The organism is Terriglobales bacterium (assembly GCA_035651995.1).
Lineage (GTDB): Bacteria > Acidobacteriota > Terriglobia > Terriglobales > Acidobacteriaceae > DASRER01.
In genome coordinates this window covers 115,344-287,531 of sequence record DASRER010000022.1, presented here as the reverse complement: position 1 = coordinate 287,531, position 172,188 = coordinate 115,344, and the positions used below count along the sequence as shown (strand labels likewise).

General features: G+C 63.5%; 137 protein-coding genes (1 of these 137 cut by a window edge). 45 read left to right on the top strand and 92 right to left on the bottom strand.

The genetic code is table 11. The annotated features are described in order from the left end of the window. Nucleotides 1–220: 220 nt before the first annotated feature. Complete coding sequence (glgA, locus tag VFA60_09215; protein ID HZQ91958.1) at nucleotides 221–1,681, bottom strand: glycogen synthase GlgA; 1,461 nt, start codon at nucleotides 1,679–1,681, stop codon at nucleotides 221–223. Nucleotides 1,682–1,758: 77 nt separating this feature from the next. Here glgA and rsmA point away from each other — a divergent pair, with 77 nt between their 5' ends. Both rsmA and amrB read left to right on the top strand, forming a co-directional pair. Then, nucleotides 1,759–2,652 carry a 16S rRNA (adenine(1518)-N(6)/adenine(1519)-N(6))-dimethyltransferase RsmA gene (gene rsmA, locus VFA60_09210; protein HZQ91957.1) on the top strand — a complete coding sequence of 298 codons (894 nt, stop codon included), beginning with the start codon at nucleotides 1,759–1,761 and terminating at the stop codon, nucleotides 2,650–2,652. A gap of 19 nt (nucleotides 2,653–2,671) precedes the next feature. After that, entirely contained in the window at nucleotides 2,672–3,484 is an 813-nt protein-coding gene (amrB, locus tag VFA60_09205; protein ID HZQ91956.1) for an AmmeMemoRadiSam system protein B, read from the top strand. A 106-nt stretch (nucleotides 3,485–3,590) separates the two neighbouring features. Here the strand turns inward: amrB and VFA60_09200 are convergent, their stop codons facing one another. The 3 genes from VFA60_09200 to ruvC all read right to left on the bottom strand — a co-directional run bounded on the left by VFA60_09200 (nucleotide 3,591) and on the right by ruvC (nucleotide 6,590). After that, nucleotides 3,591–5,177: a FecR family protein gene (locus VFA60_09200; GenBank protein HZQ91955.1), complete on the bottom strand. Its 1,587-nt coding sequence runs from the start codon at nucleotides 5,175–5,177 to the stop codon at nucleotides 3,591–3,593. An 83-nt stretch (nucleotides 5,178–5,260) separates the two neighbouring features. Further along, on the bottom strand, nucleotides 5,261–6,010 hold the full coding sequence (locus VFA60_09195; GenBank protein HZQ91954.1) for a hypothetical protein: 750 nt from the start codon (nucleotides 6,008–6,010) through the stop codon (nucleotides 5,261–5,263). A 73-nt stretch (nucleotides 6,011–6,083) separates the two neighbouring features. After that, on the bottom strand, nucleotides 6,084–6,590 hold the full coding sequence (gene ruvC / locus VFA60_09190; GenBank protein HZQ91953.1) for a crossover junction endodeoxyribonuclease RuvC: 507 nt from the start codon (nucleotides 6,588–6,590) through the stop codon (nucleotides 6,084–6,086). Between the two features lie 70 nt (nucleotides 6,591–6,660). Here ruvC and VFA60_09185 point away from each other — a divergent pair, with 70 nt between their 5' ends. Beyond that, a complete protein-coding gene (locus tag VFA60_09185; protein HZQ91952.1) occupies nucleotides 6,661–7,764 on the top strand; it encodes an aromatic ring-hydroxylating dioxygenase subunit alpha in 1,104 nt (367 codons plus the stop codon). Nucleotides 7,765–7,821: 57 nt separating this feature from the next. Beyond that, nucleotides 7,822–8,898: a 6-phosphofructokinase gene (locus VFA60_09180; GenBank protein HZQ91951.1), complete on the top strand. Its 1,077-nt coding sequence runs from the start codon at nucleotides 7,822–7,824 to the stop codon at nucleotides 8,896–8,898. Here VFA60_09180 and VFA60_09175 read toward each other — a convergent pair whose 3' ends face one another. From VFA60_09175 to VFA60_09140, 8 genes are all read right to left on the bottom strand, one after another. After that, nucleotides 8,899–10,695 carry a tetratricopeptide repeat protein gene (locus tag VFA60_09175; GenBank protein ID HZQ91950.1) on the bottom strand — a complete coding sequence of 599 codons (1,797 nt, stop codon included), beginning with the start codon at nucleotides 10,693–10,695 and terminating at the stop codon, nucleotides 8,899–8,901. Beyond that, on the bottom strand, nucleotides 10,692–12,488 hold the full coding sequence (locus tag VFA60_09170; GenBank protein ID HZQ91949.1) for a tetratricopeptide repeat protein: 1,797 nt from the start codon (nucleotides 12,486–12,488) through the stop codon (nucleotides 10,692–10,694). The genes VFA60_09175 and VFA60_09170 overlap by 4 nt, the downstream gene beginning before the upstream one ends. Before the next feature lie 106 nt (nucleotides 12,489–12,594). Beyond that, nucleotides 12,595–14,286: a SpoIIE family protein phosphatase gene (locus tag VFA60_09165; GenBank protein ID HZQ91948.1), complete on the bottom strand. Its 1,692-nt coding sequence runs from the start codon at nucleotides 14,284–14,286 to the stop codon at nucleotides 12,595–12,597. A 44-nt stretch (nucleotides 14,287–14,330) separates the two neighbouring features. Then, entirely contained in the window at nucleotides 14,331–15,305 is a 975-nt protein-coding gene (locus VFA60_09160) for an SDR family oxidoreductase (GenBank protein HZQ91947.1), read from the bottom strand. A 13-nt stretch (nucleotides 15,306–15,318) separates the two neighbouring features. Then, complete coding sequence (locus VFA60_09155) at nucleotides 15,319–16,671, bottom strand: nucleotide sugar dehydrogenase (protein ID HZQ91946.1); 1,353 nt, start codon at nucleotides 16,669–16,671, stop codon at nucleotides 15,319–15,321. A 165-nt stretch (nucleotides 16,672–16,836) separates the two neighbouring features. Continuing rightward, the gene (rfbD, locus tag VFA60_09150; protein HZQ91945.1) at nucleotides 16,837–17,748 is read right to left on the bottom strand and encodes a dTDP-4-dehydrorhamnose reductase; all 912 of its coding nucleotides are present in this window, start codon (nucleotides 17,746–17,748) and stop codon (nucleotides 16,837–16,839) included. Further along, the gene (gene rfbC, locus VFA60_09145; protein ID HZQ91944.1) at nucleotides 17,745–18,308 is read right to left on the bottom strand and encodes a dTDP-4-dehydrorhamnose 3,5-epimerase; all 564 of its coding nucleotides are present in this window, start codon (nucleotides 18,306–18,308) and stop codon (nucleotides 17,745–17,747) included. The genes rfbD and rfbC (VFA60_09145) overlap by 4 nt, the downstream gene beginning before the upstream one ends. A gap of 57 nt (nucleotides 18,309–18,365) precedes the next feature. Continuing rightward, nucleotides 18,366–19,784 carry a UDP-glucose/GDP-mannose dehydrogenase family protein gene (locus VFA60_09140; GenBank protein HZQ91943.1) on the bottom strand — a complete coding sequence of 473 codons (1,419 nt, stop codon included), beginning with the start codon at nucleotides 19,782–19,784 and terminating at the stop codon, nucleotides 18,366–18,368. A gap of 338 nt (nucleotides 19,785–20,122) precedes the next feature. Here VFA60_09140 and rfbB point away from each other — a divergent pair, with 338 nt between their 5' ends. Genes rfbB through VFA60_09125 form a run of 3 tightly spaced genes read left to right on the top strand, consistent with a single transcriptional unit; the run spans nucleotide 20,123 to nucleotide 23,244 of the window. Then, the gene (rfbB, locus tag VFA60_09135) at nucleotides 20,123–21,184 is read left to right on the top strand and encodes a dTDP-glucose 4,6-dehydratase (GenBank protein HZQ91942.1); all 1,062 of its coding nucleotides are present in this window, start codon (nucleotides 20,123–20,125) and stop codon (nucleotides 21,182–21,184) included. A 6-nt stretch (nucleotides 21,185–21,190) separates the two neighbouring features. Beyond that, complete coding sequence (rfbA, locus tag VFA60_09130) at nucleotides 21,191–22,066, top strand: glucose-1-phosphate thymidylyltransferase RfbA (GenBank protein HZQ91941.1); 876 nt, start codon at nucleotides 21,191–21,193, stop codon at nucleotides 22,064–22,066. An 8-nt stretch (nucleotides 22,067–22,074) separates the two neighbouring features. Continuing rightward, nucleotides 22,075–23,244 (top strand): VanZ family protein, encoded by a 1,170-nt coding sequence (locus VFA60_09125; protein HZQ91940.1) that lies wholly within the window; start codon nucleotides 22,075–22,077, stop codon nucleotides 23,242–23,244. Nucleotides 23,245–23,315: 71 nt separating this feature from the next. Here VFA60_09125 and VFA60_09120 read toward each other — a convergent pair whose 3' ends face one another. Beyond that, a complete protein-coding gene (locus VFA60_09120) occupies nucleotides 23,316–24,083 on the bottom strand; it encodes a VPLPA-CTERM sorting domain-containing protein (GenBank protein ID HZQ91939.1) in 768 nt (255 codons plus the stop codon). A gap of 298 nt (nucleotides 24,084–24,381) precedes the next feature. Between VFA60_09120 and opgC the strand changes: the two genes are divergently transcribed. The 4 genes from opgC (at nucleotide 24,382) to lhgO (ending at nucleotide 28,940) form a co-directional block, all read left to right on the top strand. Beyond that, on the top strand, nucleotides 24,382–25,524 hold the full coding sequence (opgC, locus tag VFA60_09115; protein HZQ91938.1) for an OpgC domain-containing protein: 1,143 nt from the start codon (nucleotides 24,382–24,384) through the stop codon (nucleotides 25,522–25,524). Nucleotides 25,525–25,544: 20 nt separating this feature from the next. Then, a complete protein-coding gene (locus VFA60_09110) occupies nucleotides 25,545–26,651 on the top strand; it encodes a hypothetical protein (protein ID HZQ91937.1) in 1,107 nt (368 codons plus the stop codon). 130 nt (nucleotides 26,652–26,781) lie between these two features. After that, on the top strand, nucleotides 26,782–27,675 hold the full coding sequence (locus VFA60_09105; protein ID HZQ91936.1) for an exosortase/archaeosortase family protein: 894 nt from the start codon (nucleotides 26,782–26,784) through the stop codon (nucleotides 27,673–27,675). A gap of 29 nt (nucleotides 27,676–27,704) precedes the next feature. Further along, entirely contained in the window at nucleotides 27,705–28,940 is a 1,236-nt protein-coding gene (gene lhgO, locus VFA60_09100) for an L-2-hydroxyglutarate oxidase (protein HZQ91935.1), read from the top strand. A 66-nt stretch (nucleotides 28,941–29,006) separates the two neighbouring features. Here the strand turns inward: lhgO and VFA60_09095 are convergent, their stop codons facing one another. The 30 genes from VFA60_09095 to VFA60_08950 all read right to left on the bottom strand — a co-directional run bounded on the left by VFA60_09095 (nucleotide 29,007) and on the right by VFA60_08950 (nucleotide 79,649). Beyond that, nucleotides 29,007–36,836, bottom strand: a complete 7,830-nt coding sequence (locus tag VFA60_09095) for a LamG-like jellyroll fold domain-containing protein (protein ID HZQ91934.1) — start codon at nucleotides 36,834–36,836, stop codon at nucleotides 29,007–29,009. A gap of 280 nt (nucleotides 36,837–37,116) precedes the next feature. Then, nucleotides 37,117–40,398, bottom strand: a complete 3,282-nt coding sequence (locus tag VFA60_09090) for a CusA/CzcA family heavy metal efflux RND transporter (protein HZQ91933.1) — start codon at nucleotides 40,396–40,398, stop codon at nucleotides 37,117–37,119. Further along, on the bottom strand, nucleotides 40,395–41,624 hold the full coding sequence (locus VFA60_09085) for an efflux RND transporter periplasmic adaptor subunit (GenBank protein HZQ91932.1): 1,230 nt from the start codon (nucleotides 41,622–41,624) through the stop codon (nucleotides 40,395–40,397). The genes VFA60_09090 and VFA60_09085 overlap by 4 nt, the downstream gene beginning before the upstream one ends. After that, a complete protein-coding gene (locus tag VFA60_09080) occupies nucleotides 41,621–42,577 on the bottom strand; it encodes a glycosyltransferase family A protein (protein ID HZQ91931.1) in 957 nt (318 codons plus the stop codon). The genes VFA60_09085 and VFA60_09080 overlap by 4 nt, the downstream gene beginning before the upstream one ends. Then, complete coding sequence (locus VFA60_09075; GenBank protein HZQ91930.1) at nucleotides 42,577–44,241, bottom strand: DUF4038 domain-containing protein; 1,665 nt, start codon at nucleotides 44,239–44,241, stop codon at nucleotides 42,577–42,579. The genes VFA60_09080 and VFA60_09075 overlap by 1 nt, the downstream gene beginning before the upstream one ends. Before the next feature lie 5 nt (nucleotides 44,242–44,246). Beyond that, nucleotides 44,247–45,722, bottom strand: a complete 1,476-nt coding sequence (locus VFA60_09070; GenBank protein HZQ91929.1) for a lipopolysaccharide biosynthesis protein — start codon at nucleotides 45,720–45,722, stop codon at nucleotides 44,247–44,249. A 36-nt stretch (nucleotides 45,723–45,758) separates the two neighbouring features. Then, nucleotides 45,759–46,418: a PIG-L deacetylase family protein gene (locus VFA60_09065; GenBank protein HZQ91928.1), complete on the bottom strand. Its 660-nt coding sequence runs from the start codon at nucleotides 46,416–46,418 to the stop codon at nucleotides 45,759–45,761. Beyond that, a complete protein-coding gene (locus VFA60_09060) occupies nucleotides 46,419–47,234 on the bottom strand; it encodes a glucose-1-phosphate cytidylyltransferase (protein HZQ91927.1) in 816 nt (271 codons plus the stop codon). It abuts the gene before it with no gap. Between the two features lie 30 nt (nucleotides 47,235–47,264). Next, the gene (locus tag VFA60_09055; protein ID HZQ91926.1) at nucleotides 47,265–48,596 is read right to left on the bottom strand and encodes a Gfo/Idh/MocA family oxidoreductase; all 1,332 of its coding nucleotides are present in this window, start codon (nucleotides 48,594–48,596) and stop codon (nucleotides 47,265–47,267) included. 31 nt (nucleotides 48,597–48,627) lie between these two features. Beyond that, nucleotides 48,628–49,206, bottom strand: a complete 579-nt coding sequence (gene rfbC, locus VFA60_09050; protein ID HZQ91925.1) for a dTDP-4-dehydrorhamnose 3,5-epimerase — start codon at nucleotides 49,204–49,206, stop codon at nucleotides 48,628–48,630. A 15-nt stretch (nucleotides 49,207–49,221) separates the two neighbouring features. Beyond that, on the bottom strand, nucleotides 49,222–50,274 hold the full coding sequence (locus VFA60_09045) for an SDR family oxidoreductase (GenBank protein ID HZQ91924.1): 1,053 nt from the start codon (nucleotides 50,272–50,274) through the stop codon (nucleotides 49,222–49,224). A 206-nt stretch (nucleotides 50,275–50,480) separates the two neighbouring features. Next, entirely contained in the window at nucleotides 50,481–52,646 is a 2,166-nt protein-coding gene (locus tag VFA60_09040) for a glycosyltransferase (protein ID HZQ91923.1), read from the bottom strand. A gap of 25 nt (nucleotides 52,647–52,671) precedes the next feature. Beyond that, nucleotides 52,672–53,784: a hypothetical protein gene (locus VFA60_09035; protein HZQ91922.1), complete on the bottom strand. Its 1,113-nt coding sequence runs from the start codon at nucleotides 53,782–53,784 to the stop codon at nucleotides 52,672–52,674. A gap of 7 nt (nucleotides 53,785–53,791) precedes the next feature. Beyond that, nucleotides 53,792–54,844, bottom strand: a complete 1,053-nt coding sequence (locus VFA60_09030) for a glycosyltransferase family A protein (GenBank protein HZQ91921.1) — start codon at nucleotides 54,842–54,844, stop codon at nucleotides 53,792–53,794. A gap of 7 nt (nucleotides 54,845–54,851) precedes the next feature. Next, nucleotides 54,852–56,843, bottom strand: a complete 1,992-nt coding sequence (locus VFA60_09025) for a hypothetical protein (GenBank protein ID HZQ91920.1) — start codon at nucleotides 56,841–56,843, stop codon at nucleotides 54,852–54,854. Between the two features lie 103 nt (nucleotides 56,844–56,946). Beyond that, nucleotides 56,947–57,987: a GNAT family N-acetyltransferase gene (locus tag VFA60_09020; protein HZQ91919.1), complete on the bottom strand. Its 1,041-nt coding sequence runs from the start codon at nucleotides 57,985–57,987 to the stop codon at nucleotides 56,947–56,949. A gap of 41 nt (nucleotides 57,988–58,028) precedes the next feature. Beyond that, complete coding sequence (locus VFA60_09015; GenBank protein ID HZQ91918.1) at nucleotides 58,029–59,444, bottom strand: hypothetical protein; 1,416 nt, start codon at nucleotides 59,442–59,444, stop codon at nucleotides 58,029–58,031. 59 nt (nucleotides 59,445–59,503) lie between these two features. Then, nucleotides 59,504–60,841, bottom strand: a complete 1,338-nt coding sequence (locus VFA60_09010) for a choice-of-anchor Q domain-containing protein (GenBank protein HZQ91917.1) — start codon at nucleotides 60,839–60,841, stop codon at nucleotides 59,504–59,506. Between the two features lie 177 nt (nucleotides 60,842–61,018). Continuing rightward, nucleotides 61,019–62,956 (bottom strand): asparagine synthase (glutamine-hydrolyzing), encoded by a 1,938-nt coding sequence (asnB, locus tag VFA60_09005; GenBank protein HZQ91916.1) that lies wholly within the window; start codon nucleotides 62,954–62,956, stop codon nucleotides 61,019–61,021. After that, nucleotides 62,956–63,939: a glycosyltransferase family 2 protein gene (locus VFA60_09000; protein HZQ91915.1), complete on the bottom strand. Its 984-nt coding sequence runs from the start codon at nucleotides 63,937–63,939 to the stop codon at nucleotides 62,956–62,958. Before VFA60_09000 ends, asnB begins: the two co-directional genes overlap by 1 nt. 12 nt (nucleotides 63,940–63,951) lie before the next feature. Next, nucleotides 63,952–64,800 carry a glycosyltransferase gene (locus tag VFA60_08995; protein ID HZQ91914.1) on the bottom strand — a complete coding sequence of 283 codons (849 nt, stop codon included), beginning with the start codon at nucleotides 64,798–64,800 and terminating at the stop codon, nucleotides 63,952–63,954. 118 nt (nucleotides 64,801–64,918) lie between these two features. Beyond that, complete coding sequence (locus tag VFA60_08990) at nucleotides 64,919–65,920, bottom strand: Gfo/Idh/MocA family oxidoreductase (protein HZQ91913.1); 1,002 nt, start codon at nucleotides 65,918–65,920, stop codon at nucleotides 64,919–64,921. Between the two features lie 123 nt (nucleotides 65,921–66,043). After that, on the bottom strand, nucleotides 66,044–67,108 hold the full coding sequence (locus tag VFA60_08985) for a sugar transferase (GenBank protein HZQ91912.1): 1,065 nt from the start codon (nucleotides 67,106–67,108) through the stop codon (nucleotides 66,044–66,046). Nucleotides 67,109–67,507: 399 nt separating this feature from the next. Further along, complete coding sequence (locus tag VFA60_08980) at nucleotides 67,508–69,784, bottom strand: tetratricopeptide repeat protein (GenBank protein HZQ91911.1); 2,277 nt, start codon at nucleotides 69,782–69,784, stop codon at nucleotides 67,508–67,510. A gap of 46 nt (nucleotides 69,785–69,830) precedes the next feature. Continuing rightward, on the bottom strand, nucleotides 69,831–71,408 hold the full coding sequence (locus tag VFA60_08975; protein HZQ91910.1) for an XrtA system polysaccharide chain length determinant: 1,578 nt from the start codon (nucleotides 71,406–71,408) through the stop codon (nucleotides 69,831–69,833). 1 nt (nucleotide 71,409) lies between these two features. Then, entirely contained in the window at nucleotides 71,410–72,714 is a 1,305-nt protein-coding gene (locus tag VFA60_08970) for a hypothetical protein (protein HZQ91909.1), read from the bottom strand. 13 nt (nucleotides 72,715–72,727) lie between these two features. Further along, nucleotides 72,728–73,483: a polysaccharide biosynthesis/export family protein gene (locus tag VFA60_08965; GenBank protein ID HZQ91908.1), complete on the bottom strand. Its 756-nt coding sequence runs from the start codon at nucleotides 73,481–73,483 to the stop codon at nucleotides 72,728–72,730. Further along, entirely contained in the window at nucleotides 73,480–74,025 is a 546-nt protein-coding gene (locus VFA60_08960) for a UpxY family transcription antiterminator (GenBank protein HZQ91907.1), read from the bottom strand. Before VFA60_08960 ends, VFA60_08965 begins: the two co-directional genes overlap by 4 nt. A gap of 110 nt (nucleotides 74,026–74,135) precedes the next feature. Next, a complete protein-coding gene (locus VFA60_08955) occupies nucleotides 74,136–75,185 on the bottom strand; it encodes a sigma-54 dependent transcriptional regulator (protein ID HZQ91906.1) in 1,050 nt (349 codons plus the stop codon). A gap of 309 nt (nucleotides 75,186–75,494) precedes the next feature. Beyond that, nucleotides 75,495–79,649, bottom strand: a complete 4,155-nt coding sequence (locus VFA60_08950) for a hypothetical protein (protein HZQ91905.1) — start codon at nucleotides 79,647–79,649, stop codon at nucleotides 75,495–75,497. A gap of 118 nt (nucleotides 79,650–79,767) precedes the next feature. On the opposite strand from VFA60_08950, the gene VFA60_08945 reads away from it, so the two are divergent. Continuing rightward, on the top strand, nucleotides 79,768–80,160 hold the full coding sequence (locus VFA60_08945) for a hypothetical protein (GenBank protein HZQ91904.1): 393 nt from the start codon (nucleotides 79,768–79,770) through the stop codon (nucleotides 80,158–80,160). A 458-nt stretch (nucleotides 80,161–80,618) separates the two neighbouring features. On the opposite strand, the gene VFA60_08940 is transcribed toward VFA60_08945, so the two are convergent. From VFA60_08940 to argS, 4 genes are all read right to left on the bottom strand, one after another. Next, complete coding sequence (locus VFA60_08940; protein HZQ91903.1) at nucleotides 80,619–81,512, bottom strand: CpsD/CapB family tyrosine-protein kinase; 894 nt, start codon at nucleotides 81,510–81,512, stop codon at nucleotides 80,619–80,621. Nucleotides 81,513–81,559: 47 nt separating this feature from the next. After that, nucleotides 81,560–82,531 carry an ATPase, T2SS/T4P/T4SS family gene (locus VFA60_08935; protein ID HZQ91902.1) on the bottom strand — a complete coding sequence of 324 codons (972 nt, stop codon included), beginning with the start codon at nucleotides 82,529–82,531 and terminating at the stop codon, nucleotides 81,560–81,562. Between the two features lie 181 nt (nucleotides 82,532–82,712). Next, nucleotides 82,713–83,570 (bottom strand): glycosyltransferase family 2 protein, encoded by an 858-nt coding sequence (locus tag VFA60_08930; protein HZQ91901.1) that lies wholly within the window; start codon nucleotides 83,568–83,570, stop codon nucleotides 82,713–82,715. A 36-nt stretch (nucleotides 83,571–83,606) separates the two neighbouring features. Continuing rightward, a complete protein-coding gene (gene argS / locus VFA60_08925; GenBank protein HZQ91900.1) occupies nucleotides 83,607–85,595 on the bottom strand; it encodes an arginine--tRNA ligase in 1,989 nt (662 codons plus the stop codon). Between the two features lie 211 nt (nucleotides 85,596–85,806). On the opposite strand from argS, the gene larC reads away from it, so the two are divergent. From larC to VFA60_08900, 5 genes are all read left to right on the top strand, one after another. Then, complete coding sequence (larC, locus tag VFA60_08920; protein ID HZQ91899.1) at nucleotides 85,807–87,261, top strand: nickel pincer cofactor biosynthesis protein LarC; 1,455 nt, start codon at nucleotides 85,807–85,809, stop codon at nucleotides 87,259–87,261. Further along, nucleotides 87,254–89,449 (top strand): methionine--tRNA ligase, encoded by a 2,196-nt coding sequence (gene metG / locus VFA60_08915; protein ID HZQ91898.1) that lies wholly within the window; start codon nucleotides 87,254–87,256, stop codon nucleotides 89,447–89,449. The genes larC and metG overlap by 8 nt, the downstream gene beginning before the upstream one ends. A gap of 93 nt (nucleotides 89,450–89,542) precedes the next feature. Continuing rightward, nucleotides 89,543–90,427, top strand: coding sequence for a TatD family hydrolase (locus VFA60_08910; GenBank protein HZQ91897.1), 885 nt, complete (start codon nucleotides 89,543–89,545; stop codon nucleotides 90,425–90,427). A gap of 107 nt (nucleotides 90,428–90,534) precedes the next feature. Beyond that, nucleotides 90,535–91,032, top strand: a complete 498-nt coding sequence (locus VFA60_08905; protein HZQ91896.1) for a YajQ family cyclic di-GMP-binding protein — start codon at nucleotides 90,535–90,537, stop codon at nucleotides 91,030–91,032. A gap of 99 nt (nucleotides 91,033–91,131) precedes the next feature. Further along, nucleotides 91,132–92,118 carry a polyprenyl synthetase family protein gene (locus tag VFA60_08900; protein ID HZQ91895.1) on the top strand — a complete coding sequence of 329 codons (987 nt, stop codon included), beginning with the start codon at nucleotides 91,132–91,134 and terminating at the stop codon, nucleotides 92,116–92,118. Between the two features lie 76 nt (nucleotides 92,119–92,194). Here VFA60_08900 and VFA60_08895 read toward each other — a convergent pair whose 3' ends face one another. The 9 genes from VFA60_08895 to VFA60_08855 form a co-directional block, all read right to left on the bottom strand. Next, nucleotides 92,195–92,659, bottom strand: a complete 465-nt coding sequence (locus tag VFA60_08895; protein ID HZQ91894.1) for a RidA family protein — start codon at nucleotides 92,657–92,659, stop codon at nucleotides 92,195–92,197. 111 nt (nucleotides 92,660–92,770) lie between these two features. Continuing rightward, entirely contained in the window at nucleotides 92,771–93,232 is a 462-nt protein-coding gene (locus tag VFA60_08890; GenBank protein HZQ91893.1) for a peptidoglycan-binding domain-containing protein, read from the bottom strand. Between the two features lie 316 nt (nucleotides 93,233–93,548). Then, complete coding sequence (locus tag VFA60_08885; protein ID HZQ91892.1) at nucleotides 93,549–95,105, bottom strand: Do family serine endopeptidase; 1,557 nt, start codon at nucleotides 95,103–95,105, stop codon at nucleotides 93,549–93,551. A gap of 349 nt (nucleotides 95,106–95,454) precedes the next feature. Beyond that, nucleotides 95,455–96,342, bottom strand: a complete 888-nt coding sequence (locus tag VFA60_08880) for a DMT family transporter (GenBank protein HZQ91891.1) — start codon at nucleotides 96,340–96,342, stop codon at nucleotides 95,455–95,457. Nucleotides 96,343–96,413: 71 nt separating this feature from the next. Beyond that, complete coding sequence (locus tag VFA60_08875) at nucleotides 96,414–96,908, bottom strand: hypothetical protein (GenBank protein ID HZQ91890.1); 495 nt, start codon at nucleotides 96,906–96,908, stop codon at nucleotides 96,414–96,416. A 266-nt stretch (nucleotides 96,909–97,174) separates the two neighbouring features. Beyond that, nucleotides 97,175–98,941, bottom strand: coding sequence for an amidohydrolase family protein (locus tag VFA60_08870; GenBank protein HZQ91889.1), 1,767 nt, complete (start codon nucleotides 98,939–98,941; stop codon nucleotides 97,175–97,177). A 63-nt stretch (nucleotides 98,942–99,004) separates the two neighbouring features. Beyond that, on the bottom strand, nucleotides 99,005–100,291 hold the full coding sequence (locus VFA60_08865; protein HZQ91888.1) for a M20/M25/M40 family metallo-hydrolase: 1,287 nt from the start codon (nucleotides 100,289–100,291) through the stop codon (nucleotides 99,005–99,007). An 83-nt stretch (nucleotides 100,292–100,374) separates the two neighbouring features. Beyond that, a complete protein-coding gene (locus VFA60_08860) occupies nucleotides 100,375–101,607 on the bottom strand; it encodes a LeuA family protein (protein HZQ91887.1) in 1,233 nt (410 codons plus the stop codon). A gap of 81 nt (nucleotides 101,608–101,688) precedes the next feature. Further along, a complete protein-coding gene (locus VFA60_08855; protein ID HZQ91886.1) occupies nucleotides 101,689–102,009 on the bottom strand; it encodes a hypothetical protein in 321 nt (106 codons plus the stop codon). Between the two features lie 105 nt (nucleotides 102,010–102,114). On the opposite strand from VFA60_08855, the gene VFA60_08850 reads away from it, so the two are divergent. Next, the gene (locus tag VFA60_08850; GenBank protein HZQ91885.1) at nucleotides 102,115–102,810 is read left to right on the top strand and encodes a hemerythrin domain-containing protein; all 696 of its coding nucleotides are present in this window, start codon (nucleotides 102,115–102,117) and stop codon (nucleotides 102,808–102,810) included. Nucleotides 102,811–102,911: 101 nt separating this feature from the next. Here the strand turns inward: VFA60_08850 and truA are convergent, their stop codons facing one another. Further along, entirely contained in the window at nucleotides 102,912–103,715 is an 804-nt protein-coding gene (truA, locus tag VFA60_08845) for a tRNA pseudouridine(38-40) synthase TruA (GenBank protein ID HZQ91884.1), read from the bottom strand. 527 nt (nucleotides 103,716–104,242) lie between these two features. Between truA and VFA60_08840 the strand changes: the two genes are divergently transcribed. The 6 genes from VFA60_08840 to VFA60_08815 all read left to right on the top strand — a co-directional run bounded on the left by VFA60_08840 (nucleotide 104,243) and on the right by VFA60_08815 (nucleotide 111,428). Continuing rightward, complete coding sequence (locus VFA60_08840) at nucleotides 104,243–104,920, top strand: helix-turn-helix domain-containing protein (protein ID HZQ91883.1); 678 nt, start codon at nucleotides 104,243–104,245, stop codon at nucleotides 104,918–104,920. Nucleotides 104,921–104,988: 68 nt separating this feature from the next. Continuing rightward, nucleotides 104,989–106,074 carry an efflux RND transporter periplasmic adaptor subunit gene (locus VFA60_08835; protein ID HZQ91882.1) on the top strand — a complete coding sequence of 362 codons (1,086 nt, stop codon included), beginning with the start codon at nucleotides 104,989–104,991 and terminating at the stop codon, nucleotides 106,072–106,074. Further along, nucleotides 106,071–107,057: an ABC transporter ATP-binding protein gene (locus tag VFA60_08830; protein HZQ91881.1), complete on the top strand. Its 987-nt coding sequence runs from the start codon at nucleotides 106,071–106,073 to the stop codon at nucleotides 107,055–107,057. The genes VFA60_08835 and VFA60_08830 overlap by 4 nt, the downstream gene beginning before the upstream one ends. Further along, nucleotides 107,054–108,199 carry an ABC transporter permease gene (locus VFA60_08825; protein HZQ91880.1) on the top strand — a complete coding sequence of 382 codons (1,146 nt, stop codon included), beginning with the start codon at nucleotides 107,054–107,056 and terminating at the stop codon, nucleotides 108,197–108,199. Before VFA60_08830 ends, VFA60_08825 begins: the two co-directional genes overlap by 4 nt. A gap of 390 nt (nucleotides 108,200–108,589) precedes the next feature. Beyond that, entirely contained in the window at nucleotides 108,590–110,548 is a 1,959-nt protein-coding gene (locus VFA60_08820) for a TolC family protein (protein HZQ91879.1), read from the top strand. A gap of 109 nt (nucleotides 110,549–110,657) precedes the next feature. Continuing rightward, on the top strand, nucleotides 110,658–111,428 hold the full coding sequence (locus VFA60_08815) for a glycosyltransferase family 2 protein (protein HZQ91878.1): 771 nt from the start codon (nucleotides 110,658–110,660) through the stop codon (nucleotides 111,426–111,428). A 69-nt stretch (nucleotides 111,429–111,497) separates the two neighbouring features. Here VFA60_08815 and VFA60_08810 read toward each other — a convergent pair whose 3' ends face one another. Then, nucleotides 111,498–111,851, bottom strand: coding sequence for a hypothetical protein (locus VFA60_08810; protein ID HZQ91877.1), 354 nt, complete (start codon nucleotides 111,849–111,851; stop codon nucleotides 111,498–111,500). A gap of 265 nt (nucleotides 111,852–112,116) precedes the next feature. Here VFA60_08810 and VFA60_08805 point away from each other — a divergent pair, with 265 nt between their 5' ends. After that, entirely contained in the window at nucleotides 112,117–113,415 is a 1,299-nt protein-coding gene (locus VFA60_08805; GenBank protein ID HZQ91876.1) for a di-heme oxidoredictase family protein, read from the top strand. Between the two features lie 309 nt (nucleotides 113,416–113,724). Here VFA60_08805 and VFA60_08800 read toward each other — a convergent pair whose 3' ends face one another. Together VFA60_08800 and VFA60_08795 are read right to left on the bottom strand one after the other, a co-directional pair. Continuing rightward, a complete protein-coding gene (locus tag VFA60_08800) occupies nucleotides 113,725–115,083 on the bottom strand; it encodes an amidohydrolase family protein (protein ID HZQ91875.1) in 1,359 nt (452 codons plus the stop codon). A gap of 914 nt (nucleotides 115,084–115,997) precedes the next feature. Beyond that, on the bottom strand, nucleotides 115,998–116,984 hold the full coding sequence (locus VFA60_08795; GenBank protein ID HZQ91874.1) for an alpha/beta hydrolase: 987 nt from the start codon (nucleotides 116,982–116,984) through the stop codon (nucleotides 115,998–116,000). A 137-nt stretch (nucleotides 116,985–117,121) separates the two neighbouring features. Here VFA60_08795 and VFA60_08790 point away from each other — a divergent pair, with 137 nt between their 5' ends. Next, nucleotides 117,122–118,930 (top strand): methylmalonyl-CoA mutase family protein, encoded by a 1,809-nt coding sequence (locus tag VFA60_08790; protein ID HZQ91873.1) that lies wholly within the window; start codon nucleotides 117,122–117,124, stop codon nucleotides 118,928–118,930. Nucleotides 118,931–119,053: 123 nt separating this feature from the next. Here the strand turns inward: VFA60_08790 and VFA60_08785 are convergent, their stop codons facing one another. Both VFA60_08785 and VFA60_08780 read right to left on the bottom strand, forming a co-directional pair. Next, nucleotides 119,054–119,941, bottom strand: a complete 888-nt coding sequence (locus VFA60_08785) for a hypothetical protein (GenBank protein HZQ91872.1) — start codon at nucleotides 119,939–119,941, stop codon at nucleotides 119,054–119,056. An 84-nt stretch (nucleotides 119,942–120,025) separates the two neighbouring features. Beyond that, nucleotides 120,026–120,544: a VOC family protein gene (locus VFA60_08780; protein ID HZQ91871.1), complete on the bottom strand. Its 519-nt coding sequence runs from the start codon at nucleotides 120,542–120,544 to the stop codon at nucleotides 120,026–120,028. Between the two features lie 181 nt (nucleotides 120,545–120,725). On the opposite strand from VFA60_08780, the gene map reads away from it, so the two are divergent. The 5 genes from map to VFA60_08755 all read left to right on the top strand — a co-directional run bounded on the left by map (nucleotide 120,726) and on the right by VFA60_08755 (nucleotide 124,513). Continuing rightward, on the top strand, nucleotides 120,726–121,466 hold the full coding sequence (gene map, locus VFA60_08775) for a type I methionyl aminopeptidase (protein HZQ91870.1): 741 nt from the start codon (nucleotides 120,726–120,728) through the stop codon (nucleotides 121,464–121,466). Nucleotides 121,467–121,493: 27 nt separating this feature from the next. Further along, on the top strand, nucleotides 121,494–122,090 hold the full coding sequence (locus VFA60_08770; GenBank protein HZQ91869.1) for a DNA-3-methyladenine glycosylase: 597 nt from the start codon (nucleotides 121,494–121,496) through the stop codon (nucleotides 122,088–122,090). 59 nt (nucleotides 122,091–122,149) lie between these two features. Continuing rightward, nucleotides 122,150–122,569: a cobalamin B12-binding domain-containing protein gene (locus tag VFA60_08765; GenBank protein HZQ91868.1), complete on the top strand. Its 420-nt coding sequence runs from the start codon at nucleotides 122,150–122,152 to the stop codon at nucleotides 122,567–122,569. 61 nt (nucleotides 122,570–122,630) lie between these two features. Then, a complete protein-coding gene (locus tag VFA60_08760) occupies nucleotides 122,631–123,869 on the top strand; it encodes a hypothetical protein (GenBank protein ID HZQ91867.1) in 1,239 nt (412 codons plus the stop codon). Continuing rightward, complete coding sequence (locus VFA60_08755) at nucleotides 123,866–124,513, top strand: enoyl-CoA hydratase/isomerase family protein (protein ID HZQ91866.1); 648 nt, start codon at nucleotides 123,866–123,868, stop codon at nucleotides 124,511–124,513. Before VFA60_08760 ends, VFA60_08755 begins: the two co-directional genes overlap by 4 nt. Before the next feature lie 180 nt (nucleotides 124,514–124,693). Here the strand turns inward: VFA60_08755 and VFA60_08750 are convergent, their stop codons facing one another. Together VFA60_08750 and VFA60_08745 are read right to left on the bottom strand one after the other, a co-directional pair. Then, entirely contained in the window at nucleotides 124,694–125,077 is a 384-nt protein-coding gene (locus VFA60_08750) for a DinB family protein (GenBank protein HZQ91865.1), read from the bottom strand. A 210-nt stretch (nucleotides 125,078–125,287) separates the two neighbouring features. Continuing rightward, nucleotides 125,288–125,506, bottom strand: coding sequence for a hypothetical protein (locus VFA60_08745; protein HZQ91864.1), 219 nt, complete (start codon nucleotides 125,504–125,506; stop codon nucleotides 125,288–125,290). Between the two features lie 113 nt (nucleotides 125,507–125,619). Here VFA60_08745 and VFA60_08740 point away from each other — a divergent pair, with 113 nt between their 5' ends. From VFA60_08740 to hutH, 6 genes are all read left to right on the top strand, one after another. After that, the gene (locus tag VFA60_08740) at nucleotides 125,620–127,332 is read left to right on the top strand and encodes an acyl-CoA carboxylase subunit beta (protein ID HZQ91863.1); all 1,713 of its coding nucleotides are present in this window, start codon (nucleotides 125,620–125,622) and stop codon (nucleotides 127,330–127,332) included. Between the two features lie 125 nt (nucleotides 127,333–127,457). Next, a complete protein-coding gene (locus VFA60_08735) occupies nucleotides 127,458–127,682 on the top strand; it encodes a hypothetical protein (protein HZQ91862.1) in 225 nt (74 codons plus the stop codon). Continuing rightward, nucleotides 127,673–128,542 carry a hydroxymethylglutaryl-CoA lyase gene (locus tag VFA60_08730; protein ID HZQ91861.1) on the top strand — a complete coding sequence of 290 codons (870 nt, stop codon included), beginning with the start codon at nucleotides 127,673–127,675 and terminating at the stop codon, nucleotides 128,540–128,542. Before VFA60_08735 ends, VFA60_08730 begins: the two co-directional genes overlap by 10 nt. A gap of 101 nt (nucleotides 128,543–128,643) precedes the next feature. Further along, nucleotides 128,644–129,435 carry an enoyl-CoA hydratase-related protein gene (locus tag VFA60_08725; GenBank protein ID HZQ91860.1) on the top strand — a complete coding sequence of 264 codons (792 nt, stop codon included), beginning with the start codon at nucleotides 128,644–128,646 and terminating at the stop codon, nucleotides 129,433–129,435. A gap of 183 nt (nucleotides 129,436–129,618) precedes the next feature. Continuing rightward, complete coding sequence (locus tag VFA60_08720) at nucleotides 129,619–130,029, top strand: thioesterase family protein (protein ID HZQ91859.1); 411 nt, start codon at nucleotides 129,619–129,621, stop codon at nucleotides 130,027–130,029. 69 nt (nucleotides 130,030–130,098) lie between these two features. Next, nucleotides 130,099–131,709, top strand: a complete 1,611-nt coding sequence (gene hutH / locus VFA60_08715) for a histidine ammonia-lyase (protein HZQ91858.1) — start codon at nucleotides 130,099–130,101, stop codon at nucleotides 131,707–131,709. Between the two features lie 13 nt (nucleotides 131,710–131,722). Here hutH and VFA60_08710 read toward each other — a convergent pair whose 3' ends face one another. Further along, entirely contained in the window at nucleotides 131,723–132,307 is a 585-nt protein-coding gene (locus VFA60_08710; protein HZQ91857.1) for an HDIG domain-containing protein, read from the bottom strand. Nucleotides 132,308–132,758: 451 nt separating this feature from the next. On the opposite strand from VFA60_08710, the gene VFA60_08705 reads away from it, so the two are divergent. Then, on the top strand, nucleotides 132,759–133,256 hold the full coding sequence (locus VFA60_08705) for a helix-turn-helix transcriptional regulator (protein ID HZQ91856.1): 498 nt from the start codon (nucleotides 132,759–132,761) through the stop codon (nucleotides 133,254–133,256). Nucleotides 133,257–133,491: 235 nt separating this feature from the next. On the opposite strand, the gene VFA60_08700 is transcribed toward VFA60_08705, so the two are convergent. The 10 genes from VFA60_08700 to VFA60_08655 form a co-directional block, all read right to left on the bottom strand. Beyond that, the gene (locus VFA60_08700) at nucleotides 133,492–134,829 is read right to left on the bottom strand and encodes a site-2 protease family protein (protein ID HZQ91855.1); all 1,338 of its coding nucleotides are present in this window, start codon (nucleotides 134,827–134,829) and stop codon (nucleotides 133,492–133,494) included. A gap of 17 nt (nucleotides 134,830–134,846) precedes the next feature. Further along, nucleotides 134,847–136,055, bottom strand: coding sequence for a 1-deoxy-D-xylulose-5-phosphate reductoisomerase (locus VFA60_08695; GenBank protein HZQ91854.1), 1,209 nt, complete (start codon nucleotides 136,053–136,055; stop codon nucleotides 134,847–134,849). Nucleotides 136,056–136,209: 154 nt separating this feature from the next. Then, on the bottom strand, nucleotides 136,210–137,118 hold the full coding sequence (locus VFA60_08690; GenBank protein HZQ91853.1) for a phosphatidate cytidylyltransferase: 909 nt from the start codon (nucleotides 137,116–137,118) through the stop codon (nucleotides 136,210–136,212). 212 nt (nucleotides 137,119–137,330) lie between these two features. Next, a complete protein-coding gene (locus VFA60_08685; GenBank protein ID HZQ91852.1) occupies nucleotides 137,331–138,137 on the bottom strand; it encodes an isoprenyl transferase in 807 nt (268 codons plus the stop codon). A 138-nt stretch (nucleotides 138,138–138,275) separates the two neighbouring features. Further along, complete coding sequence (locus VFA60_08680) at nucleotides 138,276–138,947, bottom strand: Spy/CpxP family protein refolding chaperone (GenBank protein ID HZQ91851.1); 672 nt, start codon at nucleotides 138,945–138,947, stop codon at nucleotides 138,276–138,278. Between the two features lie 89 nt (nucleotides 138,948–139,036). Next, on the bottom strand, nucleotides 139,037–139,561 hold the full coding sequence (locus VFA60_08675) for a hypothetical protein (GenBank protein ID HZQ91850.1): 525 nt from the start codon (nucleotides 139,559–139,561) through the stop codon (nucleotides 139,037–139,039). A gap of 67 nt (nucleotides 139,562–139,628) precedes the next feature. Beyond that, nucleotides 139,629–140,249 (bottom strand): sigma-70 family RNA polymerase sigma factor, encoded by a 621-nt coding sequence (locus tag VFA60_08670; protein ID HZQ91849.1) that lies wholly within the window; start codon nucleotides 140,247–140,249, stop codon nucleotides 139,629–139,631. A 405-nt stretch (nucleotides 140,250–140,654) separates the two neighbouring features. After that, nucleotides 140,655–141,287, bottom strand: a complete 633-nt coding sequence (locus VFA60_08665; protein HZQ91848.1) for a hypothetical protein — start codon at nucleotides 141,285–141,287, stop codon at nucleotides 140,655–140,657. A gap of 136 nt (nucleotides 141,288–141,423) precedes the next feature. Continuing rightward, nucleotides 141,424–142,053, bottom strand: a complete 630-nt coding sequence (locus VFA60_08660) for a hypothetical protein (protein ID HZQ91847.1) — start codon at nucleotides 142,051–142,053, stop codon at nucleotides 141,424–141,426. A gap of 74 nt (nucleotides 142,054–142,127) precedes the next feature. Next, entirely contained in the window at nucleotides 142,128–142,784 is a 657-nt protein-coding gene (locus tag VFA60_08655) for a hypothetical protein (protein ID HZQ91846.1), read from the bottom strand. 252 nt (nucleotides 142,785–143,036) lie between these two features. Here VFA60_08655 and ispG point away from each other — a divergent pair, with 252 nt between their 5' ends. Continuing rightward, entirely contained in the window at nucleotides 143,037–144,290 is a 1,254-nt protein-coding gene (gene ispG, locus VFA60_08650) for a flavodoxin-dependent (E)-4-hydroxy-3-methylbut-2-enyl-diphosphate synthase (GenBank protein ID HZQ91845.1), read from the top strand. A gap of 385 nt (nucleotides 144,291–144,675) precedes the next feature. Here the strand turns inward: ispG and VFA60_08645 are convergent, their stop codons facing one another. From VFA60_08645 to VFA60_08600, 10 genes are all read right to left on the bottom strand, one after another. Beyond that, nucleotides 144,676–144,960 (bottom strand): DUF962 domain-containing protein, encoded by a 285-nt coding sequence (locus tag VFA60_08645; GenBank protein ID HZQ91844.1) that lies wholly within the window; start codon nucleotides 144,958–144,960, stop codon nucleotides 144,676–144,678. 68 nt (nucleotides 144,961–145,028) lie between these two features. Beyond that, complete coding sequence (locus VFA60_08640; GenBank protein ID HZQ91843.1) at nucleotides 145,029–145,190, bottom strand: hypothetical protein; 162 nt, start codon at nucleotides 145,188–145,190, stop codon at nucleotides 145,029–145,031. Between the two features lie 195 nt (nucleotides 145,191–145,385). Next, entirely contained in the window at nucleotides 145,386–146,402 is a 1,017-nt protein-coding gene (locus VFA60_08635; GenBank protein HZQ91842.1) for a class I SAM-dependent methyltransferase, read from the bottom strand. Nucleotides 146,403–146,591: 189 nt separating this feature from the next. After that, nucleotides 146,592–147,476 carry an NAD(P)-dependent oxidoreductase gene (locus tag VFA60_08630; protein HZQ91841.1) on the bottom strand — a complete coding sequence of 295 codons (885 nt, stop codon included), beginning with the start codon at nucleotides 147,474–147,476 and terminating at the stop codon, nucleotides 146,592–146,594. Nucleotides 147,477–147,747: 271 nt separating this feature from the next. After that, the gene (locus tag VFA60_08625) at nucleotides 147,748–148,074 is read right to left on the bottom strand and encodes a PilZ domain-containing protein (protein ID HZQ91840.1); all 327 of its coding nucleotides are present in this window, start codon (nucleotides 148,072–148,074) and stop codon (nucleotides 147,748–147,750) included. 181 nt (nucleotides 148,075–148,255) lie between these two features. Continuing rightward, nucleotides 148,256–149,548, bottom strand: a complete 1,293-nt coding sequence (locus tag VFA60_08620) for a heterodisulfide reductase-related iron-sulfur binding cluster (GenBank protein ID HZQ91839.1) — start codon at nucleotides 149,546–149,548, stop codon at nucleotides 148,256–148,258. 77 nt (nucleotides 149,549–149,625) lie between these two features. After that, a complete protein-coding gene (locus tag VFA60_08615; GenBank protein ID HZQ91838.1) occupies nucleotides 149,626–150,999 on the bottom strand; it encodes an FAD-binding oxidoreductase in 1,374 nt (457 codons plus the stop codon). After that, nucleotides 150,996–152,444, bottom strand: coding sequence for an FAD-linked oxidase C-terminal domain-containing protein (locus tag VFA60_08610; protein ID HZQ91837.1), 1,449 nt, complete (start codon nucleotides 152,442–152,444; stop codon nucleotides 150,996–150,998). The genes VFA60_08615 and VFA60_08610 overlap by 4 nt, the downstream gene beginning before the upstream one ends. 157 nt (nucleotides 152,445–152,601) lie before the next feature. Next, a complete protein-coding gene (locus VFA60_08605; protein ID HZQ91836.1) occupies nucleotides 152,602–153,039 on the bottom strand; it encodes a CBS domain-containing protein in 438 nt (145 codons plus the stop codon). A gap of 168 nt (nucleotides 153,040–153,207) precedes the next feature. Continuing rightward, nucleotides 153,208–153,549 (bottom strand): YbjQ family protein, encoded by a 342-nt coding sequence (locus VFA60_08600; protein ID HZQ91835.1) that lies wholly within the window; start codon nucleotides 153,547–153,549, stop codon nucleotides 153,208–153,210. A gap of 140 nt (nucleotides 153,550–153,689) precedes the next feature. On the opposite strand from VFA60_08600, the gene VFA60_08595 reads away from it, so the two are divergent. Then, nucleotides 153,690–154,979 (top strand): Xaa-Pro peptidase family protein, encoded by a 1,290-nt coding sequence (locus tag VFA60_08595; protein HZQ91834.1) that lies wholly within the window; start codon nucleotides 153,690–153,692, stop codon nucleotides 154,977–154,979. Here the strand turns inward: VFA60_08595 and VFA60_08590 are convergent. Beyond that, nucleotides 154,933–155,496, bottom strand: coding sequence for a hypothetical protein (locus VFA60_08590; GenBank protein HZQ91833.1), 564 nt, complete (start codon nucleotides 155,494–155,496; stop codon nucleotides 154,933–154,935). The two genes, VFA60_08595 and VFA60_08590, sit on opposite strands and share 47 nt — an antisense overlap. Before the next feature lie 236 nt (nucleotides 155,497–155,732). On the opposite strand from VFA60_08590, the gene VFA60_08585 reads away from it, so the two are divergent. After that, nucleotides 155,733–156,482 (top strand): lipid-binding SYLF domain-containing protein, encoded by a 750-nt coding sequence (locus VFA60_08585; GenBank protein ID HZQ91832.1) that lies wholly within the window; start codon nucleotides 155,733–155,735, stop codon nucleotides 156,480–156,482. A 195-nt stretch (nucleotides 156,483–156,677) separates the two neighbouring features. Here the strand turns inward: VFA60_08585 and VFA60_08580 are convergent, their stop codons facing one another. From VFA60_08580 to VFA60_08570, 3 genes are all read right to left on the bottom strand, one after another. Beyond that, nucleotides 156,678–157,445, bottom strand: coding sequence for an alpha/beta hydrolase-fold protein (locus tag VFA60_08580; protein HZQ91831.1), 768 nt, complete (start codon nucleotides 157,443–157,445; stop codon nucleotides 156,678–156,680). A 232-nt stretch (nucleotides 157,446–157,677) separates the two neighbouring features. Continuing rightward, nucleotides 157,678–159,102 (bottom strand): FtsX-like permease family protein, encoded by a 1,425-nt coding sequence (locus tag VFA60_08575; protein ID HZQ91830.1) that lies wholly within the window; start codon nucleotides 159,100–159,102, stop codon nucleotides 157,678–157,680. Further along, nucleotides 159,099–159,821, bottom strand: a complete 723-nt coding sequence (locus VFA60_08570) for an ABC transporter ATP-binding protein (protein HZQ91829.1) — start codon at nucleotides 159,819–159,821, stop codon at nucleotides 159,099–159,101. The genes VFA60_08575 and VFA60_08570 overlap by 4 nt, the downstream gene beginning before the upstream one ends. Nucleotides 159,822–160,010: 189 nt before the next feature. Here VFA60_08570 and VFA60_08565 point away from each other — a divergent pair, with 189 nt between their 5' ends. Beyond that, entirely contained in the window at nucleotides 160,011–160,784 is a 774-nt protein-coding gene (locus tag VFA60_08565) for a BON domain-containing protein (protein ID HZQ91828.1), read from the top strand. Between the two features lie 150 nt (nucleotides 160,785–160,934). Here the strand turns inward: VFA60_08565 and VFA60_08560 are convergent, their stop codons facing one another. Beyond that, nucleotides 160,935–164,057, bottom strand: a complete 3,123-nt coding sequence (locus VFA60_08560; GenBank protein HZQ91827.1) for a hypothetical protein — start codon at nucleotides 164,055–164,057, stop codon at nucleotides 160,935–160,937. A 121-nt stretch (nucleotides 164,058–164,178) separates the two neighbouring features. Beyond that, a complete protein-coding gene (locus tag VFA60_08555) occupies nucleotides 164,179–165,711 on the bottom strand; it encodes a M20/M25/M40 family metallo-hydrolase (protein HZQ91826.1) in 1,533 nt (510 codons plus the stop codon). A 207-nt stretch (nucleotides 165,712–165,918) separates the two neighbouring features. Here VFA60_08555 and VFA60_08550 point away from each other — a divergent pair, with 207 nt between their 5' ends. The 3 genes from VFA60_08550 (at nucleotide 165,919) to VFA60_08540 (ending at nucleotide 168,812) form a co-directional block, all read left to right on the top strand. After that, a complete protein-coding gene (locus VFA60_08550) occupies nucleotides 165,919–167,238 on the top strand; it encodes an MFS transporter (GenBank protein HZQ91825.1) in 1,320 nt (439 codons plus the stop codon). Between the two features lie 16 nt (nucleotides 167,239–167,254). Next, a complete protein-coding gene (locus VFA60_08545) occupies nucleotides 167,255–167,527 on the top strand; it encodes a hypothetical protein (GenBank protein ID HZQ91824.1) in 273 nt (90 codons plus the stop codon). A 196-nt stretch (nucleotides 167,528–167,723) separates the two neighbouring features. After that, nucleotides 167,724–168,812, top strand: coding sequence for a hypothetical protein (locus tag VFA60_08540; GenBank protein ID HZQ91823.1), 1,089 nt, complete (start codon nucleotides 167,724–167,726; stop codon nucleotides 168,810–168,812). A gap of 2,330 nt (nucleotides 168,813–171,142) precedes the next feature. On the opposite strand, the gene VFA60_08535 is transcribed toward VFA60_08540, so the two are convergent. Next, a protein-coding gene (locus VFA60_08535; GenBank protein ID HZQ91822.1) for an MraY family glycosyltransferase crosses the window boundary here: on the bottom strand, nucleotides 171,143–172,188 show its 3' portion. Its footprint extends 463 nt past the window's final position; the window shows 1,046 of its 1,509 coding nt (coding positions 464–1,509); its start codon lies beyond the right edge, outside the window; its stop codon occupies nucleotides 171,143–171,145.

The following is a 172,188-nucleotide window of genomic DNA, read 5'->3' as shown; positions in this document are numbered from 1 at the left end:
CGGCTCGTCGCTTCTCGCGCAGCAGTGGCCGGATCGCTTCCCACTGCGCATCGCTCAGGTGCATGCATCGGGTTTGCTCTAAATCGTTGCTGGATCAAAGTGTTAAGTCAGTTTCTCTATTTATGAGATAGGTTCTAGCCGCAGAGGACGCGGAGGACGCTGAGGTTCTTGGTCTTGAATCTCTGCGTCCTCGGCGGCCTCGGCGGTTTGACGGTTGCGGTTACGCGGCGCTGGCAGCGCGGGATTGCTTCACCCGCTCGAAGACGCGGGCGTATTCGCGGGCGGAGGCTGTCCAGGAAAAATCTTTGTCCATGCCGTTGGCCATCAGGCGACTCCAGCCTTCTTTATCTTTGAAGGCGGCGAGCGCGCTCCGCACGGTGGCCAACAGCGCTTCGCCGGAGTACTCGGTGAACTTGAAACCGGTTCCCTTCTGCGTGCGCGGGTCCCAGGGCTCAATGGTGTCGTCGAGGCCGCCGGTGGCGCGCACGATGGGGACGGTGCCGTACTTCAGGCTGTAGATCTGGTTCAGGCCGCAGGGTTCGTAGCGTGACGGCATTAGGAACATGTCGGAGCCGGCTTCGATCTTGTGCGCGATCGCGTTGTCGTAGGCGATCTTCGCCGCGATGCGCTTCGGGAACTGCTGGCTGAGCCGGCGGAAGAGTTCTTCATACTCTTTGTCGCCGGCGCCGAGGGCGATGATGATCATCTCCTCGCGCGCGAGCCGGTCGGCCACCTGGGCGATCAGGTCGAATCCTTTCTGCGCGGCGAAGCGCGAGACGATACCGATGACGGGCAGGTTCAGGTCGGCGTCGGGCAGGCCGTATTGCGCCAGCAGGTCGCGCTTGCACTCGAGCTTGCCGTGGAAGTCGGCGGGCGAGTAGCGCGCGGCGATGAGTTTGTCCACTTCCGGACTCCACTCGTTGTAATCCACGCCGTTGAGAATGCCGGTCACGCTGGCGGAGCGGGCGCGGAGCACGCCTTCGAGACCGAAGCCGTATTCGCTGGTCTGAATCTCCTGGCTGTACTTTCTGCTGACGGTGGTGATGAAGTCGCTGTCGCTGAGCGCGCCCTTGAGGAAATTCACTTTGCCGTAGAACTCCATCTTGCGGATGGTGAACAGGTCCCACGGCAGGTGGAGCAGCGGAAGAATGTCGGGCGGGAACAGGCCCTGATAACCGATGTTGTGGATGGTGAAGACGACGGGCACGTTGCGGAACGCGGGATCCTCGGCGTAGACGTTGCGCAGGAGCACGGGAACGAGCGCGGACTGCCAGTCGTGGCAGTGGAAAACGTCAGGTACACCGAGTATCTTGGAGGCCTCGAGCACGGCGCGGCTGTAGAGGGCGAAGCGCTCGGCGTTGTCGGGATAATCGCCGTCCTTGGTGCCGTAGAGGGCGTCACGGTCAAAGTACGGTGGATAATCGATGAAGTAGTACTGCACGCCGGAGATCGAGCCACCGTCGAGCACGGAGCAGAAGCGATAGCGGTCGTCGAACGGAACGGTGATGCTGCGGATTGTTACGCAGCTCTTGGCCAGTTTCGTCTGGCGGTAGCGCGGCAGGTAAACGGTGACGCGGTGGCCGATGTCGGCCAGCGCCTTGGGAAGCGCGCCCACAACGTCCGCCAGGCCGCCGGTCTTGGAAAACGGGACACACTCGGGCGCCGCGAACGCGATGTGCATGCGGGAAAAGACCTCCGGGGAGAGTTACGGTGCCATCCGCCGCGAGAAGCAGATGCGGGGCGGAAGTCAAAGTCTAAATGCCAACCAGAAAACGGGTCAACGTTCGCAGTGACGGCGGCGCGGCGCCACCTAAGGCAGCACCGCCCCGCAGCAAGCCGAAGCTGGGCCAGAATTTTCTGCGGGACCGCGCAGCCGCCGAAAGAATTGTGGCGGCGCTGGGCGACGTGCAGATGCGCACCGTCGTGGAGATCGGGCCCGGCCATGGAATCCTGACGGAGCTGCTGGCGGCGCGCGCCATGCGGCTGATGGCCATCGAACTGGACCGGGTCCTGGCGGCGCAACTGCGCATGAAGTACGCGCGGCGTCCGAACGTGGAGATCATCGAGGCCGACGTCCTGGCGGTAAATTTCGTGGAGCTGCTGAACCGGCGGCCCGGTCCGTTGCTGGCCCTGCCGAAGGAGCAACTGTTTACCGGCAAAGCCGACGTGGTTGGCAACCTGCCGTACTACATTACGTCTGACATTCTGCTGCATCTGTTCGAAGCGCAGGCGATGCTCGATCGCGTGGTGGTCATGGTGCAGCGCGAGGTGGCAGACCGAATGAGCGCGCGCGCCGGAGGCAGTGACTACGGATTGCTTTCGGCGACCACGCAGCTGCATGCGCGCGTGGAGCAATTATTTACGCTGCCTCCTGATGCGTTCTCTCCGCCGCCGCAGGTGTTCTCGACGGTCGTGCGCCTTACCATTTCGCCTCAATGGGAGCGGCTGAGAGTGCCGCGCGACGCGTTCCTCGACTTCCTGAAGCTGAGCTTCGGCCAAAAGCGCAAGACGCTGGTCAACAATCTGAAGGAGCAATATCGCGACGCGGCGAAGGCGCTGAAACAAACCGGCGTGCGCGAAGACGCGCGCGCGGAAACGCTGACGCTCGACCAGGCGGCGGCGGTGTTTCGCTCGGTGAGCGGCGCAAAATAGTCCGGGAAAGGAGCGCGGCATGGAGGCGGCGGTGCGTCGTCCGGCGGTGGCCGGGCGCTTCTATGCCGGGGACGCGGAGGCGCTCCTCGGCGACGTGCAGAAGCTGGTCGGCAAGCCGAAAGCTGACGTGGAGGCGCTCGGCTGCGTGGTCCCGCACGCGGGCTACATGTACTCCGGACATGTGGCGGGCGCCGTGTACGGACGACTGAAGCTGCCTCGGAAATTCATCATTCTGTGCCCCAACCACACCGGCGTCGGACGAGCGCTGGCCATCATGACGCGCGGCGCGTGGATGACGCCGCTCGGCGAAGCCGCAATCGATGAGCCGCTCGCCGCCGAGCTGATGCACGAATTCCACGTCCTGGAAGAAGACGGCTTCGCGCACCTGGCGGAGCATTCGCTTGAAGTGCAGCTTCCCTTCCTACAAGTGCTGGCGCCGGGATTCACTTTTGTTCCGATCTGCATCGGGGTTGGCGGTTACGACGTCCTGGCGGCCTTGGGGCAGGCAGTGGCGAGAGTCGCCGCGAGGGCGCCGGAGAAGGTGATGGTGATCGCATCCAGCGATATGAATCACTACGAGACCGACGCGGTGACGCGCAGGAAAGACCAGAGAGCCATCGGAAAAGTGCTGGCGCTTGATCCGCGCGCGCTGGTGGAGACGGTGCAGCGGGAGAAGATCAGCATGTGCGGTTACGGGCCCACGACGGCGATGCTGGTGGCCGCACTGCGCCTGGGCGCGCAGAAGGCCGTCCTGGTGAAGTACGCCACGTCGGCCGACGTGACCGGCGACAAGCAGAACGTCGTGGGATACGCAGGATTAGTGGTGCAGTAGGTCGTTACCTCACGCTAGCCGCAAAAAACGCGGCGCGGAACATGGGGCACGTCGGCAAAAGAAAAAGGCGGCCAGTGAGACCGCCTTTTTCTGATTGGAAGGCCACTTAGCGCCCGCGGCCGCGCGATCCGCCGCCGCCGTGCGAGACGCTGGCGCCGCCCCCGCCGGAGAAGCCGGCGCCTCCACCTGAAAAACCGCCGCCGCTGCTGCGCATGGAGGGAGAGCTATGTAAGGCCGGCGGGCCGGAAGATGACGGGGTATGCATTGGCGCTGCCGGGCGGCTGACCGGCTGCGATGAGGTCGGGGTTCCGAATGACGACATGGAGCGCGTGCTCTCCATCTGGCGCCAGCCGCGGTCACGATCGCGAGGACGATCCTGGTCCTGACCGCCACCGTTGCGGCGAATGTCGGGGCCCTGCATGCCGCCGCGCGTGATCGCCGGAGCGCCGTCTGGCGTGGTTGGCTGGACGCTGACAACGCTCGGGCCAGAGCGGCCGGCCGCAGTGCCCGCGCCGCCACGGTTTGTCGCCGGTGAGCCATCGCCGACGACGTAGGTTCGGCCGCCGACGGTCACGGCGCCGTCGGAGGGATCACGATCGCTGTGATGGTCGCGGCCACCGACAAACGGCTGGCCGCCCCGCATGGGCGTATCGGTGCCAACGCTCGTGCGGATATTCGCCGGCGGATGCGAAGGCGGCTGCGGCAACACGAATCCCGCAGGAACATTCTTGACCGCGGGAAGCGGCTGCCAGTTGGCGATGTGGGGATCGTGCCGCGGCGGACGCTGCCAGCACCATCCGCGGCCCTGAATAAAGACCCACGAGCCGGTCCGGAATGGCGCCCATCCCCACGGATATCCCGAGACCCAGGTGTAACCGTAGCCGGGGTACCAGGCCCATCCTCCGTACGAGAACGGATCCCAGCCGTATCCGAAGCCGTTGGGACGCCACATCCATCCGTAAATTGGGTCGTAGAAATTGCTGCCGTAGTAATTCAGGTCGCTGTAATACGGCGAGTAATAAGAGCTGCCGCCGGCGCTTGCGGTCGAATACTGGGTGCGGAAACGCTCGCGATCGTCGTTCCAGGAGTCGAACGGCATCGGCTGGATGACGTTGGCGAGCTGGTAGCGATTGGGATCGCCAGGGTCGAAGCTGATGCTCTCGTTCTTCTTGACCGTGATCCAGCGGTTGTCGCCGGAGACGCGCAGCTCGCCTTTGAAGACCGCGAGCCGCAAGTCGCTGTTAGAGACCTCGGCGCGGAAGCGGACCGAGCGCTCGAGCGCGATGCTGCGATGCGGGAACTGGACTTCGAACTCATCGTCGCCGGGCTTGAGGACGTCGAAGTAGAACGTGCCATCCTGTAAATCAACCACGGTTGCGGTTGCGCCGGAGGAGCGCAGACCGAGCTGCGGAAACTGCATCATGCTGTCGGGCGCAAGGCGGATGGTGGTGCCGTCCTCGAATTCGACTTCAGCTTGAGCGCCCTCGCGCGTCCAGAGGCGCGTGCCCTGAACGATGGGCATGTTGAGGAGGGCGCGTTCGTAGCCGCCGCCGCTGCCGCGATCGATCTGGACGTCGCCGTTGACGTAGCTGAGACGAACGATGCGCGCCTGCGAATCGGCCCATACAGCGGTCGCAAGAAGCAGCAGCGCGGAGAAAACCCACAGAATGCGAGACCAGCCTCGGATGGCCATAGCTGTCTCCCTGGTAGCCACTCTATTAGACACGAATTCCGGGGCGGCAGTTGCGGTTTCTTTGCGCTGGAAGGCCAGTGGGATCAGTGGGTTGTGGGGGAGGTCGCGCCTTGGGCGGGGCCGGCGCGAGCCAGAAGACGCTGGGCACGTATGCGGGCAATGTGCAGCACCGAGCGGTCATTGACGATCTTTTCGAGCGTGGGCGCCACCGCCTCAATGGCCAGCAGCTCGCCGGCGTTGGCGGCGTCTTCCATGCGCTTGAGTTCGTCGTCGAGCGCCAGCTTGGTGTAGCGATACTGGTGCTCAAGGCGGCGTCCGAACTCGAGGGAGGCGCCGACGGACTGGAAAATCCTGGTCAGCTCCTGAATGTCTTCGTTCTGCGACCAGTTGTAGCTGGTTTCGAAGTAGCGGGATTCGTCGGCGTAGACGAGCTTCTTGGCGCCGGTGTTGGCGATGCGGCCCTTGGTGTAATCGAACGAACCCTGGAAGTACTTCAACTTTTGCGCCAGCGCGAAGATGCGCTCGCGAGTCGCCTGCGGCATGGTGAACTTCACGTCGTACCGCTCGAGGGGCACGGCGCCACCGGACGACGAGGGAGTGGCGTAGGCAGGGTTCTGGTCCACGTCGGAGGCGTAGGCGGCATCGCCGGCGGCCTCAACTGACATCGCGTAATGCGACGGATCGGAGCCGGGGAAGTCGAGCGAGAACGTCACCGTCGCAACGCGAGGCTTGTGCTCGGGAACGTAGGGATCGAGCTTGGGGACCTGAGCCAGTGCCGAAGCGGCGATCAGCAAAGCGGTTGCGAACAGCAGTTGGTTGCGAAGTGTGCGCATTCGGTCCAGCAGGCAGTCGGGCGAAGCGGCCTGAACGTTCATTTTCGCCTGCGAAGGCCGCGGTGGCAATCGCTCAGCGTCCGGCTGCGCCCTGTTGGCGAAGCAGTGTAGCCGACGTGTGCAGATGGCAGATGGCGATGGCAAGGGCGTCGGCGGCGTCGAACGGCTCGGGAGCTGCCTCGAGATTGAGCAGGCGCGCCACCATCTGCTGCACCTGGCGCTTCTCGGCGCGGCCGTACCCGACCACCGCCGACTTGATGCTCAGCGGCGCATACTCGGCGACGTCGAGTCCGTGCTGCGCGGCGACGAGCATAGCCACACCGCGGACCTGGCCGAGCTTCAGCGCCGACTTGGCATTGACCGCATAGAAGACGTCTTCGATGGCGACCAGATCGGGCTGGTGCTGCTGGATGACGGCGCCAAGTTCACAAAAGATCTGGTTCAGGCGTTCGGGCAACGGCCGGCGCGGGGAGAGACGCACGGCGCCGCAGGCGACGTAGACGAGCGAGCCGGCGGAGTCCTGCTCAACCACGCCGAAGCCGGTGGCTTCGCCGCCGCAATCGATGCCGAGCACGCGCATGCTCGTGCATGATGACACGCCTTCCAGCGACTGGCTACTGGTTGGTTCGCGTAGTAACCTCAAGCTGGGCATGTCTGACGAAAACGTCTCAATCGCGGAGGAGCCGCGCGCCGAGAAGCGCGAGAGCGAGATGCTGTTCGGCTTCTGGTATCCGGCGCTACGCAGCACGGGAGTGCGCGGCAGCCGGCTGGCCAAAGCGATGCTGCTCGGCATTCCTTTGGTGGTTGGACGCGACGCGGAGGGGCGTCCGTTCGCGCTGCGCGACGTGTGCCCGCATCGCGGAATGCCGCTGTCGTACGGACGCAACGACGGCGCGACGGTGGAGTGCTCGTATCACGGTTGGCGCTTTGATGCGCACAGCGGGCAGTGCCGCGAAATTCCGAGCCTGACGCCGGATTCCAAGCTGAAAGTGGAGCGCATCTTCGTGGGCTGCTTCCCTGCCGAGGAGCGCGACGGCTACATTTGGGTGTACATACCGGAGGCGGGCGATCGCGATCCCCATCCTGGCCGCGCACCGGAGCTTCCGGTGTTCAGCCGCAACTACCGCATCACTCACCTGAGCGCGGAGCTGCCGTGCGGCGTTGATCTGGGCATCATGGGACTGATGGACCCGGCGCACGGGCCGTTCGTGCATCAGTCGTGGTGGTGGCGCAGCCGGCGAAGCATCCACGAAAAAGAGAAGCGCTTTGAGCCGATTCCTTTCGGCTTCCGTATGGCAGCGCACACGCCATCGAAGAACAGCGCACCCTACCGGCTGCTGCGCATGTACGGCGACAGCATTACCACGACGATTGACTTCGTGCTGCCGAACCTGCGGCTGGAGCAGATCCGCTGCGGCACGGCGTGGTTCTCGAGCCGCGCGACGGTGACGCCGATCACGGCCGACCGTTGCCGCATTGATTTCTGCGCGGCTTGGAACGTGTTTCCCTGGATGCCGTTTATCGTCCCCATCTTCCGGCTGTTCGCGAAGCAGTTCCTGCGGCAGGACCAGCAGGTGATGATCCAGCAGTCAGAAACCGCGCCCTACAGACCGAATCTGATGCTGGTGGACGACGCCGACCGGCAGGCGCGCTGGTATCTGCAACTGAAGGCCGCGCTGCAGAAGTCGCGTGCCACCGGCGAGCCGATGCAACATCCCATGAGCGGGCCGGTCACGCTGCGGTGGCGCAGCTGACGCGCCTCCAGTCCGGCCAGTGCCACCGCGAGCTAGAATAGGGTTTTCGAGGCAAGCATGAAGATTGGTGTGCTCACCGGCGGCGGTGATTGTCCCGGGTTGAATGCCGTCATCCGCGCGGCGGTCCGCAAAGGGATCTACCACTACGAGGACCGGTTCGTCGGATTTCTCGAGGGCTGGCGCGGCGTGCTGGAAGACTCCGCGGTTGATCTGGACCTTGACCGGATTGCCGGCATTCTGCCGCGCGGCGGCACAATTCTGCGCACGTCACGCACCAATCCTGCCAAGCATGAAGGCGGACTGGATCGCTGTGCGCAGACGCTGGAGCGGCGCGGCATTGAGGCGCTGATCGCCATCGGCGGCGACGACACGATGAGCGTGGCGCAGAAGCTGCACCAGCGCGGCGTACGCGTCGTCGGCATCCCTAAGACCATCGACAACGACCTGAGCGGGACGGATTTTTGTTTTGGCTTCGACACCGCCGTCAATATCGCCACGGAAGCGATTGACCGGGTCCACACCACCGCCGAGGCGCACAACCGCGTGATGGTGGTCGAAGTCATGGGACGCGACTCGGGATGGATCGCGATTTACAGCGGCATCGCGGGTGGCGCGGACGTGATCCTGATCCCGGAGCGGCCGTTCGACGTGGACGAAGTGGCTGAAACGTTGAAGCGGCGGCACGCCGCGGGCCGGTACTTCAGCGTGGTAGTGGTCGCCGAGGGCGCGAAGTTCGCCAGCGATGTGGACCCGCAGCATGGCGCGCCGGTTGTGACGGAGCTGGGCAAGGACGAATTCGGACACGTGCGGCTGGGCGGCATCGGCGACGTGCTGGCTCGCGAGATCGAGCGGCGCACGCACTTCGAGACGCGCGCCGTGGTGCTCGGCCACATTCAGCGCGGCGGATCGCCCACCGCCTTCGACCGCATGCTGGCCACGCGCTACGGAATCGGCGCCATCGACATGGTGCACAACGGTGAGTTTGGCTGCATGGTGGCGCTGCGCGGCACCAGCATCGTCTCGATCCCGATGGCGGAAGCGGTGGAGAACACGCGCACGGTGGATGCCGAGCTGATCGAAATGGCGCTGGGGCTGCACGATCGCGACACAGCGCGCGTGGCGCGGCCGGCGTAGTTACTTGCGTTGGGCCAGCTGGGTGTCAACGCGGGAGAGCGCGGCCTGGACTTCATCGCCGGGAGCGATGCGCATCTCCTGCGCAAGCGCGTCGTGCGCGGCTTCCAGGTTTCCCTTGCGCTCCAGGATCACCCCCAAAGCGAAGTGAAAGCCGGGCGTCTGCGGCCAACGCCCGGCCGAGAAGCGGGCGAGGGCCTCTGCTTCGTCGAGCCGGCCTTCGCGCAGGAGCGTCGCTGCGAGGAAGTAGTGTTGCTCGGGATTGCTGGGCGCAATGGCGATCGCCTGGCGTAAATATTTTTCGGCCAGGTCGAGCTTGCCCAAGCGCAGATAGACGCTGCCGAGGTAGTAGTTCGGCTCCCAGGCGTCGGGCGCCAGTTGTTGCGCTTCGTGGTAAAGGCGGATGGCGCTGGGGCCGTCGCCGCGCTCGAGCATTTCACCCGCGAGGTCATCGCGCGCCTTGGGATTGCGCGGTGCAACCTGCACAGCGCGGTTGTAGAGCAGAAGATTGCTGGCCCAGTAGACGCTCTGCGCGAAGGTGGTGGCGGTCCCCAATATCGCAAGAACCGCAACGGCGAGTGATGGCAGCACGGCCCGGCCCGCCACACGCACACCGCGCGGCAGAACGCGCAGCGCCATCGCGAGCAGAATGCAGAACCCGATCGACGGCAAGTACAGGTAGCGGTCATGCACAAGTTCGCCGGGGACAAAGTAAATCGTCGCGGCCAACGGCGGGCCGAGCGGCAGGACAATCCACCACAGGGCAAAAGCCGCGGCGCGCGAGTGGCGAGACCAGGCGACCAGCCCAGCGGCAATTGCGATTAAGAGCAGCAGCGGCACCCAGAAATTGGTGACGGTCGGGTGCAGGACGAATTCCACGTCGTAATAGAGTCCCAGGTTTATCGGCAGCAGCAGCTGCCTGGCGTAGAACGCCACTACCGACGGCAAGGTGAGCAGCAGCGTGGCGGCGCTGGTGTGCGTATCGCGATGAGCGAAGCCGGAGAGCGCGGCGGAGCGCGCCGCGATGTACGCGAGCGTCACAGCGAGATAGGGCACGACGGCACGGAGGGCGGCGCGAGCGCGGTCCCGAGTCCCCACGTTGGCGCGGCCAAGGGCGCCGCGCGGGGCGCCATCTTCAGCAAGCAACCACTCGGTGGTGAAGATGAGCGCTGGAACGGCGAGTCCAGTCTCCTTGTCGAGCAATGCCAGAGCGCAGGCGGCGAGCGACACGGCAAGCCATCGCCCTCTATGCTCGGGCTGCTCGCGGGCGTTGAGGTACGCGAGCACGGCACCGATGGCAAGCACCGCGAGGATGGGATCGCCAACGCCGGAAACCCAGGCGACGGCCTCCAGATGCACGGGGTGCACGCCAAAGAGCAGCGCGGCGACGGCGCCGGTGGCCGGGTCAGTCGTGATCCGCGCTGCGAGCCGATAGACCATGCAGGTGGCGAGCAGGTGCATGGCCAGCGACGTGACGTGCCACCCGACCACGTTGAGGCCGAACAGGCTGTAGTTCACCAGCAACCACAGCAGAAACAGCGGGCGATAGTAGTTCCCCGCCCAGTTGGGCGAGGCGAACGCCCAGACGTGCTTGCGGAAAAACGTCCCGACGGAACTCCAGTCGTGGACGAGCGGATTGCGCACGATCTGAAGAACGTCGTCGTACACAAACTGAAATCGGATGCTCCCGATGTAGGCGACGACGGTGAGCACGAGCGCGCTCGCCAGGATGAGCACGTGCGGCTCGATCCGTGGCGCCGGAGCGGCCGGACCTGCGACGGGTTGCGCGTCGGTGCTCATTGCGTTCGCGATGAAGGCGTGCCGCCGGCAAGCAGGGCTTCGACCTCGGCGAGCTGCTGGCGGGCGCCGGAGTTGGGGTCAATCTTCAGCTCGGCTGCGTACTGGTCGCGCGCGCCCGCCAAGTCGCCCTTGCGCTGGAGGATGAGGCCGAGCCCGTAGTGGAATCCGGGACCCTTGTCCCAGAGCTGGATGGCGCGGCGCGCGGTCGAGGCAGCTTCGTCGAGGCGGCCGAGGTTCATCAGCGTCAGGCCGAGATAGAAGTACTGGTTGGCATTGGTGGGCGTGATCTCAATGCCGCGGCGGAAGTACGGTTCGGCTTCGCGAAAACGGCCGATGGAGAAGTTCGTGTATCCGAGGATGAAGTTGCTCGACCAGGCGTTCGGGTCCAGGTCGTGCGCCTCCTGGTAGAGACGCAGCGCGGTGGTGATGTCGTTGCGGGCGAGCATCTCTGTAGCGAGATGGCTGCGAGCCAGCGCGTTGCGCGGCGCCATCTGAACGCCGCGGTGATAGAGCAGGAGATTGTTGGCCCAGTAGACGCTCTGCACCATGGTGGCCACAGTCAGAGCGAGACCGATGACGCCAACCGCCGCGAACTGCGCAACTGGTACGGCAGGAGCGGCACCGCCTTTGTTCGCCAGGCGCCGTAGTGCGATCGCCACAAGAATGCAGAAGCCGATGGACGGCAAGTACAGGTAGCGGTCGTGGGCGATGTCGCCCGCGGCGAAAACGGCGATGCCGCCTAGCGGCGGCAACAGCGGCAGCACCAGCCAGAGGATGGCCGCGGCGGCGGCGCGCGAGCGGCGCGCCGCAACCCAGAGCGCGGCGCCGGACAACAACGCGAACAGCAGAGGAAGCACGAAGTTCGCCGCGGTCGGCTGGAGTACGTATCCGACGTCGTAGAACAGGCCCAGCGGCCATGGCGCCACCAGGTGCCGTGCATAGAACCAGACCAGCGACGGAAGGGTGAGGAGCACGGTGGCCGGCGTCACCTCGGCATCGGGATGTACCGCGCCCTTCAGCGCGAAGGCACGCAACGCCAGGTAGCCGACCGAGATTGCGGCGTACGGGACGATGGCGACTGCCGCGGCCCGCAGCTTTTCGCTGGTGCGACGCCGGCCTTCTCGCTCATCGGTCCGCAACCACTCGTTGCCGAAGATCAGCGCCGGCAAGACAATGGCTGTTTCCTTCGACAGCAGCGCCAAGGCGTAGAGAAGCAGCGACACCATCAACCGCAGCGCGCGATGCTCCTGCCCGTCGCGCGCCTTGGCGTAGAACATGAACGCGCCGATGAACAACAGTCCGAGCAGCGGCTCGCTGACGCCAGAGATCCAGGCGACGGTTTCCAGATGGATTGGGTGTACGCCGAACAGGAGCGCGGCGATTGCCGCTGCGGCAGCGTCACCGGTGATGCGGCGCGCGAGCCAGTACACCATGGCAACCATGCCGAGGTGCGCGGCGACCGTGGTGAGATGCCAGCCGAGCGGCTGGAGGCCGAAGGCCGTCCAGTTCAGCAGCAGCCAAAGGAGAAAAACCGGACGGTAGTAGTTGCCCGGCCAGGTCGGGTAGACGTGGCTCCAGACGTGGTGCGTGAAGTATCCGGCTGCAAAGTGCCAGGACTGAACCGCGGGATTGTGCACGATCTGCGGCAGGTCGTCGTAGACGAACTGGAACTGGAGCGTGCCGACGTAAGCGACGACGGTGAGCAGCAGCGCGGCGGCAAGCAGAATGGCGTGGCCGGGAAGGCGCGCCGTGCGCTGGTCAGTTGCCGTTCCCGCCTGCAAGCCTGCTCCCATGTGCTCTTTCGGGCATCGTAAGCCGACGGCGCACGCGCCGGGAAGGAAAAAACCGACCAGCTAACCACGAAGAACACGAAGGAGCGGCATGGAGCACGAAGGAAAGTCAGCCTTTATAGGTGAGCTCGAGGACGGTGCAGTCGTCATTGAAGGGGACAGGACCGCAGAATTCCTTCACGTCTTCGAAGATCTGGTCGAAAGGGCTGGCTGCGGTCGAGGATTTCTCGAGCCGCTCGTTGCCGAAGAATTCGCCGGAAGGATTTTCGGCCTCGGTGACTCCATCGGTGACCACGATCAGGCGATCGCCGGGATCCACCTTCATTGTGCCGCTCTCGTAGGTGGCCATGGGCAGCAATCCGACCGGAAGATTCGATTCTTTTGGCCGGGTGACGGTGTTGCCGCTGATCAGCAGCGGGGTGACGTGTCCGCAATTGACGAACTCGAGGGTGCCGTCGCGCCTGATGTGCGCGATGACGAGCGTGGCGTACTTTTCGCCGAGACTCTTCAGGCAGAGAAATTTGTTGGCGGCGGCGGCGATATCGACCAGCGACGTGTGCGCGGTGAGCTGCGAGTAGACCATTCCTTGAATGATCGAGCCCAGGATGGCGGCGGAAACTCCCTTGCCGCAAACGTCGCAGACGATAACGGCCAAGCCCTGGTCGGTGAGGACGACGTCGTAGAAGTCGCCACCGATTTCGCGGCAGGAAAGATTCTTGGCGCGGACGGCGGCGAACGGCACGTCGGGGATGGTGACCGTCATGAGCCGCTGCTGAATCGAGGCGGCGATGGCCAGCTCCTGCTGGTACTGGCGCGCGGCGGCTTCAGCCTGCACCAGGTTGGCGTTCTCCACCAGAGCGGCTGCTTCGGTCGCGATGGCGCGCAGAATGTCGTGGCTGACGGCAGTGATCTCGCGCGAGGCGAAGCGGCTGTCGAGGTAGAGAACACCAAGGACTTCGGGCGCCTTGGCTTCGACCGAAGTGACCGCCTTCTCCTGCTGGAGCTGCGTCTTGCGCAGCGGGATGGCAATGACGGTGCGCAGGTCGTAAGCGACGATGCTGTTGCGCGAGGCCAGCTCCATGCTCTTGCTGGTGTCGGTGACCAGAAACTCGCCGCCGCCCTTGAGCGCGTCTTCGAGGATGGAGTGCGAGATGGTCTTGTCGTCGAGCAGGAGTTCGCCGCGCGAGTTGCGGCCGGCAGCGAGGCGCAACGTGCCCTCTTTGTCCTGCGCGCGCAGGAATACGAATCCGCGCTCGGCGTGGGTGATGCGGAGGGTGGTGTCGATGAGCGTGACGAGAACCTCGTCGACCACTCCTGAGGTGTTCAGCTTGCGCGCGGCCTCGAGGAACAGCTTGAGTTTTTCCAGATCGCCAGCGCCCGAGGGCACGCCGCCCGGGCTGGGCATATTCATGACCGAAATCTGGCTGAGGAACTCGCGAGCGGCGGCGGCTTCCGGCTGGTCGGGCTGGAAGACAACGTACACGCGATCGCGCGCACCGAATTCCAGGCGGTCGTTTCGCTTGAGCAGGTGGCGCTCGACGCGGTTCCCGTTGACGAAGGTGCCGTGCTTGCTGCCCAGGTCGACGAGCCACAGGTCACTGCCTTCCAAAACGATCTGCGCGTGATCGCGGGAGACACGCGGGTCGGCGATCACCAGATCTTTATCGGTTTTTCGTCCGATGCCGAAGGGTGTGCGCTCGAGCGGAACGCGTGTCTGCTCGGTCCCCTGGACGAGCAGGAGGAACGGAATCGCGCCGGAAGACGCCCCCACACCGGTGGCAACAGGGCTGGAAGTGGCCATGGCGCACCTATGATGCTCTAACGGGGGCGGCGGCGTAAAGCGTGTTATCGAGCGCTGGCGGGGACGGCGGGATCGGCGGCGGCTTGCGACCGGTACCACTCCACGGTGCGCCGCAGGCCTTCATCGAAATTCACCTGGACGCTGTAGCCGAAGGCTTCGCGGGCGCGGGTCACGTCGGCGAGCGAGTGCTTGATGTCGCCGGCGCGCGCAGGGGCATAGATCGGCTCGCCCGTGTAGCCGGTCAGCTTTTTGAGGGCGGCAAACGCCTGGTTGAGGGAGGTGCGTGACCCGGTGGCAACGTTGAACACGCGCCCGGCGACCTTCTCGCCCGGCGCCTCGGCGGCGAGCAGGTTGGCATGGACCGCATTCTCCACGTAGGTGAAGTCGCGGCTGGTCTCGCCGTCACCGAAGATAGTAGGCGCCTTGCCCGCCAGCATGGAGCTGATGAAGCGGGCGAGCACCGCCGAGTATGGCGAATTCGGGTCCTGGCGCGGGCCGAAGATGTTGAAGTAGCGCAGCGCGACCGTTTCCAGGCCGTAGACGCGGTAAAACGACTTCAGGTACATCTCGCCGGCGAGCTTGGCGACCGCGTAAGGCGAGATGGGATCGGGCGCCATGTCTTCGCGCTTGGGCAGAGTCGGCGTTTCGCCGTAGGCGGAAGACGATGCCGCGTAGACCACGCGCCGGACTTTAGCTTCGCGCGCTGCGACCAGGAGGTTGAGCGTGCCGTCAACGTTGGCGGCATTGTTTTCCAGCGGATTGGCGACCGAGCGCGGAACGCTGGGAATGGCGGCCTGGTGGAAGACGCAGTCCACCCCCTTGCAGGCGTCGGCGAGAGCGGCGCGGTCGAGCAGGTCCACTTGGCGGAAATCGAACTTGCCGGCGATGGCGGCGATATTTTGCCGGCGGCCGGTGGAGAGATTATCGATGCCACGGAACGACGCTCCGCGCTCCAGCAGAGCGTGCGCGATGGCGGAGCCGATGAAACCGGCCACGCCCGTGATGAGGTACTTGGCCATCAGCGAAGAATCGCTAACAGGGCACGATCTTGGAAGACTTGATGCCGCGCGTGGCATTCCGTGAATCGACGACCATTTGCGCCTCGTCCACGATGCGTTTGTAGTCGTAGTCGGAGTGGTCGGTCACGATCAGCACGCAGTCGTACTGCCCGAGGTCCTCCAGCGGAGCGCACTTCATTTGCAACTCGTAGTGGCGTCCGCGGCCAACGAACGGGAAATATGGGTCGTGATAGCTGACCTGGCTGCCTTCGCGCTGGAGCAACTCGATGATGGTAAGCGCCGGCGACTCACGAAGATCGTCGATGTCTTTCTTGTAGGCGACGCCGAGGACGAGAATGCGTGATCCGTTGAGCGCCTTCTTGTGCTTGTTGAGTGCGTTGGCGACCGACGCCACCACGTGATACGGCATGCCGATGTTCACTTCACCCGCGAGTTCGATGAACTTGGTGTGAAAGTCGAACTGCCTCGCCTTCCACGACAGATAGAACGGATCAATGGGAATGCAGTGCCCGCCAAGACCCGGGCCGGGATAGAAGGGGTGGTAGCCGAAGGGCTTGGTGGCGGCCGCGCCGATCACCTCCCAGATGTCGATGCCCATGCGCAGGCAGAGCAGCTTGAGTTCGTTGACCAGCGCGATGTTCACGCAGCGGTAGATGTTTTCCAGCAGCTTGGTCATCTCCGCCGCTGCCGGAGAAGAGACGGGAACGACGCGGTTGAAAATGGAGTTGTAGAGCGCGCCCGCGGCTTCGGCAGCGCGTGCGTCGAGCCCGCCGATGACTTTGGGGATGTCACGGCGAGCGACCGTGTCGTTGCCTGGGTCTTCGCGCTCGGGCGAGAAGGCGACGAAGAATTCGCGGTTGCCGCTGGAGCCGTTGCGCGCGGCCTTCAGGCCGGTCTTTTCCAGAATGGGAACCAGCACTTCCTCGGTGGTGCCCGGATACGTGGTGCTCTCCAGCACGATGAGCTGGCCTTCGCGCAAGTGCGGCGCTATGGCCTCGGCCGTACCGGTGATGTAGCTCAGGTCGGGCTCATGGTGCTCGTCGAGCGGCGTGGGGACGCAGATGATGACCGCATCCATCTTCGCGATCTGCGCGTAGTCGGCGGTGGCGCTGAAACCACGCCCGCGGGCGGCCTGCACATCGGTCGCCGGGATTCGGAAAATGTAGGAGCCGCCGGAGCTGAGGGTGTCGACCTTCTTCTGGTCGATGTCGAAGCCGGTGACCGGGAACTTCTGCTCGCTGAACAGGAGCGCCAGCGGCAAGCCGACGTAGCCGAGTCCGATAATGCCGACGTGCGCCTCGCGCGCCTGAACCTTGGAAACCAGCGGCAGCGGCGCAACCACAGACTGTTTGGATTGAGTGGCCATAGGAGAGTTGGTAACCCGGCCATCTTAGCATCAAGTTGCGGCGCGCCGGTGCGGCTTCGACCCAACAGAGTTACGTCGGTTCATGCGGAGCGGTCACAGCTTGCCAAGCCCCAAGGATTCCCACAAGTAGTTGATTATAAGCAGTTTACCGGTAAGCTGGCGCGCCTAGTCTGTGGTCTCGCCGCGTTGCCAGTCTTCGACTGCGAGGTGAAGTTGCTCGCGCCAACCCGGAAAACGGATGCCGAACACCTGTACGAGTTTCTGATTGTCGAGCACGGAGTTGGCGGGGCGGCGCGCGGGCGTGGAGAATTCGGCCGAGGTGATCGCCTGCAGGCGCTCCAGAGCTTGCCGGCAGGCCGCCGCGTCGGGCGCGTGCGAGTTGGCGACCTCGCTCAAAATGGCGCGCGCGAATTCGTGCCAGTTGGTTTCGCCGCCGGCGGTCAAGTGATAGACGCCCGCGCGCTGCGCAAGTTCGCCGGCCGGCTTGCGGAGCACGGCTGCCGTGGTTTCGGCGATCAAGCGCGCCCAAGTCGGCGTTCCCTTCTGGTCAGCGACGACGCGCAGCGGCTTGCCTTCGCGCGCGAAACGCAAAATCGTCAGGAAGAAGTTCTTGCCGCGCGTGGCGTACACCCAAGCCGTCCGAAAAATTAAGTAATGGCCACCCACGGCCTGGATTGCCTGCTCGCCCAGCAGTTTGCTCGCGCCGTAGGCGTTGATGGGACCAACGGGGTCGTCTTCGCGATAGGGGCGCTTGAAATCGCCGCTGAAAACATAGTCAGTGGAGTAGTGCACCAGCAAGGCGCCGATGCGCGCCGCCTCCTCCGCGAAGATGCCGGGCGCGCGGCCATTCACTTCGTCGGCGATCGCGCGCTCGGCCTCAGCGCGGTTCACATCCGTATAGCCGGCGGCGTTTATCACAATGTTCGGAAGCAGATCGCGTACGGTACGGCGGATCGCGTCAACGTTGCGGAGATCCAGCTCCTGCCGGCCGAGCGCGACGACGTCACCCACCGCCGCCAGGGCTCGCTGGAGCTCCCAGCCGACCTGGCCGTCTTTGCCGGTGACGAGGACCTTCATGGCGCGTTGTAAGCGGGCAGATGCTGGGCGGCGATCTGCGAGAGCCGCGGGTTTCTGCGGTCTTTGTCGGAAAGTAGCGGGTCGCTCAGGCCCCAGTTCAGGTTCAGGTCGGGATCGTTCCACAGGACGCCGCGCTCGTCGGCAGCGTCGTAGAAGTCACTGCACTTGTAGAGGAACTCGGCTTCGTCCGACAAAACGACGAACCCGTGCGCGAAGCCAGCGGGAACGTAAACTTGAAGCATGTTCTCGGCCGAGAGTTCCACGGCCGCGGAGTGGCCGAACGTTGGCGAGCCACGGCGGATGTCGACGGCGACATCAAGCACGGCGCCGCGGATTACACGGCAAAGCTTGGCCTGAGGCCGACGAAGCTGATAGTGAAGGCCGCGAAGGACGTTCTTCACCGAGCGAGAGTGATTGTCCTGCACGAAACGGTCGTGAATACCGAGTTCGGCGAACTGCGCAGCGTGGTAGGTTTCCAGGAAAAAGCCGCGCGCGTCACGCCAAACCCGCGGCGCAAGAACACACAGGCCGGGTATACCGGTTTCCTTGCGCTCAAACATGTGTGAGAGGCGGCGAGTATAGCACGCTCGCCCGACTCGACCTGACGCTGCCGCCGGCTAGTCGCGCGCGGTCGCAGGCGATGAAGCCATGGCAGCGCGACGGTTGAGCGGCGTGATGGTGGCGCGGCCGACGCTGACGTAGGTAAGGCCATGCGCGGCCATGTCCTCCGGCCGATACATGTTGCGCCCGTCGAGGACGATGGGATACTTCAGTTCGCCTGCCAGGCGCTCCAGGTCCAGGCGCGCGAACTCCTCCCAGTCGGTGAGGATGAGCAGCGCGTCGGCGCCACGGGCCGCTTCATAGGGCCCTTTGGCGAAGCGCACGATGTCGCCACCGAGCTCTTCACGAGCGCGGTCCGCGGCGGCGGGATCGTAGGCCACCACGTCACAGCCTTCGCGGAGCAATGCCTGCACCAGCGCCAGCGCGGGCGACTCGCGGATGTCGTCGGTCCCGCCTTTGAAGGCGAGCCCAAGCACGGCCAGGCGCTTCCCTTTCAGCGTCCAGAGCGTGTTGCGCACTTTGCGGAGGAATCGCTGCCGCTGGTCGTCATTGATGCGGGTGACCTCCTCCAGCAGGCGGAAGTCGTAGCCGCAGTCGCGCGCCACGGCACGGAAGGCGAGCACATCTTTCGGGAAACACGACCCGCCGTAGCCGATGCCGGGCCTCAGGAAGCGCGGGCCGATGCGAGAATCCAGACCCACGCCGGTGCACACCTGCTCCACGTCGGCGCCCACGGCTTCGCACACGTTGGCGACGGCGTTGATGAAGGAAATCTTGAGCGCGAGAAATGCGTTGGAGGCGTGCTTGATGAGTTCCGCGCTTTTGGTGCTGGTCACGATGAGCGGCGGCGGAAAGTCAGCACCGCCCGACGGCTGCTTGATCGCGCCCGGCTGGGTGTAATACGCGCCGCTGGTCAGGGGCTCGTAAAGCGTGCGGAGCACGCTGGCGGAGCGGTCATTGTCGGCGCCCACCACGATCCGATCGGGATACAGAAAGTCGGTGACGGCGGTGCCTTCGCGCAGGAACTCAGGGTTGGAGGCGACGTCGAAATCCACCGGAGAGGGCGCGTTCAGCGAGATGACGCGGCGCACCCATTCGCAGGTGTACACCGGCACCGTGCTCTTCTCGACGATGACGGTGTAATCGCCGAGCTGCTGTCCAACTTCGCGCGAGACAGATTCGACGTACGAGAGGTCGGCGTCGCCGTTCTCGGTGGGCGGTGTGCCGACGGCGATGAACACGACGTGGGCGCCGCGCCCGGCTTCGGCCAGGTTTCCGGAGAAACGCAGCCGGCTTCCGCGATGCCGAGTGAGCAACTCGGGCAGGAACTGTTCGTGAATGGGAGTCTCGCCGCGCACCAAAGCGGCGACCTTCTGCTGATCGTTATCGATGCAGACTACGTCGTGACCGATCTCAGCCAGGCAGGCTGAAGCCACCAGGCCAACATAGCCCGATCCCACTACTGCGATTCGCATCTTGAAATTCCGCCCTCCCAGCAGGAAGCGTGCAAGCCGGTACCGATCCTCAACACAAACCTTTATACCTCAACCTGGTACCGCCCCACGGGGCCATTCTGCGCCTCCCGGTACTTTGGTAATGCCGCACTGCGGCAGCGGCGGCGCAGCGGGGCCGCGCTGGCTGTGGCGACATCTTACCTCCAATTCGAAGCCAGACGCGGGGCTGCTGATGGCCTGAACCTGCTGCGGTATAATCCTGCTAATCAACCAGTTAAGCACTCTCCCGACGACCCAAACTGGACGTAAACTGGCCGGTACGTGATGAGCAGTCACCCGAGGGGGAACCACGAGCGGTGTTGGAAACCATCCTTGTAACCGGCGGCGCCGGCTTCATCGGTTCGAACTTCGTGCTGAACTGGCTGGCGAATGAGCGCTCGGCGCTGGTCAATCTGGACGCGCTGACCTACGCCGGCAACCTGCAGAACCTGGCCTCGATCGACGGCGACTCGCGCTACTCGTTCGTGCACGGAGATATTGGAGACGCGTCGCTGGTTCAGGATCTGTTTCGCAAGCACCAGCCGCGGGCCATTGTTCACTTTGCGGCGGAGTCGCACGTGGACCGCTCGATCCACGGGCCTGCGGACTTCATCCGCACAAACGTCCTGGGGACGTTCCAGCTGTTGGAGACGGCGCGGGAATACTGGAAGAACCTAAGCGGGGAGCGGCGGGAGCGGTTTCGTTTCCTGCACGTCTCGACGGATGAGGTTTACGGCTCGCTGGGGCCGAAGGACCCGGCCTTCTGTGAGACGACGGCGTACGCGCCGAACAGCCCGTATTCGGCGTCCAAGGCGGGTTCCGACCACCTGGTGCGGGCCTATCACCATACGTACGGGTTGCCGACGCTGATCACGAACTGCTCGAACAACTATGGCCCGCGGCAATTCCCTGAAAAACTGATTCCGCTGATGATCATCAACGCGCTCAACGGCAAAGCGCTCCCGGTGTACGGCGACGGCATGAACGTGCGCGACTGGCTCTACGTGGAAGACCACTGCGAGGCGATCCGCACCGTGCTGGAGCGCGGACGGCCGGGTGAGACCTACAACATCGGCGGGCGCAGCGAGATGGCGAACATCGACGTGGTGAAAACAATCTGCTCGGTGCTGGCGACGGAGCGCCCCGGGAGGGATTATGCTTCACTCATCACCTACGTCAAAGACCGGCCGGGCCACGACCGCCGCTACGCCATCGATAGCAGGAAAATCGAGTCAGAGCTGGGCTGGAGACCGCGGCAGACGTTCCAGACAGGCATTCGCAGCACCGTCCGGTGGTATCTGGGAAATGATGACTGGATCCAGAACGTGACCAGCGGCGCGTACCAGAAGTGGATCTCGGTGAACTACGCGACGCGGGGATAAACAGCGATGAGAAAAGGAATTATCCTGGCGGGCGGCGCCGGCACGCGGTTGTATCCCGTAACTCACGTCATCTCCAAGCAGCTCCTGCCGGTCTATGACAAGCCGATGATCTACTATCCGCTGAGCACGCTCATGCTGGCGGGCATTCGGGAAATCCTGGTCATTTCCACGCCGCAGGACACGCCGCGTTTTGCCGAACTGCTCGGCGACGGCTCGCAGTGGGGACTGCGCCTGGAGTACGCGGTGCAGCCGAAACCGGAAGGGCTGGCGCAGGCGTTTCTCATCGGCAAGGATTTTCTCGGCAAAGACGAGGCTGCACTCGTGCTCGGCGACAACGTCTTTTACGGACACGAACTGGCGGCGCTGGTGCAGCGCGCCAGCGCCAAGCAGCGCGGGGCGACCGTATTCGCCTACGCAGTCGCCGATCCGGAGCGCTATGGCGTGGTGGAGTTCGACACCGACGGACACGCCGTCAGCCTGGAAGAAAAGCCCAAGCAGCCGAAGTCCCGCTATGCCGTGGTCGGCCTGTACTTTTATGACAATCGCGTCGTCGAAATTGCCGGGTCGCTGCGCCCTTCTGCGCGCGGCGAACTCGAGATCACTGACCTGAATAGGCGGTATCTGGAGATGAAGGCCCTCGACGTCGAGGTCATGGGGCGTGGATTCGCATGGCTCGACACCGGTACGCACGAGTCATTGCTCGAGGCGTCGCAGTTCATCGAGACGGTGGAGAAGCGGCAAGGCCTGAAGGTCGCATGCCCCGAGGAAATCGCCTACCGCCTGGGATTTATCAACCAGGAGCAACTCGGTCGCCTGGCCGCTGCCATGAACAACGGCTACGGCGAGTACTTGCGCCAGATCGTTTCTGAGCGGGTTTTCTGATCCCGTCCGTGAACGCACCCGTCGCGGACGCCAACACCATCGCAACTGCGCGGCAGCGGAAGCTGCTCGGCGTCGCATTGCTGGCGATGCTGGGCATCATCCTGTATGCCGGGGTGAGGCCGCTGCAGTTTCATCCGCCGAACGGCGCCCGCTGGATTGCCGGCGCAGACGGCATCCGCTTTGAAGAGCGCGGGATCGTGTACTCCGACCAGGCGTTTCGCGATCTTGTGCAACCCGCGGCAGATCGGCAAGAGGCGCCGTTCACGATCGAACTGGAGTTCGAGTCGTCGAAAAGCGCCGCCAGCGACATGGCTCACATTCTTTCCGACGACGAAGACGACATCTCGCCGCGATTTCTGATATCGCAATGGGGCTCGTACCTGATCCTGAAGGCCCTGTATCGGTCGCCCGACGGCAAGCGCTTTTCTTTCGAGTCGGCCGTGCCCAGGCTTTTGCGCGCCGGCAGGCCGGTGCATCTGGTGATCACGACCGCGCCCGGAGAAACGATCCTCTACGTTGACGGCAGGCCGGCGGCCGGAGTGAAGGCAATGCTGGACCTTCCCCGCTATACCGGCCGCCTGCTGCTGGGAAGCGCCGGCACCGCCAGCCGTTCGTGGTTGGGGATTGTGCGCGCGCTGGCCATTTATGAGCGATCGTTCAGCGCGGCGGACGTGGCAGCCGCGCAGACCGCATGCCAGCTAGGCGCCGCCGCCGAAGAGGCGGCGTGCTACCAATTCCGCGAACGCATCGGAACGGAAGCACATGAGGCGGCTGGGCGGCGGCCTGCGCTGCACGTGCCGGCGACGGTGGTGATGTTGCGAAGAAACTATTTGGCGTGGGACTTGCGATTCACGCGCAATGGCGTGCTCGACGTTGCCGTAAATGTCACCGGCTTTGTGCCGTTTGGAGCGCTGGTGACCGCCTACCTGGTGCTGGTTGGCGGTTGGAGCCGCGGCAAGGCGCTGGCGGCAAGCATTGCCATCGCCGCCCTGTTGAGCTGCGGCATAGAACTGACGCAGGCGTTCATTCCAGGACGCGATTCGTCGTCCACCGACGTAGCGATGAACGTGCTCGGCGCGGGCGTAGGCGCGGCAGTGTGGTTCAACAGCCGCAGAATCCGATGGCTGGTTGGGGGCGCGGGAGAAGAAGCGGGCATAGAACAGCGAAAGCCGTCTTGAGCGCAGCGCCTTGCGAAATGGGGCTGAGCCAAGCGGCCCAGGCCCCTCTCGCCAGGTGAAAAGCGACCAACCTAGCGCCCTCTGAACCAGCGTCGGCGCATCCCGCCCATGCCCAGCAGTCCGGTACCCAACAAGAACAACGAAGCCGGCTCGGGAACCGCTGCGAGCGATCCTGACGCGCCGGACCCCAGACCCTGACCGGTGTAGCTGGTGATCTGGCTGATGCTGGAGAAATCCGGATTGCTGAACTGGAATGTAAGCAACGAGGAACCACCGCCCGGCTCGTTCCAAATCTGGTTGAGGATGTTGCTCGTCGCGCCGGAAGAGAGTGACACGGGCGTGATGAGCAAACTCACACCAAAAATGCCAGGAGCAGTGCTGAACAAGGTGATGGAGGTGATGTTCCCCGTCAACGTTCCGCCGGCGCCGCTGATGGTGAAAACCTGCGGATTGGGCGGAAGCAAAGTTCCGTTCACGCTGTTGCCGCCGCTGGTGGCGAAGAACGCGAGCGGCTGGCTGCTGCCGAACGAAACGGTGGAGCCCACAGCCGAATCCCCGTTGGGATTCGACAGCAGGACCGTGAAGTTACTGAGCGAGAAATTCACTCCACCGGAAGCACTGGTAAAACTGACGATGCCGCCGGAAAACTGGAGCTCATCGGCCCTGGCTGCTCCCGCCGAAAACAAAACAACGAAGAGCAGTGCCAGAACCAAGGCACGTTTACGCATCTGATCTCCCCCTAAGTCCCGTCCCCGGCATTGCAGAACGTGACCTTCACTCGCGCGGTGTCCGCAGCGAACCCCCGAAGCACGGCGCAACTTGACCTGTGCAACCGGCATTCCAAAGTAACTGGATGTCAAGAAACCGCACCTAACTGATTATGGGAGAGTGGCTTAGGGGCGCTGGCACCATTGTGGTGCTATTCCACTTTGGCACCACCTCGCAAGAGGTTTGCGCCAATGTGAAAGGCAGGTTCACTTCTGCAAGTTGGCTGGCAGAACCACGGGGTCGTGTGGCTACGGGAAGACTACAGCGCAAGCCGGTGCACCAAGTTATGCACGGTTGGTGACTATCGTAACTTGCACGATAGTCCAGGAACTCCCGTACAATTCCTAGCACGAAGGTGCTCCCAAGAGTATGGCAACTGATCGGGTCACCCCTCTGCTGCGTGACGAGAGGATAGATGCGATCCGCGGGCTCTGCCTCGTCATCATGACGTGGGACCACCTCCCCAACCCTTTTCGCGAATTCACCTATCAGACCTTCGGTTTTGTCTCGGCTGCTGAGACCTTTGTCTTTCTTTCTGGAATTGTGAGCGCGTGGGTGTACGGCCGCGCGTTGATTGCGCATGGCATGGACGCCACCATCGGTCGCGCTCTGCGCCGTGTGCGGCTCATTTACCTGACGCATATGGCGCTGTTCACGTTCTTTGGACTGGGTCTGCTGGCGACATCCGTGCACTCGGGGACGGTTTTCGGGCTCACTCCGCTGCGAGCATGGGTGGAAGGAGCGCTGTTCCTGTTGCGACCACCGTGGCTGGAGAATTTCCTGCCGAACTACTGCCTGTTTATCGCGGCAGCGCCGATCGTGCTGAAGCAGCTGCAGCGCGGACGCCGCGGGGCAGTCCTGGCGGTCAGCGTCGCACTCTGGGCCCTGGGGCAGACACACGGGCGCTTTTATGGCGGATTCGATCCGCTCGGGTGGCAGCTGCTGTTTGTTGGCGGCATGGTAGTCGGGTTCCCCAAGGTATCGGGACGGCCGTCTGCTGTACCTCGTTCGCGCGGATGGTCGTGCGTGGCGCTGGCGGCTTCGGTGGCGTTCTTCATCCTGAGACACCGGACGGTGTTCCATCTCCCGGTGGGCCCTGGTCTGGCCACCTATCTCTCGTTCCTCTACTCGCTGGACGCGAAGTCGGTGGAGCATTACGTGCGGCTGATCAACTTTGCAGTGCTGGCATACCTGGTGTGGTCGGTTCCGCGGACTTTCGAGGCGTTTGCGCGTGAGACATCGCTTTACCGCGCGTTGGCGTTCCTGGGCCGCCATTCGCTGCAGGTGTTTGCCGGCGCGACCTGCATCTCTATCTGCGCCTATATCTACTGGCAGCGTTTTGGACATTACTCGGATCGCACGCAAATCGCTGTGCTGGTGCTGGCAACGGCCACCCTGTTCATCCCGGCGTGGATCCATCAGGCGATGAGCAAGCCTCGTACGCCATCGGTGAAAAAGCCGGAGCGGCCGCTTGCCGTGACGTCGCTGGCCGTTCCGGGACAAAACAGCTGATTTCGGAAGCTCAAGGGACCATGCAGATCGTCATCCCGCCCAAGCAGTGGATCAGAAACCCGGCTTACGATCTGTTCTTCTTCTGCGCGTTATGGTGGGTGCCGGTGAGTTTATTGGTGTTCCGCAGCACGCTAGTGGGCTCTACCGTTGCTTTTTTCATTATCTATCACATTTTCATCAGGACACCGCACTTCGCCGCCACGCTGAACTTTACTTATCTTTATGAGCCGAACCACCAGTATTACCGGACGCACTGGATGCGCTACTTCGCGCTGCCCGTCCTGATCCTAGTGGCTTACGGTCTGCGGCCCTGGTTCGACGCTCAGTCGTTCTACAGTCGAGTCCTGATCACGGTGGCAACGATCTGGGGCATGCAGCACATTGCCATGCAGAATTACGGCGTGCTGAGCCTCTATCGCACGCGCTCGGCGGCGCGGGCGGATACCCTGCTCCCCACGCTCGAGAAGACCATCTTTCACGAGCTGATGACGCTGGCAATCTTCGAGGGTGTGCTGCGCCTTTGGCTTCCGGCGCAGACCCTCGATCCATGGCTGATGCGGCTCGCGTGGGGACTGCGCGGCCTGTTCGTGCTCACTTGCGTGGCCTACGGCGCGCGCCTATGGATGCGGCGGCGGATTTCTCCACCTTCGATCCCCGGCATTCTCTATTTTCTGACGGCCATCTCGGTGATGATCTACTGGCCGGTCTACAACCGTCTTGGACCTGGGACGACCGGCAGCAATGCGTACTTTTACGTCTTCAACGGGCAGCACTGCCTGGCGTACCTGGGCCTGCTGTTTCACATGACGAGCAATCGGGAGCTTTCCAACCGGCCATTTGCGACCCTGACCCATGCGGGTTATGGGTTAGCGAAGTTCTATGCCCCGCTCGCGATCGGGGCCGCGCTGATGATCGGTTTCGCGCTTTGGCGCTACAACTGGACGCAAGGGGCGATGCCGCTGAACGTGACCTCCGGCTTCCAGGCGATTGCCGTGCTGGACGGAGTGTTTGTGGCACACTACTACCTGGAGTCGAACACCTGGAAGTTCTCGCAGCCTCACAACCGCGAAGTCCTCCTTCCGCTTCTGAAGACGCCGACTCCCGCGTCGATCGAAGCTTCGGCGTGATCTGCGGGGCCCCAACCGTCTCCGAGCGGGTGACTTGCGTGTGCACTTGTGTGCGCATCGGCCCGCGTATTAGGCTGCCGATGGGGCCTGGCAATCAGGATCAACAGGGCCGCAACGCCTAGGAGAAGCCTTGGAAACGAGCGTCAACCGAGCCGGGGTGCGACACGCGTGGTTCGGGGTGATGTTTGTCGCCGCCGTAGCGGTCTATTTCGCACCGCTGACTACGCTGGGCAGGCTTTCGTTTTCTCCTCACGAACATTACTCGCATACTCTGCTTGTACCGTTCATTAGCGCTTACCTGGTTTTCATCAATCGGGAAATGATTTTTTCCAGCACGGATTGGTCGGTTCCGGCAGGGATTGCCGGCTTTGCGGTTGCGGGCATCGGGTGGTTTGCAGGCCGGAAGTTCACACTTGAGTCGCAAGACGATGCGCTGGCCTTGACGATGGCAACGTTCGTTCTCGTTTGCGTGAGCGCTTTCGTGTTGTGCTACGGCAGGCGTGCAGCGGCGAGGGCGCTTTTCCCGCTCTGTTTGCTCGTGCTGATGGTGCCGCTGCCCACTCACGTGGTCGACAATATCGTTTATCTGCTGCAGAGCGGCTCCACAGAAGTTGCTCACGCCGGGTTCAGGCTTTTTGACGTGCCGGTCTATCGCGACGGTTTCAGCTTCTCCCTGCCGGGTGTGACCGTTGTGGTGGCGGAGGAGTGCAGCGGCATCCGGTCCAGCATGGCGCTGCTGATTACCGCGCTGGTGGGCGGCTACCTGTTCGTGCAATCCGATGTAAACCGTTGGATCCTTTGCCTTTCCGTGATCCCGCTGGCGATGCTCAAGAACGGGTTACGGATCGTAACCCTGACGATCCTGGCGGCGTACGTGAATCCTTCATTCCTGACCGGACGGCTCCATCGGCAGGGAGGGTTCGTGTTCTTCCTGATCGCGCTTGCGCTGCTGTTTCTTGAAATGCGATGGCTGGAGCGCTATCGCGCGCGGCGCAGCGGCGCGGCCGTCGCCGCCGCCAATTAGTTCGCTCGGGAACGAGGACACCTCACAGCATGGCCGAGTCTTTCGATGTGGTGATCGTGGGCGGCGGAATCGTGGGGCTTTCGACCGCGATGGCGATGCTCGATCGCGCTCCCGGACTGAAGCTCGCCGTCCTCGAGAAAGAGCGAGCCGTCGCCGCGCATCAAACCGGTCACAACAGCGGCGTGATCCATTCCGGGGTGTACTACAAGCCGGGTTCCCTGAAGGCGCATCTGTGCGTCCGCGGCGCTGCTGCTATGAAGGCCTTCTGCCGTGAGCAGGGGCTGCCGCATGAGATTTGCGGGAAGGTGATCGTGGCCACCAGCGACGCCGAGCGCGGGCCGCTGGCCGAGCTGCATCGGCGGGCGCAGGCGAACGGCGTGCCGGGGGTGGAGATGATCGGCCCCGAGCGCCTGCGAGAAATCGAGCCGCATGCCGCCGGCGTGGCGGCGATGCTCGTGCCGGGCACGGGAATCGTGGATTTCGGCGCTGTCGCGCGGCGGTACGCGGAAATCATCGCTTCGCGCGGAGGCGAGGTCCGCCTGGGCGCGCGAGTGACGGGAATTCACAACAGCGCCGCCGAGCTGCGCGTGCTGACCGAAGCCGGCGAGCTGAGCGCGTGCTACCTGGTGAACTGCGCGGGCCTGCACAGTGACCGCGTTGCCCGCATGACCGGTTCCACACTGGACTTGAAGATCGTTCCCTTCCGCGGTGAGTACTACGAACTCGCGCCGGAGCGGCGGCACCTGGTCAAAACGCTCATCTACCCGGTGCCGGATCCGCGCTTCCCATTTCTCGGCGTGCACTTCACCAAGCGCGTGACCGGCGGCGTGGAGGCCGGTCCCAACGCGGTGCTCGCGCTGAAGCGCGAGGGCTACCGCAAGAGTGACATCAGCCTGCACGACGCCGCGGAGGCCCTCGCGTTCAGCGGCTTTCGGCGCATGGCGCGGCGCTACTGGCGCAACGCCGCCGAGGAGTACTACCGTTCGTTCAGCAAGGCGGCATTCGTGCGCGGCCTACAGAAGCTGGTGCCCGAGATCCGGGCCGAAGACTTGCATCCAGGCGGATCGGGGGTCCGCGCGCAAGCCATCGAAAGCAGCGGCGCCCTGGTGGACGATTTCCGCTTCGTGACCGCCGACCGCATCATTCACGTGCTGAACGTGCCGTCACCCGCGGCAACCGCTTCCCTGCCGATTGGGGAGGCCATTGCCGACATGGGCAAGGAGTGGTTCCAATCGCTCGGCCATAGGGCGAGCGTCCACAACTAGCGTTCCCGCCCCAAAAAAAACGCGCCGGAAATTCCGGCGCGTTTTCCCTTTCGGGGTAGAACCGCGTTAAGGCTTGAATGTGACCATCTGCATCACCCAACCGCCGCCGGACAGCGTCGCCGTTGCCGAATAGCTCCCCGTGGCCGTCACCACGCGGTCTTCCAGCAGGTCGCTGTTCGGACTGGTGATAATGCGAGCGGTGAAGCCGCTCCCGGCACTCTTCGTGCTATTGGCGACCGTTGCCGCGCCGACGATGAGTTCGTTGGCGGCGGTGGTGGTTGCGGCGCCGCTGTTTGCCGAACTGCCGTTACCGCTGGCGCCTGCCTTGGCGTCCAGAGTGGTCACACCGCGATATTCCGCGATGCGTACGTCGACCGCCGTGGCTGCCTTGTTGAAGGTCACGGTGACGGTATTGGCTCCGGCTGCAATGCCGCTCGCATAGTAGATGGACTGGCTCAGAGTAGTGGTCCTCGTCGTCGGGCCAATCGCAAGCTGGTAGACGTTGCCGCGGGAATCGGTGACCGAGTTAACAACCGAAGTGGTGTCATTCCAGCCCACCACCACGACGTTCAGGTCGCCGGCGACTTGCGCCGCCGGGAAGGCAACCGAGACCGTTGACTGCGCGCTCGACGGCGTGGCGGCGTTCACCTGCGAGAAGGCGATCGGGGTAGAGCCGATGGTGTAGGTGGCGCTTCCGACCGCACTGTTCGCAAAGCCGGCGGCCGCCGCGATGGCCTGCACCGTCGTCGTTGTGCTCACCGTGATCGGGCCGGTGTATACGGTGGACGACGTGGTCGGCGTGGTGCCGTTGGTGGTGTAGTAGATCGTGGCGCCCGGCGTAGCATCGCTGATCGTGACGGACTGCGCGGTCGTGTAAGTGCCGGCTGCCGGACTGAACACCGGCGTCGCCGTCACCAGCGTGTAGGTGGCCGACCCGACCGCGCTGTTCAGTAAGCCAGGCGCGGCCGCAATGGCTTTCAGCGTCTTGCTCGTGTTCACCGTGATCGGACCCGAGTAGACGGTGGAGGACGTGGTCGGCGTGCTGCCGTCGGTTGTGTAGTAGATGGTCGCGCCGGCGGTCGAGTCGGAAATTGTGACCGACTGCACCGTCGAGTACGTTCCCCCCGCCGGGCTGAAGGTCGGCGTTGCCGCTGTCGGCTGCTGGATGGTGTACGTGGCCGACGCGACCGCGCTGTTCTGGAAGTTCGGCGCGGCTGCGATGGCCTGAATCGTGGTGGTGGTGGCCACCGAAATCGGGCTGGAGTAGACCGCCGACGAAGTGGTGGGCGTGCTGCCGTCGGTGGTGTAGTAGATCGTCGCTCCCGGCGTCGTATCCGAGATAGTGACCGACTGTGCCGATGTGTACGTTCCGCCGCCCGGGCTGAAGGCAGGCGTGGCCGCGATCGGGGTTCCGCCCAGCGGCGTGTTCATGTCCTGCTGAATCTGCGCGGCCGTCAGCGCCCGGTTGTAGATGCGGACTTCATCAATGGTGCCGTTGAAGTAGAAGCCGCCAGTGCGCCGGCCGATGTTGACGTTCACCGCCTGATTGAACTGCGAGCCGGGAACCGTGCCCAGGATCACGCCGCTGTCGAGCACGCCGTTCACGTATATGTTCAGTGTTCCAGCGGCGGCGTCGTAAACACCGGCAACGTGATACCAGGTGTTTAGGACACGAGCTGTGTTGGAGTAGCGCTGGGTGATGGTCGTGCTGGTCGGTGACACGCCGATGCCAAAGGTGTGCGGACCGGTGTCAGGACTGGTCTTGAACTGCCACCCAGCGGTGCCGTTCGACTTGGCGACGATCTGGCCATCGTCCGCCGGATTGGCGGCGGCGTTGACCCACGCCTCAACCGTCATGCTGCCGGTGAGCTGCAGCGCCGTCGGATTGCCGAGATCAACGTAGGCAGAGGCGCCGTTGAAGGTCAGCGCCTTGCCGTACTTTCCAGTGTTCGTCCAGGTCGCGCCGACGATCGTGCCGGTGATGTTGTTGCCGGAAAGATCAGTGACGGTTGTGCCCGTTCCCTCGTTGAACGCATACGCCGCGACCAAGCCGCTGACATTGGAAACCGTCACATTCACGTTCGTGGCCGTGGCCTGATTGTTCGCGCCATCGAAAGCGGTCGCCGAGATGGTGTGCGGGCCGTTGGAAGTGCCGGAGCTGTCCCACGAGAAGGTGTACGTGGGACCGGCACCGGTGACCGGTGAGCCGAGCGGGTTGCCGTCGAGCAGGAACTGCACCCGGTTCATGGCGACGTTATCGGTGGCGTTGGCGACGAGGTTGATCGTGCCCGTAACCGTCGCGCCATTCGCCGGCGACGTGATCGAAACCTGCGGCGGCGTCGTGTCGAGCGCGATCGTGACCGAAGCCTGGTTCGACGGAGCGCTTTCGTTAGCGGCCGCATCCACCGCAGTCACCTTGTAGAAGTACGTGCCCGCCGCGGTGAAGGACGTGTCCGTGTAGGACGTGGTCGCGGACTGTCCGATCCTGTTGCCCGGGCCCGGCGTGAAACCGGAAGTCGTCGAGCGATAGACGTTGTAACCGGTAACGCCCACATTGTCGCTGGAAGCCGTCCACGTCAGGCTGGCCGAGCCGGGCGCGGCCGTGATAGCGAGGTTCGTCGGCGCGGTCGGGGCCTGGGTGTCGCCCGAGGGGACCGGCAGCTTGGTCATGGCGGCGACCGATGGGACACCGTTGGTGTTCACCAGGAACAGCATGTACGGTCCGGGAGTTGCCAGGTTGGCATTCGCCGGCGCCGTGACCGTCAGCGAGCTGCTTCCGGCGGTGAAGTTGAGCGGCACGTACACCTGGCTTTCGTTGAAGTCGTGCGTAATTGCCCCGAGGCGGATCAGGGAGACCTTGGCGATGGTGGCAGCGTCCGGCGTCTGCACGGTAAACGCCTGGCCATAGTTGAGCTGGGCCGGCGCCGAGGTGATGGTCGGCCGCGTACCCTTGAAGAGGTACGGCGGCGAGTAGATTTCCGAACTCGGCTGATCCGTAGGATCTGAATTCCCGTTAAAACGCCCGCCACCGCTGACCAGGACGCGAGCGTCAGGCAGCAACAAAGCGATGGAGTGATAGAGACGGGGCGTATGCATTGAGGCCAGCGTCGTCCACGCCTCGGTGTTCGGGTCCCACAACTCGGCAGCCAGGACGGCCGTTGACAGATCGATCGCGTTCGTTGTCGTGCCGCCGCCGGTCACCAGGACAGTGCCATCCGGGAGCACGGTCGAGGTGTGATAAGTGCGGGCAAAGGCCATATTGGCGATCTGCCGCCAGGCCGGCGTCGGCTGGTTCATGTCGATAACGTACGCGGTTGCCGCCGACGGGCGCGTCGAGAGGTCGGGGTTCGCCGAAGTGCCCATCTTGATGATCTTGCCGGGCAGGTACATGGCGGCGCTGCCGCCGTCGTAGTTGTGCGACGAATCCACCAGGCTCCACTTCTGCTGCCCGATGTCGAGCACCCAGGCCGCGATGGGGGCCTCGGTCGTCGAGCTCACGAACAAGCGCCCATCGGGCAGCACGAAATCGTGCGGATAGTAGGGCGGGGCCCAATTGTTGGCGCCGTTGAGCGGTGTCCAGTTGTTGGCGACTGGATCATAGATCTCGGGTGTCTTCACGAAGCAGCCGTCGCAGTTGCTTTCGCCGGAAATGACGATCACGCGGCCATCGGGCAAAGGAGTAGCCGTCGGATACCAACGTGGGTTGGCCATACTGGGTCCGACAGTCCAAGTGTTGTTCGCGGAGTTAAAGATCTGGCTGACGTCGAGACCGATGTGCGCGTTGACGTGACCACCAACCACAAGCATGCGGCCATCCGCCAGGATCGTGTTGCCGCCGCAGAAGATATTGTTTGGTGACGAGAAGAAGTTGAACCCGCCGCTTCCCGGATCCCAAACGTAGGTATTGAAGCCGAGGCCCTGACCGTCCCACATCAGCACCTGGCCGTTCGGCAAGAGATTGGCGTGCACCGAAACCAGCGGCCAGTTTGTGACATTGGACCACTGTCCCATGGTCGCTGCGGTGCCGGAGCCCACCGTGACGCTAACCGGGGCGCTGGTCGCTGAATTGTTGGAAGTGTCGGTAGCCACCGCCGTCAGCGTGTGCGGACCGGCAGTCGTGGTGGTCGTATCCCAGGAAATGGTGTAAGGCGCGGTCGTGACCGGGTTGCCGAGATTGTTGTTATCAAGCTTGAACTGCACGCTGGCAACGGCAACATTGTCCGAGGCCGAGGCCGTAACCGAGGTGGCGCCGGAAACCGTTGCCCCATTCGCAGGCGCGGTGATGGAGACGGTCGGCGGCGTGGTGTCGTTGGGCGGCGCCCCCGTCCCCAGCGGGGTATTCATGTCGTTCTGGATTTCGGCCGGGGACAGCGCGCGGTTGTAAATGCGTATTTCGTCGATCAGCCCGTTGAAGTAGAAGCCACCGGTGCGGCGGCCAATATTTACGTTCACCGACTGGTTGAACTGCGATGCGGGAATCGTCCCTACCAGCGAGCCGTTTGAAAGCGTCCCGTTGACATAGATGTTGAGGGTGCCGGCGGTTGCGTCATAGACGCCAGCCACGTGGTACCAGGTGTTCAATGAGCGTGGGCCCGCCGAGTAGCGCTGGGTTCGGCTGGTCGCACTGGCCGACACTCCAATTCCGAACGTCTGCGGACCGGTGTCGGGCGTTGTCTTGAACTGCCAGCCGGCGGCGTCGTTCGACTTGGCGATGATTTGGCCATCGTCGGCCGGATTAGCGGCGGCGTTGATCCAGGCCTCCAGCGTCATGCTGCCGGTCAACTGAAGCGCCGTCGGGTTACCGAGATCCACGTAACTGCTGCTGCCGTTGAATGAAAGGGCCTTGCCATATTTGCCCGTGGTGACCCACGTGGCGCCGACGATCGTGCCGGTAATGTTGTTGCCGGAGCGGTCGCTCACCGTGGTGCCGGTGCCTTCGTCGAAGCTGTAGGCGGCCACTAGACCGTTGCCACCGGCGTTGACCACCGTGACGCTAACTGGACTTGACGTGACCGTATTGCCAGCTCCATCGCGGGCTCGCGCGGTGAGCGTGTGCGCCCCATTGACGGTTCCCGTCGTGTTCCACGAAACGCTGTAATTCGGCCCCGCTCCGGTCTGCTCCGCGCCGAGGTTCGCGCCGTCGAGCAGGAACTGCACTCCGGCGATCGCAACGTTATCGGTGGCGTTGGCGGTCACCGTGACAGTTCCGCTTACGGAGGCGCCCCCGGCGGGCGCGGTGATCGAAACCGCCGGCGGGGTCGTGTCAACGACCACGGAAGCGGACGACTGATTCGACGGCGGCCCGACATTACCGGCCGCATCCTGCGCCGTGACGAGGTAGAAGTACGTTCCGCTCGAACTGAACGACGTGTCGCTGTAGCTGGTCGAGGCTACCTGCGCGATCTTGTTGGCAGCGCTTGGCGCGAATCCCGACGTAGTCGAGCGATGAATGTTGTAACCGGTCACGCCCACATTGTCGGTCGCAGCCGACCAGGTAAGATTCACGGTGCTGCCCGCGGCAGTGGCACTCAGAGAACCCGGCGCGGTAGGGGGCTGCGCGTCGCCGCCGGCCAGGGGCAAGCGCGTCATGGCCGCGACCGAGGGCACTCCGGTGTTGTCCACCAGGAACAACATGTAAGGCCCCGGAGGCGCAATGCGGCCGTCCGCTGGAGCGGTGACATCGAGTCCGGTACCGTCGCTCTTCACCTGGAAGGTCAGCGGTACGAAACGCTGGTTCTGGTTGAAGGCGTGCGTGACCGCGCCGAGCGCGATCAGGGATACCGAACCGATCCGCGAGGCATCGGGCGTCAACACCGAGAAACTTGTGGCGTATTGCAGCAGAGCCGGGGCCGAAGTAATCGTTGGCCGTGGCCCCTTGAACAAGTACGGCGGGGAGTAGATCTCGGCATTGGCCTGATCGGCCGGATCGGGCTGCTGGCGGGCCGTTTGACGTCCGCCGCCTGCCACGAGGACACGCGCGTCCGGCAACAGCAGCGCGATCGAGTGATAGAGGCGCGGCGTCTGCATGCGCGCCATCGTGGTCCACGTCTTGGAGGATGGGGACCAGAGTTCCGCCTCGTAAACAGCGGTGCTGAAGTTCGCGGGATCGGTGGTTGTTCCACCACCGGTTGCAAGCACCTGGCCATCGGGCAGGATCGTAAGGTTCAAGAATGAGCGCGGAAACGCCATCGGGGCCGTCGACTGCCACGAGGGGGAAGCCTGCGTCATGTCGAGGACGTAGGTTGTGGCGGCGGATGGATGTCCTGGATCATCCGCAGTCGCCGTACCCGCTTTGATGACCTTGCCGGGCAGATACATGGCGGCGCTGTGACCGTCGAGGATGCGGTTGTCGATGGTCGTCCAAGTTTGGGTGTTTAGATCGAGGGCCTGCGTTATGTTGGCCCGGTCATCCTGACCGGTTACCAGTACGCGGCCGTCCGGCAAGACGAAGGAGTGTGGATAGTACTTGAAGCTCGGTTGGCTCGTAGTCGCGGCCATCAGGCTCGAAGTTCCGGTGACCGGGTTGTAGATTTCGGGCACGTCAGCAATACATGACGTACAGGTTGTGGTGCCTCCCTGAATCAGGACGCGACCGTCCGGCAGCGTTGTGTTGGTGGGGTAGTATCTGCCGGTGACCGCAAACCCGCCTGCCGTCCACGTATTCGAATTGGAATCGAAGGTTTCCGTGTCGCGCGGACCAACATCATCTACAAGCCCAACAATTCCGCCGGCGACAAACAACCGGCCATCCGCCAGGAACGAATGTCCGGAGCAGAACAGGTTGGTCGTGCTGTAACTGGCATCGGTAAACGTATTCGTCCCGGGATGCCAGAGCTGGGCTCCGCCGCTGGCGGTGAAGTCGGACCAGGCGAGCACATCGCCTGATGGCAGCAGCGAGGCGTGTACCGCCACGATGGGCCAATTCATGACCGACGACCACTGGCCGATTTGAGGAGGTCCGGGAGGAGCAACCGTGATGGAAACGCTGGTGCTGAACGCCGTATTACCGGCGAGGTCGCGAGCTTTCGCGGATAGCGTGTGTGGGCCGAGGCTGGCCGTAGCACTGTTCCATTGCAGGTTGTAAGGGGGTGATGTGACTTCGGCGCCGAGGTTGGCGCCGTCGAGAAGGAACTGAACCCCGGCGACCCCGACGTTGTCGCTCGCAGTGGCGCTGAGGGTGGTCGTGCCGGCGACCGTCGCCCCATCGGCCGGCGCAGTGATCGAAACCGTGGGCGGCGTGGTGTCAGGACCCGCTGGAGCGGGTACCGGGGTGTTCATGTCGGTCTGGACTTCGCTTTGGGAAAGTGCGCGGTTGTAAATGCGCACTTCATCAATCAGACCGTTGAAGTAGTAACCCCCAGTGCGGCGGCCGATGTTGACGTTTACCGCCTGGTCGAATTGAGAGGCGGGGACGGTTCCGCTGAGTGTGCCGTTATTCAGAACACCGTTCACATAGAGACTGAGCGTGCCTGCGGTTGCGTCATAAACGGCAGCAACGTGGTACCAGGTGTTCAACGCGCGGACGGTGGTTGAATAACGTTGCGTACGGCTGTTGGACGTACCTGAAACACCAACGCCGAAGGTATGCGGCCCCGTGTCCGGCGAGGTCTTCACCTGCCAGCCGGCGGCGTCGTTCGACTTGGCTACGATCTGGCCGTCATCGGCGGGATTCGCCGCAGCATTGATCCACGCTTCCACCGTCATGCTGCCGGTCAGGCGCAGTTGAGCTGGGTTTCCCAGATCGACGTAGCTGGTGCTGCCATTGAACGACAGCGCCTTCCCGTACTTGCCGGTCGAAACCCAGGTCGCCCCGACGATGGTCCCGTTCAGATTGTTTCCTGAACTGTCGGTGAGCGTCGTGCCGGAGCCCTCGTTAAACCCATAGGCAGCAACCAACCCGGGCGTTTGGGCGAATGATGGCGTGGTAATGGCGATAAATAGGGCAACGAGTCCAGCCGTGACAACGAGCCGATTGTGAGCCGAAAACACCTTGCGTGTCGGTAGCACCTGGGCAGTCCTTTTTCTACCTACTCCGCCGGATGGCGGGATGAATGCACTTGGCACTTAGGGGCCGAATCTTAGTTCAACTCTGGCCAGCAGTAAACCGCGCCAGATGGGGGAAGCATTACGTTCGGGGAGGGATTGGTTACTACGCAAACATCTGAATTATAACATCTTATGAGAGATTCAGCTCAACCTCGGCGGACGCCATTTCATGGTTCCGAACCGCGCGCACCTTCCACGCGTGATACACCGCCGGATACACCCAAAGTTCCAGCACAAACGAGGTAAGAATCCCCCCAATCATGGGGGCGGCGATGCGCTTCATCAGGTCGGAACCGGTGCCGGCTGAGAGCATGATGGGCAGCAGGCCGAAGAACATGGTCGCCACGGTCATCACCTTGGGACGCAGGCGCCGCGCGGCGCCTTCGAGCACGGCGCGTTGCAGGGCGTCGGCAGTATTGCCGAATTCGAGGCGGGCGCGCTCGTAGGCGTCGTCGAGATACAGCAGCATGAAGACACCGGTTTCAGCGTCCACGCCGAGCAGCGCGATGAGGCCAATCCAGACAGCGATGCTCAGGTGATAATCCAGCAGATACAGCGCCCAGATCGCTCCCACCGCGGAAAACGGCACAGCGAGCAGGACGATGGCGCTCTTGAGCACAGACCGAGTGTTGACATAGAGCAACAGGAAAATGATCAGGAGCGTCATGGGAACGACGCTCCACAGGCGCCGGCGCGTGCGCTCGATTGCCTCGTACTGCCCCGTCCAGGATGCTGAGTATCCCGGCGGCAGCGCCAGCTTTTCGCGCAGCAGGCGATCGCCTTCGCGCACGTAGCCGGAAAGGTCTTCGGTCGAGACGTCGACGTAGACGTACTCGCTGAGCAAACCGTCATCGTTGCGCAGCATGACCGGGGCGGTGCTTACCACGACACGCCCGATCTCGCTGACGGGCACTTGCCGGCTGCCGTTTGCAGCCGGCACCAGGGCGTGTTCGATGCTCTGCGCGCTATCGCGAAACTCGCTGGCGTAACGCGCGTTGATGGGATACCGCTCGCGTCCGTCGAGCATGACGCTCACGTTCTCACCGCCAATCGCGTAACGCACCGTGGACTGTGCGTCTTCCATGGTCACGCCGGCCCGAGCCATGGCGGCGAGGTCCCACTGAACGTCGAGGAAATTTCCCTGTGCGGCGCGCTCGGCGAACACCGCGCGTGTGTTTGGAACCGACCGCAGCAGGTTGGCGGCTTCGACGCCGAGGCGCTCGACTTCCGCGACGTTGGAGCCGGAAATCCTGAGGCCGACCGGCGTTCGGACGCCGGTTGCCAGCATGTCAATGCGTCCGCGGACGGGCATGGTCCATGCATTCGCGAGCCCGGGCAGCTTCAGCGCCTGGTCCATCCGGCGAACGAGTTCTTCGCGCGAAGCGTGTTCCGGCGCGAAGCGGCTGAGTACGGGCTTGAGCCATCCCGGCGCCCACGAGGAATACCAGCGGGGCACGCGCGGCCATTGGCTGGCGGGCTTCAGCACCACCAGCGTCTCCAGCATGGAGAGCGGCGCCGGATCGGTGGCCGTATCGGCGCGTCCTGCTTTCCCGAGCACGCGCTCCACCTCGGGAAATTCCCGCAGCGTACGGTCGGTGGCGGTGAGCAGCTGTTCCGCCTGGCCGACCGAAATCCCGGGCATCGTGGTCGGCATGTAGAGCAGAACCCCTTCATCGAGCGGCGGCATGAATTCGGCGCCCAGCCGCATCCAGACCGGGATCGTCAGGGCCACCATCAACAGCGCTGTTCCGAAGACCACCGGCTTGTGGCAGAGCGACCAGCTGACGATCGGCTCATAGACGCGCACCATCCAGCGCGTGAGCGGATGCCGCTCCTCACGATGGATCCTGCCCACCCAGAGGCGGTTGATGATGCCCTCCAGCCAGCGCAGTCGCAGGCTTACCGGTTCGGCGCGCATGAAGGTGAGCTGCAAGACGGGAACCAGAGTCACGGCCAGCACCGCCGCGATCAGCATGGCGAGACTCTTGGTGTAAGCCAGCGGCCTGAAAAGACGGCCTTCCTCGGCCTGAAGCGAAAGCACCGGAGTGAACGAGACGGCAATCACGATCAAAGCGAAGAAGCTCGGGCGAGCCACCTGCTTCACGGCGCGCAGCACGATCGAGCTGGCCTCGGTTGGGCGCCCGAGCCGGTCCCACTCCTCCAGCTTCTTGTGCGTCTGCTCGACCATCACGATGGAAGCGTCGACCATGGCCCCAATCGCAATCGCGATCCCTCCGAGCGACATGATGTTCGCGCTCAGGCCGAGCATCTGGAACGGCACGAACGCGATCAGCACGGCGAAAGGAATGGTCAGCAGTGGCACGCTGGCGCTGGGCGGGTGCCAGAGGAAAACGAGGATCACGATCGCGACCGTCAACATCACTTCGACGATGGTGGTGTTCAAATTGTCGATGGAGCGCCGGACGAAGTCTGAGCGGTCGTAAACCGCTACCACTTCCACTCCCTTCGGCAGCGACGGCTCGAGCTGGCGCAACCGTTGCTTGACGCGGTCGATCACCTCCAGCGCATTCTGGCCCTGCCGCATGATGACGATGCCGGAGACGGTTCCGCCCTCTCCATCCAGATCGGCAACGCCACGCCGGAAATCTGAGCCGATGGCGACGTGCCCCAGGTCCTTGATGCGATAGGGCGTGCCGTCGGGCGCGGTGGCAACGAGAATGTTTTCAAGATCGGCAGTGTTATGCGCGTAGCCGAGCCCGCGGACGATGAATTCCGCGCCACCCGAATCCACGACCTTGCCGGTTGCCTCGTTGTTGCTTCCCCGCAACGCGGCGACGACCTGCTTGGTTGAAATGCCGTAGGCGCGCAGCCGATTGGGATCAAGGTTGATTTGATACTGGCGAACGAAGCCGCCCACAGTCGCGACGTCAGCGACGCCGGGAATCGCTTTCAGGTAGTACTTCAGATACCAGTCCTGGTAGGAGCGAAGCTCATCCGGCTGGTGAGTGCCGGAGCGGTCCACCAGTGCGTACTGGAAGACCCAACCGAGCGCGGTGGCATCCGGCCCGAGTTCGACGCGAACATCTTCCGGCAGCCGCGGCTGGATGGTGGCCAGGTATTCGATGATGCGCGAACGCGCCCAGTAAAGGTCCGTGCCCTCTTCGAACGTAACGTAGACGAACGACGAACCCAGGTCCGAGATTCCGCGCACTGACTTGACGCGCGGCGCGCCAAGCAGGCTGGAAACGATCGGGTACGTGACCTGGGCATCGATCACCTCCGGGCTGCGGTCCCAGGCGGAGTGGATGATCACCTGGGTGTCGGCGAGCTCCGGCAGCGCGTCGAGCGGGAAGCGCTTGAGCGCACGCCAGCCCAGGAGCGCGGCGAATACCGCGCCCGCGACGATCAGGAGGCGATGTCGCGCCGAAAAATCGATGATCCGGTTGATCATTGCTGGCGGGAGGCGCCCTGACCGATGCGTCTTTCCGAATCGAGGAGGAAGTTGCCGGAGGCGACGACCGTTTCACCTTCGCGCAGGCCGTGTGTGACCTCGACCTCGGCCGCAGTCTGCCAGCCGGTGACCACCGGCCGCGCTTCGAAGGAACCATCGCCGCGTTGCACGAAAACTGTTTTGCCCGCACCTGAACTGACGATAGCGCCGGCGGGCACGACCAGCCCGGGCCGAAGGCTGGTGGATATCTCAACATCGACCACCATGTCGGGTCGGAGCACCAGCTTCGGATTGTCGGCTTCGAGGCGCAACTTGAGCGTTCGCGAGGCCTCGTCGTAGGGCGCCAGGCTCTCACTGACGGTGGCGCGCATGCCGCTCATCGGCCGCCCGGGAATGGAGATCCGCGCGGTTGCGCCGCTGTGCACCTGCGCCGCATCATCGCCGAACAGGTCAGCCACGATCCATACGTGCTTCAGGTCGGCGATGCGGAACAGCTCGGCGCCGCGATCGAACTTCTGTTTAGGAAAGACGTTGCGCTTGATGATGATGCCGTCAGCCGGAGATTGAAGCGTGACGTTCAGAATCACTTGGTGGCTCCTGGCCAGTTGCTCAATCTGTTCCTCGCCAAAGCCCATGTTCTCGAGCGTCAGGCGTGCTTCCTTGATGTTGGCGGCGGGCGTGTCCTGGGGGTCAGCTTGTGACACAGCCGACTGGCTAGCCGCGGTGCGCAGCGCGTAAATGTATGCGCGCTCCGCCGCCGTGTAATCGCGCCCGTAGACGGCGGCGAGCGGCTGTCCTCTGCGGACCGTGCTATCGGTTGTGGACGCGAAGATCTGCGTCACCCAGCCCTCGGCGCCCGCGATCAGCGGGAACACGCGGGTCTCGTCAACCGCGACCCTGCCGATCGTACGAATGGTGCGCCTTCCCGTGGAATTTTCGACGCGCGCCAGGCGAATGCCCATGAGCTTCTGCTGCTGCGCAGTCAGCTGAATCGTGCCCGGCCGGCTGCTCGCGCCAGCATCGTCCGCGTAGACCGGCACCAGGTCCATGCCGCAGTCGGGCGCCTTACCCGGCTTGTCGGACGTGTACGACGGATGCATGGGATCGCGGTAATAGAGAGGCTTCCGCGCGTTAGCGTCGGCGACCGCGGTCTGGGCGTGCGCCGCAGCAAGCGGCAGGACCGCCATGAACAGCAACGCAGGGCCTGCAATTGTGTGGCGTCTCATATTGCCGGTCGGAGCGTGGCGACCGCCATGCGGGGATACCACGGCGAGCGCCGGTACAGGAATTTGCCGAGCTTCACGCCGAGACTGAGGAGCTTGCTGGTGAGGCCGCTGATCCAGGTGGGATTGGCCGCCATCCGGGCGGCGGTCAACTCCAAGCGCATCTGGCTCAGCTCCCACCGCATGTACTTGCGGCAAGCGCGAAATTGCGGCTTGCCTTCGATGAAAGTGAGAGCGCGTTCGCGCATACTCACGATGCATTGCTTGAGAACGACCTCGTCTTTGGCGGCGCGCTGCGAGAAGCTGTTGGCCGAACCTTCACGGTAGATCACCAGCGGATCGCGGACGAAGCCCCAGGGCCCTTCCAGCGACAACCGGAGTTCGAGATCACAGTCCTCGCCGTATTTGAACGTGGTATCGAAGCCGCCGATGCGCTCCAGCACCTGGCGCCGGATGGCCACCATCTGGTTGAACATCACGTAGCGGCTGGCGAGCACGTCAGCCGGGTTGAGCCAAATGCCTTCACGCTCCGCGGGAAACATGCGCGCCAGTTGAAATGCCGTGCCACGCGACTCGTTGGCGATGCGCAGGTCGGCATTGGACAGCGAGCACGGCATGGACGCGCCGCCGCGGTTCAGTACGGATACTTGCCGTTCGATGTACGTCGGCAGCCACAGATCGTCGGAGTCGAGAAACGTGATGATGTCGCCTCGCGCCTCCTGGACACCCCGGTTACGTGCCGCGGCAGGGCCCGCGTTCTTCTGCGAGATGAGCCGGATGCGGTCGCCATATCGCTCGCTCAACACGGCCGGCGTGCCGTCTTTCGACCCGTCGTCCACAACGATCACTTCCACGCGCGGATAGGTCTGGGCCAGAATGCTGTCAATCGCCTCGCCGACAATGTAGGCGCGGTTATAGGTGGCGATCACAGCACTGACCAGCGGAGCTTCTGCCATCAATGGACGCTCTTTCTGCGCAACAGCAGGGCCCAGTCGTTCTGATCCGGCGCAACCGGCGAAATCCAGATCGGACCGCGCGCCGGCGGCAGATCAGTTCGATTTCCGGTGGCCGGATCGAACCACTCGGCGGCGTACGCGCCGCTTCCGAGGCGTACGGTGACCCGGCCACCATGCGGCAGGTAAACAGCATAGGTCGATCCCGGCTCGGCAAGGCAGTAGTTTCCCGGATTCACCAGCTCATCGTGCGGATCGGCCTTCCACCAGTCGAAGCTGGTAAAGAAATCGACCATGTAGGAGTAGCCGCGCAGCATGGTCATCGTGTCATCGCCGCGGCCGTTCATCCACCCGCCGCCGGTATCGGGAAGAATGTTGGTGCCCCGGCGGGCGGTTTCTCCCGTGGTCTGATAGCCGCCTGCCATCGCTATGTCCCAGGCAGTTCGCCGCAAAGCGTCGGCGCTGTCGGAGCCGAGGCCAGCCGACCAAGTCGGGTAGTGGTCCTCGTATCCGTATTCTTCATTGGTCTGAGGAATGATTCTTCCCAACTCCTGCTGGCGTTTTCGTTCAGCGAGCATAAAGACGTGCTGCCGCCGTGACCACTCCTGGAATGAAGTAAAGCCGAACCACTCCGCCATGCGGTCCTGATGCACGGGATTCACGGGATGACTGGTCGCGAGGTGATGATATGGATCGAGCTTGTATACGAACTCGCCGGTGCGGTGCGTCCAGGACTCGCTCCGATAGGTGTCGAGGTCATCGCCAAGGTCCCAGGTAACGTTCGAAAACGCGGAAAGCCGGGCGACGGCGTAGCGAATGAAGCGGCGCTCGTCTTCGCTATCGGCGGCGGGATGGGTCCGGCTGTCGTTCATGTCGAGGACGAGCGAGATGACCATGTCGCGCTCACGGGCGAAGCGCAGCGCCCGCTCCAGCTTCTGCCAATGCGGCACGTAAAAGCGGCTGAAGTCGAAACTGGGGTGAAACGTATCTTCCGGCTCCTTCGCGGGCCAGGGAGTGAGGAACACCGTCCAGTTCTTCCCTACCATGACCGGTTCGCCGAAAAACCTGTCAGTGCGGCCGGCGACTGTCACGCGGACGCGGTTGACCTTGAGAGTGTGAAGCCGCTCCAGGCTCGATTCGATAACGTGGTCGTCGGTCCACCCAATCAACCAGTACGCCGTCGTGCCGTTGAAGAAGTAGTGCTCGCCGGTCCCCTCCCAGACGAAGTGCCAGGGATAACGCGAGTCGACGCGAACCGGCCCGCGCCGATGGCCGTCCACCGCCCGAAAAGTGCCGCTGAAATCGGCCGCTGCGCCGCCCTGGCGATACTGCACCGAGTACCGATACTCACCCGGGACCGGCGGCATGAAGCGAACGCGAAAGATGCTGCCGTCGTCGGAGTCACAGAAACCGTCAACGTGCACTCGGCCGGTGCCGTCGGCGCGCTCAAACCATCCGCTGAACTCCGCATCGGTGAACGGGTTCCCCGAGCGGGGCCACCCGACGCTGGCGGCGACTTCGACGAAATCGTAAGCCTCGACGCTCGGGGCCGATTGGACGAACGAAATCCTGACGGGCGGCCGGCTGCGGCAAGCAGCCATCGTAAGCATCAGCCACAGCCCCGCCGCAACGCCGGCGACGCCTGCTGTAGCTCGAAGCAGCTTCAAGCCGGTTATGCCGAAGCTGCCGCACCACTCGTGACAGGAGCGGTTTTCCGCAAAGTTGAAATCAAGTCGAGATAGACAGCCTTCTGGCCCATCACGAGCAGCAGGACCAAAAGGTAGACACCGGCAAGCACGAGCCCGCCGATCACCAACCGTGGCAGCGGCGCCATGGAGTGGAGCAGCAACTGGACTGCAAGCGCGGCGCCGGCTGCGATCATGCTTGAGGCCGCCGGACGAACGATGGTGCGGGCCAGATCACCAAACGATACCGGCGTGCCGTGCAGGCACCAGAGCATGTGCGGGATCGTCCACAAGGCCATCGCGATCGAATAACCGGCGGCGACGCCCGTGGGCCCATAGCGCAGGCCCGAGAGGTAACCGGCCATCACGACCGGCGCAAGAACAAGCGCGACCTTCAGACTGCGGCCCACCTTCCCGAGAGAAATGAGCAGCCAGCCCAGAGGATTGATAAGCGCGAATACGAGCACGGTTGGCGCCAGCAGGCGAAAAATCGGCGCGCTCTCATGCCACTTCTGCCCGAGCAGCACCACGATGATTTCATTGGCGAACAGGGCAAAAGCAGTCGTCGTGGGAATAGTCAGCGCAAGCAGCAGCGAGTACGCCTTCAGGAAGTAGGCGCGGAAGCGCGGTGGATCGTCCTTCACGCGCGACAGCGCCGAGAAGGTCACGCCGCCCACCGCCGAGTTCAGGTTCTCGTTCGGGATGCTGATCAGCTGATACGACCTGCCATAGATTCCCAAGGTCTCAGCGCCCAGGAACCGGCCGAGAAGGACCTTTTCCATGTTGTATGCGCAATAGACCACGATGCCATTCAGGGTCACGGTTCCGCCAAAGCGCATCATGGAACGGATGCCAGACCTGCGGTGCGGGCGCGTTGGTATCCAGCGGGTGTACGTCCAGAGTGAAAGCGTGGAGAGAAGCGGAGTAAGCACCCCTGTAACAACCAGTGACCAGTACCCATACCCGACCTTGGCCATCGCGATACCGACGATTACGCTCACCAGCAGCGACAGCCCCTCGATCATGGAGATCGGAACGAAACGCATCTCGCGTTGCAGGCGCGCCGAGTGCTGCACTCCGGCGGCATTGAACAGGAACGCCGAAGCCATGACCAATGTGACCGGCACCAACCTGGGCTCGCGGTAAAACGTCGCCAGCACCGGCGCCGCCGCCGCCGCAATCATCGCCAGGGCTCCGCCTACCGCCACGTTGATCCAGAACAACGTCGCGGCCTGCTCTTCGGTGACGTTGGTGCGCTGCACCGAAGCAGTGGAGAGCCCAAAGTCTTTGAACAGGTTCAGGACACCAATGACAGCGGTGACCATGCCGACCAGGCCGAAGTCCCGCGGCTCGAGCAGGCGGGCCATCACCATGAGCGAGCCGACGCGCAGGAAGAAAGTGGCGCCCTGGGAGCAGATTTTGGCCAGAGCTCCCTTGATCGTCTTCTGCTTCAGGTTTTCCATCGACAGGTTGACGGGGTCCCGGTTGAGGCCGGAAAATTAAAGCCCCAGCGTCACTTTCCTTCCGTAGAACGCCTCCGCGTAGCCACTCTCGGCGTTGCACTCCATGCCGCGCAGGCGCATGAGGCCCATGAAGGTTTCGGGCTGGAACCAGCGTTTGCTGCGCTGCGAGGCGAAGGCTTCCATCAGGTAGTTCACTTTGTTCTGGTACGACGCGGCGCGCAGCGGCATGAAAACGTTGGGCTGCCCGAGGTCGCCGTCGTATTTGGGAATCTCGTACTCGAGCACAAGGTGGTTGCGGAATGTGTTCCAGGTCAACTCGGCGACCACGCGATGGTCCTGGTGCGCGTCCTTGCGGCTGTGCGTCAGGACCAGGTCGGGCGTTACGCGCTTGAGCTCTTCGAACGTTTCTTTGATTTTCGGGAAGTCGGACGGGAAAAAGCTGTCGCGAAATCCGTGGACGAGCACTTCTTTTTGCCTTACACCCTGGAGAAACAGGTCGGCGCTGGCGCGAGCTTCAGTTTCGCGGGCGCCGCCGCCGGAGCTGAACACGACCCAGGTGAATTGCAAGTTCTTTCGGCCGGCGATCAGTTCCAGGACGGCGCCGCCGCAGCCGATCTCGATGTCATCAGAATGCGAGCCAAGGCAGAGCACCTTGAGCGGACGGTCGGCGACGAGCGGCAGGCTTAGCGGAAGCATTCAGTCTGAGGCCTTGGCCGTCTTGGTACCGCGACCGTTGCTTTTCCAGACTTCCCACGGCGCGGTCCCGCTACTGCACAAACCTTCGAGCTGCTGCTTGTCCTTGAACGTATCCATGCTTGCCCAAAAGCCGTCGTAGGCGTAGCCGATGAGGCGCTTCTCCGCCGCCAGGCGCTGGAACGGCTCGATGACCAGCTCTTCCCCGTCGCGGATGTAGTTGAAGATCTCCTTTTTGAAAATGAAGAAGCCGCCATTGATGCGCATGGAACCGTTGTTGATGGGGTGAATGCCGGAGACCAGGCTGTCTTTGCCGCCCTGCAGCGAAACAATGTGGTAGCTCAGGTTCGGGCGCACACACAGGAAACTGGCCACTTTGCCGTGCTGATGGAAGTGATCGAGCTGCTGCGGCAGCGGCAAATCGGTCAGGCCATCACTGTAGTTGGCGAGGAATTCTTCTTCGCCCTCGAGATATTTCTGGACCGCCTTCAGGCGCTGGCCGATGTTGGAGCTGATGCCGGTGTCGGCGAAGGTGATGCGCCAGTCGTGAATGTCGCTGTTGATCAGCTTCAGGTCTTTCCCGCCGCCTGACAGGACAAAATCGTTCGAGGCGCACTCGTTGTAATTCAGGAAGTAATTCTTCACGGCGTCGGCGCGATACCCGAGGCAGAGGATGAAGTCTTTGTGCCCAAAGTGGGCGTAGTACTTCATCACGTGCCACAGGATCGGCCGATAGCCGATGTGCACCATGGGCTTGGGAATGTCCTCCGCATCGCGGATGCGCATTCCCAGACCGCCGCAAAATAGAACGACCTTCATAACGTTCTCCGGTTCGGCCCCTGTTGCTGGTTAAGCGTGCGCGCCCGCGGTGACCCGCTCTTCCAGCCACGTCTCGCCGCGGAACACGCGATACTGCTCGGCGCGCAACTGATCCGCCAGCCGATTGGGTGGCAGGATCACGTCGTCGTAGGTCAGGACGCCGTCTTTCGGAATGTCGCGCTTGAGCTCGCAGCCTTCCACCAGGCCCTCGGGCAGATAGCGTTCGCGGCACATCTCGTCGGCATTCACCGCTTCGCCGTACGTCATGTACATGCCGTAGTCGTCGAGCACTTCGCCGGCCTTGAGGTCGCGCTTGGCGCAGGCGCAAACCTCGACCACCGGCCCGCCCAGGGGCCTTGCCAGGTGATCGCGGAACAGTGCCACGCGCGCGATCGCGCTCGGCACCTCGAAGTGGACGAGGTGATAAGGAGTGAAAAACGAGTAGAGCGGGCCATCGCCCATCTTGTACAGGCTCAGGTAGTGCTGCTGTTTCGGATCGGGATGCTCGGCCAGCACGTACACCTTGGTGAGGGGCGTGCCGACGACATAATCAATGACGCCGCCAAGCCGGCGAACTTCATCGATGTCGTAGAGCTTGCCGATCTTCATCACGTCGTCTTTGTAGTCCATGCCGCGCGACATGCCGCGCGAACGGACTACGAAGCCGGTGGCGTTGGCCACGATCGACTGCTCGAAGCTGATCTTGGAGCCGTCGGCGAAGCTGGTGACCATGGCCGGGTTCTGGCCCCACTTCTCGGCGAAGCCCTTCTGCGTGGTCGGGTTGCGATAGGGATCCTGCAGGCCCTTGATGTTGCCGATTACGCGCGGCGTCAGGCCCAGGCCCTTCACCCAGCGGTAGAGGTTGATCTGCACGCCGGGCTCGTCGCCATCGCACGCGGAGAAGATGACGCCGTGCTTGTCGGCATACCTCTGCATGATCGGGCCGATGGTGGCGTCGATCTCGGCGTTCATCAGGACCACGTCTTTGCGGTGTTTGAACGCTTCGAACGCCACGCGCGCGCCGAACTCCACCGATCCGGTCACGTCGACCAGAACGTCCACTTCAGCCGAGCGGGCAAGCAGGAACGCGTCGCCGGTGGCGACGGTCTTGCCTTCGCGGATGGCGAGATCGAGTTCGCGCTGGTCGCGCGGCTGGACAACGTCGCGAACACCGGCGTACTGGCAGCACTCCACCGCGCGCTCCGGCTTGCGGTTGAAAATTCCCACCAGGCGCATGCCCGGCGTGGTGTTGACGATGTGATTGGCCAGCCCATGCGACATAAAGCCGGCCCCGATCAGGGCGACGCGGATGGGACGGCCTTCTTTTTCGCGGGCTTGGAGTGCGCTGTCGACCAGAATCATAACGACCTCTCACTACCCTGGCGGCCGGCGCCTATACGCGCGCCGGCTCCAGGCTCATGCGTTGCTTCATTTCCTGTTCCTGTTCAGCCAGAGGCTTCCACATCTTGTCTTTGTCGGAGATCACGGAAATCGGCAGCGGCCACTTCAGTCCGAGGCGCGGATCGTTGTACAGCAACCCGCCCTCGCTGCCCGGCGTATAGAACTCGCCTACCTGATAACTGGTTTCGGTGTTGTCGCGCAGCGCCTGGTAGCCGTGCGCGAAGCGCTCCGGAACATAGAGCGCGCGATAGTTGTCTTCGCTGAGTTCGACCTCGATGTGCTGCAGGTAAGTTGGACTCTCGGGCCGCAGGTCTACGATGATGTCGAGGATCGCGCCGCGCGTGCAGCGCACCAGTTTGGTCTCGGCGCTGGGCGGGAACTGGAAGTGCATGCCGCGCAGCGTGCCCTTCTTGGCGTTGAACGCCACGTTGCCCTGCGCGATGACCGGCTTCAGGCCGTGCTGGGCAAATTCGTTCTGGCAGAATGCGCGGGCAAAGAAACCGCGATTGTCTTCGCGCTTCTCAATGTCAATGGTGAACGCACCCTTCAGCCTGGTTTCCGTGAAGATCATCTCGGGCCTCGCCTCTCAGCTCACCGCCGGCGCGGCCGCAGCCGCCGTCCAGCGCAGTGACGCATCGAGCTGTTCGGATTTCATCAGTTTCTGGATCTGTACCAGCCGCGTGTAGCGGCCGGCGGCAACTTCTTCGCGCGTGAGGCCGGCGGCGCGATAGGCGTCGTAGAGCTCCTGCGCGCCCTTGCGCGCCGTCCACTGTGCAACGAAGCCCGGCACCATGCGGTTGATCTTCGCGAATGTCACCCGGTAGCAGCGCTTGTCGGGGCCGCCGCCGGCGGCATATTCCACGGTCGAGCCGGGCACGGTTTGAAGAACGATATCGGCCAGCTCCCGGATGCGGTAGTTCTCATCGCTGCGGCCGACGTTGAACGTCTGATTGTGCACGACCTCGCGCGGCGCAGCCAGCACGGCAATCGCGGCGCCGATGATGTCCTGGATATGGACGATGGGCCGCCACGGCGAGCCGTCGCTCTTGATGAAGATCTTTCCGGTGGTGTAGGCAGCGGCAACGAAGTCATTCAGCACCAGGTCGAGCCGCAGCCGCGGCGACGCGCCGTACGCGGTGGCGTTGCGCATGTAGGTGGGGCTGAAGTTGTCGTCGGCCAGCTTGGCCACGTCGCGCTCCACGTACACCTTCGACTCGGCGTAGGCCGTGACCGGCGCGAGCGGCGCGGTTTCGTCGAGCATTTCGTCGCCCGACGCGCCGTACGTGCTGCACGAAGACGAGAAAACGAAGCGCTTCACGCCCGCCGCCTTCGCCAGCTCGGCAAGTCGCACCGAAGCACGCCAATTGATGTCGTAGGTCAGCTCGCGCGCCAGGTTGCCCAGCGGATCATTCGACAACGCCGCGAGATGAAACACAGCGTCGAAGCCGGCCAGGTCCGATCGCGACAGGTCGCGCAGGTCCTTGCGGATGCCGGGAATCAGGTCGGGCAGCGTGCGGCCCAGGTCGCATCCGGCAAACAGGTCGGTGTCGAGCCCGACCACCTCGTGGCCGGCGGCGAGTAACATGGGCGCTGCCACGGCGCCGATATAGCCTTTGTGCCCGGTCAACAGTACTTTCATAGCGCTCCCGTAGGAAAACCGCAGGCCCCGATCAAATGATAACTAGCTGTAGATTGTTTTGCTTAGACTGCCTGAGCGGGCCGATCCGGCGATCACGTTACTCATCCCAAAATAGCCCAAGCTCACAATCAGAGGCAAGTTTCAACGGTAACCAACAGCTGGTTACTGTCCGGCGCAGGCCACTATGAATTGCTAAGCCGCCGGGACTAGTCGTCACCGCTGGCGCCGGCGGCGGCTTCGGCCGTTTCCCGCAGGCCGACAAAGTCTTCCGTCGTGAGGCGGTCAACCAGATTCAAATAGTCGGCCTTCCGCTCTTCCCAGCTGTTGTGGCGCACGTACTCTTCACCGTTAGCGATCAAACTCTGGCGCACAGCGGGATTCACGATCACTTCGAGCATCGCATCGGCCATTGCCTTGTCGTCGCCTGAAGGAAAAAAGCGGACGACCGAGTCGTCGAAGTAGAACTGATCGATCTTGGTGCGCGAAGCCACGACCGGAATTCCCTGCGACATGAATTCCATGATCTTGGTGCTGTATGCCTCATTGCCGAATGAGTCGGCGCGCTTGGGCACTACGCCGAGATCGGCGTTGGCGATGACGTCGGCAATCTCCTCCAGCGGGCGGCTGCCAAAAAACTTCACATACTCGCCGACGCCCAACTCCCTTGCCAGCGCCTGAAGTTCCGCCTGGCGATCGCCACCACCTCCGCCGCCGTACAAATGGAATTCCGCGTTGGGCACTTTTTCGCGGACGCGAGCGAAGGCGCGGACCGCGATATCGAGTCCCTGGTGCCACTGAAACGTGCCGGGAAAGATCACGATGAACTTTCCGTCGTTGCGCTTGCGCGTATGGCGGTAAAACTTGGTGCGATCCACGTGGTTCAGGAAGACCGAGCACTTCGCTCGCGGCACTGAGCGCGCCACCACCTTCTCGAACCACAGATCGTTGGCGATGATCACGTGGTCCACGAACGCGCACGACGCGTGCTCGATCGCCTTCAGCATGCGAATGTAAAAGTTCGTTTGCGGCACGTTGAACTTGTTGGAGAACAGCTCGGGAACGACGTCGTGAATGTCGAGAATCAGCCTGGCGCCGGTCAGGCGCGGATACCATGCGGCAAAGACCAGGAAATCCGGAATGTTATGCACGTGGATCAGGTCGAAACCCACGTGATAATGCAGCTCGCGCAGCTTGCGCGCCGCCGCCCAGAAGAAACGCAGCAGCTGCGTGGCGTACGCCCATTTGCTGCGCTCGTTCCGTTTACGAAATTGAATGTGATGCACGTTCACGCCGCACAGCTGGGTTGTGTCCAGCATCGAATCGCTGCCCGCTAGAGCAATGATGTCGACGCGGTCACCTCGGCCGGCCAGCGCTTCCGCGTAGCGCCGAATGCGATTGTCGCTCTCGTACACGCTGTGCGACACCATGCAGATCTTCTTGCGTGAGTTGCGCTGGTGCGTGGGAAGCGTCGAACAGTAGTAGCGCGCCACGTCGCCCGGCACGGCGCACCAAAACCGGCCCTCGTACCGTGTGCGCACGTGATCCAGAAACTCTTCGTAGAGCGCAACCGGATACTCGTCACGCGAAGGCTGCTTCCCTTCCATCTGCATGTAGTCAGGATGCGTGTTGAGCAGCGCCATCCCGCCATGCTCGGCCACCCAGGCCAGCTTGTGCTTCCAGATGTCGATGGTGGACTCGCCCAGCACCTTGAAGAGCGTGAAGTCCTGGGCCAGGGTGTAGGGCAGCTCAACAAAGCCGTCGCCGTTCCGGCCGGGCACCCAGAACGGAAAGATCGTGCCGACCGCGTCCGGTTCCGGCTCGAACGGGTCGGTGTCGAAAGTAGACGCGTCGTACTCCAGGCCCAACTCATGCAGCCAGGAGAGCTTGTGCTGCATGAACGGTGAGCGAAAACCGGTGGCGTTCCATCGGCGCGCGTACTCGCGAATGCGCGCCGCGCGCTCGGCAAAATTTCGCTTGGAGCTGTAAAGCTTGTCGTCGTGCTGGAGGCCGTGCACCCCAACTTCGAATCCGGCCCGCTGGAGCGCCGCGCATACCTGGTCGCTCACGCGGTAGTCGCCCTCGGAAACGAAGTTGAACGACGATCGCATCCCGTAGCGCGCCTCGATCTCGGCGAGGCGCTCCACGCGCTCGTAACCCTTGCGGCGCTCCACGTCGTGCGTCAGGATGAGCGCGAACTGCTTCCCCTCCGGCCATCCGGGCCAACCCGGCGGAACAACGCCGGCGCGAGGGTCGATGGGCCAAACGCCCGTGAAGAGCGACCGCCGGTGGCGCGCCCGCAAGCGCCGCAAGTACATGCGCACATGCCACGGCAGCAGCGGCTTCAGCAGGTAATAGAGTTTGGTGCTGATCATGAAAATGGACGGTGACGGAGGCCGGTTAGCGGCAGGCTTCGGCGCCCTTGGCGCACTCCAGCTCCCGGCCCTCCGGAATTGCCTCGGAGGAGACGCGGCGCAACCAGTTCTCGCGCCAGTAGGCGTAAATCGCCCGCGGGCACAGACGGTGGAACTCTCCCTGGCAGACCACGCCTTCGAGCACGATGCACGGATTCTTGATGATCAGGAGTTTTCCCGTCTTGTCGTCGATGATGCGCGTCACCCGGCGCAAGACGCGGAAGATGCGGCCGCAGTAGGGGAGCATCTCGGAATCAAACCACAGCCCACGGTTGCGCTGGTCGTGGTCGAGCGTCGCGATGATTTCTTGCTTGCTCTTCACCTGCACCAGTTCACCGGGTTGGAGGTTCAGGCGCTCCAGCGGCGTCTTCTCCGCGCTGCCCTGGATGAGCGGATAACGCATGTAAGCGGAGTGGTGTCGGCGCTGCTGAATCTCATTGAAGAAGCTGATCAGGACCGCGCGGAACACGTGTAAGCAGCTCAGCGCCAACTCGAGCAGACGGTCCCCGCGAGCGTTGCCGCCGAGGCCGGTATGCCAATTTCCGGAGCGCGCGTCGCGAACGTACTGGCGCACGTCCCAGATCTTCATGTACGAAGTGAACTTGGTGACGTCGGTCGCCTGGCATGAGTAAAGCTCGGTCCCATCCTCCGCGCGCACGCGGCTCGCAGCGATGATGCTCTCCACCGTGCAGAGCCCGTTTTGTGGCGCCGGGCTGGGCTTCGGCGCCGCTGCGGCAAGCGCCTGCCCGGGCGCCACCTCGTTCTGAACGCGCGTCAACCAGGCCTCTTTCCACCAGATGAGGCATGCGGCCTCGCAGCCATCGTGTGCGGAACCATCGCAGCGGTTGCCCTCGAGGTAGACCGAGTTTGTCATCCGGCGGATGCTCCAGTCCTTGAGGTAGTCACAGGTCTTGTCGGCACGGCGGTACACGCGAAATTGCTTGCCGCAGTACTGCAGCATCTCGGGCATAAAGGGCAGGCCCTCGTAGCGGCCCGTGGCGTCGAGCGTTGCAAGAATTTCCTCCACCGGACGCACCTGTACCCATTCGCCGACCTTCAGGTTGAGCTTCGCCTGTGTCTTGCGCTGGTTCGCGCGCATTGTGCTTCTATCCCCCCTCCTTGATTGTGGTTGCTGCAACCTTGCCCGGAGCAGCGCTGGTTGCCGGTTGTCTCTTCGCTTGCCGGTTCGCATCTCGACGGAACCGCAGCCGCGCCAGTGCGTGCTGCGGATTGAGCAGAGCTTCCCCCAGGGCCGATAGCAATCCGGCGACGACCCGGCGACGCTTCAGCGGAAATCCGGCCTCTGCCATTTTCAGCCGGTGATACATCCAGAATGCGTCGTTCCGGCCCAAGATCACGTTCTTGCCGAGATATTGGTAGTACATGGAGAGATGTGCCTGCGTGCATCGCTCCAGCTCGTCGGGTGCGAGGAAGTCGGGCCCGTACTTCACAAGCAGTTGCAGAGTTGACGAAAAGTGCGTGTTCATGTCGGACGAGAATGAACTCAGCGACTCCTCGCGGTCACGGCTGTAGCTCAGCACCTGGTGCACGAAGCCGAAATCGCAATCGCGCAGCAGTGCGACGTGCGTTTCCGTATCGGCGTGCAGGTTCCCTTCGTTGAAGAAAGGATCGCGGCCACGCACCAGTTCGGCGCGGTAGAGCATTGCCGTCGCTGAGCCCAGAACATAGCAGTGCTCAAGAAACATCTTGCGGCACAGCTCGCGCCCCGAGACGATGCTGCTGGGATACGGCAGTCCCGTCCAGAGTACCTTCGAGCCCTGCAGCGCGTAAGCGGACACGATTCCGACCGACGGATGGGCTTCGGCCAGCGCAACCATTCGCTCGACGCACTCCGGAAAGAGCCAGTCGTCGGCGAACACGACCTTGCAATACTTGGCCTCGGGCTGGAGTTGCCGCAGGGCGACGTTGTGATTAGGGATCGCGCGTAGAAATTCGGCATTTCTGTGCACGGTGATTCGGGCGTCCTTGGCGGCGTAGCGTTGCGCGATCTCGCCGGAACCGTCGGTGCTGCAGTTGTCGACGACGGTGTACTGCCAATTCTGGTACGTCTGCGCCAGCACGCTCTCGATGCACTCCGCAATGTGTCCCGCCTCGTTGTAGACGGGCGTGACGATGCTGACCAGCGGTCGCGTTTTCACTTGCGGTTCAGTCATTGCTGGGCGCGACCACCGACGAGGGTGCAGCGTGAAGATGCTCAGTGCGGGCCTGTTTGGCTGTTCTCACCGCGCGCTTTTTTCGCAGGCGGCGCCGGACATACCAGACCAGGGCCGCCAGCCCCGTAAACATCGCCAGGTAGGAGGGCCACTGCCGTTCGAGGCGGAGCTCGAAGGAATCCAGCCCATTGCTATAGTACGCATCCGCCAGCATGCGACCGACTCTGGAACGAAGCAGGTACAAGTCGCGAAAGTCCGAGGCCAACCGGAGGGCCCGTGAGTACAGGCTCGACTTGCTGATGTCCTCGTGCGCCAGGTCCAGGTCGTTCTGGTAGGTGATTCGGACAGTCCTCGATTGCCCCGCCGGAATCGACAAACGCATCCTTTGGGGCGAGCCGGTATTGTCGATCGGCGCCGGCTCACCGTCTACGGTCACGACCGAGGCAATCGCGTTTCGGTTCGGCCGCTCGACATGGAACACTGCATCCCGGGGACCCGGATTGCTGAGCACCATTTCAGGCGAGAACATGCGGACGTCGTAGCCGCCGTCGTCGCGCAGACGGATCAGGTACAGGTGCCGGGCAATTGTTCCCAGACTTGCCCACCGCGTTGCAGGCTGCAAACGGTTGATGAAGTCCGCGGTGCCATTGAACGCTGTGGGGCCGTCTTCAAACAGTCCCTCGTGTCCGTACAGCAAGACCGGATTGCCAAGAAAAATCTGGATCGCGACATCGAGACGGCGGATTTGCCCCTCCCCGAAGTACCGGAAGAGGCTGGGGAAGTTCGCATAGCGCAGCGTGAATGGCCGAAGCAGGAACTCCGGGTCGGTCGGAAACGGCTTGTCAGACGGAACATTCAAGGAGTTCGCTGTCCCCAAGAATCCATAGCGTTTGAGGTCAATGAATGACTCTTCGCGTCCGACGGAGTGCGGAAAGACCATGAAGCGATCGTAGGGCAGCCCCGTGAGTGAAGAGAATTTTTCCATTCTCGCCACGGCCTGCTTGATCTTTGCCACGTGCTCGCGTGGCGTGCTGCTAAGACCGAACTCCTGGTGCGTGTGGTCGTCGCCGTGAACGGCGATAGAGTAGTGCTCTGGGTGCTCGCGAAACAGCGTGACGACGTCCGGCTCGCTGCGATCAAAGTTCCACGGGATGAAGGCAATCGTGGTATGGAAGCGGTGCTTCTGCATCTCCGTGAGCAAAGCTCCATACGCAAGGTGGCCGTAGGGTTCGGTCAGCCACGGGTCATCGATGGTCAGATTGGCGTACTGCGCGTCGTAATGCCACGCATAGTCACCGGCCGCATGCCGGAAAAAGAGGAAATAAGTCGCCGCCGAAGAAAAAACCTCCGGGAGGGCCAGCGGGGCCACCTTGATCGGCTCCCCGGAGCGCACCATGCGAGCTGCGTAGTACACCTCGCCTGGCCTCGATTGCGTGCGCACCAGGATGCTGCTTCGCCAGGCGCCTGCCTGCGCGACGATCAGATTCTGGGCGCGTCCTTCGGCGGGTTGCAGATCACACGCTGGCGCGGAAACTGCCGGCAAGCGCCAGCCAGCCAGATTGCGCGCTATCGCCGCGTCCTTGTCGATCACCAACACAGCTCCGGCCGGCGCCGGCGATGAGGTCCCACATCCGCGCACCGCGCCGTCAGACCACGAGTTCAGGGGTTCCGAATTGCCGTGGATATCAAAAATCATGAGCGGAATGGCCTTGTTTGGCCGGCGCAGCGCGTTGACGACGGCGTCCCTTCGCAATGCTGGCAGCGCGTCCTGCGCCACCAGCACCGCGACGGTATGTCTGTCCGCGAGGCGAGTTAACGCCTGCGCTACAGACTGTACGGAGGAGGCATCCACGGCATGGATGCCCAGGCCATAGAATTCGGCAATGCCCTTGATCTGCTCCGCCTCGTCAGCGGCATCGGGCGTGCGGATCACGAGGATCTCCGCGGCATAAGAGAGGCAACCGCACAGCAGCAATACTGCCATGCCTAGAAGAGGTCCTGCGCTGCTCAATCTGCTTGGTCGAAAGGAAGGCATCAAGACGCTGTTAGCTTTCTTGCGACGCGCCTTTGGCAAGTACCGCGCGCCGTCAACCGAGGTGTTTATACAGAAGATGGCCCACTCCAATGCGCAGCCAATCCGGTGTATGAACCGCGACCCGCTTCGAAAAGGCGAGGAATCCACCGGGCGCCGCTTCGGCTCTGGGGTTCGCCGGCAGCCTCCAGTACGTGAGGGGCGACTCGCTGGCGCCGAGTCTGCGCTTGAAGGTAATCAGCCCCATGTTGTCGGCTTCGGAGCGTCCGAGGTCGAGCTCGCGGCTGCCCTCTGCCTTGGCTGCCAGAATCCTCATCCAGAACAAGAACGGCATCCCACCCAGGTTGTTGTAGCGCGCATCCGAGCAGCCGTATTTGTAGACCGTGGAATCCTTGAACGACAGGGTCAGCATGCCCGCGACCGGCTGCCGCTCGCGGCACGCGATCCAGATCTGTACCGCCGAGCCCAGATTACGAATCAGGCTGGAGAACCATGCAATGGGCGCTGGTGGGAGGCCGTGGCGCTTACGGGTAATTACCATCAGGCGATAAAAGCCCTCCAGGAGCTCCGCGCTGACTCCCTTTTCGAAGGTCAGCTTCTCGCGCTCGGCTCGCGCTATCTTTCTGCGGATGGAATCCTTGTGGAAGCTTTCCAGGATTTCCTGCTCGCTGCGGTCAAGGTTGACCGTGTGAAGGACAAAATCCCCTGACCTGGTGAGATGAGCGGCCTCACCGCCAAACTCGGTCCGCGGCCGGAACTCGACATACTTGAGGCCCTGGCGCTTGACTTCAGCGCTGAGGAATTCGACGAACTCGCCACCATCGCCAGGTTCCTGCAGCAGCAGATCGCAGTGATCGGAGAACGGCACCGAGACCAGTCGGCGCCCCGTGATCCAACTCTTGACCTCGCAGAACAGAACTCCGTTACGTAACGGCTCGCCAGGCGCGGAGCCAGTCAGCACCACTGGCCGGTAACCGTACGTCACGGCCAACGCGCGCAGCCATCCGACGCTGTGGAACACCGACGCCTTGGGATGGCGTTCGAGGAATTCAGGCCATCGGGGGTCGGTCAACGGATCCAGGCTGTGGATTACCATGATTTCCGCCGCGATTGTCGCGCAGCGTTGCCGCGAGCCGCTCAGGGCTGCGGATGCTGCATTTCGGGAAGAGCCGGGACCAGATCGAGATTTTCGTCGCCGACGTCGGTTGCGCCAACCTCGACCTTCTTTGCGGCCGAAGCACGGCAGTAGACCGCGAACGCGGCCGTGCTCATCGTCAGTGCCAGATACCAGTTCACGACGTTCTGATCAAAGTAGCTTACGTTCCAGAAGTTCACCAGGTGCGCCAGCAGCGAGCATCCGACGGCCCACACGAGCATCTGGACCTTCCGCAGCTCATTCCGGGCGCCGCGCACCGCCCGGCCGATCTGCGAGAATGCGAGAACCACAACCCAAACGAACAAGAGCAGCGTGAAGAAGCCGGAGCGCGCTCCCTGCTCGATGAAATGATTGGTTACGTCGCCGGCGTACACGCCCCACTCGGCAACGCTCTTGGTGCCGACCAGCCACCAGTCGGAGAAATTGGCGATCGTGCGGTCGATCAGCCAGCTGCGGTGCCAGCCGGTCGATCCAGAGAAGAACCGGAAGCGGGCGAAAATGAACCAAACCGGATCCTTCATCACCACATCGAGCGCGATGATCGACAGGACGAATCCCCAGCGGACCAGCCGCATGTAATTGCGGAAGCGCCACATCATGAGGCCAACCACGGCTGCCAGCAGGCTTCCCACGGGTCCGCTCGAGCCGGAGAGCAAGGTGATGATGCCTGACGATGCGATTCCCAGCAACGCCATCGCACGGTTGCCGCGGCCCTGCCACCACAGTCCCACGAAGAGCGGAAACCAGGCGGCGCCAAACGAGCCGGCGAGAATCGGATGACGAAACGGTCCCTGGCAGCGCAGCACACCTTCGCGAAGCTCGGTGAACTCAGGCACGCCGCCGAGAACGTAGAACGGATTCCGGCCGGTTGCCTTCTCGACGCAAATGCACAGCGCCAGCGGAACCAGCATGACGGCAAAAACGCGGCAAACGTGCTTGATGTCTTCGACTTCCCGGATCAGAGCGCGGCTGAGAAAGTAGAGCCCCAGCGCGTCGTAAGCATACCCAAGCGCGTTGATCAGCGACGCCGATGTCTGCCACAGCAGTGTGTACGCAATCACGCTCCACGTCGACCAGGCCAGGACCGCGGTGTCCATCCTCATCCAGCCGAAGCTCCGCGCATCTTGTCGGACCAGCAGCCTGAGGAACCCGAACAAGACCAGGACGCGCAGCATGTAGAAGTTCATGCCGGCGATATAGATGTTCTGGCCAAACGTCGTATAGCAGGTGATGAAGGCCAGCGGGATGATCGCGTGCTTCCGCGGCAGCGCCAGCAGCAAAACACCCATCAGGATAGTGAGCGCCAACCCGAAGGGGCTCGCCGATGCGATCTGCTGGGTTTCCATGATGTTGGAGCGGACGGCTGGATCAGCCGCCTGAGCGTTTAGACGCTGCAAAACGGCGGAGCCAATTTTGATGCTCCGCCGTGGTCGCAGCCTTCAGATGCAAAGCGAGTTCAGCGAACCGTCACTTGCACGTTCGTCAGACTCTGCGGCGTATTCGCTGATCCGAACTCGAACGCGCCAATGTCGGGCAGCGAGTCGCGCGGGTTGCCGTCGTGGTCGATCGTGATGCCAAGCCCGGTGGCGCCGCGGTTGATCGCGGTGCTCGCCGAGCTCGACAGGTGGAAGTCCGACGTGGCGGCGCTCACGAACGACGACAGGTTGGAACCGAGGTTCAGGTTGTTGCTCTGCGACACGGAAGCGCAGGCGCCGTTGCACTCAACCACAAGCTGCGCGCCGTTCGCCAATAGATTGTTCTTGAAGTTGGCGACCGTGCCGTTGTCGAAGCCCTGCGTCATCTGAATGTAGGTGTTGTGCAGCACGTTGTTGGTGCCGCCCACGTTCTCCAGCTCGCCATCACCCTGAATGTTGCCGCCGATGCGCGAGAACGCGCACAGGTTATTGGTAATCGTGAAGTTCTGGTGGCTGCTGGTCGAGCCCAGGTTACGCACGAGCACGCATTCATCGATATTCATGCAGGTGTTGCGCGTAATCGTGATGTTCCGGGCTACTTCACCGAGCTGCCCGATGTTCCAGGACTGGAAGCAATCGGTGTGCGCGTTTACGGCATCGGCGAAGACGCTCCCATGGAAGTAATTTCCCTGGAACGTCAGGTTATTGCCGAAGAATTGCACGTGATCGCCGTCACCGGCGTTGATTGGCCGTTCGCTCTCGTTGTCCTGGATAGTGCAGTTGTTGCACCGCAAGTAGAAGCTGAGAGACGGCTCGAACGCGTAGTTGCGGGCCGCGAAGATGTTCGAAGCAAAGCAGGTTTCATCACTGCTGTCGCAGCCTTCCGCGCCGAAGATCTTGCCGTGGCCGGGGTTCGTAGACGCGTCCATATAACTGTCCAGCAGGTCAATGTCCGATCGTGTTCCGTTGGTGAAGGCGATGGGGTTGGCAATCGCCTTGACGCACTCAATACGAATGAAGCTGGCCGAAATCGAAAAACCGCCGGTCACAACGGCTGTTGGGGCGGGACGCACGCCGCGCGAGTTCTTGTCGGCAAGGGGCGTTGTCGGGCAGCCGGTGCCGTCGTGTCCGCGGTAGGTGATCTTCCCTCCCGCGGCTGAGCCCGACCGCGTAATCGAAAAAGTGCCCGAATAGGTTCCCGGCGCAAGCTGAACGATGTCTCCGGGATTCGTTTTGCCCGCCGCGGTGGTCAGCGAGCAAGGCGCCGCCGCAGTGCAGGTGGTGCCGCTCCCGGCCGGCGTGACAAAGTAGGTGGTGGCTGAGGCGCCGAGAGGCAACAAAAGCCCGATAAAGACAAGACTACGCAGCAACAGCTTCACGCTGAAATCTCCGTCTAAACTTTGGCTGGACGGCTGAGGGTAGCCGTCATTATTCGGGGGATATTACCACACAACGTAATAGCGCAGACCCTCTCGAAAGTAGTAGAACCGGGCTTGCGGCTGCCCGAAACTCCCGTAATAAACCACCTAGTTACAATGGGTTAGGTGCTGGCCCGGTCAGGCATGTGCGGTCACAGAAGGGGTTAGCCCGCCGGCCGGCCGTGCCGACGCCCGATCGGCGAACCCCCGGTGCCACAGCTCGAGGATCAGTAGCGAGAATATCTCCTTTGAATAGTTGCGTTCAGGGGAGTTTTCCCTCAGGAGCTGCTCGACCAGGTCGCGCTTGAAGTAGCCTCTGGCTGTGGTTCGGGGGTCGGTGAGCACGCCGGCAACGAACGGCTTCAGGTCAGAGCGCAGCCAGCGCTCATAGGGGACCGGGAACCCTGTCTTGCGCCGCTCCAGGATCGGTTTGGGAACTCGCGGCGCGATGGCCTGCTTCAGGACGTGCTTGGTCCGCATGCCGTGCAGCTTGTGGGACGACGGCAGCGATGCGGCAAACTCCAGAACATGATGGTCCAGCAGCGGCACGCGCAACTCGACCGAGTTTGCCATGGTGACCTTGTCGGCCTTCACCAGCAGGTCGTCGGGCAGCCAGGTCTTGGTGTCGACGTAGAGCATCTTCGATAGCGCGTCGGCTGATCCCAAGGCCGTCATCAGCATCTCAGAGAGCTTGGCATGGCCGTTGGTGTGGACTTGGGCGAGGAAGTCGGACGAATACAGCGAGGCACGATTCCGGTTGAAGAACGCCAGCGGGTCAGAAGAGCGGCTGTAGTAATACTTCTCCAGTGGCGTGGCCAACAGCGGCGCGTAGTGCTGCAGCTGCTTGTTTCCTGCCAGCGCTCCCAGAAGCCTGCCCACTCCCGACGCCGGTTTGCTGAAGGGGCCCAGCAGCCGCTTCATTCTTTCCAGCCAGACGATGTTGCGATACGTGCTGTAGCCGGCGAATGCCTCGTCGCCGCCTTCGCCCGAGAGCAATACCGTGACGTGCTTCCGCGCAAGCTTGGAGACGAAGTAAAGGGCCACCGCGGGCGGCTCGCACACCGGCTCTTCCATGTGCCAGACGAACGACGGCAGCCAGTCGGCGAAATCGCGCGAGGTGATGGTGGTTTCGTAGTGCTGGGTGCCAAATTGCCTGGCCACCAGGCGAGCCGGCAACCGTTCGTCGGCGCCATCGTGCTCGCCAAAGCCAATGGTGAACGTGCTCAGCGGCTGGCTGGAGGCTTCCACCGCGTAGCTCAGCACGGCCGTCGAGTCGACGCCGCCGCTGAGCAGTATGCCAACCGGCACATCGCTGATCATGTGATCGCGCACCGACTGGCCGAGCAGCTCGCGAAGCGCCTCCACGTTCTCTTCGAACGACTGCGTGCGCTTCGCATTGGGTATCTGCAGGTCCCAGTACTGCGTGACCTTCACCGCGCCCCTTGAGACCGTGAGGTAGTGCCCAGGCTGCAGCTTTTCGATGCCGCGGAACAGCGTTTCCTCGCCGGGAACGTAGCCGAAGGTGAGGAAGGTATCGAGCGCTGCAGGGTTCAGCTCGATTTGCACGGACCCTTCGGCCAGGATCGCCTTCACTTCCGAGCCAAAGAGCAGCGAGTCAGCGGTGACGCAGTAGTACAGCGGCTTGATGCCCACGCGATCACGCGCGAGCAGGAGCACGCCCTTCTTCGTGTCCCACAGGGCGAAGGTGAACATGCCCTGCAACTTGGCCACGCAGCCCTCGCCGAATTCCTCGTACAAATGGACGATAACTTCGGTGTCCGAGGCGGTGCGCAGCCGGTGCCCCTTGTTCAGCAGGAACTTCTGCAGCTCCCTGTAGTTGTAAATCTCGCCGTTGAAGATGATCCAGATGCTCTGATCTTCATTGGCCATGGGCTGCTGCCCGCTGCTGAGGTCAATGATGCACAGCCGCTTGTGGCCCAGCCCGGCATTGCGCGAGAGATGAACGCCGTCTTCGTCGGGCCCGCGATGGGCCATGGCGTCCATCATAAAGCGCAGCGCGCTGGAGTCGACCGGCGCGTTGGCGTCGAAATTAATCTTGCCGCAAATGCCGCACATCAGCTCTTCACCGCCGTCGTCCGCGCACGCGCTACCGTATGTGTCCAGGACTGCAGAGCAAGGCTCCAGGTCGCAATCTTTCTCCACTTGTTGAACGCACGGGCAACGTCGTCGCCACCCCGCAGCATGCCCCGGACGACGACTAGCGGCCCCAGCACGATCAGGCGCGCTATCGCGCTGAAAAACATCGCTCCGCGATAACACGCTGCGTAAGTCTTGCCGCGAAACTTACGCAGGAACTTGAAAACCGAGTCTCGCATCATCACGTCGGCAAAGCCGTCGCCCTTCTTCTTGGTGCTCTGCCCGCCGAAGTGCACCACTTCCGCGTCGCCCAGGTAGGAGAGGACCCAGCCGGCGCGGCGAATCCGGTAGCACAGGTCAATTTCTTCGGCGTACATGAAGTACTCGGTGCTGAACACGCCCACTTTCTCCAGCACGGCACGCTTCACCATGAGGCAGGCGCCGGAGATGACCTCCACCTCATTGGCGGCCGGCGAATCTGGCGCGTACAGGGCGCGCATCCCCCAAAGAGGGAACATCGGCCAGCGCCGCTTGAAGTAATCGAGCGTAAGCAGTTGGTTCACGATGGTCGGGTACGGTTGCACCGCGCTCATCTGCAGCGTCATGTCGCCGTTCAAAAGGCGGCAGCCGACGGCGCCAACCTCGGGAGCGTCAAGCCGCGCCGCCATCTGTTCAATTGCGTTGCCGGTCACCAGCGTGTCTGGGTTCAGGTACAGGATCTTGTCGCCGCTGGTGTGCTCGGTTCCCAGGTTGTTGGCGCCGGCAAACCCGAGGTTGCGTCCGGCCTGCACGACCTTGACCTGGGGGTAGCGCTGCGAGAAAGCGGTGAAATCATCGGCCGAAGAGTTGTCGACGACCACGATTTCGTAGCTCAGGCGATGCGTGGTCGCGTAGATGGACTCGACGCACTTCGTCAGGAACTCAATGGAGTTCCAGTTGACGATAACGATGGAGACGTCCATGAGCGGCGGCGACTATCTCCAGACGCTGGTTGACGAGATCATGCGGCGAAGCTGCTGCTTGCGCACGTATTCGATGAGCTGCTTGTCGGGAACCTGCGGAACGCGGCGCAGGTACCCGGTGACATAGCCGTAGAAGAGGCCGACCGATCCCACGATGGACGGCTTGCGAAACAGCTGGTTGAAGCAGCGCAGCAGGATGAACATTGGGTGGTAGCCAGTGATGTAGCTGCCGCGTCCGTTCTTCACCGCGTTCTGCCATGCGCCGGTGGCGGCGCCGGTGAAGCGATGATGCGTGAGCGGAAGCTCGGGAAACGTGCGCGTGCTCCAACCGAGCATGTTCGCCTTCAGCTCGTCGATGGTGTCCCATCCGGAGACAGCGATCAGCCCGCCGATCGCGTCCCAGCAGGCGCGCTTGTAGATCTTGGTCGCGCCGCGAACGTGAAACTTCGGGTTCGGCTCGGGCACGAGCTTGCCATCGACCACGTGGCAAATAATGCCTCCGCCGATGCCCAGCTTGGGATCGCTCTCAAATTCGGCGAAACATCTTGCGAAGTAGGCAGGCTCGAATTCCAGGTCGCCATCGAGCTTCACCAAAAAGTCCCAATCAGCCGACGCGATGCTCTGGTAACCGGCGTTGAATGCCTCCACCACACCACCGCCCGGAGCGCGGCGGCCGCGATCGGGCCGGTGAACCGGCGTGATCCAGGGGTGCTCGGCGGCCCAGCGATCGACGATGGCGCCGGTATTGTCCGACGAGCCGTCATTCACCACGATCCACTGCTGCGGGCGGTGCTTCTGCCCGACCATGCTTTGGATCGTCTTCTCGATGTGCTGTGCCTCGTCACGAACGGGACTGATCACAACGTAGCGAGGCTGCTGGGTTGGCGCCATGACCAAAAGGTTGTGAGCCGGGTTATGTCTGCGTTCGCGACTTTCGGTGTGAGCTGGATGGATCGAAGGCGTCGCTCGCCGGCGCCGATTACAACCGCACCAGTTCGCCGCGCTTTGCGACCGACTGGTTGGCCGATTCGAGCATCTTGACCACGCGTAGGCCGGCTGCGGCGTCGTTCATCGGCCTCTGGTTCTTCTGCACGCAATCGATGAAATGCTGCAACTCGAGCTTCAGCGCCTCAACCTGCTCCACCTGCGGCGACCACATGTCGCCCGAGCGGTAGCTGACCAGCAGGTCGTAAACGCCTTCGCGGCCCTTGATCTCGACGCCCTTGTCGTAGACCTTGATCTTCTCGTCGGCCACCAGGTCGTTCCACACCAGCATCTTCTTTTCGCCACCGATCAGCGTGGTGCGCACCTTGACCGGCGAAAGCCAGTTGACGTTGATGTGCGCAATCACCTTGTCAGGGAAATAAATCGTGAGGAACGCGATATCTTCGTGGCCGTTCAGGTGGATCTGCCCGGTCGCCGAAATGGCCTCCGCTTTCTTGTTGATCAGGTAATCCATGATCGAGAGATCGTGCGGCGCCAGGTCCCAGATAACGTTCACGTCGTGCTGGAACAGGCCCAGGTTCACTCGAGTGGAATCGTAGTAGTACAGGTCGCCCAGCGTTCCCTCGTCGATCAGCTGGCGAATCTTGCGCACCGCGCCGGTGAACAGGAACGTGTGGTCCACCATGATCTGCAGGTTCTTCTTCGCGGCCAGCTCGCCCAACTCTTCCGCCTGCGCCGAAGTCGAGGTGAAGGGCTTCTCCACGAACACGTGCTTGCCGTGCTCCAGGGCCGCCTTGGCGAGCTCGTAGTGCGTCCACACCGGCGTCACCACTGCGACCACGTCGACGTCCTTGGAGGCAATCACCTCGCAGGGATCGCTGGTGGTCGGAATGTCGGGATGCGCGTTTCCCGCCCGGCGTAGCATCTGCGGACTTTTGTCGCAGAGCACAGTGACGCGGGAATTCTCGAGCTGGTGGAAGTTCCGAACAATGTTCGGACCCCAGTAGCCGTACCCGATGACGCCAACCTTGATCATGGTGTTTTCACCCACACCGAATCGCGTTTATCGCGGTGTAAGGCCAGTGAACCACATCTTGTTTGTGGGAAAGAAGATAACGGGGGTAACCAGCGCCGGTAACCAGGGTGCCGGCGACGCCGCCTAGTAGGCGCCGTCTCCTGAAAACACCGCTCTGGGTGTCTGCCAGAGGATCTTCAGATCGAGCCAGATAGACCATGCGCGCGCGTACTTCAGGTCCAGGCGAACCATCTCGTCAAAGCTGGTGCGGCTGCGCCCCATCACCTGCCACAGGCCGGTAATGCCGGGCTTCACTTCCATCACGCGCCGGCGATGCCACAAGTCGTAGCATTCGAACTCGTACGGAATCGGCGGGCGCGGGCCAACCAGCGACATTTCGCCCTTGAGCACGTTGAAGAACTGGGGCAGCTCATCCAGGCTGGTGCGGCGCAGGAAGCGTCCCAGCGGCGTGATACGCGGGTCATTCATCAGCTTGTAGGTCACGCCTTCTTTGGACGAACCCTGGTTCAGATCGCCCTTGCCTGAGATCAGCTTGGACACATACTCCTGGTGGATCTTGGAGTCTGCGTTGGTGTACATCGAGCGAAACTTCAGGAACGTGAACGACTGGCCGTACTGCCCGATGCGGCGCTGGCGGAACAGTACGGGCCCCTTCGACGTCAACTTGACCAGCGCTGCGATGATCAGGAAAACCGGCGACAGCACCGCAATCGCGCACAAGCTGCCGATCAGGTCGACGGAGCGCTTCATGATGCCGCCAAAGCGTTGGGAGCGGTGCGGCTGGGCAAACTCGGTGTAGAACTTGTCTTCCTCGTTGTGCCGATGCGGCTCACTGTGCGACGCCTTCTTGTGTGTCCCATCGGGGAAAACATGGATCGTGACCGCGATCTCTTTGAACAACGCCGAGCCCAGTCCATCACGCAGCGCGCCGGTGACCTTGTCCACGATCGTGTCGGCGGCCGTGGCAGCCTCCACGTTGCCCATCTCGGTGAACAGCACGCCGATCACCGCGCCATTCTGATACCAGCCGTACGTGTCGGTTTCGCGCACGGTGGCTTCCAGCGTGGAAACCATCCGCTGCAGCGTCGAGTGCCGAATCTCGCTCTGAAAAATCTCGGTGCCGTCCAGAAGCATCAGGACGAACGGCTTGCCGGAGCGGTCGGTCCGCTTCCGTTCCGAGCGCAGCATGCGAACAAAATGCTGCTCGTCCAGAATGTCGACTTCGTAAGCCCGAACCTGTTTGCGTGGCCGAAGGCTGCTGGCCCTGGTCCGTGGCGCATGAACGCTCTTGAATGTAGGCAAAGTGGCCATGGTTTCGGAACCGTTTTCCCGGGCTAAGGCAAGTGGCCGAGCTGCCCTCGGGAAGACGCTCTAGTTCCGTAAGTGGCAATTGGGCTGCCAGAGCAGCTTTGGGAATGACTACCAGGCTCTCGTGGGATGTATTGATAAGCATCTTATAATCAGCAGCTTGGCAACAAACTTGGCTATGCAACAGATTGCACATTAATTGTGCATGGCACTTTGGTGCGCGTAGTGCAAAACCTTTGCGCACTGCTCCAAGCGTTTTCATATCGGCAGGATGACTCACTAGGATGCGCCACCGCTCAATGCCTTGCGGGCCTCTTCGGCATTGGGTGACGCCAGCTGCATATCCAGCGCCTGCCTGAGCGATGCGCGGCCTTCCGCCACGCGGCCCGACTTGATCAGCGCCATTCCAAGGTGGTAGCGGTACACGGCAACCTTCGGATTGCTCCGCACCAGGCTCTCGAAAGACCTTGTCGCGCTGTCGTACAGACCTTTGCGGTATTCAATCCATGCCAGCGTGTCGGTGATGGAAGGATTGTCGGGCACGCGGCTCTTGGCGCGCTGCGCCAGGCCGAGCGCCATGTCGATGTTGCCGCCCTTCTCGGCGTAGAGCCAGGCAAGATTGTTCAACGCCGGCGCGAAGTCCGGGTCGCGCTGCAACGCGTCCTGGTACGCCTTCTCCGCCTGTGCGGTATTGCCTAATTTTTCGTAGATATTGCCCAGCAGCGCGTACGCCGCGAGCGTGTCGGGATGCCTCTCCAGCAGCTTCTTCAGGCCGGCAAGCGCCTCCTCCTGCCTGCCGCGCTGGCTGTACAGACCGGCGAGCTGCAGGCTGGCGTAAAGCGCATCGGGATTCCGCCGCAGCGCGTCGTTATACGCCTGCTCAGCGCTGGCCAGATCACCGGCGTTGACGAACGCGTTCCCCATCAGCTCGTAAAACTCGGAGGTCTGCGGGCTGCGTGCGATCTGTTGCCGCAACCGCGGAACAATCTCGCTCTCGCGGTGCTGGCCCGCGTACAACGCCACCAGGTCCTGCATGGCAGCAACCATTCCCGGCTGCATCTCGAGCGCACGCTCGATGATCTTCTCCGCTTCGGCCGGCTTCCCCTGCCTGAACATCGCGTATCCAAGCCTCTCCTGCACGCTCGCATCGTTCGGCATCGCCTGCGCCAGCAGCCTCAGATCGGCCACCGCGATGTCGTACTTGCCCATCAGCATATTGGCGTTGACGCGCAGCATCGCCGCCGGAATAAACCGGCCATTGCGCTTCAGCGCCTGATCAGCATTTTCCAGCGCGAGCTTGCCGTCGCCCTGGCTGAGGTAAAGATTGCCGATCACCATGTAGGCAAACAACAGGTTGGGATTGCGGGAAAGGCTTTCCTTGAGGCTGCTCACGGCGCGCGCCGTATCGCCCTGCTCGGCGTAGGCCAACCCCAATGTGAAGTGAGCGGCCGCCAGGTCCGGGGCGTCATGCACCAGCTTCTGCAGCGTCGTGACCGCTTCCGCCCGGCGCCCCTGCATCAGCAGCAGGCGCGCGTTGAACAGGGTACCCTCGGCGTCGCCCGGTTGGTTCTGCTTTAGTTCGCGGTTCAGGCGCTCGGCCTCGGCAAGCTCATGCAGCTGCATGTGCGCCTCGATCAGACGCTTGCGTACGGTTACGTTCTTGGAATCGTGCTCCAGGGCCCGCTGCAAGACGGCCTTGGCTTCGGGAAACTTTCCCATTTCCAGGTAGAACTCACCGGTGGCCAGCAGCGCCTCGTCGGAGTTGCCGGTCGCGGACTGCATGCGCGAAAGCAGTTCCGGCACCAGGTCAGCTTTGCTCTGTCGCAGATAGGACCGCGCTTCCATCACGTACGCCTGGATCGCCTTGGGGTTGTTCTTCACGGCCAAGTCCAGCGCGGCCAGCTCACCGGCCGAGTCGCCTTGCACGCGCGCCAGCTGCGAGAGGTTGAAATACGGGGGTAGGTACGACGGATCACTGTCGATGGCGCGGCGATACAGCGACTCCGCTTCTGGGAAGCGCCGCAGCAGCAACGTCAAATCTCCGTGCCGGCTCAGAATAGCGGCCTTGTTCGGTGACAACTGCTCGGCCTTCAACACCTCCTGCAGGGCCGACTCGAAGTTTCCGCGCTGAACATGCACCTCGCCCATGAGCATGTGCAGGTCGGCATTTCCCGGTTCGTTCCGGATGGCGCTCTCCAGCAGCGCGGACGCATCGTCGGCGCGGTTGGCAGCCAGCTCCAGGCTGGCTAGCTGCTGGGTCGCCGCCGTGTTCTTCGCATCAATGCGCACGGCCTGCGACAGCTCGCGGTATGCTTGCGGCCAGTTTTGCAGCCTCAGGTAGGCGCCCCCGAGCTTGTAATGCGCTTCCGACGATTGCGGATAGGCCTGCACTGCGTTGCGATACTGAATGCTGGCCGACACGAAGTCGTTTTTGGCCGCATAGCGGTCGCCGCTTGCGACATAACGTTCGCTCAGTTTTTTGGGGTCTCGTGTGCACCCAACGGCAACCAGCAGCGCAACGACCGCCAAGCCAAGGATCGCGGTGCGTCTTTTCATGGTCTTGCTCATTTCATCCATTAGGAACAATGCTTCGGTGGAGCGGTCACCCTCGCAAGTACGTGAGTATGGTGACCCCGGGAATAATGGTCAGGATCACAGCCGCGCCGATGGTTTCGGAAATCAAGCGTAACCGGCTGCGCCGACGCTCGATGTCGGTCATCAGCACCGGCAACTCGGCCAGAACCGGAGCGTTGGTAAGGCCGCGCAGCTCGTCAACCAGGTACACGGTCGGCTCCATCCTCTCTACCAGCACCACCAGCCCAACGCCAATCGCCAGTCCCAAAGCGCAGCCCGCCAGGCTCAGCATCAGCCGGTTGGGAAAATAAGGACGCGAGGGCAGGCTGGGCGGGTCAATCATGCGGAACTGTTCTCCCTGCTGCCTGCGTTCCAGGTTGGTGGCCATTTCCGATTGCAGCTTCTTGGCCAGAAGCGATTCGTAATACTGCTTCGACTGTTCGTGATCGCGCGTGATCGCCGCCAGTTGCTGCTCGCGCACCGGCGCCACGTTCAGCCGCGCCTGGTACTGCTCCATCTGTGCCTCGAGATCGCGAACCTCTTTCTTGCGGTTTGCAATCTCGAGCTGGTTGGCCTTCAACTGGCTCTCAAACTGTGCCGTGGCCGGGTTGAGCGACGAGCTCTTGGCTTCGCTCGCGTCGTCGTTTTTGCTGGCAGGCTTCGCCTTGTCCGCTTCCTCTTTTAACTTTTCGGTCGCGGCAATCTTCTCTTTCAGCATCACGATGTCAGGATGCTGGGGCGTGTACTTGGCGCTAAGCTCGGCCAGTTGCGCCTTCTGCTGTTCCAGGCGCGACTCCAGATCGTTGGCCGGGATCACAGGATTGCCCGAAGCGTCGGGGCGCAGCGGTGTGTTGCGATACTGTGCAAGCAGCGATTCCAGGTAGAGGTGCTGCTGCTCGGCGGAGTTCAGGGCGTCGCGCGAGGCCTGCAAGCGCGCCTGAAGTCCGGAAAGTATCTGGATGTTGCCTTGCACCTGCTCGGGAAGCTGGCCCAGGTATTCCGACTTGAACTTCCGCAGCTTCTCTTCCTGTTCGGTGAGGGCGGTCCGCGCCTGCGCCAACTGGCTTTCCAGGAATTCGGTCGTGCTCTCAGACATTCTTGCGCGCGTCCGCAGGTTCTCCTCGATGAACGCCGACGTTAGCTCGCCGGTCACCTGCTGCGCCAGCACCGCGTTTGAAGCCGAGTACGATACCTTGAACGCGGAAAGATCATTTCTCCCCGAGGCGCGCACCAGCTCAATCGCGATGTCTTTCCTCATCCGCTGGACCAGCGAATCGGGGTCCATGTTGGCGCGCTCCTTGCCATAGAGATGGAACTTGTCGATGACCATCAGCAGGCGCGTGCGGCTCAGAATCTGCTCGCTCATGCTTTGCAAGCGCTGTTGCAGGTCGGCGGCGACATTGGCCTGCACGTAGTGCTCCGGCACCTGCTGCTGTTCGACCAGGATCACGGTCTCAGAGCGGTAGCGCGGCGGAATGAAAATGCCGGCGGCCATGATCACCACCCAGCCGATGGCAAGAGAGGAGAGCACCCACCAGCGCCGGGCGCGAAGCCGCGCCCAGTATGCCATCAGATTTAGTTCATTGCTTTCTGGTTCGCTTGGCACGTTACCTTCCGATCGGTCGTTCGAATGAATACGACAAGGCGATGGCGACCCGGTTGTGATCGCCTTGCACTACTGAGGGCAGTGTGGCTGCCTTCGTCTGTTCCACGTGGGAATAGGAAAGTGAGAATCCGATGTGGCGGCCCAGCGTGTGCTGATACTCGGCGCTTCCGATGACGTAATCCCCGGTTGCCCCTGGACTCACGAGCAGGTCGAAGGCGCGATTGCGGGCGTAACTCACTCCCATGTGAATCGTCGAGCGGGCCGTGAGCCGGCGATTGAAGCCGGCGTTCAGGTTCGTCAGCCGGACTACGCCGCCCAGCGTGCCCGCGTCATTCACCTGACGGACCACGCCGGCATTGATGGCATTGCGCACGCCCCGCCAATCGAAGTTGCCTCCCGCCGACCACGACCACGTAAGCGGGTTCGCGACCGACGTAGGTCCGACAACGCGCAGCGTCTCGGTTCCCTCCGGACCGCCAAACACTGACACCGTGACGTGATGTGGAAGATTGACGCTGTGGAACAACAGGATCGTGTGCGCCGTCGTGCGGACCACTCCGCCTTGGGCGTCGATTCTCTGCCAGCGGTACTGCACGCCCGACGTCTGCGTCGAAGTAATCTTGCGTGAATAAAAGGCGTTGGCGGAAGGTGTCAGCGAGTCCTGCAGCAGAATGCTGGCGCCCGGCGCCTTCGACTGCACAATGGCGTAACCACCCCCGACTCCTGCAAAACTGCGCGCGTCCAGCTGGTAGGTGACATCGACTCCAGCCTGCTCGCTGGTCCGGATCAGGTTCTGTCCGACGCCGGTCGGGTTCGTGCCTTCGACCGCGCCGAACAGCGGGGGTTCGCCTCCCGTGGTGATGGACTGTTGTGGGTTGCTGATCCGGCTGAACTGGTTGCGCAACGAGAGCGAGAGCCGCGGACTCATCCGGTACTGCAGCGAAAACATCTGCGCTTGCGAGAACTCGTTGTAGCGCGTGATCTCGGTATTGTAGGAATAGCCCGGGGTGTAACCCAGCAGCAGGTTCCAGCGCGGGCGCAGCAGGTTCAGCTTGAAATCGCCGGAGAAGGACGACATGACGTTGCTGAGACGGTTCACATTGTCGGCATTGTCGTCATACGTGGTCGAGGCGCTCAGGCCCACCATGATCAAGTTGTTCTTCTGCGCTTCGCCGGAAAAGATGCCCGGCTGCGTCCCCTGGTTCAGCGGCGTGGGCGGCGGCGAGAACTGTGCGTAGGCCGCGCTGGCGAAAGAAACCATCAGCACTGCCAGAATAGTTCCGATTGGCTGGTTCGTCGTACGCATACAAACCTCTCAGTTACGGCACCACAATCGTGTCGCGGCTCTTGATCTCGATGTTCTGGGTAAGCTTTTCGCCCTTGGTCACTTCCTTGTAGTTGAACGGGATCTTCGTGCTCGTGCCATCGGCTCCCACTCGAAGGACGTAAATCTTGGTTTTCTTGGCGAAGTCCTTCAGGCCGCCTGCCAGCGCGATGGCGTCGAGCACAGTCATCGGCGGTGACAGCGTGTAGGTCCCCGGCTTGGCGATGCCGTCCCCCACAATGTTGAACTTCACGCTGCGCACACCGTCCACGATGACCGTCACGTCAGGTGTAGAAACGTACGCCTTTAGTTTCTCTTTCAGCTCATCCTGTAGTTGTTTCGGCGCCTTGCCAGCGGCCTGCACGTCACCGATCACCGGCAGGGTGATCATTCCGTCGGGCCGCACGGTGACCTTACGGGTCAGGTCCGGTTCCTTCCAAACGTTGACGTCCAGGACGTCGTCGGCTCCGATCACGTAATCGGCGGGCAGCACCGGCGCGACGCGGGCGGGAGCAGTGTCAGAAGCCGGCGCCGCAGAGCCTTCGGCGGGGGCAGGTGCGGCGTCAGATTTCTTGGCGACGTTTTGGGAGGGCGCAGCGCTTTGCGTGCCGCCTTTCGCCGATTGTGCCAGGCTGCTGTCGGCCAGAATCAGCGTCAGAATCACGACGCCAGTGGACAGAATCGCTTTACTCTTCATGACAACCCCTTTGCCTTCCTCTATTCGGCCGGTTCGCGTTATGACTCCGGTCACGCCAGTTCGACCTGGTATCCCTCGATGCTCACCGACAGTGACCGATTGATCGTGCTCACGGAGAGCACCAGGCGGCGATCGCCGCTGCGCTCCGTCAGAATGCCTTCCACTCCATCGAGCGCGCCGCCCCGGACACGCACGCGCTTGCCGACTTGCAAAAACGGGTGTTGCGCAAATGGAATGTTGCTGCCCAGCAGCGTTTTCAGGTCCTCGATCTCGCTGTCGGGGATCGGCGTGCCCTGGCGTTGATTTCCCACGAACGCCAGCACACCGAAAATTTTCAGCACGGTCAGGCGCAGGGCGGCTTCGTCGGCAATCGAGACGAAGGCGTAGCAGGGAAACAGCGGGATCTCCACCAGCTTGCGGCGGTCACTCCAGCGGTGCGTCTCCGAAAGCAGCGGCAGGTAGGTCGTAATGCCTTTCTCCTGCAGTTGCGAAACGACCTTCTTCTCATGCCGAGGGCGAACGTGAATGGCGTACCAGCGCGCCGAATCAGCCGTAGCCGCGATCGGCAGCGAGTTCGCTTTCTCCAGACTATTCATAGCTTCGCCCTCTGAGTCCCAATCTCTTGGTCCTCCCAAAATTCCCGTGCTGTTTCACCCGTACGGCGATCAACGTTCAACCGGCAAGGCTCGCGCCCTGCCCACAAAACCTAGTCTTCGTGTCCCTGCGGCCCCGTTTCATCGTTGGCCGCTGGCGTGTTCTTCAGCGCATTCGCCTGCTTGAGCTTGTAGAGCAACGCGCGATAGCTGATGTTCAATGTCCGCGCCGTGCGCCGCCGGTTCCAGCGGTTCGCTTCCAGCGCGTCGATGATGATCTTGGTTTCCAGCTCCCGCACCGCGTTGCGCGTGAGCGCCTTCAAAGAAATGTTGCCGTTGACAGCGGCAGGAGCCGCTGTACTCTCTGAACTCGAAGCGGTGAATTCGGCGGTCAGCGCGTCTTCCGAACCCAGGATGACGTAGCGCTTGATCAGGTTCTCCAGCTCGCGAATGTTGCCAGGCCACGAGTAGTTGCGCAGTCGCGCCAGCAGATCGCGCGAAAGCGGCGCCGCCGGGCGGTCGTACTTCTTGCTGTACACGTCGAGGAAATAGTTCGCCAGCACCGGGATGTCGTCTTTACGCTGGCGCAGCGCCGGAACCTGTATGCAGACGACGTTGATGCGGTAATACAGGTCCTGCCGGAAGGCGCCCTTCTCGACCTCGCGGTCCAGCGGCCGGTTGCTTGCGCATACCAGGCGGATCTCGGCGCGATCGTCATCGGCCCCGGAGAACTGGCCGTCCTGGAGCAGGTGGAGCAGCTTGGATTGCAACGACGCCGCCAGTTCGGCGATTTCGTCCAGATAAAGCGTTCCCCCGTTCGCCAAATCGTCACGTCCGGGTTCGTGGCCGTTGATGCCGGCGGCCCGCTCGCATCCAAACAGCTCGCTTCCCAGCCGTGAGCCGGGGATCGCCGGGCAATTGACCTTCAGGAATGGGCTCTGCTCGCCGGTGGCGGAGAGCGCATGGATCACGCGGGCGATAATGTCTTTGCCGGTGCCGCTTTCGCCCTGGATCAACACCGGCACATTCGCCGACGCCAGCCGCTTGACGCGCTCGCGGATGGCCAGCATTTCAGCCGTATTGCCAAACACCACTGCCATCGGGGGCAGCGCATGACCGTTCATGCGCACGGCGTCCGGCATCTCGGGAATTATGGCGGCCATTCGGCGGTCCTGAAGAGGAAACCAGCTCTCGCAGATGCAGTGATTGTGCATGCAAATGACCAAACAAGTACAACCTTTTGTTGCCCTTCCGACACATCGGATCAGCAGCTAGGCCCTTTTTTATCATCAACTTAGGTTGAAAGCTGCAGCTCGAAGGTAACAAGTTGGTGACCACCCTTGGTTCTAAGTGCGCAATGACTTGCACACCTGGAGGGAAAGCCGCCTTCCCGGCGACCACACTTCGGCGACTCGCAAGAAGGCGCAAAACTGGCCTTGGGAAGAAGAGGAGCGGCTGGTTTCTTGGCTCGGTTAGGGCACCGGAATCTTGGCCACCACGGACGATGACCGAGGACCCTCGCCGCCGGCATTCACCGCCGATACGGCGTAGCAGTAGCCATTGCCCGAAACCACCGTGCTGTCGGTGTAAACCAGGGTGGGAGCATTCACGGTCGTCAGCAGGTTCAGGGTCGCGCACGACGTCACGTTGCCGTTAGCGTCGAGCACACCTGTGGCGCGGTAGACCCTGTAGCTGGTGACTCCCACCGATGCGCCGTTCGGGTCCGTCCAGCTCAAGTCGGCGAAGTGCTGCAGTGGCGCGGAGACTGTGATCGAGCTCGTCGCCTGCTTGCTCGTGTCAGCCACGCTCGTGGCTGTCAGGGTAAAGGTCCCCGCATTGGCCGGCGCTGTATAGGTGATCGTGTTGCCCGACCCGGTCACCGAACCGCCGGTTGCGTTCCATGTGACACCGGTGTTGGACGTACCCGTCACCGTCGCCGTGAAGCTCTGCGTGCCGTTGGTAAGCAATGACGCCGTAGGTGGGCTGACCGACACCGCCACCACGGTGACGGTGATCGAGGTCGACGCCGACTTGGTGTTATCGGCGACGCTGGTCGCCGTCACCGTGCAGGTGCCCGCCGTGTTCGGTGCCGTGTAAGTGACCGTATTGCCGGTGCCGGTGATCGTGCCGCAGCTGGCCGTCCACGTAACCGCTGTATTGCTGGCTCCGGTGACCGTCGCCGTGATGCTCTGCGTCTTGCCGGTAATCACCGAGGCCGTTGTCGGATTGACGGACACTCCGACCGCCGTGACGGCAATCGAAGCGGTATCCGACTTGGTCGGATCGGCGATGCTGGTTGCCGTAATCGTGAACGTGCCCGCGCTCGTCGGGGCCTTGTAGCTGACCGTGTTGCCGGTACCGGTAATGGTGCCGCCGGTCGCAGTCCAGGTCACGCCCGTATTGGTAGCTCCGGCTACCGTAGCCGTGAAATTCGTGCTCGCGTTCGTGGTGAGCGAAGCGGTAGACGGGCTCACGGAGACGGAGACGGTCGGAATCTGCGTCGCCGTTACCGTGGCGGTCGCCGACTTGAGCGGATCGGCAACACTGGTCGCGGTCACCGAATAACTGCCCGGCGTGGTCGGAGCTGTGTACGTGATCGTGTTGGTGTTGCCCTGGATCGTGCCACCCGTAGTGGTCCAAGTAACTGCCGTGTTGCTCGCGTTCGTCACGGTTGCTGAGAACGTTTGCTGCGTGCCTGCCGTAACCGAGGCCACTTGCGGGTTGATCGAAACCGAGACCGGCGCATTCACCGTCACCGTGGCTGAGGCCGACTTCGACGGATCGGCGACGCTGGTGGCAGTGATCGTAAAGTTGCCCGGCGTATTGGGCGCGTTGTAAGTGACCGTATTCCCGGATCCGGCAATCGTGCCGCCGGTGGTGCTCCACGTAACGCCGGTATTCGACGTACCGTTGACGGTCGCGGTAAACGACGGCGTCGCACCCACACTCACCGTCGCCGACGTCGGTGAGATGGAGACCGACACCAGCGTCACAGTGACCGTGGCGCTGGCCGATTTCGTCGGGTCAGCCACGCTCGTGGCCTTGACCGTGAAAGTTCCCGCAGTATTGGGCGCGGTGTAGGTGCGCGTATTGCCCGAGCCGGAAATCGTGCCGCCGGTCGCGGTGAATGTCACGGCCGTGTTCGGCGTGCCGGTCACAGTTGCTGTAAACAGCTGCGTGCCTCCGGCATTCAACGATGCCGTACTCGGACCGATGCTCACGGCCACCGGCGGAAGCGCGGTTACCGTCGTCGAAGCCGACTTGGTCGGATCGGCCACGCTGGTGGCGGTGACGGTGTAGGTGCCGCCCGTCGTTGGCGCGGTGTAGTTCAGGGTGTTTGTGCCGACCACCGCGCCGCTGCCGCCGGTCGTCGTCCAGGTGACATCCGGAATGGAACCGCCCGTCACGGTCGCTGTGAAGACGATGCTGCCGCCCACCGGCACCGACGGGTTGGTTGGGCTGAGCGATATGGATACAGCCGTGGTGGTGATCGCCGCTGAAGCGCTCTTGGTCGGATCAGCGATGCTGGTGGCCGTCACGGTTGACGAACCGGCCGCGTTCGGCGCGGTGTACGTGATCGTATTGCCGGTGCCCGTAATGGTGCCGCTGCTCGCATTCCAGGTCACGCCGGTGTTGCTCGTGCCCGTGACGGTCGCGGTCAGGTTCTGCGTAGTGCCCGTCTGCAGCGACGCGCTCGTCGGATTCACCGAAATCCCGACCACCGTGACCGTGATGGTCGCCGAAGCGCTCTTGCTCGGATCGGCCACACTCGTAGCCGTCAGCGTGAAAGTTCCCGGCGTGGCGGGGGCGGTGTAGTTGATCGACGTGCCGGCGCCACCAACTGTGCCGCCGGTCGCCGACCACGTGACTGCAGTATTGCCCGAACCGGTGACCGTGGCGGTGAAGATCTGGCTCTGTCCTGCCAGCAGGGCTGCCGTCTGCGGGGACAGGTCCACGGTGACCACTGGAGCCGGTGTGACCGTGATCACCGCTGTACCAGTCACGGATGGATCGGCAACGCTGGTCGCCGTCACCGTACAAGTGGTCGGCGCGCCAGGCGCGTTGAATGTGATCGTGTTGGCGGTGCCGACGATGGTGCCACAGGTAGTTGACCAGGTAACGCCTGTCGTCGTTGTGCCGCTCACCGTGGCGGTCACCGCCTGCGAAGCATTTGTGATGACGGATGCTGTCGCCGGCGTCACACTCAACGTCACAATTGGCGTGACGGTAATCGACGCGACCGCTTTCTTGGTCTTGTCGGCGTTAGGTTTTGCCGTGACTGTGGTCGTTCCCGCCGTGGTAGGCGCCGTATAGGTGACCGTGCTAGTGCCCGTCGGTTGCGCCCCGATCTTGGCGGAACTGGTGCTGATGACCACCAGCGTGCCGTTGTCCGTGCTCCACTCCACGCCGTGGTCGTTGCCGCCCGTCACCGTGGCGGTAAAGTTCACCGTGGTTCCGGCCTTGATCGTGGCCGTCGGAGGGCTCACCGCTACGTCGACGGCCGTAACGTCAATCGCCGCGGTTGCCGATTTGGTCGGATCGGCGACGCTGGTCGCTGTCGCTGTGTACGAACCCGGCACTGCCGGTGCCGTGTACGTAACCACGTTGCCCGTACCGGTGATCGTGCCGCCGCTGACGCTCCACGTCACTTCGTTCAGCAGGGTGCCGGAAACGATCGCGGTCAAACTTTGCGTCTGATTCACCGCCAAACTGGCCGAAGGCGGGCTGACGAACACCTGCACGTCGGAAACTGTTACCACCGCCGTCGCCGACTGTGCCGGATCGGCAACACTGGTTGCCGTGACCGTATAGGTGCCCGGTGTCGTGGGCGCGCCGTAGATGATGGTGTTGCCCGTGCCGGTAATAGTTCCACTCGAAGCTGTCCAGGTCACCGCGGTGTTGGAGGCGCCCGTCACGATGGCGGTGAAGCTCTGGCTGCCGCCGGTCACGGCGGTCGCTACCGACGGATTGATACTCACAATCACCGGCGCAACCACTGTCACGGCGACCGACGCAGACACCGAAGGGTTCAGCGCTGACGTGGCAAGCACTGTGTAGTTGCCGGGAACGCTTGGCGCGGTAAACCTGACGACCGTCCCGGTGCCGGTGATCGTTCCACCCGTCGTGCTCCAGTTCACCAGCGGATCAAGTCCCACCACCGTCGCGACCAGGGTTTGCTCGGCGCCGGCCACCAACGTCAAAGTCTTAAAGTTGACGGTAAGGCTCGCCACCGGTGAGACAGTAATGGTGGCTGTGGCGCTCTTGCTCGGGTCGGCCACGCTCGTGGCCGTCAGCGCTACGGTTCCAGGTGTGCTCGGCGCCGTGAAAATAATGGTCGGGTCGTTGGCGGAGACGCTGCCGGCAGTGGCGCTCCATGTCACCGCTGTATTCGTCGTTCCGATCACGCTCGCCGAGAAGGTCCGCTGCTCATTCACTGCCATCGAGAGAGTCTGCGGCGCGATCGATACCGTCACGGGCGGCAGGACGGTGATCACCGATGAAGCCGACTTGCTCGTGTCGGCAACGCTGGTAGCGGTCAGCGTGAAACTGCCGGGCGTAACCGGCGCCGTATAGGTAATGGTGTTGCCGTTGCCCGAGACTGTGCCGCCGGTCGCTGTCCAGCTCACGGCCGTATTCGTGGCACCACTTACCGTAGCGGTAAAGGTTGCCGTAGCGCCGGCCACGAGATCGGCGGTGGGAGGCGAAACTGCAACTGTTACGCCGCCCTGCGAACTCACATTCACCGTGGCCGATGCGCTCTTGCTGGTATCGGCGACGCTGGTGGCAGTCACTGTCACCGTGGTCGGTGAGGTATTCGGAGCTGTGAAGGTGATGGTGTTGCCGGTGCCGGTGATGGTGCCCGCGCTCGCCGTCCAGGTGACCGCTGGATTAACGCCGGCGCTGACGGAAGCTGTAAAGCTTGTCGTGCCACCGGGGGCCATGGTCATCGATGTCGGCGAAATCGTGACCGTCACCGGCGACTGCGCACTGAAAGTTACGCCTGAGACTACGCCGCTACCGCCCCCGCCGCCGCAGCCAGCCCACAGCGACACCAGTGCCGTTACCAGCACTAGCAACCCGGTTCGCGTGAGAGATCCCCGTTTGGCTGGACCTAGCTTTGTTCTCGAGGGCATCTAGGTTACGACTGTCTTCGCGCGTTAACAGCAACGCACCGGCTGGGGATCCCGGCACGAATGCGGCAGCTGTGCCCTGTTTTAGGCCCAAGCTGGCGGTGCCTGGCTCGGCAGATGACGAACTGCCCAGTCCTGCTCCGTTGCAAACGGAAGAATCAGTGCTGCTCATATTCCATGTCTCTGGATTGAAATGCAACAATATTCTTCGTTAAGGGTTGACCAATAGGACAGTCCTGTCGTGCGCAAGTACTTGCAATCTATTGGTTACCGGTAACTCGCTGCAAGCTTCCACAGCGACTTTGACTATCCCGTTTCCAGGGCCAGGCATCGTCACCTTGTCTCAAGTTGAGACACAAGCGTGGTGGCTGGGCTTAGTTATTAAATGGATAACCCTGTAAGGGCAGCTCGATTATCTAGTAGGTGATAACCGATCCGATGCGGATGTTCGGTCCGGCGTCGAGGCTACTTCCCTCGATTGGTATACGCATAGTTATAGCCGTATCCGTACTTGTGCGCTTGCCCGCCGTTGAACACTACGCCCACAATTTTCTTCTGCTCCAGCTGCCCTAGAGCTTGTTTCAGCAGGGCCGGCTGGGTTTGCCGGGAACGCGCCACAAAAAGGATGCCGTCGCACGCTGCGGTGATCAGTTCGCTGTCGGCCAGTCCGACGACGGGTGGGCAATCGACGAGCACCATTTTGAATCGGCCCTTGCACCAGGCGAGAAAGTTCCGCAGCGCGGCGCCCTGGTACAGTTCGGCCGGATGGGATCCAGCCATTCCCGACGGCAGCACATAGAGATTGTTGATGTTCGTTGCCAGAACCGCGGCTTCATACGGAATACTGCCCTTGAGGACCTTCGCCAAGCCGCCGTTCGATTCACTCAGTCCCATCGAACTGGAGAGTCCGCACGACCGCAGGTCGCCATCCACGGCCAGGATTGTCATGCCCTGAACCTGCGCGCACGACATGGCCAGGTTCAGCGTAGTTACCGTCTTGCCCTCGCCTTTCACCGAGCTGGTGATGGCCAGCGTGCGAATGCCCGTCACCGCGTGACGGCGAAGCAGCCGGGTGCGCAGCACGCCGTAGGCCTCGCGGGCCGCCTCGTCGTTGCCATCACTGGTCGGCAGCACCGCGCGCTCGATCCGCGACGGCAAATGCACCGTGGCAAAGCGGTCGAAACCAACCGCAGCCAAATCGGCGTGAATTTCAGGTGGCGGCGGGGGCGGCGCCGCTTCCGTGCGGGATGTCTCGGCGGGAGCCGCATCGGTGGGAGGAAACGCGAGCGACACGCCGCTCACCTGCTCATCCACCGACTTTTGTATCTGCTCCAGCCAGTGCTCGACCTTGCCGTCCACTGACACCGGTTCGGCATTCGGCTTCGTGCTCCGATCGAAGAACTTGCTCATTGACGTCTGACTCCCGCGGGATGTCGCTGCGGCGGTACACCGGATGCCATCGCATCATGGGGGCGCTCATCGCTGGCTGCTTCTCCGCGTTCCATCGGAAGATCAGCGGTGCCAAGCGCGCTCTCCAGCGCGGCCAGGCGCGACGATGCCTCATGGACGATCGCCGGGTTAATGGATGTTTCCTTCAGCTCGTATCCCACCTGCAGGCAAGTGTCGCACAACAGATTGATGAGCCGAGGCACGCCTTTGGTGCTGTGGTAGACGGACGTCAGCGACGCGGTCGTGAACGGTACCGGGCCCGCCAGCCCGGCGGTATTCAGCCGCTGCACAATGTAGTTGGCCGCCTGCTGCGCCGAAAGCGGACGCAGCTGCGCCATCACCGCGATGCGCTGCCTCAGCGCGCGCAGCGCCGGCCGCAGCAGCACTTCGGCCAGCTCCGGCTGTCCGCAGAGGACCACCTGCATCAGCTTTCCTTGCGGCGTTTCCATGTTGCCCAGCAGGCGTATCTCCTCGAGCACGTCAATGGTGAGCAGGTGGGCTTCGTCCACAATCAGCACGCAGGTTCCCTGCTCCTTCTTTACCTGCAGCAAGTACTCGTGCAGTGCCGCCAGACGCTTGGGTTTGCTCGACTCGGCGCACCGGACATCGAACTCGTCCAACACCGTTTCCAGGAATTCGTCGCGCGTCAGCAACGGATTCACGATGAACGCCGTGGAGATGCGCGGCCGCACATGGGAGAACCACGACAGCATGGCGTTCAGCAGCGTCGTTTTGCCAGTACCCACCGCCCCGGTCAGCACCATGAAGCCCTTGCGCTGGGCCACCACCTGCGAGATCGCCTTCAGCGCGTCGCGGTGCGGGTCCAGCAGCTGAACGAAGTGGAAATCCGGCGTGAGCTGGAAGGGCGCCTGCCGTAATTTATAGAATTCCAAGTACATCGTCGTGCCGAGCGGACACACGCGCTCCACCACCCATCTTAACGCGAAAGGCCGGGCTGCCCACGGCCAAATGCTTCCTCACTGGTTACCTCCGCGTATCAGGGGTAACGCGTGTTTCGGATTGGAACGGCGGCACACTTGCGGCGCGCGTCATCGTGCCCCGCGCGTGTCATAAGGTGAGATGTGCGCCGGGTCACCGGCAGGCCCCTGCTTAAGGCTCGCGGACAAGGCTCTCGGTGACGGCGGCGCTCTCGACGGCTTGCGGCTCTGTTCGCCCGGGGGAGGTTTGCGCACCCGGCTTGCGAATGTTCCCGCTCAGCCCAAATCTCACGATGGCGAACAGCGCCAGCACTCCGTCTCGCCAATTGATCTTCTTGCCTTCCGCGTACGTTCTTCCCGAGTAGCGGATGGGCACTTCATACATGCGCGCCCCGCGCTTGGCCAGTTTGATGGTCAGCTCCGGCTCGATTCGGAAGTCGCGGCTGCTGATCGGGATGGTGCGCAGCAGGTCGGTGCGGATCATCTTGTAGCAGGTCTCCATGTCCGTCAGGTTCAGGTCGCACGCCAGGTCGCACAGGAACGTGAGGAAGTGATTGCCGATCGAATGCCGGAAGAAGAGGGCGCGCTTGAACTCGCCGGGAAGGAAGCGCGAACCGTATACCGCGTCGGCGCCTTCCTCAAGGAACAGCGGAACGAACTTCAGCAGGTCGCGCGGGTGATATTCCAGGTCGGCGTCGTGAACCACGCTCAGCTCGCAGCTCGCCAACTCGAGGGCGGTGCGCACCGCGCCACCCTTGCCCTGGTTGCGTTCGTGCCGCCGGAACGCCCACTCGATTTTGCCGCGCTGCGCCGGGAGCGAACGCTGGAACCCCTCCAGCGCTGCCGCCGTTCCATCAGTGGAGCAATCGTCCACCACGATGACCTGGACGCGCTCCAGCAGCGGCGACTCAGCCAGCACCGTGAGCCGCGCCAGGCTGCGCCCCACCAGGTCCTGCTCGTTGTACACCGGCACGAGCACGGAGAGCGACGTGGTCTGCGCCGTCGGCGGTGAGGGGGACTCGGACTGCATCGGCGAAGGCATCCCTGGCGCCGATGTTAGCACTCATTACATGACTTCCGGGACGGCGATGCCCATGACTTTCAGGATTCCGATCAGCTCGCGCCGCACCACCGCCGCCGTCGCCATCAGGAATTGTTTCCGCTTCTCGTCGGCTTCGGTGAGGATGTGGTGCCGGTGGTAGAAGTTGTTGAAAAGCTGCGCCAACTGGAACGCGTGTTTGGCCGCGTACGCCGGCTCGGTCGTCGCGATGCACTGGTCAACCACGGTGCTTGTCTTCGACGCCGCCAGCCACAGCTCCCAGAACTCGTCGCCCGCTTCGCCCGAGAATAACTCAGCAAAGTCGTTGCCCGAATTCAGCACATCGTCGGGATTCACGCCCGCCTTGCGGAAGATGTTGGTCGCGCGAACAATCGCGTACTGCGCGTATGGCCCGGTTTCGCCTTCGAAGCTGAGCGCTTCTTTGAAGTCGAACGCGATCACCGAGTTCTTGGTGAACTTGAGCATGAAGTAGCGCAGCGCGCCGATCGCGATCTGCTCGGCGATCGTGCGCTGCTCGGCCGGACTGAGTTCCCGGTGCCGCGACGCCACTTCCGCCAGCGCCGACTCGATGAGCCGGTCAGCCAGGTCGTCCGCCTTCACCCCGAAGCCCTTGCGGCCTGAAACCTCTATATAGGACCGTCCGCGCTCCTCTTCCGTGAGCTGATAGCCGAGTTCAGCCGCACAGCGCGGCGTCAGCGCCACCATCTCATACGAAAAATGATGATAACGCTCGGCTTGCTCCGTGTATCCCAAGCCGCGCAGCGCCTCGATCACCGTGTTCTGCGGGTCTGCCTGCCGCGCGTCAATCACGTTGTAGATCTCACTCACGCCGCCAAAGTGAGGATGCTCCCTCTCGCCCTGCTCGGCCGAAATCCAGACCTCGTGATTGTTGCGATAGCGGAAGAAGCGCCGGTATCCGAAGTCCCGCCCGAGCAGCCCGAATTTCCACAGGTGATACGCAATGTCTTTCCCCACGTACCCCACCGTGCCGTTCGAGCGCACGATGACCTTCGCGTCCTCGTCCGGCCCGTCCCCGGTTTTCTCGGCGCCGGGGCGCCGCATCACCCAGCATCCGTTGTTCTTCCCCTCAGCCTCGAGGTAAAGGACACCCTTGTCCTTGAGCTGCTGGAACGCCAGCTCCCAGAAGTGCAGGTGTAGGATTTCGCTCTCGCGCGGCAGGAAGTCGTATTCCACATCCAGCCGCTCCATCGTCCGCAAGTGAAAGCGCACGATCGCCGTCGAGAGCGCGTCGGCGATCTCCGCCGCGTCGTTGCCCCCAGCCTCGATTGCGTGCAGCACTTCGCCGCGCCGCGCCAGGTTCGCTTTGTCCTGCTCATACCACTGCGAGACGCGCGCATAGAGGTCCCAGCAGGTGTAGTCGAGCTTAGGATCGGTTTCGATCAGCTTCAGGATCTCGGCTTTCGACTTGCGCTCGAGATGCAGCAGCCCGACCACCACATCGGCAACCTGCACCCCCGTGTTGTCGATGTAGTTCTGGATGTCGACCGTATGCCCGGCCGCGCGCAGCAGGCGCACAAACGTGTCGCCCAGGATGGCATTGCGCAAGTGCCCGACGTGCGCCGCCTTGTTGGGATTGATGCTCGTATGCTCGACGAGAATTTTCGAGGCCCCTCCACGCTCCGCACCCGTGGACGCCCCGCCTTCGCCGGGCGCTTTTTGCTCGGCTAACGAGGGGTTTGCAATCTCCGCGGCCACCGCTCCCCGCTCCAGCCGCGCATTGATGTACCCCGCGCCGGCAACTTCGAAGCCGGCGAATCCCGGCATCTCGCCCAGCGCCGCGACAATCTCTTCCGCGATCTTTCGCGGCGGCTTGCGGAGCTTGCGCGCCAGGTCGAACGCCAGCGGCAGCGCGTACTCGCCCATCGCCACCTGTGGCGGCTGCTCGACCACCACCTGCTCGACTTCGATCTGGTAAAGACGCCGCAGGACCTCGCGGACGCGCTCGGCCAGTCGCTGCTGATATCGGCGGTACAGATTTCCTCCCTAATGCAGAAAACCCGCTATTCACGCGGGTTCCAGGCATCTTCGCGGAATGCGGCGGAAGCTGGTGATTATAGCAGAGCAGTGCGGCCAACCATGTTTGACGGCGCACTGCCGGTTCCCTATGATGAAAGTTTCTTCAGCGCGGAGCACTGCTCGCAGCGCGCCGCCACTTTCGGATATCTTCCGAACACCGGCGACAACCATGCGCATTGCCTACCTCGACTGCTTCTCCGGCATCAGCGGCGACATGTTCCTCGGCGCGCTGCTGGACGCAGGTGTCCCCGTCGAGCTGCTGGAACGCACCGTCGCAGCCCTCAACATCGGCGCGCGGCTCGAAGTGCATCGCGTGCTGCGCGGCGGCATCTCCGCGACCAAAGTTGATGTGTGCGTGCACGGCCAGAAGGACTTGCCCCGCGATGAGTTCCTGCGCGCGCACGAGCACTCTCACGATTCGCACTCCGCGCGCCCCGACTGGCGCGAGCGCGAAAACCAGCGCCGCCACGAGCACCTGCACGAGCATCATCACGACCACTTCCCTCTCCATCACCACCACAACGCCGCCCAGCAGGGCGCCGCGCCCGTCGAGCACGCGCGCCAGCATCACGACCATGCGCACGGCCGCAACCTGGGCGAGATCAAACAGATCATCGCCGCCGCCCCGATCAGCCAGAGCGCCAGAAAAACCTCGATCGCCATCTTCGAGGCACTCGGCGCCGCCGAAGCCAGGATCCACAATGCCGCCATCGACACTCTCCACTTCCACGAGGTCGGCGCAGCCGACGCGCTGGTAGACATTGTGTGCGCCGCCGTCGGCAGCGAAGCGCTCAATGTGGACGAGTGGGTCTGCTCGCCGCTGAACGTTGGCGGTGGCACGGTGAAGTGCGCGCATGGCGTGTTCCCCGTTCCTGCGCCCGCAACCGTCGAGCTGCTGCGCGACGCGCCCGTTTACAGCAGCGGCGTGAACCTGGAGTTGGTCACGCCCACTGGCGCCGCCATCGTAAAAGTGCTGGCATCGCGCTTCGGCGCGTTCCCGGCGATGCAAAACCCGCGCGCCGCTTACGGCGCCGGCACGCGCGACATTGCCGGACAGGCGAACGTCGTTCGCCTCACCATCGGCGAAAGCGCCGAGGCATCTCACGTCGTTCAGCAGAAAGCCGAGGGCGCCGAACAAGACGTGGTCACCGTCCTCGAAGCCACGCTCGACGACCTCTCGCCGCAGGTCTTCGCCTACGTGATGGAGCGCGCGCTCGCCGAGGGCGCGCTCGACGCCTTCGCCACGCCCGTGCAGATGAAGAAGAACCGCCCCGGCACGCTGCTCACGGTTCTCTGCCGGCCCACCGACGCCGCGCGCATCACGAAATTGCTCTTCGCCGAGAGCACCACGCTCGGCGTGCGCATGCGCGACGAGCGCCGCCAGGTTTTGGCCCGCCGCTCTGTCTCGGTCACCACTCCCTGGGGCGATGTGCGCATGAAGGTCGCGAACCTGAACGGCGCCATCGCCAATGCCGCCCCCGAGTACGAAGATTGCCGCCGCGTCGCCGCCGAACATCGCGTGCCCTTGAAGCAGGTCATGCAGGAAGCCATGCGCGCCTACCTGAACGCCAATCCGGACGCGCGCGCCACCGAATCCGACAGCACCGCACATCCGCATGGTTAAAGACGACGCCAACGCCAAGGCCGGAACCGACTCGAAGCCCGGCAAGTTCTACATCACAACGCCCATCTACTACGTGAACGGGCGCCCGCACCTGGGCCACGCCTACACCACCATTGCCGCCGACGCCATCACCCGCTGGCAGCGCATGCACGGCGTGGAAACGCTGCTGCTCACCGGCACCGACGAGCACGGACAAAAGATGGAGCGCTCCGCCGCGCTCGCCAGCATGTCGCCTGGCGACCTCGCCGACCAGAACTCCGCCGCCTTCCGCGCGCTCTGGGACCGCATGGGCATCCGCTACGACGAGTTCGTGCGCACCACCGAAGAACGCCACACCCGGGCCGTGCTCGAACTGTTCGAGCGCATGAAGAAGGCGGGATACATCTACAAGGGCTCGTACACCGGCCAGTATTGCGTCTTCGATGAGCTGTACGTTGATGCCGCCGGCCCGGGCGCGCCATGCCCCGAGTGTGGACGCCCCACCGAAACCATCAGCGAGCACAATTTCTTCTTCAAGCTCTCCGCCTTCGAAGAGAAACTGCTCCAGTTCTACGACGAGCATCCCGGCTTCATCCGTCCGGAAGCGCGCCGCAACGAGGCGCTCGCTTTCGTTCGCGGCGGCCTGCGCGATCTCTCCATCAGCCGCGCCACCATCAAGTGGGGCATTCCGCTGCCCGACGATCCCAACGAAGTCATCTACGTCTGGCTTGACGCGCTGACGACGTACATCAGCGGTCTCGGCTTCGGCTCGCCCGGCGCGAATAATTTCCATCGCTACTGGCCCGCCGACGTCCACCTCATCGGCAAGGAGATCGTGCGCTTCCACTGCGTGTACTGGCCGGCGTTCCTGATGGCTGCCGGCTTGGAGCCGCCGCGCTCGGTCGTGGCGCACGGCTGGCTCCTGTTTGAGGAAAACAAAATGTCGAAGTCGCGCGGCAATATCGTGCGGCCTGACGGCATCCTCGACACGCTCGGCGCCGACGCGCTGCGCTACTTCCTGCTGCGCGAGGTCGTCTTCGGGCAGGACGGCAGCTTCAGCTTCGACGCGCTCGTCGGCCGCTACAACTCCGACCTCGCCAACGATCTCGGCAATCTCGCCAGCCGCACCCTGACCATGATCGGAAAATATTTCCGCGCCGAGATTCCGTATCCCTCGGTCCAGGAGCGCCGCAACGCCGCCGACAACGCGATTGCCGAGCTCGCCACCCAAACCATTGCCGGCTATGCGGACCACTTCCGCGAGTACGAATTCTCGCGGGCGCTGGAATCCGCGTGGGGACTGGTCGGCGCGGTGAACAAGTACATCGTCGAGCACGAGCCGTGGGCCCTGGCGGAGAAGCCCGGCAACGAAAATCGCTCACGCCTTGCCGACGTGCTCTTCACCTCCGCCGAGGCGCTGCGCATCGTCACCGCCCTCGTGCATCCGGTGATCCCCGAAGCCACCGCGCGCATCTGGTCGCAGCTCGGACTGGGCAACATCGAGCAAGTCAGGCTCGATCAGCTCAAGTGGGGTGATTTGCCGGTTGCCGCCAAGCTCGGCAAAGTCGAGCCCGTGTTCCCGCGCGCGGAGAAAAGTGTGATCGAGCGACTGCACAAGCTCGAAGACCAGACGCTCGCCGGGCCGGCCACCGCCGTGGCAGCCGACGCAGGCAAAGCCAAGCCGGTCGCGGCCTCGAAGCCCGCCGAGCAGCCGCGCGCCAAGGCCGCCGGTGACGGCGACGCCGGCCGCGCCACGCAGGCCGTCCCTGCTTCTTCCGCCCCTCGCGCCGCTTGGCCCGCGCCTTCATCGGAACCTGCCGGCGCGAACGCTGCCGCCGGTCAGCCCGCCGCGCAGTCGGCCGCCCCGCCGCCCGCCGGAGAAAAAATCTCGATCGATGACTTCGCCAAAGTCGAACTCCGCGTCGGCCAGGTCAAGGTCGCGGAGAAAGTAAAGGGCGCCGACAAGCTCCTGCGCCTCGAAGTCGACATCGGCACCGAGGTCCGCCAGGTCGTTGCCGGCATCGCCGAGGCCTACGACCCGGCGACGCTGGTCGGACGCAAGGTGGTCATCGTCGCCAACCTCGCCCCGCGCAAGCTCCGCGGCCTGGAGTCGAACGGCATGATCGTTGCTGCCTCGGTCGGCGAAAAAGGCACGCCCGTGCTTGCCGGTTTCCTGGAAGACGTGCCCGTCGGCGCCAGGCTCAAGTAATTCCCGCCGCGGCTTCACGCGGACGAGCGCGCATCATGCTTTCGTATTTTTGATCCGCGTTGGTCCGCGTACATCCGCGGTAAGTTTTTTCCTATGCTCATCGACAGCCATGCCCACCTCGAAATGCCGCAGTTCGCCGGCGACCGCGCCGCCGTGCTCGCGCGCGCTCGCGAAGCCGGAGTCGAGACCATCCTGGCCATCGGCAGCGGCGCCGGTCCTGGCTCGCTGGCCTGCGCCATCGAACTGGCCGAAGAATTCGATCCACTCGCCAACGGTGTTACGGAACGCGGACAGCGGAAGGCGGAGAGCGGTCTTGCCGGCAGCCAGCAGCCAGCGGCCAGCAGCGCTTTTCTCTACGCCACCATCGGCATCCACCCGCACGAAGCCAGGCTCGCTGAGGAGAAAGATTTTGTCGAACTAGAACAGCTCGCCAACCACCCGCGCGTCATTGCCTGGGGCGAAGTCGGACTCGACTACTGGTACGACCACTCGCCGCGCCCGGTGCAACAACAAGTCTTCATTCGCCAGATGGAGCAGGCCCGCGCGGCGAAGCTGCCCATCATTATTCATTGCCGCCCCTCGCAGAACGGCGCCGACGCCTGGGACGACTGCCTCGCGCTGCTCACCCAGCACTGGAAGCCCTCGGGCCTTGGCGGCGTGCTGCACTGCTTCACCGGCGAGCTGCGCCACGCCCACGCTGCACTCGACCTCGGCTTCGTGATCTCGTTCGCCGGCAACGTTAGCTTCCCCAAAGCGCAGAACATCCGCGATGCCGCGCGCGCGCTCCCGCTCGACCGCATGTTCATCGAGACCGACTCGCCTTTCCTCGCGCCGGTGCCGCACCGCGGCAAGCGCAACGAGCCGGCGTTTGTCGCCGAGACCGCGCGCCACATCGCCCAACTCCGCGGCTCGACTGCCGAAGAAGTCGGCGACGCCACCGCCGCCAACTTCCGCCGCTTCTTCGCAGAAAAGCTTTAACCACAGAGGTCAGCGAGGACGCGGAGAAAATTCACAATCTCTGTGTTTCTCTGGGTCCTCTGTGGTTAAGAAGGGGTCCCACAAGGTAAGCTAGTGGGTTCATCGCCATGCCCGAGAACTCATTCGATATCGTCAGCCGCATCGACCTTCAGGAGGTCTCCAACGCCATGCAGCAGGCGCTCAAGGAGATCCACCAGCGCTTCGACCTGAAGGACTCGCGCAGCGACATCAAGATGGAAGGCAAAGACGCCATCGTCCTCGCCTCGCAGGACGAGTACAAACTCAAGGCGGTCAACGACGTCTTCCAGCAGAAGCTCGTGCGCCGCGGCGTGCCGCTGCGCGGCCTCACCTACGGCGCGGTCGAGCCCGCCGCCGGCTCCAGCGTGCGCCAGCGCATCACGTTGCAACAGGGCATCCCGGTCGAAAAAGCGCGCGACATCGTGAAGCTCATCAAGAATTCGAAGAAAAAAGTTCAGGCCTCGATCCAGGGCGACCTGGTGCGCGTGAGCGGCAAGGACCGCGACACGCTCCAGGAGATCATCGCGCTGATCAAGCAGTCCGATTTCGGCATTGACATGCAGTTCACGAATTACCGGACGAACTAGAGCTCACCGCGGAGACGCGGAGGCACGGAGAAAAGCAGAACGGTTTCAGAATCTGTTTTCTCCGCGTCTCGGCCTCCGCGGTCAAGAATCGGCTTTGACGTGAGCACCGCCACCACGACCGCTAAGGAAGTGTTCGAGCTGCTGCGCGATGACCTCGCCGCCATCGAGCGCGAGTTCGGCCGCGACACGGTTTCGTCCGTCCCGGCGATCACCGATATCGGCGAGTACCTGCGCGCCGGCGGCGGCAAGCGCATCCGCCCGGCGCTCCTCCTGCTGGCGGCCAAACAGTTCAACTACGAAGGACGCGGCGCCGTGCGAATGGGCGCGGTCGTCGAGATCATCCACACCGCCACGCTCGTCCACGACGACATCATTGACGAAGCGCAGCTCCGCCGCGGCCGTCCCGCCGCCAATACGCAGTGGGGCAATTCCAAGTGCGTGCTCGCCGGCGACTGGCTCTACATGCAGGCGTTCAAGATCGCGCTCCAGGAGCGCAACTTCCGCATCCTCGACCTGCTCATCGAGCTCACGCAGCAGATGGTGGAAGGCGAGCTGCTGCAAATGGAAAAGCTCGGCCGCTGCATCTCGCTGGATGAACACTTCGACCTCATCTTCCGCAAGACCGCCTGCCTGTTTTCGATTTCCATGCGCCTCGGTGGCATCCTGGGCGGCGCCACCGGCGACGAAGAAGACCGGCTCGGCGAGTACGGCCGCAATCTCGGCATGGCCTTCCAGATCGTCGACGACGTGCTCGACCTCACCGCCTCCGAAGAGGTCCTCGGCAAGCCCGTCGCCAGCGACCTCCGCGAGGGCAAAGTGACCATGGCGGTCATCCACGCGCTCGATCGCTGCACGCCCGCCGAACGTACGCTGATCGAAAAGGTCATGGAAGAGCGCGCCTTCGTGAGCGTCACCCACGAGCAGGTGCTAAGCATCCTCGAGCGCTATGGCTCGATCGAAGCCGCCTACGCCGCCGCCGCTGAGAACGCCGCCGCCGCCCGCAAGGCCATCTGCACCTTCCCCGACTCGGACATCAAGCGCTGCCTGCTCTCCATCCCCGAGTATGTAGTCGCCCGCGAAAAATAGCGCTTTGTCTGTGTCTCCTTCGTGTCCGTTGTGTTGCTTTGTGTTTCGCTTTTGACTTTGACTTCGCCTTTGCCTTTTACTTCTTTCCTTTTGCCTTCGTTTTCACCGCAATGCCCATCATCTCGAAGTGCGCCCCGAACAGCAGGGGCCCCGAGCCGAGAAACGCGCGCGCCGGCAGATCGCCTTTGAAGTACGTTTTGTAAACGGCATTCCAGCGGTCGAACAGCGACACATCGGGACAGCACACCTGCACCGACACCAAGTCGTCCATCGTCATGCCCGCCTCGGCGAGCACGGCCTTGAAGCCGTCGAGCAGCAAGCGCGCTTCCTGCTCGATGCCGGCCGGCGGCAGGTTTGTCTTCGGATCGATCCCGATCCGGCCGGAAAGATACAGTGTGTCGCCCACCATCACCGCGTCGCTGAACGGCAGGTTCGGACGCCGGTTCGCCAGGTTGATGACCTGGCGCCTGGGCGCGTCAGCGGCAAACGCCTGCACGGCGAACAACAGCAGTAGCAAAATCGTCAGCAGTTCCGTCTTCATCCGTTCCCTCCCTCGAACAACACACGCCAAACCGGCGAGTTTTCGACAACCGCACACACTACCGGATGGAGGGTTTATCTGAGAACCGAGAACTGAAAGCTTCGAAGGGGCTTACTGCTGCTGTCCGCCGCCCTTGTTGGCCGGCTCGGGCATGGCGATGAAGGCGGTGTCAGGATTGATGAGCTGGTTGCGGTCCGGCCCCAGCCCCAGCTTGATGAGCGCCCGCGAGTCGGGCACCTTCTTGGTCTGCCAGCCGTTGTCTTCCTGGTAGCGCGCCATGGCGGACTTGGTGGCGGCGTCCCACTTGCCGGTCGGCTCGCCATTCAGGTAGTGCGCGCGGATCAGCGCCGCCTGAATCTCGGTCGCCCGCGCCGGGTCCACCACCTGCTGCCGGTGGCGCCAGGCCTGTCGGCTCGCCTTCCTTGAGCTTTTCTTCGATTTCGACTTCGCCGCGTGGACCGAAGCCTTGCGGCTGGACTTCCTGGTGGAATGGGCGGCCGCGCCGGCGGATGTCGCCGCCAGCAGCCCGAGCACTGCGATCGCAACCACCTGGCGAATCCCAGCTCGCCCCAAGAATGCCACCTCGTCAGGGTTTTCGTTACCCGGCCAGAGCCGCCGGGAATTGACCCTGCTCGTTCCGACTTAGGGAACGAACCGGCCGACATGATCGCCTATTTCGGTGCTGGCTGGCCAGCAGAAAGTGGCCGGTCAGGATAACCAAGGCCCATGTCCCGCGGTACCGGAACATGGGCCTTGAATTTCAGCAGCTTACGAAGCGGTCGGAATGCACATCGTCCCCATTTTCCGCCCTAATTCAGCGACGGACGGGTCTCCGCTTCCATCGACGCCCCGAGGTTTTCCGCCCACGAACCGACGACTAACGACCGCCTTATGGCAACGTCCCCGCCAGGAAGATGCTTCCACCCTGCCGGCCGCCCTGGTGAACGAGCAGCGCCACGTCCTGCCCGCTCTTCAGCTGCCCCTCGATGCGGGTAAAGTCGGCCTCGCTGTTCACCGGTTGCTTGTTGATCTGCAGGATCACGTCGCCGCGGTTCACGCCGATGTCGTCGGCAAACGAGCCCGGCTTGACGCGAGTCACCACCACGCCCTTGCCCGCCGGAACGCCTAGCCGCATTGCCTGCTCGGGCGTCAGCGGTGCGATGGTCACGCCCAGCTTGCTTTCGGTCGGCTGCGCCGGTCCGCCCAGTTCTTCTGCCGTCTCGCCTTCGGTCGGGAACAGCTTGGCGCGGTCGGCCACGGTCAGCGCCGCGGTCTGGCGCTTCCCGTCGCGCATGTAGTCGAGCTTCACCTGGCTGCCCGGCCTGCGGCTGCTGATGTCAGACACCAGCTCGTCGCCGCTCTTCACCGGCTTGCCGTCGACCGCGACGATCGTGTCGCCTTCCTTCAGCCCCGCAGCCGCAGCCGGGCCGTTGGGCGGCACCTGGCTGATGGTCACTCCGTTGCCATAGATGCGCGCCACCGCCGGATTCTCCTGCGCGTTGAACACCACGCCGATCGATCCGCGCGTAACCCGGTGCTCAGGCCCGATCAGGTCGTTATAGACCTTGGCCACCGTCGCCGAAGGCAGCGCAAAGCCCACGCCCTGGTATCCGGTCGAGAACCCCTGCGTGTAGATGGCGGTGTTGATGCCGATCACTTCGCCGTCCATGTTCACCAGCGGCCCGCCCGAGTTGCCGGGGTTGATGGCCGCGTCGGTCTGCAGGAACGATTGGAATTGGCGGCGCGGAACGATGTTGCTGCGCCCTTTCGCCGAAACGATTCCCGCCGTCACCGTGGCCTCGAGTCCGAACGGGCTGCCCACCGCCAGCACCCAGTCGCCCACCTGCGCCGAGTCGGAGTTCCCTATCTTGGCGGCCTGGATAGGCCGCTTGGGCTCAATTTTGATCACCGCCAAGTCGGTTTCCTTGTCCACGCCGATGACCTTCGCCGGATAGTCGGTCCCCGGCGGATCGTCCATCAGTTTCACCTTGATGCGGTCCGCGCCGTCCACCACGTGCGCGTTGGTCACGATGTAACCCTTGGTATCCATGATCACGCCCGAACCCAGGGCACGCTCGCGGCTGCCCTCGGGCGGCGGCCCGCCCTGTCCGCCGAAGAAGCGGTCGAAGAAATCGTCAAACGGGCTCTGGTTGTCGTCATCGGGCGGCTGCCCGCGGCGGCGCCGCTGCGCAGGCTCCGGCTTGCTGATGGATTCGGTGTTGATGTTCACGACCGACGGTTCCACCTGCTTGGCGATGGTCGCGAACGCGTTCGACAACTGCTTCGGCGCCGGCAGCTGCAGAGGAGTCGCATCGGAGCTGTCGAAGGCCGCCAGCGCTCTGCCCTTGACGCCGTTGCTGATGATGGTCCCGATCAGGATTCCCACCGCCAGCGTTGCCAGCACCAGGACGGTTGACGCCCAGCGGCTATTCAGGAAACGTTCCATGGTTGCGCGTGCGCGCGCACTCATATTCGTTCTGCCTCCACTTACCTAACAAACGATTATAGCTCTCTCGGAATGAGGACACGTTCGTCTGCTGAAGCCGGTTAGAAACGGCCTCTGTAATGTTAGACGCAGGAAAATGCCTTTCCGTCACACGCCGATTTGAGCTGAATGGGAGCGCCGTTTGCAGCGTTTTCGACGCGGTGTCTGCGTTCCGCGCGCGGCACACTACTCCCTGCAGCTATGAACTACCGGTCCAACGAAACTTGCAGGCATGGGTGATTCTTTTTTTTTGGCACGGTGGGCCAGAAACCGCTGCCGCAGCGGCGCCGGCGGGGCTAACCCCAGCGGACTAGCTCGCTGCCTCGTCGGCGGGCGAGCCCTTCAACTCCGCTGTCAGAATGCCGCCGAGGATCAGCGCCGCGCCTGCGCCCGCGCGGTATCCCAGCCGCTCGCCCAGCACAAGGTACGACGTGAGCCAGGCAAACACCGGCTCCAGCGAAAAAATCAGCGCCGCATAAGTGGGCGACGTGAACTGCTGCGCCCACGCCTGGACGCTAAAGGCGCCCGCCGTCCCCAGCAGGCCGGTCACTACGATGGCGGTCAGCACCCTCCCCGACCACACCGCATGCGGTTGCTCCACCAGCGGCACGGTGAACGCCATCAGCACCGCCGCCGCGGCAATTTGCAGGAACGCGATCGGTTCGAATCCATGCCGGCTCGACGCCCGCCCCACAAGAATGATTTGGAAGCCGAAGGCCACAGCGCACGCCAGCGTGAGCAGGTCGCCAGTATTGATTGCCTGCCATTGCGCCATCCCGCCGGGCACGCTCATCAGGTAGAGCCCGGCGAAGGCCAGCAGCACGCCCGCCCACGTCCAGCCGGTGAACCGCTTCCGCCAGAAAACTCCCAGGAACACCGGCACCAGCACGACCGAAACGCCGGTGAGGAAGGCCGACTTCGAGGGCGTAGTGCGCGCCAGGCCCGTACTCTGGAACTCATATCCCAGCCACAGCATCGCCCCGACCAGCACACCGTCGGCCAGGACCGCCTTGCGGATGCGACCCATGTCCCGCCGGAAAATCAGCGCCAGCGTCACCGCCGCCAGGCACATGCGCACGGTGTTGAACAGCAGCGGTGAGATGTCGCGCAGAACGTCCTTGATCTGCACGAACGTCGCTCCCCACACCAGCGTCACCAGGACCAGCAAAACGTGGGCTTTGACGGTGCGCAAGGTCACGAGGCGAGTTTACAGTCCAGCTCTGGGTTTGGCGGATAGCGGAGAGCGGAAGGCGGAACGTGGAGAGCGCTTTACGCCCGAATCAGCGACGGCACCGCGTCCCAGTCGCCCACCTGCGAGACCTGCGAGCGCGACTTCACTTCTGCCTGGAAGCGTGCTGAATCGGCGTGGAAGCCGGTGTGGCGAATGTCGCGGCCGTCCTGGGCGAAGACGAAGGTGCTGTTGTCGCCGCTGCGATGGCAGATGCTGGAGACTTCGTTCCACGCGATCACCACCTTGCGGCCCCACCAGTGGCGTTGCGCGATCCCGGCGGCGTCCAGCACGATGTCGGCCGGCCAGGAGTAAAGAAAGAGGCCCAGGAACAGGCCGGGAACGGCTACCAGCCAGGCCGGCTGATGGTTATCCAGCAGGGTCAGGAGAATGGCCAGGGCGACCACCGCGCCTATTCCATAAACCGCCTTCACGCCCGACGCGCCGAATACCAGCCGGTCGCGCTCCTTTCGCGGAGCAGCAGCCGCAGCCCGCTGGCGCAGCCATCGCAATACCACCACAACCAAGAAAGTCATGCGTCGATCAGGTGTCCTGCTAAAAGCCCCGGTCTTCCCAGCTGTCGCGTTCCGCTGGTTTGGTATGCAAGGACCCGGTACCCGGGTTCAGCCGATGGGCCCCGGCTGGAAGGCTTGACGCGGAGCAGAGTGTACGCAATTCCAGAGGCTGCTTGCAACGATTTCCGTAGCCTCGGCAGGCGAACAAATAGCGAATCTTCGCGGCCTTGACGAGGGTCAACGATGCCTCCCAATGGCCCTGGCAGACGCAGCCAGGGCCGGCGGGGTTATCTCGCCTCGTACACCGTCTTCCCGCCGACTACCGTTCGCAACACTTGCGTGCCGAGAATCTCGGCCGGCGCGGCCTTCACCAGGTCGCGATCGAGCACCACGAAGTCCGCCAGCTTGCCCTTTTCCAGCGTGCCCTTCTCCCGCTCGGCGAACTGAGCGTAGGCCGCTCCGGTCGTATATCCCGCTATCGCCTCTTCGATGGTCAGCCTCTGCTCGGGAAAATATTCCTTCGTGCCCGCCTCGTTCTTGCGGGTCAGCGCCGCGTAGATCCCCCGGAACGGCGTGATCGGCTCCACGGGATAGTCGGTCCCGAACGCCAGCCAGACCCCATGGTCGAGTAGACTCCGCCAGGCGTACGACGTTCTGGCCCGCTCCGGCCCCAGGCGCGCCACCGCCCAGTTCATGTCGGTGAGCAGGTGGCAGGGCTGCATGGACGCGATCACGTTCAGCTCGTGGAATTGGCGGAACTGCGCCGGCGTAGTGACCTGTGCGTGCTCGATGCGGTTGCGGAAGTCGCGTGCCTGGGCCGCCCGCTGCGCCACGCCGAAGGCATCAAGCGCCATCTGCGCTCCGCGGTCGCCGATGGCGTGGAAGCCCAGCTGGAACCCCGCCAGTGAGCGCTCCTCCGCCATCGTGTTCAAGCGCGTGGCCTCGTAGCGCGGCAGGCCGGCATTCTTCGGCTCGTCTGCGTAGGGCGCCAGCATGGCTGCGCTGTGCGACCCGAGCGACCCATCCATGAAGCCCTTCAGCATGCCGGTATGCAACAGCGCATCGGTCGCGGCATGGTGTGCGCGGTGCGCCTGCAAGGTGGCGAGCGGCGCATCGAACGGCAGCCACTCGCTGATGCGCAGCGTCAGCTTGCCTTCGCGCTCCAGGTCCTCATAGACGAGGAAGTCCTCCCAGGCGGAGTTGTCCTGCGCCGAGGTGACGCCCCAGCGCGCCGCGTCCGCCAGCGCCAGCTCGGCGGCTTTTCGCCGCTGTGAAGGCGCGCCGGGCGACGACACGCCCTGTCGCGTGGCCCCGCTGGCCAGCGTCCCCTGCGCGCGCGTGACCAGGTTTTCGGCGGTGTCGCGCATCACACCGGTGGCTTCGCCCTGCGCGTCGCGCACGATCTTTCCGCCCATCGGGTCGGGCGTTTCGCGGGTTACCCCCGCCAGCTTCAGCGCCGCCGTGTTGGCCACGATCGAGTGCCCATCCACCCGCCCGAAGAATGCGGGATGATCGCCGGTCACCTTGTCCAGGTCCTGGCGCGTCGGCAGTTGCGGCGCCGTCCACTTGGTTTCGTCCCAACCGCGGCCAACAACCCACTCGCCCGGGTTGGTCTGGGCGGCGCGCGCCGCGATGCGCTGCAACATCTCGTCGAGCGACTTGGTTCCCACCAGGTTCACGTTCAGTTGCTCGAAGCCGCCGTTGGCCAGGTGCAGGTGCGCGTCGTTGAATCCCGGCATGACAAACCGTCCGCCGAGGTCGACGACTTCGGTGTCCTTGCCCTTTAGTTTGCTGATTTCGGCCGTCGTGCCTACCGCGACGATGCGCCCGTCGCGCACCGCCATCGCCTGTGCCCGCGGCCCCACGCTCTCTCCGCGCAATCCGCCCCTGCCGTTCGCCACGAAGCGCGCGCCTGGATAAATATCGCCGTTGACGAAGATCACGTCCGGCGCGGGGGTTTTTTCCTTGCCGTCGGCAAGAGCGGGTTTTCTCTTGGCGTCGTCGCTCATCATTACCGCCGCGCCGGCCACGAACAGAATGCTGCAGATTAACAATGTCGTCTTCATCATTTGAGTGGAGTTTGCTGGAAATTTGAAAACGGGAAACTCGAAACTGCCCTACTTCGCTCCTGCCACCGCCAGCGCCGCGAGCAGGATCCGCTTCAGTCCCAAATCGCGCCCCCGCGGATCGAACCATTCGTGCACCGTATGCGCGCCGCCGCCCGAACCGCCTCCGCCCACGGCCAGGGCTTCGCGTCCCTGCGAGATGGGGAGGTTCGCATCGGTTGAGGCGCGCGTGACGCGCGACGGATTTCCCAGGTGCACATCCACGGCGCGCATGATGGCGAGCAGGCGCGAGGTCTCCGCCAGGTCGCCCGCAGGACGCTCGCCGATCTGCCGCACCTCGTAGCTCACGCCGGCCACGCCGTTGCCGGAAGCCAGCGCGCGCGTCACCGCCTGCCGCATGGCCGCCTCCACGCGCTCCAGTTGCTCGGTCGACGAGGAGCGCATGTCCACGCGGATCGAGGCGCTCTCGGGAATCGAGTTCACGCTCGTGCCACCGCTGATGACGCCGATGTTCAGCGTCGTCTTCGGAGAGGCGGGCAGCGGAATCAGGCTCATTTGCGCGATCGCGCGCGACAGCAGCACGATGGGATTGGGCGCGCCGAAGTCGCTCCAGGAGTGTCCGCCTGGGCCGCGCACCGTGACCTCGAAGCGGCGGCTGCCCAGCGCCTGCGCCACGATGGTGTCGCTCGACGCGCCATCAATCACCAGCGTGGCCGCAATCGCGTCCTTCCACTTCGGATCGCTGAACACGTGGCGCATGCCGCGCAGGTCGCCTTCGCCTTCTTCCCCGACGTTGCCGATGAAGACGATCGGCGCCACGTTGCGGACTTCCGCCGCGTGCATCGCCTGCGCCACCGCCAGCAGTGCCATCACGCCCGCGCCGTTGTCGCTGATGCCGGGCCCGAGCAGCTTCTCGCCGTCGCGGCGGACCTCCAGCTGCGTCCCGGCGGGAAACACGGTGTCGATGTGCGCCGTGATCGCGACGTACTTCGCCCTCTCGTCGGAGCCGCGCCTTACACCGAACACATTGCCCAACGGGTCGGAGTGGACCTCACGTAATCCGGCATCGCGGAAGCGCTCGCGCAGCCAGCGCGATCGCGCCGCCTCGCCAAACGGCGGCGAAGGGATCCTCACCATCTCCAGCTGGCGCTCGCTGATCTCGCGCTCATGCGACTGGAACCACTGGAAGGCCGCGTGGACTGCAGGCAGCGCCGCCACGCGCGCCACTTCCTGCTGGGGCGGCAGCGTGTCCGGTTTGGTGTCTGCCTGCGAGGAAAGCATCACGGCGAAGAACAGCCATACTACCGCCGCGACGCCGAACTTGCGAGCCGTGCACATTGCCGAATTGCGGAAGCGCCGGACTGCGGAATTGGCAGCACATCTCCAATTCGGCCATTCCGCGGTTCGGCAATTCGGCAATTTCATCGCTTGCAGCAGGCGAGGATCTCGGCTTCCGTTAACGTGCGGTCGCTCTGCTTGGCGCGCTGGTAGATGCGCTCCACCACGTCTTCACTCACCTTCATTCCGCGCCGCTCCAGCCAGAACAGCACGTTCGACTTGCCCGACATGGGGCCGATCTCGATCACCTGCTCGAGGCCGAAGAAGTGTGACGGAACGCCGGAATAAACGGTGTTGGCCAGCTCGACGTCGTTTTTGCGCAGCGCCTTGATCACCGCCGCGGCGTGAACGCCGGTGGCGGTGCGGAAGGCGTCGTCGCCGAGCACGGGATAGTTCCTGGGGATCGGAACGCCCGTCGCGCGCGAGACGGCCGCGCAATAATCCTTCAGCCGCGTCAGGTCCTGCTGCGTCCAAGGCTCGACGCCCATCAGCTTCAGGTTCACCAGCATCTGGTCCATCTGCGTGTTGCCCACGCGTTCGCCCACGCCGATGGCGGTCGCGTGCACGCATTCGCATCCAGCCGCCAGTGCGGCGAGCGAATTGGCGATGGCAAGTCCGCGATCGCAATGCCCGTGCCAGTCCACGCGGATGGTTTCGCCGGACGGCTTCACCACTTCCTCGATCACGAAGCGGACCAGGTTGGTCACGCCAGTCGGCGTCACGTGTCCCACCGTGTCGCAGATGACGATGGAGCGCGCGCCGCAGTTGATGGCGGTCGCATACAGCCGCTTCACCGTCTCGGGATCGCAGCGTGTGGTGTCTTCGGTGACAAACATCGCCGGAAGCCCGAGCGAGACGACGTACTTCACCGCTTCTTCGGTGGTCTTGAGCAGGAAGTCGCCGGTCCAGTTCTCGGCGTAGCGGCGAATCGGGCTGGAGCCGATGAAGGTCGCGGCCTCGATCTGGATGCCGGCCTTTTGCGAGATCTCGGCGATGGGCGTGATGTCGTTCTTGTGCGTGCGCGCGGCGCAGTTGGGCCGGATGGCAAGCTTCGCCGTGGCGATCTCGCGCGCCAGGCGCTCGCATTGCTCGTAGGCGCGCTTGCCCGCGCCAGGAAGCCCGATGTCGAGCATGTTGATGCCCAGAGCTTCCATCAGGTGGAGGATCTCGACCTTCTCATCGAGCGTGGGATCTTTGACCGAGGGAGATTGCAGGCCGTCGCGCAGGCTCTCGTCGTTGAGCAACACGCGACCCGCGGGCCTGAACGCGCCGCCGTTCACCGTGTTCCAGTCGTAGATGAGTTCGGCAGGTTTCAAGGGCGCTCCCGGCTTTCGGTTCTGGGCTTCTGGCTCGCCAGAGGGTTGATGGGCGAAGTGCTCAATGCCAAATGCTAACTGCTAGGTTTTCGGCGGCAGCGTCAACCCGAACGTGGAGATCGAGCCTTTGCCGGCGACGTTGAGGCCGCTTGGGTCCTCGGTGTTCGGCAGATACAGCGTCTTGCAGTGCTCGCAGCGGTAAATCTCGGCCTTCGGGCCGAACGCCTTCTCAATGTCGCCGCAAGCCTGCTCTTTCACGTCGTCGGCGTAGAACCAGCGCTTCAAGTGACCGGCGCAGATTTTTCCCTTAGCATCCTTTTCGTTGCAGGAGCGCTGTCCGGGCTTCTTGACCTTCAGCTTGTGGTTGGCCAGCTGCGGCAAAACGGTTGCAGAACTCGACAAGTTTTTTCCTCGCTGGTGATCTGCGCATTCCGAGCGGCGCGTGCGCAACTTTTATTGTAATCAACAGCTCTATAGGCTACTAGGGCGCGCCATACGGAGGCTGGCATGAACCACACCCGCCGAAGCTTTCTTTACAAAACCGCCGCACTGACAGGCGCCGCGTCCGCGTGGCCCGTCATCGCCCAGCAGGTCTCCGGACCCGCCCCGGCGGAAGAAGACGTCTCGCCCACCGAAGACCTGATGCGCGAGCACGGGCTGCTCAACCGCGTGCTGCTGGTCTACGAAGAGTGCCTGCGAAGGATCGACGCCTCCGTCGCCCAGGCGCTCAGGTTCGACCCCAAGCTTCTCGCCGATTCGGCCAGCATCATCCGCCGCTTCATCGAGGACTATCACGAGAAGCTGGAAGAAGATTACATCTTCCCGCGCTTCGAGAAGGCGCACCAGCTAACGGACCTGGTCAAGGTCCTGCGGCGCCAGCACGAGGCGGGACGCAACGACACCGAAAAGATCCAGAAGCTCTCCACTGCCGCCGCGCTGAAGCAACCCGCCAGCCGCGGCGAGGTTGCCGGCGCGATTTCGCACTTCGTCCGGATGTATCGGCCGCACGAGGCGCGCGAAGACACCGTGCTCTTTCCCGCACTGCACAGCCTGGTCTCGCAACACGAGTACGACGCTCTCGGCGAAGACTTCGAAAAGCGCGAACACGAGCTGTTCGGCGCCGAAGGCTTCGAGGGCGAAGTCGAAAAGGTCGCCGAAATCGAGAAATCGCTGGGGATCTATGACCTGGCGAAGTTCACGTAAGACGGCGCCTGGCGCCCAGCCGTCAGCACTTGGCCGCCGAGGTCCGTGGTGGTCCGATGAAGACCCTGCGCGGCTCAAGTGCCCGGCTAATTGCCAAGGGCTCAAGACCAAATGCCGCCTTCATACTCCACGCTCACCAGGCATAGGCCGCTCGCCGGCGCGGTTGGGCCGGCGGCGGAGCGGTCGCGCAACTCCAGGATGCGCCGCAGGTCGCGCTGCGTCAGCGATCCTTTGCCGACCAGCAGGAATGTGCCGACCAGGTTCCGCACCATGTGGTGCAGGAAGCCCGAGCCGCAAACGGTGTAGATCAGCTCGTCGCGGTCGCTCTCCCAGCGCGACTCGAATATGGTGCGCACGTTGGAGAGCGGCTCGTCGTCGCCACCATCGCTCCGCTCACCGGCGTTTCGCGCGCTGCGGTCAGGATCAACCGCGGCGAACGAGGTGAAGTCGTGCTCGCCTTCGACGAGCGGCGCCGCGTCCACCATCGCGTCTTCATTCAGCGGAAACGGATGGTGGTAGACGTAGCGCGCCAGGAAGGGCGGGCAGATATCGCCGCGATAGATGCGGTAGCGATACGTCTTTTTCTTCGCCGAGCGCCGCGCGTGAAAATCGGAGGCCACTTCCTCGACGGCGAGCACGCGCACCGAAGACGGCAGCAGATCGTTCACCGCCTTTACCAGGTTCGCCGGCGGAATGGGAGATTCCGTCGCCCAACTCACTACCTGCCCCAGGGCGTGCACGCCGGCGTCGGTGCGTCCCGAGCTCTGCGGCAGGCCCGGCGTTCCGGTGACGCGCGCCAGCGCCTCCTGCAGCGTGCCCTGCACGGTGCGCATTCCCGGCTGCACCTGCCAGCCGTGAAATTCGGAGCCATCGTAGCTGAGCGTGATTTTCAGCGTGCGCGACATCGCTGGGCTATTTGAGCACAGCGGCCATCCCGCTGAAGCGAGTTCCCCAAGTCAGCGCCGAAAAAACGGGGCGCGGAAAAATGGGGCAGCCCCCGCAGCCGACGATCCGCGATGACGTGCCGACGGGCGAGGGCACCCGCCGCTACACCGTATCGACCTCAAACAGATCAGACATATACCCCCTCCCCCCTCGGTCTGATTGGAATCATGAACTTAGCAACCGAGGTCTGTTGCTGGTCTGTTGATCTGAAGGAGTTTACACGCAAAATATGTTGCCTAATGGAGTTAGCGCCGGACTTGTCAAAGAGCAGAAAACCCGCGCCTGTGCGCGAGCCTGCTTCCAGCGTAGCAGTTCCCCTGGGGAAAATGGGAAGACTTCGGTGGGAAAATATCGCGAATGGGATCAATGCTTTAGGTCGGAATTGGTCTCCGCGTGGCGCTTGACAACTTTTGCCGGAAAATATCCTTATGACTTTCGGTCATTTTTATTTGACTAGAAGTCATTTTTGACTTACAGTCACTTCAGCATGACAACCCTCGATCTCAACCCGGAACCTGCCGGCCGCCGCGAACGGCGCCGGACGGAAGTTCACGCGCGCATCTTCGAAGCGGCGATGCGCCTGTTTGCCAAGCACGGATTCTTCAACACGACGGTGGAGCAGATCACCGAGCAGGCCGACGTGGCCAAGGGGACGTTCTTCAACTACTTCCCCGGCAAGGAATCGATCCTGCTCGCGATGGCGGAGCGACAGCGCGCGATCGTGACCTCGGTGACGGCGAAAGCGGCGGACGCTCCCGCGGTCGAACCCATTCTGCGTGAACTGGGGCACAGGATCGCAGCGATGCCGGCGCAGAGCCAGATCATGCTGCGCAGCCTGCTGGGAGTGCTTTTCTCGTACGCCGAGCTGACGGTTCGTATGAGTGAGCTGCTGCAAAGCGGACAGGAACTGATCGGGCAAGTGATGAAGCGCGGCCAGGACCTGGGTGAAATTCGCGCTGACATGGCGCCGCGGGAGTTGGCGCGCCTCTTTCAGCAGACGATTTTCGGCAACAACGCGCTCTGGGGAATCCTGCCGCCGGCCGACGTTCACGAGTGGATGGACCGCGCGATTGATGTGTTCTGGCGCGGAATCGCGACGCATCCGGCGCCGGTTCGGTCGCAACTCTCAGATTCATCCGGCGCGAACGAGGAACGTGAGACGTAGCAGGCAACGTCTCTACGGCCCTCGGTTTGGTATCCGCCCGGAGAAAGAGAAACGAAAGTGAGAGTTTCATGAAACGCAAGGCAATCATCATCTCGGGCATCGCGGCGATCACGCTGGCCGCGCTGGCGGCCACCTCGTGGTACCGCCGGGGCGACAGCAAGTTCGCGGCTTCGGGCACGCTGGAGGCGCGGAACATCAGCATCGGGTCAAAGATTGGCGGCCGTGTGGCCAAGGTTCTGGTCAACGAGGGGGACCGCGTGGAAGCCGGCCAGGTGCTGCTGGTGTTCGACAGTCCGGAAGTGGAAGCGCGGCTGGTGCGGGCACGGGGCGACCTGGAGCAGGCGCGGGCCAACTACGAGAAGATGCTGCACGGATCGCGTCCCGAGGAAATCGCGCAGGCGCGGGCGGCGGCGGGCGACGGCAAAGAGCCCGGCTACCGGGTGCACGAAATCGAGCAGGCGCGCGCCGACCTGGAGCGGGCGCGGTCGGACGCGGCGAATGCCGGCCGCAAGTGGCAGCGTTATCGCGAGCTGTTCGAAGAGGGCGTGGTCTCGCGGGAGCAGCGCGACGACGCCGAGACGCAATACCGCATGGCCACGGCATCCGCCGAAACCGCGGCGCACGCCGTGGCGGCCGCGGAAGGCCGGCTGCGCGAGGCCGCCGCCATCGAACAGAAAACTGTCACCGGCAACCGGGCGGAAGACATTGCCATGGCGCGCGCGCAAGTGGAGAGCGCCGAGGGCGCTCTGCGCGAGGCCGAGGCCAACTGGGCCGAGCGCGAGGTGCGCTCGCCGGCGCGCGCCGTCGTCGAGGTGATGGACATTCGCCCGGGCGACCTGCTGCCGGCCAACGCGCCCATCGCACGTCTGCTCGAGGCCGACCAGCTCTACGTGATGGTTTACGTCCCGCAGAGCCAAATTGGCCGCATCCGCGTGGGGCAGCAGGCGGACTTGACGGTGGACGCGTTTCCTAACCAGCCCTTCCGCGCTCGGGTGGAGCAGATCCGGCAGCAGGCCGAGTTCCTGCCGCGCAACGTGGAAACCAAGGCGGAGCGGGAACACCAGGTGGTGGGCGTGAAGCTCCGGGTGGAGAACTCCGAGAACAAATTGCGCGCCGGCATTCACGCCGATGTGCGCTTTACGGAGGCGAAATGAGCGCCGCACAGTCCTCAGCACCGCCGAACGGCCACGCCATCATCGCGCAGGGGCTCACGCGCAAGTTTGGCGACGTGGTGGCCGTCAACCATGTGAGCTTTGAGGTGGGACGCGGCGAGGTGTTCGGCTTCCTCGGTCCGAACGGCAGCGGCAAGACCACCGTCATCAAGATGCTCACCGGGCTGCTTCCTCCGACGGCGGGCACGGCCTGGGTGGACGGCGTGAACGTGGTCGGCGATCCGGAAACCGTGCGCACGCGCATCGGCTATATGAGCCAGAAGTTCGGCTTGTATGAAGACCTGACGGTGCGCGAGAACCTGCGTTTCTACGGTCAGGTGTACGGCCTGCAGGGCGGCGAACTCACGCGGAAAATGGAGGAGACAATCGAGCGAAACCTGCTCGGCCCGTATGTGGACCGGCTCGCCGGGCGCCTGAGCGGCGGATGGAAGCAGCGGTTGGCGCTGGGCTGCGCGCTGCTGCACGATCCCAAGATCCTCTACCTGGACGAGCCGACCGCCGGCATCGATCCGGTGGCGCGGCGCAAGCTGTGGGACCTGCTCTTTGACCTCTCCGGCCATGGGATCACCTTCTTTGTGACTACGCACTACATGGACGAAGCCGAGCGGTGCAGCCACCTGGCCTACATCTACTTCGGGTCGATCATCGCGGACGGCACGCCGGAAACGCTGCGCCGGTTGCCCGAGGTTTCGCCGGCGGGGACGCGGCGTTATGAAGTGGCGACAGCGAACGTGACCTCGGCGCTGCGCAAGGCGCGGACCCTGCCGTTCCTGCGCAGCGCGACCATCTTCGGCCGTTCGATTCACGCGCTGGTGGACGAAAAGGTTCCGGCCGAGGAGTTCGGCGCCGAACTGCGCCGCATCGGTGTCGAAGTGGAGGAGGTTCGGCCGCTGCTGCCCGACCTGGAAGACGTGTTCGTGGAGCTGACGTACCGGCGCGCGGAAGCGGAAGGAGTGCCGGCATGAGCAATCCCTTTCGCGGCTTTTACGCCGTCTTCGCCAAGGAGTTTCTGCACATGCGGCGCGACTCCACGGCCATGGTCTTCGCGCTCATCATGCCGCTGGTGCAGATGACGATCCTGGGAGCGGCGATTGATACCAACGTTCGCCAAGTGAAGACGGTGGTCTACGACGCGAGCGGCGTGATGGAGCGCGCCGGAAGCACGGAAGGCAGCGAGCAAAGCCGCGCCTTTGTGGACCGCTTCCGCAACTCCGACACGTTTCGCGTGTACAAGTACGTCCACTCAGACCAGGACCTGAACGCGGAGATGGTTTCCGGACGCGCGCGCGTCGGACTGAAGATTCCGTTCGACTTCGAACGCCGGCTGCTGCGCGGCGAGACGGCGCAGGTGCTGGTGTTGGTGGATGGGTCCGATTCCTCGGTGGCTGGCCAGGCGGTGAATGTTTCCGGCGCAATCGGTCTGGATGAGTCCCTGCAACGCATGTTGCCGCCCAATACCCAGGTTCCGGTGGAGATCCGGCCGAAGGTGATGTTCAACCCGGATTCGCGCTCGCCCAATTTCTTTCTGCCGGGGCTCATGGCGGTACTGCTGCTGTTTGTGACCACCATGCTGACGGCGTTCGCGATCGTGCGCGAGAAGGAGCGCGGGACGCTGGAGCAGCTGCTGATCACCCCGGTGAAGCCGCTGGGGTTGATGATGGGGAAGCTCCTTCCCTACTTCTCGACCGGCCTGACGGAGATGACAGTGATTCTGCTGTTCATGCGCTTCATCTTCCAGGTGCCGATCCACGGCGACGTGGTGCTGCTGGTGCTGCTGGCAATGACCTACATCTTCGTGAACCTGGCGCTGGGGCTGCTGATCTCATCGCGCGCCAACTCGCAGGTGGAAGCCATGCAGCTGGCCATGGGCATCATGCTGCCCAGCATCTTTCTTTCAGGCTACATCTTCCCCCGGGACACGATGCCGCTCATCTTCCGCGGCGTGAGCTACCTGGTGCCGGCGACTTACATGCTGGAAATCTCTCGTGGCGTGATTCTGCGCGGCGCGGGGCTGCTGGAACTATGGAGGAATGCCACCGTGCTGCTGGGGATGGGCGCGGCCATCCTGATGCTGGCGGCGTACCGGTTCAAGAGAATTGTCGTGTGAGAAGGGCGGGCGTTGGTCGTTTGGCCGATGGCCGAAAGGCTCCACGCAAGCCAGAAGAGGCCTTGAGCGGGCCACCGCGCGGCGCGAAGGCGGGGCGCCGCCGCCGAATTGCGGAATTGCCGAATCCAAGAAGCTTGCAATGGACTCCAATTCGGCAATCCGGCAATCCGGCGGTGCAGCAATTCCGCGGCGGGCTCCTGACGAGGAATCGCCGGTAACGCTGGGTTATACTTCATGTCCTCCGTCAGCTTCCATACTGCTCAGGGGATGGCCGGGCCGGCGAATTCCGGAAACTTCTGGCCGCGGCTTTCCGTACTGGATCATGTTGACTTTGTTGCGCTAAGTACGTCGTTGTACACATTGCTGTTTTTGCTTCCTGGAGATATGCGAATGCGCGTTTCTGGTCCCTCCTCTTACCTTGCCCGGGTGCTGGTGGCAGTGCTGGTGCTGGGCTTGTTTCCTGATGCGGGCGTGGCGCAAACGGCCACGACCGACTATTCCAAGCCGGCGAACCTGTTCGCCTCCTACAGCGGCCGCGATGTGCCGGAGCCGAACTTTGCCAACTCCACGCGCCTGGAGCAGCTGGTAAAAGACGGCAAGCTCAGACTGTCGCTGAACGACGCCATCGCGATCGCGCTCGAGAACAACCTCGACCTGGTGATCGCGCGTTACAACCTGAACATCGCGGATACGGACGTGCTGCGCGTCAAGTCGGGGCAGTCAGTGCGCGGCGTCAACACCGGCGTTGTGGCGAACACGCCGGGCGGCGGTACGCTCTCGGTGGGCGGCGGCGGCGCGGGCGGCACCTCGACGGGTGGCGGCGGAGCGGGCGCGGGCTCGGGCGGCATCGTGCTCTCGACGGTGGGCGTGGGGCCGCCGATCGATTCGTTCGATCCGCAGCTCACCTCGACGCTGAGCATCCAGCACACCTCGGCGCCGCAGGCCAACACGGTGGTCGCCGGCGTCCCCGCACTGCTGCAGAACACCTCGACCGTCAATTTCGGCTACCAGCAGGGTTGGGCGACGGGCACGCTGTTCAACCTGAACTTCAACAACTCGCGCATCACCAGCAACAGTACGCGCACCTTCCTGGTGCCGCAGCTGAACTCGAACTTCATCATCCAGCTGCGCCAGCACCTGCTGCAGGGACTGAGCTGGACGTCGAACCGGCGGTTCATCCTCCTGGCGCGCAATAACCGGGAAATCACCGACGTCGCGTTCCGCCAGCAGATCATCTTCACCGTGACCCAGATCGAAAACATGTACTGGAACCTGGTGAACGCCTACGAAGACGTGAAGGCGAAGCAGCGCGCGGTGCAGCTCTCGCAGGAGCTGGAGAACAACAACCGCAAACAGGTGGAGATTGGAACGCTGGCGCCCATCGAGGTGATCAACGCCGAGTCGCAGGTGGCCTCGGCGCAGCAGAACCTGATCGTTTCGCAGACGAACCTGGAGCTGCAGCAGGTGCTGATGAGGAACGCGCTGAGCAAGAACCAGAACGATCCGCAGCTGGCCAGCGTGCCGATTGTCCCGACCGACCGCATGGACCTGCCGCAGCAGGAGCCGGTGACGCCCCTCCAGGACATGATCAACGAGGCGCTGCAGCACCGTCCCGAGCTGGCCATCGCGCGCATTGACCTGACCACGCGCGACATCACCAAGAAGGCGGCACGCAATGCCCTGCTGCCCACCATCGACCTGATCGGCAACTACGGCGGCAACGGGCTGGGGGGCGTGTTCAATCCGCTTTCGGGCACGAACCCGGGCATCAGCAACACGGGATGGAGCGATGCGGTGAGCAACATCGGGAGCAATCCGTCGTACCTCGTCGGGCTGAGCGTGACGATCCCCATCCGGAACCGCGCGGCGCAGGCCGACCAGGTGCGCTCCGAGCTGGAGTATCGCCAGGCGCAGGTGCGCTTGCAGCAACTGCAGAACAACATCGCCATTGACGTGCGCAATGCGCAGTACGCGCTCATCCAGAACCGCGCTCGCGTGGACGCCGCCCAGAAGGCGCGCGACTTCGCGCAGCAGAGCCTGGTGGCCGAACAGAAGAAGTTCCAGCTCGGCGCCAGCACCACGTTCAACGTGCTCACCGCGCTCAACAACCTGACCGCGGCGGAGTCGAACCTGGTGACGGCGATGGCGGCATATCAGCAGTCGCGCGTCTCGCTCGACCAGGTGACCGGGCGCACGCTGGAGCGGCTCGGCATTGATCTGGGCGACGCCGAACAAGGCCGCGTGCAGCGCATGCCCGCCGTGCCCGGCGTGGTGCCGCGCACCGAGCCGATTGACGCGCCGACTCCGGCAGCACCGACCGCGCAGCCGCCCAAACCGCCGAGCCACTAGCTCGGCGCGCAGCACCCGGCGCAGTTCGCTTGTCTCCCCGGGACCCGGAAATCGGGTCCCGTTTTTGTTTTCGCTTGAAACTGGAAACTCGAAACTCGAAACTGCCTTCGTGACGCTCTCGGTCGTCATCATCACTTACAACGAAGAGGCGAACCTGCCACGGACGCTGGCCAGCGTGGCGCCCCTGGTGCGCGAGCTGGGCGGCGAGATCATCGTGGTGGATTCGCATTCGACCGACCGGACGCGCGCGATCGCTGAGAGTTTTGGCGCGAAGGTGTTTGAAGAAGACTGGAAGGGATTCGCGGCGCAGAAGAATTCGGCGCTGGCGAAAGCGAGCGGAGATTACGTTCTTTCGCTCGACGCCGACGAAGAAGTAAGCCCCGAACTGACGGCGGAAATCCGCGGCGCCCTCAACCAGAAGCCCCAGGTCGCGTATCGCATCCGGCGCAGGAATCTTTTTATGGGCCGCTGGATTCGGCGCGGCGGATTTTATCCCGATCCCAAGCTTCGCCTGTTCGCGCGCGGCAGCGGAGAGTTTCCCGACCGCCTGGTCCACGAAGATTTCAAGCTTCGCCCGCCTTACAGACCCAGTGGGTGGGAATTGGGCGACCTGATCCACCACGCCTACCCCACGCTCAAGGTTTACCTGGAGCACATGCGGCGCTACGCCGACCTGGGCGCGACGATGATCAGCCACAAACCGCGCTGGTGGCTGTGGCTGAACCGCTGGCTGAATCCGCCGCTCACGTTTTTCTACAATTACGTTGTGCGGCTCGGATTTCTGGATGGGCGCGAAGGATTTCTGCTGCATCGCCATCACGCGCGTTATGTCGGTTGGAAGTACGCCAAGGCGCTGGAGCTGGCGCGCAAGTCCCGATAATCTCGGTCGCCGCCTCGCGCGCTTTTCCTTTGTGTTCCTTCGTGGCCTCTGTGGCGAAGCTTTTTTGATCTACCCCGCCCGCGATCCGTTCGGCACCGGCGCTTCCGGCACGGCGAGCGCGGGTTTGACCCCGTCGGCGAAGCCGATGTCGAACAGCATTCCTTCGGAAACGACGCCTTTGATCTTGCGCGGCGCAAGATTCACCACGAACAGCGCCTGGCGGCCCTCGATCTCGCGCGGGTTGGCGCGCTCCTGCTTCATGCCGGAGACGATGGTGCGCTGGTGGTCGCCGAAGTCCACGCGCAGCTGCACGAGCTTCCCGGCGCCGGGCACGTCGGCGACGGCGACGATCGTTCCCACGCGGATGTCAACCTGGTTCAGCGTTTCGATGGGGATTGTGGGCTTGATGGGGGCGGGGGTCATGGGCTGCATTCTAAGGTGGCGCTGTCCTTCCGGCCATGGCGGTACTAAGCGCGGGTTATGCCGACTTTGCATGTTCCCTAGGTGCTTTGCCCGATGCTTTCGCACATGCGAATTGCGGTTACATGCAAGGACCCTGCGCGCCACCGTTCGTCTCACAAGCAGAGTTGCTGGTCCCATGGCGGCATCCTCTCATCCCTGTCCGCTGACAGGCTGCGCCTTCAGCCGACTCTTCTCGTGACTTCAAGGTTCGGGAAAGGAGTTGGACATGCCACACCGCAAGGCCCTCGCCGTCGCGTTTTCCGTTCTCTCGCTTGGCGCGATTTCCCTGCTGGTCAGCCAGAACGTGACGCAGGTGCAGGCGCCCACCGGATTCACCACTCCCACCGGATGTCCCACGGGCAATCTTCCCGCCGGCGTCGGACCGTGCGAGAGCAGCGGCCTGGCTGAAAGTCCGAACATGACCTTCGCGCAGGCGCAGGAGGTTTTTGAAGAAACCGAGGGCATCCCCGACGGCCTGGGGCCGTTGTTCAACGACACGTCGTGCGCCAGCTGCCATCAGTCGCCGGTGACCGGCGGCGCCAGCCAGGTGAGCGAATTTCGCGCCGGACATCGCGACCTGGCCGGCAACTTCGTGGGCGCCACCGTGCTGCTCGACAACGGCGCCGCCACGCTCGCCAACCGGTCGCTGATCAACGACCGTGCCATCTGTCCGCAGGCGCAAGGCAGGATCACGCTGCGGGAAACGCTCACCACGTTCCGCATGTCGCTGCCGGTCCTGGGCGACGGCTTTGTGGAGGCGATTGACGACTCGACGCTGGCCGCCATCGCCGCCCAGCAGCGCGCCGCGACCGGAGGGCGCATTGCCGGGCAGCTCATCCGCGTGCCGGTGCTTGAAGCCGGCAACGCGCTGCGCGCGGGACGCTTCGGCTGGAAGAACCAGCATGCCTCATTGCTATCCTTCGCCGCGGATGCTTATCTGAATGAAATGGGCGTGACCACGCGCCTGGCTCCTGTGGACACCACCACTGTCTGCAAGACGACCTCCGATCCTGAGTCGGTGGAGGACGCGACCGGCGTGGGCGACCTGGATCGCTTCGCCTTCTTCATGCGCGCGACGAAGGCCCCGCCGCGCGACGCCGTGGCCGCGGCCACGCCCGACGCCCAGGCCGGCGAGCGACTGTTCGCCAACATCGGCTGCGCCATGTGCCACGTGGCCAGCATCACAACCGCGCCCGCCGGCACGGTCGTGAACGGTGGAAAGTTCACCATTCCCGCCGCGCTCGGCGGCAAGACGATCCATCCCTACAGCGACTTCCTGCTGCACAACGTCGGCACCGGCGACGGCATTGTGCAGAACGGCCCGCCGGAAACGGCGAACAAGTTCCGCACGCCGCCGCTGTGGGGCCTGCGTACGCGCATCCGCCTGATGCACGACGGAGAATCGCTCACCCGCCACGACGCCATCGTGCGCCACGCCGGCGAAGCCACCGGCGTGATCAACAATTACCGCGGGTTGAGCGTCGCGCAGAAAAACGCGCTGATCGCGTTTTTGAACTCGCTGTAGTCGGAAAAACGCTTACCGCGGACATCGCGGATGAACACGGACCAACACTGAAGAACAACCGGGCCCGGCCGCCCTCGGCCGGGCCCTTTTCCGCGTGACACGCAGCCGTCGTCTCGGCCGCGAGCATCTGGTCCGGCCGGGCGCGGGAGGCGGCGCCGGGCGGAAATCGCAGGTGCTTCGGCCGCAAACTGCGCGGCCTCAGCATGACCCAGCAATGAGTGCGCGACCCAAACTCTGGGCCAGCCGGGCTGAGGCCCTATGAGCGGCGCGCTTTGTTCACCGCGCTAAAGTCCGGTGCTCCCACCGTGGCTACTTCGCCGCTTCGTTCTTGTAGACCACGCCGCCCTTCATCACGAACACCACGCGGCGGACCGCCGTGATGTCCTTCACCGGATCGCCGGCGACGGCGATGATATCGGCCTCCATGCCGGGCGCGATGGTGCCGATCTCGTTGCCGAGCCCCATGGCTTCGGCGGCGAGCGAGTTGGCCGAGACCAGCGCCTGCACCGGCGGCACGCCGCAGTCGTGCACACGGTCCACCAGCTCTTCGGCGTTGCGGCCGTGCGCGCCGGCGACGGCGTCGGTGCCAAACACGACTTTGAGTCCGGGCGTGGCCAGCGCGCGATGAAACAGGTCGTGCAGCTGCGGCGGCAGCTTCTCCATCGCCGTGAAGCCCTCTTCGGTGTAGCCCTGCGTGCCCAGGTAGCGCTGCTTGTTGGCGAGATAGTTTTCCAGCACCAGGCCGCACTGCGGATCAAGCACCGTGCCGCGCTCGGCCATGAGCTTCAGGTCGTCGTCGGTGGCCATGATGCCGTGCTCGATCTGGGTGCATCCGGCGAGCGTGGCCGCGCGCACCGCGCCTTTGTAGGCGTGCACCAGCGTGCGCAGGCCGAGCTTCTTGGCTTCGTCGCAGGCGGCGGCAAGCTGCTCCTGCGAGAGCGTCATGCCGCCGCCCTGGCGGATGCTCTGCGAGGCGAAGATCTTGATCACGTCGGCGCCCGCGTCTTTTTGTTTGCGAATGAACGCCCGGATTTCATCGGGCGTGCCCGTCTGCTCGCCGCGTCCCACCAGCGGCTCGGCCGCGGTCAGGATGCGCGGGCCGGGCAGCGTGCCGCGCGCGATGGCGTCGCGCAGCGGGATGTCGGTGGGCGAGCCGATGCTCTGCACCGTGGTGAAGCCAGCCATCAGCGTGCGCCAGGCGTTTTCCGCCGAGCGATACGCCGCCTCGGGCGTGGTCTGGCCCGCGCCGGCATTCTTGCCGTCGGCGCCGAAGCTCCACGTGATGTGCACGTGCGCGTCAATCCAGCCGGGGAGGACCGTCACGGTGGGCCACTTGAACTGCGCCTTGGCTTGAGTGGGGGAAGCGTTCGCGTTGCCGCGGTCTTTCGTGTTGCCGTCGCCATTCCCTCGCGACTGAGTGCGCAGGTCGCCGAACACGGCGGAGCGGAGGTCGTAGTCAATGGGCGCAGCCTTGGGATCGAGCGCGACGATCTTCGAGCCCTCGACGACGATGCGCGTGTCGCGCAGCACGCGTCCTTTGCCGTCGAGGACGTTGGAGGCGGCGATGACGATGCGCTTGGGCGGCGCTTGCTGGGCAAGCGCGGCGGCCGCGAAGGCGAAGAGGCAAAGGACGCTGACGCGCAAGAAAAAGAGGCGTAGTGCACGCATGATGGCTGTCTCCTTCGTTAGCGAGGACAGGGCATTATGCCTGAGGTACGGGGTTGAGCGCGCGGACGCGCTAGAGACGCTCGAGTGATTCCATCCCAGCGGCCGCTATAGAAATTAGGTCCGCCTAACAGAGGCCTAACAACTGGCCGAGCGATCACTTTTTGATGATAAGGTTCCAAGATCTTTAATGCTTTGCCTTCGGTCATTTGTAAGGACAGCATATCTTTACTCTGAATCCGCGACTGACATTACGCATCTCTACGCTTGCTCTTCCACAGCTTTCCGCAGTAGCGTCGAGGCACAACACGGATTGAACACTATAGCTACAAGACATAGTCCTTTGTTCTGAATACTTTGCCTCTAACTCCTGCAAACTCAAAGATCTGCGGACCAATTTCCGCTAAGTTGTTGTGCCCCAAAGACCGGCGTGGGAGGGGTGGGGAGGGGTGGCGCGCGCGCCGTGCCAAGGTTTGAGTCCGCGAGCCGATGACAAGGCGCTTTGAAGGGGCGCGGCTTCCAGCCGCGCCGATCGGAAACGGACGGAATGGCGGCTTCAGCCGCTGAGGTTGTGCGGCAGCACCTCAGGGGCTGAAGCCCCATCGGAGTTGGAGTGGTGAATGGCGCGGCTGCAAGCCGCGCCCCTTCAAAAGCGATGGCTTGGCTCGCTCTTGGGGCGCGACTGGAAGTCGCGCCCTTACGAAAGAAGTCGCCGAGCTGTGCTCGGCCTGCCCGGACGGAACGTCCGGGCCTACGCGAGACAGAACCCGGCCGGGGGTTGGCCGGGCTCCATCGTTCCGTGGTGATGTGCCGGCGGGCGGGGCGCCCGCCGCTACATCGTGAAGTTCATCGTTTCTGAGAATCCGCGTTCATCCGCGTTCATCCGCGGCAGGCCTTGAAGTCGTTGCCGGCGCGACCTACGGCCTCCCCGCCTCCAGCAGCTTCTGCGCGGCGAGGAAGTCGAAGATGGCGGTGTAGGCCGTGATGTCCTGGTCGACGGTGAAGCCGCCGTGTCCGCCGCCGGGGATGGTGACCAGCTTGTTGGGAACGCCGGCCTTGGTGAGCGCCTGGTGCAGGCGGACGGACTGGGCGTAGGGCACGAGGGTGTCGTTGTCGCCGTGGATGGTGATGATGGGCGCGGTGCCGGCGCGGACGTACGACATGGGCGAGACGCGCTTGGCGGTGATGGCGCGCGCGACCGGGTCGCCGCCGGCGCTGCCCAGCCATTCGACGGCGTAGCCGCGCGTTTCGTCGCCGGCGAGCATGGCGGGAACGTCGGCGATGCCGAACCAGTTCACGATGGCGGCGACCTTCGGCTCGGGCTCGGGCTGGGGGCCGGCCCAGGTGTCAAACTTGTTGCCGGCACACTCGTAATCGAGGCCGTCGGCGGCGCGCAGCATGCCGGTGGTGAGCGCCAGGTGTCCGCCGGCCGAGCCGCCGGTGACGACGATGCGGGAGGGATCGAAGCCGTAGTTTTTGGCGTTGCGCGCCACCCAGCGCAGGGCGCAGCGCGAGTCTTCGACGGCGGCGGGCGCGGGAGCGACGCGGCCCAGGCGGTACTCGACGTTGACGGCGGCCCATCCACGCTCGAGCCACGGCATGAGCGTCATGATGGAGCCTTCTTTCGTGCCGGCGATCCATCCGCCGCCGTGGATCTCGACGACCACCGGATACGGACCGCCGGGCCCGGCTTGTCCCGGAGCGAGGCGCGGGCGATAGACGTCGAGCTTGAGGTCGACGTTGCTCTGCGTGCTGTAGGTGACGTTGGCGTTGACGCGCACTCCGCTGAGCCAGACGGCGGCGCGCTGGGATTCGGTGAGCGATTGAGCGCCAGCGAATGAGGAATGAGGCCCGTAGGCGAGCGAGGCGAGGACGACGCCGGCGACCAGTTTGAGCTTTGGCATGGCGCGCGAGAGTAATGGGGAGGCGGAGGAGAGTCAAGGCGCGAAGTGGCATTGAAAGGGCGCGGCTTCCGGCCGCGCCGATTGGAGTTCTGCTTCGTTGCTCCGCCGCCGGGCATCTCTTATCATGAGACAGCCCCATGTCAGACCAGAAGAAGCCGCGCAACGAAGCCGCGCAAGTCAGCGAGTCGCCGATCCAGGACGTGTTTGAAGGGCGGCATCCCGCCGAGTCGGAGAAGAGGTGGGCTGAGCAGACGCTCGGGCCGGCGCTGGAAAAGGCTCCGGAGCGTCCCATCGGCGCGGCGACGGGGGTGAACCGCGACGAGCACGGGCACGCGCGCTTCACCACCATTTCCGGCGAACCGGTGCGGCGGCTGTACACGCAGGCCGACCTGCCCGCGGACTGGTCGTACGAGAAGTATCTCGGCTATCCGGGGCAGCCGCCGTACACGCGCGGCATTCACGCCTCGGGGTATCGCGGCAGGCTGTGGACGATGCGGCAGTTCGCCGGGTTCGCGTCGCCGGAGGAAACCAACCTGCGCTATCTCGACCTGCTGGCGCACGGCGCCGGCGGGCTCTCGGTGGCGTTCGACCTGCCCACGCTGATGGGCTACGACTCGGACCACGCGGCCAGCGAGGGCGAGGTCGGCAAGTGCGGCGTGGCGATTGATTCGCTGGAGGACATGGAGATTCTTTTCCGCGGCATCGAGCTGGAGAAGATCACCACCTCGATGACCATCAATTCGCCGGCGTCGGTGCTGTGGGCGATGTACCTGGCGGTGGCGGAAGAACAGGGCGCGGACTGGAAGAAGATTTCCGGCACCGTCCAGAACGATATTCTTAAAGAATACATCGCGCAGAAGGAGTATATCTATCCGCCGGCGCCCTCGATGCGGCTGGTGGTGGACACGTTCGAGTTCGGGTCGTTGTACACGCCGCGCTTCAACACGATATCCATCAGCGGCTACCACATCCGCGAGGCGGGCTCGACGGCGCTGCAGGAGCTGGCGTTCACGCTCTACGACGGCGTGGAATACGTCGAATGGGCGCGGCGGCGCGGGCTCGACGTGGATGAGTTCGGTCCGCGGCTGAGCTTCTTTTTCAACGCGCACAACGACTTCTTCGAAGAGATCGCCAAGTACCGCGCGGCGCGCAAGATCTGGTACGAGACGATGCGCGACCGCTTCGGCGCGAAAAACGCGCGCACGCGCCTGCTGCGCTTCCACACGCAGACGGCGGGCGTCTCGCTGACGGCGCAGCAGCCGATGAACAACATTGCCCGCGTGGCCATCCAGGCGCTGGCGGCGGTGCTGGGCGGAACGCAGTCGCTGCACACCGATTCTTACGACGAAGCGCTGGCGCTGCCGACGGCGGAAGCCGCGCGCATCGCCCTGCGCACGCAGCAGATCATTGCGTACGAATCCGGCGTGGCGAACACGGTGGACCCGCTCGGCGGGTCGTATTTCCTGGAGAACCTCACGTTGAAGATGGAGCAGGGCGCGTTCGATTATTTCAGCAAGCTGGACGCGATGGGCGGCATGGTGCGGGCGATCGAGCTGGGATATCCGCAGAAGGAGATCGCCGAGGCGAGCTATCAGTTCCAGCGCGCGGTGGAGGCGAAAGAGAAGATCATTGTCGGCGCGAACGAGTTCGAGGTCGAGGAAGAGGCGCCCGAGACGCTCTACATTGACGAGTCGGTGGCCGAGGCGCAATCCAAGAAGTTAAAAGCCCTGCGCGCGCGGCGGTCGAATGACGAAGTCCGGCGGCGGCTGGACGCGCTGAAGAAAGCGGCGTCGCAGGAGCCGGTGATCACGCGGCCGGGCCAGATTTCCAGCGCGAACACGATGCCCTACATCGTGGATGCGGTCCGCGCCTACGCCACGGTGGGCGAAGTGTGCGAGGCGCTGCGCGACGTCTTCGGGACCTACGAGGAGAGCAGCATTACGTAGGAGCGTTTCCCGTTGTTCGTTTCCCGCAAAAGCAAGAACCTCACCCCAGAGAACACAGAGGCGGCGGAAAACCAAAGCTCTGGTTTTCCCTGTGTTCCTCTGTGTCCTTTCCGGTGAAAGCTCTTATTGCGACGGCGTTGTCGAGGCCGCGGCGCGGATCATAAACGGCACGACGCGATCGATCTCCATACCGTCTTTGGAGACGCGGCTGGAGAGCTGGCCGGACCTGGGATCGCGCGTCCAGCCCTGCATGGCGGAAGCCTTCATCACCGGCGGAAACTCGTACTTGTTGGCGGTGACGTTCCACGAGGCCGGACCCAGGATCTCGATCTCCTCGTCGTTGTTCTTGATTGCGTCCTTGATGCGGGTGGAGACGATGCGTAGCTCGTTCCTGCCGGGCTTGATCAGGTCGGTGACGACCATGTTGCGCTCTTGCAGCGTGATGCTGTTGAGCGCGGCGCCGTTCAGCCAGACGGTGGCGATAACGGGCGAATTCCACGAGTTGTAGTTTGGTTTGCCGACGAGAATGTAGTCGCCAGCCTTGATCTTGGGCATTTCACGGTCAAGCCCGGCATAGTAGAGCTTGTAGGCGAGGGTGACTTGCTTTACGTCGGGCCCGAGCGGGTGCGACCACTCGCCGTCCTTGAAGTTCCAGTCGGTGCCGTTGCGGAATTCCCAAAGCACGGGCTGCATGACCTTTTCGGTGCGGCTTCCCTTCTGCACGTCCTGCATCGGACCGATGCGGAAGATGAGCTCGTTGTGCTTGTTGGAGGGCTGCGGCGTGGTCTTCATAACGATGGTGTTCCAGCCCGGCTTGAGGTTGATGGGCACGGCCTTAGTGGCGGTGAAGATGTCTACCAGTTCGCCGTTGAGGGTGAACTCGGTGTGCAGGCCGTTTTCCCAGGAGTCGTAATTCTGATCGGCCCAGACGTGCATTTGTCCCTGGGCCACAGCGATGACCGGAAGTACGAGGAGGCCGGCGAGCAGGCCGAAACGACGCGTGCGCGGCATAACAGTTCCTCCTGACGGGCAGGAAGTATGGGCAGGAAGGAGGCGCCAGTCAAGGGACACCAGGAAACGTGGCGAGCTACGTCTCTACCGGGGTTTGCCGGCTGCTTCTTTGCCGGCGCGCATCACGGTCTTCTTCATGCGGTTGGCGCCCGCCCAGTAGAGCGAGATCTCGTGATTGTCGGGATCGTCGAGGTAGGCGTGCTTCCAGCCCCAGGGCATCATTTTAGGGAGCTGGGTGAAGTAAACGCCTTTGGCCTTGAGTTTGGCGCAGACATCGTCGAGCGCTTCGACTTCGAAGTAGAGGCGGACGCCTTCGCTGGCGTTGGGCGCGCCGGGCGACAGCTGGTGGATGGCGATGGTGCCGTTGCCGGCCTTGGCGCGCAAGCGGGCGTAGACGGGCTGTCCCTCGTAGCGGAATTCGTCGATCAGCTTGAAGCCGAGCAGGCCCGAGTAGAAGGCGGTGGAGCGGGCCACGTCTTTGGCGTAGATCATGGCGTGGTTGAAGTCGAGTGCGGCGGACTTCGCTTTTGCGGCGGGCGCTTTGGCCTTGGCGGCCGGCCTGGCGGATTTCGGGGGTTTTTTCGGTCTCTTAGTTTTGGGCATGGCGTCCGGTTCGCGCCTCGAATCGCCCTTCGCGTCGCTCAGGGCCCTCTCGGCAACATCTCCAATGGGGCATCTCTACGGCACAACTGAAGCGGCGCCGCTGCACAATCGAGTCAATCGGAGAAAACTCCACCCTGGCCGCGTTCACTTGAATTGGCGGGAATTGTAAACTAAAGGTGAGATGTCGATTGAATCGCAACACGATTTGGATGGGCTGAAGGCGATTGGCGCGATCGTGGCTGAGGTTTTGGCGGCGCTGCCGGCGGCGGTGAGGCCGGGGATCAGCACGGGCGAGCTGGACGCGCTGGCGGGGCACGAGTTCGACCGGCTTGGGGCTCAGTCGTCGCCGCGCACGGTGTACGGGTTTCCGGGCGAAGTGTGCATCAGCGTGAACGACGAGGTGGTGCACGGCGTGCCTGGGCAGCGTCGGCTGGACGAAGGCGACCTGGTGAAGCTGGACGTGACCGCGCAGAAAAACGGCTACGTGGCGGATGCGGCGATCACCGTTGCGGTCGGCGATGCGAGTGCGCGGTCGCGGGCGCTGGCGGCGTGCGCGGAGCGCGCGTTCCGCAAGGGGATGGAAGCGGCGCGCGTGGGCAAGCGCGTGTGCGACATCGGCGCGGCGGTGGAGGAGGAAGTCAACCGCTCGGGGTTTACCGTGCTGCGCGAGCTGACCGGTCACGGCGTGGGAAGGACGATCCATGAGCCGCCGAGCGGGCCCAACTACTTTGATCCGAACGCGAGGCAGCCGCTGACCGAGGGCCTAGTGATCACGGTGGAGCCGATCATCCGCTGGGGACGAAACACGATCCAGACCGGGAGCGACGGCTGGACCGTCCGCACGGTGGACGGCGCGCGGGCGGCGCACTATGAGCACACGCTGGTGATCACGAAAAGTGAACCCATCCTGCTGACGGCCTAATCGCTACCCCTGAACTCTCATCCACAAATGCGACACGCTGTGCGACATCTGAAGAAGGCGGACCCGGTGCTGGCGCGGATCATCGAACGCGTTGGCCCGTTCCGCATGACGTACCGCGAGCCGACGTTCACGTCGATGCTGCGCTCGATCGCCTTCCAGCAACTGAACGGCAAGGCGGCGAGCACGATTTTCCAGCGACTGGTGGACAAGGCCGGTCCGGAGCTGACGCCGGAGTCGGTGCTGAAGCTGACGGACGCGGAGATGCGCGCGATCGGATTTTCGCGGCAGAAGACGAGCTATCTGCGCGACCTGGCGGAAAAGACGAAGTCGGGCGAGATTGATTTTTCCAGGCTGCCGGAGATGAGCGACGCGGAGGTGATCGAGCACCTGACGCGGGTGAAGGGGATCGGCGAGTGGTCAGCGCAGATGTTCCTGATGTTCGCGCTGCGCAGGCCCAACGTGATGCCGACGGTGGACTTCGGCGTGAACGCGGCGATCCGCAAGCATTGGGGCAAGCGCAGGATGCCGCAGCCGAAACAGGTGCTGAAGATCTCCGCGAGCTGGCATCCGTATTGCTCGGTGGCGTGCTGGTATTTATGGAGGAGCCAGGACACGAAAACCTAGTTTCGCGTTGCCGGTTGCCAGTCAGGATGGCCTGCCGGTTCGTGGTTAAATAGAGGTACATGGCTGAAGGACGCAAGATACGTGTGCTCGTGGCCAAGCCCGGGCTGGACGGGCATGACCGCGGGGCGAAGGTGATCGCGCGCGCGCTGCGCGATGCCGGCATGGAGGTCATCTATACCGGTCTGCGGCAGACGCCGGAGATGATTGCCGGGGCGGCGCTGCAGGAAGACGTGGACGTGATCGGCCTTTCGATCCTTTCCGGCGCGCACAACGCCATCGTGCCGCGCGTGGCCGAGCTGCTGAAGCAGAACAAGATGGATGACGTGCTGCTGGTGGTGGGCGGCATCATTCCCGACGTGGATTTTGCGCGGCTGAAGCAGGCGGGGGTGGCGGCGATCTTCGTGCCGGGTACGCCGATGGACGACATCATCAGGTTCATACGCGAAAACGTGAAGCCGAGAGGGGTGCCGGTGGGGTGAGGCCGTCAACCGGCGCGAGGGAGACGTAGCAGGCTACGTCTCTACAAGAAACAGTTTCCAAATGTCCAATCTGGCGTACAAGACGCGCATGTTGCTGGCGCTGGCGGCGATGTGCGTCTGGATCGCTCCGGCTGCGTACGCGGAGGTGACGCGGGCGCCGCGCGAGTTCGCGTTTGCGGCGGAGGAGTGGCTGCGCGAACCGGACCGCACCGAGATTCCCTGGCACATCCAGATCATGCCGCCGCGGCTCACCTTCATGGAGCGGCAGCTGGTGGAAGTGCGCGCCGAAATGCGCGCCAGCGATCTGCAAAAGAAGTCAGTGAAGCGCAACCTGCAGGTGCTGGCCAAGGTGGCCGATGAAGACGGAGGGTGGTTCGAAGACGAGAGCTACGGCGAGATGGCCCTCGACAAGCCGGTAAGCAAGAAGGATTCGCTGGAGTTCGTGGTGGGAGTTTTCCTGCGCCCGGGAAAATACCAGGTCGCGCTCGTGCTCTACGACAGCGAGCTGAAGCAGCGCAACGTTGGGCGGAAGTGGATCGAGGTGGCGCCGCTGAAGAACGATCCGCTGCCGCAACTGGAGTCGGGTCTGCCGGCGGTGGAATTCGTGGACCAGGTGGGGCAGAGCTGGCAGTTTCCGGCGGCGCGGCTGACGCTGCCGGTGAAGGCGCGGCATCCGGTGCAGGTGGACGTGCTGGTGAACTTCAGCCCGTCGGCCATCTACAGCGGGCGGACGCGGACGCTGCGTCGCAACGTCTCGGCGTTTCTTCAGATCACGCACGTGCTTTCGCAGCTGGACGTGGATCCGGGCTGCGTGCGACTGAACGGCATCGACGTGCTCGGGTTGAAGGTGCTGTTCGAGGACGTGGACCCGGAGAGGGCTGACTGGGACAAGATCGTGCAGGCGGCGCTGCAGGTGAGCGCGCCGGTGGTGGACGTGAGCACGCTGCAGGGGCGCAAACAGACGGCGGCGTTCTTCAGCAATTTCATGCAGCGCACCGTGCGGGAGGCGCGTCCGGCGTGCCGCGGGCCGCGCGGCGAGCGGCCGGAGCGCGCCTACATCGTGGCGGGCAGCGGCATGCTGTTTCCAACGGGCACGCATGTGGAGCCGATGCCGCAGATGGCGTGCGAGTGCCGCGTCTATTACCTGCGCGGGCACCTGGAGTACGGCGCGATATGGGACGAGATGGAGCGCGTGCTCAAGCCGCTGCGCCCGCGGCGATTGGATGTGGAGGGCGCCGAGCAGTTCCGCTCCGCGCTGGCGTCGATTGTGGCCGACCTGGAAGGCCCGCCGCCGCGATGAGCAGGGACCGCTTACCGCGGATAAACGCGGATGACACGGATTCAAAGCCTCCCGCCGTCATCGAGGACCGAGCCGGGGCGTGGCTGCTGCGGTTGACGTCTGCTGATGGGATGAATCGGCTGACGCGGGCTTCGCTTTCCATCCTGGCGCGGTGGGTTGAAGAACTGGCCGCGGAACGCAGTCCCCGGCCGCTCATCGTGACCGGCAATCAGAAATTCTTCTCGGCCGGGGCCGATCTGAACGAAATCTCAAGGTTGAGTGGCGCCGGTGCGTTCGACTTCGCGCGCAACGGACAGCGACTGATGCAGCTGGTGGCGGACTTCCCTGCCCCAGTGATCGCGGCAGTCCAGGGGCATTGTTTCGGCGGCGGGCTGGACCTGGCGCTGGCGTGTCATAGGCGGCTGGCGGCGCCGAATGCTGTGTTTGGGCATCGTGGCGCGTCGCTGGGACTGATTACCGGTTGGGGCGGGACGCAGCGACTGCCGCGGCGGATCGGCAAGGGCCGGGCGTTGCAGATGTTCTGCGCGGCGGAGAAGCTGACGGCCAAGGAAGCGCTCGAGTGCGGACTGGTGGAGCGAGTGGTGGATGATCCGGTGGAGGCGGCAGTGACCAGTACACAGCACTCCGTACCAGGTACCGAGTGAAGGAGGCGGCTTCGGCGCGGCTTCACTCTGAGAGCGAGCCGTTCGCGGGGAGGTCGCCCACGTCCACACGGGCCAGTGGCAGGTGACCTCGACCAGCGGAAATGCTGCCAGCGGTGCTGGGGACCTTCGGCCGCAAACAGCTCGTGATTTCAGGGCGACCCGGGGAAGGGTTTTTGTAAATTACGAGGCGCGGATGCTGAGGCCGCCGGGCCTTTCTTTGGCGGCAGACTTGGTGAACATCATGTTGTAGATGTGATGGGCTTCGTGGACGAGGAAGAACTCAACCCACTTGCGCAGCGTCATCTCGCCGAGCGCCGGGTGGGCGCCGGTGCGGGCCCAGTCCGACGATGAACAGCCGTCGAGCTCCCTGATCAGCTTGGTGCGAAGATTGCGAAAACGCTCGAGTGCATCGTCGGGGCTCAATCGCATCCAGGCGGGCCACTGCGGATCGTCTTCGGCGCGGTAACGCTCCATCTTCGGCGGCGAAGGCCCGTGGAGAATCTGGTCGAGGCGCTCGAGAAAAACTTCGTGGTAGCGGCCGAGGTGGCAGATCTGCTGGTGCAGCGATCACTTGCCGGAGAGCGGTTGCGCCGTCTTGTCCGCATCGGTCATACCGGCGATCAAGGCAAGAATAGCGTCGGATTGTCCCAGGAGGCGTGCGCGCAGGACGCTTTCAATCGGCATGTTGGATCCGCTGGGCCACGCGGGCGTGGGGCAGTGCATTCAGTGTAGCACCTAAGTGTTGGGCCGGGCAGCTACACTGCGCCCACCCGCTCAGGCCGCGCGTGCTCCTTTGATATAGCGCTCGCGGCAGCGTTCCGAACAGAGATGAATTGCGCCCAGATCGAGGATGCGGCGATCGTCCCAGCGATCAAGGAAGCGAATGGCGCGCTGGACCGAGGTGGGCGTTTCCGCCTGAAGGTCGTAACCGAGGACCCATTCTTCTCCGCTGGTGCGCTTGGCTCTGCAGACATCGCAGGTCACAGTGACCATGGCATGCCACCTCCCGAATAAGCTCAGATGCGCCCGCGAACAGGCGCGTCTACCTGTTTGCCACTCCGGTTTTGCTGTAGTAGGTTGAATGGTTTACGTCAACAAACGGCTGCATGACTGAACGCACCACCAGCGAGAAACGAGCGTCTCCGGCGGCGGGCGAGGCCTTCGCTACCAAGATTGACGCCACCTCGGCGCGCTTTGAGAAGAACATGCGCGCCATGGCGGAGCTGGTGTCGCGGTTGCATAACGAGGAAGAAGTGCTGCGGCAGGGCGGCGGGGCAAGGGCCATCGAAAACCAGCACAGCAAAGGACGGCTGACGGCGCGCGAGCGCATTGCGCTGCTGCTCGATCCCGGGACGGACCTGTTCGAGCTGGGCCTGTATGCGGCCTTCGAGATGTACGAGGAGTGGGGCGGGGCGCCGGCGGCCGGAGTGGTCACGGGCCTGGGGCAGATTCATGGGCGGCTGTTCATGGTCATCGCGAACGACGCCACGGTGAAGGCGGGCGCGTTCTTTCCCATGACAGCCAAGAAGGTCATCCGGGCGCAAAACATCGCGATCGAGAACCATATCCCGACGATCTACCTGGTGGATTCGGCAGGCGTGTTCCTGCCGTTGCAGGAAGACGTGTTCCCCGACACGGATGATTTTGGGCGCGTGTTCCGGAACAACGCGGTGATGTCGGCGACGGGCATTCCGCAGATCGCGGCGATCATGGGGATGTGCGTGGCGGGGGGCGCGTATCTGCCCCTGATGTGCGACCACCTGGTGATGACCGACGGCAGCGGACTTTTTCTCGCCGGGCCGGCGCTGGTGCAGGCGGCGATCGGGCAGAAGGTGTCAGCTGAAGAGCTGGGCGGCGCGGCGATGCATGCGCAGATCAGCGGCACGATTGACTATCGCGAGCCGAACGACGAGGCGGCGCTGGCGCGGCTGCGCTCGCTGGCGGAGAAGATTGGGCACCGCAAGACGGCGCCGTTCGATCATCGCAAGGCGGCGCCGCCGGCGTATCCGGCGGAGGAGATGTATGGGATCTTCGAGTCGGACGCGGCGAAGCCGTATGACATGAAAGAAATCCTGGCGCGGATCGTGGACGGCAGCCGCTTCGACGAGTACAAGCCGGAATACGGCAAGACGGTGATCTGCGGCTACGCGCGCATTGGCGGATACGCGGTGGGGATCGTGGCCAACCAAAAGCAGCACCAGCAGCAGATCGATCACGAAGGCCACAAGCGGGTGGAGTTCGGCGGCGTGATCTACACGGAGAGCGCGGAGAAGGCGGCAAGGTTCATCCTGGACTGCAACCAGAACCTGGTGCCGCTGATTTTTTTCCACGACGTGAACGGCTTTATGGTGGGACGCGACGCGGAGTGGAGCGGGATCATTCGCGCGGGCGCGAAGATGGTGAACGCGGTGTCGAATTCGGTGGTGCCGAAGATCACCGTGATCGTGGGCGGATCGTTCGGGGCCGGTCACTATGCGATGTGCGGCAAGGCGTACGATCCGCGCTTCGTCTTCGCGTGGCCGACGGCGCGGTACAGCGTGATGTCGGGCGAGTCGGCTGCGGCGACGCTGGTGGAGATCAAGATCAAACAACTGGAGCGCGGCGGAAAAAAGCTGAGCGAGGACGAGCGCAAGAAACTATATGACGAGGTGAAGCGGACCTACGACCGGCAGATGGACCCGCGGTACGGCGCGGCGCGGCTGTGGATTGACCGGATCATCGATCCGCTGGACACGCGGGCGGCGCTCATCGAGGCGCTGGAGGCGGCGGCGCTGAATCCGGAGGTCAAGGAGTTCAAGACGGGAGTGCTGCAGACGTAGTTGTCAGTTGCCGGTTGCCAGTTGTCAGTTCTCGGTTCTCAGTTCGGCGAAGTGAACGACATGCACGTGAAGGTCACCAAGTCGAGGGCACGTTCGTCTGGCACCAGCATGAGCGTGCAGACGAGATGTTCCTGGTGGTGAAAGGCGTGCTGCGCATCAAGGTGCGCGAGGCGGGCGGCGAGCGCGAGCTGACAATCCGGCCGGGCGAGTTCGTGATCATTCCGCGCGCGACTGAGCACATGCCGATGTCGGATGAGGAAGTACACGTTGTGCTGTTCGAACCCAAGAGCACGCTGAACACCGGCAACGTGCGCAACGAAAATACACGGGAACAACTGCAGTGGATTTGAAGCTGATCGAGTGTCCGCGGGACGCGTGGCAGGGACTGAAGACGCAGATTCCGGCGCAGCTGAAGGCGGACTACCTGCGCGCGCTGATCAGCGCGGGATTCAAGCACATTGACGCCGTGAGTTTCGTTGCGCCGCGCGCGGTGCCGCAGATGGCGGATTCGGAGGAAGTGCTGGAGCGGTTCGATCCGCCGGATGACGTGGAGATCATTGGGATCGTGGTGAACGAGCAGGGAGCGGACCGCGCGATTGCAACCGAGGCGGTGCGCACGCTGGGATTCCCGTACTCGGTGTCGCCGACTTTTCTGCAGCAGAACCAGAAGCAGACGCTGGAGCAGGCGCTCGACGTGCTGGAAGCGATCAAGAAGAAGGCCGATGAGGCCGGGCTCGATGTGGTGGTGTATATCAGCATGGCGTTCGGGAATCCGTACGGCGACTTGTGGAACGCGGAAGAAGTCGCGGAGGCGGTGGGACTGATCGCAGACATGGACATCGCGGCGGTATCGCTGGCGGACACGGTGGGCGTGGCGACAGCGGAGCAGATTGGCGCGCTGGTGAAACCGGTGATCGGGCGGTATGAGGAGATGGAAATCGGCGTCCACCTGCACAGCCGGCGCGAGGATGCGGCGGCGAAGGTGCTGGCGGCATACGATGCGGGCGCGCGAAGGTTCGATTCGGCGATCGGCGGGCTGGGCGGGTGTCCGTTTGCGCAGGACGAGCTGGTGGGAAATATTCCCACGGAAATCGTGCTCGAGGCGCTCAAGCAGCGCGACGCCAAGCTGCCGCCCTTGAAACCGCTGGACGCGGTGCTGCTGGCGTCGCATGAGATTGGAAAGCGGTATGCGGGGCTGACGGTGCAGTAAAACGCTGCTGGCTTGCCGGCTTGTGGCTGCTGGCCCAAACCGAGAGCGAAATCGAGAGCCTAAACACGAAGGACACCAGGGAACACAAAGGGCACGAAGGAATGGAGTTCTCTACGTTCAAAACTGTGCTGCTGGCGGAGGATGCGGGCGTGGCGACGCTCACGCTGAATCGTCCGGACAAGCGCAATGCGGTGAGCTTTGAGCTGGTCGACGAATTGATGCGTGCGCTTGACGAAGTTGCCGGCAGCACGGCGCAGGTGCTGATCGTGACAGGGGCGGGCAAGGCGTTTTGCGCGGGGCTCGACCTGGAGAACCTGAAGGCGCTGGTGGGCAAGACGCATGATGAGAACGTGAAAGACTCGGCGGCGATGGCGCGGCTGTTCCGGCGGATTTACGAATTTCCACTGCCCACAATCGCGGCGGTGAATGGCGCGGCCATCGCCGGCGGCACGGGGATCGCGACCATGTGCGACTTCACGCTGGCGGTGCCGGAAGCGAAGTTCGGGTACACCGAGGTGCGGATCGGGTTCGTTCCGGCGATCGTGTCGTCGTTCCTGGTGATGCAGGTGGGACACAAAATCGCGCGCGACCTGCTGATGGCCGGGCGGCTGTTCGACGCGGCCGAGGCGCATCGGTATGGGCTGGTGAACGAAGTCGTAGCGCCGGAGGAACTGATGCCGCGGGCGAAGGCGCTGGCGGCGCAGATCATGGAGAACTCGCCCTCGTCGGTGCGGGCGACGAAGAGGCTGATCAACGGCTTCATCCGCGAGCAACTCGACCGGCAGATCGCCGACGCGGTGGAAGAGAACGCGCGCATCCGCACGACCGCAGACTTCCGCGAAGGGATCGCGTCGTTTCTGGAGAAGCGCAAGCCGAAGTGGACGGGCAAATAAACCCCGCAATTGGCACTTAGCAGTTGGCATTTGGGCCGTCGAGGTCCGTGCTCGTCGCGGGCAGGATTCGGTCCAGACGAAGGACACCGAGGTTGCGCAAAGGCCATAGGGGAGTGACGCAGTCGTGCGATCGTCGGTTATGTTTCAAGAGCAGGACTCAATCTTGGTCTGCGGTGAGCTGAATTGATCAACGAAACTCGGTTCAGAGTGCGCTATGCCGAGACCGACCAGATGGGCGTGGCGTATCACTCCAATTACTTTGTATGGTTTGAAGTCGGGCGGGTGGAGCTGTTTCGCCAGCTTGGGTTCGCGTATCGCGACATGGAGCGCGAGGACAACTGCTACATCGCGGTGGCCGACGCGCGCTGCCGGTACAAAGCGCCGGCACGATATGACGACGAACTGGTGGTGCGGACCGAAATCCGGAATCTGCGCGGAGCGCTGGTCCACTTTGGGTACGTGCTGGTGCGCGTGAGCGACGGCACCCTGCTGGCCGAGGGCGAGACGACGCACATCGTGACCGATGCTGAGTTCCGGCGGCGCGAGCTGCCGGAGAAGTACGCGACCGCGTTCCGGCGAGCGATGGACAAATGAAGATAGGGAGGACGCGGAGGCAAGGTCATTCCTCTGTGTCCCCGGCGTCCTCCCTGGCGTAATTGACTTATGCAGGCACTGCACATCAACGGCAACACGCTCACGGTGGACGAGCTGCGCGAGGTGGTGTACGAGCGGCGTCCTGTGCTGCTGGAGCCGGAGGCGCGCGAGGCGGTTGAGCGGGCGCGCGAAGTCGTGGAAGAACGCGTGGATGATGAGCGGCCGGCGTACGGGGTCAATACCGGAGTGGGCAGGCTGGCGGACGTGCGCATTCCGCCGGAGCAGATTCGCGAGCTTCAGGTCAACCTGCTGCGCTCGCACGCCACCGGCGTGGGCGAGCCGCTGACCATCGCAGAGACGCGCGCCATGATGCTGCTGCGCGCCAATTCGCTGGCCAAGGGATTCAGCGGCGTGCGGCCGGAGGTGATCAACACGCTGTGCGAGATGCTGAACCGCGGCGTGCATCCGGTGATTCCGTCGCAGGGGAGCGTGGGGGCAAGCGGCGACCTGGCGCCGCTGGCGCACCTGGCGCTGGTGCTGATCGGCGAGGGTGAAGCGGTTTACCTGACCACTTCGAAGGCGAAGCGGGCGCGGCGGGCGGGCGAATCGGGCGAAGGCGCGCGCATGCCGGGCGGCGAGGCGATGCGCCGGGCGCAGGTGAAAACTCTGGCGCTGGAAGCCAAGGAAGCGATCAGCCTCATCAACGGCACGCAGGCGATGCTCGCCGTCGGACTGCTGGCGCTGCTGGCGGCCGAGACATTAGCGGACAGTGCGGACGTGATTGCGTCGCTGTCGCTGGACGCACTGCGCGGGACTGACGTGGCGTTCGATCCGCGCATCCATGCGGCGCGGCCGCACCCCGGGCAGCAGCAGGTAGCGGAGAACCTGCGCCGCATGGTGGAGGGCAGCCGGATTCGCGAGTCGCATCGCGACTGCGCCCGCGTGCAGGACGCGTACTCGCTGCGCTGCATCCCCCAGGTGCACGGCGCGGTGCGTGACACGCTGGCGTTCGCGCGGCAGGTGTTCGAGATCGAGATGAACGCGGCGGTGGACAATCCGCTGGTGTTTCCGCCGAAGAAAAAAGTGGGCGCGCCGAAGGTGGACTTTGAAGCCGGTGGCCAGACGGCGGGCGAAATCCTGAGCGGGGGAAATTTTCACGGCGAGCCGCTGGCGTTCGCGCTCGACTACATGGCCATCGCGCTGACGTCGCTGGGCGGGATCTCGGAGCGGCGCATCGAGCGGCTGGTGAACCCGGCCCTGAACGAAGGGCTGCCGCCGTTTTTGGCGGCCGATGCCGGGCTGAACTCCGGGCTGATGATGGCGCAGGTGACGGCGGCGGCGCTGGCCAGTGAGAACAAAGTGCTGGCACACGCCGCGTCGGTGGATTCGATCACGACCAGCGGCAACAAAGAAGATTACGTCTCGATGGGAATGGCAGCCGCGCTAAAGCTGAAGCGTGTTCTGGCGAACACGCGCGCTGTGCTCGCGATCGAGGCGATTGCGGCGGCGCAGGGGCTGGAATTCCTGAAGCCGCTGCTGCCATCGAAGCGCGGGCAGGCGGCGGTGGCGGCGATCCGCAGCGTCTCGCCCGTTCTCGATAATGACCGCGTGCTGGCGGGCGAGTTTGCGGCGGTCGGCGAGCTGGTGAAGAGCGGCAGGCTGGCTGCGTTACTGGAGTAGGTGCTGCGGCGACCTAGCCCGCCGCAGCGGCGCCGGCGAGGCCGAGGTCGGCGGCGATGGTTTTCATCGCGTCGATGCAGAAGGCGATATGCTGCTCGAGATCGACGCCGAGTTCCTGCGCGCCCCTGATGATGTCGTCGCGGCTAACGCTGCGGGCGAAGGCTTTATCTTTCATCTTCTTTCGCACCGAGGGCGCCTCAACTTCAGCGAGCGACTTGCCAGGCTTGACCAGGGCGGTGGCGGTGATGAAGCCGGCGAGCTCGTCGCAGGCGAAGAGGGCGTGCTCCATGGGCGTCTGGCGCGGGACGCCAGAGTACTCGGCGTGGGAGAGGATGGCGCGGCGGATTTCTTCGGAGTAGCCGCGCTCTTCGAGGATCTTGTTTCCCACGAAGGGATGCTCGGCCGGAGTGGGATACTTCTCGTAGTCGAAGTCGTGCAGGAGGCCGGTGATGGCCCAGGTTTCCTCGTTGGCGGGATCGAGCTTGCGGGCATAGGCGCGCATGCACGCTTCGACGGCGAGGGCGTGCTTGCGCAGGCTCTCGGAGGCGGTGAATTCGGTGAGGAGGCGCCAAGCGTCAGTACGGGAGCGCGAGTTCACAGTTCACAGTTTACAGTTTACGGGCGGGCATGTGGCCATTGGCTTCCATGGCGGCGCACGCGAGATCAAAAGCGTTTCGCACAGGACACCAAGGACGCGCGAAGGGCACGAAGAGAAACGTCCGGTGCTGACCGCTAAATGCCAAGTCCCGGTACTCAAGAAAGTAAACAGGAGGAGCGGTCCGAATCCGATTCCGGTTTTCTCCGTTGTTTCGCCGGTTTTCTTGGGACCATTCGTGGAGCGTTATCGGGTTTTCCTCCTAAAAATACCTTGACACAGGGGGCGAATTGCAGCAGATTGTCCCTGCTTGCCGGCCAAGCCATGTCCGGCGGCGGCAATCTTTTGTCACAGTGGCGGTAGCAGTTTCTGGGCCGTGAAGTGGATGCTCGCTCTGGCATCTCGCACAACCTAGATGGCCACGACACTCGCACCCGTAGATTCACGGGAAGTGGTGAGATGCGATCGTTGTCAGCTCGTCCAGTTCCGTACCAACAACAATCTTTGCCGCAAGTGCCGCACTTCGCTCGATCCTGAGGAGCCGCAGCCGGTGGCGGCGGCGCCGGAGCCACAACCGGCGAGCCATGCGAACCTGCCGGGACATTTGCAGATCGCGGTGGCGATCCGCACGCTGCGGCAGCGCAACGGCATGAGCCAGCGGCAACTGGCGATGCGCATGAACGTGCCGCGCACCTACGTCTCGAAGATCGAGAACGACAAGGCGACGCCAACGTTGTCGTCGCTGGAGCGGCTGGCGAAGGCGCTGGAGGTGGGCGTGCCCGACCTGCTGAAGGGCGGCGCGCGCACGCGCGAAGAAGAGATCCGCGACCTGATGACCGACGAGTTTATTGCCGAGCTGGTCCCGTTCGTGAGCAAGCTGAACGGCATGCAATGGTCGAGCATCCTGGGACAGGTGCGCGACCTGACGATACATCCGCGCAGAACCTCGTAAGCACTGCGGCAACACTTGCATTTGGGGAAAAGCCGGGGCGAAAGCCCCGGCATTTTTGTTGTTTGTGATTTGTACTTGGTGATTTGCGATTTGGCCGATCGATGCGGTGGCGCAGGATGATGGCTCGAACGGCAGTTAGCAATTGACGGTTGGCGTTTGGCCGTAAACAGGCCCTGGTTGGGGAATCGAATGTTCAGGGGCCAGGTGCTAAGTGCTAAATGCCCAACGCCGCTTCTCAGCCGCCGAGGGCTGGGATCGCTTTCGTCAGGTCGTTGTAGATGACCAGCACGGCGAAGAGCACAAGGAAGACGAACGCGGCTTTGTAGATGCGCTCCTTGACCGTCAGGCTGATGTCGCGGCGCATGAGGCCTTCCAGGATCAGCAGCAGAATGACACCGCCGTCGAGGATCGGGATCGGGAAGAGATTAAACAGGCCGAGCTGAAGGCTGATCATGGCCATCAGGGTGAGGATCGGCGTCCAGCCTTTCTGGCGGACGGCTTCGCCGGAGGCCTGCGCGATGCCGATGGGCCCGGACATCTGGCGCATCGAAACCTTGCGCTGGATCATTTTCTGGACGAGCTCGAAGACCAGCAGCGAGTTGCGCTTGTTTTCCTGGAGCGAGCGCAAGAGCGCCTGGCGGAATGGCAGCTTGTCCACGTGGATGCGCGAGCCGGGCAGGACGCCGATGCGATAGGCGCCGTCGCCGCGCTCCTTGTCGAGCACCGGCGTGACGGTGAAGGCGCGTTCCTGGCCTTCGCGCAGCACGCGGACTTCGATGGGCTTGGCGCCGTTGTCCTGCAAGCGACGAATCAGGCCCTGCGCGGAGTGAATGGGTGTGTCGCCGACGGAGACCAGCTCGTCGCCGGGCTCGATGCCGGCCTTGGCCGCGGGCATGCCGGCTTCGACGGCGCTGATGTTGATGACCTGCTCGGGCTCGAGGCCGGCGTCACCGACCTCGTCTTTGCCGACTTTCTCAGGAACCACGCGTTTGGTCAGCACCTGGCTGCCGCGCTCGACGGCGATGTCGAGCGGCTGATTCGGACTGAGAAGAATCTTGTAGAGCGCGTCCTCCCAGGTGGGGTTTAGCAGGTTGTCAATGCGAACGATGCGGTCGCCTGCCTGGATGCCGGCCTTCTGGGCGGGCGAGTTGTCCTGCACCCAGCCGACGACGGCGGGCTGGTCCATGTAGGCGGCGTGCTCGTAGCGCACCATGTAGATGCCGGTGAGCAGGCCGATGGCGAGCAGGATGTTCATGGCCGGGCCGGCGATCGCGATGATGAAGCGGTGCCAGCGCGGGTGCGAGAGGAATTCGCGCGGGTCGCCGGTGGGCGTGTCGAGCGGATTCTCACCGCTCATCTTCACGTACCCGCCCAGCGGCAGCAGGTTCACGCGGTAGTCGGTTTCACCCTTGCGGAAGCCGAAAAGACGCTTGCCGAAGCCGAGAGCAAACTGCTCGACGCGAACGCCAAAAAATTTTGCGGCAGCATAGTGTCCGAACTCGTGGACGAGGATCATCACGCCGAGCACGACGGCTACCGCTCCGAGGCTGGTGAGAAAGGAACCCAACGACATAACTATATTTATACGTCCTAAGTCTGATGCCGGATGGCCGCGGCCGGCTGCGCGTCGGAATGGCGGAGCTCGCGAACGTGAGCAGCAGCGGCGCGACGCGCCTGCGCGTCGGCTGCCAACACCTTATCAATAGATTCAGGGTGGCGGGCTTCCGTTTCACGTAAAACGCCGCCGACCACGCGGGCAATGTCGTCAAAACGAATGCTGCCGTCGAGGAAACCGGCCACGGCGACCTCGTCGGCAGCGTTCAGTGCGATGGTTTTTGCGCCGCCGGCCTCGGCGGCCTCGTAAGCCAGCGCGAGGCAGGGGAACTTTTCCATATCGGGCGGGCAGAAGTCCAGGCGGCGGAGGCTCGAGACATCGAAGCGCAGGTCCGACTCGATGCGCTCGGGATAGGTGAGCGCGTAGAGGATGGGCAGGCGCATGTCGGTGACCGAGAGCTGGGCCAGCAGGCTGCCGTCACGGAACTCGACCAGCGAATGAATGGTGGACTGCGGGTGCACGATGACGCTGACGCGGCTGGGCGGCAGGTTGAAGAGCCGGCAGGCTTCAATGACCTCGAAACCTTTGTTCATCAGAGTGGCTGAGTCGATGGTGATGCGGCGGCCCATCTTCCAGGTGGGGTGGTTGAGCGCCTGCTCGACCGTGATGCCGGCGAATTCGGAGCGCGGCGTGTTGAGGAAGGGCCCGCCGGAGGCGGTGAGCCAAACGCGCTCGACTTCGTTGAGGCGTCCGCCGCGCATGCACTGATGGACGGCATTGTGCTCGCTGTCGATGGGCAGCAGTGGCTTGCCCTGGCGGCGCGCTTCTTCGGTGAGCAGCTCGCCGGCGGCGACGAGGCACTCTTTGTTCGCCAGGCCAACGGTCTTCCCTGCTTTTACCGCTTCGTACGTAGCTTCGAGTCCGGCGACGCCGACGATGGCGCTGACGACAAAGTCGGCGTCGGCGTGAGTTGCAACGCGGATGGCGCCTTCGTTGCCGGAGGCGACCTCGATCTTCGCGTTTTCGGCGGCAAGGCGGCGGCGCAGGTCGGCGGCGGCCTCGTCGGTGGCCATGGAGACAAGTTTGGGCTGCCAGCAGAGTGCCTGCTCGAAGGCGGCGTCCACGTTGTTGCCGGCGGCAAGGGCGGCCACGCGGAAGAGGTCGGGATAGGACTCGACGATGCGCAGCGTGCTGCGTCCGATGGAGCCGGTGGAACCGAGGATTGAAATGTTCTGCAAGGTCAGGGCCACGGTCGGGGACCGTGAACGACTGCGCGAAGGGTCGCGTCCTGCGCGCAAACTTCATTTAACGCTGAAGGAACATGATAACAGAGGCTTGGATTGGGTAGTCCGTCGTTGGCCGTTGGTCGTTGGCGCTCGGTCGTTTGCCGGGCTCACGTCAGAGAGCGGCGAGAAAGACGCAGTACCACATCACCGGCGCGGCGAAGAGCAGCGCGTCGATGCGGTCGAGGATGCCGCCGTGACCCGGGAGGAGCGTGCCGGAATCCTTTACGCCCGAGCCGCGCTTGATCATGGATTCGACGAGGTCGCCGACCTGGGCGATCGCGTTGAGCACGGCGGAAAGCACGATTCCGTGCCAGAGCACCGGCGCGCCGAGGGTGCCGCGCGTGGCCGGGCCGAGGGCGTGGATGCGAGCGAGCGCGCCGGTGATCTGCGGCGCGCAGAGCCAGAACGCGGCGCCGAGGGCGGTGGCGGAGATGAATCCGGCGACGGCGCCCTCCCACGTCTTCTTGGGGCTGACGCGCGGCGCCATGAGGTGGCGTCCGAAGGCGCGTCCAGCGTAGTAGGCGAAGATGTCGCCCGACCAGACCACAACGAACAAATAAAGGATGTAGTAGGCGCCGAAGCGGAGGTCGCGCAGGAGCACCAGCGCGCCCAGAGTAAGCGCGATGTACGGGATGGCGAAGACGCTGACGGCGGCGCCGGGAAGCGAGCCGGCAAAGTCTTCGCGGCGCATGCCGAGCGCGAGCGTGAAGAAGGCTGCGGCAATGATGGCGGCGAGTCCGAGGAGAGGCGAGAGCGGGACGGCGAGCACCATGTCGCCGGCCACGGGAAGCGAGCTGTGCGAGTTCGCCGTCAGCGGAAAGGCGACGAAGAGCAGCGCGATGAACAGAAACGTGGCGCCGCGGACGGTTTCGATGCCGCCCGTTTCTGCGATGTTCAGGAATTCGTGGGCGGCGAGGAGCGCGATGGCGCCGACGACGATGGAAAAAATCCAGAGGGGCAGCCAGAAGACCGCGGCGAGGACCAGCGGGGCAAGAACTAGGGCTGTGAGGACTCTCTTCATCAAGTCGCTTCACCGCGGAGGCGCGGAGAGTTCGCGGCTGCGCAGCTGTGCGGTGGAAATGGCGGATCATTCTAGCTGACCGGGGGCCAAAACCAGGTGTCTGACGTTAGGTCTAATTCGTTCGCACAAAAAACACGAAAGGCGCACAAGGCGAGTTTCTGAATTTCCTTTGTGCAACCTTCGTGTCCTTCGTGTGAAAGGGCCTTGATCCGCTAGACGCGGCGGGAACCGGCGTGGTCGCGGGCGGGAGCGAGGCCGCCGTAGCGGCGCTCGCGCTTCTGGTATTCGGCGATGGCTTCGAGCAGGTGAATGCCGCGGAAATCGGGCCACAGGGTTTCGGTCACGTAGATTTCGGCGTAGGCGACCTGCCAGAGGAGGAAGTTGCTGAGCCGCATCTCGCCGCTGGTGCGGACGACGAGGTCGGGATCGGGCATGTGGCTGGTGTAGAGGTGGCGGCGGACGGCTTCTTCGTCGATGGTGAGGTGCTCGATGCCACCGTTGTTGGCGGCCTTCTGCACGATCCGGTTGAAGGCGTCAACCAGCTCGCTGCGCGCGCCGTAGTTGAGCGCGAGCGTGAGGCGCATGCCAGTGCACTGGGCAGTTTCCAGCTGCGCCCAGGCCATGCGCTCGCGGACCTTGGGCGGGAGTTCGTGGTGGCGCCCGATGTATTCCAGGCGGATGTTGTTGCGCTTGAGGGTGGGCATCTCCTGGCGCAGGTAGCGGCGGAGCAGGGCCATCAGGAAGTCGACTTCGAGCTCGGGGCGGCGCTGCCAGTTTTCGACGGAGAAGGCGTAGAGCGTGACGGATTCGACGCCGATGCGGGCGGCTGTCTCGACGGTGCTGCGGACGGCGGCGACGCCGGCGCGGTGTCCGGCGACGCGCGGCAGGTGGCGGCGGCGCGCCCAGCGGCCATTGCCATCCATGATGATCGCGATGTGCTTCGGAAGCCGCTCGGGGTCGAGCTTGCTCCAGACTGCCGCCTCTTTGCGGTCGAGTCCGGCGGGTACGATGTGCCGCAAATGCCTGCCCTCAGGGGAATGCGTTGCGGTCAAGGATAGCACCTGGAAGACAGCGTCCACCACAGAGGCACAGAGAATGACACGCCACAAAACAAGGGCCACCGAGAGGCTCGGTGGCCGAAGTCCTGGCCCAATCCGTTACTGATCATCGCCGGGCTGGCGCTGTGGTGGCGGCGGAGCGGGGGCGGTTTGTGGCTGGCCAGGGCCGGGGACGCGACGACGCATGTGCCGCCCGCCCTCAGGTCCGCCCTTAAGAAATCCTTCACCGGGACCGACGCGGCGGAAGAACATGCGCGGTGAATGCTCGCGGGCCTGCAGCTTCTTCCACTGGTCGGGCGTGAGGACGCGACGGATGCCGAGCATCATCTGCGCGTTCGATTTCTCGAGCGCGGCGCGCGCCTGGGCAACCTTGTCGATCTGCGAGATGACCTGCGCCTCGTCGGGGCGGTCGGCCTCGATCATGGGCTCGAGCAGCGCTTCCTGCTTCTCCAGGTTGGCGTGCAGGTCAATGAGCTGGAGGCGGTGGTCCTGGAAGCTCTTTTCGATCTGCTGCACCTGCGTGTCGTTGATGCCGAGCTGCTGAACCAGCTCGGAGTTCTTCCACCACTTGCCCATGGGACCGTGGTGCAAGCCCATCTCGCCGCGCATGGGACCCTCAACGCGACGCGTGAAGAACACACGGTCGCCTTGCGGCCCACCGGGATCGGGGCCGGGGGCTTCGATGGTGATGCCGCCGCCTGGGGCCAGCGGTGGAGGTTCAACCTGCGCCGAGGCCGCGCCGGCCAGGGCAAGGACACAGCTGAGGGACACAGGCAAGGCTTTGTGGAACATCTTCATAGTTGTGGCTCTCCTGCGGTGGACGACTCCGGCACGCTGTGCGCAGCGGCCGGCACGGAAAACTAATCCTCGTGATTGGCCCTGTTACTGCGAACCGGATTCCCGCCCAGACCACCTGCACTGGCTTGCAGCCGCGCACTGCGCTCGTTGGCGATGACCTGCGCGGGCTGCAGCGCGGCCGGCACGGGACGCGCCAGGTCGCTCTGGATCTGGAGCAGCAGCGCGTCGTCAGCGGCGTCGGCGGCGCTGGTGTGCACCGGTGCAAGAGCTGCCGGCTCGGGCGCCTGCGTGATCATCACGGTCGCGAGCAGGGCGGCGCACAGGCTGCCGGCCAGGGCCCAGCGCAGCGAAGTGAACGACGGGCTGGGACGCAGAGCCTGGGCAATGGCGGCGCGCTGCCGCATCCAGGCAAATTCGTCGCGGGTGGCGGCGGCGTGCACCGAGTCGCGGAAGAGCGCCAGCTGGCGCTCGAGTGAATCGGCCTCATGGCGGCAGGCCGAACAGAGCTCGATGTGTCCGGCAACGGCCGCGTCGGCCGAGCCGAGCAGCCATTCGGCGAGTTGTTGTTCGTTCAGGTGCACGCTCATGTCAGTTCTCAGGTCTCAAATCTCGGTTCACAGGCAGAATGCTACAGACCCTAAGTCAAAGAGCGAATTATCGGCTTCCGCTGACAAGCGCAGCCGTGGCTTCTGTTCCGCGAACCTTGCGGCGCACGGCGCTGACGGCGCGCGCCAGGTGACTCTTGATGGTGCCTACACTCAGCGACGTGGCCTGCGCGATCTCTTCCAAAGTCAGCTCCTCGACGAAGCGCAACACGAACACCGCGCGCTGCTGGCCGGAAAGCGTCTCGACCGCGCTCCAGACCGCCTGCAACTCCTCGCGCGCCAGCATCTGCTGCTCGGCCGACGCCTGCCGGCCGGGCAGGTTTTGCTCGGCGAGGGCGACCTCTTCCGGGTCGCTGGCAAAGAGACGTCGCCAGAAAGCAGTACGGCGGCTGCGTCCGTAGTCGCGCGCCAAGTTGACCGCGATGCGGATGAGCCAGGTGCCGATGCTGGCTTCGCCGCGAAAGCTCGATCGCGCCTGGTAAGCGCGCAGGAAGCACTCCTGGGTGAGCGTCTCGGCTGCGTCGGGATCGCGCAGCAAGCCCAACAGTACGCGGTACACGCGCCGCTGGTGAGCGACGACGACCGAATCGAAGTCGTCGAGCGCTGTTTGATCCAGGAGCGATGTTTCGCGCACCTGCTGGCCGAGGGCTGCCTTCAGGGTGTGCTCCATCCCTTACTCCTATCTGACGACAGAGGGGTTCCAGAGTTTACAAACCCCGCTGCGATTTTGGAGATGCGTTGGGAGAACGATTTTGGCGGGTGGCCTTGCGAAAGGCGCTACTGGCTTCTGGCTGCCAGCTAAAAAGGTTTGCCGCAACCGGTGGATCGCGGCCACCGGTTACGGCTTGCCAAGGGAGGAAGATGAGCAGCGCGGACGACCCAACCCTCGTCCATCCGTGTTTGTTCTCAAATTGAGCTATCCGCGCTGTGTGTATGGACGAGGGGCACGAAAGTGGGATTACAGGTCGGGAAAAGTTTTTTGTGCGAGGCGGAACTCGGACCGAATGGGCAGACATGAGCACCGGGATTTTCATCCCTTCGCAACGAGCGTACCGAGCTGTCCAAGATTCCTGCCCTAGGGCCTTACGAAATCACCGAAGCCCGAATCCACCTCCGCAGCGCTAGACCAGAGTCGGTTAAGTTCGATATTCGCGTGGCGCGCAGGTCGGGCGATGGTCAGGCGCGCAGTCGGCTGGCCTTTCTGGAGAAACACATCATACGCCCATCGGCCGGCGTCGGAATGGCTGTTGCCGTTCACCTTGGCGCGATATCGGAATATGTTGCCGAATTCGTCGCGTCGGCTTGCCTGCCGATAATCCAATGAGATGGACGCTATGCCGAGCTGCGGCAGGGTATAGAGCTCGCTGGCTTCGGAGATGCCGTTGTGGTTCGCATCGCGCCAAAGGCGTAGGTTGTAGTAGACCACGTCGCGGCTGTCAATCACGCCATCGCCGTTCCCACCATTGACGGGTTTGTCGAACTCGGCGAGCGCAGCAAAACCATTGGGCGTGGCCGAAGGCGGCTGCGGAGTGAAGTTGCCGAACAATTCAGAGCCGTTGTCAATGCGACCGTTGCCATTACGATCCAAGACAAGGAACGCGTTGGAATAGGCTGGATCAGTCCATGCCACTTGCAACGGCCGACCACGCGCTTCGATGTCAAACTCGACGCCGTCCGGTGCACTCGTCAGGTGGAAACCCTCACCCACGGCATCAACAATGACGGGGGATTCGGGCCCTTGGTAGTGACACTCATGCTCGAGTTCATTCCAGGATCCACCGGAGTCCTGACAGGCCCAAGCTTGCGAGCAATACGGATCCGGACTGTTTACGCAAGGACCGCTGCTAGGATCCGTGGGGGACGGTATCCACACTAGAGTTGATCGCCTGGTGACAATTAGCTACTTGATTGTTTAGAAACTGATTCGATTTGGCAACATCACCGGCTGCTACAGTGTTGTCCGTCCGATGACCAGTGGTTGTGGAAGTATTCATGATGGTGGAACAGCTGCCATCGCCGTTTCCGAGGCCGATAGCGTGACCGAGTTCATGAGCAATGCGACCACAGAGTTCCGCAGCGCTGTATTGTGGGCTTGTATTATAGTTAGGATCCAGTGTCATGGTCCACGGGGAGGATTGGTTTGTGTTGAGGAGTGCAGCTCCGCCGTCAACCGTTCCGGAGGATATGGTTATGTCAGAGGGATTGCTAATAACGTGGCTTTGATCGGTTACGAAAAAGAAACCAGTTTTGTTGCCGAATTGATCGGTGGCGTTGTTCCACTGATCCCGAGCACAGGCCATTGCCGTCTGGATGTCAGCGCTACTCAGGCCGGTCACGTCACCGAGCGACACCGTAATCTTCCGCCGGTTGTCAGTGGATGACGCTGCACCGTGCCCTGCCAATATCTCTTCGTTGTAGCGGCAATCGACGCACTGGGCAGTCAAATGAGTACACGTCAGGAGAATGGGTACCATCAGGACGAGTCGTATCCTCATCGTTCGCGCCCTCTTCGCACTGCGACTCTGCAACCTTCTGGGCCCGTTTTCCATTACTTCGAGGCTGGCTTTGTGGCTCCCCTCACTGCTGCGACTGACGGATAGTGTTCTTGCAGCTCTTTTGCCCAGCGCACGTTGTGCTTCGATATGGGTCGGATAGTGCCGTCGTCATTTACAAAAAAGGCGCCCGAGACGCCAGCGTCCAAACGTGCCTGGCCGATCGAGTTCATGTTTAACAGCAGCAAGTACGTCTTTCCGGGTTCAAAGAGAACAGTATGCTTTCCGGAAGAGCGCACCTTGATGCCTTCTACATCCACAGTGCCCCCTGGGATCGGAAGCACAAATTGGTTCGAGCCGAACGGCAGTAAAGTCTCCGGCGGCTCCTGGCGGAAGGAGCAGGCCTCGCAATTTGGCCGGAGTGCGAGGAACTCGATGGCGTTGAACTTTGTCCAAGTAACAATGCTGTCCCCACGCCTTACCGAAATACTGGTAATTGGCTGCGCGAGTACAACCGTGAAGTTTGACAGCGCCTCTGTGAGGGAGCTTGCGTCTAACGTTTCGATATCTCCGATACCGATCTGGACCTCTGACCTGCCCTCAGCCCTGGCTCGACGGGCCAACTCATCCAGCCGCCCAGACGGCTTGCCTGTTTGTGACCATGCTGTCGCAAGCGCCCCTACAACGATCAAGATGATCAGCATCCTTTTCATCTAAGCTCGCTCCTATGGAAACTAAGGCAATGATCGAGCGTGGACATTCTAATCAGCAGAGCACCAGGAATAGTTAGATGTCGCCGCACTGTCAAGCGTCATGATATGACATTTTGGAGGTGGCTCCAGAAAGGCCCCGCTTGGGTGCGAGCACTGGGACCCGTTCCCAGCAAAGACGGGCGATTTCTTCGGACTGGCCAGGTTCGCCTCGTCGACGCGCTTTGGATTCCAAGTGGTAAAATTGTATCTCCGATGGCCAGCATTCAACGCAGGAAATCCGTGCAGTGCGTAGTGGCGGGTGTGCGTATTGGCGGCGACGCGCCGGTCGTGGTGCAGTCGATGACGAACACCGACACGGCCGACGTCACGTCGACTGCCAAGCAGGTGGCGGACCTGGCGCGGGCTGGGTCGGAGCTGGTGCGCGTCACGGTGAACAACGAAGACGCGGCGCGGGCGGTGCCGCATGTGGTGGACACACTGGTGCTGCAGGGCATTCGGGTGCCCATCATCGGTGACTTCCACTACAACGGACACATCCTGCTGAAGAAGTATCCGGCGTGCGCGCGGGCGCTGGCGAAGTACCGCATCAATCCGGGGAACGTGAGCATCGGGCGCAAGGACGACGACAACTTCCGCGCCATGGTTGAGGTCGCGGTCGAGAACCAAAAACCTGTTCGCATCGGCGTGAACTGGGGGTCGCTGGACCAGGCGCTGCTCACGCGGATGATGGACGAGAACGCCAAGCTCGAGCAGCCGAAGGACGCGCGCGAAGTCACGATGGACGCAATGGTTGAGAGCGCGCTGCGCTCGGCCGAGCTGGCGGAAAAGTACGGCCTGCGGCACGACCAGATCATCCTGAGCGCGAAGGTGAGCGGCGTGCAGGACTTGATCGACGTTTACCGCGCGCTGGCGCGGCGCTGCGACTATCCGCTGCACCTGGGGCTGACCGAAGCCGGCATGGGCAACAAGGGCGTGGTGGCTTCCACGGCGGCGCTGGGCGTGCTGCTGCAGGAAGGCATCGGCGACACGATCCGCGTGTCGCTCACGCCGGCGCCGAACGGAGATCGCGCGGAGGAAGTGCAGGTCGCGCAGCAGATTTTGCAATCGCTCGGCATCCGCAACTTCACGCCGCAGGTGACGGCGTGTCCGGGATGCGGGCGCACCACGAGCACGTTCTTCCAGGAGATGGCGGCCGACATCCAGAAGTATCTGCGCGAGCAGATGCCGGTGTGGAAGCAGCGCTACGCCGGGGTTGAAGCGATGAGCGTGGCGGTGATGGGCTGCGTGGTCAACGGCCCGGGCGAGAGCAAGCACGCAAATCTTGGTATCTCGCTGCCGGGAACTTTCGAAGAGCCGGTGGCCCCGGTCTTCGTGGATGGGCGGAAGGTGACGACCCTGCGTGGGGACAACATCGTGGCCGAGTTCATCAAGATGCTCGACGACTACGTGGATTCCCACTACAGCGCGCGAACCGCGCAGCGGGACGAAGTCACCAGCCGCGCCTGACGCGGCCGCCCCATCCGCGCGGCGACGCAGCAAGCTGCGCCTCTACAACTCGGCGCCCTAGGCGGCAGCCAGCAGAGCAACGACCGCTGCTCCCCAAATCACCAGGCCCACCGCGATCAGCGCGATGCGCAGCGGTGTGCTGTCAATGTACTTATTCCACTCGGCTCCCATGACGTCCCCCAATTGCCTTCACTGCTATAGACGAATGTGTTGTCGTGAATAAGACGGTTCACGTTGATTTTTGTCACCGCTGAACTGATTACTGTTACGGCGAGCACAGCACAAAAGTTTCATTCAAAGGAGGTCCCAAGAGCTGCTCTCGGGCAAGAACATGCCGCGCACCGGGACGGCGCGGTATGGGCACGGGACAGGTGATGAATCGAACTCAGGCGGGTTTGCCGGCGCCGGAGCTGCGTCCGGTGAGGCGGCGGAAGAGCCAGAGCGGAGCGACAAACACGTGAACCGGATTGGTGAGGAAGGCGGGCTTGTTTCCTTCGATGAGGTGGCCGATCCAGGCGAGCGCGAAGGCCGCCGGAATCAGCATGGCGGCGATGAGGGGGTGAAACCAGACAACGAAGACGGATGAAAAGCCCACCGGAATGGCGAGCATATGGAGGGCGCGGTTTACGGGATGCGTGTGGGCGTGGTCGTAGTGCGAGTAGAGTCCCATTGCGCCTCGGCCGGCGCACGACGAAGCAGCGCAGGCCGGGAGATTATGCACCAGCTCCGAAGCGAACGCTAGCGGAGGACAGCCTGGCGCGGCTCGGCGACACTGGCTTGCCAGATGAGCTGGAGCAGATGGCGCTGCGCCGCCATGAGCTGCTCGAACTGTTCGGTCTTCGGATCGGCGGTCGCAATTGCGGCGCGAACCAGGCCGAGCAGATATTGCAGATCGTTCATGACGCACCCCTCATGACGGCGCTTTCGTTCCTCTTGCCCTCGACCGCGGACTTCTCTGTCGCGCGGTCCTAGCCGCCGTGTCCAGTGCAGTTGCTGCGCCAAACTCACAAACACGCAAAACAAAAGAGTTGCGACGGCGGGTGGCCGCCGTCGCGGGCTGATTCGGGAATATCGCACCGAAACGGGAAGGCCCCGTTACTTCTGCGAAAGCAGCACCGCCTGAAAACCAGTGGGCAGCATGTGCATCTCGGTGGAGCGAAAGCCGGCGTTGCGCAGCATGCTCTCGAGTTCCTTCCGGGTGAAAGCATCACCGTGCGGCGTGGAGGCCAGCATGATGATGGCGAAGGCGGCCGCGTCGGGAGGCGTGACGCGATCGTCGTTGGGAACGAATTCGAGAGTTGCGACGCGTCCGCCCGGATTGAGCGCGGCGTGGATCTTGCGCAGCAGCTTCTCGTTGGTAGGCACGTCGAAGTGGTGGAGGAAGTTGGTGAGCAACACCAGGTCGTAGCCGGAACCGAAGTCAACGTCGAAGGCGCTGCCGTACAGGGCGCGGTAACGATTGGCGACACCGGCTTTGTTCGCGTTCTCCTGCGCGACGGAGAGGACCGGCTTCCAGTCCACGGCGACGATTTCAGCCTTGGGATTCGCCTTGGCAACGGCGATGCCGAACAGGCCATGCCCCGCGGCGATGTCGAGGACTTTCATGGGGCGAGCCGCCGCCGATTTGGTCAAATCGGCGATGAACTGCGAGGCAGGCACCATGAGCGGCGCCATGCTGCGAGCGAACTCAACCCACATGTCGTCGTCGGGCGTTACGCTGTGCGCGTCTTCAGGGGCGCCGCCGCGACGGACGGCGTCGGTAAGACCCTCGAAGTTCTTGTACGCGTGCGGTGCAGCCAGAAATTTTGCAACGGTGCCCATGTAAGCGGGCGAGCGACGATCGAGAAACGTGGCGCTGTCCTCGGTGAGGCCGTAGCTGCCGTTTTTCTTGGTGAGAAAACCGAGAACAACCAGGTGGTCGGCGAGGATGCGCGCGCCGCGCTCGGCGACCTTCACGCGCCTGGCGAGCGACGCGGCCGTGTTGCTGCCTTCACCGACAGCGGTGAACAGGTCAAGCTCGATGGCAGTCTTGAGAGCGGCGGAATTTTCAAAAGCGCGAAGAGTGCGGAAGATCAGGATCGGGGAAGGCTGGGCTTGCGTGCTGGATGCCATGAGTGTCCTCCGGGGAAAGATTGTACGAGGGTTGGAAGGCCCGTGGTTGATACTGCCCTTGGCAATTAGCAGTTTAGCATTTCGCCGTCGCGGTCCCGTGCTGACGCAACGAAGGTCAAAAGCGTTTCACACAAGCGACACGAAGGGCGCACGAAGGGCCACAAAGAAAGGTCGCAGAACGTCGGCTTGCTATGAAGCGGCGGCGCCGCGGACTTCGACGCCGGCCCACTTTTCCAGCAGCGTAAGGGTGGCGGCGTAATCCAGGTCCTGCTGGCCTTCTTCCATCGCCAACTCATAGATCTCGCTGACGGTCTCGAGAGCAGGCAATTTGACGCGCGTCTCCTTCGCCGCCTCGAGCATGAGGCGAATGTCTTTGAACATGAGGCGCATGGGAAAGTGCGCTGAGAAATCGCGGCGCAGGACCAGGGGCGCCTTATAGTCAACCACGCCGCTGCGCACCATGCTGGACTGAATGAGCGCGAGCAGCGACTCAGGCTGCACGCCGAGCTTGGTGGCCAGCGTGAGGGCCTCGGCGAAGGCTTCGAAGATCACCGAAGTCATGAGGTTTTGAGCGAGCTTGGCGGACTGGCCCATGCCTACGTCGCCCATGCGCAGCACGGTTTTTCCCATCGCCGAGAACAGCGGCTGAATGCGCTCGATGGTGGCTTCGGCGCCACCGACGATGAAGACGAGCTGTCCGCTTTCGGCGGCGACCTTGGAGCCGGTAACGGGCGCGTCAACGAAATCGGCCCCGCCGGCGCGCACGCGCTCGGCGAATTCACGGGTGGCGCTGGGCGAGATGGTGCTGGAGTTCACCACGATGCTGCCCTCGCGCAGCTGTGGCTCGACGCCGTCTTCGCCGAACAGGACGCTTTCGACAGCGTTCGTATCGGAGACGCAGAGCCAGACGACGTCCGCGCCTTCGGCCGCTTCGGCCGGCGTGGAGGCGATTCGCGCATTTTCTACCTGCTTACCAGGAGTGCGATTCCAGGCGGACACTGCGTGTCCCGCCTTCACAAGATTTGAGGCCATACCGCGGCCCATGATGCCGAGTCCGAGAAATGCAACGCGCATGAGTTCTCCTTGCGATGACGAAGGAAGAATAAAGGAGAAAAGGAGGTGGCGAAAGCGGTGGTAGTTCAGTGGCGAGTGGCGAGCGGCGAGTACCGAGTACCGAGTGCAGGAGGCGCTTCGCGCTTCCTCGTTCTTGAAAATCGAGCGTGGCAGGTGACCTTGAGTTGTCGAGTACTGCCGGCAATGCTGGGGCCTTGGACTTCGCCCGCGCTTGTCGCGCGGACCTCGCTCAGGATAACTCGGACAAGGGAATGATACTCGGTACTCGACGCTAGACTTCAGGCAGTACGGCGTAGCGCTCCATGACGGCGGCGACGCCGAACATGCCGTCGGCGCCGGGGTCTTCGACGCGGACCACACGGGCCTGGCAGCATACCCAGGCGCTGCTGCCGTTGGTGAGTTCGGGCGGGAGCATGACGACCAGTTCCATCTCGGCGCCGGGGACAAGTTCGCTATCCGAATAGAGGAAGATGCCACGCTCGCTGATGTCGCGCGTCTTCGAGCTCTGCTCGTGCACGCCGCCGTTCTGCACGCGAACGGTGACCGGGACCTCCACGCTGAAACGTGGCGACCTGCGCTTTTCGTCGGGCTTGCCCATGACGGCTCCTTTGAGGGAGGAGGCCAACAATGTGCTCCGGCGCAATGAAGGATGTCAAATGAAATGAACCCCGGCCGTTGGCATTTAGCTATCGGCATTCGGCCGTGAAGCCGTCGCGAGAGCGAAAGAAGACAGAAGCGGTCCACACGAAGAACACGAAGGACAAAAAGGAACGCATTACCTACGCGGAGTAGGCTGCGTCGAGCAGCTCGATGACGTGACGCACCTGCAGGTTGAGGCCGCGTTGGGCAACGCCGGCGCGCAGTTGCAGCATGCAGCCGACATTGGCGGTAGCGACGACGTCGGCCGAGGTGGCGGCAACGTCGTCCATTTTGCGGTCGAGGATCTGCATGGAGAGCTTGTTCTGCACCACGTTGTAGACGCCGGCGCTGCCGCAGCAGTAGTCGGAGTGGTTCATCTCGACCAGGTGGGCGCCGAGCGCGGCGAGCAATTGGCGAGGAGCTGAGCGCACGCGCTGTCCGTGAGCGAGATGGCACGGGTCCTGATAGGTGACGCGCTGCGCTCTTTTCGCAGGCAAAGGACGCAGGCCGAGCGCGGCCAGGTACTCGGTGACGTCGCGCACTTTGCCTCCGAAGGTGTGTGCCTTGCCGGCGTAGGCGGTATCGGCGGAGAGCAGGTCGGCGTATTCCTTGAGTGTGGAGCCGCAGCCCGCAGCGTTGGTGACGATGGCGTCTACGTCGTCGCGCAGCATGGCATCAATGTTGCGGCGGGCCAGCACGCGGGCCTGTTCGCGGAAGCCGGCGTGCGCGTGGAGCGCCCCACAGCATCCCTGGCGGGGCGGAACCCAGACCTCGACGCCGTTTTTCTGCAGCACGCGAATGGTAGCGCGGTTGAGTTCGGCGAAGGCAACGCTGGAGATGCAGCCGGCGAGGAAGGCAACGCGTCCGCGGCGCTCTCCCTCGGCGGCATAGGTTTCGCCGATCTGACGAAAGAAAAAGTCGGGCTCGATCGTGGGCTGGAGGGAGTCGAGCTTAGCCACGCCGAAAAGTTTGAGCATCCCCAATGAACGCGCGAGCGTGCGTATTCCTGACTGCTGATAGAAGCGCAGGCGGCGCGCCCACCGGGCGAGCACATCGAAGTCAGCCAGGACGCGGTTGAAGAAATACGCGCGCAGCTTTCGCTCTAGCCACGGACGGCGGTAGTGCTGCTCGATCTGTGCGCGGGCGCGCTCGACGATGCGTCCGTACTCGACGCCTGAGGGGCAGGCGGTCTCGCAGGCGCGGCAGTCGAGGCAGCGATCGATGTGCGTGACGAAAGCTTCGCCGATGGGCAGCCGGCCGGAATCCACCTGCAGCACCTGATAGATGCGTCCGCGGGGTGAATCCATTTCCATCCCGAGCACGCGGTACGTGGGACACTGCGTGAGGCAGAGGCCGCAGTGAACGCAGACGCTGTAGAGGTCCCAGGTGGGGCGGTCGGCGGAGCTCACGGGGTTGACGGGCGGGATTGACATGAGATCAAGGAAAACTCAAGAAAATGCAAAATGCACAATGAGCGCCACGCTCTTGAATTTCATTTTGCATCTTGCATTCACACCACGAAACGTCCTCGATTCAAAATGGCGTTGGGATCGAGCTTCTGCTTGATGGCGCGCATGGAAGCCAGGTCTGAGGTCGGCGTTCCCCACACATCGAAGTGGCGCTTGGCCTCGAGTGGGCAGCGCGTGACGATCGCCACCGAGCTGCGTGGCAACGCCGCGCGCAGGGCCGAAGCGGCGCCGGCGTACTGCATGGCCGAGGGCGGATCGACTGCGAGCGGACTGAAAACGGCGATCATTGCGCCCATGCGTCCGATGATCGAGGAAACGAAGTTGTAGTCGGTGGCGGTCTTTTCGACCGCGGCGATCGCGCCGGCGACTTCCGTGTTCGTGACCGCGATCTGCACGACCATGGCGTTGCGCTGGCGCGCTGCGGCTTCCGCATCGAGCGCGGCGACGCGCCGCCAGAGCGTATTTTCCTCCGGGCCGCTTATTTCGCGGGTCGCGGTCTGGCCGAGATCACGGCGATAGCGGGCCAGGACGGCGTCGCTTCCCGCGGCGCGAACGAACACGGCCCAGTTCGTGCTTCGCGTGGGGCCGGAGGGCGGCGTGTAGTCCTCGGGATGGACGGGGGCTGCCGCCGGGCGCAGAAAACGCTTGGCATGCGGCGAAACGAGCTCCAGGCACATGGGTGTGAGTGGCGACGAAGCCACGTGCTCGTAGCAGGCCAGCGCAGCGGACGAGTTTGGAAATCCGGCGGCGAGCGTGACCGTTTGCCGCGGGCGCGGCGCCAGCTTGAAGCTGGCGCTGGTGATGACGCCGAGCGTGCCGTAGCTGCCGATGAGCAGCTTCATCAGGTCGTAGCCGGCAACGTTCTTCACCACGCGGCCGCCGCCTTTGACGCGGCGCGCGTCGCCGGCGACGAAGCGAATGCCGATGCAGTGGTCGCGCACCGTGCCGCAGGCGAAGCGCATAGGGCCTTGCGCCGCCGTCGCGAGCAGGCCGCCGACGGTTCGCGTGTCGTTTTCAAGAACATCCATGGGCAGCATCTGGCCGTGCTCGGCGACGATGCGGTCGAGCTCACCAAGCGTCATGCCGGCGCCGACGCCGATGGTGAGGTCGCCGGGATCGTGGTGCTCGACCTGGGTCAGGCGCGAGGTGCGCAAGAGCACGTCAATGCGCTCGGGGATGTTGCCGATTGCCTGCTGCGCTCCGCCGCCGTGCGGTGCGACGCACCAGCCGCGCTGGTTGGCGAGCGCGATGATCGCCGTGACTTCCTCGGCTGAGCCGGGGGTGACGGCGGCCGCGGGGACGACGCCGTCAATCGCAAGCGATTGCAGTTCGGCTGCAGCCGCTGAAACGTGCGCGTCGCCCACGATGGCGGCGAGTTCGTCGGCAAGCGATGGCGCGGCCACGGCGGGATTCATGCCTGTCCTGGGGGGCGCGATTCGACCACGCCGGGAAAGCGCGGCGTCATGACTTCGCGGCAGCTGCGTGTGGTGGGCAGGATTTTTTGCGGGTTGAGCGTGGAGCGCGGGTTGAAGGCGTCGCGCAGGCAGGCCATCGCGCTCAGGTCGTCGCCGGAGAAGTTCAGCGGCATGAGCTCGTTCTTTTCCATGCCGACGCCGTGCTCGCCGGTGATGGAGCCCCCAACCGCGACGCAATACTCGAGGATCTCGCGCCCGGCCTCGTGCGTGCGATGGGTCATCTCGGCATCGCGCGGATCGAAGAGGATGAGCGGGTGCAAGTTGCCGTCGCCCGCGTGAAAGATGTTGCCGATCGTGAGGCCGTATTTCTTGCCGATGTTTTCGATGTGACGCAGCGTGTCGGGCACGCGGGTACGCGGAATGACGCCGTCCTGCACGTAATAAGAAGGAGAGATGCGGCCGATGGCGCCGAAGGCATTTTTGCGCCCGGCCCAGAGGAGCTGGCGCTCGCGCTCGTCTTTGGCGACGCGCACCTCGCGCGCACGCTGCTCGGCGCAAACGCGCCGCACGGCGTCCACCTGTTCGGCCACGGCTTCGCGCAGACCTTCGACTTCGATGAGCAGCACGGCGCCGGAGTCGAGGGGGAAACCGGCGTGGGTGGCGGCTTCCACGGTGCGGAGCGTCCAGCCATCGAGCATTTCGAGCGCCGCCGGGGTAATGCCTTCGCGCGTGATGGCGACCACGGTGTTGGCGGCGTCTTCCACGGTATTGAAGATACCGAGGAGGGTGGCGACCGCTTCCGGCAGGCGCGAAAGCTTGACCGTGATCTTCGTCGCGATACCGAGCGTGCCCTCGGAGCCGACGAAGAAGCCGGGCAGGTCGTAGCCGCAGCTGTCGGCCACCTTGCTGCCGAACTCGACCACGCGACCGTCGGGCAGCACGACCTCGAGTCCGGTGACGTGGTTCACGGTGACGCCGTAGGCCAGCGTGTGCGGACCGCCGGAATTTTCAGCAACGTTGCCGCCGATGGTACACGCCTTCTGGCTGGAGGGATCGGGCGCGAAGTAGTAGCCGAACCTCGAGGTGGCGTTGCTCAGCTCCAGGTTCACCACCCCGGGCTGGACGACGGCGCGGCGATTCGGGATGTCGATTTCCAGGATGCGGTTCATGCGGGCGAAGCCGAGCACGATGCTTCCCTGCCGCGAGATGGCGCCGCCGCTCAAACCGGTGCCAGCGCCGCGAGGGACGACGGAGAGGTTTTCGGCCGTGGCGAGCTTCATGATCGCGGAAACCTGCTCGGTCGTCTGCGGGAAAACTACCGCGCGCGGCGTGCCCTGCGCCAGGCCGCCGTCGTACTCGTAAAGCATGAGGTCTTCCGGGCGGTCGAGCACGGCGTCGCTGCCGGCGATCTTCTTCAACTGCCTGATGACGGAGGGAAAGCGCATGAGAGGAGGCGCTGCGTTGGATTGTAACTCAGTGGATAGTGGAGAGTGGAAAGTGGACAGTCCAGGCGGTTGATTCAGGCAGTCTGCTGATTGGTGACGTGCGGCGCCCCTTCGGCGGTCTTGTTATCCACTATTCACCATCCACTATCCACTGCTTTTACGATTCGCCGTAGCTGGCGTGGATGTAGGCGCGCATGTGGCGGACCTCATCGTCTTTTTCCGTGAGGTCGCGGAGCAGCAGGTCGCGCAGGGAAACGAGGCCGAGGAGAGTCTTGCCGTCCCAGATGGGCAGGTGGCGGAAGCCATGCTGCTTCATCAGGATCATGCAATTCTCCAGCTTCTCGGCGGGCGCGACTACGAGAGGATTCGGCGTCATGACGTCGCGCACGAGAGTGGATGCGGGGTCGCGGCCCTCGGTGACGACGCGCTTCATGATGTCGCGTTCGGAAAAGATGCCGACCAGCTTGCCGCCTTCGACGACGGGAACGGCGCCGATGTTGCGCTCCACCATCCAACGGGCGGCGGCGAGCACGGTGTGGGCAGCGTCAACGAAGTAGACTTCTCGTCCCCGGACGAGATCGTAGATGGTGGCCATACTCGTTCCCCCTGAGCAGCTTTTCCAGAAAACCGGGCCTGGCTACCAGCGGACGGCGGCAGACTGGGCACGCTGCCGTCGTGGGCCGGCGAAATCGTACCTCTGTTGCGAAAAGAATGACAAGCGTGGGCCCGGGGTTGTCCGGCCGTCGGCAGCGATCAGCGCACGTCAGCGCACCGGCTCGGCCACGACCGCCGTTCCGTAGGCGAGCACCTCGGTCACGCCCTGCATGACCTCAGTCGCGTCGTAGCGCGCGCCCACAATGGCGTTGGCGCCCAGCTCGGCCGCGTGCTGCAGCATCAGCTCGAAGGCTTTCGAGCGGGACTTCTCGCAGAGCTCGGTGAGCAGGGTGATGTTGCCGCCTACCAGCGTCTGCAATCCCGCGCCGATGGTGCCCAGTACCGAGCGCGAGCGCACGGTGATGCCGCGAACGACGCCCAGCGTGCGGACGACGCGGTGTCCGGTGAGATCGAAGGTGGTGCTGACCATATCGTGGCGGACGGCCGGCATGGCGTTTTACTCCGTTCGTGGGATTTGAGAGATCACAGTTTACAGTGCACAGTCCACGGTCAATCCGCCGATAGGCACGAGCGGTTGTGTGTGGTAGAAACGTGAGTTCCACAGGGTCGATGAGAAAAAGGAGTGACGCGATGATTTCGCGCCGCAGTTTCGTAGCCGTGACCGCCGCAGGCGCGGCGGGGTCGCTTCTGGAGCGGTCGTTTGCCGCAGAACCGCAGGCGCCGGGCGCATTGCCGCCGTCGATTGCGGAATTGAAGTCCATGCGCGACCAGGCCCAGCCCATCAGCAAAGATGAACGCCGCGAGCGGCTGGAGCGCGCGCGGCGGCTGATGCTGGAGAACAAACTCGACGCCATCATGCTCACCAGCGGCACGTCCATGCAGTACTTCACCGGCATGCGCTGGTCGGGCGCGGAGCGGCTGTTTGCCGCGGTGGTGCCGGCGAAGGGCGCGGCGTTCTTCGTGTGTCCCGCGTTCGAAGAAGACCGGGCGCGGGAGCAGATCGCGCTGAGCCCGCTCGATGCGCAGCCTGACGTGCGCACCTGGCACGAAGACCAGAGCCCGTACGAGCGCGTGGCGCAGGGCTTGCGTGAGCGCGGCGTGAGCAGCGGCGTGCTCGGCATTGAAGAGACCACGAAGTACGTCTTCGCCGAAGGTGTGGGCAAGGCGGCGCCGTCGGTGCGGCTGGCGAGCGCGACGCCGGTGACGGCGGGATGCCGCCAGATCAAGAGCGCGCATGAGCTGGCGCTGATGCAACTGGCCAACAAGGTGACGCTGGCGGCGTTCGAGGCGGCATACAAAGCCGTCCGCGACGGAATGACGCACGTCGAGTTCGCGGGGTTGATCTCGACGGCGCACGCGAGGCTCGGCTTCCCCGGCGGCGGATCGCTGGTGAACGTTGATCAGTACGCTGCGCTGCCGCACGGCTCGGTGACGCCGACCGTTATCCGCGAAGGCAGCCTGGTGCTGATTGACGGCGGCTGCACGGTGGAGGGTTACGAATCGGACATCAGCCGCACGTTCGTGCTCGGCAAACCGACCGGCAAGATGAAGCAGGTGTTCGACGTGGTGCACAAGGCGCAGAGCGCGGCGCTGGCGGCTGCCAGGCCCGGCGTGCAGTGCCAGGCGGTAGACGCGGCGGCGCGCAAGGTGATTGACGATGCCGGCTTCGGTCCCGATTACGCGCACTTCACGCACCGCGTGGGACACGGCATCGGCATGGACGGGCACGAGTGGCCATACCTGGTGCGCGGCAACACGCTCCCGCTGGCGGCAGGCATGACGTTCAGCGACGAGCCGGGCGTCTACATTCGCGGCGAGTTCGGCGTGCGGCTGGAAGACGACATGCACATCACCAGCAACGGCGCGGAGCTGTTCACACCGCAGAGCCCTTCGCTGGAACATCCGTTCGAGCGCGGGTAAGGGCCGCGACTCGCGGCCATGCCAAGGCGGCGGCGAGCAGCAGCAGAAGCGACGCCGCGCTGAGCGCTGCCTGGAACATCCACAACCGGGGAAACGCGCCGGTCAGCGGCGGCCAGACCGCCCATGCCAGGTTGACGTTGAGCACGGGTGGAGTGAGCGCGCGGCTGACGGGAACAAGCGCCACCTGCAGCGCCCAAGCGATTGCAATGGCCGCGCGCGGCGGGCGCGCGGCGCCGAGCACTGCGAATCCGGCGGCCAGCGGCAGCCCATGCACAACGATGGAGGTCGCAAGGAGCGGCCCGTCGAATTGCGCAGCGCCGAACGTGCCGCGGGTGACGATCACTTCGATCAACCACGCAGGAAATCCAATCGCAAGGTGAAACAGGAACCCGGCCCAGGCGAGGCTGCTCCAACCGCCCAGCAGGCCCAACGCAAGCGCCGCAGTGGCGACATGGCAGGACCAGAGCAGGTGGGCCAGTTCGCCCCATCCGTGGCGCGCCATGACGAGCGCGTGCACGGCGAGGCCGATGAGCAGCGCCGCTGACCAGAGTCTTTGCCGCGGGTTCAACACCTCACTCTCCTGAAGGCGCGCCGGGTTGCTCGGAGCCTCATCCGCGTTGAGAAAATTTCTACTCCACGCCGGGACGGGCTGCAAACCCGCCACAGAACAGGGGTATCCAACTAGAAGGTTGACGACTTTGCTCCGCACAGAGTGTGCGGCAGCCTAGGGATAAGGGATCAAGGTGGGGATCTATGAAGAAGTCTGTTGTTCTGCTGTTCGCAATCACTCTCACGGCGGCGACTGCGATTGGCTGTTCGTCGCGAAAAACGGCCGTCAATGCGCAAGGCCAGACGGTCACCGGGCCCAAAGCCGAGGTACTCGACCGCATGCAGCAGTCCTCGAAAGTACTCCATGACATCATGAACGCGCCTGACAGCGAGATTCCGGCCGAAGTGTTGAAGTCGGCCAAGTGCGTGGCGATTGTTCCCTCGATGATAAAAGGCGGTTTCGTCGTGGGCGGCCAGCACGGCCGCGGCGTGGCGACGTGCCGTCGTCCGAACGCCGGCTGGAGCGCGCCGGCATTTTTCACGCTGACCGGCGGAAGCTGGGGCGCGCAGATCGGCGCCGAAGGGGTGGACCTGGTGATGCTCATCATGAACGACGAGGGCATGCAGCAGCTCATGTCGAACCAGTTCAAGGTTGGCGCCTCCGGTTCGGTCGCGGCCGGTCCGGTTGGGCGCCATGCGGAAGCTTCGACCGACTGGAAGATGAGCACGGGCGTCCTTACTTACTCGCGCACGCGCGGGCTGTTCGCCGGCCTCGACCTGAACGGCGCGGTGGTGAAGCCGGATGAGGATTCCACTGTGGCTTTTTACGGCAAGAACGTGAACTTTTCCGACACCCTGGCGGGCAAGGTGACCACGCCCGCGGCGGCGCAGACGTTTCTGTCATCCGTGCGGCAGGCCTTCCGCGAAGCCAAGCAGGAGACCGCCGGCTTCTAAGGGTTATTCCTCGCGGCAGAAAAGGCCCCCGGAACAGCGAGGGCCTTTTGCTTTTGAGTGGACACTGGATAGTGAGCAGTGGAGAGCCGGAGCCTTGAGTGATGGGGAGCTGCGCTCGACGCCAGCAGTAGTGTCAGGTTGCAGTTTAGCGTCACGGCTGTAACTGTTTACGGTTCACTGCCCACCGTCCACTGTTCACTTCTTTTCAAACGCCTTCCACACAAACTCCAGCGACGCCGGCAGGTGTTGCGCCACGAAGACCCAGCCGTGTCCGCCGGGATAGAGATGGAATTCGTGGCGGATGCGGCGGGCGGTGAGGGTCTTGTCGAGCGCGACGGCGCCGGAGTCGAAGCCGTAGTCGTCTTCGCGGCCGCAGTCGAAGTAGATCTTCATGCCGGCGAGGGGAGCGTGCGCGGCCAGAGTGAGTGGGTTTTTCGTCTGCCAGTAGGCGGCGTCGAGGGGGCGGCCGAAGGTGTCAGTCAGCGCGGCCAGGCGCGAGGAGGCCAGGCCCCCCGACATGAGCCCGGGCGGCAGCGTCTTCATGATGGCGGGACTGTGGACCGCGACGGCGGCGAACAATTGCCGGTGCGCGAAGGCGAGGTGGAGAGCGCCGTATCCGCCCATGGAGACGCCGCCGACGGCGCGTGAGGCCCGTGCCGCCGCGATGCGGTAGCGCTTCTCGATCTGCGGAATGAATTCGGTGGTGAAGAAGCTCTCCCAGGGGCGACGGCCGTCGCGCGAGTTGATGAAGAAGGTGCTGCCGCCGTCGGGCGTGACGATGATGAACTCGCCGATGGTTCCCCGCTCGCGCAGGTGCTCCACCAGGTTCCAGGCGCCGGCGTCGATGAAGGTCTGCTCGTTCTCGAAGATGCCGTGCAGAAAGTAGAGAACGGGATAGGTCCGCTTCGGCTGCGCGTCGTAGGAGGGCGGCAACAACGCGCAGTAGCGCATAGGCCGCGCCATCACTTGGCTGCGGATGGCGCTGCACTCGACTCGGCCGAGAGACTGGGCCGGGGCGGGGAGGGCCGCGATCGCGAGCAGCGCGGCTGCCAGCGCCAGCCGAAGGCAAAAGGAAAAAAGTAAAGGCAAAAAGCAAGTACACCTGTCGCGGCAGGCCTGTGTCAGCGAAAGTCGTTTTTCCTTGTGCCTTCTTCCTTTTGCCTTACCCACAGCTTCTCGCACCACAAGGGCATCTCTACTCATACCGCAGGGCCTGGACAGGATCGAGCCTGGCGGCTCGGGCAGCGGGGTAGAGGCCGGAGACAAGGCTGACGACGATGGAGAAACCGATGGCGCCGCCGACCAGCCACCAGGGAACGAGCCAGATCTGCTCGGGCGGAAGCTGCTGGCGCTGGAGATAGATGTTGGTGCCGGTGTTGATGATGCGGCCGATGGCCCATCCGAGGAAGACGCCGAGCGCGCCGCCGGTGAAGCCCATCGTCGCCGCTTCGGCGAAGAAGAGCGTGCGGACGTCGCCGTCGCTGGCGCCGATGGCCTTCATGATCCCGATTTCGCGGCGGCGCTCGAGGATGGCCATGACCAGCGTGTTGATGATGCCAAGCGATGCGACGGCGAGCGCGAGGCTGCCGAAGATGCCGAGGAAGAGATCGAGAATCGCGAAGAAGCGGCGCAGGTTGCGGGTGGCGTCGAGCAGCGAGAAGGTGGCGAAGCCCATCTTCCTGGCGGCGTCTTCCACAGCCTGCACGGCGTTCGGGTCCTTCACACGCACGATCAGGCTCTGGTAGGTGCGGCTCTCGCGCCCGCGCATGACACTGCGCACGTCGGAGGTCTGCACGATGTTGAGCTTTTCCGCCAGCGCCAGCGGCATGAAGACGCGCGCGCGGGCGAAGCCGCGCATGCCGCCATAGGGCTCGGAGTCGATCACGCCGACGATCTTCAGCTTCTGCTCGCGCGGTATGACCGAGAAGCCCCACAGGCCCGCGTCCGCGCCGGCGCTTTCGCCGGAAGCCAGCGCCTTGCGCTCGGCGTAGCGGATGCTGAGTTCCCTGCCGATTACGTCTTTGGGATTCTTCTCCAGGTCCTTGGCGAACTCGGTAAGGACAAGCGCTTCCTGCGCGTCAGGAGAAGAGAAGAAGCTGCCCTGCAAACTGTCGAAGGCGTCGCTCTGGCGCGAGGAAGGCGGCAGCGCGGCGATGGCGGTGGCATGCGGCGCGTTGTTGTAGCGCACTTCGCCGAAGAAGCGGACTTCGGGATAGACCTCGAGGACGTTGGGAAGTTTGGAAAGTTCCTGGCGCGCGGGCTCGTCCACCACGCGGCCTTCGCTGGCGCCGAGCGGATTCGTGGCTGGCGCATTCGCGTCGCCGCTGGAGTTGGTGTTGGCGCTGGAGAATCCGGAGTTGCCGGAAGCCTGCGCATTGCTGCTGTCGTTGCCACGGCCCGGACCGCGTCCGAAGTTCTGCTGCTGATACACGACGACGGTGTTGAAGAGTCCGGATTGCGTGAGGCGGCGGCCGGCGAGTTCCTGCAATCCCACGCCCAGCGACAGCATAGCGACGAGCGATGCTACGCCGACGGCAATGCCGAGCGTGGTGAGCGAATTGCGCAGGATGGATTCGCGGAGGTTGCGGGTGGCGAGTTCGAGCGCGTCATAGGCCTTCATCGCTGGGCGACCTCGAGGGCGAGTTTGCCGTCGGCCAGGTGGATGGAGCGGTGCGCGTTGCGGTCGGCGATGGCGCGCTCGTGCGTGACCATCACCAGCGTCATGCCGAGCGACTGGTTGCACTCCCGGAGCAGCTTCATGATCTCTTCGCCGGTGCGGCTGTCGAGGTTGCCGGTGGGCTCGTCGGCCAGCAGGAGCGACGGCCGGTTGGCGAGCGCGCGGGCGAGCGACGAGCGCTGCTGCTCGCCGCCGGAGAGTTCGGTGGGTCGGTGGGTCAGGCGCGCGCCGAGTCCGACGCGTCCCAGCGCTTCGCGGGCGCGCTTGCGGCGCTCGGCGCGGTCGATCTCGGCAAAGCGCATGGGCAGCTCGACGTTTTCTTCGATGGTCATCGAAGGAATCAGGTTGAAGGACTGGAAAACCATGCCGACGGTGTTGCGGCGGTAGTGGGCCAGCTCAAGGGAGGTCATCTTCGCCAGGTCGCGGCCTTCGACCTCGATGACGCCGGAGGTCGGGCGATCGAGCCCGGCCAACAGGTTGAGCAAGGTGGACTTGCCGGATCCGGAGCTGCCCAGCAGCGCAAGGAACTCGCCGCGGCGGACTTCGAGTGACACGCCATCGACGGCCCGGATCGTGGTGGATCCCATCTGGTAGTGGCGGTGCGCTTCGCGCACGCGCACGATCTCGTCGTTTTGCCCGGTGTTCGGCCCGTCTGAGCTCATCTGCTGCATGTTACTACGCGCGCTCCGGCCAAATGGTTCCCGAGGGTCGGCAACACTGTTCCCCGGAAAAAGACTCGCTCTGGTTTCGAAAGAAATTTACGGCGAAGCCTGCCGTGGTTACCGCAACCGAATCCGGCGGCGGCGTTCTGGAATCAAATGCAGTACAGAGATCGAAAAGGAGAGAGAGCCATGGAAAGGAAATGGACCGGTGCAGCAGTACTGGCGGTAGTGGTACTGGCGCTGGCCGGCCTGTCTGTGGCGCAAACCGCAACTCACGCAGGCGCGCGCTACGACGGCCAGATCCAGCAGGACGTGAACCAGAAGCTGCAGCAGAAGGACAAGCTGCGCGGTGTGAGCGCCACGTCGGAGGACGGAATCGTGACCCTCACCGGGACGGTGGAGGTCTATCAGGACAAAGTGAACGCCGAGAAGACGGCGCGCAAGGTTGATCACGTGGCAGGCGTGCGGAACCTGGTCGAGGTGGGCCCGCAGGTTTCCGACGCGCAACTGCAGGAGGAAATCAGCCGCAAGCTGCGCTATGACCGCGTGGGTCATGCGCCGGTGTTCGACAGCCTGACGCTTGCCGTGCAACAGGGCGTAGTGACCGTGGGCGGAACCGTCCGTGACTATCCGGCCAGGGACGTTGCGCTGGCGGATGTCCGCAGCACCGCGGGTGTGAAGGACGTAGTGGACGAGATCAAGGTCGCGCCGCTTTCACCGAACGACGACCGCATTCGTCTGGCGGTGGCGCGGGCGGTGTACGGCGCGGGCCCGCTGAACCGCTACGCGATGGATCCGGCGGCGCCGATTCGCATCGTGGTGGTCAACGGACACGTGGAGCTCGACGGCCAGGTAAATACGGAACTGGAGAAGACCGTGGCCGGGATTCAAGCAAACTCGGTGCCGGGCGTCTTCAGCGTGAAGAACAATTTGATGGTCGCCGGCAGCAGCGAAGGCGACTGACGATGGTTGCCCCAGGTTCGCGCCGCAGAAGCGCGGCACGAACGTGGGGCACCCTCAAATTCGACGGGTGGAAAGAGGCGCAGCGCGCGCAGGAAAACCAGAGACCCCTGGACCCAAAGACCTGACGCGCGCTGCGCCTTTCTTTTGCATCTACTCGGAACCTGCGGCCAGCGCCGGCACTCCTTCCCTCTTCATCAAATCGTTGATCGCCGGAACCTCGGTTGCCGCGATCTGTTTCCACTTGGCGAGCTGCTCGTCGAGGCGCTTGCGCAGGTCTTCGTGGACGGCAACCTGCTGCGCCGTGGGCGCGCTGTCGTCGCCTTCGAGGCTGCGGCTGAAGCTGTCGAACTGCTCGTTGAGCATATTGGGAAACTTCAAATTGCCTTCCGAGCTCTTCATCTTCACCTGCATGAGCGTGCCCTCGACCGGAGACATTTGTTTCTCGAGGCGCTCGGCGGCTTCGTCGAGCGGCCTGGCGCGTCCGCTCTGTGCGGCCCACTTGCGCACGGTGTCGAGTTGCGAGCGCAGGTTGCGCATCTGGTTCACGGCTTGGTGGAGCTGCTGGATGCTCTCGCGCACTTGCATGGACAGCGCAAACTGCTTCTCCAGGTCGGCGGGTGGCGCCTTCACGCGCGGATCAACGCGGACCTCGAGCGGTTGCGTGTAGCTCTTGCCGCCGACGGTTAGCTTGAGCTGGTACTGACCGGGCAGGACGCGCGGTCCGCGCGGGCCGAGTCCGGCGTAGAACGCGCCGGGAATCTTGACGGGATTCTCCCAGCGCAAGTCCCACGGGAAACGGTTCATGCCGGCGGCGTCGGGCAGAACTTCGGCAGGTTTCTCCTGATCGGGCCACTCGGGCGGCTGCTCGCCGTCTTCTTTCTTTTCCTTATTGCTCAGGTGACGAACGAGTTTGCCGCTGGCGTCGTAGACGTCGAGCGTGATCTCGCCTTCCGGCTTCGCTTTCAGGAAGTAGTCAATCATCGCGCCCGGCGGGGGATTGTCGCCAACCGGCCGGCGGCGATCCACGTCTTCGGGATAGTGGAGACGCAGCGCGGGCTGCGGCCGGTAGAAGACGACCGGATCGCTGGACATCTGCGCGCTGACCTGGCGCAACGGCGTAACGTTGTCGAGAATCCAGAAGCTGCGGCCGTGGGTGGCGGCGATGAGGTCGTCGCCGTGAACTTCCAGGTCGTGAATCGGCGTGGTGGGCAGGTTGAGCTGCAGGCGCTGCCAGTGCTCGCCGTTGTCGAACGAAACGAAGGGGCCGGTTTCGGTTCCGGCGTAAACCAAACCCTTGCGCACCGGATCTTCGCGCACGCTGCGGACGTACGAGCCGGTGGGAATGCCGTTGTTCAGGCGCGTCCACGTTTTGCCGAAATCGGTCGTGTGGAAGATGTAGGGCGCCGTGTCGTCGAGCTTGTGGCGATCGACCGCGGCCCAGGCGCCGCCGGGATCGTGCGGCGAGGCCTCGATGATGCTGATCATGCTCCAGTCGGGCACTGCCTTGGGCGTGACGTTGGTCCAGTTCTTGCCGTCGTCGCGCGTGAGCCAGATGAGGCCGTCGTCGGTGCCGGCCCAGAGCGTGCCGGCCGCGTGCGGCGATTCGGCGATGGTGAAGACGGTGTCGTAGTACTCGACGCTGGTGATGTCGAGCGTGATCGGCCCGCCGGAGGGCTGCTGCTTGGATTTGTCGTTGCGCGTGAGGTCGCTGGAGATCTGCTGCCAGCTCTGGCCGCGGTCGCTGCTCTTAAATACGACTTCAGCGCTGGTGTAGAGCACGTCGGGATTGTGCTTCGAGAGAATCAGCGGCTCGGTCCACTGGAAGCGGTGCTCGAGCGCCGCGGCGCCGTTGCCGGAGACGTCGAGCGGGACCACGGAGATGTCTTTGGCCTGCTCGGTGCGCTTGTCGAAGCGCGAGATGTAGTACTCATTGTTGGCGTAAACGATGTTGGCATCGCGCGGATCGGGCGCGATGTAGCCGGTCTCGCCGCCGCCGACGCCGTACCAATCGCGGCTGGTGATCACGCCTTCATCGTCGTAGCTGGCGATGGCGACGGTGGTGTTGTCCTGCTGCGAGCCGTAAACGTAGTAGGGCCAGCGATTGTCGGTGATCACGTGGTAGAACTGCGCGGTCGGCTGGTTGTCCTGACGAGTCCAGGTTTTGCCGCCGTCGGTGGAAATGGTCGTGCCGCCGTCGTTGCCGTTAATGAGGCGGTTGGGATCGTCGGGATCGATCCAGAGGCCGTGATGGTCGCCGTGTGGTGCCGGAAGCAGCGTGAACGTCTTGCCGGCGTCGGTGGAGCGGAACAGGCCGGTGTTGAGCACGTAGAGCGTGTCGGCCGACTTGGGATCGGCGTAGATGTGGGTGAAGTACCAGGCGCGCTGGCGATAGCGCTCGTCGTCGTTCACGCGCGTCCAGGTTTCGCCGGCGTCGTCGGATCGGTAGATGCCGCCCTTCTCGGCTTCGATGAGCGCGTAGACGCGGTTGGCGTCGGCGCCGCTTACGGTTACACCGATGCGGCCCAGGATGGTGGTGGGCAACCCGTGGCCTTCGAGGCGCTTCCACGTCGCGCCTCCGTCGAGCGATTTGTAGAGCCCAGAGCCGGGGCCGCCGCTGTTCAGGCTCCACGGCGTGCGGTACACCTCCCAGAGCGCGGCGTAGGCGATGGTGGCGTTGTGCGGATCGAAAACGACATCAATCGCGCCGGTTTTCTCGTCCTTATATAGGACCTTGTTCCACGTCTTGCCGCCGTCGGTCGTGCGGAAGACGCCGCGCTCGGCGTTCGGGCCGTAGGCGTGACCGAGAGCCGCGACAAGGGCCACGTCAGGATTTTGCGGATCAACGATGACGGCGCCGATGTGGCGCGTGTCCCGTAGTCCAATGTTCTTCCAGGTACGTCCGCCGTCGGTGGATTTGTACACGCCGTCGCCATAGGTGATGTTGCCGCGAATGCATGCCTCGCCCGTCCCGACGTAAATAATGTTGTGGTTCGAAGGCGCCACAGCGATGGCGCCGATGGAAGAAACCGCTTCATGATCGAAGAGCGGCCTCCAATTGGCGCCGCCGTCAATCGTTTTCCAGACGCCGCCCGCGACTGCGCCGAAGTAGTAGGTGTTGGGCTCGCCCCGCACGCCTTCAACAGCGATAACGCGCCCGCCGCGGAACGGGCCAATCTGGCGCCACTTCATGCCCTTATAGAGGGACTCGTCGATCTGGGCGGAGGCGGCGAGGGCGAGAACAAGCGTGGCGACCAAGGTGATGAATTTGCGCATGAGTCCTCCGAATTAGCAATTGATCATCGGGCCATCGGGTCATCGGGCCACTGAGTTCGGTTTGCAACAGGACAGTCCTACAATTCTCAATGGTCAATGGCCCGATGACCCGAGATTCAATTCATTCCGCCGGCTCCGGCGTTGTCTCATGGTGCGGCAGCGGCGGCGGCATCTGACTCACGTTCCACATCCAGGCGGCGAGCACCGCGGCGCCCTGGTTGATTTCGTCGGGCAGAACTTTATCGAATGTGTCGGTCTGGCTGTGATGTGCCTCGCGATAGTGCGCCGGCTTCTGTATGCAGAAGTAAGACGGAACGCCCCGGCGCAGGAACGGCACGTGGTCCGACGAGCCGAAGTAGCGCGAGCTGAGCGGTTCGAGGTCGAACACTTCCTGGAGCGGCTGGTAAATCTCGTTCATGAGCGGCGCGGTGGCCCAAAGATTCTCCAGCGCAATGCTGAAGACGCGGCCGGTGCCGGTGTCGTGGATGAGCAGGGCATTGATTTTGGGAATTTCGGCCTCGTGGTTCTTCAGAAAGGTGGATGCGCCGACGCTGCCCTGCTCTTCGCCGGTGAACAGGATAAAGGTGAGCGTGCGCCTGGGCTTCCAGCCCAGAGCCTTCAACGCGCGCGCAGCTTCCAGGACGGCCATGGCGCCGGTGCCGTTATCGAGCGCGCCGGTGCCCAGGTCCCAGGAGTCGAGGTGGCCGCCGATGATGACGCGCTCGTCAGGCAGCTCGGAGCCTTTGATCTCGGCGACCGTGATGGCGGCGGGCGCGGGCCCGGCGCTGAGCGTGCCGGTGAGGTTGACCTTCATGCTGACAGCTCCGGCCTTGGCGAGGCGCGCGATGAGCGCGTAATCCTCGTGCGTGATGAAGGCCATGGGCGCTGCCGACGCCTGGTAGCGCTGGCTGCGCGCGCCGAGGTTGGCGCCGCCCATGTTGAACAGGTTGTCGGTCTTGCCGCTGTCGAAAATGATCGCCGCGGGCTGCTCGGCGGCGATGGCCCGCAGCAGCGCGCGGCGCTGGCGCGAGGAATTTTCGCTGCCCGGCTCGGGGACGCCGCGCACTGGCGCAATCACCGCGTCGTAGGCGTTATCAGGATGGTCGCCGTCGGGCGGGACTTTGGACGGCTCTCCGAACAGGACCACGGCGCCTTTGAGCTTTGACTTCTCAGCGCCGAGTTCTTCTTCGCGCTTGGCGGTCACGATGACCACATCGCCGCTGACTTCGCCCGGGGTCGGCTTGCTCCATCCCAGGGCGTGGATCGCGACGCTGCGCGCCAGGGGCGCGACGAGCGCGGCCGAATCCTGGCCGCGGTTGTAGGCGTGCGGAATTTCCAGCGACTCGAGGTGCGCGTCGAGGCCGTAATCGCGGAAGCGCTGGAGCGTCCACTGGGACGCCTTCTGCATGCCGGGCGAGCCGGTGAGGCGCGAGCCAATGTGCGTGGTCAGGTATTCCAGGTTCTTCATCAGCTCGGAGTGGGCGCTGATTTCAGACTGGATTTTCTTGTCGGCTGCCTCCATCGCCTCGCGGTAGACGCGCTTGTCTTCAGCGCTGCGCGAAACCGAGACCGGCGCCGGAGCGGCGGCCTGGGCCAGAAGGTTGAACGGGAGGACGAGCGGCAGAAACAGGAAAAGAGCGGCGGTGCGCTTCATCGGACCTCGAATGAGCATGGAACAAGAGAAATTAACACAAGGAGGACACCGAGGACGCGGAGGATCCTTGCATCGCAGGCCTTTGCGTCCTCGGTGTCCTGTTGTTTTCACTTCCGGCACGCCGGGATTGTGAGTGCGACCGCCGAGGCTACAATGCATCCAAAATAAAAGATGGCCGTCGAGACGGAGTCCCCACAACCTTCTTCAGTGCTGGGCGCTAACAGCGGACGCGGATGGTCGTGGCTGCCGGTAGCGCTGCGCGCGCTGCGCTATCGCAACTTCCGCCTGTTCTTCACCGGGCAACTGATCTCGCTGATCGGGACCTGGATGCAAACCGTGGCGCAGTCGTGGCTGGTGTACCGGCTGACCGGTTCGTCGGTGCTGCTGGGCGCCGTGGGGTTCGCCTCGCAGTTCCCGGTCTTTTTCATGTCGCCGGTGGCGGGCATCGTGGCCGACCGGGTGAACCGGCAAAAACTGGTGATTGCGACGCAGGTGGCGTCGATGCTGCTGGCGTTCATCCTGGCGGCGCTGACGCTGGCGCACCGGGTGCAGGTGTGGCACATCGTGGTGCTGGCGGTGCTGCTGGGCGTGGTGAACGCATTCGACGTGCCCGGGCGGCAGTCGTTCCTGGTCGAGATGGTCGGAAAAGAAGACCTGATGAACGCCATCGCGCTGAATTCCTCCATGTTCAACGGCGCCCGCATCGTGGGGCCGGCGGTGGCGGGCGTGCTGGTGGCGACGATCGGCGAAGGCTGGTGCTTCTTCGCCAACGCGGTGAGCTATATCGCGGTGATCGTGGGGCTGATGATGATGCGGGTGCAGCCGCGCGCCGTCCGCGAGCCGCGCGGACCGATCGAGGAGACGCTGGAAGGCTTCCGCTTCGCGCGGCATACCGCGCCGATCCGTGCGCTGCTGCTGCTGGTGGGATTGGTGAGCCTGGTGGGCATGCCGTACACGGTGCTGATGCCGATTTTCGCCGACCGGATCCTGCACGGCGGCGCGCGCGGCCTGGGCCTGCTGATGGGCTGCACGGGAGTGGGCGCGCTGCTGGGCGCATTGACGCTGGCGGCGCGCACCGGCCTCACCGGTTTGAGCCAGTGGATTGCGCGCGCGTCGGCGGCCTTCGGCATCAGCCTGGTGCTGTTCGCCGTGTCGCGGAATTTCTGGCTGTCGGCGGGGCTGCTGGTGCCGGTGGGGTTCGCGATGATGTTGCAGACCTCGTCCACCAACACCCTGATCCAGGCGATGGTCCCGGACCACCTGCGCGGGCGGGTGATGTCGCTCTACTCGATGATGATGATCGGCATGGCGCCCTTCGGCGCGCTCTTCGCCGGGCTGGTGGCCGACCGCATCGGCGCAGCCATGGCGGTGGCCATTGGCGGGGTGGCGTGCGTGGCAGGCGCAATTGCCTTCGGATCGCAATTGCCCACGCTGCGCGTGCAGGCGCGCGAGCTGATCATCGCGCAAACCCTGGCGGGCGGAGAGCCGCCGCAGGAGATGACCGCGCCGGCGTCGGTCAATCGCTGAGGCGGAGAAGATCCTGATGTCGCTGGGCAAGCTGCCGGTGCTGGCGCTGGACTCCAACGGCTTGCGGGTGCTGCTGCGGCTGGGCTTCGGGCAGAAGACGAGGAACTACGCGGCCAGCTACCGCTCGGCGCAGGCGGCCGCGATGAAGGAGCTGCCGGCGACCTGCGCGCAGCTCATGCGGGCGCATCATCTGCTGCGGCGGCACGGGCAGGAAATCTGCCGGAGGTCGCGGCCGGATTGCGAACACTGCCCCGTCGCCCGTTTGTGTCCTTTTCCGAAACAATCATGATTGCAGAAGAGTAATCGGGCTCGGCCCGAGCCCACATCGGGAATACTCATTCCTCAGCTATTCCCGTTTGACGCATCATGACGCTTGCTCGCCCCCCCCTTCCATCCCATATCGTTCCCGCCTCGGCCGCAGTCAATGAATCGCTGATGGGAGCAAGACCATGTCCAGGCAATTCAGTCGTTGCTCAACTGCCCTCTTGCTGACGGTTATCTCTCTGGCCTCTATCTGCTCCGCGCAAGTGATGGCCTGCGACTGCGGCTATCCGGGTGGGCCAGATTGCCCAAGCCCGCTTCCATCGCCCATCATCATTGATCTTGGCGGACAAGGCTTCTCACTCATAGGCCCGATGCAGAGCGTGCTCTTCGACATCCGCGCCGATGGCAACCCGATCCGCGTCGCCTGGACCAGCCCCGGCTCGAGCACCGCCTTCCTCGTGCTTGACCGCAACAACGACGGTCGCATTACCAGCGGTGCCGAACTGTTCGGCAACTTTACCGCGCAGCCCACGTCGGCTGAGCCCAACGGCTTCCTCGCGCTTGCCGAGTTCGACAAACCCGCGAACGGCGGTAACGGTGATGGCGTGATTGACGCGAACGATTCCATCTTCAACTCGCTCCGGCTCTGGGTAGATGCGAACCACAACGGCATCTCCGAACCGGAGGAACTGTTCACGCTTCCGTCGCAGGGCGTCTATTCCATGAGCCTCGACTACCGCGAATCGCGCCGTACCGACCAGTACGGTAACCAGTTCCGCTACCGCGCCAAGGTCAACGGCCCCGGCCAGAGCGACACAGGCCGCTGGGCGGTGGACGTGTTTCTCGCCATCGGCCCGCGCCCGCGCGGCAACAGCGCCCCGGTGTCCGATCCGCCAGGAACCATCAATGGCGCCGAACACCCCGAGCAGATTCCCACCGACGTGGTTTACAGCATGTTCCTGCGCATCGCGTCCTGTTCGGCTGATGCGACGCCGCTGCAGCAAAGCAAGTGCCGCCTCGTAAGGGGCGCCGTCGGCCTCGCCAGCGACGATGACACGCGCCTCGGCACGCACCTGGCCAGCTTCCTGGCCGAGGTCAGGCCCCTCGACGAGCGCATCATGGGGTTGCGCCATGGCCCCGACACGGCGGCCCTTCGCGCTTCGCTGAACGCGCAGCGCAAAGCCGCAACTCAGGCGCGTGTGGCTGCCTTAAAGCAGGAACTATCGCTCGACGGTGCGCAAAGGCTGGACAGCTTCATCAACGGAATGAAGGCTAAGATCAAGTACGTTCCGTTAACCACGGGCCGGTAACTCAGCCGACTTAGGAGCCGAACGAATGAGGAACGCAATCCGAGTTCTAGGACTTACAGTTGCGGTGGTGCTTCTCAATCCAATGCTGGCGCTAGCAGACGGCTGCGCCATGTATACCTATCGAGACCAGTGGATAGACGGCGACGGAAATGCTGTCTTCCAGAACTACGTCCAAGGTGACGATTCTTGCGGTACATATTCGGCGTACGCTGACGTTACGCTCACTTTGCCCAATGGCTCATCGGTACACGGGAGTTCCGCTGGAGCAACTTTCGCTGAGGCCCTTGCCCAGGGAGAGACGTCAAACCCAACCGGCGACGGATCCATAGCTGAAGAAAGCGACGTAGACTATGCTTGTGGCACGGCGTCCAATCTTCTTGGATCACCCGTCCAGTTCAATGGGGGCTTGGAGTTTATTTGGTATGATGACCCGGTGCTAATCGGCGTCGGCTTGCAATGCGGCTACACGCGCATCGCCAACTGCTCTCGGGCCGAGGGCGTGTACTGCGGCGACGCTCATCCGGCAAACCCTTTACGCATGCACCGACAACTTGGGAATACCCTATACCTCGGTACTCGAGATATATGGCTATGGCGAGGTTAAAATCGGGCCTGTCGTAATCGGGGGCTGCAAGACCTCAGCGAAAGCTCGGCAAGGCTCAACCGGAGAGGTCGGCGCATGCCAAGCAACCCCACTCCACCTCCCCCGATGAACGAATTGATCCAGGTTTTCGGTTTTCGTCAGCGCTTGCCTCGGCTGGGTGATGAGACCTGGCTGCTACGGTGGATCACCTGGCGGTCACGATTGCATGCCCTGTTGTCCGGACGACTCCATTGCCAATCTCTAGACATCCTAATTGCCTTGATCGTTTGTGGGTCGGAGGCCGTCATTGCTGCCGCCCTTGAAGTCGGGCCAAACGTCCTGCCTGACCTATACAAGGAAGCGTTGTTGGCTCGGGCCGAGCCCCCGTCAACAAGAACCATGTCTTCGGTGCTAACGAGCGCGCGGGATCACTCCGTCGCTCTCGGACACCGTACACTCTCCTCGGAGCACATTCTGCTCGCCTTGGCAAAGGACGAGCGACTTGCCAGTTCTCAGCTCCTTGCGAGCCACCGACTTACGTACGAACTATTGAGGGAATTCCTCTCGCGCCAGCCTGTTTCTCCTCACACCTTCTCCGTCGCGTTTCCGACTTTTTACTGCCAAATCCATCGAACGAGATGCCTGTGAGGCAGCGTGACCACTTCAGGTTTCGATACTCCCTGGGGTCTCATAACTGAGTTAAAGCAGCACTATCTCTCAAGCCGTCGCCCCCACAATAGAAATCTTCCAGACCGATTTCCCAATCCTTTGCTCCGCGCCGTTTGAGAGCAAGGGCGAGCGCCTCCGAGTCCATTCGCCACTTTCGGGGATTCGGCTGTCAACCCCACTTCACCCCCATTTCCCCGCAATCCATTCCAACCGCTCACAATAAAAACCTCTCGCGTCTTCCCATTCTCCCGCCCCAATTTGCTACTCTGGAAGTAGGGCCCCGAGCGGCGCCATCATCGCCGTCGGGGCCAAACTCTTGATGGAACATGCTGCGGAATGCGCTGTTTGCGGGTACGAAGGCCCCACGTCTGCGCACAGATCGCGCAGACATGGGGCACCCGGCCGGCGAGATCGGAGACGGAACCATCGAGGGAGATAGTAGCGCCGATTATGCCTGCGGATCGGCATTCAGTCCCTTTTCGAGGCTCTTTGGGATTGGTGCGACATATCAGTGGTTCTATCGCGATACCCAGTACGTGTTTAAGAAAATGGAACCTTGCCCTGACCCAATGGACCCGAAACCCGTAACCTGCACCGCCAACCAAGGGATCTACGATGATCCGATCCCGTGGTTATATGAGGAGCGAGTGCACTCATATTTCACGTTTTTCGGCATAAAGACATGCATGCCCACCGGAGAATTGCTAGCCGTTCAATTCTCTGAACCATCACGACCGTTTTGCTACGATCTGCCATAGTCCGAATGAATCTGTTGCGTATCGCCGGTGGTGCGCTTCTCCTGGTAGGTGGGACTCTCGCTCTTGCCTTCGTTCTCCAAGCCCATGCTCGGTCGAGACTCGATAATCGTTGGCACTTAAGCCTCGACTGGCTGGCCAATGGTACTTGCAGGGTCTTCGCCGAATTGGACGGACGCCTCGTCCTGCCTCTGGCTTCTCTCGCTATTCTTGCAGGATTGACGCTCTTGGGATCCTTGCTGCTACCCCGACGCTAAATTGCCCCTGGCGTGAAAGGGAGGGGGGCACCCTACCGCGGGGAGGGCGTGCGTGAAGAAAACTAACTAGGCGCTGGGAACGCGATACTCGGAGCCCGCCACCGCCGCCTTGGCCCGCTGCGGCTGCGAGCCGGGCGTGACGGCGCGGCGCAGGGCGCTGCCCAGCGCCGGACAGAAGTCGGCGGTCAGCAGGTTGATGTCGAGCAGCAAGGGCTTGTCATTCAGCGCGCGGCGCACGATGAACTGGCCGCAGAGCTGGCCGGCAGCGGCGACGTCGAGCGCCATCGTCCACTGGCTGACCTCGGCCGGGGCGCCGGGCTTCTCCCAATGGAAGGCGCGCAGGCGGGCGTCGGCGGGCTCGAAGCGCACGCCGTCGAAATCGTTCAGCGCGAAGGCGGCGACCACGATGCTCTCCACCTGATCCAGGTCGCGGGCCAGGCCGAGGGCCTCACTGGCGCGGCGCAGCGCCAGGTTGTTGATGATGACGCGCTTCTGATCAATGGTGCGGCGGGCGACGCGGCCCAGTTCGAAAAGCTCGTGGTAGCCGAGCTGCTGCACGCCGATCCAGATGACCGCGCCGACGATCAGCAAGGTAAGCGCGGTGGCGCCGGTAACCGAGTACATGAGCAGCAGGCTGGTCATGGCGAACACGGCGCTGACGGCGTAGAGCGCGATCACCGCCTGGCGGTGCGAGAGCCCGCGCTTGAGCATCTTGTGATGGATGTGCTCGTTGTCGGCGTGGAACAGCGGGCGTCCGCTGAGGAAGCGCCGCACCACGGAGAGCATCACGTCCAGGATCGGCAGCCCGAAGGAAACCAGCGGGATGGCGATGGAAATGATCGTCGGGCCTTTGCCGGCGCCGGTGAGGGCCAGCGCGCTCAGCATGAATCCAAGAAACAGGCTGCCCGAGTCGCCGAGAAAGATGGTGGCCGGGTTGAAGTTGTAGCGCAGGAAGCCAAGCGTCGAACCGATCAGCACCACACTCAGGTAGGCGACGAAAGACTTGTTTTGGTCGAGGGCGAGCAGCAGCACCACGAACATGGCGAACAGCGCCGAGCCGGCGGCGAGGCCGTCAAGGCCGTCGAGCAGGTTGAAGGCGTTGGTGATCCACA

Coding starts and splice junctions, on each gene's coding strand:
- VFA60_08565 (HZQ91828.1), top strand. CDS start 160,011: ATGGAAAGGAAATGGACCGGTGCAGCAGTACTGGCGGTAGTGGTACTG.
- VFA60_08690 (HZQ91853.1), bottom strand. CDS start 137,118: ATGAAGAGAGTCCTCACAGCCCTAGTTCTTGCCCCGCTGGTCCTCGCC.
- map (HZQ91870.1), top strand. CDS start 120,726: ATGTCGATTGAATCGCAACACGATTTGGATGGGCTGAAGGCGATTGGC.
- rfbC (HZQ91944.1), bottom strand. CDS start 18,308: ATGTTTGAGCGCAAGGAAACCGGTATACCCGGCCTGTGTGTTCTTGCG.
- VFA60_09155 (HZQ91946.1), bottom strand. CDS start 16,671: ATGGCCACTCAATCCAAACAGTCTGTGGTTGCGCCGCTGCCGCTGGTT.
- VFA60_08570 (HZQ91829.1), bottom strand. CDS start 159,821: ATGAGCTCAGACGGGCCGAACACCGGGCAAAACGACGAGATCGTGCGC.
- VFA60_09080 (HZQ91931.1), bottom strand. CDS start 42,577: ATGGCAGAAGCTCCGCTGGTCAGTGCTGTGATCGCCACCTATAACCGC.
- rfbC (HZQ91925.1), bottom strand. CDS start 49,206: ATGATCTTCACGGAAACCAGGCTGAAGGGTGCGTTCACCATTGACATT.
- VFA60_08805 (HZQ91876.1), top strand. CDS start 112,117: ATGCCACACCGCAAGGCCCTCGCCGTCGCGTTTTCCGTTCTCTCGCTT.
- VFA60_09195 (HZQ91954.1), bottom strand. CDS start 6,010: ATGCGCACACTTCGCAACCAACTGCTGTTCGCAACCGCTTTGCTGATC.
- rfbA (HZQ91941.1), top strand. CDS start 21,191: ATGAGAAAAGGAATTATCCTGGCGGGCGGCGCCGGCACGCGGTTGTAT.
- VFA60_09045 (HZQ91924.1), bottom strand. CDS start 50,274: ATGAAAGTACTGTTGACCGGGCACAAAGGCTATATCGGCGCCGTGGCA.
- VFA60_08630 (HZQ91841.1), bottom strand. CDS start 147,476: ATGCGCGTTGCATTTCTCGGACTCGGCATCATGGGCCGCGGTATGGCC.
- VFA60_08840 (HZQ91883.1), top strand. CDS start 104,243: ATGACAACCCTCGATCTCAACCCGGAACCTGCCGGCCGCCGCGAACGG.
- amrB (HZQ91956.1), top strand. CDS start 2,672: ATGGAGGCGGCGGTGCGTCGTCCGGCGGTGGCCGGGCGCTTCTATGCC.
- VFA60_08810 (HZQ91877.1), bottom strand. CDS start 111,851: ATGACCCCCGCCCCCATCAAGCCCACAATCCCCATCGAAACGCTGAAC.
- VFA60_09200 (HZQ91955.1), bottom strand. CDS start 5,177: ATGGCCATCCGAGGCTGGTCTCGCATTCTGTGGGTTTTCTCCGCGCTG.
- VFA60_09040 (HZQ91923.1), bottom strand. CDS start 52,646: ATGATCAGCACCAAACTCTATTACCTGCTGAAGCCGCTGCTGCCGTGG.
- ispG (HZQ91845.1), top strand. CDS start 143,037: ATGGCCAGCATTCAACGCAGGAAATCCGTGCAGTGCGTAGTGGCGGGT.
- VFA60_08885 (HZQ91892.1), bottom strand. CDS start 95,105: ATGGAACGTTTCCTGAATAGCCGCTGGGCGTCAACCGTCCTGGTGCTG.
- VFA60_08555 (HZQ91826.1), bottom strand. CDS start 165,711: ATGAAGCGCACCGCCGCTCTTTTCCTGTTTCTGCCGCTCGTCCTCCCG.
- VFA60_08980 (HZQ91911.1), bottom strand. CDS start 69,784: ATGAAAAGACGCACCGCGATCCTTGGCTTGGCGGTCGTTGCGCTGCTG.
- VFA60_09160 (HZQ91947.1), bottom strand. CDS start 15,305: ATGGCCAAGTACCTCATCACGGGCGTGGCCGGTTTCATCGGCTCCGCC.
- VFA60_08575 (HZQ91830.1), bottom strand. CDS start 159,102: ATGAAGGCCTATGACGCGCTCGAACTCGCCACCCGCAACCTCCGCGAA.
- VFA60_08655 (HZQ91846.1), bottom strand. CDS start 142,784: ATGAAAAGGATGCTGATCATCTTGATCGTTGTAGGGGCGCTTGCGACA.
- VFA60_09085 (HZQ91932.1), bottom strand. CDS start 41,624: ATGAGACGCCACACAATTGCAGGCCCTGCGTTGCTGTTCATGGCGGTC.
- VFA60_08930 (HZQ91901.1), bottom strand. CDS start 83,570: ATGCAGTCCGAGTCCCCCTCACCGCCGACGGCGCAGACCACGTCGCTC.
- VFA60_08985 (HZQ91912.1), bottom strand. CDS start 67,108: ATGCTGCGCTCGGAACGGAAGCGGACCGACCGCTCCGGCAAGCCGTTC.
- VFA60_08990 (HZQ91913.1), bottom strand. CDS start 65,920: ATGATCAAGGTTGGCGTCATCGGGTACGGCTACTGGGGTCCGAACATT.
- VFA60_09070 (HZQ91929.1), bottom strand. CDS start 45,722: ATGGAAAACCTGAAGCAGAAGACGATCAAGGGAGCTCTGGCCAAAATC.
- lhgO (HZQ91935.1), top strand. CDS start 27,705: ATGGCCGAGTCTTTCGATGTGGTGATCGTGGGCGGCGGAATCGTGGGG.
- VFA60_08830 (HZQ91881.1), top strand. CDS start 106,071: ATGAGCGCCGCACAGTCCTCAGCACCGCCGAACGGCCACGCCATCATC.
- larC (HZQ91899.1), top strand. CDS start 85,807: ATGCGCATTGCCTACCTCGACTGCTTCTCCGGCATCAGCGGCGACATG.
- VFA60_08790 (HZQ91873.1), top strand. CDS start 117,122: ATGTCAGACCAGAAGAAGCCGCGCAACGAAGCCGCGCAAGTCAGCGAG.
- VFA60_08785 (HZQ91872.1), bottom strand. CDS start 119,941: ATGCCGCGCACGCGTCGTTTCGGCCTGCTCGCCGGCCTCCTCGTACTT.
- VFA60_08635 (HZQ91842.1), bottom strand. CDS start 146,402: ATGGCATCCAGCACGCAAGCCCAGCCTTCCCCGATCCTGATCTTCCGC.
- VFA60_08740 (HZQ91863.1), top strand. CDS start 125,620: ATGACTGAACGCACCACCAGCGAGAAACGAGCGTCTCCGGCGGCGGGC.
- VFA60_08605 (HZQ91836.1), bottom strand. CDS start 153,039: ATGGCCACCATCTACGATCTCGTCCGGGGACGAGAAGTCTACTTCGTT.
- VFA60_08835 (HZQ91882.1), top strand. CDS start 104,989: ATGAAACGCAAGGCAATCATCATCTCGGGCATCGCGGCGATCACGCTG.
- hutH (HZQ91858.1), top strand. CDS start 130,099: ATGCAGGCACTGCACATCAACGGCAACACGCTCACGGTGGACGAGCTG.
- asnB (HZQ91916.1), bottom strand. CDS start 62,956: ATGTGCGGCATTTGCGGCAAGATTAATTTCGACGCCAACGCGCCGGTC.
- VFA60_08640 (HZQ91843.1), bottom strand. CDS start 145,190: ATGAACGATCTGCAATATCTGCTCGGCCTGGTTCGCGCCGCAATTGCG.
- VFA60_09090 (HZQ91933.1), bottom strand. CDS start 40,398: ATGATCAACCGGATCATCGATTTTTCGGCGCGACATCGCCTCCTGATC.
- VFA60_08760 (HZQ91867.1), top strand. CDS start 122,631: ATGTCCAATCTGGCGTACAAGACGCGCATGTTGCTGGCGCTGGCGGCG.
- VFA60_09035 (HZQ91922.1), bottom strand. CDS start 53,784: ATGCGCGCGAACCAGCGCAAGACACAGGCGAAGCTCAACCTGAAGGTC.
- VFA60_08625 (HZQ91840.1), bottom strand. CDS start 148,074: ATGGGCAAGCCCGACGAAAAGCGCAGGTCGCCACGTTTCAGCGTGGAG.
- VFA60_08770 (HZQ91869.1), top strand. CDS start 121,494: ATGCGACACGCTGTGCGACATCTGAAGAAGGCGGACCCGGTGCTGGCG.
- VFA60_08725 (HZQ91860.1), top strand. CDS start 128,644: ATGGAGTTCTCTACGTTCAAAACTGTGCTGCTGGCGGAGGATGCGGGC.
- VFA60_08905 (HZQ91896.1), top strand. CDS start 90,535: ATGCCCGAGAACTCATTCGATATCGTCAGCCGCATCGACCTTCAGGAG.
- rsmA (HZQ91957.1), top strand. CDS start 1,759: ATGCCAACCAGAAAACGGGTCAACGTTCGCAGTGACGGCGGCGCGGCG.
- rfbD (HZQ91945.1), bottom strand. CDS start 17,748: ATGAAGGTCCTCGTCACCGGCAAAGACGGCCAGGTCGGCTGGGAGCTC.
- VFA60_09060 (HZQ91927.1), bottom strand. CDS start 47,234: ATGAAGGTCGTTCTATTTTGCGGCGGTCTGGGAATGCGCATCCGCGAT.
- VFA60_08645 (HZQ91844.1), bottom strand. CDS start 144,960: ATGGGACTCTACTCGCACTACGACCACGCCCACACGCATCCCGTAAAC.
- VFA60_08735 (HZQ91862.1), top strand. CDS start 127,458: ATGTTCCTGGTGGTGAAAGGCGTGCTGCGCATCAAGGTGCGCGAGGCG.
- VFA60_08745 (HZQ91864.1), bottom strand. CDS start 125,506: ATGGTCACTGTGACCTGCGATGTCTGCAGAGCCAAGCGCACCAGCGGA.
- VFA60_09110 (HZQ91937.1), top strand. CDS start 25,545: ATGCAGATCGTCATCCCGCCCAAGCAGTGGATCAGAAACCCGGCTTAC.
- VFA60_08780 (HZQ91871.1), bottom strand. CDS start 120,544: ATGCCCAAAACTAAGAGACCGAAAAAACCCCCGAAATCCGCCAGGCCG.
- VFA60_08670 (HZQ91849.1), bottom strand. CDS start 140,249: ATGGAGCACACCCTGAAGGCAGCCCTCGGCCAGCAGGTGCGCGAAACA.
- VFA60_08955 (HZQ91906.1), bottom strand. CDS start 75,185: ATGGCCGCCATAATTCCCGAGATGCCGGACGCCGTGCGCATGAACGGT.
- VFA60_08970 (HZQ91909.1), bottom strand. CDS start 72,714: ATGCGTACGACGAACCAGCCAATCGGAACTATTCTGGCAGTGCTGATG.
- VFA60_09020 (HZQ91919.1), bottom strand. CDS start 57,987: ATGGTAATCCACAGCCTGGATCCGTTGACCGACCCCCGATGGCCTGAA.
- VFA60_09180 (HZQ91951.1), top strand. CDS start 7,822: ATGAAGATTGGTGTGCTCACCGGCGGCGGTGATTGTCCCGGGTTGAAT.
- VFA60_09175 (HZQ91950.1), bottom strand. CDS start 10,695: ATGAGCACCGACGCGCAACCCGTCGCAGGTCCGGCCGCTCCGGCGCCA.
- VFA60_08615 (HZQ91838.1), bottom strand. CDS start 150,999: ATGAATCCCGCCGTGGCCGCGCCATCGCTTGCCGACGAACTCGCCGCC.
- VFA60_08560 (HZQ91827.1), bottom strand. CDS start 164,057: ATGCGCAAATTCATCACCTTGGTCGCCACGCTTGTTCTCGCCCTCGCC.
- VFA60_09120 (HZQ91939.1), bottom strand. CDS start 24,083: ATGCCGGTTGCACAGGTCAAGTTGCGCCGTGCTTCGGGGGTTCGCTGC.
- VFA60_09185 (HZQ91952.1), top strand. CDS start 6,661: ATGTCTGACGAAAACGTCTCAATCGCGGAGGAGCCGCGCGCCGAGAAG.
- VFA60_08610 (HZQ91837.1), bottom strand. CDS start 152,444: ATGCGCTTTCCCTCCGTCATCAGGCAGTTGAAGAAGATCGCCGGCAGC.
- VFA60_08585 (HZQ91832.1), top strand. CDS start 155,733: ATGAAGAAGTCTGTTGTTCTGCTGTTCGCAATCACTCTCACGGCGGCG.
- ruvC (HZQ91953.1), bottom strand. CDS start 6,590: ATGCGCGTGCTCGGCATCGATTGCGGCGGCGAAGCCACCGGCTTCGGC.
- VFA60_08960 (HZQ91907.1), bottom strand. CDS start 74,025: ATGAATAGTCTGGAGAAAGCGAACTCGCTGCCGATCGCGGCTACGGCT.
- VFA60_08910 (HZQ91897.1), top strand. CDS start 89,543: ATGCTCATCGACAGCCATGCCCACCTCGAAATGCCGCAGTTCGCCGGC.
- VFA60_08865 (HZQ91888.1), bottom strand. CDS start 100,291: ATGTGCACGGCTCGCAAGTTCGGCGTCGCGGCGGTAGTATGGCTGTTC.
- opgC (HZQ91938.1), top strand. CDS start 24,382: ATGGCAACTGATCGGGTCACCCCTCTGCTGCGTGACGAGAGGATAGAT.
- VFA60_08660 (HZQ91847.1), bottom strand. CDS start 142,053: ATGGTACCCATTCTCCTGACGTGTACTCATTTGACTGCCCAGTGCGTC.
- VFA60_09140 (HZQ91943.1), bottom strand. CDS start 19,784: ATGCGAATCGCAGTAGTGGGATCGGGCTATGTTGGCCTGGTGGCTTCA.
- VFA60_08850 (HZQ91885.1), top strand. CDS start 102,115: ATGAACCACACCCGCCGAAGCTTTCTTTACAAAACCGCCGCACTGACA.
- VFA60_08895 (HZQ91894.1), bottom strand. CDS start 92,659: ATGAAGACGGAACTGCTGACGATTTTGCTACTGCTGTTGTTCGCCGTG.
- VFA60_08600 (HZQ91835.1), bottom strand. CDS start 153,549: ATGCCGGCCGTCCGCCACGATATGGTCAGCACCACCTTCGATCTCACC.
- VFA60_09055 (HZQ91926.1), bottom strand. CDS start 48,596: ATGATTCTGGTCGACAGCGCACTCCAAGCCCGCGAAAAAGAAGGCCGT.
- VFA60_08675 (HZQ91850.1), bottom strand. CDS start 139,561: ATGAGCGTGCACCTGAACGAACAACAACTCGCCGAATGGCTGCTCGGC.
- VFA60_09170 (HZQ91949.1), bottom strand. CDS start 12,488: ATGGGAGCAGGCTTGCAGGCGGGAACGGCAACTGACCAGCGCACGGCG.
- VFA60_08595 (HZQ91834.1), top strand. CDS start 153,690: ATGATTTCGCGCCGCAGTTTCGTAGCCGTGACCGCCGCAGGCGCGGCG.
- VFA60_08765 (HZQ91868.1), top strand. CDS start 122,150: ATGGCTGAAGGACGCAAGATACGTGTGCTCGTGGCCAAGCCCGGGCTG.
- VFA60_08545 (HZQ91824.1), top strand. CDS start 167,255: ATGTCGCTGGGCAAGCTGCCGGTGCTGGCGCTGGACTCCAACGGCTTG.
- VFA60_08755 (HZQ91866.1), top strand. CDS start 123,866: ATGAGCAGGGACCGCTTACCGCGGATAAACGCGGATGACACGGATTCA.
- metG (HZQ91898.1), top strand. CDS start 87,254: ATGGTTAAAGACGACGCCAACGCCAAGGCCGGAACCGACTCGAAGCCC.
- VFA60_09165 (HZQ91948.1), bottom strand. CDS start 14,286: ATGGCCACTTCCAGCCCTGTTGCCACCGGTGTGGGGGCGTCTTCCGGC.
- VFA60_08580 (HZQ91831.1), bottom strand. CDS start 157,445: ATGGCGCGGCCTATGCGCTACTGCGCGTTGTTGCCGCCCTCCTACGAC.
- VFA60_08800 (HZQ91875.1), bottom strand. CDS start 115,083: ATGCGTGCACTACGCCTCTTTTTCTTGCGCGTCAGCGTCCTTTGCCTC.
- truA (HZQ91884.1), bottom strand. CDS start 103,715: ATGTCGCGCACGCTGAAAATCACGCTCAGCTACGATGGCTCCGAATTT.
- VFA60_08820 (HZQ91879.1), top strand. CDS start 108,590: ATGCGCGTTTCTGGTCCCTCCTCTTACCTTGCCCGGGTGCTGGTGGCA.
- VFA60_09025 (HZQ91920.1), bottom strand. CDS start 56,843: ATGGCAGTATTGCTGCTGTGCGGTTGCCTCTCTTATGCCGCGGAGATC.
- glgA (HZQ91958.1), bottom strand. CDS start 1,681: ATGCACATCGCGTTCGCGGCGCCCGAGTGTGTCCCGTTTTCCAAGACC.
- VFA60_08700 (HZQ91855.1), bottom strand. CDS start 134,829: ATGTCGTTGGGTTCCTTTCTCACCAGCCTCGGAGCGGTAGCCGTCGTG.
- VFA60_09065 (HZQ91928.1), bottom strand. CDS start 46,418: ATGCTTCCGCTAAGCCTGCCGCTCGTCGCCGACCGTCCGCTCAAGGTG.
- VFA60_08825 (HZQ91880.1), top strand. CDS start 107,054: ATGAGCAATCCCTTTCGCGGCTTTTACGCCGTCTTCGCCAAGGAGTTT.
- VFA60_08620 (HZQ91839.1), bottom strand. CDS start 149,548: ATGTCAATCCCGCCCGTCAACCCCGTGAGCTCCGCCGACCGCCCCACC.
- VFA60_08875 (HZQ91890.1), bottom strand. CDS start 96,908: ATGACTTTCTTGGTTGTGGTGGTATTGCGATGGCTGCGCCAGCGGGCT.
- VFA60_08795 (HZQ91874.1), bottom strand. CDS start 116,984: ATGCCAAAGCTCAAACTGGTCGCCGGCGTCGTCCTCGCCTCGCTCGCC.
- VFA60_09000 (HZQ91915.1), bottom strand. CDS start 63,939: ATGGACGTCTCCATCGTTATCGTCAACTGGAACTCCATTGAGTTCCTG.